Origin of the sequence: Paenibacillus sp. FSL P2-0173 (assembly GCF_038008045.1) — a bacterium.
Taxonomy (GTDB): Bacteria; Bacillota; Bacilli; order Paenibacillales; family Paenibacillaceae; genus Paenibacillus; species Paenibacillus polymyxa_B.
The window spans coordinates 115,344-346,029 of sequence record NZ_JBBOYK010000001.1 but is presented as its reverse complement, the minus strand read 5'-3'; the positions used below and the strand labels follow the sequence as shown (position 1 = coordinate 346,029).

At 42.3% G+C, this 230,686-nt stretch carries 183 protein-coding genes, 13 pseudogenes, 1 riboswitch and 1 other annotated feature (2 of these 198 only partly in view); of the genes and pseudogenes, 109 read left to right on the top strand and 87 right to left on the bottom strand.

Annotated features, from left to right (window positions below; genetic code table 11):
* A protein-coding gene (locus MKX30_RS01290; protein ID WP_053325519.1) for a mannitol dehydrogenase family protein crosses the window boundary here: on the bottom strand, window positions 1–1,282 show its 5' portion. The gene continues 326 nt to the left of window position 1, outside the view; only the first 1,282 of its 1,608 coding nucleotides appear in the window; the start codon lies at window positions 1,280–1,282; its stop codon lies beyond the left edge, outside the window.
* Window positions 1,283–2,359, bottom strand: a complete 1,077-nt coding sequence (gene uxuA / locus MKX30_RS01285; protein ID WP_076295109.1) for a mannonate dehydratase — start codon at window positions 2,357–2,359, stop codon at window positions 1,283–1,285. It abuts the gene before it with no gap.
* A gap of 160 nt (window positions 2,360–2,519) precedes the next feature.
* Between uxuA and MKX30_RS01280 the strand changes: the two genes are divergently transcribed.
* From MKX30_RS01280 to ppsA, 3 genes are all read left to right on the top strand, one after another.
* Window positions 2,520–3,173 carry a GntR family transcriptional regulator gene (locus MKX30_RS01280; RefSeq protein ID WP_028541608.1) on the top strand — a complete coding sequence of 218 codons (654 nt, stop codon included), beginning with the start codon at window positions 2,520–2,522 and terminating at the stop codon, window positions 3,171–3,173.
* Window positions 3,174–3,294: 121 nt separating this feature from the next.
* Window positions 3,295–3,621 (top strand): hypothetical protein, encoded by a 327-nt coding sequence (locus MKX30_RS27370; protein ID WP_179086196.1) that lies wholly within the window; start codon window positions 3,295–3,297, stop codon window positions 3,619–3,621.
* Window positions 3,622–4,225: 604 nt separating this feature from the next.
* Window positions 4,226–6,838, top strand: a complete 2,613-nt coding sequence (ppsA, locus tag MKX30_RS01270; RefSeq protein ID WP_076295110.1) for a phosphoenolpyruvate synthase — start codon at window positions 4,226–4,228, stop codon at window positions 6,836–6,838.
* A gap of 269 nt (window positions 6,839–7,107) precedes the next feature.
* On the opposite strand, the pseudogene MKX30_RS01265 reads toward ppsA, so the two are convergent.
* From MKX30_RS01265 to MKX30_RS01250, 4 genes and pseudogenes are all read right to left on the bottom strand, one after another.
* Window positions 7,108–8,411, bottom strand: a pseudogene (locus MKX30_RS01265) (NtaA/DmoA family FMN-dependent monooxygenase).
* A 684-nt stretch (window positions 8,412–9,095) separates the two neighbouring features.
* Complete coding sequence (locus MKX30_RS01260) at window positions 9,096–11,261, bottom strand: amidase (protein WP_341062348.1); 2,166 nt, start codon at window positions 11,259–11,261, stop codon at window positions 9,096–9,098.
* Window positions 11,262–11,557: 296 nt separating this feature from the next.
* A complete protein-coding gene (locus MKX30_RS01255) occupies window positions 11,558–13,465 on the bottom strand; it encodes a carbohydrate-binding protein (protein WP_341062346.1) in 1,908 nt (635 codons plus the stop codon).
* Window positions 13,466–14,663: 1,198 nt separating this feature from the next.
* A complete protein-coding gene (locus MKX30_RS01250; RefSeq protein WP_341062345.1) occupies window positions 14,664–15,569 on the bottom strand; it encodes a LysR family transcriptional regulator in 906 nt (301 codons plus the stop codon).
* Window positions 15,570–15,678: 109 nt separating this feature from the next.
* Between MKX30_RS01250 and MKX30_RS01245 the strand changes: the two genes are divergently transcribed.
* Window positions 15,679–16,827 carry an epoxide hydrolase family protein gene (locus MKX30_RS01245; protein WP_028541598.1) on the top strand — a complete coding sequence of 383 codons (1,149 nt, stop codon included), beginning with the start codon at window positions 15,679–15,681 and terminating at the stop codon, window positions 16,825–16,827.
* A gap of 663 nt (window positions 16,828–17,490) precedes the next feature.
* On the opposite strand, the gene MKX30_RS27365 is transcribed toward MKX30_RS01245, so the two are convergent.
* On the bottom strand, window positions 17,491–17,769 hold the full coding sequence (locus tag MKX30_RS27365) for a helix-turn-helix domain-containing protein (protein WP_076159626.1): 279 nt from the start codon (window positions 17,767–17,769) through the stop codon (window positions 17,491–17,493).
* Window positions 17,770–18,564: 795 nt separating this feature from the next.
* Between MKX30_RS27365 and MKX30_RS01240 the strand changes: the two genes are divergently transcribed.
* The 11 genes and pseudogenes from MKX30_RS01240 to MKX30_RS01190 all read left to right on the top strand — a co-directional run.
* Window positions 18,565–21,261, top strand: coding sequence for a sensor histidine kinase (locus MKX30_RS01240; RefSeq protein WP_068939612.1), 2,697 nt, complete (start codon window positions 18,565–18,567; stop codon window positions 21,259–21,261).
* On the top strand, window positions 21,254–21,961 hold the full coding sequence (locus MKX30_RS01235) for a response regulator (RefSeq protein WP_023988805.1): 708 nt from the start codon (window positions 21,254–21,256) through the stop codon (window positions 21,959–21,961). The genes MKX30_RS01240 and MKX30_RS01235 overlap by 8 nt, the downstream gene beginning before the upstream one ends.
* 254 nt (window positions 21,962–22,215) lie before the next feature.
* Window positions 22,216–22,548 carry a hypothetical protein gene (locus MKX30_RS01230; protein ID WP_068939613.1) on the top strand — a complete coding sequence of 111 codons (333 nt, stop codon included), beginning with the start codon at window positions 22,216–22,218 and terminating at the stop codon, window positions 22,546–22,548.
* Between the two features lie 547 nt (window positions 22,549–23,095).
* Window positions 23,096–24,802: a sensor histidine kinase gene (locus MKX30_RS01225; protein WP_053325510.1), complete on the top strand. Its 1,707-nt coding sequence runs from the start codon at window positions 23,096–23,098 to the stop codon at window positions 24,800–24,802.
* A gap of 2 nt (window positions 24,803–24,804) precedes the next feature.
* On the top strand, window positions 24,805–26,211 hold the full coding sequence (locus MKX30_RS01220; protein WP_028541594.1) for a response regulator transcription factor: 1,407 nt from the start codon (window positions 24,805–24,807) through the stop codon (window positions 26,209–26,211).
* A 47-nt stretch (window positions 26,212–26,258) separates the two neighbouring features.
* Entirely contained in the window at window positions 26,259–27,917 is a 1,659-nt protein-coding gene (locus tag MKX30_RS01215) for an extracellular solute-binding protein (RefSeq protein WP_028541593.1), read from the top strand.
* Between the two features lie 323 nt (window positions 27,918–28,240).
* On the top strand, window positions 28,241–29,977 hold the full coding sequence (locus tag MKX30_RS01210; protein WP_028541592.1) for a sugar ABC transporter substrate-binding protein: 1,737 nt from the start codon (window positions 28,241–28,243) through the stop codon (window positions 29,975–29,977).
* 62 nt (window positions 29,978–30,039) lie between these two features.
* Complete coding sequence (locus tag MKX30_RS01205) at window positions 30,040–30,954, top strand: ABC transporter permease (protein ID WP_023988799.1); 915 nt, start codon at window positions 30,040–30,042, stop codon at window positions 30,952–30,954.
* Window positions 30,955–30,967: 13 nt separating this feature from the next.
* On the top strand, window positions 30,968–31,861 hold the full coding sequence (locus MKX30_RS01200; protein WP_023988798.1) for a carbohydrate ABC transporter permease: 894 nt from the start codon (window positions 30,968–30,970) through the stop codon (window positions 31,859–31,861).
* Window positions 31,862–31,925: 64 nt separating this feature from the next.
* Window positions 31,926–33,563 carry a glycoside hydrolase family 13 protein gene (locus tag MKX30_RS01195; protein WP_341062343.1) on the top strand — a complete coding sequence of 546 codons (1,638 nt, stop codon included), beginning with the start codon at window positions 31,926–31,928 and terminating at the stop codon, window positions 33,561–33,563.
* Between the two features lie 105 nt (window positions 33,564–33,668).
* Window positions 33,669–33,845: pseudogene (locus MKX30_RS01190) on the top strand (alpha-amylase family glycosyl hydrolase); the annotation flags it as partial.
* Window positions 33,846–33,903: 58 nt separating this feature from the next.
* Here the strand turns inward: MKX30_RS01190 and MKX30_RS01185 are convergent.
* Genes MKX30_RS01185 through MKX30_RS01175 form a run of 3 tightly spaced genes read right to left on the bottom strand, consistent with a single transcriptional unit; the run spans window position 33,904 to window position 36,295 of the window.
* Window positions 33,904–35,358, bottom strand: a complete 1,455-nt coding sequence (locus MKX30_RS01185) for a hypothetical protein (protein ID WP_341062341.1) — start codon at window positions 35,356–35,358, stop codon at window positions 33,904–33,906.
* A gap of 5 nt (window positions 35,359–35,363) precedes the next feature.
* Window positions 35,364–35,819: a hypothetical protein gene (locus MKX30_RS01180; protein WP_341062340.1), complete on the bottom strand. Its 456-nt coding sequence runs from the start codon at window positions 35,817–35,819 to the stop codon at window positions 35,364–35,366.
* Window positions 35,819–36,295, bottom strand: coding sequence for a hypothetical protein (locus tag MKX30_RS01175; RefSeq protein ID WP_341062339.1), 477 nt, complete (start codon window positions 36,293–36,295; stop codon window positions 35,819–35,821). The genes MKX30_RS01180 and MKX30_RS01175 overlap by 1 nt, the downstream gene beginning before the upstream one ends.
* Window positions 36,296–36,449: 154 nt before the next feature.
* Here MKX30_RS01175 and MKX30_RS01170 point away from each other — a divergent pair, with 154 nt between their 5' ends.
* Complete coding sequence (locus MKX30_RS01170; protein WP_341062338.1) at window positions 36,450–38,303, top strand: hypothetical protein; 1,854 nt, start codon at window positions 36,450–36,452, stop codon at window positions 38,301–38,303.
* 531 nt (window positions 38,304–38,834) lie between these two features.
* On the opposite strand, the gene MKX30_RS01165 is transcribed toward MKX30_RS01170, so the two are convergent.
* Complete coding sequence (locus MKX30_RS01165; RefSeq protein WP_279833802.1) at window positions 38,835–39,443, bottom strand: TetR/AcrR family transcriptional regulator; 609 nt, start codon at window positions 39,441–39,443, stop codon at window positions 38,835–38,837.
* Window positions 39,444–39,633: 190 nt separating this feature from the next.
* Between MKX30_RS01165 and MKX30_RS01160 the strand changes: the two genes are divergently transcribed.
* Window positions 39,634–40,296, top strand: coding sequence for a nitroreductase family protein (locus tag MKX30_RS01160; RefSeq protein WP_023988794.1), 663 nt, complete (start codon window positions 39,634–39,636; stop codon window positions 40,294–40,296).
* A gap of 801 nt (window positions 40,297–41,097) precedes the next feature.
* On the opposite strand, the pseudogene MKX30_RS01155 reads toward MKX30_RS01160, so the two are convergent.
* Window positions 41,098–41,510: pseudogene (locus tag MKX30_RS01155) on the bottom strand (Lrp/AsnC family transcriptional regulator).
* Between the two features lie 259 nt (window positions 41,511–41,769).
* Between MKX30_RS01155 and MKX30_RS01150 the strand changes: the two are divergent.
* Window positions 41,770–42,270, top strand: a pseudogene (locus MKX30_RS01150) (MFS transporter); the annotation flags it as partial.
* Between the two features lie 174 nt (window positions 42,271–42,444).
* Here MKX30_RS01150 and MKX30_RS01145 read toward each other — a convergent pair.
* Entirely contained in the window at window positions 42,445–43,329 is an 885-nt protein-coding gene (locus MKX30_RS01145) for an SDR family oxidoreductase (RefSeq protein ID WP_340959919.1), read from the bottom strand.
* Between the two features lie 144 nt (window positions 43,330–43,473).
* Here MKX30_RS01145 and MKX30_RS01140 point away from each other — a divergent pair, with 144 nt between their 5' ends.
* The 4 genes and pseudogenes from MKX30_RS01140 (at window position 43,474) to MKX30_RS01130 (ending at window position 45,374) form a co-directional block, all read left to right on the top strand.
* Window positions 43,474–43,797 carry a winged helix-turn-helix transcriptional regulator gene (locus MKX30_RS01140; RefSeq protein WP_340959920.1) on the top strand — a complete coding sequence of 108 codons (324 nt, stop codon included), beginning with the start codon at window positions 43,474–43,476 and terminating at the stop codon, window positions 43,795–43,797.
* 474 nt (window positions 43,798–44,271) lie between these two features.
* Window positions 44,272–44,562: pseudogene (locus MKX30_RS27360) on the top strand (hypothetical protein); the annotation flags it as partial.
* A complete protein-coding gene (locus MKX30_RS01135; RefSeq protein ID WP_340959922.1) occupies window positions 44,471–44,821 on the top strand; it encodes a DUF3658 domain-containing protein in 351 nt (116 codons plus the stop codon). The pseudogene MKX30_RS27360 and the gene MKX30_RS01135, both read left to right, overlap by 92 nt.
* A 121-nt stretch (window positions 44,822–44,942) precedes the next feature.
* A complete protein-coding gene (locus MKX30_RS01130; RefSeq protein WP_340959924.1) occupies window positions 44,943–45,374 on the top strand; it encodes a DUF3888 domain-containing protein in 432 nt (143 codons plus the stop codon).
* A gap of 184 nt (window positions 45,375–45,558) precedes the next feature.
* On the opposite strand, the gene MKX30_RS01125 is transcribed toward MKX30_RS01130, so the two are convergent.
* Window positions 45,559–46,134 carry a TetR/AcrR family transcriptional regulator gene (locus MKX30_RS01125; RefSeq protein WP_068939620.1) on the bottom strand — a complete coding sequence of 192 codons (576 nt, stop codon included), beginning with the start codon at window positions 46,132–46,134 and terminating at the stop codon, window positions 45,559–45,561.
* A gap of 177 nt (window positions 46,135–46,311) precedes the next feature.
* Here MKX30_RS01125 and MKX30_RS01120 point away from each other — a divergent pair, with 177 nt between their 5' ends.
* From MKX30_RS01120 to MKX30_RS01045, 16 genes are all read left to right on the top strand, one after another.
* On the top strand, window positions 46,312–47,052 hold the full coding sequence (locus tag MKX30_RS01120; RefSeq protein ID WP_028541588.1) for an SDR family oxidoreductase: 741 nt from the start codon (window positions 46,312–46,314) through the stop codon (window positions 47,050–47,052).
* 1,482 nt (window positions 47,053–48,534) lie between these two features.
* Window positions 48,535–48,837: a PTS sugar transporter subunit IIB gene (locus MKX30_RS01115; protein ID WP_049828419.1), complete on the top strand. Its 303-nt coding sequence runs from the start codon at window positions 48,535–48,537 to the stop codon at window positions 48,835–48,837.
* A gap of 14 nt (window positions 48,838–48,851) precedes the next feature.
* Window positions 48,852–50,105 (top strand): PTS transporter subunit IIC, encoded by a 1,254-nt coding sequence (locus MKX30_RS01110; protein WP_023988790.1) that lies wholly within the window; start codon window positions 48,852–48,854, stop codon window positions 50,103–50,105.
* Window positions 50,106–50,127: 22 nt separating this feature from the next.
* Window positions 50,128–50,793 carry a ribulose-phosphate 3-epimerase gene (rpe, locus tag MKX30_RS01105; RefSeq protein WP_053325504.1) on the top strand — a complete coding sequence of 222 codons (666 nt, stop codon included), beginning with the start codon at window positions 50,128–50,130 and terminating at the stop codon, window positions 50,791–50,793.
* A complete protein-coding gene (locus MKX30_RS01100) occupies window positions 50,790–51,842 on the top strand; it encodes a galactitol-1-phosphate 5-dehydrogenase (RefSeq protein ID WP_023988788.1) in 1,053 nt (350 codons plus the stop codon). Before rpe ends, MKX30_RS01100 begins: the two co-directional genes overlap by 4 nt.
* Window positions 51,843–51,852: 10 nt before the next feature.
* A complete protein-coding gene (gene hxlB / locus MKX30_RS01095) occupies window positions 51,853–52,416 on the top strand; it encodes a 6-phospho-3-hexuloisomerase (RefSeq protein WP_025722481.1) in 564 nt (187 codons plus the stop codon).
* 161 nt (window positions 52,417–52,577) lie between these two features.
* Window positions 52,578–54,638, top strand: a complete 2,061-nt coding sequence (locus tag MKX30_RS01090; protein WP_053325503.1) for a BglG family transcription antiterminator — start codon at window positions 52,578–52,580, stop codon at window positions 54,636–54,638.
* 45 nt (window positions 54,639–54,683) lie between these two features.
* On the top strand, window positions 54,684–55,157 hold the full coding sequence (locus MKX30_RS01085) for a PTS sugar transporter subunit IIA (RefSeq protein WP_023988785.1): 474 nt from the start codon (window positions 54,684–54,686) through the stop codon (window positions 55,155–55,157).
* Window positions 55,158–55,194: 37 nt separating this feature from the next.
* The gene (locus tag MKX30_RS01080) at window positions 55,195–55,443 is read left to right on the top strand and encodes a DUF6250 domain-containing protein (RefSeq protein ID WP_028541584.1); all 249 of its coding nucleotides are present in this window, start codon (window positions 55,195–55,197) and stop codon (window positions 55,441–55,443) included.
* A gap of 359 nt (window positions 55,444–55,802) precedes the next feature.
* The gene (locus tag MKX30_RS01075; protein WP_226887820.1) at window positions 55,803–56,030 is read left to right on the top strand and encodes a hypothetical protein; all 228 of its coding nucleotides are present in this window, start codon (window positions 55,803–55,805) and stop codon (window positions 56,028–56,030) included.
* Window positions 55,937–56,398, top strand: a complete 462-nt coding sequence (locus MKX30_RS01070; protein WP_231118765.1) for a class I SAM-dependent methyltransferase — start codon at window positions 55,937–55,939, stop codon at window positions 56,396–56,398. Before MKX30_RS01075 ends, MKX30_RS01070 begins: the two co-directional genes overlap by 94 nt.
* Before the next feature lie 517 nt (window positions 56,399–56,915).
* The gene (locus MKX30_RS01065) at window positions 56,916–57,899 is read left to right on the top strand and encodes a cation diffusion facilitator family transporter (RefSeq protein ID WP_341062336.1); all 984 of its coding nucleotides are present in this window, start codon (window positions 56,916–56,918) and stop codon (window positions 57,897–57,899) included.
* A 2,201-nt stretch (window positions 57,900–60,100) separates the two neighbouring features.
* On the top strand, window positions 60,101–60,418 hold the full coding sequence (gene trxA, locus MKX30_RS01060) for a thioredoxin (RefSeq protein WP_023988721.1): 318 nt from the start codon (window positions 60,101–60,103) through the stop codon (window positions 60,416–60,418).
* A gap of 245 nt (window positions 60,419–60,663) precedes the next feature.
* A complete protein-coding gene (locus tag MKX30_RS01055; RefSeq protein ID WP_023988722.1) occupies window positions 60,664–61,329 on the top strand; it encodes an ArsR/SmtB family transcription factor in 666 nt (221 codons plus the stop codon).
* Between the two features lie 587 nt (window positions 61,330–61,916).
* Entirely contained in the window at window positions 61,917–62,246 is a 330-nt protein-coding gene (locus MKX30_RS01050) for a thioredoxin family protein (RefSeq protein WP_044647494.1), read from the top strand.
* Window positions 62,247–62,687: 441 nt separating this feature from the next.
* Window positions 62,688–63,650, top strand: coding sequence for a zinc-binding dehydrogenase (locus tag MKX30_RS01045; RefSeq protein WP_023988724.1), 963 nt, complete (start codon window positions 62,688–62,690; stop codon window positions 63,648–63,650).
* A 128-nt stretch (window positions 63,651–63,778) separates the two neighbouring features.
* Here MKX30_RS01045 and MKX30_RS01040 read toward each other — a convergent pair whose 3' ends face one another.
* Together MKX30_RS01040 and MKX30_RS01035 are read right to left on the bottom strand one after the other, a co-directional pair.
* Complete coding sequence (locus MKX30_RS01040; RefSeq protein ID WP_023988725.1) at window positions 63,779–64,747, bottom strand: LacI family DNA-binding transcriptional regulator; 969 nt, start codon at window positions 64,745–64,747, stop codon at window positions 63,779–63,781.
* Between the two features lie 149 nt (window positions 64,748–64,896).
* Window positions 64,897–65,565: an ArsR/SmtB family transcription factor gene (locus MKX30_RS01035; protein ID WP_023988726.1), complete on the bottom strand. Its 669-nt coding sequence runs from the start codon at window positions 65,563–65,565 to the stop codon at window positions 64,897–64,899.
* Between the two features lie 564 nt (window positions 65,566–66,129).
* Here MKX30_RS01035 and trxB point away from each other — a divergent pair.
* The 7 genes from trxB (at window position 66,130) to MKX30_RS01000 (ending at window position 72,050) form a co-directional block, all read left to right on the top strand.
* Window positions 66,130–67,059 (top strand): thioredoxin-disulfide reductase, encoded by a 930-nt coding sequence (gene trxB, locus MKX30_RS01030; protein WP_023988727.1) that lies wholly within the window; start codon window positions 66,130–66,132, stop codon window positions 67,057–67,059.
* Between the two features lie 98 nt (window positions 67,060–67,157).
* A complete protein-coding gene (locus MKX30_RS01025; protein ID WP_076265023.1) occupies window positions 67,158–67,646 on the top strand; it encodes an OsmC family protein in 489 nt (162 codons plus the stop codon).
* A gap of 28 nt (window positions 67,647–67,674) precedes the next feature.
* Window positions 67,675–68,016 (top strand): thioredoxin family protein, encoded by a 342-nt coding sequence (locus tag MKX30_RS01020; protein WP_023988729.1) that lies wholly within the window; start codon window positions 67,675–67,677, stop codon window positions 68,014–68,016.
* Between the two features lie 562 nt (window positions 68,017–68,578).
* Window positions 68,579–69,640 (top strand): NADH:flavin oxidoreductase, encoded by a 1,062-nt coding sequence (locus MKX30_RS01015; RefSeq protein ID WP_023988730.1) that lies wholly within the window; start codon window positions 68,579–68,581, stop codon window positions 69,638–69,640.
* 421 nt (window positions 69,641–70,061) lie between these two features.
* Window positions 70,062–70,718: a carboxymuconolactone decarboxylase family protein gene (locus tag MKX30_RS01010; RefSeq protein WP_023988731.1), complete on the top strand. Its 657-nt coding sequence runs from the start codon at window positions 70,062–70,064 to the stop codon at window positions 70,716–70,718.
* Between the two features lie 24 nt (window positions 70,719–70,742).
* On the top strand, window positions 70,743–71,471 hold the full coding sequence (locus MKX30_RS01005; RefSeq protein ID WP_341062334.1) for a DsbA family oxidoreductase: 729 nt from the start codon (window positions 70,743–70,745) through the stop codon (window positions 71,469–71,471).
* Between the two features lie 63 nt (window positions 71,472–71,534).
* A complete protein-coding gene (locus MKX30_RS01000; protein ID WP_023988733.1) occupies window positions 71,535–72,050 on the top strand; it encodes an OsmC family protein in 516 nt (171 codons plus the stop codon).
* A gap of 302 nt (window positions 72,051–72,352) precedes the next feature.
* Here the strand turns inward: MKX30_RS01000 and MKX30_RS00995 are convergent, their stop codons facing one another.
* On the bottom strand, window positions 72,353–73,459 hold the full coding sequence (locus MKX30_RS00995; protein WP_023988734.1) for a GerAB/ArcD/ProY family transporter: 1,107 nt from the start codon (window positions 73,457–73,459) through the stop codon (window positions 72,353–72,355).
* A 143-nt stretch (window positions 73,460–73,602) separates the two neighbouring features.
* Window positions 73,603–73,939, bottom strand: a pseudogene (locus MKX30_RS00990) (spore germination protein); the annotation flags it as partial.
* A gap of 588 nt (window positions 73,940–74,527) precedes the next feature.
* On the opposite strand from MKX30_RS00990, the gene MKX30_RS00985 reads away from it, so the two are divergent.
* The 14 genes from MKX30_RS00985 (at window position 74,528) to MKX30_RS00920 (ending at window position 94,160) form a co-directional block, all read left to right on the top strand.
* Window positions 74,528–74,968 (top strand): OsmC family protein, encoded by a 441-nt coding sequence (locus tag MKX30_RS00985; RefSeq protein WP_023988737.1) that lies wholly within the window; start codon window positions 74,528–74,530, stop codon window positions 74,966–74,968.
* 58 nt (window positions 74,969–75,026) lie between these two features.
* On the top strand, window positions 75,027–76,712 hold the full coding sequence (gene lpdA / locus MKX30_RS00980) for a dihydrolipoyl dehydrogenase (RefSeq protein WP_341062331.1): 1,686 nt from the start codon (window positions 75,027–75,029) through the stop codon (window positions 76,710–76,712).
* Between the two features lie 110 nt (window positions 76,713–76,822).
* Entirely contained in the window at window positions 76,823–77,248 is a 426-nt protein-coding gene (locus MKX30_RS00975) for a MarR family winged helix-turn-helix transcriptional regulator (protein WP_023988738.1), read from the top strand.
* A gap of 253 nt (window positions 77,249–77,501) precedes the next feature.
* Entirely contained in the window at window positions 77,502–77,882 is a 381-nt protein-coding gene (locus tag MKX30_RS00970; RefSeq protein WP_103744552.1) for a hypothetical protein, read from the top strand.
* Window positions 77,883–77,954: 72 nt separating this feature from the next.
* Window positions 77,955–78,353, top strand: a sequence feature (23S ribosomal RNA rRNA prediction is too short).
* Between the two features lie 623 nt (window positions 78,354–78,976).
* Window positions 78,977–80,698, top strand: coding sequence for a sensor histidine kinase (locus MKX30_RS00965; RefSeq protein WP_023988739.1), 1,722 nt, complete (start codon window positions 78,977–78,979; stop codon window positions 80,696–80,698).
* A gap of 86 nt (window positions 80,699–80,784) precedes the next feature.
* Complete coding sequence (locus MKX30_RS00960; RefSeq protein WP_341062329.1) at window positions 80,785–82,383, top strand: response regulator; 1,599 nt, start codon at window positions 80,785–80,787, stop codon at window positions 82,381–82,383.
* 304 nt (window positions 82,384–82,687) lie between these two features.
* Window positions 82,688–83,608, top strand: a complete 921-nt coding sequence (locus MKX30_RS00955) for an ABC transporter permease (protein ID WP_023988741.1) — start codon at window positions 82,688–82,690, stop codon at window positions 83,606–83,608.
* 18 nt (window positions 83,609–83,626) lie between these two features.
* On the top strand, window positions 83,627–84,556 hold the full coding sequence (locus MKX30_RS00950; RefSeq protein ID WP_341062327.1) for a carbohydrate ABC transporter permease: 930 nt from the start codon (window positions 83,627–83,629) through the stop codon (window positions 84,554–84,556).
* Window positions 84,557–84,632: 76 nt separating this feature from the next.
* Window positions 84,633–86,162: an ABC transporter substrate-binding protein gene (locus tag MKX30_RS00945; RefSeq protein WP_341062325.1), complete on the top strand. Its 1,530-nt coding sequence runs from the start codon at window positions 84,633–84,635 to the stop codon at window positions 86,160–86,162.
* A gap of 54 nt (window positions 86,163–86,216) precedes the next feature.
* Entirely contained in the window at window positions 86,217–86,342 is a 126-nt protein-coding gene (locus MKX30_RS00940; protein WP_341062324.1) for a hypothetical protein, read from the top strand.
* A gap of 156 nt (window positions 86,343–86,498) precedes the next feature.
* Window positions 86,499–88,229 carry a glycosyl hydrolase 53 family protein gene (locus tag MKX30_RS00935; RefSeq protein WP_341062323.1) on the top strand — a complete coding sequence of 577 codons (1,731 nt, stop codon included), beginning with the start codon at window positions 86,499–86,501 and terminating at the stop codon, window positions 88,227–88,229.
* A gap of 519 nt (window positions 88,230–88,748) precedes the next feature.
* The gene (locus MKX30_RS00930; protein WP_158451767.1) at window positions 88,749–88,916 is read left to right on the top strand and encodes a hypothetical protein; all 168 of its coding nucleotides are present in this window, start codon (window positions 88,749–88,751) and stop codon (window positions 88,914–88,916) included.
* Window positions 88,909–91,923: a glycoside hydrolase family 2 TIM barrel-domain containing protein gene (locus MKX30_RS00925; RefSeq protein ID WP_341062321.1), complete on the top strand. Its 3,015-nt coding sequence runs from the start codon at window positions 88,909–88,911 to the stop codon at window positions 91,921–91,923. The genes MKX30_RS00930 and MKX30_RS00925 overlap by 8 nt, the downstream gene beginning before the upstream one ends.
* Before the next feature lie 131 nt (window positions 91,924–92,054).
* Window positions 92,055–94,160 (top strand): beta-galactosidase, encoded by a 2,106-nt coding sequence (locus MKX30_RS00920; RefSeq protein ID WP_341062320.1) that lies wholly within the window; start codon window positions 92,055–92,057, stop codon window positions 94,158–94,160.
* A gap of 358 nt (window positions 94,161–94,518) precedes the next feature.
* Here the strand turns inward: MKX30_RS00920 and MKX30_RS00915 are convergent, their stop codons facing one another.
* Window positions 94,519–94,926, bottom strand: coding sequence for a MerR family transcriptional regulator (locus MKX30_RS00915; RefSeq protein WP_023987566.1), 408 nt, complete (start codon window positions 94,924–94,926; stop codon window positions 94,519–94,521).
* Window positions 94,927–95,156: 230 nt separating this feature from the next.
* On the opposite strand from MKX30_RS00915, the gene MKX30_RS00910 reads away from it, so the two are divergent.
* Window positions 95,157–96,101, top strand: coding sequence for an MBL fold metallo-hydrolase (locus MKX30_RS00910; protein WP_272640797.1), 945 nt, complete (start codon window positions 95,157–95,159; stop codon window positions 96,099–96,101).
* Between the two features lie 2,005 nt (window positions 96,102–98,106).
* On the opposite strand, the gene MKX30_RS00905 is transcribed toward MKX30_RS00910, so the two are convergent.
* The gene (locus tag MKX30_RS00905) at window positions 98,107–98,271 is read right to left on the bottom strand and encodes a hypothetical protein (protein WP_341062318.1); all 165 of its coding nucleotides are present in this window, start codon (window positions 98,269–98,271) and stop codon (window positions 98,107–98,109) included.
* Window positions 98,272–98,415: 144 nt separating this feature from the next.
* Window positions 98,416–98,577 (bottom strand): TetR/AcrR family transcriptional regulator, encoded by a 162-nt coding sequence (locus tag MKX30_RS00900; protein WP_272640896.1) that lies wholly within the window; start codon window positions 98,575–98,577, stop codon window positions 98,416–98,418.
* Between the two features lie 294 nt (window positions 98,578–98,871).
* On the opposite strand from MKX30_RS00900, the gene MKX30_RS00895 reads away from it, so the two are divergent.
* The 10 genes and pseudogenes from MKX30_RS00895 (at window position 98,872) to MKX30_RS00850 (ending at window position 110,285) form a co-directional block, all read left to right on the top strand.
* A complete protein-coding gene (locus MKX30_RS00895; protein WP_272640801.1) occupies window positions 98,872–99,243 on the top strand; it encodes a hypothetical protein in 372 nt (123 codons plus the stop codon).
* 49 nt (window positions 99,244–99,292) lie between these two features.
* Window positions 99,293–99,727 (top strand): annotated as a pseudogene (locus MKX30_RS00890) (alpha/beta hydrolase); the annotation flags it as partial.
* A 366-nt stretch (window positions 99,728–100,093) separates the two neighbouring features.
* The gene (locus MKX30_RS00885; RefSeq protein ID WP_341062316.1) at window positions 100,094–101,185 is read left to right on the top strand and encodes an AI-2E family transporter; all 1,092 of its coding nucleotides are present in this window, start codon (window positions 100,094–100,096) and stop codon (window positions 101,183–101,185) included.
* A 191-nt stretch (window positions 101,186–101,376) separates the two neighbouring features.
* Window positions 101,377–102,606: a sensor histidine kinase gene (locus MKX30_RS00880; RefSeq protein ID WP_341062315.1), complete on the top strand. Its 1,230-nt coding sequence runs from the start codon at window positions 101,377–101,379 to the stop codon at window positions 102,604–102,606.
* Window positions 102,603–103,253 carry a response regulator transcription factor gene (locus MKX30_RS00875; protein WP_341062314.1) on the top strand — a complete coding sequence of 217 codons (651 nt, stop codon included), beginning with the start codon at window positions 102,603–102,605 and terminating at the stop codon, window positions 103,251–103,253. Before MKX30_RS00880 ends, MKX30_RS00875 begins: the two co-directional genes overlap by 4 nt.
* A 167-nt stretch (window positions 103,254–103,420) precedes the next feature.
* On the top strand, window positions 103,421–104,830 hold the full coding sequence (locus MKX30_RS00870) for an efflux RND transporter periplasmic adaptor subunit (RefSeq protein WP_341062313.1): 1,410 nt from the start codon (window positions 103,421–103,423) through the stop codon (window positions 104,828–104,830).
* Entirely contained in the window at window positions 104,827–107,937 is a 3,111-nt protein-coding gene (locus MKX30_RS00865; RefSeq protein WP_341062312.1) for an efflux RND transporter permease subunit, read from the top strand. The genes MKX30_RS00870 and MKX30_RS00865 overlap by 4 nt, the downstream gene beginning before the upstream one ends.
* Before the next feature lie 174 nt (window positions 107,938–108,111).
* Entirely contained in the window at window positions 108,112–108,462 is a 351-nt protein-coding gene (locus tag MKX30_RS00860; protein ID WP_341062311.1) for an Asp23/Gls24 family envelope stress response protein, read from the top strand.
* Window positions 108,463–109,091: 629 nt separating this feature from the next.
* Entirely contained in the window at window positions 109,092–109,364 is a 273-nt protein-coding gene (locus MKX30_RS00855) for an IclR family transcriptional regulator domain-containing protein (protein ID WP_341062310.1), read from the top strand.
* Between the two features lie 777 nt (window positions 109,365–110,141).
* Window positions 110,142–110,285, top strand: a complete 144-nt coding sequence (locus MKX30_RS00850; RefSeq protein ID WP_023988748.1) for a hypothetical protein — start codon at window positions 110,142–110,144, stop codon at window positions 110,283–110,285.
* Window positions 110,286–110,649: 364 nt separating this feature from the next.
* Here MKX30_RS00850 and MKX30_RS00845 read toward each other — a convergent pair whose 3' ends face one another.
* Window positions 110,650–111,954, bottom strand: coding sequence for a pectate lyase family protein (locus tag MKX30_RS00845; RefSeq protein ID WP_341062309.1), 1,305 nt, complete (start codon window positions 111,952–111,954; stop codon window positions 110,650–110,652).
* A 99-nt stretch (window positions 111,955–112,053) separates the two neighbouring features.
* Here MKX30_RS00845 and MKX30_RS00840 point away from each other — a divergent pair, with 99 nt between their 5' ends.
* The gene (locus MKX30_RS00840; protein ID WP_167348630.1) at window positions 112,054–112,506 is read left to right on the top strand and encodes a hypothetical protein; all 453 of its coding nucleotides are present in this window, start codon (window positions 112,054–112,056) and stop codon (window positions 112,504–112,506) included.
* 279 nt (window positions 112,507–112,785) lie between these two features.
* On the opposite strand, the pseudogene MKX30_RS00835 reads toward MKX30_RS00840, so the two are convergent.
* A pseudogene (locus tag MKX30_RS00835) lies at window positions 112,786–112,958 on the bottom strand (TetR-like C-terminal domain-containing protein); the annotation flags it as partial.
* A gap of 918 nt (window positions 112,959–113,876) precedes the next feature.
* Here MKX30_RS00835 and MKX30_RS00830 point away from each other — a divergent pair.
* The 20 genes and pseudogenes from MKX30_RS00830 to MKX30_RS00735 all read left to right on the top strand — a co-directional run bounded on the left by MKX30_RS00830 (window position 113,877) and on the right by MKX30_RS00735 (window position 138,692).
* Complete coding sequence (locus MKX30_RS00830) at window positions 113,877–114,218, top strand: DMT family transporter (RefSeq protein WP_264453744.1); 342 nt, start codon at window positions 113,877–113,879, stop codon at window positions 114,216–114,218.
* A 3-nt stretch (window positions 114,219–114,221) separates the two neighbouring features.
* Window positions 114,222–114,536, top strand: coding sequence for a DMT family transporter (locus MKX30_RS00825; RefSeq protein WP_053325498.1), 315 nt, complete (start codon window positions 114,222–114,224; stop codon window positions 114,534–114,536).
* Between the two features lie 99 nt (window positions 114,537–114,635).
* Complete coding sequence (locus MKX30_RS00820) at window positions 114,636–115,211, top strand: TetR/AcrR family transcriptional regulator (RefSeq protein ID WP_053325497.1); 576 nt, start codon at window positions 114,636–114,638, stop codon at window positions 115,209–115,211.
* A 106-nt stretch (window positions 115,212–115,317) separates the two neighbouring features.
* Entirely contained in the window at window positions 115,318–115,662 is a 345-nt protein-coding gene (locus MKX30_RS00815; protein ID WP_053325496.1) for an Asp23/Gls24 family envelope stress response protein, read from the top strand.
* A 140-nt stretch (window positions 115,663–115,802) separates the two neighbouring features.
* Window positions 115,803–116,060 (top strand): annotated as a pseudogene (locus MKX30_RS00810) (acetyltransferase); the annotation flags it as partial.
* Window positions 116,061–116,158: 98 nt separating this feature from the next.
* Window positions 116,159–116,782: a hypothetical protein gene (locus MKX30_RS00805; RefSeq protein WP_341062308.1), complete on the top strand. Its 624-nt coding sequence runs from the start codon at window positions 116,159–116,161 to the stop codon at window positions 116,780–116,782.
* A gap of 59 nt (window positions 116,783–116,841) precedes the next feature.
* Window positions 116,842–118,050: a hypothetical protein gene (locus MKX30_RS00800; RefSeq protein WP_341062307.1), complete on the top strand. Its 1,209-nt coding sequence runs from the start codon at window positions 116,842–116,844 to the stop codon at window positions 118,048–118,050.
* Window positions 118,051–118,509: 459 nt separating this feature from the next.
* Window positions 118,510–119,475, top strand: a complete 966-nt coding sequence (locus tag MKX30_RS00795; RefSeq protein ID WP_339200167.1) for an ABC transporter permease — start codon at window positions 118,510–118,512, stop codon at window positions 119,473–119,475.
* A gap of 27 nt (window positions 119,476–119,502) precedes the next feature.
* A complete protein-coding gene (locus MKX30_RS00790) occupies window positions 119,503–120,387 on the top strand; it encodes a carbohydrate ABC transporter permease (RefSeq protein ID WP_328799919.1) in 885 nt (294 codons plus the stop codon).
* Between the two features lie 92 nt (window positions 120,388–120,479).
* Window positions 120,480–122,039 (top strand): ABC transporter substrate-binding protein, encoded by a 1,560-nt coding sequence (locus MKX30_RS00785; protein WP_341062306.1) that lies wholly within the window; start codon window positions 120,480–120,482, stop codon window positions 122,037–122,039.
* 153 nt (window positions 122,040–122,192) lie between these two features.
* A complete protein-coding gene (locus tag MKX30_RS00780) occupies window positions 122,193–123,746 on the top strand; it encodes a DUF5597 domain-containing protein (RefSeq protein WP_279833772.1) in 1,554 nt (517 codons plus the stop codon).
* Window positions 123,747–123,911: 165 nt separating this feature from the next.
* Window positions 123,912–125,507 carry a response regulator gene (locus tag MKX30_RS00775; RefSeq protein ID WP_279833771.1) on the top strand — a complete coding sequence of 532 codons (1,596 nt, stop codon included), beginning with the start codon at window positions 123,912–123,914 and terminating at the stop codon, window positions 125,505–125,507.
* Entirely contained in the window at window positions 125,504–127,279 is a 1,776-nt protein-coding gene (locus MKX30_RS00770) for a sensor histidine kinase (protein ID WP_341062305.1), read from the top strand. The genes MKX30_RS00775 and MKX30_RS00770 overlap by 4 nt, the downstream gene beginning before the upstream one ends.
* 258 nt (window positions 127,280–127,537) lie before the next feature.
* The gene (locus MKX30_RS00765) at window positions 127,538–130,015 is read left to right on the top strand and encodes a glycoside hydrolase family 3 N-terminal domain-containing protein (protein ID WP_339200164.1); all 2,478 of its coding nucleotides are present in this window, start codon (window positions 127,538–127,540) and stop codon (window positions 130,013–130,015) included.
* Between the two features lie 53 nt (window positions 130,016–130,068).
* Window positions 130,069–132,408 carry a GH36-type glycosyl hydrolase domain-containing protein gene (locus tag MKX30_RS00760; protein WP_339200163.1) on the top strand — a complete coding sequence of 780 codons (2,340 nt, stop codon included), beginning with the start codon at window positions 130,069–130,071 and terminating at the stop codon, window positions 132,406–132,408.
* 93 nt (window positions 132,409–132,501) lie between these two features.
* Window positions 132,502–135,021, top strand: a complete 2,520-nt coding sequence (locus tag MKX30_RS00755; protein ID WP_279833765.1) for a glycoside hydrolase family 3 N-terminal domain-containing protein — start codon at window positions 132,502–132,504, stop codon at window positions 135,019–135,021.
* A 376-nt stretch (window positions 135,022–135,397) separates the two neighbouring features.
* Window positions 135,398–136,297 (top strand): nucleoside hydrolase, encoded by a 900-nt coding sequence (locus MKX30_RS00750; RefSeq protein ID WP_341062304.1) that lies wholly within the window; start codon window positions 135,398–135,400, stop codon window positions 136,295–136,297.
* 688 nt (window positions 136,298–136,985) lie between these two features.
* A pseudogene (locus MKX30_RS00745) lies at window positions 136,986–137,221 on the top strand (fibronectin type III domain-containing protein); the annotation flags it as partial.
* A 303-nt stretch (window positions 137,222–137,524) separates the two neighbouring features.
* Window positions 137,525–137,683, top strand: coding sequence for a hypothetical protein (locus MKX30_RS00740; protein ID WP_341062303.1), 159 nt, complete (start codon window positions 137,525–137,527; stop codon window positions 137,681–137,683).
* Window positions 137,684–138,248: 565 nt separating this feature from the next.
* Window positions 138,249–138,692 carry an ATP-dependent nuclease gene (locus MKX30_RS00735; protein WP_341062301.1) on the top strand — a complete coding sequence of 148 codons (444 nt, stop codon included), beginning with the start codon at window positions 138,249–138,251 and terminating at the stop codon, window positions 138,690–138,692.
* A 346-nt stretch (window positions 138,693–139,038) separates the two neighbouring features.
* Here the strand turns inward: MKX30_RS00735 and MKX30_RS00730 are convergent, their stop codons facing one another.
* Both MKX30_RS00730 and MKX30_RS00725 read right to left on the bottom strand, forming a co-directional pair.
* On the bottom strand, window positions 139,039–139,347 hold the full coding sequence (locus tag MKX30_RS00730; protein ID WP_341062300.1) for a hypothetical protein: 309 nt from the start codon (window positions 139,345–139,347) through the stop codon (window positions 139,039–139,041).
* A gap of 332 nt (window positions 139,348–139,679) precedes the next feature.
* The gene (locus MKX30_RS00725) at window positions 139,680–140,594 is read right to left on the bottom strand and encodes a helix-turn-helix domain-containing protein (RefSeq protein ID WP_069079925.1); all 915 of its coding nucleotides are present in this window, start codon (window positions 140,592–140,594) and stop codon (window positions 139,680–139,682) included.
* Window positions 140,595–141,092: 498 nt separating this feature from the next.
* Here MKX30_RS00725 and MKX30_RS00720 point away from each other — a divergent pair.
* Window positions 141,093–141,299 (top strand): annotated as a pseudogene (locus tag MKX30_RS00720) (MFS transporter); the annotation flags it as partial.
* A 293-nt stretch (window positions 141,300–141,592) separates the two neighbouring features.
* Here MKX30_RS00720 and MKX30_RS00715 read toward each other — a convergent pair.
* The 8 genes from MKX30_RS00715 to MKX30_RS00680 all read right to left on the bottom strand — a co-directional run bounded on the left by MKX30_RS00715 (window position 141,593) and on the right by MKX30_RS00680 (window position 151,613).
* On the bottom strand, window positions 141,593–142,855 hold the full coding sequence (locus MKX30_RS00715) for an acyl-CoA dehydrogenase family protein (protein ID WP_023988695.1): 1,263 nt from the start codon (window positions 142,853–142,855) through the stop codon (window positions 141,593–141,595).
* A 280-nt stretch (window positions 142,856–143,135) separates the two neighbouring features.
* Complete coding sequence (locus MKX30_RS00710) at window positions 143,136–143,396, bottom strand: hypothetical protein (RefSeq protein ID WP_023988693.1); 261 nt, start codon at window positions 143,394–143,396, stop codon at window positions 143,136–143,138.
* Between the two features lie 140 nt (window positions 143,397–143,536).
* Window positions 143,537–144,946 carry a DHA2 family efflux MFS transporter permease subunit gene (locus MKX30_RS00705; RefSeq protein WP_081365991.1) on the bottom strand — a complete coding sequence of 470 codons (1,410 nt, stop codon included), beginning with the start codon at window positions 144,944–144,946 and terminating at the stop codon, window positions 143,537–143,539.
* Between the two features lie 471 nt (window positions 144,947–145,417).
* Window positions 145,418–145,645 carry an FtsX-like permease family protein gene (locus MKX30_RS00700; protein ID WP_226887817.1) on the bottom strand — a complete coding sequence of 76 codons (228 nt, stop codon included), beginning with the start codon at window positions 145,643–145,645 and terminating at the stop codon, window positions 145,418–145,420.
* 581 nt (window positions 145,646–146,226) lie between these two features.
* Window positions 146,227–148,884 (bottom strand): ABC transporter permease, encoded by a 2,658-nt coding sequence (locus tag MKX30_RS00695; RefSeq protein ID WP_341062298.1) that lies wholly within the window; start codon window positions 148,882–148,884, stop codon window positions 146,227–146,229.
* Complete coding sequence (locus MKX30_RS00690) at window positions 148,881–149,567, bottom strand: ABC transporter ATP-binding protein (protein ID WP_028541247.1); 687 nt, start codon at window positions 149,565–149,567, stop codon at window positions 148,881–148,883. The genes MKX30_RS00695 and MKX30_RS00690 overlap by 4 nt, the downstream gene beginning before the upstream one ends.
* Before the next feature lie 87 nt (window positions 149,568–149,654).
* A complete protein-coding gene (locus tag MKX30_RS00685) occupies window positions 149,655–150,914 on the bottom strand; it encodes a HAMP domain-containing sensor histidine kinase (RefSeq protein ID WP_023988688.1) in 1,260 nt (419 codons plus the stop codon).
* 3 nt (window positions 150,915–150,917) lie between these two features.
* The gene (locus tag MKX30_RS00680; protein ID WP_023988687.1) at window positions 150,918–151,613 is read right to left on the bottom strand and encodes a response regulator transcription factor; all 696 of its coding nucleotides are present in this window, start codon (window positions 151,611–151,613) and stop codon (window positions 150,918–150,920) included.
* 463 nt (window positions 151,614–152,076) lie between these two features.
* Between MKX30_RS00680 and MKX30_RS00675 the strand changes: the two genes are divergently transcribed.
* Together MKX30_RS00675 and MKX30_RS00670 are read left to right on the top strand one after the other, a co-directional pair.
* Window positions 152,077–152,985: an arginase family protein gene (locus MKX30_RS00675; protein WP_075154216.1), complete on the top strand. Its 909-nt coding sequence runs from the start codon at window positions 152,077–152,079 to the stop codon at window positions 152,983–152,985.
* Between the two features lie 113 nt (window positions 152,986–153,098).
* Window positions 153,099–153,722 (top strand): TetR/AcrR family transcriptional regulator, encoded by a 624-nt coding sequence (locus MKX30_RS00670; protein WP_341062297.1) that lies wholly within the window; start codon window positions 153,099–153,101, stop codon window positions 153,720–153,722.
* A 79-nt stretch (window positions 153,723–153,801) separates the two neighbouring features.
* On the opposite strand, the gene MKX30_RS00665 is transcribed toward MKX30_RS00670, so the two are convergent.
* Both MKX30_RS00665 and MKX30_RS00660 read right to left on the bottom strand, forming a co-directional pair.
* A complete protein-coding gene (locus MKX30_RS00665; RefSeq protein ID WP_341062296.1) occupies window positions 153,802–154,521 on the bottom strand; it encodes a DsbA family oxidoreductase in 720 nt (239 codons plus the stop codon).
* Between the two features lie 43 nt (window positions 154,522–154,564).
* Window positions 154,565–155,212, bottom strand: coding sequence for an NAD(P)-dependent oxidoreductase (locus tag MKX30_RS00660; protein WP_023988683.1), 648 nt, complete (start codon window positions 155,210–155,212; stop codon window positions 154,565–154,567).
* A gap of 219 nt (window positions 155,213–155,431) precedes the next feature.
* On the opposite strand from MKX30_RS00660, the gene MKX30_RS00655 reads away from it, so the two are divergent.
* Window positions 155,432–156,001, top strand: a complete 570-nt coding sequence (locus MKX30_RS00655) for a TetR/AcrR family transcriptional regulator (protein WP_316243714.1) — start codon at window positions 155,432–155,434, stop codon at window positions 155,999–156,001.
* Window positions 156,002–156,254: 253 nt separating this feature from the next.
* On the opposite strand, the gene MKX30_RS00650 is transcribed toward MKX30_RS00655, so the two are convergent.
* Window positions 156,255–156,773, bottom strand: coding sequence for a helix-turn-helix transcriptional regulator (locus MKX30_RS00650; RefSeq protein ID WP_023988681.1), 519 nt, complete (start codon window positions 156,771–156,773; stop codon window positions 156,255–156,257).
* A 194-nt stretch (window positions 156,774–156,967) separates the two neighbouring features.
* On the opposite strand from MKX30_RS00650, the gene MKX30_RS00645 reads away from it, so the two are divergent.
* Window positions 156,968–157,345, top strand: a complete 378-nt coding sequence (locus MKX30_RS00645; RefSeq protein ID WP_341062295.1) for an EthD domain-containing protein — start codon at window positions 156,968–156,970, stop codon at window positions 157,343–157,345.
* A gap of 78 nt (window positions 157,346–157,423) precedes the next feature.
* On the opposite strand, the gene MKX30_RS00640 is transcribed toward MKX30_RS00645, so the two are convergent.
* The 7 genes from MKX30_RS00640 to MKX30_RS00610 form a co-directional block, all read right to left on the bottom strand.
* Window positions 157,424–158,860 carry a glycoside hydrolase family 1 protein gene (locus MKX30_RS00640; RefSeq protein WP_048481502.1) on the bottom strand — a complete coding sequence of 479 codons (1,437 nt, stop codon included), beginning with the start codon at window positions 158,858–158,860 and terminating at the stop codon, window positions 157,424–157,426.
* Between the two features lie 24 nt (window positions 158,861–158,884).
* Complete coding sequence (locus MKX30_RS00635; protein WP_053325476.1) at window positions 158,885–160,792, bottom strand: beta-glucoside-specific PTS transporter subunit IIABC; 1,908 nt, start codon at window positions 160,790–160,792, stop codon at window positions 158,885–158,887.
* Between the two features lie 221 nt (window positions 160,793–161,013).
* A complete protein-coding gene (gene licT / locus MKX30_RS00630) occupies window positions 161,014–161,847 on the bottom strand; it encodes a BglG family transcription antiterminator LicT (RefSeq protein ID WP_023988677.1) in 834 nt (277 codons plus the stop codon).
* A gap of 1,756 nt (window positions 161,848–163,603) precedes the next feature.
* Window positions 163,604–165,172: a glycoside hydrolase family 32 protein gene (locus tag MKX30_RS00625; RefSeq protein WP_341062787.1), complete on the bottom strand. Its 1,569-nt coding sequence runs from the start codon at window positions 165,170–165,172 to the stop codon at window positions 163,604–163,606.
* A gap of 72 nt (window positions 165,173–165,244) precedes the next feature.
* Window positions 165,245–166,864, bottom strand: coding sequence for an ABC transporter substrate-binding protein (locus MKX30_RS00620; RefSeq protein ID WP_341062294.1), 1,620 nt, complete (start codon window positions 166,862–166,864; stop codon window positions 165,245–165,247).
* Window positions 166,865–166,882: 18 nt separating this feature from the next.
* Complete coding sequence (locus MKX30_RS00615; protein WP_013309484.1) at window positions 166,883–167,764, bottom strand: carbohydrate ABC transporter permease; 882 nt, start codon at window positions 167,762–167,764, stop codon at window positions 166,883–166,885.
* A gap of 14 nt (window positions 167,765–167,778) precedes the next feature.
* Window positions 167,779–168,663 carry an ABC transporter permease gene (locus MKX30_RS00610; RefSeq protein ID WP_279833738.1) on the bottom strand — a complete coding sequence of 295 codons (885 nt, stop codon included), beginning with the start codon at window positions 168,661–168,663 and terminating at the stop codon, window positions 167,779–167,781.
* A gap of 506 nt (window positions 168,664–169,169) precedes the next feature.
* On the opposite strand from MKX30_RS00610, the gene MKX30_RS00605 reads away from it, so the two are divergent.
* Window positions 169,170–170,204 carry a LacI family DNA-binding transcriptional regulator gene (locus MKX30_RS00605; protein WP_254349223.1) on the top strand — a complete coding sequence of 345 codons (1,035 nt, stop codon included), beginning with the start codon at window positions 169,170–169,172 and terminating at the stop codon, window positions 170,202–170,204.
* 22 nt (window positions 170,205–170,226) lie between these two features.
* On the top strand, window positions 170,227–171,201 hold the full coding sequence (locus tag MKX30_RS00600; protein ID WP_341062293.1) for a carbohydrate kinase family protein: 975 nt from the start codon (window positions 170,227–170,229) through the stop codon (window positions 171,199–171,201).
* 578 nt (window positions 171,202–171,779) lie between these two features.
* Here MKX30_RS00600 and MKX30_RS00595 read toward each other — a convergent pair.
* The 7 genes from MKX30_RS00595 to MKX30_RS00565 form a co-directional block, all read right to left on the bottom strand.
* Window positions 171,780–175,394 carry a GH32 C-terminal domain-containing protein gene (locus tag MKX30_RS00595; protein ID WP_110455563.1) on the bottom strand — a complete coding sequence of 1,205 codons (3,615 nt, stop codon included), beginning with the start codon at window positions 175,392–175,394 and terminating at the stop codon, window positions 171,780–171,782.
* 163 nt (window positions 175,395–175,557) lie between these two features.
* Window positions 175,558–176,382, bottom strand: a complete 825-nt coding sequence (gene manZ, locus MKX30_RS00590; protein WP_013309479.1) for a PTS mannose transporter subunit IID — start codon at window positions 176,380–176,382, stop codon at window positions 175,558–175,560.
* 28 nt (window positions 176,383–176,410) lie between these two features.
* Complete coding sequence (locus MKX30_RS00585) at window positions 176,411–177,181, bottom strand: PTS mannose/fructose/sorbose transporter subunit IIC (protein ID WP_023988666.1); 771 nt, start codon at window positions 177,179–177,181, stop codon at window positions 176,411–176,413.
* Between the two features lie 39 nt (window positions 177,182–177,220).
* A complete protein-coding gene (locus MKX30_RS00580; protein WP_341062292.1) occupies window positions 177,221–177,703 on the bottom strand; it encodes a mannose/fructose/sorbose PTS transporter subunit IIB in 483 nt (160 codons plus the stop codon).
* A gap of 1 nt (window position 177,704) precedes the next feature.
* Window positions 177,705–178,124: a PTS sugar transporter subunit IIA gene (locus MKX30_RS00575; protein ID WP_013309476.1), complete on the bottom strand. Its 420-nt coding sequence runs from the start codon at window positions 178,122–178,124 to the stop codon at window positions 177,705–177,707.
* A gap of 201 nt (window positions 178,125–178,325) precedes the next feature.
* The gene (locus MKX30_RS00570; protein ID WP_071558717.1) at window positions 178,326–181,106 is read right to left on the bottom strand and encodes a sigma-54-dependent transcriptional regulator; all 2,781 of its coding nucleotides are present in this window, start codon (window positions 181,104–181,106) and stop codon (window positions 178,326–178,328) included.
* A gap of 49 nt (window positions 181,107–181,155) precedes the next feature.
* Window positions 181,156–181,977: a Cof-type HAD-IIB family hydrolase gene (locus tag MKX30_RS00565; RefSeq protein WP_341062291.1), complete on the bottom strand. Its 822-nt coding sequence runs from the start codon at window positions 181,975–181,977 to the stop codon at window positions 181,156–181,158.
* A gap of 273 nt (window positions 181,978–182,250) precedes the next feature.
* Between MKX30_RS00565 and rpoN the strand changes: the two genes are divergently transcribed.
* Window positions 182,251–183,633 (top strand): RNA polymerase factor sigma-54, encoded by a 1,383-nt coding sequence (gene rpoN, locus MKX30_RS00560; RefSeq protein ID WP_341062290.1) that lies wholly within the window; start codon window positions 182,251–182,253, stop codon window positions 183,631–183,633.
* A gap of 210 nt (window positions 183,634–183,843) precedes the next feature.
* Here rpoN and MKX30_RS00555 read toward each other — a convergent pair whose 3' ends face one another.
* The 5 genes and pseudogenes from MKX30_RS00555 to MKX30_RS00535 all read right to left on the bottom strand — a co-directional run bounded on the left by MKX30_RS00555 (window position 183,844) and on the right by MKX30_RS00535 (window position 188,419).
* Entirely contained in the window at window positions 183,844–184,812 is a 969-nt protein-coding gene (locus MKX30_RS00555) for a LacI family DNA-binding transcriptional regulator (protein WP_341062289.1), read from the bottom strand.
* A 749-nt stretch (window positions 184,813–185,561) separates the two neighbouring features.
* Window positions 185,562–186,212, bottom strand: coding sequence for an FMN-dependent NADH-azoreductase (locus MKX30_RS00550; protein WP_308457638.1), 651 nt, complete (start codon window positions 186,210–186,212; stop codon window positions 185,562–185,564).
* A 671-nt stretch (window positions 186,213–186,883) separates the two neighbouring features.
* Window positions 186,884–187,315 (bottom strand): RrF2 family transcriptional regulator, encoded by a 432-nt coding sequence (locus MKX30_RS00545; RefSeq protein ID WP_023988659.1) that lies wholly within the window; start codon window positions 187,313–187,315, stop codon window positions 186,884–186,886.
* Between the two features lie 91 nt (window positions 187,316–187,406).
* Window positions 187,407–187,675 (bottom strand): annotated as a pseudogene (locus MKX30_RS00540) (manganese catalase family protein); the annotation flags it as partial.
* Between the two features lie 159 nt (window positions 187,676–187,834).
* Window positions 187,835–188,419: a TetR/AcrR family transcriptional regulator gene (locus MKX30_RS00535; protein WP_028541261.1), complete on the bottom strand. Its 585-nt coding sequence runs from the start codon at window positions 188,417–188,419 to the stop codon at window positions 187,835–187,837.
* Window positions 188,420–188,571: 152 nt separating this feature from the next.
* Here MKX30_RS00535 and MKX30_RS00530 point away from each other — a divergent pair, with 152 nt between their 5' ends.
* Both MKX30_RS00530 and MKX30_RS00525 read left to right on the top strand, forming a co-directional pair.
* Entirely contained in the window at window positions 188,572–188,871 is a 300-nt protein-coding gene (locus tag MKX30_RS00530; RefSeq protein WP_341062287.1) for an NAD(P)-dependent oxidoreductase, read from the top strand.
* Between the two features lie 523 nt (window positions 188,872–189,394).
* The gene (locus MKX30_RS00525) at window positions 189,395–189,610 is read left to right on the top strand and encodes a hypothetical protein (protein WP_209943731.1); all 216 of its coding nucleotides are present in this window, start codon (window positions 189,395–189,397) and stop codon (window positions 189,608–189,610) included.
* Here the strand turns inward: MKX30_RS00525 and MKX30_RS00520 are convergent.
* The 8 genes and pseudogenes from MKX30_RS00520 to nikA all read right to left on the bottom strand — a co-directional run bounded on the left by MKX30_RS00520 (window position 189,524) and on the right by nikA (window position 197,417).
* On the bottom strand, window positions 189,524–189,736 hold the full coding sequence (locus tag MKX30_RS00520; protein ID WP_341062785.1) for a zinc-binding dehydrogenase: 213 nt from the start codon (window positions 189,734–189,736) through the stop codon (window positions 189,524–189,526). The two genes, MKX30_RS00525 and MKX30_RS00520, sit on opposite strands and share 87 nt — an antisense overlap.
* Window positions 189,737–189,887: 151 nt before the next feature.
* A pseudogene (gene xerS, locus MKX30_RS00515) lies at window positions 189,888–190,752 on the bottom strand (tyrosine recombinase XerS); the annotation flags it as partial.
* 309 nt (window positions 190,753–191,061) lie between these two features.
* Window positions 191,062–192,291 carry a staphylopine family metallophore export MFS transporter CntE gene (gene cntE, locus MKX30_RS00510; protein ID WP_023988654.1) on the bottom strand — a complete coding sequence of 410 codons (1,230 nt, stop codon included), beginning with the start codon at window positions 192,289–192,291 and terminating at the stop codon, window positions 191,062–191,064.
* Window positions 192,288–193,151, bottom strand: coding sequence for an ATP-binding cassette domain-containing protein (locus MKX30_RS00505; RefSeq protein ID WP_023988653.1), 864 nt, complete (start codon window positions 193,149–193,151; stop codon window positions 192,288–192,290). The genes cntE and MKX30_RS00505 overlap by 4 nt, the downstream gene beginning before the upstream one ends.
* Before the next feature lie 15 nt (window positions 193,152–193,166).
* On the bottom strand, window positions 193,167–193,982 hold the full coding sequence (locus MKX30_RS00500) for an ABC transporter ATP-binding protein (protein WP_339202207.1): 816 nt from the start codon (window positions 193,980–193,982) through the stop codon (window positions 193,167–193,169).
* The gene (gene nikC, locus MKX30_RS00495; protein WP_339202205.1) at window positions 193,945–194,826 is read right to left on the bottom strand and encodes a nickel transporter permease; all 882 of its coding nucleotides are present in this window, start codon (window positions 194,824–194,826) and stop codon (window positions 193,945–193,947) included. The genes MKX30_RS00500 and nikC overlap by 38 nt, the downstream gene beginning before the upstream one ends.
* A 4-nt stretch (window positions 194,827–194,830) precedes the next feature.
* A complete protein-coding gene (locus tag MKX30_RS00490; RefSeq protein WP_023988650.1) occupies window positions 194,831–195,772 on the bottom strand; it encodes an ABC transporter permease subunit in 942 nt (313 codons plus the stop codon).
* A gap of 19 nt (window positions 195,773–195,791) precedes the next feature.
* Window positions 195,792–197,417, bottom strand: coding sequence for a nickel ABC transporter substrate-binding protein (nikA, locus tag MKX30_RS00485; RefSeq protein WP_341062284.1), 1,626 nt, complete (start codon window positions 197,415–197,417; stop codon window positions 195,792–195,794).
* 197 nt (window positions 197,418–197,614) lie between these two features.
* Between nikA and MKX30_RS00480 the strand changes: the two genes are divergently transcribed.
* A complete protein-coding gene (locus MKX30_RS00480; RefSeq protein WP_068938413.1) occupies window positions 197,615–199,318 on the top strand; it encodes a helix-turn-helix domain-containing protein in 1,704 nt (567 codons plus the stop codon).
* Here MKX30_RS00480 and MKX30_RS00475 read toward each other — a convergent pair.
* The 3 genes from MKX30_RS00475 to MKX30_RS00465 form a co-directional block, all read right to left on the bottom strand.
* Window positions 199,315–199,485, bottom strand: coding sequence for a hypothetical protein (locus tag MKX30_RS00475; RefSeq protein WP_155613676.1), 171 nt, complete (start codon window positions 199,483–199,485; stop codon window positions 199,315–199,317). The genes MKX30_RS00480 and MKX30_RS00475 overlap by 4 nt on opposite strands.
* Window positions 199,486–199,916: 431 nt before the next feature.
* Window positions 199,917–200,678 (bottom strand): SDR family oxidoreductase, encoded by a 762-nt coding sequence (locus MKX30_RS00470; RefSeq protein ID WP_028541265.1) that lies wholly within the window; start codon window positions 200,676–200,678, stop codon window positions 199,917–199,919.
* A 536-nt stretch (window positions 200,679–201,214) separates the two neighbouring features.
* Window positions 201,215–202,180 carry a flavodoxin family protein gene (locus MKX30_RS00465; RefSeq protein ID WP_068938415.1) on the bottom strand — a complete coding sequence of 322 codons (966 nt, stop codon included), beginning with the start codon at window positions 202,178–202,180 and terminating at the stop codon, window positions 201,215–201,217.
* Window positions 202,181–202,491: 311 nt separating this feature from the next.
* On the opposite strand from MKX30_RS00465, the gene MKX30_RS00460 reads away from it, so the two are divergent.
* On the top strand, window positions 202,492–204,045 hold the full coding sequence (locus MKX30_RS00460) for a PucR family transcriptional regulator (protein WP_341062282.1): 1,554 nt from the start codon (window positions 202,492–202,494) through the stop codon (window positions 204,043–204,045).
* A gap of 155 nt (window positions 204,046–204,200) precedes the next feature.
* Here MKX30_RS00460 and MKX30_RS00455 read toward each other — a convergent pair whose 3' ends face one another.
* The 4 genes from MKX30_RS00455 to MKX30_RS00440 form a co-directional block, all read right to left on the bottom strand.
* Window positions 204,201–204,515: a DMT family transporter gene (locus tag MKX30_RS00455; protein WP_023988641.1), complete on the bottom strand. Its 315-nt coding sequence runs from the start codon at window positions 204,513–204,515 to the stop codon at window positions 204,201–204,203.
* Window positions 204,516–204,518: 3 nt separating this feature from the next.
* Window positions 204,519–204,860: a DMT family transporter gene (locus tag MKX30_RS00450; RefSeq protein ID WP_023988640.1), complete on the bottom strand. Its 342-nt coding sequence runs from the start codon at window positions 204,858–204,860 to the stop codon at window positions 204,519–204,521.
* A 94-nt stretch (window positions 204,861–204,954) separates the two neighbouring features.
* A riboswitch (guanidine-I (ykkC/yxkD leader) is annotated at window positions 204,955–205,053 on the bottom strand.
* A gap of 83 nt (window positions 205,054–205,136) precedes the next feature.
* The gene (locus tag MKX30_RS00445) at window positions 205,137–205,655 is read right to left on the bottom strand and encodes a GNAT family N-acetyltransferase (RefSeq protein ID WP_023988639.1); all 519 of its coding nucleotides are present in this window, start codon (window positions 205,653–205,655) and stop codon (window positions 205,137–205,139) included.
* A 25-nt stretch (window positions 205,656–205,680) separates the two neighbouring features.
* Window positions 205,681–206,133, bottom strand: coding sequence for a MarR family winged helix-turn-helix transcriptional regulator (locus MKX30_RS00440; protein WP_023988638.1), 453 nt, complete (start codon window positions 206,131–206,133; stop codon window positions 205,681–205,683).
* A 114-nt stretch (window positions 206,134–206,247) separates the two neighbouring features.
* On the opposite strand from MKX30_RS00440, the gene MKX30_RS00435 reads away from it, so the two are divergent.
* Both MKX30_RS00435 and MKX30_RS00430 read left to right on the top strand, forming a co-directional pair.
* On the top strand, window positions 206,248–206,892 hold the full coding sequence (locus tag MKX30_RS00435; RefSeq protein ID WP_023988637.1) for a YczE/YyaS/YitT family protein: 645 nt from the start codon (window positions 206,248–206,250) through the stop codon (window positions 206,890–206,892).
* 218 nt (window positions 206,893–207,110) lie between these two features.
* Complete coding sequence (locus MKX30_RS00430) at window positions 207,111–208,025, top strand: dihydrodipicolinate synthase family protein (RefSeq protein WP_023988636.1); 915 nt, start codon at window positions 207,111–207,113, stop codon at window positions 208,023–208,025.
* A gap of 350 nt (window positions 208,026–208,375) precedes the next feature.
* On the opposite strand, the gene MKX30_RS00425 is transcribed toward MKX30_RS00430, so the two are convergent.
* The 3 genes from MKX30_RS00425 to MKX30_RS00415 form a co-directional block, all read right to left on the bottom strand.
* Window positions 208,376–210,238, bottom strand: a complete 1,863-nt coding sequence (locus MKX30_RS00425) for a beta-glucoside-specific PTS transporter subunit IIABC (RefSeq protein WP_341062280.1) — start codon at window positions 210,236–210,238, stop codon at window positions 208,376–208,378.
* 105 nt (window positions 210,239–210,343) lie between these two features.
* A complete protein-coding gene (locus MKX30_RS00420; protein ID WP_028541273.1) occupies window positions 210,344–211,789 on the bottom strand; it encodes a glycoside hydrolase family 1 protein in 1,446 nt (481 codons plus the stop codon).
* Window positions 211,790–211,810: 21 nt separating this feature from the next.
* A complete protein-coding gene (locus MKX30_RS00415; protein ID WP_023988632.1) occupies window positions 211,811–212,251 on the bottom strand; it encodes a DMT family transporter in 441 nt (146 codons plus the stop codon).
* Between the two features lie 346 nt (window positions 212,252–212,597).
* On the opposite strand from MKX30_RS00415, the gene MKX30_RS00410 reads away from it, so the two are divergent.
* Window positions 212,598–213,491: a LysR family transcriptional regulator gene (locus MKX30_RS00410; RefSeq protein WP_023988631.1), complete on the top strand. Its 894-nt coding sequence runs from the start codon at window positions 212,598–212,600 to the stop codon at window positions 213,489–213,491.
* 980 nt (window positions 213,492–214,471) lie between these two features.
* Here MKX30_RS00410 and MKX30_RS00405 read toward each other — a convergent pair.
* Window positions 214,472–215,227, bottom strand: coding sequence for a helix-turn-helix transcriptional regulator (locus tag MKX30_RS00405; protein ID WP_264453767.1), 756 nt, complete (start codon window positions 215,225–215,227; stop codon window positions 214,472–214,474).
* A gap of 118 nt (window positions 215,228–215,345) precedes the next feature.
* Here MKX30_RS00405 and MKX30_RS00400 point away from each other — a divergent pair, with 118 nt between their 5' ends.
* Window positions 215,346–217,262 carry a right-handed parallel beta-helix repeat-containing protein gene (locus tag MKX30_RS00400; protein WP_341062278.1) on the top strand — a complete coding sequence of 639 codons (1,917 nt, stop codon included), beginning with the start codon at window positions 215,346–215,348 and terminating at the stop codon, window positions 217,260–217,262.
* A 195-nt stretch (window positions 217,263–217,457) separates the two neighbouring features.
* On the opposite strand, the gene MKX30_RS00395 is transcribed toward MKX30_RS00400, so the two are convergent.
* From MKX30_RS00395 to MKX30_RS00375, 5 genes are read right to left on the bottom strand one after another with little or no spacing between them, the layout of a single operon-like run.
* Window positions 217,458–218,423 carry a zinc-binding alcohol dehydrogenase family protein gene (locus MKX30_RS00395; RefSeq protein ID WP_023988628.1) on the bottom strand — a complete coding sequence of 322 codons (966 nt, stop codon included), beginning with the start codon at window positions 218,421–218,423 and terminating at the stop codon, window positions 217,458–217,460.
* Window positions 218,420–219,055 carry an ABC transporter permease gene (locus MKX30_RS00390; RefSeq protein ID WP_023988627.1) on the bottom strand — a complete coding sequence of 212 codons (636 nt, stop codon included), beginning with the start codon at window positions 219,053–219,055 and terminating at the stop codon, window positions 218,420–218,422. Before MKX30_RS00390 ends, MKX30_RS00395 begins: the two co-directional genes overlap by 4 nt.
* On the bottom strand, window positions 219,052–219,822 hold the full coding sequence (locus MKX30_RS00385; protein ID WP_025723011.1) for an ABC transporter ATP-binding protein: 771 nt from the start codon (window positions 219,820–219,822) through the stop codon (window positions 219,052–219,054). The genes MKX30_RS00390 and MKX30_RS00385 overlap by 4 nt, the downstream gene beginning before the upstream one ends.
* Window positions 219,823–219,836: 14 nt before the next feature.
* Entirely contained in the window at window positions 219,837–220,748 is a 912-nt protein-coding gene (locus MKX30_RS00380) for a glycine betaine ABC transporter substrate-binding protein (RefSeq protein WP_028541278.1), read from the bottom strand.
* A gap of 9 nt (window positions 220,749–220,757) precedes the next feature.
* On the bottom strand, window positions 220,758–221,414 hold the full coding sequence (locus MKX30_RS00375) for an ABC transporter permease (protein ID WP_279833684.1): 657 nt from the start codon (window positions 221,412–221,414) through the stop codon (window positions 220,758–220,760).
* 131 nt (window positions 221,415–221,545) lie between these two features.
* Between MKX30_RS00375 and MKX30_RS00370 the strand changes: the two genes are divergently transcribed.
* Window positions 221,546–221,899 carry a winged helix-turn-helix transcriptional regulator gene (locus MKX30_RS00370; RefSeq protein WP_023988623.1) on the top strand — a complete coding sequence of 118 codons (354 nt, stop codon included), beginning with the start codon at window positions 221,546–221,548 and terminating at the stop codon, window positions 221,897–221,899.
* A 182-nt stretch (window positions 221,900–222,081) separates the two neighbouring features.
* On the opposite strand, the gene MKX30_RS00365 is transcribed toward MKX30_RS00370, so the two are convergent.
* Together MKX30_RS00365 and azlC are read right to left on the bottom strand one after the other, a co-directional pair.
* A complete protein-coding gene (locus MKX30_RS00365) occupies window positions 222,082–222,414 on the bottom strand; it encodes a branched-chain amino acid transporter permease (RefSeq protein ID WP_071558736.1) in 333 nt (110 codons plus the stop codon).
* Window positions 222,395–223,126: an azaleucine resistance protein AzlC gene (gene azlC / locus MKX30_RS00360; RefSeq protein WP_341062275.1), complete on the bottom strand. Its 732-nt coding sequence runs from the start codon at window positions 223,124–223,126 to the stop codon at window positions 222,395–222,397. The genes MKX30_RS00365 and azlC overlap by 20 nt, the downstream gene beginning before the upstream one ends.
* Window positions 223,127–223,233: 107 nt before the next feature.
* Between azlC and MKX30_RS00355 the strand changes: the two genes are divergently transcribed.
* The gene (locus MKX30_RS00355) at window positions 223,234–224,625 is read left to right on the top strand and encodes an aminotransferase-like domain-containing protein (protein ID WP_071558738.1); all 1,392 of its coding nucleotides are present in this window, start codon (window positions 223,234–223,236) and stop codon (window positions 224,623–224,625) included.
* 224 nt (window positions 224,626–224,849) lie between these two features.
* Here the strand turns inward: MKX30_RS00355 and MKX30_RS00350 are convergent, their stop codons facing one another.
* The 6 genes from MKX30_RS00350 to MKX30_RS00325 form a co-directional block, all read right to left on the bottom strand.
* The gene (locus MKX30_RS00350; protein WP_028541280.1) at window positions 224,850–225,269 is read right to left on the bottom strand and encodes an ester cyclase; all 420 of its coding nucleotides are present in this window, start codon (window positions 225,267–225,269) and stop codon (window positions 224,850–224,852) included.
* Window positions 225,270–225,514: 245 nt separating this feature from the next.
* Entirely contained in the window at window positions 225,515–225,868 is a 354-nt protein-coding gene (locus MKX30_RS00345; RefSeq protein WP_053325447.1) for a beta-xylosidase family glycoside hydrolase, read from the bottom strand.
* Window positions 225,869–226,212: 344 nt separating this feature from the next.
* Window positions 226,213–226,521 carry a hypothetical protein gene (locus tag MKX30_RS00340; RefSeq protein WP_023988616.1) on the bottom strand — a complete coding sequence of 103 codons (309 nt, stop codon included), beginning with the start codon at window positions 226,519–226,521 and terminating at the stop codon, window positions 226,213–226,215.
* Window positions 226,522–226,640: 119 nt separating this feature from the next.
* Entirely contained in the window at window positions 226,641–228,491 is a 1,851-nt protein-coding gene (locus MKX30_RS00335) for an ABC transporter ATP-binding protein (RefSeq protein WP_341062273.1), read from the bottom strand.
* Window positions 228,484–230,247: an ABC transporter ATP-binding protein gene (locus MKX30_RS00330; RefSeq protein ID WP_340959660.1), complete on the bottom strand. Its 1,764-nt coding sequence runs from the start codon at window positions 230,245–230,247 to the stop codon at window positions 228,484–228,486. The genes MKX30_RS00335 and MKX30_RS00330 overlap by 8 nt, the downstream gene beginning before the upstream one ends.
* Before the next feature lie 73 nt (window positions 230,248–230,320).
* On the bottom strand, window positions 230,321–230,686 hold the 3' portion of the coding sequence (locus MKX30_RS00325; protein ID WP_160790024.1) for a MarR family winged helix-turn-helix transcriptional regulator. The gene runs 45 nt beyond the window's last position; only the last 366 of its 411 coding nucleotides appear in the window; its start codon lies beyond the right edge, outside the window; it ends in the stop codon at window positions 230,321–230,323.

Sequence of the window (230,686 nt, the reverse complement as noted above, 5' to 3'; positions counted from 1 at the left end):
CATAAGACTTTATGGTTTCACCAAAACGGATGCTCATCTTTTGAGAGGTATCTGTGGCAATCCGCTGAGGCGTATCCGGAATATAGGGATTGGCGAAGCGTTCCTGCAATACCTCGTCAATAAATGGTTGCGGTTGGATAATACCGGGATCAACTACAACAGGCAAACCTTCCTTGTAGCCAATGGTTTCCACCAGACGACGCAATGTGTGATCCCTCATTTCATCTGCAATAAGCTCATACCCAAGCAGACACCCAGCTAGGGCCAGCGCTGTATGCAGCGGATTGAGACAGGTAGTGACTTTCATCTTTTCCACTTTGTCCACCGTATCCCGATTCGTGAAGATGATGCCAGCTTCCTCCAGTGCGGGTCTCCCGTTCGTAAACTTGTCTTCAATGACCAAATACTCGCTAATCTCAGCATTGACAAAGGGAGCCGTATACGTATGCCTTGAGGTAACGATCATCTCCATGTCGGCTAACCCCAGCTCCCGAAGAGCAGACTGTACTTGCAAGGAAGGGCGGGGGGTGATTTTGTCAATCATGGTCAGGGGGAAGGTTATTTTCTCCTCATTCTGCAGATAGTCTGCAAATCCTTCCTCTACCAGGCCTCTGCGAGTCCACTCCTTGGCGATAGCAATCATACTATCCTTTAACAGATCGCCGTTATGGGAGCAATTATCCATGCTTACAAAGGTCATTGGATGCCGCCCCTTCAGGTAACGCCGATAGGCAAGCGAAGTAGCTATGCTCATCACATGCACTGGCTGTTCAGGACCATTCGTCAAATCCCTCTCCACAACAGCCAGATACTTGCCGTCGGGCCCGGTCAGGGCGTATCCTTTTTCCGTGACAGTAAAGCTGGCCATCTGCAGGGACGGATTCTCAAATATTTCAATCAGACGGAGGTAATCGTCTGGACGATTTTGCTCTGCTGCGAGTCCCTCAACGATGCTTGCGACCACGCTCTTGTGAAATCTTCCGTCTGCACTCATCAACACCAGTAAGGTTAGATTGTCGTAAGGCTTATAGACTTTGTCGATCATTTCAAAATCAAAGGCTTCGGTTGCAACAATACCTGTATCCGCTTTCAATTTATTCAGCAGTTGTTGCTGCGCGTTGGCTATCAACCCTCGAAAAATATTGCCTGCGCCGAAATGCACCCATTGTGGTCTAACTCGGGTGTTATTGGCTACAAGCTCCAGATCATATTTTGGCAGCTCGATGTCTGCTTCTTTCCAGGCCGCCTTGTCTGAAAGGCCTTTCCGGTCAAGTTGGAGCATTTATTTCACTCCTTTGCCTTGAGCGAGACTATCCCAGACACCCAGCAAGTACATAACTCCCAGTGCACGGTCATACAAACCGTAGCCTGGACGACAATTCTTTTCTTCCCCCCATAGATGTCTGCCGTGATCCGGGCGTACATATCCCTGATAGCCGTTCTCGTGATAAGCTCTAACTACTTCCGGAACATCGACGCTTCCGTCCTTGCCGCGGTGTGACACTTCAATAAAGTCACCATTCTCAAACACCTTGACATTACGAATATGAGCAAAATGAATACGATCATGAAACTCCCGAATCATGGCTGGCAAATCATTCTCAGGATTGCTCCCCAGTGAGCCTGTGCAGAAGGTTAGACCATTATATGGGCTGTTCACTGCATCTAGGATGCGCTGGATGGTCTCACGACTACGGACAATTCTCGGCAATCCGAAGATGGGCCATGCCGGATCATCAGGATGAATGGCCATCTTGATGTCAACCTCCTCGCAGACCGGGATGATGCGCTCAAGAAAATACTTCAGGTTGTCAAACAACTTGTCTTCTGTGACATCCGCGTAAGCAGCAAAAAGTTCATCCAGTCTCGACAACCGCTCCGGTTCCCAGCCAGGCATGGTGAACTTTCCGGCTCCCTCGAGAATCCGATCCACCATTTGGCGTGGATCATCGGTAATGGCAGCCTTTTCATAAAAGAGGGCGTTGGACCCGTCAGGCAGTTCCTTATACAGTTCCGTTCTTGTCCAGTCAAAGACAGGCATAAAGTTATAGCAAATCACCTTGACTCCCACTTTGGCTAATTTTCGAATGGTGTCGATATAAATGTCAATATATTGATCGCGGGATGGCAGGCCGATTTTGATATCATCGTGGACATTTACACTTTCTACGACCGCCGTACTAAAGCCCTTGCTCGTAATCTGATCAGCTACCTCCTGAATTCGCTCCATTTCCCATACTTCACCGGCTACCTTATCATGTAAAGACCAGACAATGCCCATAACTCCCGGAATTTGCCGGATATGATCCAGTGTAATATTGTCGTTGTTTTCACCATACCATCTCCAGGTCATATTCATAACGATACCCTCCCTGATTGTATTTCGTTTGTCTTGTATACAAGATTGAGTTGATCATAAATTATAGGGTTTGTTCTTGTCAATGATAATTTCAGAGGGGTTCGTCAGCTCAAAATGCTTTATAATATAACTAGATTTATAAAGTAAAGGTAGGAATGATATGTTTACAAAAGAAGAAATCATGCAACTGTTGAAAAAAGATATTTTGTCACTGACCTTAAAGCCGGGTACTCTTCTCAGTGAGACGACCTTGTCAGAACGCTTCCAGCTGTCCAGAACTCCGCTACGCGATGTATTGAAGTGGCTTGCGCTTGAGTCCTACATTGATATTTATCCCAAGAAGGGGAACATTGTGTCCTATATTGATCTAGAGTCCGTTGAACAAATTATTTACTTAAGAAGCGCATTGGAAAAGGAAATTATGAAGGAGCTTTCTTCGCAAATTACATTAAGCGATGTACAGAAGTTGAGTGATATTCTAGACAGACAGAGAGCTGTGATTGAAGAAGATCATGCTACGGATCAATTTCTCAGTCTGGATGATCAGTTTCACCAAACCATGTTCCAATTGGTGGGACGGGGGTTTCTTTGGCAGCTCATTCAGCAGTCGAATGTTCACTATATCAGATATCGCAAGCTGCATATGCTGGAAACAGGGAAGCTGATGGGCATATGGCATGAGCACCAAGCTATGCTTGAATACATGCTGAATAAGGAAACAACCAAAATGGATGATCTGGTTCATCATCATCTCAGAGAGGATATCCATTCGCTCGATTTTCTCCGGAAGTTCGCTGATTATATCAAGAAATAAGGCAGCTAGCTCAAATTAACATGTATGAATTTTAAAGTAGTGGGTAATTCATGGAGGCTGTTCTACAAGTTGAATATGTCGGTGATAGAGCGAGTAATAAACGCGAGACTGCAGCAAATTTATGGGCGGAAACGTGCCGGCCTGTGTCATTCCATTTTTGCTCGTGAGCATTGTTATTTACCGTCAGGCGGTGATCAAACTGGAGGAATCCTCACAGGAGTTTGCAGCCTTGTATACATGTTTCAGGCACCGAAGCAAACGGATATTAAGCAGTGGAAAAAGGTGGAGCTACTATATCAACAAGGATACGCTTACCACTTCTGCGGCTGCGGCGGCCCCGGGTACAGACCCTCCCGGCTGTCGGAGGTACCTGAATTTCTGGAGATACAACGAACGTTTGAGAATAAGAGAGAGGCGCTTCTATACTGGCTTTTGCAGAGCTAGTTGACGCGGGCTTATAACAAACGTAAGTGAAAGTAAATTTGGCAATTGGAACAAACATATCCTGAATATATTACATTGTTTCACAGTAAGTGTAAGCCAGGAATAGAAAATGAAATAAATTATCTTCTTTTTAGTTATCATAGAGAAGAGCCTATAGAATCACATGTGAGATGAAGTGAATTATAGAAACTTTCATGTTTTCCCATTTTCCCAAGTGCAAAGATGAACATGCCCGGAAAAAATATAAGAGGTTCACTATACGCGCTTCGTTCGCTGAACTAACGGGCAGGTTAGCTCAATAAGAACCCGACGCAACTTCAGGGTTTCCTTAGGCTACATAGGAGCGATAGGGAACTATGCAGTAACTGAGTTCGGCTAGAGCCATGGTTTTTGATGTGACTAATGATAGCGGAAAATCAAAAAAGAACCTGGATAGTTTTATCAGGTTCTTTTATATTGCATATAAAACAGACACGATGATATAATCAGATTGTGACTTCGTAAATTTAAATTGACATAAAAATCAAATTTTATACTTTAACTTTACCATGCCGCTAAACTCTTGTCAAATGTTTTTTTCTCAATTTAATAGTTAGGAGAGATATTGAATGAGTTCTTTGGTTCTCGGTTTTCAGGAAATGGAAAAAACGCAGTTTTTGCTGGTTGGCGGAAAAGGGTTAAATTTAGGGGAATTATCAAAAATTGAAGGAATACCTGTACCAGAAGGTTTTTGTGTTACAACAGTGGGGTATCAAAAAGCCATCGAACAAAAAGAAACGTATTATGCATTGTTGGATCGACTAACAAGGCTAAAAGCAGAAGATCGTGCTCAAATTGGTGAAATCAGCAGGCAGATTCGACAAATCATTATGGAAGTAGAAGTTCCTGCCGATGTTGTGGAAGCAGTTACTCACTATCTCTCCCGGTTTGGAGAAGAACATGCTTACGCAGTGCGTTCCAGTGCGACTGCTGAAGATTTGCCACATGCCTCTTTTGCTGGTCAACAAGACACCTATTTAAATATCATCGGCAAAGAAGCAATCTTGCAGCATATCAGCAAATGTTGGGCTTCCCTATTTACGGATCGCGCGGTTATCTATCGTATGCAAAATGGATTTGACCACAGTCAAGTTTATTTATCCGTTATCGTTCAAAGGATGGTTTTCCCGCAGGCTTCAGGAATTTTATTTACCGCTGATCCGATTACATCCAACCGGAAGCTGCTATCGATCGAAGCTAGTTTTGGACTTGGAGAAGCACTGGTCTCTGGCTTGGTCTCTGCCGATTGTTATAAAGTACAGGAAGGGGAAATCGTCGATAAGAGGATAGCAACCAAAGAATTGGCTGTCTATAGACGAAGAGAAGGCGGAACAGAGACCCGGCAGATCGACCCCGATCAGCAAAAGACTCAAACCCTTACTGAACAACAAATTTTACAACTGGCACGCATGGGAAGACAGATCGAAGCTTATTTTGGCTATCCACAAGATATCGAATGGTGTTTGGCCCATGATACTTTTTATATTGTCCAGAGTCGTCCAATCACGACTTTATACCCGATCCCTGAAGCAAATGATCAGGAAAATCACGTTTATGTATCTGTCGGTCATCAACAAATGATGACTGACCCGATAAAACCATTGGGATTGTCTTTTTACCTGTTAATAACTCCTGCACCCATGCGTATAGCCGGTGGAAGGTTGTTTGTTGATGTTACACATATGCTGGCTTCACCTGTCAGCAGAGAAACTTTCTTAAATACCCTGGGACAATCTGATCCGCTCATAAAAGACGCATTTATGACCCTAATAGAGCGAGATTTTATAAAATCGTTACCAGATGATAGAACAGAACGGAGTCCCGGTAATATCAGTAAAGGTAGGTCGTCTGCAGGTTTTCAAGCACAAATCGAAAACGATCCGGCAATCGTTTCTGATTTGATTAAGAACAGTCAAACATCGATAGAAGAATTAAAACAAAACATCCAAACGAAATCAGGAGCAGATTTATTTGATTTTATTCTGGAAGATCTCCAAGAATTAAAGAAGATCTTATTTGACCCACAAAGTTCAAAGGTTTTTATGACTGCTATGAATGCTTCGTCATGGATCAATGAGAAAATGTACGAGTGGTTAGGTGAAAAAAACGCAGCAGATACGCTTTCTCAATCTGTACCAAACAACATTACTTCGGAAATGGGTCTGGCGCTATTGGATGTCGCAGATGCGATTCGTCCTTATCCGGAGGTAATTGATTATTTACAACATGTAAAAGATGATAATTTTTTGGATGAAATGGTTAAGTTGGATGGTGGACAGGAAACTCAAGACGCTATCTATGCTTATCTCAACAAATACGGAATGCGATGTGCCGGTGAAATCGATATTTCGAGAACTCGTTGGAGTGAAAAACCAATTATACTTGTCCCCATGATTCTCAGTAATATCAAAAACTTTGAGCCTAATGCTGGCAATTGGAAATTTGAGCAGGGGCGACAGGAGGCTTTGAAAAAAGAACAAGAGTTATTAGATCGATTGAAGCAATTACCGGATGGTGAACAAAAAGCCAAAGAAACAAAACGGATGATCGATCTGATCAGGAATTTTATCGGTTATCGTGAATATCCTAAATACGGCATGGTTAATCGCTACTTCGTTTATAAGCAGGCTTTACTAAAAGAAGCCGAACAACTCGTACAAGCTGGCATTATTCACGAAAAAGAAGATATATACGATCTCACTTTTGAAGAACTTCACGAAGTCGTACGCACAAATAAACTGGATTATCAGATCATCAGTAAACGAAAAGACGATTACAAATTATATGAAAAACTAACCCCCCCGCGTGTAATCACGTCTGATGGTGAAATCATTGCGGGTGAGTACAAACGAGAAAATCTCCCAGCTGAAGCGATTGTAGGTCTGCCTGTTTCTACCGGAGTTATAGAGGGACGAGCACGTGTCATCTTAAACATGGAAGATGCTGATCTGGAAGATGGAGATATATTAGTCACCGCCTTTACTGACCCCAGCTGGACACCATTGTTTGTATCCATAAAAGGCCTAGTCACCGAAGTTGGTGGACTGATGACTCATGGAGCCGTTATCGCACGTGAATATGGCTTACCCGCTATTGTCGGAGTGGAAAATGCTACCAAGCTGATAAAAGATGGGCAACGAATTCGTGTGCATGGAACAGAAGGGTATATCGAAATATTGTAATGGCTGAATACGCTAAGTAATAGCCTCTGTCATAATGGACGGCATTAAATGCAACCTGTCATGGATAAAAGGGCGGTTATCCTGTTCGTCCTTTTATCCATGACACAAAATGATTTATACATAGCTGACCCGATAATCTAAATCTCTTGTCCTTTACGGGAATAGGTACAAGTACTTTTCCTCGACTTGAGACAAGAACTTGTACCGTTAGAACAAAAAATCCGCTAAAATAGCGGCTTTTAATGTCTTGTTCTCGACAGTATCGGGTGTTAAATACCCAAATGTGCCCTCAGAGTCGAACCTGCATATTCGCTTCTGAACAAGCCTCTTTCAACCAACTGCGGCATCAGTTTTTCAAAAAATATTTTCATAGATTCTTCTGAACCGCCTGGAAGAGCTATAAATCCGTCAATAGCCCCAGCCTCAAACCGCTCAATAATATCGTTCAATACGTCCTCAACTGTTCCAACGGAAACCCAATGAGCAGATCCGACGACCTCGGGTCTTGCCAACACATCTTCCACTGTAGGCTGATGATTTATAATATACCGGCGCAAAAGCTCAGCATGTGTCCGGCTACGGACTGGGTGATTCGGATCGGGAAGCATATCGGCAGTTACGCGATGTTCCAAAGCAAAGCTGCTTAAATCAAGGCCAAGCACTGACTTGAGCAGTGCATGTCTGCGCTCCATACTTAGATGCGCATGTGCTGACTTATGTAATTCATGCGCTTCCTCGCGAGTTTCAGCCAAGAAAAAATATAATCCAGGCAAAACTTTGATGGCGTTCGGATGGCGTCCATGTTCTTTGGCTCTTTTTCTCAGATCATTTCGCAACTCCACTCCGGATTCAAGGTCTGGCATGGCCGCAAAAATAGCATCCGCTATTGAAGAGGCAAAATTTCGTCCTGTATCTGACGTGCCTGCTTGAAATAAAGGAATAGATCCCGATGTATGGGCAGGTAAAGTAAGCGGTCCCTGGACACTGAAAAAATCGCCTGAATGATTAATTGAAGAAACCTTATTCTTATCAGAAAAATGCCTGACTCGCGGTCAATTACAATCGCTTCATCAGGAAAACTTTCCCATAGTTTGCGTACGACATCAGTAAATTCCATTGCTTTCGCATATCTTTCTTGCGGTGAAGGCATAGGCGAATCACCGAAATTTTCTGCGCCTTCAATCGAAGTTACGATATTCCAGCCTGCGCGCCCGTTACTGAGCCAGTGCAACGACTGAAGCTGCCTTGCGACAACATACGGTGGATTGAAAGTGGTGGAAACCGTTGTCACTAATCCACTCCGCTTGGTTTCACGAGCAATCGCCGCAAAAATCATTGTAGGATCGGGACTGCCAAAGTTAGCGGAATCGCCCAGCATCTGCGGACTAACATAAAGATAATCCGCCTTGAAAATAAAATCGAGCTTTGCCTTCTCCGCCATTTTTGCCAAATCAATGTAATAGTCAATTGACCCCATCTTTTCCACACCGCTGTCCTGGTGCCGCCAACCGTCTCCTTTCATCCAAGTCGCAGATAAGGATAATCCAATGCATAATTGTCGATTTGTAGTCAACTCTATCAACCTTTCTCTATAGAAAAATAATGTTGCGCCTAGGAAATATTCCGATCAGTGCATGCTTAAGTAGGCGAAGCCAACCGAGTTAACATCCAACACCGACGTCTCTCCATGGCAACAAGCGCTCGGTGATCATAATCAGACCTCCGAATTAGTTAATAATGATTCTCATTATCAATATAGATTGTAGCAAGTACTACACAAAATGCAAATATACAAATCGCGAACGCTATATGTAGCATTATCTAATCCAGCCTTGCTGTGTGATTATTTATGATGATCTAATCTTAATCTATGCGTGATGCAGAGGGAGACACACCGAAATTATTTAAATACTTTTGATCTTGAACTTAAATTCTATTTCTTTTAGATGATAGTAAAGTCTATGAATTAATCCGTTTCCTTGGTTAGATAGGATTAAGCAATTGTTTCTATTCAACAAATATCCAAATAGTGATTGAGCTATCGAGAAACGATAGTTCAATGAACAAGACAGCAAGGCTATAACATGTCAAGTTGCATTAGAATTTAAAGAGCTGGAAGTTGCAGTTTCATCTGACCAACCTCCAGCCCGCAAGCTTAAATATCCCGTCGCTCAGGCCAGCTGCAGCGATGGCTTCCCTAATGAGAACCTTACGGTCATGGAACCCACAATTATAGTGAGTTCTATGATGTCCTTCGTCATTGGGGTAAAGTGACTGACTTGACTTGAGCAGAGGTATTTCCGTAAATATCCTTGGCCAGTACGAGAATATGCAGCGTATCGGCTTGGGAGGAACCACCCTGTTTGTATTTAGTAGTTGGAAGCGTTGCTGACCAATTGGCTTTATCTTCTGTAATATCGACACGAATGCCATTGACATAAACTTTAAGCTGTGCAATATCGCTTTGATCTGTGACTGAACCTTCCAAAGCGAGAACATCATCCGTGATTGAAGCATTCAATTTAAGTTCAGGGGTTCCTGTTTCCTTGCGTTTAGAGGGTGGGAGAGCAGTTTGCGGGTTATAGGAAAAGGTTTCATCCTCAAGCGCTGGCGTGCGTGCTGCAATAGGACGGTTTTTGGTAGCCTGCTCATAGGAATAAGCGTAACGAAGCAGGTCATTATCGCTGTATGCGGCACCTGCCATCGTCAGATTAACGGGCATTCCGGTATCCTTCATAGCGCCCATACTCACAGACACACTTGGGATACCGTACTCGCGTAGAATGAAATTCGTATTGGAGAAATAGTTGCCATTCTCCCAAGCCTCCTCATAGGACGTTTCATTCACATCGGAGTCAGCTTTGCCGATATTCGAATTTGCCGGGAATGCAATAAAATCAAGGTTGTTTTGCTTCATCCAATCTTCAAAATCAATCTTTCGTACATTTTCAAGCCCCCTCAGACCTTCCTGAAACTGAGGAATTTGTTCGTAAGGAGTGACGCCTTTCTTTATGGTTTCAATGAATACGTCATAGTGGCCAAGGTCTCTACCACGTTTGGCATCTACCGAACCGGGCGGATTCGGGAAGACGGTTGCAGGGTCGATATTAGCCCATGACGGGAAATTCGGATCGCCCACACTTTTAAGGAATTCCTCAGCAGCATAAGGATTAAGCAATCCGAATTCCTTTTCAACCCACTTTGCCGGCATCAAACCACGTTCCTCAGGTGTTTTTGCTGTTGCCCGGTCTTTCTCGCTGTTCGCCTGCAAGGGGAAGTCAACTTCCACAACCTCAGCTCCAAGAGCAGTTAAATCCTTTACAGCTTTTTCCCATAATGCCTGTATCGAAGGTCTGAATTTGATCGGAGTTGTGGTTTCATGGTCCTTACCAATATAGATTTTCGGAACGCCAATGCGCTTGCCTTTTAAAGCTTGAATGTCTCGCAGCTCTAAATAGGATTTGGGACGGACACTGTTGACAGAAGGGAGTCGAACGGCTTTCTGTTCTCGCCAGAAATCCCCCTTGGTGATCTTATCTTCTACAACGATCACGTCAAGCAAGCGGAGCATGTCCTCGACAGTCCTCGTATGTGGGACAACGACATCCCGTATAGGGAAGAGCGGCCAATTCCCCCGAATGGAGATTAGGCCCCGCGATGGCGTGTAGGCAATTAAACCATTGTTAGATGCTGGTGATCTTCCAGAGGATACCGTTTCTTCCCCCATACCGAAGGCAGCAAGGTTGGCGGCTGTTGATACGCCAGATCCGTTAGAGGAGCCAGAGTACCAAGCTGCAGCCAAATAATTTGGATTGTACGGACTTTCAGCACGGCCATAAACGCCTCTTTGCATTCCCCCTGCTGCCATTGGTGGCATGTTGGTTTTACCAATGAGCACCCCACCGGATTTGCGTATCTTCTCTACTGTAAAGGCATCGTCTTTTGCCATCAGATTTTTGAAAGCCGGAGATCCAGAAGCAACAGTGAGTCCCTTAACCTTGTAGCTGTCTTTAACCGTGTAGGGGATGCCTTGCAGAGGACCGGTCTTAATACCCTGTGCCCTTAGTTGATCAGCCTGAGCGGCTTCTTTTAGTACGTCGGGGTTCAGAACAGGGATGGAATTCAGCCGAATGCCACTAGCATCATAGGCATATACGCGGTTAAGGTACAGGGCGGTGAGTTCGACACTCGACAGTGCTCCTGACTTCATCGCGTCCTGCATCTGAGCAATCGTAGCCTCTTGCAATTGAAATGTAACTAGGGAGGAGACGGGTTCACTACTGGTTTTACTTGAGGAAGAGGGCGAAGGGGTGGCGGATGCAAGGGAGCATCCCGTGAGAGTTAAAATCATACCAGTCGCGATCCATTTGCAATAATTACCGATTACATTCCTTGCATTCGCTTTTAGCATTCGTGCGCACATAGCATTTTCACTCCTTAAATTAGATAGGATCAGGAATTTGAATAGAGAGGAACGAGAAATTAATAAATGTTTCTAATTATACTACTTATTTTCATACGAAATGTCAATTTTTGTAATACGGATATAAAGGGAGCCATTTAAGGTAAAATGGTGCCCGAGATTACACTAGGGAGCTTCCCTAGCAAATCCCGAGCACCAGAGGGCGTTTTCCATGGGTTACACTTGTAAGTCACTGAGGATGAAACACCCAGACATTCTCAATATAGTAAATATTTGACTAATATAAATACGAGCGATCATAATGAAAATTCAATGAAATCCACGTAGGCATCCCAGGTTCCGTCATCGCTCGTCAAGGTGAGTTTGACGTCCTGATCTCCGGTAGCGTGAGTAATGTTGGATAAAGTTTGGACAGTCGGCGTTTTGCCCGTGAAATAAAAGGAACCCACAGTTACTCCTCCAATAACCAAGTCCACTTTGGCCGTACTAGCATTGCTTGAAGCCCCCCGTACTGAGATATTATGCGTAGGGTTGGCAAAATACTGTGAGTATGATGCATAGTCAGCAGTGGAATACAGAGCAGCCCCGTCAAAAGGTGTACTGATCTTGCCCGCATAAGTGCCGCCAATGTTCATGTTCTCAGCTTCAACCTTTGTCCCCGTATTGTTCCCCGTGTTGGGGGTAAACTGCCAGGCATCCAAATTAAATAGATTGCCGTTTCCTGTCCCAGTAAACACCAGATAAATGTTGCGAACCCCAGTTGCATTATTGATCGTGGTCTCTACTTCTCTCCAGGTCTGCATACCTCCAGTTGAAGGTACTTTTAAGGTGCCGACTAAAGGGCCTGTCTCACTGTCAAGACGTACTTCAATACTACCACCGACATTTGTGGCAACATTGGCTTTGAACGTCTTTGCTCCGGTAGAGCCAAAATCAGCCTTCCCGACAGCGACCCAGTCCCCATTGTGAATATTGGTCACATTCAGATTACTGACCGGACCGCCAGTGGCTTGAGTGGGCTCGGACGTAATACCCGCCTGCCACGCCATGGTTTCCGCTTCAACTCTGGTATATGGATTTAGATTGGATAGCTGAGCTATTCCAGTCATATTCCCTTGTACCTCCTGGATGCTTCCATCGGTATTGTACACCAGCTTATTAATGTGAGGAGAGCGATAGCCTTTTCCATTTCCAATTTGTGCCTTGCTGACCGTTTGGGCATGATACACGACGTACCACTCATTTTTAAAGTTAAATACAGCATGGTGGTTGTTGCCGCCAACGCCGAAGAATGTATAGGGGTTTTTCAGGAAATGGCCTTTATAAGTGAAGGGGCCCATCGGGTTATCGCCGACCATATAGCCGATTTCACCTGCAGGGTACTGTGGCGGGTGTGTCCCGGCAAAGTTAATGCAGTAGGAATAATAGTATTTGCCATTGTACTTATGAATACCGGAATCTTCAAATAAGTAAGGTGCATCAATGGTGGTTGTGCTTCCAACAACACTTATCATATCGGCCCCCAACTTGATCACTCTAGCTGTTTTAGGATTAGCAATGGAAGCGGGATCGGATTCGTTAGGAATTCCCCCACCGCTATACAGGTATCCTGTGCCATCATCATCCACCAACACAGCCGGATCAAAAAGCCATGTCACGCCAGCCATTCCAGGCGTACTATGTGTCACAAGCGCTTTACCGAGGGGGTCTGTCCAAGGTCCGATCGGCGTGTCTGCTGTCAGGACTCCAATTCCTGCCCCACCATTGGCAAAATAAAGAAAGAATTTATCTTTGCCATTCAATTTTTTATGCGCAATTGCTGGAGCCCAGGAGTTAGAGGCCCATTTGGCAATGCCTCTACCGTTGTTCTTGTTGTTGGCACCTGCGACCGGTATCGTTCCGTGATCCGTCCAATTCACCATGTCCGCGGAGGAAATGACCTGGATGCGATCCAGTGCACTGAAGTCATTGTCTTTAATCGATCCATCATTGTTATAAACATACGTATCACTTGACATGTAGACATACACCCTTCCACCATATACCAATGAATAGGGATCAGCTCCCAATTTATGATCCACTAGAGGGTTGGAATTTCCAGGGAGTTTAGCCAGTGGTCGATTGGCAGCATCTACACTTAGCACGAGAGAGACACCAAGCAATAAAGTGAAGGAGAGAAATAAAGCTAGACATTTTCTAATCATAACAATAACCTCCGTTTTTTTATATGGTCCAAAGCCGAGCTATTCGTAAATTTATCAAACTCAAGAATATACTCAGACCTCTACCCGTAAGGAGAACTGCTGTGAAGAGGGCACGAGAAATAGACATGAAATCGCTTACATTTATTGAATTTAAAAGTGAACTACGAGAGGAGAGTCACCATATACTGGTCTCTGTTCATTTATTGACAACTCCAGTTATGTGTTGGAGAAAGTATAGTAATCATAAACATTGGGTTATTAAATATTAATATGTAAATTGATTGCAAATAATGGTTTTATTTGGCGCAATCATAGCATGTTCTATCAAAAATAACAATATCATTCTATTTTCTAAAAAAAGCGAATCGAAAGGAACGTAAATTACGATACCAATGGCATGCTGGACCTTTTGCAAAATCGAGATATCCGACCTGTTATTCCAAGCAAGCGCAATCGACGGGTGAAACTTTAAGTTGGCATTAGTTAAACACACTATGTCCATACGTTGTATGCTGAACATGACTGGATAAATTAGTATGAATGATTGCAGCAGAAGAGGCAGCCCTGCAGGGATGCTTTTGCCTGTCCAGGGGAGATTGCATTAATGCAACACTGATATCCAATTTCCAGTATCCTAAATTAGTGCAATAAATGTTGTAAAGTTAGTATGGGCAGTTACCTGATTCATTCATTATTATAAATGCTGTAATCTACATTACCTAGAGTGGGGTGACAAAGTTGAACGAAAGTAAAAAGAAGACGGATCGGCAGTCTGCTGATGGTAGGTGTGTTGACATGTCGGCCGTGTTGAACGGGTGTAGCAGCAATAGCGAGCGGTCACAAGCCGGGTGACACAAAAACTACATGTGCCAGGCTGGAGATAAGAACGGTAAATACGATCAACCGGTAACAATTACGTATTTGTGACCATGGGGTCCAGATGTTAAGTTCAAACCAGGAGAAATCATACCAAATGGACAAAAGAAAAGCTGGGAATCGAGTTGAAAAATCAGTAGGTTTCTCCATCCACAAACAATGCATTTAAGACAAAACTGCGTTTGTCTCTTGTATCAAGCGCTGACTTGCTGATATTATCTCATATCGCGGCGAATTGTTTGATCAATATGCTGACGAGACATGGAAGGAATGTCGAGGGACAAGAACATGGCCCGATTACCAATTATCCAACAAATGGTAGTCATCTTGAACTTTCGAGTTCGTTATCCGTTTCACGGATCGACTTTATCACAAATTCAGAGAAAGCTTTTACTGTTGGAGATAACCACTTTTTCTTTTTAATCAGCATATGGGAGTATATCGGATCGAACTTTTCGGAATGACTTACGATTTTAAGTTTTCCTCTATTCACGTCTTCTTTAACTGTAATATAAGGCAAAAAAGAAAATCCAAGCCCACTCATAACGGTTTGTTTAATCGCCTCAATACTCCATAACTCCATGGTTTGAAATGGGTGAATATCATGCTTTACAAGATATCTTTCAAACATGGTCCGATAACTACAGCTTTCTTCATTCGTAATAAAAAAATGGTTGGTGTTCTCTCGCTTATATTCATCGAAATGGTCTGGACCGTCATTGCTGCACACCAGGACAATGTTCTCCTGGGCCAAAGAATAATGAATGCATTTTTCCGGATGTATTTCCGGGTAGACCATGAAAGCCACATCTACACGTCCACTGATTAAGCCAACCTGGTTTTGTTCACATATACCGTTGATAAGGATGAATTTGACATGAGGATATTTCAAAGAGAATTCCCTTATAATCGGGCTTAATCTAGAAATTGTTAAAGACTCTGGTGCAGCCACCTTTATAGCACCTTTAACCTCCTGGTTGCTTCGTATATTTCTAATCTGGTCATGAGTAGCCAGTAGATCTTCTGCCAGAGGTATTAATTCTCTCCCTAATTGAGTAAGTTTCAAGTGCCTTCTTTCGTAAGTGAAAAGCTCCCCGCCAATCTCTTCTTCAAGCGACTGTATATGGGCAGTGATCGTGGACTGAGTGTATCCCAATTGCAATGCAGCCCCTGTATAACTTCCGATTTCGATAATCGTCTGAAATGTAATAAGGTGTCTAATTTCCATCGATAAAAATGATAATGATTTTGAATATTTCAATTTTATTAATGAACAGATCCATCATACAATGGAATCCTTCTGATCGTAAATTAATCTACAAGGGAGGAAACAATGAATGGAACCGTTCAAAATTTCAATTCCAGAGCAACAACTGCATGATCTGTCTATCAGACTAAAACAGGTTCGATGGCCTTCGAGTTTCTCTGTAGAACCATGGGCTCTGGGGACAGACCGTTCCTTTTTAAAGAGATTAGTTGATTATTGGAGCACGGAATACAACTGGCGTGAACAGGAAGCATGGTTAAACCGTTTCCCGCAGTTTATGGAACATGTGGATGGCTTCGATATACACTTTGTACACGTTCGGGGTGAAGGCACATCCGCACGACCACTGTTGTTGACTCATGGATGGCCAGGATCATTTGTAGAGATGTTAGAACTAATCCCTTATCTAACAACTCCATCACTATATGGTGGACATGCTGAAGAGGCTTTTGACGTGATTATTCCCTCATTGCCAGGCTTTGCATTTTCGAGTAAACCCACACGACCGGGAGTGGGGTCCAAATACGTAGCTACGCTTTGGGCAAAACTTATGGATCGTTTGGATTATGAAAGGTATTTGGTTCAGGGAGGGGATATTGGAGCAGGGGTCTCAACATGGTTAGCATTCATGTACCCTGAACGGGTGATGGGACTTCATCTCAATTATATTCCAGGAAGCTACAAGCCACCCCTCACTCCGAATACACCATCTGTTAGCGAAGAAGAGCAAGCTTACTTAGACATCGTAGCTGAGTGGTTGGACCGAGAAGGTGCTTATAGCGCCCTTCATAGAACGAAGCCGGAAACACTGGCTTTTGCACTAAGTGATTCCCCAACCGGTCTTGCCAGCTGGATGGTAGAAAAATTTCAAGGTTGGAGTGACTGTGACGGGGATATCGAAAGGTCTTTCTCACTTGATCATATCCTCACTAACATATCGATTTACTGGTTTACCAATTCGATTGCTTCTTCCATGCGAATATATACTGAAGGTACCAAAATGCCACTGCATTTCACCGAAGATCAGCGTGTTACTGTTCCAACAGGGGTTTCCTTATTTCCCAAGGAGCTGCCCACGCCTCCCCGAAGCTGGGTAGAACGCGCCTATAATATTACGTACTGGGAGAAAGCGAATAAAGGCGGTCATTTTGCCGCTATGGAAAATCCTAAATTGTTTGCCGAACATCTAAATCATTTTTTTCATTCCATAAGCATCTGATAGTCTCTATCCTTGAGAGGGTTATGAACAACCAGTACATTTTTTACCAGACATACATTTACCCCTTAAAGGGGAATGGACACAAAGTTGGCCCTCAAACTTTGTCTTAGAGATTACCACAGTGAAACTGGAGTTGACCTGACTACTAAGATCATGTGAAAAGGGGCAAATTTTAATTTTGTGTTACTGTAAAATATGTAAATGCAAAGCGGTAACACAACTCAATATTCTTCTACAAAATCACATATGAGATTCATTCCGCTACGGTAGGTTCACATATTAGTCCATATAAAATGAGAAAAATATCGGGGTGTATACACTTAAATAGATACATTTATCCATACTTCTCTTAATTATAATTCAGCCAAGTATATTCACAACCTCAACCATACTACACAGCTTCGATATTGTTATATGAATAAAACTGATCGAAACCGTCAGTATCACTCACTAATCTCAAGGCAAAGGAGCATAGATGATCCAACAAAATAACCAGTACTCTTGAATGAACTTACAGGGCAAAGAGAGCTTGGAATAATTCAATGCGCAATAAAAAGCTCATGTCGTTGGCTTTGCGTCTAGTTATCGAAGAAAAAAAGGACATTGACCATTTAATTAGTCGCTTATTTAGCAGCTTTTTATATTTTGGAACGACTGCCCGAACTAAAGATGAGAGATTTTATTATATTTCCGGAAAGTGTACAGTTCATACTTTGGAAAACCTGACAAGGCCTTGATCGATATGTGGGTGAAAAGGAAAACTGAAGAGGGGGTTATTCGAAAAAATAAATGCGGTGAAACTTGGGGGCACAGTCTAATAAAGCAATTTAATCGCTCTGTAAGCTTGCTAATGATCTCAAAAGAGGGCATCGCATTTCCTTTCTCAATTTGACTAATGTAACCTCTGGTTCCAACATCTCTAGCTAGATCCTTCTGACACATTTATAAACCTTTTTGTAAGTTCTTTTTCTTCTTCCTAGTAAATAAGAATCTGTGTAGCCACGGTATTGGAAGAGGGAGAGGGCTTGGTAATTACAATCGAGCCCTTTTTATTTACAGGTGCAGGGTATGTCGTTGAGCAAACGGATGGATGGCCTTTATGTGTACCCGACAATAGCTTTGTGGCACAACATGAGCATACCATAATAAGGTGTATCAGCCGAAAAATATAAGAATAATCAAAATCTATAAAGAATGAACTGTACCCTGTCAGTCAGACATGAAGAAGAAACTATGTCTACTTGGCAGGGTACTTTCATTGGTTTCTCTGACTTAAGGAGGAAGAATTGATGTGGAAGAAATGTAGTTTGTTTTTATTAGTTCTAGCATTTGTGTCGATTTGCATTTCTGAAATGCCTGCGTCTGCTGCCAGCTCTACAATTACCAAGCATATAGGAAATTCTAACAATGAAATTTGAAATGGAAGGAGAAGATGTCAAAACGTGCTATGAGAGATGAAGCCAAAGCATTGAATCCTTGTTTTTCAATCTTCTATGCCGTGAATATGAGAAAAGGCTGAACCAGCTTGTGAAAGCTTTTTATATTATTTTGTGCTGCTATCCTTCCACTGAGAAAGCTAGGACAGAATCAGGATTTTGAGGCTTCTTTAAGGATGTTATTACATAAGAGCGGATCTTAATACAATCTTAATGCTGTAGGCAAATTCGTAATACGGTACTGATTTTGCTCATGATATACTATGGATTGAGAGAGAATATAGTAGAGGGTGGGCACAGGATGGCAGCAAAACAGAACGATGCCGGGTCCATACTTGATCGAATTACTGACTTGCCGGTAAGAAAAAGTAGAGGAAGACTGAAAATTTTTGTTGGATATGCACCAGGTGTTGGGAAGACCTGTGCAATGCTTAGCGACGCTCACGAAGAGCAAAAAGAGGGTATAGATATCGTAGTTGGATATATTAAACATTATGCCCGGCCATACACTGCGGCGTTGTTGGAAGGACTTGAACTTCTTCCTTACATCAAAATTTCAAATAAAGAATCCTCAACTAAGGAATTTGATCTGGACCAAGCGCTCCAGAGAAGTCCTGACCTTATTTTATTGGACGATTTGGCCCATACCAACGCGGCAGGATGCCGACATAAAAAAAGATATCAGGATGTGGAGGAACTTCTTCGCGCAGGAATTCATGTATATACGACGATGAATGTTCAACAGATTGAAAGTCTAACGGATATTGTCTACTCCATTACTGGCATTTCCGTTGACGAACGCATACCGGACAGTGTATTTGACAGTGCTGATCAGGTGGAATTAGTCGATATTGAACCGGATGATTTAATAGGACGTTTGAATAGGGGAAAGATTTACCCTGAGGAGGAGAATACACAGGCTCATTTATTTACCAAAGAGAAGCTGACGACTCTACGTGAAATTGCTTTGCGTAATACAGCAAGTCAGTTAAACCGAATCGCGGAGCAAATCAGTGAGCAGGCGAAAAGAAATGAATTTGATACGAAAGAACATATTCTGGTCTGTCTGTCTTCGGCTGCTTCCAATAAGAAAGTGATCCGAACAGCAGCAAGAATGGCGGCAGCTTTTCATGGTCATTTCACCGCGTTGTTTGTGGAAACACCAGAAGCGAGAGAATTGACATCAAAAAATAAAGCGGAGTTAAGGGAGAACCTTAGGCTGGCTGAGCAAATGGGTGCACAAATCGCAACGATGTATGGAGACGATATTCCAGGACAGATTGCCGAATATGTCAAAACAAGCTGTGTATCGAAAATTGTCCTAGGACGCTCCCCTTACAAGAGGAGAGGGCTTGCAAAATCCAATGTAAGTGATAAACTAACGGCCTTACTTCCTAATATTGAAATCTATATTATCCCCTATACTCAGTCTTCCTTCTATAAAAGATTGCCTTTTTACGAAAAATACCCATTGCTGTCGTTGGCAGATACTATCAAGACCATTGCTATCTTGGCTGTGTGCACAATTATTGGCTTGTGGTTTAAGTATTTGGAATTCCGAGAAGCTAACATTATCACCGTGTACATTCTGGGAGTTTTGTTAAATGCAATTGTGACCAAGGGCAGAATGTATAGCGCCATTTATTCGGTTATGAGTGTACTTGTGTTTAATTATTTTTTTACCGAGCCTTATTATTCTTTACAGGCTTATGATTCAGGCTATCCGGTCACCTTTCTGGTCATGCTGGCTGCTTCTTTCATGACGAGTACACTAACTATGCGAGTAAGAGAGCAGGCTCGGCAATCCGCGCAAAAAGCTTACCGTACCGAGGTGCTTCTGGAAACAAGCCGGAAATTGCAACAGGCCAAAGACTCTCCGGCTATTATTAATGAAATGGCACATCAAATGGTAAAGTTGTTGGACAGAATGGTCATTTTCTATTCAGTTGACCAAGGGGTACTGTTGGCGCCGCAGTTTTTTCCAAAGAAAGAATCTGCAGTTGATCCAGGGGTCTACACAGGAGGCAACGAACGTGCAGTTGCAGAGTGGGTATATAAAAACAACAAGCGTGCAGGAGCAACGACGGATACTTTTTTTGGCGCTAAGTGTCTATATCATGCGGTGCGTGGAGGAGAACAGGTTCTTGCGGTGGCAGCTATTGTAATGGATGAGGAAGAACCTTTAGAAGTTTTTGAAAATAGCCTAATGCTTGCCATGCTGGGAGAATGCGCGCTGGCGCTAGAGAAAGAAAAACTGAACGAAAGACAACAAGAGATTTCCATGCAAATCCAGCAGGAGCAACTCCGTGCCAGTCTGCTTCGGTCCATTTCTCATGATTTACGCACTCCACTTACCAGCATCTCAGGCAATGCGGGGATTCTTCTTGGAAACCCAGAGGTACTAAACGAGGAACAGAAAAAAGGTCTATATACGGATATATATGACGATTCCATGTGGTTAATCAATTTGGTAGAAAATTTGCTGTCTATTAGTCGAATCGAAGGTGGTACTCTAAATCTGAATTTTCAGGCAGAATTAATGGAGGAAGTCATTTCGGAGGCTCTGCTTCATGTGAATCGCAACAGTGTGAAGCATGTCATTCAGACGGAACTGGATGATGAATTGATGATGGCTCGAATGGACTCCCGACTTATTGTTCAGGTATTGATCAATATGATTGATAATGCAATCAAGTATACCCAAGATGGCTCTCACATCACAATTTCAGCAAGACGCGAGAGACATATAGTCATTGTAGAAATCTCAGATGATGGCCCCGGTATTTCTTCAGAAGAAGTCAAGGTTAGACTGTTTGAGATGTTTTATACGGCAGACAACATTCATGGGGACGGACGTCGTGGATTAGGATTGGGGCTTTCTCTGTGCAAATCAATTGTGAATGCTCATGGAGGTACTATTGGTGTTAAGGACAATATCCCTAAAGGGACGGTTTTTTATTTTACCCTGCAAGCTGAGGAAGTGAATGTTCATGAATAAACCTTTTATTCTTGTTGTGGAGGACGATAAACCCATCCGCAAGCTGATTACGACAACGCTGGAGACACAGGGGTATAAATATCATACGGCTGAAACAGGGGAAGCATCGATTTTAGAAGCAGTATCCAAGCAGCCGGATCTAATGATTCTGGATTTGGGGTTGCCGGATATGGATGGTGTAGATATCATAAAAAAGTTTCGTGCATGGTCGAATATGCCTATTATTGTGGTCAGCGCACGCAGCGAAGATCGGGATAAAATAGATGCGCTGGATGCCGGAGCGGACGATTATCTAACAAAGCCCTTCAGTGTAGAAGAACTGCTGGCCAGACTTCGAGTCAGTTTACGAAGAATTCGAAATGACAGTGATAAGCTCCTGAAGGATGCTTCCAGCTTTATTAATGGAAATTTGAAAATTGATTATGCAGCAGGATGCGTATGGATTGGTGAAGAAGAAATTCACCTGACCCCAAGCGAATATAAACTGCTTTGCCTGCTGGCAAAACATGTAGGCAAAGTACTGACCCATAATTTTATCCTGCATGAAATCTGGGGCAACCACAGCTATGACATTCCTGCCCTGCGTGTGTTTATGGCAACGCTGAGAAAAAAAATAGAAAAAACATCATCACAAACTAAGTTTATTCAAACACATATCGGAGTTGGTTACCGTATGCTTCAGGTTGGAGATGATGGCTAGGTAACAATACCATTATGTAATTAGAGATCATGCTCTTATGGAGCATGGTCTCTTTATTTTTCATCTGCCACTAAATCTTAAGATGATCTTTATACCTATATGAAAACCCTAATCCTAAACTAATGGTGAAAATGTTACGCTGAACTCTGAAGTAAAGAGGATAAGGAGGTTCGGCATGTGAGATGTGCACTACCTTGTTCGTCTGTTTCATCGGCTAAGCTGTCAACTGAGTGAAAGGGAAAGAGGTATGGGGAATGAATGAAATTTTAACAAGTGCGGGTCTGATCTCAATTGTGCTGGCGGTGCTGTATTCCGTTAAAAAAATATATGATTTTATCGATTTGCAGAAGGTGACACGGAAGGATATCTATGAGAACTATGATATCTATAAAGCAGCTCAGAAGTTTGCTCTCGGTACACCCGTCGATGAGATCAGAGAAATCCTGACAAACAGCTATGAGTTAGACGATAACCAGGTTGAAGAGACAATGTTTTTGGCTCTTCCTCATCGGAACGATACCGATGGTGGTTATCTTGCCTTTATCAAGGCTGTAAATCGGGTGCTGGAACAAGAGGTTTATAGCTAAACTCCGAAAGAAGGAAAAATATGAATCGTCAGGCCGCGTTACCTGGTGTTTGCTCCCAATCTGGCCGGAGAACAATTTCTACAAGCGCTGAGTGAAGAAGAAAAATTATTTGTTGCTTTGGCATCCAATCCTGATCAACAACACCATTTGTAAGAATTAGGAGTAGAAAATGTTATTGAAAGCTTAGAAGGCTTATTCCACTTGTTGAAGACGGAGTGAGCCTTTTTTACATGCAGAAAATTCAACTACAATAAGCAATTAAAAACGGCAAGTCATATATGCAAAGAGGAAGGGAGAATAAGTTCTATAAATTCCATGAAAGCGTTTGACATATTTGAATATCAATCTATAATTATGAACAGAATTGGACCTCACTGAGATGCAAGTATCCTGATTTTTTCAATCTGAATCGGATTAAGATGTCGCCAATTTTCAAATAGGTCGCTGCCTATGAGGAATACGATAATTGATAGAGCTGTTGTTCATAAACAGCAAGCTTCATAACCAGGGGCTTGCTCTTTCATTTACCTAAGGAGAATGGGTCGGAATGACACTTAAAAAAAGAATCTTTTTATTGTTTTTTCTCAGCGCGTTTATTCCCTTTATCAGTATATTTGCAATTTCTTACTATACCATTGATTCCATTTTTGCGAATAAAATCAATGATGGAATTCGGAGCAATCTACAGCAGGTAACTTCATCACTGGAAAATTCAATTACCAACCTGAATCATGTTACTCAGCAATTATCATATAGTGGTACATTAGGAAAAAAACTGGATGAAGTCTTGAAGCCTTCCTCCAATATATTTGAATTGATTGAGGCTAGAGATGAATTAAAGAATGAGTTAAATGTCGTAACGTTTACTAATCCGAATATAGGTCTGACCTTATACTATTTCCAGAAAGAAGGCACTACACAGTTCGCTAACTTTCCCATCAAAGATCGTTTTTCTCCCGAGTCTTTGCCTGTGCTTTCCAAATCATATGGCATTGCGTACTATGGTCCCCATATGAGTATGAACCGATTTGATGATCAGCTTGTTTTATCTGCTATGCGAAAGGTACAGCTGCCTCAAAGGGACGATGTATATATTTACGTCGAATCCGGCTTTCGTCTTACACAGGATATACTGGGTTACAATCAATACAAAGGAGCTTTATCGCATTTAATCCTGAATGGTGAGGGCAACATTGTTTACAGTGAAATTCCAGAAGCGATGAAGGTCGGAGAGAATTTCTCCAGCATATCGAAAGGTACTGCAAAAGATGGAATATCCCGTGATTACCATTGGTTTAAGGAGGACTCCAGTCAGAATTGGAGCGTCATATCGGTAATTTCGCAGGCTAAGTATCAACAGGAGAAAAACCAATGGTTGCTTCAAATATTACTGGTCGCTTTATTTTTTCTCGGCTTTACCGTATTTCTGGCTTGGCTTCTGTGGAAGATGGTTTACAAACCACTAGGTCTGTTCCATTCGGAAATTAACGGAATGTCTCAGAATCCACAAAAGGCAGGCAGCCAGACCCGCACTCAAATTCCCGAGTTTGATTTTCTGTTGGGAGAATTCTCAAATATGCAGCATCAAATCGGCGACCTGTTCAAGGAAGTGCAGCAGAAAGAGAAGATTCGTGCAGATTTGGAAGTGGAAAAATTGTTATATCAGATCAATCCTCACTTTCTAATGAATACGCTGGATACTGTGCACTGGCTGGCCGTCATGAACGGACAAGGAGAGATTGACAAGTTGGTGCAATCCTTAAACAAGCTGTTGTATTACAATTTGGGTAAATTAGGGCAAGTATCCACGATGGAAGAGGAAATTGATGCGCTAAGACAGTACCTAATCCTGCAGCAAATTCGATATGACTTTGAATTTGACGTGCGTATTTCAGCGGATGATCAAGTTCTTCAAATACCTGTGCCTCGTTTTATTCTGCAACCGTTGGTTGAAAATTCACTTTATCATGGACTGAGTGACGAAGGTTTTATTCAAATTGAAGTTACACTTGCCAAAACGCTGAATATTTTAATACAGGATAATGGAGCAGGCATGACCGAGGAAGCGATTCAAAGACTTCTGAATAATCGTATAGCTGAACATAAAAAAGTAGGGATGGGCATCGGACTCAATTATGTCCACCGCATGTTGAGGGCACAGTATGGAGATCAAGCACAACTGGTGATCGAAAGTGAATTGGGTACAGGGACAAGTATACTGCTCATACTTCCTATCAAAGGAGAAGATGTCTGAGGATGATTAAGGTATTGATAGTGGATGACGATAAATTAGTACGAAAAGGAATAAGCTCCGCGATGCCGTGGAACGAGTTCAATATGGAGGTTATAGGAGAAGCAAGTAACGGGTTGAAAGCACTGGATTTTCTGAAAGCCCAACCGGTCGATCTGATGCTGACAGATCTCGCGATGCCGGTGATGTCAGGTATTGAACTGATGCGAGCTGCAAGGCAGCTCTATCCAGAACTACATATTGTTGTATTAACACTGCATCAAGATTTCGATTATATCCAGGAAGCGCTCAGACTTGGAGCCATCGACTATATAGCCAAAGTTCAGCTCGAGAAGGAGCAATTCGAACACGTGCTGCATCGAATACATACCCGGATTGACGAGCTGGCGAATACAAGACGAAAGCTGCCTCTGCTAAGTGAGACCAATGTCCATTATCGCCATGTGTATGCACTTGTTTCACTGGATCGCAAGTCAGGACAGAGCTGGCCGATTGAACTGACATCCAATGTAGACGAGATCCGATGGGAGGTTGAACGGAACAGCTGGATGTGGACGGCACCCATGGACGTAGAGGATCAGCTGTTCCATAAACTGAAGGAATCCCTGGATCAAGTTCCCCAAGTCGCCTTGCTGGTTATGTCCGATGTACAAGAGCGAACATGGTCGCAAATCCAAAACTGGATTATGAATTATACAGAAACGTCCTTATTCTATGCATACAATCCTTATGATCCTGTCATTTCCGTTTCGATGAATGTGGAGGACTCATTTCCAATAGAACCGCAGGATGAAGACATGGATCGTATTAGGCAAAGTTGGTTCCTATCACCATGGACCCACAACGACAGTTATTACAACCAACTGATTGAACAGTTCAAATCACTAAGACTGCATAAAGGCCAGCTGATGGGATTGCTATACTCTATAGTTATGGAATGGAATCACCTTTTTGCTCAGACTACGTTGGGTAGAATCTCAATGATCCATTCTTTTCAATCCTGGTACGAGGTAGAAGATTGGATCAAGCAGACCTCTGTGGGCATTCGTAAGGCAGATGAACAGACTTCGTATTCACAAGAAATTGTAGACGCCGTAAAAAAAGCGATTATGATCATGCAAAATAATTTGGACCAAGCTTTTACAGCTTCAGGTCTGTCCCAACAACTGAACATCAGCCGAAGCTATTTCAGTCAATGCTTCAAGGATTTGATGGGGAAAACCTTTAATGAGTACTCCCGATTTATACGAATAGAGAAGTCTAAAGAGTATTTATTGAATACAACCAACACGATTTTCTGGATTGCGGAGCGAGTGGGTTATACGGATGAAAAATATTTCAGCCGAATTTTTCGCGAATTGACAGGTCTGCTGCCAAGCGAATATCGACAGCTCGGCAGAGGGGATAAATAGCGTACTCTCCCAGATGACCAATAATCCGGGCGAAAGAAGGGAAAACGATGATTAAGAAGATGGCTGCATGTGTTCTTGTCGTCAGCTTAATTACAGTGACAGTATATTTCAGCAACCCATACTTCCGGGAATCGCCAATGGGACCAACGAAAACAATCTCGGACACTGCCGCTGCCGATCCATTGGGGAAATATGAATATCCCGTTTCCATCCGACTGGGATATGTGGTAGATCCAACAGGCGCGGATCTCTCAGGAGGAGAAACACTTGAGAAGAATATATGGAAAACGATGATTAAACAAAACCTTAACATTGATGTCCAGGTATTATGGCAGGTGTCGAAGGAAAATCTGAGTCAGAAAATCGATCTGGCTATCGCCAGCAATGATCTGCCGGATGCCATGATTGTAAATCAGCTGCAGCTGAACGAGATGATCAAGGCTGGAGAAATTGAAGACCTAACCGAGGCATACAATAGTAGCGCATCACCGGAAATAAAAAAAATTATTGATAGCACAAACGGATTGGCTATGGAACAAGTGACCTTCGATGGCAAGATGATGGCTGTTCCTTCTGTGACAGCGGAAGACTTCAGCATGCTCTGGATTCGACAGGATTGGCTGGACCGTCTTGGACTGAAGCCGCCGAAAACGGTAGATGATCTGGAAGCTATCGCCAAGGCCTTTGTAGAGAATGACCCAGATGGAAACAGTAAGCGGGATACGATTGGCCTTGCTTCAAGCACTGGACTGTATAACGATTTCAACAACAGTGCTTTTTCTTTTGATCTAACCCCAATCTTCGCAGCATTTGGATCTTTCCCGGGATATTGGCTGAGCAAAGATGGAAAACCTGTATACGGTTCGGTTCTACCGGAAACGAAGGAGGCCTTGGTCAAACTGCGTGAAATGTACGCCAAAGGCCTTCTCGATCCAGAACTGGGTATCCGCAAAGAAGCGGAAGAAACAGTTATTAACGGTCAGGCGGGGATGTTCTTTCAAGGTTTTTATGCTGGGTACTGGCCCCTTCCGAGCGCTTGGCAGAACGAGCCGGAGGCGAACTGGCAAGCATACGCACTCCCGCTGGATGCAAACGGAGCATACCATGTGAAGGTGGATAATCCGTCAAGTTCATTCTTGGTGGTACGAAAAGGATATGCTCATCCCGAAGCGATCATTAAAATTAACAATCTGTACCTTCGTGATGAGTTCAAGTACGGTACGCGTTTTATGCTGGGCCGCAATTTCTTTGCTCCGGCAGATGAAGCACGATATGAATCGAAGGCAGCGCAGGATATTCTGATGGGAACCAAAACACCCGCCGATTTCAAGGACAAGTCTGAATACAAATTGCTGGAAAACTTAGTTTCGACAATAAAACAAACCAAATTGAAGCCTTATGATCAATATGGTATTTCCTATTGGAATGAACACAGCGACAGCTTTATGCGGGGTTATTCGCTTCTTGTAGGCGGAAGAAATTTTTTCGATCCAAACATCCATAAAGTTCGAAGCCTTACCTATATACGAACTCCAACGATGGAGAAGGCTTGGGGTGAACTATCAAAACTGGAACATGATACATTTTTAAAAATTATTTTAGGCGCTGAACCGATCGATTCATTTGATCAATTTGTCGAGGAATGGAAGGAACAAGGGGGCGATCAAGTGACTGTGGAGGTGACCGCAGCCCATAATCATCGCTGAAGACCATCATGAATGTGATACGATAAATTCTACAAGACACTTTTATAATTCCATTAATCAAGCCGACAGATTCTGTTTCAGGAGCTGCCGGTTTTTTTGTTCTTCACTTTGATTAGTAAGTAAGGATAGACAAATGTATGTCGGTAAGTAGGATAAATGCTTACAAGCCAACTATGGCTTCATGATCCCGAATGAAACCGTATACATTTCTCTATCCAAACAGACGTTCAATCCCTATCTCGATTTGTCTTCTCCGAGTCTTATAATGAAAGCGCAAACAACAATGATAGAGAAATATTCAAAACGAAGGGGAATCGAATGTGATGAGAACTAAATGGTTCATAAAAAGAAACATGTTGACGAGACGTCTGGCCGTGTTGTCGATGTCTGCCCTGATGATTTCAACCCTTGCAGCCTGTGGGGGTTCCTCCAACCCTCCCACTGCGGAGGAAGCGGGCAAGTATGAGGTAACACCGGGAGACCCATTCAGTGCCTATAAAGACGAAATAACCGTAACGATGGGTCGTGTGACTACAGCCAACCCGAAACTGCCGGCTGGAGATACGTATGAGAACAACGCGTATACTCGGCTGGTCAAAGAAACATTTAACGCTCAGATTAAAGACCAATTTGAAGCAAACGGAGAAGATTACAGCCGTCAGGTTTCTCTCGCCATCGCCTCTGGGGAACTGCCTGACATGATGCGTGTCGATTCCAAGGATGAACTCAAAGAACTGGTTGATAATGATCTGATTGAAGATATGACGGAAATTTACAAGCAGTATGCCACAGATAACATCAAGAACATTTACGAATCTTATGAGGGCCGTGCATTAGATAATGCGACGATAGATGGACGTTTAATGGGACTTCCGGCTACTTCCCTAGATTCCGCGCCAACCATGGTCTGGGTTCGTCAGGATTGGCTGGATTTACTGGGTATCCAACTTGACGCAGACGGAGACGGGGCCATCAAGCTGGATGATGTGGAGAAAACGGCCAAGGAATTCCTGAAAAGAGATCCTGGCCAATCCGGGAAACCGGTAGGTATTCCCTTTGTGAACACCCTTAATACAAGTGACTATAATGGTTCCGCCTATACCATGCTGGGAGTTGCCTCCACCAAGGGTGCATTCCCTCAATACTGGTTGAAGGGAAAGGATGGCAGCATTGTTTATGGCTCGACAACAAAGGAAACCAAGCAGATGTTAGGCGTCATGGCAGATTGGTTCAAGAGAGGCATCATCGACCCGCAATTTGGAACACGCACATTTGATGATATTACGGCACTGTACACCAACGGCCAAAGCGGTATTGCTTTTGGACCATGGCATATTCCCGACTGGGGTCTGAGCAGCGTGAAGCAGATGGATAAGAATGCGAAATTCACGGCTTACACTTTGGAGGATGCAGACGGAAAGGTAAACGTGGCACACGCCAATCCAGCCAATCAGTTTATCGTTGTGAGAAAAGGATATGAACACCCGGAACTCGCCGTTAAAATAGTAAACCTTTTCTACGATAAACTGGCAAATGATAAAAATGTGGAAACATCTATGCCAGAAGCCGCCAAGTATCAAGAGAACGGCGTAGACGGTTCTACCAGACCTTTTAATATTGAAGTCAACTCGGCTACCTCGCTGCTGGATGATTACTCTGACGTTGTTCGCGGGATTAAAGGGGAGATTAGTCTGGATCAGGTCCGGACAACCGAATCAAAGAACAATATTGAAAGTATCCAAACCTACTTGAGCGATATGGATACGGATAACGTAACAGCCTGGGCGAAATATCACTCGCGTATCAACGGAGTGGGACTCATCGACAAACTGACACGGGAAAACAAATTCGTCTGGATGACACCCGCTTTCTCTGGCACTACACCAAGCATGAAACAGACATGGGCTAATCTGACCAAGATGGAGCAGGAATCTTTCATCAAAATCGTGACTGGTGCAGAATCTCTGGATTACTTCGATACTTTCGTTAGCAATTGGAAGAAACAAGGTGGTGACCAGGTAATTCAGGAAATTGAAGACGAGGCTGCATCCGAAAAATAAACAATCATGAACTGCTAGAAGGGCCGCGATAAGCAGCCTTTCTTCAGGAAAGGGGTCCATCCATGAAACAGGGAAATGATAGAGCAAAAGTTCGGTTGGGCACGGGTGCCATGTATCATATGATGATGCTTCCGGGAATTTTATTTTTACTGGTATTCAGCTATGTTCCGATGGTCGGTGTCATTACGGCGTTTCAGGATTATATACCAGCCAAGGGGATGTTTGGCTCCAAATTTGTAGGGCTGAAGCATTTTATTTATATGTTTAAGCTGCCGGACATCGCACAGGTTTTTAGTAATACGTTGGTGATTGCCATTGCCAAGATTCTATTGGGAACAATGATGGCTATCATTTTTTCCATTTTGTTAAATGAGATCCGCATCAAATTCGTTAAAAAATCCGTACAGACAATTGTTTATCTGCCACACTTTCTATCCTGGGTAGTTCTAGCATCCGTGGTTGTTAACATGTTCAGTTTGGATGGAATTGTGAATCAAATTTTGGCTTTTTTCGGTCTGGAGAATATTAATTTTCTCGGCAGCAACACCTGGTTCCAGCCGCTGATTATTGGGACAGACGTGTGGAAGGAGTTCGGTTACAGTTCCATCGTCTATTTGGCTGCAATTACTTCGATTGATCCGGGTCTGTATGAAGCGGCAGGAATGGATGGAGCCAGCTGGTGGAGAAAAGTATGGCATATTACATTGCCAGGTATGCTGCCTATTATCCTGCTCATGGGAGTGATGAGTCTGACCAATATTTTGAGTGCCGGCTTCGATCAAATTTATAATCTGTATAATCCGGTTGTCTATGAGTCGGGAGATATTCTGGATACTTATGTATATCGGATTGGACTCGTTGGGCGACAGTATAGCTTCGGTACGGCTGTTGGCCTGTTCAAGTCAGTGATCGGTATTGTTTTGCTATTGTCCGCCAACCATTTGGCCAAGAAATACACCGACCGAAAAATATTCTAAGGAGGCAAAGCCTATGTCATATTCTGTAAGCCTAAAAGATCGAATTGGCCGGTTTGTCATCAATGCCATCGTCATATTGCTGGCATTGATCTGCCTTCTTCCGTTATGGAATATCGTTGCGATTTCATTCAGCAGCAGCGAGGCCGTGTCAGCTAATGCTGTAGGTCTCGTACCGGTCAATTTTACAACAGCAGCGTATACGAAAATTATCGATGATGCTCAGTTCTGGCGTTCCTTTGGCATATCTGTTCTACGTGTTGTGCTCACACTTATTCTCAACATGATTCTTATTATTTTAATGGCATACCCGCTCTCCAAGTCGAAAAGGGAATTTAGGGGCAGAAACATTTATATGAATGTTATGATTTTTGCCATGTTGTTCAGCGGCGGGATGATCCCGAGTTATCTACTGATCAAAAACCTCGATATGCTTAATACAATTTGGTCGCTTGTTCTACCGGGAGCTGTCCCTATATTCAGTGTCATCCTTGTCATGAACTTCTTCTCTGCTGTACCTAAGGCGCTAGAAGAAGCAGCATTCATCGATGGGGCGAATCCGCTCCAGGTTCTGTTCAAAGTATATGTTCCCGTGTCCATCCCTGCGCTGGCGACGGTAGCACTATTCAGTATCGTGGGAACGTGGAATGATTTCTTTAGCGGTTTGATCTATATGACCCAAGTCAGCAATTATCCGCTAATGACTTATATTCAGTCCCTTAACGTGAATATTGCCGAACTTCTTCAATCCGGCACCAACTCAGCACAACTCAGCAACCTGACTGAAATTTCAAACAAAAATCTAAATGCGGCCAAAATCGTAGTCGCTGTCATCCCGCTACTGCTGATTTATCCGCTGCTTCAAAAATATTTTGTGACTGGAATTGTTGTAGGATCGGTAAAAGAGTAATTGTATGATGTGACTTGATTAAGATAAAAACACTATGCGTCTATTGGAAAGGTTGTAATGAACAATGGAAAATAAAAATTGGTGGAAAGAAATCGTTGTATACCAGATATATCCACGGAGCTTTCAAGATAGTAATGGTGATGGAATCGGCGATTTGAAAGGAATTGTTTCCCGTCTGGACTATTTGCAGCAACTCGGTGTCGGTGCGATTTGGCTATCACCAGTTTGTAAATCCCCTCAGGATGATTTCGGTTATGATATTTCGGACTATCGGGATATTGATCCGATGTTCGGGTCTTTGGATGATATGGGGATGTTAATTCATGAAGCTGGGAAACGTGACATTCGAATCATAATGGATTTGGTGTTGAACCACACTTCCGATGAGCATCCATGGTTTCAAGAAGCAAAAAAAAGCAAAGAAAATCCGTACCATGACTATTATGTCTGGAGAGATGGCGTTGAAGGAATGCCACCAAACGACTTGGGTTCCATATTTGGTGGTTCAGCTTGGGAATGGGTACCCGAGATAGGACAATATTATTTACATCTTTTTTCTGTAAAACAGCCGGATCTCAACTGGGAAAACCCAAAAGTCCGACAAGAGATTTACGAAATGATCAATTGGTGGATAGGCAAGGGTATAGGCGGTTTTCGGCTTGACGTAATTGACTTAATCGGAAAAGAACCAGATTTGAAAATTACCAGCAACGGGCCGAATCTGCATAAGTATATCAGGGAACTCAGCAAGGAGACGTTTCAAAAAGCTGGAGACCTGCTGACGGTTGGAGAAACATGGGGCGCTACGCCAGAGATCGCCAAATTGTATAGCAACCCGGACGGCAGTGAGTTTTCAATGGTATTTCAATTTGAACATATTAGTTTGGACGAACAAGAGGGGAAAGGGAAGTGGGATCTTAAGCCTCTAGATTTTCAAGAATTAAAAAAAGTGTTATCTAAATGGCAGACAGAGCTGAAGGGGGATGCCTGGAACAGTTTGTTTTGGAATAATCACGACTTACCCCGAATCGTTTCTCGTTGGGGAAATGACGGAGAATACAGGATAGAATCGGCTAAAATGTTGGCAACCCTTCTTCATGGCATGCGAGGCACACCATACATTTATCAGGGGGAAGAATTAGGAATGACGAATGTTCAATATCCAATTGAAGACTATCGGGATATTGAGTTACTAAATTTCTACAAAGATAGAATTGAGAAAGGATACCCTGAAGATAAAGTTATGGAGTCAGTCTTTGCAAAGGGGCGTGATAACGCTCGAACACCAATGCAGTGGGACGCTTCCGACAACGCTGGTTTTACATTAGGGAACCCTTGGATTAAAGTAAACCCGAATTATAAGGATATCCATGCACAAGAAAGTTTAAATAACCCTGAATCCATATTCCATTATTATCGGAAACTAATCCGATTAAGGAAAGATCATGAAGTGATCATATATGGGGATTATGAGCTGATGTATCCCGAGAATAAAGATTTGTTCGCATACACTCGAACGCTGAAAGGAACCAAACTACTTGTAGTATGTAATTTTCAAAAATACACAACCCATCTCCCACTTCAGAAAGAGCTGGCAGAGACTAAACAGCTGCTAATATCCAATTATCCAAATAACATGTCTGATATAGAAATGCGTCCTTATGAAGCGAGGATGTACCTTATCGATACACTCAATAAATGAAAATGAATATCGTACAAAAGTGTATGATCAATAAATTTCTAATCTTAACTGGTTGAAAAATATTTATGAATTGAATTTAGAATAAGGGAAAAAGGATCAAGCAATATGAAAAGGGCATGGTGGAAAGAAGCTGTGGCTTATCAAATTTTTTATGGACTCCAATGGGGATGGCATTGGTGATATAAAGAGGATGATTCCTTTCATAGTCGAGGTATGAAAGGAATCATGGATTTGTTGATCAATCACACAAGCGACGAACACCCGTGGTTTATCGAATCAAGATATCTTCGCTGGATAGAGAAGAAACCAATTGATGAATTTGAACATCCCTTGTCATCATTTATGGAACAGGTGTTGGCAGCGGAGCCACGTGTTGCTGGAACAGTTCCCAAGTCAAGCTGACTACCGTTCCTTTCTCCGGAAGACTCCACGTAATCCACTGTGTGGACTGTAGTTGCGAGTTCGCTAGCGTGATGCTGATTTTGATTTCCACTGTGGGATTTTGAAAAAATCCGGAAAAAGGAAACCCTAGCGTATATGTCCCCGCAAGTGGGTTTCCGTTCAGTGGAACTTGAAAAACCGCTTCGTTTCCTTGGATGCGCAAGCTGATGTCGATTTGCTCGACTTGATGCGTTGGATGGTCGATTAAATCAAGAAATTCGATTTTGGTCGATAGCTCCGGTAAATAATAATTGGAGACAATCAGCGGGTCGTTGTCGCTGACGTCCTTAAGGGTATAAACCGGATAAGCCGCTATAACCGTGGCAGGCATCGGAATCGTTTGCGACGGGGTATGCTCCGGATCTAGAAGGAACTCGGCCGGAACCTCGCTTACTCCGGATTGACTGTACTTGCACCAGATCGATTTCACCTGAATCGGCTGTTTGATTTTATTTATCAACGTGATTTCTTCTGTGGCCATCGTCACTTCAAACGGCCCGGTTGACCACGGTCCAGTCATATTGCTTAGTTCTAGCACAACCGCCGATTCAAAAAACATACCATCTGCGAATTCAAATCGTATTGAACCGTGAGCTCCGGTCCTGGACACCGAATCTCGCAACAGAATCGCCCGTTCCATCGTCACCGGAATAGTTAAATAGAAGGCGACCCCTTGTTTGGAGATGGATATATCTTTAAATTCCTGAATCGTTACAGCATAATTCATATCCTGTTGACCCGGATATTCAACGATTGGCTCTTCCGTGAAAGACCGTAGTTTTTCCTCTAGTTCCTGTCTGATGTAGAGTGGAAGATCGGGAAGAAGCATCACCTGAAAGAGAACAGAGGAGCGAAGAACCGTGGATGGGTCGATTATCGCCTGTGCTGAAATACCTGGTAAAAAAGTGCGCCGCCCGTTTTCCTCCCGTTCTTTGGCGTGAAAACCGATTCGATAGACTGCGGGTAAAACAAAATATTTTTTCATGTTATCACGATCCCGATATAATCGGTAATAATCTGGCACACTCAATTCCGACATTTCAACATATCTTCCTTTGGAAAGAAATTTGAGTCGATCTGGCTTGCGACAGCCTATTGCTATCGAAGAGCCTGAAGACTGGAAACGATACAATCTCCCCATGGAAGCACACGGGAGCACAACAGAAAATGTTGTCGCAGCAAAACCAGAAATAGAACTCAGTTGGTACTGGGAAAAATCCGGCGAAGGTCCCAAAGGCAATTCCATGCGAAATGTGGGCGTGTCCATCTGTTGGAGCGTTACCGACTTCGGCACGTAAGCTAAAATGCCAAAGGGACCGACGGAAAGCATAGGAGGGGGCAGCCGCTCGTTCATTCCGGTCATCGCTTATAACTGAGTGCCACCCATTGACCGGAAAGAAATACGCTTATGAACACGGAATCGGCGTGCTCTTCTATTTGAGGTTGGACAAAATGACTTAGAACAGTACCATCTGTGTCCAAATAAGGAATGTGAAACCCTATGCTTAGTTTCATCGGAACCGGACTCATACCCGGGCCAGCATGAGAAGGACTGCCGATTTTGACCTTGAGGTTGATGCGAGCGCTGAGCTTGGACTCGTCACCTGCAGGCCCTGGATCGCCAAAGATGCGAAACGTAATAGGGCTTGTGTTTTCGTTATCATTTGACTGAGGAAGCAGCAATTCATAGGTTGGCATATAAAACGACTGATTTCCATAGGCATTCGTCCATGAAGTATCATGTACGTTGAAGATGACCGGAATCGTTTCTGGGCTTTGTTCCGTGCTGTCCAGGGGGCGTAAGGCTACCGTCATTAGTTGTATGCTCCTTCTGCGTCCAATTCAGGCAAGGTGCGAATCAAACGCTCATAATTTTTCTGTTCCATATGCAGTATGAACTCCAGAGGAACTACAGTATGCTCGGCTTCATTCTGAAGTGTTATCGTATGCATATCTAGATGCAGATTCGTTGCTTCTCCTTGTAGAGCCAGCATTACTTGTTGCGCCTCGGATTCGTTTAGATTTGCGCTTAAAGAAGTTTTGGTAATACCGTTCATTTTGACAACCGCAAGAGTTCGGCTATTTAAGTTTTCGTGCAATCGCAGTTCCAAGGTGGCTTCCTTCAAATCATTTCTTCTCAATGACTCAATCTCCAACGACAGCATACCTCCGTTGATGAACGGGATGTAGGATTCGCCTGCGGCAGGCTTTTTCCTCAGTGTAAACAGTATGGAAATCTTCGGCACTCCATTGGCGTCACAAATAAGTTTGAGCTGCCTTTCGTCCCGCATATTCATCCTCCTTAGAAACGGCATAAAACACACAAACTACATTATGAGCAAGTACATTATGAGCAAGCGCTTCTTTTATTATGTGGAGAATACGATGTCATGATAAAGGTTATAAATAAATCGCTTTCCACCATACCGAAAGGGATGAAATGTCATGACAGATGCGATCGGCCCAATTTTTTCTGGAGGCGGCTTTGAAACGATTGAGCTGACGGAAAACGGTGAAGGATACACTATTTTGTACCTGCCTGATAAGAACAATCAGAAGCTGCAGCAGGAAGGAAAACCCCCTGTATATTATTGGGTGTCGAGCCAAGTACGACTAGCGCGGCATGCGGAGAACGGAGACTTCAAATTCAGCTTAACTCATTACTCAGGAGATCCGAATCCTACAGACAATGAGGGGATCGGCGTCGGGGGAATGATCTCCTTCACAACAACCATAGCCTACCCGCCTTCAGTGTTGAAGGGTTCGCAAGAGAAACTGCTGGAACGATTCAAAGGGAGCGACAAGCAATATTGGGGCTGGACCACATCGGCAACACCGGAATTTCGCATCGTTCCTATTACCAGCAACGCAACCTCGATTCTCGGCAATGAAAATGGTTGGAGACTAGATGGGGAAGGCCCGGGAAACGTCACAGGGGGCGAAAATGCCTTCTTCGGCATGCTCGATGCTCTCCATAGCGAACTTCTCTGGTCAGGCTTTCACGGCGGGACGAGTCCGATCGCAATACAGCAGATTTTACAAATTCCCGTCTGGACAGAGAAACTAAACCTAAAGATAACTGGGAAATGGTCAAGAATTTATAACCACTTTTCCACGCACTTGTCTGCGGGCGGGTGGTACTGGTCCGTAGACATCCAGCGTGTATTTAATGACTTGCGAGTTAGTGGAGGCATCAAAGTGGAGTTGCAAGTGGACGGCACGATGCCAGGTGCAGACGAAATGCAGAAATTGATGGAGCAGCATCAGGAATTGATCTTGAAGCAGTTTATGGATCAAGCGTCCAAAATCATCTTCGAACCTGCACCACCAAAAGCAGAATCGGCCAAAGCGACGCGAGGTAGAAATTTTTGGGGATTCGGTGGCGGTTTTGCATTAAAACAGGTTTGGGACCAGACTCAAGTAGACTTGGACTACGAGGAAACGATTGAATTTCGGTATAACAAGGAATTTCCAATCAGCAGCAGTCTAGAAGGATTACGCACGATTATTCAAACCAACCCTGATGAAGAAAAAAAATATTTCATCCGCAACTATTTGGACCTTGTCAAGCTAGTTCCGATTATTGTAAAGCCGGTGATCAATTGGCCGCAGCCAGAGAATCACTTTGCAGGAGAACCGGTAGCGTTTGCTTCGGTCCAAATCGGTTATCCGATGGAGGAAGGATCAATCCATTGGGAGCCACAAGTATTCGAAAAAGGTGGGTCTACTTCCTGGGAGCCGCAAATTGTTCGCAAACGCAAAACCGATGTACTAAATCCGCCTCAAAATTGGGAGCCTGACAAAATCTTTATTAAGCGAAAGCTTCATTTAGTAGAGTCGCCCTCAGCGGACGAATTCCAAATGATATTTGTTGAAAAAAATGATGTGGATCTTGACCCCGGGGATCAAGGAACCCTCACCAACGAGCAAACCTTTGATGTCAGAGCAGACCATGTTGGTATGCTTGAGGTAGGACCGATAGTGCTAGGTGTCGAAATTCCCGGGCCCACCTGGATGATTGAGGTGGAATTCCAAGCCTTAGGTAATACGCATGACGGAAATGAACGTCCTGTAACAAAAATGATGTGGAAGTACGAATCTAAAGATCAGACAGGGTATTGGAAGATATACACAGGACAACTAGACTACAAGCCTGAATTCAAATACAGAGTAAGGGTAATAGAAAAAGGCGTACTGGGCGAAGCTTCAGGTTCAGAATGGCAAGGGGAATGGGAGCGATGTGTTGGCAATGGTCCGCTTGTCATTAAAGTTCCTAACCGATTACCAATACCGGTCTAATATAGCGTGTCAGACTTTTTTTTGTTAGTGGGCCCTCAAATTAAGATTGAAAGCTCTCGGAGGAAAAAACATAGGACGTAGAAAGTCGCCATTAATGGCGACTTTTTTTAGTAGTGGATTCAGAATGTTTGTGCCAATGTACATCGGGATAGGGTGTCGAGAGACAAGAACATATTCCCATTGGAGTCGCTATTTTAGCGGCTTTTTTATGTTATCGGTACAAGTTCTTGTCCCGAGCCAAGGACAAGAACATGTTCCGATTGCCGATTTGATGATGATCTAAACAGATAACTTACAGTCCACTATTCACCACAACACACAAACTGATGTTCATTCGAAGGTCATGTTTGATTTTCGTGTGTAAAACTGGGTGGAGAGTTGGCTATTTCTGATGAGACGAGCGAATACAGGTGGGTTCCAAAGGAAAATGTTCAATTCAGTAAGCCCATTAATATACGGGTGAAACCTTCTTCCAAGATGAGCCACTATACAATCCAACGTTTGCTTTCTTCAGGCACAACAGGCTTGGTTTCATCTGAACGGGCAGGATAGAGCAATAGCGTCTTTGGCTCCGTTCATCATTAAGGGCATAGCCTGTTTAACAAATGATTCCGCACTTATTGGGCACCCCTCATTGTTCCAAACGTAAGCAGCCCCATACATCCCCCAACTTAACATGATAGAAGCTGTATTTATTAAGAAGTGCGCGTTTGGACTCGATGGCATCTTATCTTTGTCTATAAAGGAAAGAAGTATCGTTTGAATTTTTTCCTTTATTTGAATTTCGAATACAAGTCCAAGCGATGTATACCTTCTTTTGCACATCGTGCTTAGACCCTTGTGAAAATCGCACACACCCAGAAAAATACTCTGAATTGTTTCTTCATTTAGAACTTCGTGCCCGTTTATTCTACGATTTATGATTGTCATAAATGATTCCATTAGTTTGGCCTCAAGAATTTCGAATTTATCTACAAAGTGCGCATAAAAAGTCGCTCTGTTAACAGTAGCCCGCTCTGCAATATCCCTAACGGTTATCGATTCAAAGTCTTTTTCTTGAATTAATGAAGCAAAAGCGTCTTGAAGGAGTCGCCGTGTACGTATCACACGAGGATCAGCTTCATTCTTTTTAATGGTCATCGTTAAGATCTCCCCTAATAAAACGACATTATAGAAATGGTGTTGTCTATACAACGGTTTATGGTTATTGATGATTGCGTACCATTCGGTTGGTATTATAACATATAAATACAACAAGTGTTGTTCAAACTACTAATGTTGTATTGAAACAAAATGCAGAATGCTGCTTTTCCAAAAGGAGGAGAGAACCATGTCGGTTTCACAACCGTCACTAACGATGGAGCACCAACTTTTTTTTGATGTTATTGGAGAACGCCGGTCAGTTCGTAGCTATGATCCCGAGATCAAGATTTCGCGGGAGGAATTGACCGAAATATTGCGGCAAGCCACGCTCGCTCCTTCAGCCGCTAACCTGCAGCCGTGGCGTTTTCTAGTTATCGACTCGCCGGAGCTGAAGCAGAAGCTGCTTCCGATCGCATTCACTCAACAGCAAGTGGTCGAGGCTTCGGCTGTCATTGCGCTACTCGGAGATTTGGAGTGTTATAAATCGGCCGAGAAAATCTACGGAATGGCGGTCGATGCGGGTTACATGCCTGCAGAGACGGCTAAATCGTTCGTGGAACGCTATACCGGGATGTATTCGAGCATGCCGCCCGAGGCCATCCGCGAAAAAGTTTATACCGACGGCGGGCTAGTATCGATGCAACTCATGCTTGTCGCCCGCGCTAAAGGCTACGACACGGTATCGATGGGCGGCTACAACAAACAAAAGTTCATGGAAGCGTTCCGGATATCAGAACGCTACGTTCCGATTATGCTGATCGCCATCGGCAAGGCGGCGAAGCCCGGTCATCCGACGGTGAGGCTGGCAGTTGATGATGTAGCTTTCTTTAACGAAATGCCTAGAGAATAACAAAATGAAAAAGACTTGGCGCCCGCATAATCAACGGCCAGCAGAGACTTGAGGGATACCATCGTTAATTTCAATTCTTGTTTTGCTCGATTGCTCGGGACGGTAGTACAAAAAGATACCAGCTTGAAGCGCTCGCAAAGATTGAACAGCAGATGCTAATGTTGTAATCGTTCCTTTCGAATAACAACGAAGTTATTGGTGGTATTCAGCTTACAATTAATTATTCCGAGGTTTTCGAGATTAGGTACAACATGAGGTTAAATTGAGGGTGTTCGTGTAGACAGGATTATTATGGCAAAGGAATTGGAGAGTCCCCATTTTGTTATACTATTAATGAGGCTAAAACAATGGGTTACGAAATAATCTAACTGACAACCATACACACCGTAAAGATGCTACAGATTCAATAAACGACTTGGATTTGTTGCTAGTCAAGATAGTATGAAATTCACTCAGTAATTAGTCCATACAACTAACGCGAAACGTTAGTTGTACAACAGTATGGAGCAGTTTTGCCAGTTGGCAGCTGCTCCATTTTTATTAAGCTAACCAGGTTAGCGCAGCCAAAATATTCAAAATAAGATGCAGTTCACTGGCTAGTTATTAACTGCAAGTTTTCATTCACGTTTAGCAATTTAAACAATAAATGAACACTTCTTCTACGACGCAACGAGCTAGGAATTGTCGCGAGTATCAAATAGATTATGTAAGAAACTCCGAAAATCCTAGATATTCAAGGGTTTTCGGCACTGGATAAAACATGTTTCGTTATTCCTTCGAATAGGTATTTCTAATATTTTTTTAAAGTTTATTAATTACAATCGATATCTTATAATTAACATGTTTGTTTAAATTTTCAAAAACTGGTCTAACACCTTATTAGACTGAAATCTACATTCCAAAAGGTAACAACCATCACCACTTATTTTGTAGTTATTCAACACAAAATTTTCTTGTTCTTTTATAAGCGCAAGATAAGGCTGATGGGATGTGCTTTTTGTATAAATAGTAATCCAGGCATGTACCCAACAACCGAGTTCATTCTGATTCACTTGGATTGTATATCTTTCAATAACTCCTCTATCCTCTAGTTTTGCCACTCTAGCTGCTGCTGCTGGACCAGTCAAGTGAACCTTTCTGCCTAATTCCTTCATGGTAATTCGACTGTTTATTGAAAGTTCATCTATGATAAGTTTATCAGTGGAATCTAACATCTATCTGTATCCTTTCCAATATGAAGTTCATTGTTTGGAAGACTTAGGTGTCTCTGCTTTTAATGATTATACACAATATAAACTAACTTTAAATGAAAGAAAAGAGTTCGAAACGTAACGATACACGAATAATTATTGTGGAACGAGTAATGAAGTTTGATAATAACGAGATCATGTCCTTAAATTTAGTTTGCCCACATCAATTGAAATTATCATTAATGTGATTGTAGCCTTTACCACTTAATGAATGTATAAACCACATAAAACGGTATTCAGCTTGTTTTCTGATGAGAAGTTTGGTTTTACTCCCAAGGATATTGCAAGCATCATCACAATAAGTTCAATTGTAGCTGTAATTATTCAAATTTTATTGTTTGGTAAATTAGTAAACAAATTAGGCGAAAAAATGGTGATTCAGCTTTGCCTAATCATGGGTTCGGTTTTAGCTTTCATATCTACTATTGTCACTAGCTACACATCAGTCTTAATTGTAACTTATTTTATTTTTTTAGCGTTTGATTTGTTACGACCTGCCTTAACTACCTTTTTATCTAAAACTGCTGGTAAACAGCAAGGTTTTGTGGCAGGTATGAACTCCACTTACACTGGCTTGGGGAATTTTTTTGGCCCAGCATTGGGTGGTATTCTATTTGATATTAATATTCACTACCCTTACCTTTTTGCAGGAATAGTTCTGATCATTGGTTTAGGACTTACAGTATTATGGAAAGGAAAATCTAATCAAGCCTCACTCCGATAAGAAGTGTTTTTAAGGGTGGAACCGCCAAGTGGAAGGTCGTGGAGTATAGTCCTGAGACAACATAAAGTAGGGTGACTGACAAAATAATCTCTCAGGGAATGTACTATAGCACATTCCCTGAGAGATTAAAGTATTATTGAAACGAATTCTAAAGCGATGTTACTGGATCTACTCTTAAGAACCAAAAATTGTTTTTACATGCGGTTGTTGCAACCAATCCTTCAGCGAGGTCAGTGGGAGATCAGGGACAACCACACGATCTTTCACGTCATAATAGTTCAGGGAATCGATATTAGCTCCGATCCAACGATAGAAGCCTCCAATACCATCTGCTTGGTCTGCCCCCATTACTGGAGAGAGAGCTGTTTCAAAATCATCATAGTTCAAGAAATTGAAGGTTATATCTTGTCCCAACCCTTGTGTAAAACGCTCGCCCAGTTCTGCACCAGTAAGTGCTTCCGGACCTGGAGCTAACAGCACTTGTCCTGCCAGCTCAGGATGGGTTAACGCATAATAATGATATTGCGCTGCGTCTTCAGAGCTGATCCATGGGATCGGTTTATCTGCTGGTACAGGGTAAAAAAGCATCCCATTATTGATCAGTCCTGGAATCAAGAAGTTCTCCATATAGAGTGTGGGTTTTACCAAAATAGTTGGAATACCGCTTTGTTGTACGTACTCAATCAATTCTCGTTTAACATCCAACGTTTTGGTATCGGTTGGCTGTTCAGGTAAAAAGCCATTCGAATTCACAACGATCAATTTAACGTGCGCTTGTCGAGCAGCTTCAACGGCATTCGTAATTTGTTTCTTCATTAATGCTGTGTCATACTCGATTGGCATATTCAAGAAGACTTTATCAACACCGTTGTTAACTTCATTCAGCGTTTCTGGTACAGACAGATCACCAACAAATGCCTCTATACCTTGCTCTTTTAAAGCCGCTACGTTTTTCTCATGACGTGTAATGGTGCGAACAGCTACCCCTTTGGAAGTTAACAATCTTGCTACGGCCCCACCTTGTACCCCTGACGCTCCATAGACTAATATCGTTTCCATATATACAACAGCTCCTTATAGTTACATTCATTTGTTCGTTATCGAACTAAATGTTATATTTATAATAACTAACTCACAAACTTTATGTAAGTACGCACATTCGGGATATCAGGTATCTCCCGTGATACTTTTGGAGGTAAACTTATGGAGATCGAACCACTAGAAAATTGCAGTCCTTGTCCGGTCGAATATGCAGTCAATGCAATCGGCGGCAAGTGGAAAATTCTGATTTTATACCATTTATTGAATAAAGATATTATACGGTTTAACGAACTACAAAAATCGCTCTCCACGGTGACGCATCGTACACTTACGCGTCAATTGCGTGAGCTTGAAGAAGGTGGGCTAGTGAACCGCGTTGCTTATGCTGAAATGCCTCCTCGTGTCGAATACTCACTAACAGATAAAGGACATAGTCTCACCCCGATTTTATTGCAATTGCAAAACTGGGGTCTACAACATATGTAAGCAACTTGAATACAAGCAAAGGTGAGTCGGTATTATTCATACTCATATCAGAATTAAACTGATATTTAAAAAATGCCCCCACAATGATCGAATACATCATTGTGGGGGCATTTTTTATTCAAATCATGTATGAACAAAGCTTTTTACTGGAATAAAAAAACAGGTTCACGAATTGTCTACAATTAAGCCATATTGTCTCCCTCGAATAGCTCAGCAGAGCCATTCAGCTATTATAAATCTGAGGTTATGCTTTATTTAAATGTAGAATCTTGTTCTGTAGTTCATTTGATACAGAGGGGTGACGTGTGAATAAAATAGATGAAGCGGCTAGTGGCGGACAAGCCATTCATATTTGGTTGACGGAAAACGATGGGGGATTTCAGCTATGACCCAGAGCATCTGCTTGTTAAAATGGTAGAGGCAGTAAAGAATATTCCAGAAAATAAAACCATTGTCATTTAGTGCGCGGATAACGCACATGATCAAACAGGCTTACGTTTCGTATTGCATTTGTTGAGAGATCGAAAACAGCCAGTTAATGTTGTCAATGTGACAGAGCTCTTTAATACTACTGGGCTTCGTAACAAAGAAGGATTTAATCCCTATTTTAGTGGTTTAATCGATCGAGAGCATTTTCAGGTAATCGTAAAAAAGTATTATGAAGGTGTTCCTCTTGATCCTAACCAAAGAAGAAGGTATGAATCAGAATGGTATGCTCTCGGATGTAAATCATGTGCTCCGTTTGTGGAAAGAAGATTCTGTTAAAGGTACTGATGAATCTGCTCTGGACGAAGTGATAATAAGGTCAGTCATTGAACTAGAGCAAGAACAAGATGAGAATGGGTTTATCAAGGCGGTGAGTGTTGTCGCGAGAGTATTTGATACGTCGCACCAACTCGTAGGGTATTCATTTATTACCAATAGAATATGGATCTTAGTTAACCAAGGAGTTTTAAAGTTTAGTGGACTGCCAAGGGCCTTGTATCAGTTCTCTGTTAAACTTGGCACCCATAGGTTGAGCTAACGGAAAACGATAGCACTATGACAATAGGCAGCCGAAATCATTGGCTGCCTATTTAGCTAACGGGCAGGTTAGTTTAGAAGTCGTATGGGAAGATTATTAAAAAAACTAAGGGGCGATCTCCATGCGACGCGGTGTAATGACATGTGCTCTGATCATAATTTGTTTTTTGGCATCAATTCAAACAGCTTACGCTAAAACGAATCCAGACCCATATAGGGTCATACTTACCTTGTTAACGCCCGAGATACAAGAACAATTAGATATTTATTACAAGGATAAACTGAATGAAAAACCTACGTTTGCTCCATTTCTTGATCCATTGAACGTATTGGTTGGATATCAAGATTCCCATATCATCGTTAATGTAACAGTATCACCTTATATCGGTCCACATCTTGATGTTGGAACTGACTTTATTTCCTTCATGATTGACAATATGGGAACGGTAGAAGTAATCGGGTTTGAGCATCTTAAGGATTTTGAGCTGCCCCCCAATTGGAACCACATTATTAAGAATGAGAAAGGTGTAGGCAAAACTAACGAGGAACGATAGCTCAATTCAGACATGACTGCAGCCGGCCAAACGATCGGCTGATCTTTTCATTACGCTTATGGGCAGGTTAGTGGAATTAATGTAAAGAAGGGAACACTTCATAACCGTGGCCTAGAATTGCCGAACCCCATTAGGTAGCGTTTGCGTAAAAGCGAAAGGATATAGTTCTGAGATACATTCAATGCTACTTCGGATAAACTTGATTCTTTTCAAATAAATTCCTAACCTGATCGGCCATAAATTGTGTGGAATGCGGCATTTGATGACGTACCCACCACTCCACAATGCCAATAAAAGCAGAGGCCATGAATTGGGCTTTTAACTCATTGTCGATAACGGGCTTATTGTCAGTACTTTCCATTTTATTCATAAGATTGACTGAGATGAAATTCAGCAATCGGTCCCGGAATAGAAAGGCTCTTTGATTGGAAAACATAGCAGAGAAAAACTGGAAATTGTCACGCAAATAATCAAAAACCGGTTTGGGCTCTTGTACCATTCCTTGGCTAAGCGGATTGGCCTCCCGTTTCTTGCACAACGAAATCAATTCGTTGATGTGATCTTCAATGCATTTATCCAAAAGGTCGTATTTGTCACTGTAATGCAGATAAACGGTGCCGCGGTTAACATTGGCACGCTCCGCTATCTCGTTAATAGTGATTTGTTCAAAATCTTTTTCCGAAAAAAGCTCCAGAAACGACTTCGTTATGGACTGCTTGGTTCGGAGAATGCGTCGGTCGGTTTTAACAGCGTTTTCCATTCCTTTCGTTACCTCCTTCAGTTAATCAACAATTCTTAGGGTGTTGTTGTATATAAAACAAATACGCATCCATTAACCATTGAGTAATCGGGGCTTCTGTCTATAATATTAATCAACGACCGTTAAATATTCAACACACGTCACCAAGAAAAATTTTGGGTAAAGGAGCATTTAACAATGGAAAATATACGAGATAAAGTGGTGATTATAACTGGAGCCTCCAGCGGAATAGGGGAAGCTACAGCGAAGTTGTTGGCACAAAATGGCGCAAAGGTGGTATTGGCAGCCAGAAGAGAGGAACGTCTGCATGCGATTGCTAATGAAATTAAACAGGGTGGCGGCGAGGCCGTTTCTGTAAAAGCAGACGTCGTTTCTGCCGAAGATATGCAGAATTTGGCCAAGTTTACCTTAAGTGTGTATGGCCGAATTGATGTATTGGTGAACAATGCAGGGGTCATGCCGAGTTCCAGGCTGAATGAATTAAGAGTAGAAGAGTGGGATCAAATGATCGATGTGAACATCAAAGGCGTTTTATACGGTATCGCAGCGGTATTGCCTACCATGCGGGAGCAGCAGTCCGGTCATATCATTAACCTATCCTCTACAGCCGGTTATCATGTGTCCCCTACAAATGCCGTATACGCGGCCACCAAGTTCGCAGTTAGAGCCATCTCGGAAGGGCTGCGCTTGGAAGAGTCTTCGACTTCGCGTATTAGATCTACCTTGATTGCTCCTGGTCTGACGAAGACCGAACTTTTTGACAGCATTACCAGCCCGGAAGTGCAGACGATCGCCAATCAAATAAGCGGCATAGGGATTTCTCCTTACAGTATTGCTAGAGCCATCGCGTTTGCCATTAATGAACCTGATGACACCCTAATCAGTGAAATTATGGTTAGGCCGACCGCGTTGCCTTGAACATTTCCAAACAAGATGATAGGGAATTTTCCTTATGGCTGAAAATCAAAATACTGGTCATCCAACATCTAAGGCTATTATCCAACTGTAAGCTGATAACGGAAAGATGAATTTACTTTATATATAACAAGAGCTATCATGTTAAATTGTTTTTTGAACTAACTGGGAACGTTAGTTCAATGAAACAGCGACAGTCTAGGACTTTATTTTCTGTCGCTGTTTCAATTTCTAGGGTAAGTCTAAAACTTATTTTATGGAGTCTGACGGTATGACAATTCAAAAAGCCGCGCGGAATAAGAACATCCAGTCTAATCGGGAGACAAGAACATGGTCCCATTGAAAGTCACTATTATAGCGGCTTTTTTGTTTTATCGGTACAGGTTCTTGTCCCGATTGCCGTAATGAACACAAACATGATCCAATTAACAATTAGACATTTATCTATACATTTGTAAAATAGCAAATGTCGTTATGCTTACCTCAGAAATTTCAGAGTAAGACTTTAAATTTCATCAGTGGGGAGACGATTGCCCCTGATCCGCCCCAAATGCTCTTCTACTGCCATCTGCAGGAGCGCTAGAAGCTTTACTACAAAACCGCAGTGAAAGAAACAGACCACTTCAGATTGAAGTAAAAGTAATTTAAGTAATTTAGTTTAAGAAAAAGGAATGCTTAAAGTCGATCTGAAAAATGCCTGTTAGTGGTCGTGGAGCACTTAGTGATCTTAATGCACCTTCATATCTATTCTCTATATTAACTGACCCTCGCATCAAAAACATCGAATAAGATTGATCAAGGAGTGGATTTTGAATAATGATGTCTTTAACCCACAGTAACAACCATCATCAGATTCCAAGTGGTTTTTCGAGCACATTTTAACAACCTGCGAAAATGATCGTCAATCGAATTGATGTAATTTGACATAGGCTTAACAATTAATAAAATTCTTGGTTTCGAGGGGGGATTGGAGAAATGTAGCTGTAGTTCAGCAAACCTGGAGCTGTCATATATACGAGTGAGACAAAATGGAATCAACCCGGGCAATACCAAATCTGCACTGCTAAGTGTCATTTCCTCCGTTGTGGCAGATGTGGGTTCCTCTCCATAGGACGTCATGTACCAGAATTCATCACCTCTCACGTCTACATGTTGCAGCTCAGCCTCGTCTACCGTTGTACCCAACCCGGAACTCGTTGATACGATTGAATTCATTGGAATAGATGGATTTTAACCTGAAAAATATCGAGGGAAAATCATTTTTTTCATCACTATATTGTACAACCTGTTGTCTATAAAGTGGGATGTAAACGAATACAACAATTGAATTCATCATGTTATTATGAATCCACAGCAAGAAAGAAGTTAATCCTGCTGAGTAAAAGGAAATATAAAACAATTTGCAAGGAGGATTTTTTCAACCCTTTGGGATTGGAAATGGATTTAAAACTAGCTTCGAAAACTAACATACCAGGAGGAATTAACATGTCAAATTCAAAAATTAAAATCGCCGTAGCTTGTGGAAGCGGAGTAGCAACTTCTACTATCGCAGCAGATGGAGTGAAAGAGGTATTAAAAGAAGCAGGAATTGAACATTACGATATCATTAAAACGAGTATGGCGGAATTACCGAATATTATTGACAACGTCGATATTGTTCTGACAACTAATAATTTTAAAACCGATGAAAAGCCATATATGAACATCATGGGATTTGTAACAGGGCTTAATGAAGAAAAATTGAAAAATCAATTGGCTGAAAAACTGCTGGATTTAAAAAATAGTTAAGGTGGTAGATCATAATGGATACTGTGCATAATATTATTAAATCTATTACTGATATGGGAGCAACAGCTATTTTACCAATAATAATCACCGTATTAGGTCTAGTTTTTCGAATGAAAATTGGAAACGCTATCAAATCAGGCCTTTTAGTTGGGGTAGGCTTCTTAGGTTTAACATTAGTTGTTGGCTTGCTCAATTCCTCCCTAAAACCGGCAGTTGATTATTATGCAAAAATCGGTTCTGGATTTACAATTGCAGATATTGGATGGCCAGCTGTAGGGGCGGCATCTTGGGTGCCTCCTTTTGCAGCATTAGCAATTCCTCTTGGTTTAATTATTAATCTAGTATTAGTTCGACTTAGATGGACAAAAACGTTAAATGTGGATATATGGAATTACATGCATTTTCTAATTCCAGGAGCTTTGGCTTACTTTCTTTTTGACAGTTTCTGGTTAGGGTTGGTAGTAACATTGGTGATGTCTGTTATTGCTCTATTCGTTGGTGATTTAATTGCTTCAAAATGGCAAGAATACTTTGGTTTAGAAGGTACAACCTGCACAACTATTATTTATTCAGCTTGGGGTTATCCGATTGCCTGGCTGGTAAATAGAATCATTGATTTCATTCCTGGTTTAAATAAATTGGAGTTTTCTCTGAGTAAAATTAATAAAAAAATAGGCGTTCTCGGGGACCCAGTTATTATTGGATTTATTGTTGGATTAGTTTTAGGGGCAATTACTAAAAGACCTGTTACAGAGATAGTGACTATGGCCACAGGGATAGCTGGAGTTATGGTATTAATGCCTAAAGTTGTTGGAGTGATGATGGACGGGCTATCTCCAATTGGGAAATCGGCAAAAGACTTTATGATTAAACGCATGGGGAATAACTCCAATCTAAATGTGGGGATGGATATTGCGCTAGGCTTAGGCGATCCGACTACTATTACAACTACAGTCGTTTCTATTCCAATTGTTATGTTATTGGCACTCATTTTACCTGGAGTTCAGTTCTTTCCAATAGGACTGTTAATGTCTGTTACCTATATTTCTGTAATGTGTACGTTAACAAGTAAAGGAAATCTATTCCGTTCTATTGTGTCGACAGTAGTATTTTGTATTATCACATTTTATTTGGCAGGATTTGTTGCACCAGGTGCAACACAGATGCTTAACAGCGCAGGTGTCGAGTTAAAAGGTTTAGGGACAGATGTTACTTTTTCTGAGATATGGAACTTATTAATTTATTGGGTAAGCACTTTAGTTAAATAAAGACTAGAGAAGAGGAAAAATAATGAATCTGATTTTACCTTCAATATTTGCTGCAGATTTAATGAACTTAAAAAGTGAATGCGATGTTTTATATGAAGAAGGATTTCAAGTACTTCATGTAGATATGATGGACGGAAATTTCGTCCCTCATATCGCATTTGGTCCAGAACAAATTAAAAATATAAAAAAACAAGTGAATATGAAATTAGATGTTCACATGATGGTATCAGCCCCAGAGCAGCATATAGCGAGTGTGTTGGACACTGGAGCAGAAATGATATCAGTTCACTATGAATCAACTCCTCATATTCGTTTTGTCATTGATCAGATTAAGCAACATGGAAGGAAAGCAGGGATCGTCATTAATCCTGGGACGGACACCTTTTTATTGAAACCTTTTCTAAACATCATTGACTATGTTCTAGTTATGTCGATCAATCCAGGAAGACCTAATCAAGTTTTTATGGAAGAAACGATTGATAGAATAAGAGAACTGAAAGTAATGATAGGTCAACGAGATATTCAGATCGAAGTTGATGGTGGAGTCGATGAGAGTATAGCTAGTCAATGTATCGAAGCTGGAGCATCTTTGGTTGTCATCGGATCATATTTATTTTCGAATAACAAAGCACATGTGAAGAATTTGAAAAGTCTAGAACATGGAGAGAGAAAGGATGAGAGAAAATGAAATCATTAAAACTGTATGGTGCCAGAGACATACGTTTTGGAGGAGCGGAAAAACCTCAAATACTGGATGGAAAAGATGTCATTGTAAAAATAAAAGCATGTGGCATTTGTGGATCTGATATCTCTCGATATAAAAAATTGGGTGCAGTCACACCTGGTCAGGTATGGGGACATGAATTTGCAGGTGTTGTAGAACAAGTTGGCGATCAAGTAACAGATCTAAAAGTTGGAGACCATGTTGCTGGATGTCCAGCACTAATTGAAGAAGATGATTATTATTATCGAGCAGGTCAACCAGCTAGAGCGAATTCATTGCATGCAATAGGTGCTAAGGAACCTGGTGGATTCGCCGAATACATTAAACTCCCAGAGAAGAATTTAGTTAAAGTACCTGATGATTTGGATTTCGAATCAGCTTCTATGGTAGAACCTTCTACTGTAGTTTTACATGGGTATTATCGAACCAATCTATCGGTGGGCGACGATGTGGTCATTGTTGGAGCAGGGGGAACCATTGGGTTGTTTGCTGTTCAATGGGCAAAAATATTTGGCGCGAAAAAAGTAATTGCGGTTGATATTGATGATGAAAAACTTCAAATTGCGAAGGAATTAGGCGCCGATTATACGATAAATTCTCTGAATGAAGATGTTCTGACAAAGGTCGCTGAATATACGGATGGCATGAATGCAGATATTGTAGTTGAAGCAGCTGGAACGCCCCATACAGCAGCAACTGTGTTTGGTTACGCCAAAAAAGGCGGCGGAGTTGTGTTCCTAGGTATCCCTTATGCAGACGTTGCGATGGAAAGATTTTATTTTGAAAAAATCCTAAGAAGTGAGTTAACCGTGTGGGGATCATGGAGTTGTGTATCCGCACCATTCCCAGGTAAGGAATGGGCAACGACTGTTCACTTTATGCACAATAACAGATTAAATACTAAAAAAATGATTACACATCGTATACCGCTTGAAGAAGGTTCAGAAATGTTTGAACGATTAATGGAAAGAAAAGAACTTATCGGCAAGGTAATCATGTATCCAGAAAGCTGAAGGTGAACTTATGGACAAATTAATTAAACAAATGGAAGTCATTATGAAAGAATTAGAAAGAAGTATTTCCTTAATGAATGTTGGTGAAAGTGAACAAATTCTACAAGTCTTGTATAATACAAAGCGGATTTTCCTTGCTGGTTCAGGGAGATCAGGTTTAGCGATCCGTGCTTTCGCTAATCGACTGTTGCACTTAGGTAAAACGGTTTATATTGTTGGTGATATTACTACTCCAAGCATTCAAGCAGAGGATATTTTATTTATTGGTTCTGGTTCAGGAGAAACCGCTGGTCTAATAGTAAATGCAAAAAAAGCAAAGCAATCAGGAGCAAAGGTAATTCTTAATACAACGAATTCGCAGTCGACTTTGGGGAAACTAGCTGATTACATGCTTTTAATTAATGTTGACAATAAAGAAACGGATACTGATTTAATGGAATCTTCTATTCAACCCATGGGATCGGCATTTGAGCAATTAAGTCTTCTCTTGTATGATGCGATTGTTTTGGAATGGGTAGCTAATTTTAATGAAACCTATGATGACATGAAATTAAGACATGCTAATTTGGAATAAACGTTTGATTTGAGGCAGAACAAAATTTCGATTCTTCACAGAGCGCCTCCAAGACCAAAGATTAAATTAAGTAATTTGAATACGACCTAAACTTGAAGCCTCTTATATAATCCTCTGGAGCTGTCAATATTATTATTAACAAGGAAGGAGGAGAGAGAGCCATGCAGCTTGATGATAGAAGCAGCAGCTTGCTGCAAGAATTGTTATCAAATCCAAGTGTGAAGAGTAAGAACTTGGAACATAAGTATGGTTTAAGCCGCAGGCAAATCAGTTACAGCCTTGAAAAAATCAATGACTGGTTAGAGGGCCAACGCCTACCAAAAATTGAACGGAATAAACAGGGTGTTTTTATTGTTGATGCTACTCTCTTCTCTGCTGTGCCTAATGAAGTAAACAAGCCTTCGACAAAAAAATATATTTTTTCTGAAGCAGAGCGAGTAGAACTTATTATTCTGATCCTACTGAGTCGTAGTGAAGAATTATCTTTATTTCATTTTACCAGTTCCATTTACGTAAGCAAGAATACCATACTAAATGATCTAAAAGCAGCACAAGAATTAGTCGAACCTTATGATCTTAGTATCCGTTATTCCCGGTTATCTGGTTACTCAATTGAGGGTGTTGAATTTCAAAAAAGAAAGTTATTGATTGATGTCGTTAACAAAATTCATCACATGTACAATGGGGAAAAATGGGTTCAACAGTTAGCAGAGATCACTGAAAAAGAAGTGCAACAGATTCATGAACGTCTTGAAAAGATTGAAAGCCATCTGAGCTTGAAATTTACAGATGATAAGATGAAAACTTTGCCGCATATCCTACTGATCTTGCTGCGAAGAATCAAACTTGGGAAAACAATAAATTCCTCTCATATTAGCTATGAAGAATTATCGGATACCAAGGAGTACCAAGCGGTTCAAGAACTACTATCGGATTTGGTGCATATCCCGACCGAGGAAAGATTATTCATCACACTGCAAATTCTTACGACGAATGTTTCCTCATCTGAGCTCCTTGGGGAAGACATTGTATCAGATTTAAATCAGGCATTGAAAAAGATGCTGGAGCGATTCGAGAAAATGTCCTGCATCCTCTTACAAGACAAAAAGCAGTTGTTGCATATGATCATGCTGCATATAAAACCTGCATATTATCGCATTAAATACAAACTTACTATTACTAATCCACTACAAGAAACAATTAATAGTGAATTCATAGAACTGCACCACCTTGTAAAAAAGTCAGCAAAACCTTTAGCTGATTACATTGGCTGTGATATTCCAGATAGTGAATGCACTTATTTAACGATGCTGATAGGCGGTTGGTTAACAAAGCAAGGAGACAGCATTCTGAGTAAAACAAAAGCAGTAGTGGTCTGCGCTAACGGAGTATCCGTTTCTAAGCTTTTACTAATTACTTTGAATGATTTATTTCCTGAATTCATTTTTTTGGATTCCTTATCTGTGAGAGAATTCAAGATGTATGATTTGGAATATGACATTGTTTTTTCTTCCGTATATCTGCAAACGAACAAACGACTATTTATAGTCAAGCCAATATTACAAAAGGAAGAAAAGATCTCTCTACGAAAACAAGTGATGGAATTATTGCATGGATTCACTCCATCTGAATTAAGTTTGAAAAATATTCTGGAGATCGTTGAGAAATATGCAACCGTTCAGAACAGGCAACTTCTTGCAAAGGAATTACAACACTACTTTACAAGCCATCACTCGTTGTCTTTCAAATCACAACCCGAATTACAAAAGACAAATTTGCATGACCTGATAACGCCGGAGAATATTACATTGCTTCCTTCAGTATCATCTTGGGAAGAGGCTATACGATTAGGGGCGCTACCGCTGCTGCTTCAAGGGAGTATCCAACCTTCTTATGTAGAAGCTATGATCCAACATTACGATGTGGAAGATCCGTATATCATTATTAGCCCAAATGTGGCAATTCCTCATGATAGTCCCGAAAGTGGGGTAAACGAAGTAGCTATGAGCTTGCTCCGTTTAGAGCAAGGCGTTGAATTTGCAAGAAATAGGCCGATAAACATCGTTATTATCATAGCCGCTGTCGATAAACAACAGCACTTAAGGGCATTGGTTCAGTTAATGAAACTTGTTGAAAGTAAAGATGATTGTGAAGCTATCATTCAAGCCCAAAGTGCAATGGATATCCATAGTATCATCAAAAAATATGGTACGGATTATTAAAAAGATATCTATGTTTTCCGATTTTTATAAAAGGGAGTAATTATTATGAGCGCAAAAACGATAAATGGACTCGTGTTTGATCAGGATTTAATTCAACTGCACGCACGTTACGATTCGAGGGAAGAGCTTATCAAAAGCTTTGGAAAAAAGATAGAAGAGAAAAATTATGCCAAAAAAGGATATACAGAATCTTTGCTTCAACGTGAAATCGAATATCCGACCGGAATCAACATGGGGACAATTGGAATAGCAATTCCACATACAAATAAAGAATTCGTTAACGAAACTGCTATTGCCGTTGCAGTTTTAGATAATAGCATAGAGTTCGAGGATATGGGGGGATCTGATGTAACTGTCAACGCAGAAATTGTAATGGTACTTGTAGTAAAAAATCCTAAGATGCACATCTCATTTTTAAAGAACTTAACAAGTTTGTTTCAAGAAGAAAAATTCGTTAAACGTTTTCAAAATGCAACTAATCCTGCCGAGATCGAGGAAATACTCTTGAAGTTGCTTTAATAGAGACACATAAAATAATGTTGTAAAATTAATTAAATTGGTTGATGGGACCGGATATGAAATTGCGACATATAACAATGATGGAAAACTGGATTTACAGCCAAATACAGATTATCATCTCAAAGTAGAAGCGCAAGGCAATATCACTAAGGTTTATTTGAACAATAAATTAGTTATCGACACAAAAGATCAAACTTATAAAGAAGGATACTTTGGTCTCAATGTATGGAATACAACGGCTTTTTTTAATGATGTTAAAGTGAAACTAAAACATAAAGATGAATGATTAAGAAAAGTTAAATAATGATATTTGTATCTCTATGGATTTAGTTTGTGTCGCCGCACAGCGACACAAACTTTTTTTAATTATTTGATCCATTTTCAGAGACAGAATACTTAATCCTGTTTGGTTCAATGTACATCGACACAAAGTTTCCAATCAAAACTACCTTATAAAATCCAAGCTTAAGCAGGAAATTTGCAGAAACGGTTATGATTGAAGACGATACCTTCTATATATGGGGTGAAGAATGCATTGTAAGCAAAATATCAAGTGAGAAAGGCATAAAGTTGGAAGAGCAATTTTTGTTTGTATTTAATCGAATTGAACAAACCAAACATAACTTAATGATGGGGGCATTATCAATGAATAAGGAAGATGAGAAATTACTGCAATATTATCTGGAACTCAAAGGTCCGAATGCGGGGGAATGGAACTCTTCTCCACAGTGCCTTCACACACAGTTGGTGACAAGAGATTACGTAAGAAGACATTCGATATTTTTGATGAAATCCAAGTATGTAATGTTGGTATCGGAACTGGAGATTGGGACGATTACCTTGGATATTGGCTTAAGGGAAGAGGTGGTTTAACCAGCATTGATATTGACGAAAGTATTTGCGAGATATTTGAGTATAGACAACAGAGGGAGCAGCATCCGAATCCATCAAAAGTTTTATGCAGGAGCATATTCGATTCCGATTTGCCTCAAGAAGCCTTTGATATTGTAACCCTAATTGGGTCCGCTATTAATGAAACAGGGGACTTCAAAAAATGCTTAGATTCGTGTTTTAGTTTAATCAAGCATGGGGGATATTTGATGTTTATGGCAAGTTTAAAATATACACCCGTTGAAATGTTAGAGGAATACATAAGTAATACTAAGTATCATATTGTGCAAAAAACTGTATACGAAGTGTTCCTTGAATATCCGTTTTTCATCAGCAAAATCAGAAAATAATCAGGCTAAGTGTAAATTGACTTACTGTAACCACTCTATTTGTATAGGCTTGGTTGCACAATCTTTGGTACTTCGCGAATAATTTTTTCTTTTATTTGCGATATAAAAGTTTTCATTTGTAAAGTGATTATTTATATTCTTACCTTCAGTCAGTCATTTTCGTTGAAAGTTCTTTACCTCGGTTGGTGACGGTAAAGAACTTGCCAACGAGATCTGAAGGGGTTACCTATGAGAGCGATACCTTGCCCCGCTCCGATGCAGTTCGGCATATTTCTGCGTGTTTGTCCCATATAATTTCCACCTTAGGCTTAGATTTTGTTCAATCAAGAATGAGGGTTGACACCTATATCGGGAACAAATATAATAAGGCTAATCAAAACACATGAACAGTTGATCATATGTTTATATAAATTCAATTCGTTTCTTTCAAACTGTATAGAGAGGGAATGAAAAGTCGATCGAAACAGTGGAAAGGTATTATGACAAACCATTCAATTAGTTTAAGGAGAGGATAACGGTGTCCGTAAACAATCATGGTCATGACCATGGACATAACCATAAGCATGTACATACCAACAATAAAAAAGTACTCCTGATTTCATTCATCATTATTACGGTGTATATGATTATCGAAGCGGTTGGAGGTGTGATTACCAACAGTTTGGCTCTGCTTTCCGATGCGGGTCATATGTTGTCCGATTCCATCGCTTTAGGGGTGGCTTTGCTTGCATTCACATTTGGCTCCAAAGCTGTAAACACAGGGAAAACATACGGCTACAGGAGATTTGAAATTTTAGCTGCAGCCCTTAACGGTGTTACGTTGATCGGCATTTCACTTTACATTTTTTACGAGGCGATTGAGCGGTTTATGAATCCTCCGGAAGTAGCCACATTTGGCATGTTGATTATCAGTACCATCGGATTGCTTATAAATCTGTTGGTTGCGTGGATTATGATGCGTGGAAGTGACACCAAGGAAAACCTGAATATGCGCAGTGCCTATTTGCACGTACTCAGTGATATGCTGGGGTCAGTTGGCGCCATTGCCGCAGCTCTTATGATGATGTTTTTTGGCTTGGGCTGGGCAGATCCGCTTGCTAGTGTCGTTGTCGCGGGACTTGTTTTACGTAGCGGTTACTTTGTCACAAAATCGTCCTTGCATGTTTTGATGGAAGGGACGCCCGAAAATGTTGATATGAACGAAATTGTCAATTCGATCCGAAGGATAGATGGTGTTAAGGGAGTCCATGATGTACACATTTGGTCCATTACAAGCAGCATGAACGCTCTTACTGCTCATGTTGTCGTTAACGGAGAAAAATCGATCTATGAAACCGAAGTGATTCTAAAAAAAATCAAACACATGCTGGAACACAAAGAAATCTGGCACGTGACCTTACAAGTTATGTCGTCCGAACGGCATGCTCACGATAGCTCGATTTTATGTACCGTCAAAGCCGATGTGACGGATGCGCATGCTCATCATCACCATCACCATTGATGGACACGGAATCGTCAACATCAACCGCTGTAGACGAAATGAATTTATTCCCCCACAAGCGGCCTCTCCACTCCATAGTGTGATGAGGCTGTTCTGCTACTTATGGAAACAAAGTCAATCAAATTAAGATGACTTGTATAATGAGTTTTTAATAAAAGGTGTCTGGCCTACATTCAAGTTCGGAACTAATTCTTACTAAAATAGTATCTCAGTGTAATAGAAAAAGTACTTTTATCTAACTGGAATGTTATAAAAACTCAGTCTCAAAGGATGTTATAACCCATACTACTGCGAGTATTACGGCAGGCCAGTAAACAAGCTGGAGCTGCTGTTTCGCTTGCTGTTTTTGCAGATCCTATACAATCTCTTGGATAACCGAATGATTTAGGAAGCCAAAGTGAATCTGGCTTACAAGTGGTTCATCGGATTAATCCGGAGGATCCGCTGACAGATCGAGTTTGACCTTAGAGATACGTTCAAGAAATGGATCAAGCGCAGGCCGATCATTCAACACAAAAACGTGGAGGTGAAGAGATTCGGTATGGATACAGCCCCAGGTACTAGGGTCTCTTTCGTATGTGATTACAATCCTACCTCACCAAGTTCGTTGTAAACGCGAAACGGAGGTGAAGCTAATAGAGTAAAAGCAGTCCATCTTCGGGTAGAGGATGGGCTACTTTTTTCGTCTCATCGTATCCATTTTTCCTGTCTGAGCTTTCATAACTATATAAGCGAGGGTTTGCAGGAATCTCCTAATTCGGGGCTGTTTTTACGTTATTGATGGTAGGTGAAATGGTGAACCGTTTTTGGGGGAGTGTTGCCCTCATTCAAATCTCTTTCTGCTATTTGGAAGCTACATCCATCGATACTCAGGAAAAGTTTGTCTTTAGCTTTCAGGGATATTTAGATAATTAACAAGCCTGTTTTTTATTGTATTTGTTAAGCTGGGATGAAAAAGTGTCCATCAGTTTTTTCATATACGGGTATAATGATGACGAAAATGAAAAGGGAGGAGATTAAGATTAATTATAAAGATATATATAATTTACATATTCAGCTTCTTGATATATATGAGAGGAACTAACAGGATCGCCATCCTTATCAAAAGGATATTAATTTTTATAAACGACAGCTCAACTTTTTTTGTGAAAATATTGTACAAAAGATTTTTGTTTTAAACCAACTAATAAAAATTTATGAGAAGAATAGAGAGCCTAAAATTAAGTGGTGCTCAGAGACTTATTATTCAAAACAACATGAGGATATTGAAAAAGTAACAGATTGAAAGATGTTAAGACCAGTGGGTGGTTTCATTTCAGCGTAATTGAAATATCGTTCTACATGAATAAATAGACATGCCAAAGCGAAATATTCAAGAAAAGCAAAATCACAGATGAGTTCCCAGTTTGGGATTTGATTCTGTGATTTATCTTATTTCACGAGCGGAAAAATGTTTAAATTGGAGGCTATTACAAAGAAAATATAACGAAAATTACCGCTAGAAGCAGGCTAAATTGCTGCTCAAGAGCCTGTTTCTACAAGTAGTCACCATAGTTTAGACCTGCAGGAGAAGTTAACCTCGTATGCAAAAGATTAAATCAGATCTACAACAATACAGAAACAACCTCTCGCCAGTATTGCTAAGTAAAAAGGGACGAAGCGGGCTATCGTAAAGCTTAGCAATAAATCCAATTACTAACTCGGGTATCGTTTCTTTGTCCTCTGAGAAATGAATACGAACCCATTTCTCAGAATCCAGGCGAAGATTAGGGAGTTTGATCACTTCATCTGGATCCTAAAAGTCTGGGTATACCAGATAAACCAAAGCCAGTAGCTCCGTTTTCCTTGGCTGTGGAATAGGGCGGTTATTATCTTTTTTTCCATATGGGCTTTATTTAATCTTGGCAGCAATATGGTGTGGATTACTTGAGTTTGAAGACACGCCCTAGTTAATTAAAATCTTAAATAAGTTGAATCTTTAGCCGTTGATATAAATCAAAAGGTCTTCGGATTTTTGGTTTAAGAACAAAATAGACTTAGTAGTTTAAACGGGAAAGTAATACAGGTGCTGTAAATTGAACTTAAGTTCTATTCTGAGATATAAAGATTAGATATAAAAACGTTGACTAAATTCAATTTCAAAAGTATAATTCAATTAATCTATTGAATAATTGATAAATTAATTGAGGAGGATTTTATTTATGGGAGCAGTATCTTTAACAAAACAGAATTTTGAATCGAACATTAAAACCGGAGTGACACTAGTCGATTTTTGGGCACCGTGGTGTCCACCTTGTCAAGTGCAACTTCCAATCGTGAACGAGCTAGCTGATGATTTAGCCGGACAAGCAACAATAGCCAAAGTCAACGTTGATGAGGAAATCGAATTGGCTTCACAATTTGGAGTTAGAAGTATTCCAACGCTACTCTTATTTAAAGATGGTAAACTGGCTGAAACAATGGTGGGGATCGAGCAAAAGCAAGCTCTTAGAGAAAAAATTCTAGGATTGCTTAATTAACAGAGTATTCAACAAATCCATTTTTGTAATAATCATTGAAATACATGTGAAGAGAGCGACGGATTTGGATTTTTCTGAACCGTCGTTTTTTTCAATTTATTAAGTGAATTTTTGAGTTAGAATCAAAATGAACTAAAAGTAAATGTTGGATTGCTATTTTATACTTGGACATACTAGTGAGTAATTCGAATGCAGGAAGGCATAACCCGAAAATCCAAGGTATTGCAACAAAGAGGAGGTTCCAAATGGAAAGTAGATGTCCTGAATCGGATATTAAAGAACGTTTATATCAGCAATTTGCTCGAATTGGGAAATGTTTATCCAGTGACAAAAGACTTGAGATTATGGATCTCTTATCAAACGGACCAAAATCTGTTGAAAGTTTGGCTACACAAACTGGTATGAGTGTTGCGAATGTATCCCGTCACTTACAAATTTTGCTGGAAGCAAAATTGGTTAGATTTCAAAAAAAAGGTACTTTCGTTATATATAATATTAGTGATTTATCTGTAACTCATTTTTTGTCCTCTTTATGGAATTTGTGTGAGGACAGACTCTCTGACATAAAACAGATTAAAGATGAGTTGAAAAGGCAATATGTAGGTGTTCAAAGTATCACAAAAAAAGAACTATTGGCAAAAATGAAGCAGGATAACATGGTTCTCATAGATCTCCGACCAGTTGAGGAGTATAACACATCTCATATCCCAGGTGCTATATCTGTACCTTTAGAGCAGTTGGAAGAATACCTAAAAACATTAAATAAAGCTGATGTAGAACTTGCTGCATACTGTCGGGGCCCTTATTGTTCTCTTGCATCTCAAGCTGTTGATTTTATTCAAAAACAGGGCTTCACAGCGTATCGAATAGAAGAAGGAGCCCGAGAGTGGAATGCTTACGATGGAGAATGAGGAATGAAATTTAAATAAAAGATGCAAGTGAAAAATATAGTGCTTTTAACATTTAAAGTTGGATTTAGAGAGTTGATAAAACTGAAATTTAATCATTAAATTCAACTGTTCTATTGATTTTAATGATTCGACTTAATATGACAGAACAGAATAGATACAGGATAATTTACTGGCTAACTCAACATTTTCGCTTCCTTGCGGTGTAAGATGTTATCTTTATAATCAAACAAAATCAGGTGCCTGTTTATATTAAATGGATTGACATTAAGAGATAGTTCCGATTTTGAAAAATAGCATTTCAGGAATCCACAATGTCTTCCTAGGGCGATTGCCGTTTGTTTGGGGAAAAGATTTGTCTCCAAAAGATAGCGTAATTATATTGACCGATTAATATTTTAAAGGAAAAAAAGCGGCACGTATTTTACCAAAACAGGGATTTCATGATTTGTATTTATTAGTTATTAGTAGATCCAGTTTCTCAATTAATTGAATGGAGTCAGAAAAGTAAATTAGAACAAAACTGCATTGAATAATATTGGATCTGGAGCCATTCAGTTCCGAATAACATACAGTAAGGCGGGAGATTAATGATAAATGTCCAAGAAATAACTTCAGTGAATGAAATAGATACGTTTATCCAAAATAACCGATTAAGTATGCTATATGTATCTCAAGAGGATTGTAATGTATGTCATGCAATTTATCCCAAACTAAAAGAATTACTCAACAACTATCCAGAAATAAAACTTGCGCATATAGATGCTAGTCAGGTAGAGGCGGTTGCAGGCAAATTATTGATTTTTACAGTTCCCACGATCATCTTATTTTTTGATCAAAAGGAATATCTTCGTGAAGGACGGTTTGTTCAGTTTGAACAATTAGAAGCACGATTAGAACAGTTGTACAATGCGGTATAAATTCTAAGGTAATATCAACATGAAAATAAAACTATTTAATACGATGGAGAAAAGAATGAAGAACCCCGTGATTATTATTGGTGCTGGCTTAAGTGACCTGCGAGCACTGCTATATCCGAAGATCGTATTCCACTTCAAAATTTTCCGCATTACGGACCTATACCTGCATCTGGGGAATGGAAAAATAAATTGCCTTTGCTGGAACAGAAGCAAGTGCAGAATTTGGTGACATCTTGAAGGTGCACTTCAGTCAGCTGAACTAGTAGTCTCAAAAATCATCAATCAGATAACAAAAATACAAAACTTACAAGAAGTTGCAACGAATCTATTCATCCGTAATGAAAATAATCAATTCAAATATACAATTAATTAATTGAATATTTGACCTGTTTAAACTATACTAATGGAGTACCACTATTTTAAAACTAAGGAGGTTTATTCATGAAGAAAATGAAAGCCATGCAAATTCCAGCTGCAGGAGAAAAAATGCAGTTAGTTGAGGTACCGGTTCCGCAGCCGGCAGAAGGGCAAGTATTGCTCCGCGTTGAAGCTTGCGGCGTATGTAATGGAGATTCAATGGCCATGGGCGGTGCGGCGTCAGCATATCCCCGCATTCCTGGACATGAAGTGATAGGAATCGTTGATGAGCTTGGATCAGGCTCGTCAAAATGGAAAATTGGAGAACGTGTCGGCATTGGATGGCATGGGGGACATAGCCATGTGACCGGATTAACAATGGACGGTGGATATGCTGAATACATGGTTGCTTATGAGGATAGTTTGTCCAGTATTCCAAATGAAATTTCGGCAATGGAAGCTGCTCCACTAATGTGTGCTGGAGAAACGACCTTTAGTGCCATCAAAAATAGTAAAGCTCGCCCTGGTGATCTTGTAGCGATTCAGGGGATTGGTGGACTGGGACATCTTGCCGTGCAGTTTGCAAGCAAAGCCGGATATCGCACCGTGGCTATTTCACGAGGAAATGATAAAGAAGCTCTCGTACGTGAACTTGGAGCCCATCACTACATTGATTCGGCCAAAGAAGATCCGGCTGAGGCATTACAAACATTAGGCGGTGCTAAAGTCATCCTGGCAACTGCACCTAACGCGAAGGCCGTTTCCTCTCTGATCAACGGGTTGGGTCAAGACAGCGAGCTCATCATTGTGGCAACTTCCACTGATCCACTAGAATTGTCAGCGATGGACTTTTTGAAAGGATCTAACACGGTCAAAGGTACGTTAACAGGCGGAGCGGAAGAAATCCAAGCGACGATTAATTTCAGTGTGCTGACGGATATTCGCCCCATGATTGAGTCATATCCATTAGATCGTGCTAGCGAAGCATACGATAAAATGATGTCAGCATCGACTCGATTCCGTGCTGTCCTGAATATTTCTGAGTGATGATATAATTACATGGGTGGGTAGCCTACGACTCACGGGTTAATAGAACCACTTGTTCAATTTGGACAAGTGGTTTTTTTAATGTACTGTAGGATTTACCATATGCCAGTAATACTAAAGATACTGCGTTATGTCGAACTTCGCTCAACTAACTTGTATGTTAAAGTGTTTAGCCTGGTTTTGGTGTTATTCAACTTATTTTGCAAAATAAGAAATGCATTCTCAGCTTGCTGGTCGATAGGATAGTCAATCGTTGTCAAATCGAGCAAGTGAGCCATCTCTGTATTATCGAAGCCCATAATCCCCAAATCTCCCGGAATGGAAAATCCCAATCGACGCAGGGCTGTCATAAGACCAGCTGCCACTTCATCATTGGCACAAAAAATAGCATCAGGTCGGTCTTCCTGCGATACCCACCATTTAGCAAGCTCCTCCCCATCACGAACTAAAGTTTTATCTTCGAAATGAGGAAATGGATACGCCATGAGATTGTGTTTCTTAACGAATTCTGTATGGGCACGAATGCGTTCCTTTGTATTCAGTCCTTTGGACATCGGATATATGCTAAGTATTTTTCGGTAACCTTTGGAATGAAGATATTCAAGACCTGTCGAATAGGCATGAAATTGATCCATAAAGACAGAAGGAAGATTCTCGTTTTGAAGACGTTGCCATATAACAATGGGGCCATACCGGGCATAGGATTCAATGACATCCCATTCATTGGACCGTATCAAACACACGATAGCATCTAATTGCTTCCGTTTTAGCATTTCCAGGGCAATAAGCTCCTTTTCAGGTTCTCCATTCGTGATAAAAAGAGTGACGATAAATCCGTTTTTCTCAGCAAAAAGAGTGAATGCACGAACAAAATTAATAATAATGGGACTAAAGGAGACCGTCATTATTCCAATCTGACGAGTTTTACCTTTTTTTAGAGAGATCGCATTAGCATTGGGGACATAATCAAGCTCCTCGATAATTTCTAAAACTTTTTGTCTGGTTAAATCACTTACGTAGCCGTGTTTATTAATTACTCGTGATACAGTTGCTGTGGATACTCCCGCTAAGCGAGCAATTTCTTGAATATTCGCCACTTCTAACCACCTCTTAAGAGAAATCATATCATGTTTCCTAAGTTTGTCTTAACTAAAAAGGACTTCAGAGCCTAATAATATTGGCCTTGAAGTCTTTTAGTTAAGAATTGGAGAAATTAATTGTTATTCGTCTGTTCTTAGAAGTCAGCTTAATGTAACTGAAAATGTTCTTGCCACTCATTCAAGCCCTCTTCCATGCGAAAAGCCGTAAAGCCTTCAGATTGTAATTTCTGCGTCGCCAGAGCTGAGTAGACACACAGTGGACCTCTACAATATGCGATGATTTCTGTGTTTTTCGGTATCTCTCTTATTAGTGCATCTAATTCTTCCATCGGCACTGAAATTGCTCCCGCAATATGATCCATGTCATACTCTTCTTTAGGACGTAAATCCACCAAAATTATTGAATCATTATTAATCTTCTCCCTAACCTCATCCATCGTAAGCGTTTGAACGTCATCAAGATTGTTTAGGAAATCGTCTTTCATTCTACTAATGTCAGGAAGTTGTTTTTCACTGATTCGCCATAAAGAGGAAAGAAATTCGATGATTTCTGGATCAGCCAAAGAATAGATCACATATACTCCTTTTTTTGTGAATTTAACCAGTTTTGCATCGAGCAGAACTTGAAGGTGGCGAGATACATTCGCAATATTCATGTCTGTGCAGGTGGCTATTTTTTCTACGGTTCTAGAACCATTGGATAGCACATTTAAGATCTCAAGACGCTTATCACTGGATAAACATTTTCCGATTCTAGCCAATTGTTTATAGAGATCTTCCTTAAAGATTTTCGCAGAGTTCAGCATATCTTCCATTATTCTCAACCTCTATTCTTGTCGTATTATAAAACGGGAATCCCCAATTCCAATCATGCATAGGAGAAGCCTTAGAATACACCTTAAACTATAATCCATAACTGAAGAATCATAATGAGGAAATTATATACTCAAAAATTGACTTTACTCATGAAATCGGCTCTTGTTCATTCAATTGAATATTAAAATTTTAACATGAACAACCCGAGTGGAGTCAAGTCAAAAGGATATAACTTGATAAAATTTATAAGAATACCCTATTTAGAAAGTTAAAAAGAAAGCCTTAAATTCTGGTTTACTCCAACATACAACGCATATGAAACATAAACTCTCACAAAAAAAGTTGACACTGCCATTGCGCTCTGTCAGCTTTTTTCATTATGCAAAGATTAGTCAAACATCCGCCCCTAAATATATTTCTACAATGTGTGTCTCATTCGTAGTCATTTTCCATCCTTGTATTGACGAGCAGATTCCCTAATGCTATAATTCAATTAATCAATTGAATATTAAAAAATATGGTTATAAACAACTGTAAAAAATATCGAATTTGGAGGGATGAATATGTATAAATCTGTAATTGTCGGAACTGGTCCAGCAGGACTGACCGCAGCGATCTACCTGGCTCGTGCTAATATGAATCCGCTCGTCATTGAAGGACTTGAACCAGGAGGACAGCTTACAACAACAACTGAAATTGAGAATTATCCTGGATTTCCAGAAGGCATCATGGGCCCCGAATTAATGGATAATATGCGTAAACAAGCGGAACGCTTCGGGGCTACATTTCTTAATGGTTGGGTAAAGACGGTAGATTTGGAAAAACGGCCGTTTAAACTGGAAGTGGAGGGCAAAGGTGAAATCATTACTGAGACTCTGATCATTTCAACCGGTGCCAGTGCGAAATATTTAGGAATACCAGGCGAAACAGAAAATGTAGGCCGGGGAGTTAGTACTTGTGCCACTTGTGATGGTTTTTTCTTTCGAAATAAGGAACTCATTGTAGTGGGTGGAGGCGATACTGCATTGGAAGAAGCAAACTTTCTAACACGATTCGCTTCCAAAGTTACTGTGGTGCATCGTCGAGAAGAACTGAGAGCCTCAAAAATTATGCAAGATCGCGCTCGTTCAAACCCAAAAATTGAGTGGGCTTTAAGCAGGACCCCACTTGAAGTTGTTGCGGAAGAGCGTGGAGTGACAGGATTGAAAGTCCGGAACCATATCTCAGGCGAAGAGGAAATCCTACATGCACATGGTGTATTTGTAGCCATCGGCCATCATCCGAATACGGACTTTTTAAATGGTCAAATTGAAACGGATAAGAACGGCTACATCGTTACAGTACCCGGCACATCGATGACAAATATTTCAGGTGTGTTTGCTTGTGGAGATGTACAGGATACTCGCTATCGTCAAGCTATTACTGCAGCAGGGACTGGAGCCATGGCGGCCATGGACAGTGAAAAGTTTATCGATTCTTTGGAAAATAATTAAAACGTCGTTAACCGAATAGAACGTTTTGAAGTTTCTCGGAGTCTAAGGATTTTAGTGACAAGTACAAGTAATGAAAATATGGAAAGGAGCATATTAAAATGCCGGATCAAAAAGTGAATATGAATACGGTTTGGTTCAAAGACGCGAAAGGTTTTGGTCGCATGAAAGGCGACAATTTACAAACACAAATTGCTATCCCTGTTCTTAAAGGGGGAAGTGGGGAAGGTGCTAATCCACAACAACTCCTGATGTCCTCTGCTATTGCTTGTTATTCTCTGACACTAGCGTACATGCTCGATCACAAGAAAGTACCCGTTGCCGGGTTCTTTATGGACACAGAAGGGAACATAGCTAGAGGGAACCAACTGAGCATTACACATCGTCCGCATGTTGTTTTATCCTCGGGTGCATCAAAAGAAGATATCACTGTGGTCGAAGCATTATTCCTACAAGCAGAAGAAAAATGCCACATTGGTCAGCTGCTTGTCAAAGCAGGTGTGCCGGTAGGTACCGAAGGTAAGGTATCGATTGATGCTGGAGATGATCTGACAAGTAACTATATTGAACAACATCAATTGGAATGGTAAACCATCCATTAAAAAAGGAGAAATTAAAATGAAAAAAGTTACCTCTAAATCAGAATTTGATACAGCTATTCGTTCCCCCAAAATTACAGTTGCTGTTTTTAAAGCAGACTGGTGCCCAGACTGCAAATTTATTGATCCATTCATGCCTGAAGTTGAAGAAAAATTTGCGAATGATCTGGATCTCATTGAGGTGGATGTAGATCATGTAGGCACTGTGAGTGAAGAACAAAATATTATGGGTATTCCAAGCTTTGTAGCCTATGTCGAAGGTAAAGAGCTTACTCGTTATGTCAACAAGCTTCGTAAATCACGCGAAGAGATTGAACATTTTCTGCAAAGTGCTGTTGAGGTATATAACAAACGTTCATAAGGGATTTTTCGCTATTTCGTATCAATATAGAAACTACTCGAAGAAGCCACGTTTACCTCAAAAAGCAATTTGGCATAAAGAACGGTACGACACCAACTTAGAAAGCCTCATTAAAAAATATGAACAAACGATCTCTAACTACATGGATAAACGTACAAATGGAAAAGAAACAAGAGGTTGGAGTCAATAAGTATCCTTCTTCTATAACCACATTTATTTTATTATCCTGAAGTGAGAAGAATGTTGCAGCAGCAAGGATTTAATTTCAAGTAATTTCATTGATGGAAGCCCAAATTACATGAAAATCAATCGCTTAAGTTAAACAAGCCCTAAGCTGAAGATGGAGCCGATTTTGGATATCTGCTCTAATGGAGGAGAGCTGTCCTATTTAACAGGCTTCTGTGGTGGTGTAGCCATAACTTGGTTCTCAGTTCATTTTATAAACGTTAGAACGAGAGTCTTTTTATATGCACTGTTAGGGATTAGATAAGTTGATTTAATTGTTGCTAATATACGAAGTCTACGTTATAGAATGACAATAATAAAACTTGGAGGTTTTTTTGTGACTAATTCTCAATCTGTTGAAGCTCTTTTTAAACCATTCGAAATGGGAAATCTCAAACTATCTAATCGTATTATATTGGCACCTATGACTCGAAATTTTTCTCCAAATGGAGTGCCAGGGGAGGATGTCGCTGCGTATTATCGTCGTAGAGCTGAAAATGGTGTTGGACTTATTTTGACAGAGGGTACGTTTATCAACCATCCTGATGTTGCATCCGAGGTGCCAGCATGGCAGGAGGACGTACCACACTTATACGGAGAAGAGGCGCTAAACGGTTGGTCAAAAGTAGTTGATGGAGTACACGAGGCCGGTGGGAAAATTTTCTCTCAAATGTGGCATATGGGTGCACGAGGCAACGTTAATGATTACTCAAAACAAGAAATTTCGGAATTGGTTGAAGCTTTCGTACAGGCAGCAGTCAATGCTAAAAAAGTTGGTTTTGATGGCATCGAGATTATGGCAGCCCATGGATTTTTAATCGATCAGTTCTTCTGGGAAAAAACAAATTCGCGTAACGATGAATACGGTGGCGACATTGTCAAACGTGCACGCTTTGCTAGTGAGGTTATCGCAGCTTGCCGACGTGCTGTTGGACCAGAATTTCCAATCGTGTTGCGAATCTCACAATGGAAATATGATGCCTATACAGCAAAATTAGTTGAAACTCCAGAACAACTAAAACGTTTCTTAACGCCATTAGTTGATGCAGGCGTTGACATCTTTCATGCCTCTCTTCGTCGCTTTTGGGAACCAGCTTTTGAAGGATCTGACTTGAATCTTTCAGGATGGATAAAAAAACTGACAGGGAAACCAACAATTACAGTTGGATCTGTCGGTCTTGACGCTGATTTTTTGGATTTCTTTGCTACCGGGGAAGAGGCTAATGGCAAAGCCAACAAGATGGGCGATTTAATCGAGAGATTGGAACGTGAAGAATTCGATTTGGTCGCAGTCGGGCGCGCATTATTGGCTGACCCTGACTGGGTAAACAAAATCCGCGATGGACGAACAGAAGAATTACTTCCGTTTACGCGTGAGGCAATCGAAACATTGTATTAAACGGGAGTATGAAAAATAACGAAGAACCTATATCGATTTGAAATGCACCCCCTAGAATATATTAGATAAACCCTGGGTTTAACCAATGTATTCTAAGGGTTCATTTTTTTATGGCTATTCGCATGCATATTTTGGAAGGTTGGATATAAAAGATTCATTAAATATCTGGATATTCATGGCTTCCAAGGTGTCCCCCTCTTCTCATAAAAAGAACTTGACTTAAATGCCTATGCATTCTATAATTCAATTAATCAATTGAATAATGTCTTCTTGTTTTCGTTTAAAAGGAGGCATTTAATGAGAGAAACTTGTTGATTCAATCGTAGGATCTATGAAAAAGCGTAAGCAAGGAAAAAATTCTGAGCGTGATGAATAAAAGCTCAGCGTACACTAAAATTTCTAATGAATAGAGGGGTTTTTTATGAGTCATCAAGACAGTTTGTTTAAAAAATCGAATTTTAAACGTATTGGAGAATTTAACTCGGTTTCTCCAGAGATATTCAAGGCGTTTGTAGCCTTTGAAAAGTTAGCATTGGCTGAAGGTAAACTTACAGCAAAATACAAGGAACTAATTGCAATTGCTATAGCCCACACCACGGGATGCCCTTATTGCATTGAGGTTCATGTAAAACAAGCTAAGAAACATGGTGTTTCAAAAGAGGAAATGGCAGAAGCTATAATGGTTGCCACCGCGCTCAAGGCAGGTTCGGCGATGGCTCATGGCGTTAATGCTTTAAATGCGTATGATGGTACCGATGACGACGAGTTATACCGTGCATCTTATATTAATAGACTACGGGAGTTTACCCAATTAAGTGATTCGTTCAAATCCTTTGCTTCTTTTGATCAGCAAGCGTTGAAAGCCAGCATACTCAGTACCAAGGAAAAAGAATTGATTGCGGTTGCGGTTGCCCATACCACTGGGTGTCCATATTGCATTGATATTCATACGAAAGCAGCCAAAAAAGCCGGAGCAAACAAAGAAGAACTGGCTGAGTCGATTATGGTAGCTACTGCTTTAAAAGCTGGTTCCGCTCTTGCTCATGGAGTAAATGCACTGGTTGCATTTGACGAATAACTAAAACTGAGAAGGGGTAGAAACATGAAAATTGAAATCTGGTCTGACATTGCATGTCCATTCTGCTATATTGGTAAACAAAATCTGGAGCGAGCCTTAGATGGATTACCGTATAAAGATGAAATAAGTATTGAATACAAAAGCTTTGAACTTGATCCGGGAGCTTCTTCGTATGATGGAACAAGTTTTGTAGAAAAATTAACCCCTAAATTTGGCGGAAGAGAACAAGCAAAAGAATTTCTTAGCCACTTAACTCAACAAGCCAAGAACGTGGGATTATCTTTTCAATTAGATAGTCTTAAACCCACCAATACACTGGATGCTCATCGTTTATTAAAATGGGCAAAAACGAATGGCAAAGAAACAACGTTGAATGAAAAATTACTTATTGCACATTTCACTGAATCAAGGGATGTAGGAGATTATGATACACTGGCCGATATTGCAGAAGCGGTTGGATTAAACAGAAAAGAAGCCCTCGGAGTATTGAAAAATAAGGATCTCTATAAAGATCAAGTACGAAAAGATCAAGATGAAGCTAGTCGAGTTGGGATTAGCGGGGTACCGTTCTTTATATTCAACCAAAAATATGCAGTCTCAGGGGCACAGCCGACAGAATCTTTTTCTCAAGTGTTGGAGAAAGTTTGGGAAGAAGAGCATCCGGCAGCTAAGTTTGAAATTCTTTCTGATGAAACCTCCAGTGAAGGACTATGTACTGATGAAGGATGTGCGATCCCGCCTAAAAAGTCATAAAGGACCAGCGAGGATTCAATTAAGATTGGTCTATGAAAAATATAAAATAGAGGAGTCCTAAATATGAGTAAAATGAACGGTGTAGATGTGAATATGCTCGGAAGCTTGGCAGAAAAATATAAGGAAAATCCCGAGGATGCGATTACAAGTTTTGCTTCTACAGTAAAATGGAAAGATGGGTTTTACTCGGAGGCCGAGGTTGGGGACTATAAGCCGGTACCCATTGATGAACCAGAGTGGCTATCCGGAACTGGAAAAGGGCCTAATCCCGTTGAGCTTTTGTTAAGTGCACTTGGCGCTTGTGTAGGTGTTGGATTCATTGCAACAGCTAGTGGTATGGGGATTAAAGTAAATTCGTTGGACGTTGATGTTACTGGCGAAATAGATCTGAACGTTTTCTTTGGCTTAAAAGAGGGGAATTCTGGCTTTGATGAAATAAACGTTCGTTTCAATGTGGACAGTGACGCAGATGAAGCGCAGGTTGAAAAGTTGATTGCAAAAGCCATAGAAATATCACCTGTGAGAAACACCATTGAAAGAAACGTTAAAGTGACTTCGATGTATACACTTCACAGTTAATACCATGTATACTTGATTGTTTTGCTAGAAAAGTAGACATTATGCGAGGAACACATAGCATAATGTCTACTTTTTTATAATTTTAGGATCAGGGTGCTTTCGTTTTCCCTTGTGGCTAAGGACATGTGTGCTCCCTTTTTTGCCAAACGCCCTACATACGTCAGTAGTTAGTATTTTAAAACAGCCGACAGGCCGATGTACGAACTATTCTACAGTGGGAGTGAAGAAAATAGATTTGCTGCTCCAGCAGCCGACTTGATCTAAGTAGAATGAAGGCAAGCAGTAAAGATGGGATAGGTCGTCTACACATTTTGCTTCATTCCCTTCTTTCTGATCACGAACACGATGGAGAGAAGTACCGGAACCAGAAAAAACAAAATGATTCCCATGTATTCGACCGCACCGCTAAGGCTAAACAAGTCCATCATACTAAGAGGAGTCATTGTGGAGATAAAGATAATCGGAATTAAGCCAAAAATCGCATAACGATATTTAAGACCGAATACCTGTGAGATTCCTAAGGATGCATTGAAGAAAAAACTGCAAAAATTACAAAACATTTGCATCATCCAGATCACCAGCAGCGGAAACTCCAGACGTTCAAAAAGAAATCCGGGGATTTCAAAACTGCGTATTAAATTAATGGTGGGCCAAGTACTTGTCACAGTGGAGTCCATCGATAACCCGCCGATCACCATAACTACGGTCAGAAAGTACAAAACCCAAGGGATACTGATCCCCACTACCATGGCCTTAAATGCTTTTTCAGGGTGCTGCAGAAAAGCGACTAGTGTCATGACGACTTCGCATCCAGCATAAACAAGAATAGTCGATTTTAGTCCCTTGATGATAGGTAAAATCCCGTCACTCAATACGGGACGAAGATGATCAATTTCAAATATCCTTAAACTAAAGACAAAACAGAAAAGCAGAAAAAAGAGACTAATCGGAAGTACAATCTGGTATAGCCGAGCGATGGAGTTAATACCTCCAAAAACCAAATAACTTCCTACCCAAATAAATGGAATCACAATCGCCCAGATGGGTGTGCCTTCAAGCAGATAAAACATCGTCACTTCAGCAAAAACCCGAATCTCGAGGCCAGCGATGATTAAAAAATATATAATCAATAATACACTTAAAAATCCTCCCGGGATGATGCCCACGATTTTTCTGGAGTATTGATACACGGTGTTTCCAGGAAACTGTTGACTTAATTTCACCATCAGCCAAACGACTAATATGACAATACATCCACCGATGAGGACAGAAAGCCATCCATCAGGAGTCTGTACCTTTTCAGTTACATTTCTCGGCAGTGTCAAAATCCCTGCCCCCAATACGGTATTGGTCAGGAATACAGCGGCCTGCTTCGTTGTGATCTTATCATCAGAGCGTGTAAATACCATAGCTCCTCCTTCGTCTTAGCATCATGGCTTACGTTTGCTTTGCTGCGTTTTCATCATAATAGGTCTTCTTTTCATCAGAGATATAGGAGCTTAGGAATACAAAAATTCCAGTTACTTATACTTTCCTGTTGTTCCTGTTAGGGTTGCTGATCTTTAAACATCAAAAATCTGCAATACCTGCTTGTTCATAATCTCTTTATCCTGCATACCTTCTATGAAGACAAACACGGACCGTGCATGAAATTTCTTCACCACAAACTCACGAAAATGCGCATCACTATTTTCACCTATAACCTCACGAATTGTCTTAAAGTCGGAATCATAATTCCCTGTAATTTTAGAGCTTGGCTCATGCTGTTGATTCGCGTGGCCTTCGTTATGTTCATCAGAGAACGAACGATGGTTAGGAATAATCAACGCGAGAGCGGCCTGAAATAATGTAACCCAGCTCGGAATATAAGAAATTATTTTAGACCACATGATAATCACCTCTAAACGATTCAATTCATTTCCCCATAAGATACAAGTTGTTCATAAAGTATTCCTTATAAAGGTTGTATTAACACATGAGTCGGAAAGATTCGCTCAATAAATAGAGCGTGTGATCATGAAATACATTGTTTCCAAATCAAATTATTGTAGCAGATAAGCAAAAGAGGTTACGAAGCGCTTTTCTGGTTGTGGAAGTGAGTCGGGTAGACGAAGTAGTGACCAGCTTCTAGATTGCCTGGATCATTGTCTAGAATGGAAATGATTAGGAATGTCACTTTGTTCGTTGAAAGAGCAGATTACTTACATAGGGCTTGTAATTAAACGTGAACGATTCTTAGCGAATGAAAGTGCTGATCCCTATGTCATTTTCCAAGATGATCAGGGCTTGCGTTTTATTGAAATTACCATCCTTTGGTGGAAACGATCGAAAATCGATTGAAGTGTATATCCTGCTTTCCTCAAGCTATGTTTATTCCAACAAATTACTTAGCTAACTATTGACTTTGAGTAAAAAGGTTGTTATTCTTTTCACAAGGTTGAGTTATTTTTTTCACAAAGAAAAGGGAGGCCATATCTATGTTAACTACGTTCAAAGCTACTGCCACAAAATTGCCAGAAGGCTTGCAGGTTGAGGCTCAATCCAGAGGCTTTAAAATCTTGATGGATGAACCCCAAGATTTAGGTGGAACAGATAAAGGGATGAATCCGGTCGAAGCGCTTCTGTGTGCGCTAGGAGCATGTCAGTCCATCGTTGCTGCTGCTTTTGCGGATGCGTATAACTTTTCGTATGAAGAGTTGTATGTTGAGCTTGAAGGGGATTTGGACCCGGATGGGTTCATGGGGCTGGCAGATGTAAGAAGCGGTTTTCAGGAAATTCGTTTTGTAATGCACTTCAAAACGACCGAAAGTCAAGAAAAAGCAGAAGCTTTTGCGGCATTCATTGAGAAGACCTGCCCGGTTGGAGACTGCTTAGCGAACGGGGTTAAACTGGTGCAATCCGGCGTAGTCAGACACTAAACTATTCGCTAAAAGCGGCGCGGCTAGCCTTTTTTAGTAGTGAAGGAGCTTGAACATCATGGAAATTAAAATGTCAATGATTGCTGGGGGAAAAAAGGGGAAAGCAGGAACAATCAATGTGCAGCTAGGGGAGAAGGTTTCTTTTGGAGACTTACTCGTCGAGGTTGAAACGGGAAAAGGCAATCGAGAAATTACAGCGACCGCAGAGGGGACCATCAGCCACATTTTCTTTGAAGAAGGTGGAGAAATTTCTTCTAACCAAGTTTTGTTCAGGTTGGAAACTGCTGTAGAAGACACGGTTGTATTATCTGAGCCGCAGGCTGCTGCAATGGAACAGCCAGTCATGGCTAAGAAAGTTGAACTATTGATTATTGGGGCAGGACCAGGTGGGTATGTATCCGCGATTTATGCAGCCAAAAAGGGGATTAAGGTTACATTAGTTGAAAAGGAAGAATTAGGCGGTACCTGTTTAAATGTAGGTTGTATTCCAACCAAATCACTGGTTAAATCTGCTGAAGTTTGTCACCATGTCAAACAATCGTCTTTGTTTGGCATTCACACGGGAACGGACCTTCAAGTCGATATGAAGCAGATTATTCGTCGTAAAGATGAAATCAAGGGAAAATTAATTTCCGGGATTGACTACTTGATGGAAAAGAATGATATTGAAGTTATCAGCGGGCAAGCTTCTTTCTTATCCGCACATGAAGTGAGTGTAAAAGGGCAGAACCACTACCATATTTCAGCGAACGACATCATAGTAGCGACAGGCTCCAAAATTGCCAAGGTGAATATCCCTGGCATCGATCTTCCTTTTGTGATGAACAGCACTGATGCGCTTGCATGCACCGAACTGCCGAAGAGCATCACGATCATCGGCGGGGGTGTCATTGGCATGGAGTTTGCTTTCATCTATCGTTATTTGGGCGCTGAAGTGCATGTAGTTGAATTTATGAGCCGACTGTTGACGATGATCGACAGCGATATCTCCGAAGAAATCAAACATTCGGCGGAGCAAGCAGGGATTCATATCCATACGAACTCGAAGGTAGCCAAAATCCAGCGTGCTGACGATGGACAAGCCATCGTAACCTATGAGGATTCCCAAGGTGAGCATCTCCTTGTTAGTGAAAAAGTGTTGGTGGCTGTTGGACGTGAGCCTAACTTGGAGGGTTTGGAGGTTGAACGAGCCGGAATTCAGCTTAATGAACGTGGGCGAGGCATTGCCGTGAACGAACACATGCGTACAAACGTCGAACATATCTATGCGATAGGCGATGTTACGAATATTATGCAGCTTGCCCATGTCGCCTCGCATCAAGGCATTACAGCCATTGATGAGATAGTAGGCGAATCGGGAGGCATGCACTATACGGCAATCCCGAACGTGATTTTCACTTCACCAGAAATAGCCAGTGTAGGTCTATTAGAGGATGAATGTAAACAGCAGGGGATGGATTACAGCGTGAGCAAGGTTTCCTTTGCCAGCAATGGTAAGGCGTTAACAATGAATGAACCGGAAGGTTTTATTAAATTGATAAAGGATAATCGCTCACAAAGAATAGTTGGAGGGTCGATTATTGGTCCCGATGCGTCTTCCCTGATCAGTAGCTTAACGCTTGCAATTGCCAATGAGCTGACGGAGCAACAAATCACGCACACGGTGTTTGCTCACCCGACTACGGGAGAAGTGATTCATGAAGCTGCATTCGGCTTTAGCATTGGGGCGCTCCATCAAGCGTGAAACATGCTGATGTAGCCATACCATTTCACAAAAAGTGAAATGTTTGTTATCATAACTACGAATAGAGAAATACACGGAGATAAAACTGTTGGGATTGGTTGGTGTGTCTATTGTTTAATATAGAGGATTGCCTTGCTTTTGTTACAAACCGTAGTGGGAAAGTCTTTGCGGAAGCATTGGAGAAAGAGTTTCGACCCTACCACATCACCAGGAGTCAATGGATCGCTATGTATTATATCTATATTCATGAATCCATTACCCAGCGAGAACTAGCAGAAAAAATGTCGATTAAAGAACCGAGCGTAGTCCGTTTGCTTCAAAAACTGGAATTCGATGGGCTTTTATATCGCTCCGCTACTAATATTGATAAACGAGTCAAGCAGCTAGAATTGTCCGATAAGGGCGTAAAGGTATGTCTCGATTTAATGCCAATTGCCGAAAAGTTCAAAAATGATACAATTGCAGGTATCTCCAAGGACGATCTTGAGACATTCAAACATGTGTTGAGTATTATGGTTGAAAATACAATAAAATAGCGAAAATGTTCTGACTTCGTTTTTGTGAAAATAAAGTTAAAACAATCCTCACATGTCGGAGGAAAAGAAAATGATCGCTTAAAAAGTCGCTATATTGGTATTATTCTTTCAAGGTAGAGAACGTAAAAAAGACATCTGTTAAGATGATCTAAAACGTGGAACTGATCCTATAGCATGAGACAAATTAAAACACCTTCAAGAAAATGCTCCCATGTCGTAAGATGTGGAGAACAACTTTGGAGGTGTTTTTGCGTTGGCAACAAGAGTGAGTTATCCTTTGGAAGTAGAGATGAAAGCAATCGAAATGAGACTGGCAGGTACTCCGGTACGAGAGGTCATGGAGAAGCTCTGCATCCGAAATAAAACGCAATTAAAAACTTGGATGTGTTGGCATCGAAGTGTTGAAATGCATCGGCAGGAGCAACCTGCGGGCAAGGAATATAGCTACGGCAAAGGACTGAAATACGGATCAGAGCTTGAGAAGCTACAGGGCGGAAAACCGCTTCCTCAAGCAGTAGATCGAATAGCTAAAAAAGTACAAGGAGATGGAAAGGAGGTGTCATCAGCATCGTCAACACATGGATGGAGTCGATCCGAGTCTTGCTACTTACTATCGCTGAAAAGCAGCGTATAGATCCCCACAACAAGATCACACGGTGGAGAGCATTTGTTAACTTTGTATGCAGCATCAATTTCGTTATGGATACCGAAAGATCACTGCGAGCGTAAGCCAATCGGTCAGCCTGTGCATATCGCGGAACATCAGTTACCCACGTACTCAAGCACAGTCAAACTCCGAATGCCATGGACTTCGTTCCGGGAGTCAGACAGTGAGTGCTAAGATCCATTGTTGAAAGGGAAACAGCCCAGACCATCAGCTAAGGTCCCCAAGTGTGTGTTAAGTGGGAAAGGATGTGGAGTTGCGCAGACAACCAGGATGTGGCTTAGAAGCAGCCACCATTGAAAGAGTGCGTAATAGCTCACTGGTCGAGTGACTCTGCGGCGAAAATGTAACGGGCTAAAAGGTGCTGAAAGCAAAATTAAGCCTGCACGACCTTCGCAAGTGATCGACGAGATAGAAGCCCGAATTATCGCGCTGGGACGGGAAACAATTCGGACGACGTTAAAAAACAAAACTTAAGCCTCACTTGAAAAAAAAGTGGTGCATTCCTGCCAAATCCAGTAGCGAGTTGTAGCTCGGATGGAGGACATTTTGGAGACCTACGCCCTTTATGTTAGTAGTAGAAAACCTATAAAATACATTATCGCAGTAAGAATGTATAGATGTGGCCTTCAGGGATATAACGCTTACCGAGAAGCACGTGGGAAGAAGAGTAAGATACGAACCGAACGCAAGAAGCAGCCCAGTGTAGCTATGGGCTTGGCCGTATTCAAACACACATTCGAAAGACCAGAAAGACCAACATTGGCCTGTAACTGCTGGGGAGGAAACTCGAAAAGAGACTTCGGGTTCTCTTTTTGCCGCTTTATATAATGGCTTTGGTCGACCTTCACAAATCGCTTGCCGGTAACGTTGTAATATGGGATCCGTTCAGCAAGCCCTAAAGATCTTTACAAGAATATCTCTATAGTTTTAAAGACCGTTCTTCATTTAAGAGGAGAGGTCTGGATTATCTGGCGAAACCAGTGATCACGGAATTGAAATGCTTGTGGTTAGAACATGGTGGTATTTATTATTAGAACGAGGAATGGGAAAGGAACTTACCGGTGAAATCATATGTGCCTTTTACCTATAAAATGATGGTCCCCTACTTGCTGCTAGTGTTGCTTACGGACGTGTTGATCGGCTATATTTCGTATTCGATGCTTGTTCAATCACGGACAGAGATGGCTGAGACGAATATTCGGACCGGCATGGAGCAGACAAGGAACAATATTCTTTACCAGATGGACGGAATTCAGCGCATATCCGATACGCTATTTGGCAGCTTGGCTTTCCAGCAAGCCATTCAGAAGAAGGGAGACCCGCTGGACATTTACTGGACGATGCTGGATGAGATCATCCCGCAAATGACAGCGCCGCTGCAGCTATCTGGGAACGATATTCGCCTTATGCTTTACACACTGAATAGCGATTTGAGCATTGTGAGAGGCGATAACCTCGCGGAGCCGATCGCGCAAAACGATTATTATATCCTGCCGTTCGGTGAGATTTCCCATTCCGAGTGGTTTCGTTCGCTTCAAGCCACGGAACGGGACAACATCTGGCTGCAAATCGATACCGACAGTAAACTTGGTAATATATCACATTTTCGCCGTTTGGTATCGTATGCCGATTATAAGACCGAAATCGGCTATGTGCGTATCACTGTGTCACTCGAAGACCTGTTGGGCGATTTCGTGGCCTTTCCGCTCGAAGAAGGGATTACGCTACGTCTGGTCGACCGTTCCACTGGCATATCGCTTTACCATCGAGGAATGGCCGAACAGAACGCCTCGCGCGAAGCGTATCTAAGCCTCCTGGAAGAGATCCCGGGTACTGATTTCGTAATCGAGACGCTGGTGCCCAATTCGTACTTGTCAAAGGATGCGGGTAGATTACAGCGAATCATCATCACCGTATGTGCCATTAGCTTTGTTGTCATGGCCTTCATTGGCTATATCGTCGCCCGCCTTTCCGGGCGTAGGATGTCGAGGATCGTCAGCCTTGTTCGTTCGTTCCAGGAAGGGAATTTTCTAAAGCGGATACAATTCTCCGGCAATGACGAGTTTGTACAAATCGCCGATGCGTTCAACGTGATGGCCAGTAGTATCCAAAAATTGATCGATAGCGTCTATATCGAAGGCATCCAAAAGAAACAAGCTGAGCTGGAGGCCTTGCAAGCACAGATCAATCCTCATTTCCTCTATAACACGCTGTCGACGATCGGAAGCTTGGCGAATCTCGGAGAGACGGACAAGGTGACGGAGATGGTGCAAGGGCTCTCCCGTTTTTACCGTCTCACCCTCAACCAAGGCCGTGTCTGCATTGAGCTGGAGAAAGAGCTGGAACAAGTGACGACCTATCTTGCGATCCAAAGGGTAAAATATGCGGACACGTTTACGGTGCATGTCGATGTCGAGCCCGATATTCTGCAGGTGCCGGTCATCAAGCTGATCCTGCAACCCTTCGTGGAGAACGTCTTTAAGCACGCTTGGTTCGGAGATTCTATCGCGATCCTGATTAAGGCGTGTCGTATTGGCGATCTTATCGAGCTGAAGGTCATCGACAACGGCATTGGCATGAACCCCCATACGGTGGAGCGATTGTTAAACAACTCGAGGCAAGAGGGCGGTTACGGTGTCAAAAACGTCGACGAGCGCATCAAACTGTTATATGGAGATCCTTACGGCATCCAGATCGCAAGTATTTATGGAGGAGGAACGACGGTTCGGATTCTGCTCCCGGCTGGGCATCAGGATGGGCAGGGCGGCGAACCACGGCAGTAACCGTGAATTTGTATCCGTTTTCATTGAAGGCCGCAATGTTGTCCTTCGGGGGGAAAAGGTATGATACATTCAGGCATAGTGCGTAAATGAGTGAAACGATCGGAGGCATGTACATGAGTGTTAATCTGTTGCTAGTTGATGATGAAGTGGTCGACCTCGAATGGCTACGCCGACGTGTCCTCGAGAGTGGGCTGAATGTCCGCGTGGCGGGCACGGCCCATAGCGGTTTTCAGGCATTGAAGCTCATGGAATACGAACCGATCGACTTGATCTTATCGGACATTCGAATGCCGATCATGACGGGAACCGAATTCGCCCGGAAGGCGAAGACGATCCATCCGAAGGTTAAGATCGTATTTATTAGCGGCCACGAGGATTTCGGCTACGCCAAGGAAGCGATCGAGATCAATGCTTCAGGGTATTTGCTGAAGCCGGTCGAAGACCAAGAATTATTTCGCATACTGACGGAGCAGGTCGCGAAAATTGAGCAAGAACTGGAGCAGGATCGTTCCTTTACGGAAACCCTTTCGCTCGTGAACGAAGAGCTACTCCTACGGTGGTTTGAGGAACGAACGTCCGCGCCGGCCACATCGCACGTTAGCAGCGTGCTTGCGCATTATTTGGAGAAGGGGACGTCCGTGGCGCTCGTGGAAATTGACGACTTAGAATGGAAGATGCGCAACCTTCCGCCGGAAGAGCAACGCGCAGAGACTCGAAAGATCACCCGGACAATCAAGACATTTGCATCGGACATCAGGCTCGGTACCGTCATCGAGGGGCAGGGAAACCGATTTGCGATTCTTGCAGCCGTGCCGGAGTCTAGGTTCAATAGCTTGCTTAAGGAGCTTGTCGAACATGTGAATCGAAGCACTTCTCGCACGGTCACGATCGGCGTCGGTCGTTACGCATCCAACGAGACGGAGCTCCACGAGTCTTTTCGACAGGCGCTGGCGGCGCTTGGCGCCAAATGGCTGCTCGGCAAAAATCGAATCATTCAAGGAGTGATCGATGCGCATCCTCAAAATACGCCGGGCAAGTGCATGGAAGAGAAGGTCAATCGAATGCTCGAAGCGATCTTGGACTACGACCTGGTCACAATTGACGACTGTTTGATGGAGTTGCTTCAACAGGATGTGACACTGACTGGCAAGGAAGGCGTGTACGCGCTTATCATACGCATGACGTCCAAGCTGCATGCCGATCTTCAGCAGCGAAAAGAAAATTTATACGAGCTGCTGGAATGGGAATCGCGCCAACCAGACGTACTGTTTCAATTCGAGACGGTGCATGACATTCTGTCTTGGCTTCGTAGGGGATTCTTCGAGCTGTCTGAGATGCTGTACATCAAGGGACAAAGGCAGATGCGCAAACTAATTGAAGAAATCATGCGATACGTGGAGAATAACCTGGAGAAGAAAATTACGCTTAAGGAAGTCGCGGCTCATTTAGATTTTACTGCGAACTATTTGGGCCAGTTATTCAAAGAGGAGACGGGCACACATTTCAGCGATTACTTGATCGGCCTAAAGACGGATCGTGTGTGCGAGCTGCTCAAAGACCCGACGAAGAAAATTTATGAAATCGCTGATCAGATGGGCTATAAGAATATAATTTATTTCAACCGGAAGTTCAAGCAAGCAATGGGCATGACGCCGGGCGAATACCGCAAGAAGCACAAAATTTGATAGCTAAATGTGTGATAGAGGTCCCGGTCGAATCATGACCGAGGGTCTTTTTTTCTACGCCTGACCAATGAACTCACTGACCTTATTTTGAATGTTTATTAGATAATCTTGCTTCTTATAAAATCTCTGTCGTTTGGTTCCATCCGCCTTGTTAATCAATGTGGCAGTGTAGTTTTTTATGGAGGTAAACGGCACGGTTCGACAGATCGGTGAAAAAGTATAGTTTTTTGTTGCTTGGCTAAATTTTCAAGGCCTATAACGCTCGCCTATAATGGGGACAAAGAGGAGAGAGGAGAGGGAGCATATGAACCTGCATGGATTTTGGAGCGATGTCAGGAAGTATAAAACCCTGCTACTGATGCTCACGCCAGGCGTACTTTTTATTTTCCTGTTCGCCTACGTGCCTATGGCGGGAATCGTATTGGCGTTCAAGCAATTCAACTTCGACGGCGGTGTATTCGGGAGCCCCTGGAATGGTCTCGATAATTTCCGGTTTCTTTTCGAGTCAGGTGACGCCTGGCGCGTAACACGCAACACCGCGCTTTACAATATCGCGTTCATTGTCGTGAACAACGTAGTGCAAATCTTTGCCGCGATCCTGCTGTTCGAGGTGGGGGGGAAGTGGTTTCGAAAGTTGACTCAAACGGTGTTTTTCCTGCCTTACTTCATCTCGTGGGTTGTCGTCGGCGCCATTGCATTCAACTTATTTAGCTACGACTTCGGGTTTATTAACGCGATGTTGACGAAGCTGGGCATGGAGCCGATCGACATTTACAATACCCCCGCGTATTGGCCTTTCATTCTGGTCATCGTATCCACATGGAAGGCGTTCGGTTATGGGACGATCATGTATCTGGCTACCATCACGAGCATCGATACCGAGATGTACGAGGCGGCGGAAATCGATGGAGCCAACGTCTTCCAGCGAATCCTGAAAATTACTGTGCCAAACCTGTATCCAACAATGATTATCCTGGTGTTGCTGGCGATCGGCAATATTTTTCGTGGGGATTTCGGGATGTTCTACAACATGATCGGCAACAACGGTCTCTTATTCTCAAATACGGATGTCATCGATACGTTTGTCTTCCGACTGCTGATGAGCTCAAATGAGATCGGCATGTCGGCCGCAGCGGGCTTCTACCAATCGTTGCTTGGCTTCGTGACCATCATGATTGCCAACTACGCGGTTCGCAAATACGATAAAGACCGTGCATTATTCTAAGAGAAGGAGGGAATGCCCATGTCTACGATAGATACGAGCCCAGTCGCACAAGCGGTAGGCAGAAGACGCGTGTCTGCCGATCGTGTATTGCTCAATATTATCGGTTACGTCTCGCTTACTATTCTGGCTTTGTTCTGCATCTTGCCTTTTATTTTGATCGTGTCCTCCTCGTTGACAGAGGAGAAGAGCATTATTGAGAATGGCTTTCAGTTGTTCCCGACGGTCTTCTCGATCGAAGCGTATAGTATTCTGTTCAAATATCCCTCACAGATGATCCAGGCTTACGCCGTCACGATCGGGGTGACCGCCATCGGGACGCTGGTCGGGCTGTTTTTGACCGCAATGACGGCCTATGTTCTGGCTAGGAAGGATTTCAAATGGAGAGGAACCTTCTCGTTCTACTTCTTCTTTACGACACTGTTCAACGGTGGGCTTGTCCCCTGGTATTTGCTCGTCGTTGAATACTTGCACCTAAAGGATACTTTTCTGGTATTGATTCTTCCCTTATTGATGAATGTGTTCTACATCATTGTCATGAAGACGTTCATGGGCAATATCCCGGAAGCGATTACAGAATCCGCTAAAATCGACGGAGCGGGCGATTTCAGGATCTTTATCGAGCTGATCATCCCTTTGTCGAAGCCGGCACTGGCGACCATAGGATTGTTCATCGCGCTTGGTTACTGGAACGATTGGTATAACCCGCTGCTCTTTATCTCGCAAGAGAATTTGATGCCGCTGCAGTACTATCTTTATCGCATGCTTGGGAATATGGACGGCATGCGCAAGGCGATGATGGAATCGGGGGCGGTTGTCAATTTAAGTATCCCGACCGAAAGCTTGAAGATGGCGATGACCATTGTAGCGACAGGACCCCTCCTAATCGCGTATCCGTTCATTCAGCGCTTTTTCGTCAAAGGCTTGACTGTCGGTTCAGTGAAAGGATGATCTCAGGGCAACTTGGTTATCGATAGCATGTCCGTTCACATCAATGCCATTATCTGAATTAGGGGGAGTATGGATCATGAAACATAAGAAGAGGAATGCCATGTTGCTTCTTGTCATCGTGTTGTTGCTTAGTACGCTAATTAGCGCATGCGGTGGAAAAAATGGAAATTCAGGGGAGGGGAACGGTACAGACGGCGCGAACGACGGCACGGTTAAACTGAAAATGCTGCTGCTGGGCGCCAAGCCGGCGGATTACGACGAAGTGTTCGGTGAGGTGAACAAACTGCTGAAGAAGAAGATCAACACGACAGTCGATGTCGAATTCCTCGACTGGTCCGATTGGTCGCAGAAATATCCACTCAGGTTCGCAGCGAAAGATGATTTCGACTTGGTGTACACGGCGAACTGGGCATTCTATTCCAATCAGGCGCTAAATGGTGGCTTCTACGAACTGACCGACGAACTGCTGAAGTCCTATGCACCTATGACATGGAAAGCAATGCCGAAGCTATCTTGGGACCAGGCGAAGATTAAGGGCAAGCTGTACATGGTGCCGAACAACAACCAAGAAATTATGGACAAAGTTCTGCTGATTCGTGAGGACTTACGTAAGAAGTACAATCTTGAGCCAGTCACCAGTCCCGAGACGTTTGCCGCCTACGCGAAGACGATTTCGAAGAACGAAAAAGGGATGAGCGGCTTCGCCGCAGCGGCGGGCGGCGGGTATAAATGGAACGAGCTGGATAATGTACTACTCGAGCAGTATAACGAGTGGAAACTCGTAGATCCGAACATCCCGTTCGCTTATAAGCTCGACGATGCAACAGGCAAAGTTTTTAACGTTTATGATACGCCGGAATTCAAAAAGTTGCTCATTTATTATAAAGACTTGGCCGATAACGGTGGTTGGTCCAAGAACGTTGTCAACAGCAAGAATGACGTTTGGCAGGAAATGAAGGCTGGCAAGGCCGCATCGTACAAACGCAATCTCGGATCTGTGGGCTTCGATTTGGCCGAGGCTCGTCGTACGCTTCCTGATGCCGACATGGCTATCGCCGACCTCACCCCGAATCAGAAGAAGACGGCTTCCATCTCGACGCAGAATGGGATGGCGGTTCATGCGACGACCAAGCATGTAGAGCGTTCCCTAATGGTGATCGACCTATTGCAGAACGACAAGCAAATTCATGATTTAACGATGTACGGCATCGCAGGCAAGCACTACGAGCCGGTCGGCGACGACAAGTTTAAACCAGGCGCGAGCCAAGCGAATTTCACCGGTTTCTCCTACTGGGGGTGGAATTCGGCACTTAATCGGACGGATGCTTCCTACCCTCAGGAAGCGACGAATATGGAAGCTGACTGGAAGAAGAAAGTTTATCACTATCCGCTTGAGACGTTCGTGTTCGACGACCAGAAGGTAAAGAATGAAATGGCTAGCATCGGCAACGTGATGTTACGATACGGCGTTCCGTTAGAGTACGGCCTGGTTCCGGATTTGGAGAAGGGTCAAGCCGAGTTGATCAAACAACTTAAAGTTGCAGGCATCGACAAAGTGCAGGCGGAACTGCAAAGCCAGATCAACGCCTTCTTAGCAGGGAAATAATATAAAGGGGGAGTCATTCCCTCTTTCTTTTTTCAACGAAAGGCGGGTACAGCATTGGCAACTTTCGAATTTTTAAAAGGGATAGATATCTCGTTTGTGGACGAAATCGAAGCGGCAGGAGGTACGTTTTGCGAAGACTGGGTGCAGGACGACATGCTGCGATTAAAGCGGAGCGTGTGAGTTGCTCAGGTTGCGAATTTGGAACTACCCGAATCGGCGGATTCCGAAATCCAAGTGGACGATCCAGTTGGCGTGGAACGGGATGTGATCCATAGAGGTTTGCGAAAGCGCTTCAATCCAGATGTATTGATGCAAATAAAACAAGGGGGTAGTACAATGATAAATAGAATAATTGCTATGATTCTTACATTTGCAATGATTATATCCATGACAGCCTTTATCTTACCGATAAAAGTAAGCGCTTCATCTATCCCTGACTCGTTCGCCAAAGGCGCAGATATCAGCTGGCTGCCACAATTAGAGGCCCTGGGTTATAAATTCTATAATGATAATGGGGAAGAGCAAGATCTTCTTCAGATTTTAAAGGATCACGGAATTGATTCCATAAGAATACGGGCTTTTGTTGATCCGTCTGATGATCCTTCCAATGGTCATTGCAGTACAGAAGAAGTAGTTGCATTAGCATCTCGTGTAAGCGCCTTCGGATTTAGGGTTATGATTGATTTACACTACAGTGATACTTGGGCTGACCCGGGAAAACAGATAACACCTAAAGCATGGGCCAACGATAATTTAGATCAATTAAAAGTACATGTATCGGAATACACTTCTGAGGTGATGAATGCTCTAAAAGTAGCAGGCGTAACACCAGAGTGGGTACAAATCGGGAATGAAATTAATAATGGAATGATGCATCCCTTGGGGGAGTATAGCAATACGTCCAACCTCGTTCAACTGATCCAAGCCGGATCGAGCGCAGCCAAAGCGGTTTTTCCTGGGATTAAGGTTATCATCCATAGAGCAAGCGGAGCAGAAAATGGCGTTGAACCGTTTTATGCCGGTCTGGTTGCAGCCGGTCTTAAAGATAGCGATTATGATATCATTGGCTTATCTTATTATCCGGATTCGGTTTTTACTTCCTCAATTAATGAATTAACTGAAAACATGAATAAACTCGCAGAAAAATATAGGAAGGAAGTCATGATTGTTGAAGTCGGGGGGGAAGTTGCCAAAGATGCTGATAGTGTTTATAACATGCTTGTAAATGTTCAAAATAAATTACATGCAGCTCCGAACGATTTGGGAACGGGTGTATTTTATTGGGCACCTGAGGGGAATTATTTTGGGTATCCTAAATCTGCATGGGACCCGGACGGTACGTCCTCATTGGCATTAGATGCATTTATTGACGGTGCTGTTGAAAATAATCGGTATCCTGTGCAATCTTTAGCTCTGGATAAGCACACCGAAACGATTGAAGTAGGTGCTACTAGTAAGCTAAATGCTATCATCAATCCTGCTAATGCAACCTATAAAGGAATTACTTTTACGAGCTCAAATCCTGATATCGTAAAGGTACATCCTTATAATGGGACTATTTCCGGACTTTCTGTTGGGACAGCAACCATATCGGTGGTTTCATATGATGGGGGTTTTACTGACTCTTCCAAAGTTACTGTGGTGCCAAGCACAAGTATGATTCAAAATCCTGGCTTTGAGATGGGATTAAAACCGTGGAAGGTTACTGGGGATACAGACGCGGTTAGTACAGATAGTGACGTACACTCCGGCACATTAGCATTACACTATTGGAGACCAACATCCACAGAATTCAAAGTTTCCCAAACTATCACAGGGATTAAAAATGGCACCTATCAATTATCTGCTTGGGTCTACGGCGGAGGAGAAGAAGAGATATCTGAGATTTTTGCTGGATGTAAAAGGAAGAGTTTTACAAATACCGGAAAATGGTCTAATCCAACAATAGATAATGTTGTAGTTACAGATGGAACTCTGACTATTGGCGCCCATCTAAAATTCCCCGGCGGGCAATGGGGAAACATTGACGACTTCAAACTTATTAAGAAAGCCGATGCTGTAAAGTAACAAGATCTTTGGATCTAAGCTAAAGACATCGAAATTAAGTTATTGGAAAAACGGGTCCCCATTCCTTGGAATGGAGACCCGTTTCTTTCGTTTTGACTCATACTATTCGAAAGGGACTTTTTACGAGCAAGAGGCACAAGATTTGAATAGCTGCATGTGTGAGCGAGACCCCGGTTGAATCATGAACGGGGTTCTCTGTTTTTTGCTATGAGGGAAAACACATGGTTCGACAGATCGGTGAAAAAGTATGGGTTATTGTTGCTAGGCTAAATTCTCGAGACCCATTACGCTATCCTATAATGGATATATAGCGGAGAGAGGAGAGGGAGAGCATGAACCTGCACAGATTTGGAGTGAGGAAGAATGAAACCCTGCTTCTAATGCTCACGCTGAGCCTATCGTGATCGGGTATCAGATGTTTCTGCTGGGTTTTCCGTCGATATCATCCTGCCGCATTTCAATCATGCTGGATGAGTTACCGAATACAATAAAATCGTATCGACGGCAGAGGCTTACGACATGACGCTAGCTCACCGCAGTCACTCCGTACCGATCGCTTTGACTGCTTGCCTGCAAGTAAGTAGATCAATAGGCATTCATTATAACAAAGCAAGTATCGATTACAAGGACGAAGCGTGGACGAGTGGTGAGCGTAAAGGACGAAAGGGCGTGGATGATTATGGTTAAGATCGAGACGTATTGGGAGGACTTGGGTATAAGGCAAATCAATCGCGAGGAATCCAGGGCATATTTTATTCCATATGGGGATACGCTGCGGGCGATGGAGGGGAAGCGAGGGCGATCTCCCTTTTACCAAACGTTGAATGGCAGCTGGAAATTCCGCTATCATGCCAGTGTACAGGGGGTTGAAAACGGGTTTTATGAGGAAAGGGCGGATGTCGGTGGATGGGACGATCTTCTTGTACCTTCCTGCTGGCAAGTGAACGGATACGACCAGCTGCATTATACGAACATCCACTATCCTTTTCCGTATAATCCGCCGTATGTGCCGGACGACAATCCGGCGGGGGTCTATGTCAGGGACTTCAATGTGCCGGTTAGCTGGGAGAAGAAGAAGCCGTTCATCGTGTTCGAGGGCGTGAACTCATGTTTTTACCTATGGGTCAACGGCCGGTTTGTCGGCTACAGTCAAGGAAGCCGGATGCCGGCGGAGTTCGATCTGACGGGCGTCTTGCGAACGGGATCGAACCGGGTTACTGTCATGGTCTTAAAATGGTGTGATGGTTCGTATATAGAGGATCAGGACGTTTGGCGATTTTCGGGTATTTTCCGGGACGTCTATTTGCTCGCACGCGATTCACATTACATTCGGGATGTCTACAACAAGCAAGAGTTGGCGAGTGATTTCAGCTGGGCCGTGCTGCGCTGCGAAATCGAGGCGATTGGCCCTGTAGGCGTAAAAGCGGAACTACTTGACACGGCCGGTAAGCAGGTCGGCTTCCAATCGGCGGCAATCGACGGGAAGGGTATGCTAGCGTTCCATGTCGAAGCCCCGGTGCTGTGGAACGCGGAGTGTCCTTATTTGTACCAGTTACTCGTATACTCCGGACAAGAAGTCCTCCGATTCCAGGTAGGCTTCCGCAAAATCGAAATCAAGGACGGTGTCTTTCGGATTAATGGACAGGCCGTTAAGCTAAAAGGGGTCAATCGGCATGACTCTCATCCCGAGCTGGGACAGACCATTCCCGTTCCCCACATGGTTCAAGACCTTGTCTTAATGAAGCGGTATAACATCAACACGATTCGGTCTTCACATTATCCCAACGACTCAAAATTTTTGGAGATTTGCGACGAATACGGATTTTACGTCATCGACGAGGCGGACTTGGAATGCCATGGGGTGCTGCCCGCGACGGGAACCTACCATGCCTTGACGAAGAATCCAGCCTGGCGGGAAAGCTTTGTCGAACGCGCGGAACGGATGATCGAACGGGATAAAAATCACCCGTCCGTCATCATTTGGTCGATGGGGAATGAATCTGGTTTCGACGCCAATCATATCGCGATGGCGGAGTGGGCGAAAGTGCGCGATCCATCCCGTCCGATTCACTACGAAGGCGCCGCACCACGCCATCAAGGCAGCACCGAAACGGGTTGTTTGGACATGGATAGCCATATGTACGAATCGATCGAGTATATTGAGAATTATGCGAAGGACGAAACGGCTACGATGCCGCTCTTCTTATGCGAGTACAGCCATGCGATGGGTAATGGCCCCGGGGATTTGAAGGATTACTGGGACGTCATATATAAATATCCGAAGCTGATGGGCGGCTGCGTCTGGGAATGGTGCGATCACGGGATTTTGACGCGGACGGAGGACGGCACACCTTTCTTCGGCTACGGAGGCGACTTCGGGGATCGGCCAAATGACGGAAATTTCTGCATTGACGGACTCGTGTCGCCGGACCGCGTTCCGCATACCGGTCTGCTCGAGCTAAAGCAAGTCATCGCTCCAATTCGCGTGGAAGCAAAGGCGCTTGCGGCAGGAAAGCTCGATGTCACGAATCTATACGACTTCATCGACTTGTCCCACGTCATCTTCCATTGGAAGGTCGAGAAGAACGGACAACTCGCGGGACAAGGCCTGCTCGAAGGACTGTCGACGCCGCCACACGCAACGGAAACGATATCGATCCCGGTTTGCTGGCCTAAGGAGTCGGAGAGCCGTTATTTCCTGACGATCTCATACCGATTGAACCGCGAGACGTCATGGGGCGACTTGGGGCACGAAATTGCGTTTGAGCAATTCGAGCTACCCGTCATCCGAAAGAAAGTAGACGTCGTTGCCGTTGACCGGCCCGGCATCTTGGCGCGGGAAGAGGATGGGATGCTGACGATCCAAGGCTTTGATTTCGTCCATCACTTCGATTTATGCAAGGGAGCATTCACGGCGATTTCCCGGCACGGCGTGCCGCTTATCCAAGAACCGGTTGCCTTCTCCGTATGGCGTGCGCCAACCGATAACGACCGCTTTGTGAAAGAAAAGTGGCTTGAGGCCGGATTTGATCGGGCGGTCACGAAGGTGTATTGCGTGGATTGGAAGCAGAAGGAAGTCGGTTCGGTCACCATTCAAGTCTCCTTCTCATTGGGCGGCTATAGCGTACCGACCATTCTCTCAGGAAACGCCGAATGGACAGTGTTGGCGACGGGGGAAATCGCGCTATGCGTAAAAGCGAACGTGAAGGAGGACCTGTTGTATTTGCCTCGCTTCGGGCTTCAGCTCACGATGCCTGCTGGCATGGAGGAAGTAGAATACTTCGGACTTGGCCCGCACGAGAGTTATATGGACAAACGTCGAAGCGTAAAGAAAGGGCATTACCTGACGACAGTCGATGAGATGTTCGTTCCTTACATTAAACCGCAAGAAAACGGCTCACGGTTCGGAACGGAGTGGGTCACGGTATCCAATTCACTAGGCATGGGCCTTCGTTTCGAAGGGGATGAGACCTTCTCGTTCAATGCGGGACATTATGGCATAGACGATCTTGCGGCTGCGGGGCACCTCCATGAGCTTACTAAGCGCAAGGAAACGTTTATCCATCTCGATTACAGGATGAGTGGAATTGGATCGAACTCTTGCGGTCCGGAGCTGCTCCAGCCATATCGTCTGGATGAAAAGGAAATTGAATTCGCTTTGCGCATCATTCCGGTGTTTAAAGCAGATGAGTAGCTATGCCTGCCAGCAGCACAAATACGATAAGTTCAAACGGATTCGTTCGATTCCAAGATTTAGCTGCATTTTTGCAGGTAAATGCTAGATTTTGTCCATAATACACCATTACACGAGGAGAGATAGACGCTATGAAGAACACGCAAGTATTCCCACCCGTCAGCGACAAGTTTCCCGTCATGATGCACGGTGCCGATTACAATCCAGATCAATGGCTTCGTTATCCGGAGGTGCTCGAGGAAGATATCCGTCTGATGAAACTTTCCGGCTGCAACGTCATGTCGATCGGCATATTCGCATGGGCCGCGCTCGAACCGACGGAAGGTACGTTTACCTTCGATTGGTTGGACCAACTGCTCGAGCGCTTCGAAGCGAACGGTATTTATGCTTGGCTGGCGACGCCTAGCGGCGCACGTCCGGCTTGGATGTCAGAAAAGTATCCGGAGGTTCGGCGGGTCGAAGCGAATCGCGTCCGCAACCTGCACGGCATGCGTCACAATCACTGCTATACATCACCGGTTTACCGCGAAAAGACTTCCATCATCAACCGGAAGCTGGCGGAGCGTTACGGCGACCATCCGGCGGTCGTAGGCTGGCATATTTCCAACGAATTCGGCGGCGATTGTCATTGCGACTATTGCCAAGACGCCTTCCGGGCGTGGTTGAAAAATAAATACGGCACGCTTGAGGCGTTAAACCATGCGTGGTGGTCGACGTTCTGGGCGCATACGTACATCGATTGGGGGCAGATCGAATCACCTGCTCCGCACGGCGAATACGTAGTACATGGCCAGAATCTCGACTGGCGCCGCTTTGTGACGGACCAAACGATCGATTTCTGCCGTTACGAGATCGAAGCGATACGGAAAGCAGGGTCAGCGTTGCCGGTCACGACCAACATGCATATGTTCGAGGGTTTGGACTACCGTAAATTCGGAGATTTGCTCGACATCATTTCCTGGGACGCTTACCCGACGTGGCATGAGCATCAAGACGACGCCGAACTGGGAGCATTCGTGGCGTTCTATCACGACCTGTTTCGTTCTATCAAGGGGCGGCCGTTCCTGCTGATGGAAAGCACGCCGAGCCTGACCAACTGGCAGCCAGTCAGCAAGCTAAAGCAGCCGGGCATGCACAAACTGTCCTCGTTGCAAGCCGTGGCGCACGGCTCGGATTCCGTCCAATACTTCCAATGGCGCAAAAGCCGCGGCTCCAGCGAGAAATTCCACGGCGCGGTCGTGGACCATGTCGGTCACGAGCATACGCGAGTCTTCCGCGATGTCACGGAGCTTAGCCAGACGCTAGCGGGATTGGTTGAGGTCGTTGGGACTTCGACGCCCGCGCAAGCGGCAATCCTGTTCGATTGGGATAACCGTTGGGCAATCAAGGATGCACAAGGGCCGCGCAACACGGGTCTCCATTACGAAGAGACTGTGTATGCTCAGCACCGCGCGTTATGGTCTCACGGCGTGCCAACCGACGTCATCGGCTCCGAGGACGACTTCGCGCCGTACAAGCTGATTGTCGCGCCTATGCTATATTTGTGCCGGGAGGAAACCGGGAAGAAGCTAGAACTTTTCGTCGAGAATGGGGGAACGCTGGTCGCAACGTACTGGTCTGGGATCGTCGACGAGCATGATCTTTGCCACCTCGGGGGTTTCCCGGGACCGCTACGCAACACGCTTGGTATTTGGGCGGAGGAGATCGAGGGTTTGTACGACGATGATCGCAACGGCGTCGTATTGGCGACAGATAATCCGCTCGGCCTGGCTGGAACATTTGAATCGCATGAACTTTGCGAGCTGATCCATCCGGAGGGTGCGGAAGTGCTTGGCGTCTACACGGACAGTTTCTATGCAGGCCGTCCCGCGCTGACGGTGAATCGACTGGGCAAAGGGCGCGCCTATTACATGGCGACCCGGCTCAAGGACGATTTTCTGGACGCATTCTATGGCCGATTGGCTGAAGAGGCTGGCCTGGAGCGGGTAATCGATACAAAGCTTCCTCATGGCGTTACGGCGCAGGCGCGGACGAACGGAACGGCCGACTTCGTGTTTATCCAGAATTTCGGAGGCACGCCGCAGCGCGTCAAATTGGACGGCCAGTCCTACACGGATATGGAAACAGGCGATGCCGCGGGCGATGCCGTCGAGCTCGGTGTAAACGGCATTCGCTTGTTGAAACGACAAGCGAAATCCTGGTACAACAAGTATGGAGCAAATAAACAAAATGGATGACAAATGTGCCTTGTCAGTAAAGATGATGCCTGCATAGGGTAAAAGAATACAGTAAGAAGCCCCGTACTCTATTAAGGTACAGGGCTTCTTGCATTTAAAATAGTCAATTACTGAGAATAAACGTGCCATAATCCCCCCCCGTTTTTCAAATGCGATCCAGGTAGATCACCATCTCTTTCATGTTCTGGGCGGCTGCTGTTGTCTTTTAGACTGAAAAATAAAGTGTTAGACTAGGTAAATAGAGTTGTAGACTGAGAAAATAAAGTCTTAGACTGCCGCTGTTGTCGTTCAACTAACGTATTTCGTTAGTTCAATCAATTCTGTTGCCATCGTATATGCTGGTGGTGAACCAGGTCTTCTACATTACTATATCGTCTTTCGTAAGTTTTTGGTACAGGGCTATCTTCTCGTTGGCAAGGGAAATCATGCACTCAAGTTCCTGCCGCTTGGATTCCAGTTCCACCAGATGCTTTTCAAGAATTTCTATCCGTATGTGTAAGGCAGGAGTAAAATTAGCAACTTCTTCCCCTTTTTGAATTTTATCCAGTACACATCCGTCACGAGTAAATTCCGTAATCTCCTCAAGCGACAATCCCAATTTTTTTAATCTAATTAAACATTGTATATATGAAACCTCACTTTCGGTATAAATGCGTGTCCTTCCATTTCTTCGATTTGGTTCCTGTAGCACTCCAATTTTTTCATAATAGCGAATCGTATAAGGAGTTAACCCCGTTCTTTCTGATACTTGACTTATAGTAAGCATTGCTTTTTTATGTCACTCCTTTTTTCTAAACCAAAATTTAAAACTATTATACATCTTTAAGTCAACTCGAAGTCGATATTTGCACCTCAAACTTCATTTCAAAAATTTGTGCTTGATTTCTAGTTGACTCTAACTTGTAAGCTAAAGTTGCTAATTGATATACATGAAACATAAAAAAACTAAAGATAAAAGGAAATGGTGTCAAACTTATTTTGATGGAGGCATAAACAATGAACAACAAATATTTCACGATTCAACAAGCAGCGGAAGGTATCTGGGGTGCTATTTCGGTACCTGGTAGTGGTTCGCTGGGGAATGCGGCAATTATTGACATTGGGGATTTGACCGTTGTTGTGGACACAACTAACCTACCGCATTCTGGTGCTTTGTTACGTCAAACCGCAGAACAATTAACGAATAAACCAATTAAATATGTGATCAATACTCATTTCCATGGAGATCATGTCAACGGCAATCAGGAATTCATGGAAAGTGATTTTATATCTACCGTTTGGACAAGAGATTTGCTATCTGAAATGGGTAAAGTGAATATTGATCTTATGCAACAAAACATTCAGAAGTTAATAAATAGCCTACATCAAGTACGTTCACAAGAAAAAAATCCGCACATCTTAACCGAAATCGGCTATGATCTTTCCGTGCAGAGAGCCCTGTATGATGCTATCCCTTCCCTTCGTAGGGTGATACCTACGATAACTTTTGACGATAAACTAGTTATAAAAGGAGCAAAACGCACTGTCGAAGTTTTATCCTACGGAGGCGGCCATTCTTTAAGCGATGCCGTTATTTACGTGCCTGAAGAACGAACCTTGATTGCTGGTGATTTAATAACCAACAAGACGATTCCGGTCATGCCATACGGTAATCCCTACGCTTGGATACGCATCCTTAGACGCATTCAAAGAGATCTGAAGGTAGATACTGTCATTCCCGGGCATGGAGATGTGTCCACTCCAGATAAAATCCTAGATGTCATTCGCTTTTTAGAAAAAACGATCGCTTATGTGTCTGAAGCTGCGACGAGCGGAAAACCAGAGTCTTACTGGTTAAATGAAGGTGTATTAAATGGCTATGAAGATTGGCATCTAGCTCAGTATTTCAGATGGAATTTTCGCTGGCTCTTCAATACAATGCTTGTTCAAAATAATAGATGAGACACAACTAGCACTCCCTTTAACTCCACCAGATTCACAAGGCCAGTTCTGAATGTCAACCCGGCAGCACGTTTGGGTATTTTCAAACGTAATTGGCAGTCTGCTTGTTAGGTTAACCTGCCCGTTAGCTTAATGAAGCATCGTCAGTCTAATACTTTATTTTCACCGAACAGCTGTCATCAGGACTTGTTCTCTTAAGTTTTGCAGACGGTGTAAACGGTAATAGCGAAACCCGTTAAGCACTTTAGCTTCAGCTAAGTTTCACTCAATCGTTTCTTTTCGTTATCGGTATAGATATTTTTCGGATCTTCTCTACCGGTTTATTCGAACTTCCTCTCAGATATGTCATGTTTCCAGTTTGCGGCGATTCCTGAAACGTCTACACTTCTCCAATTGCCTGTAACCGTGGCAATCCATTGTCCGGTAGGGAAGTGTTGGTTTGAGGTTTTTGCCGGAGCCGATTATCTTAGCATGGAGATTGATATCAGCAAGGCGGCCAATGAGCTCAGCAGAAAATGATCATGAATCTGGGTATGTATCAGGACGGTACTACCTTGAAGGAACATGTATCTAAAGAAATGTATGTGAAGATCAAAGAGATTCTGAAGAAAAACGGGAATGGAAGCGAACATGCTTGATGATTCAAGCCCTAGATAGCCGAGACTACAAACAGCAGCCTGAAATCGGCGAAGGCTGGTTACGGACCGGCTGCAGGGGAGTGATCTGTATTTCATCCAATGGACATTTGAAGGTTCGAACGACAATAAAAATTGGACAGTTTTGGATGAAGAAGTAGACATTAAATGGCTCCCGGTAAACTAGAATTTTCAATCGACTACCTTCAACTATACTGCATCTAAAATTTTTTCTGCCCAATGTCATAGAAGCATTTAGCTGCATGTTGTAGATGTTTCTGAAGTTACTAAAAAAAACGCTCATTTCATTGATCATTCATAGGAAGTTCTTTCTCTTTTTTGGTGGTGAAGTTTTTTTAAAATGGTCTGCTTAATTTTAGTGGCATTTCTCCTTGTGCGAAGGTTGCGTTAGCTGGTTATTGCGGCTGATGTTGCAACGGAAGTACCATTTATAACTTGCTTGAGAAATCCAGCACTAGGCAGAGAAGCCGAATACAAGCTAACGACTACCGAGTACCCCAAAAAAGCTTTGGTTGCAGGGGCGGGATAGCAGGTCTTGAGGCAACTGCTTTGGCTATGGGGAAGCAGGCCATCAAAGAAGGTGTAGAGGTGAAACTCGGAACGCCTGTTACCGCATCCCTTAATATGCGTCATGGAAAATCTTTATGCTTCTGGGGTGAAAACTTTAACGGATGCCAAATGTGTGGAAATTAAGGACAACGCAGTTGTAATTGAAAACAAGAGGCAACTTCAAGACTACCCTTGTAATTCGGTTGTCGTTGCTATCGGTGCCAAATCACGAAGTTTTGAGAATATAAATGCGTTTTGCAGAGAGCATTACATTCCATGTCATGTTATCGGAGATGCGGTCCAAGCTCGCAGAGCGCTGAATGCCGTGGCCGAGGCAAACGAAATTGCACGGGCGATTTAGGCGAAAAAAGGAGGAATGGAAAATGGAGTGAAAGCACGGGTAGCATAAAGCAAAGATGCTACTGCAAGGTCATGCTGGAGAGATTTGTCTGCTCCCAGCATGACCAAACGAACACGTGGAAGATTTGAAGTAAACACCGAATGAAGAAAGTGCCTTGCCAGCCTTTACTGGCGTTAGGTACTTTCTTCTGTACAAAATACGTGGTCCAGTACATAAACAACAAAAATAGTGTAGGATGTCCTGTTCAATATGTGCTTCACATCGGTCTCATAGTTTGGGAATCCGCGATAACCTAAAGCCAATCTAAAGCCCAAAGGCGATGTTTAAGCTCTTAATTGGTCCACAATAATTTCTTCAGGATATTGAACTGTTCTGCCTCTTCTACCTGTGTATGAAATGCCGCAATGGCATTCAGCATAGCCATTTTATTGGATAAGATTTACAAAAAAACGTTCATCATGGTAATGATGGTATCGGCAGTCATATGGTTCGTCCTTACAGAGCCGTCTTGCTCTCCAAGTAAGGCAAGCTCGCTGAAAAGCGCGATCAGTTTGTTGTATTGTGCCTGATAGATGTCTATATCTTCCAGAGGTTGTTTTGACATCGCAACGTAGCATTCAAATGCTTCAATAAGTTTAGAGTTTCGTTGATGCTCTGTGTTCTGAAAAAAGATGAGCGCACCAAAGATTCTGTCCAGCTTGTCGTAACAGTTGCCTTTACCACTTATAATTTCTGACAACACCTCAAACTAGGATTGGACAATCTTGGAAGCAACGGACACGATCAATTGCTCCTTTTTAGGGAAATAGCGGAAGATGGTAGCTACACCCAAACCCGCTTCCTTGGCGATCTCCTGCATCGTGGCTTGTTCAAACCCTTTATTGGTAAAAACGATCTGGGCTGCTTCAATAATATTTATGCGCCGCTTTATTCACAGATTGCTACGCTCATGTTCAAGTCTTTGACTAGGTTGAATGAGGAAGACCTCCTTACAGGATTCAGCTTCAATTATGCTAGCAAAGTTACTTCTTGCTTGTCAATGAACAGGTCCGTATTAAACATAGCGAAGCATATGGATTAACTTTTGCTTGGTTCACGAAGTAAAGTTGCATTCTCACTTTCGAAAATGATAGTAGTACTATCATAATGATATATATAATATCATTTTTTTAAAGTATATTAACTTTACTGGAGGATGAGCCCAATGGCCTACAATGAAAATATTAAAATTGGTGATCTATTAAACCATGAAGAAGCGTTCGTTGTACTGCAAAAACATTTACCTGAATTTGTAAGTGAACCAACATTTAAGATGGCCTCCAATTTCACTTTGGGTCAGCTGGTTGACCTTCCTCAAGTGAACATTCCCCTTTCTACACTAGAAGCAATTAAGAATGATTTGGCTTCAATTGTGTTTGTAGCAGAAAAGACTCCACAAACCTACGCTGCTCCTTCCTCCAGAAAAAACGATGCTTCGCTTGAGGGTAAAGTCATCATCGTCATAGGTGCAGGAAGCGGAATCGGGCGGGCGAGCGCAGTGCTGATGTCAGTAAGAAGAGCCAAGTCACGGCGGTAGTTTTTTAGAAGGATCGTTCGAGGGATTTGCTTCTGACGATCATTACTTTGCCCAGCAAGGTTACCTGGTATTTGACGTTGAGTATCCTCTATCGACACCAAGTGAACCGACTTGGGAGACAACTCCCGCTGCTGTGTCCAGCGCCCTTGCATGGGTCGGTGACAACGCCAGCCGATGGAACGGTGATACGACCAAGATCATATTAACGGGCGAGTCTGCGGGCGGGAATCTTGCTTCTCTCATCGGTTACACCGTTGCGGCAGGGGAAACCCAGAGTGCAGGAAATGTCCCTATTCCCGCAGCGGTTGCCATCGAATATCCGGTCGTAGATCCGATTAAACTGGTGACTACTTTGAACGAAGCGCTAGAGCAGTTCATCGGAGGTCCACTTGCTGATCATCCCGACCGCGTCGCTGCTATCTCGCTTTATTCGGCATCAGCTTGTTTAGTTTCGATTGAATCTGTTCTTAGTTGTATCTCTTGAACGGTTAGAGGTGCCTAACCAACAGTATATTGGAATCCTTAACCATTGAAATTATTAGGAATCATGTATATTCGGGAGTGTTAGCTGAGAGAAGATTTGCGAAAATACTTAAGCATCCATCTAAAGATAGAGACCTTTCAAGAACTTTGCAAAAATTTAAAATAATTTGCCCAATCGTACATGAGGTTTATGCCCTTATGTACGATTTTTTATTTTAGTTTTCGATTTAAAATGAATAGAAGAAATCGAGTAAATTAGCAGAGTGCTAATAATGCAAATTTCCTTTTATTATGTTTAAAGGGTGTGGTCAGTTGAAGAAGTTAAAATTGTTCATTAAAAATGCAAAGGTAGGAGGGAATACTTTTAATGCTTAATCACTCTCCACAAATAAATAAGTTTTTTAAATGGTGTATGGGTATCATTTTTGTGCTCATCATTATATATTTGTGTACACTAGTCGATTTTTTATTTGTACCGATAACTTCGTTAATCAGCGTTGTCTTATTGCCATTAATGATGTCTGTTTTTTTCTATTATCTTCTGCGTCCATTGGTAGATTTACTGGAAAGACATAAGTTAAACCGTTCTCTTGCAATCATACTGATTTATATCGCCATTGCAGTCATCTTAGCTCTCTTTGTGGTAGGTATTTGGCCTTCCATACGTAATCAAATGATCAACCTCGTGGATAATGCACCCAGTTTATTTAGTGCATTAGGTAAAAAGGTTCATGAATTAGAACAGGATGGGGCACTTTCTGCCATTTTTCCGGGCGACGTTAATCCGCTAACACACCTCACTGAATACTTGAATAAAGGTTTCTTATTAGTTACGGATTATGTAACCGGTTTGTTTGGTCTTGTTTCCAATGTTACAATCGCATTGTTTATGTTCCCATTAATCCTTTTTTATATGTTAAAGGAAGGTGGGAAATTCGGCCGTAAATTAGTTAGTTTTGTTCCTAAGCGTTTTCTAATCGCTGCAAACGAGGTCTTGGATGATATTGATAGCGCACTCAGCAGCTTTATCGTAGGAAGAGTAATTATTAACTTGGCACTTGGTGTGTTAATGTACTTAGGATTTCTTTTGATTGGACTGCCATATGCATTATTATTAACCGTCGTTGCGGTAATCATGAATTTCATTCCTTTTGTAGGTGCTATTCTATCATCAATCCCTATTGTTATTATTGGGTTCATTCAGTCAGCCTCGGTCGCGATATGGTCACTTGTCGTTATTTTATTGGCCCAGCAAATACAAGATAATATCATTTCTCCCTATGTATTCGGTAAGCAGCTTGATGTTCACCCTTTGACAGTGATTATTCTTGTACTGATTGGTGGGGATTTAGCAGGAATTACAGGAATATTGCTAGCTATCCCTTATTATATGATTATTAAAGTAATAGTTAGTAAGGTGTACTTGCTTTTTTACAGAGAAAAATGGGAACATTTATAACTGATATTGAATTTTAGTATACAAAAATTTATTCTTTTGCCCAAACGTACACACGTCCTTGCACATGTGTACGTTTATTAAACTTCATCATTTTGTAAAATGACTTTTTACTTATTTTTTTTAAAAGGTACAAAATGATAAAATATAAATATAATGTTTTTTTCTAAGTATATAAATTTTAGAGGTGGACTATGGGCAAACAATCCAATGAACAAGACCAAGATGTCGACTTAAAGATCTACGATGGAGAAGGTGATCGCCTTACTATATCCAGAGTTCCAATTATATTATGGATCATTTTCATCTATATCGAGGGAATCGTTATTCAAAATATAACTACACCATTACCAATTCGAAGTCTATTGTTCTCTCTGGCAATAGCCCTGCATGTACTTTTGTACTGGCATGTTCGAAAAATTTTACATTATGGTTCATGGATTTTTTTTATTATTCAAGCAGGAATTATCTTTTTAAGCGCTTTCCTTCTTCCTTTCAGTTTCCCAATTATGCTGATTGGATTAATCCCAATTTTAATCGGTCAAAGCATAGGTATATATTATCAAACAAAAAAAGTTGTGTTGGTGTTTGTTGGCTTCTATCTTCTTTTTTGTCTAGCTATGATATGGTATCGCGATGGTGAGCACTCTGTGCTGTTTATTGGGTTGCTCATTCTTATCGTTATAATCGTAGCTGCATATTCTATTCTTTTCTACAAACAAGTTAATGCGCGGATTCGTATCCAAAACTTTCTTACTGAGCTGGAGCTTGCACATCAGAAAGTAGAAGAACTTACGTTAGCCAATGAGCGGCAACGCATGGCCCGGGATCTGCATGATACACTGGCTCAAGGTCTTGCTGGCCTGATTATGCAGTTGGAAGCCATAGATGCCCATATGATAAAAGGCAGCTCGCAGAGAGCCCATGAAATCGTTCAACAGTCCATGTCACAGGCACGAAAGGCGCTGGCTGACTCGCGAAGGGCTATAGATAACCTGCGTTCAAAATCGGCCTCCGAAGTCGACTTTTCCGATGCAGTCCGGGAAGAAGCGCAGCGTTTTACGATGGCTACCGGCATTCGTACAGCACTGAACATCAAAATGAAATCCTCGGTATCCAGGCTGTTGATTGAGCATGGGCTACAAATCATAAGTGAATGTCTAACGAACGTAGGCAAGCATTCTTATGCCAAGAACGTATGGATTAATATTCTGGATCAACAAGATAAAATTACTATAGTGGTCCGTGATGATGGAAAAGGATTTAATCCAGATATTATTGCCAGACGATCAGGACATTACGGACTAATAGGCATTCATGAGCGTGCGCGTCTGCTGGGCGGAACAATACAGATCAACAGCACAGTTCAAGAAGGGACATCTATTAAAATAGAGGTACCTCTTACCAAAGGAGATGTATCATGAAATTCAAAATATTAATCGTAGATGATCATTGGGTGGTTAGAGAAGGGCTAAAGCTTGTTCTAGAGACAAATGACAGCTACGAAGTAGTGGGTGAAGCTGGAGAAGGGGAAACTGCTATCACTCTGATTGAGGAACTTCAGCCGGATGTCATCCTAATGGATCTATATATGCCCCAAATGAGCGGATTGGAAACAATGAAAGCTTTAAAAGAGATGCAAAATGAAACGCCAGTTATTATCCTGACTACCTATAACGAAGATGATTTAATGATTCAGGGGCTCTCCTTGGGGGCCAAAGGCTATTTATTAAAAGATACCAGCCGTGAAAATTTGTTTCGGACTATTGAATCCGCTTTAAGAGGAGAGACACTTCTTCAGCCGGAAATTACAGCAAGAGTTTTTGCTAAAACAAGTGAGAAAGAGGTCAAGAGTGAGCAGTATGCAGATACTCCAATCCTGACCGAGAAAGAAAGGAACATATTACAATCTGTTACACAGGGGCTTAGGAGCAAAGAGATTGCGTTAGACATGGGGATTTCGGAGCGGACGGTGAAATCACATTTAACGAACATTTACAACAAGCTCGGTGTCGATTCTCGATCCGAAGCAGTGGTCGTGTCTTTGGAACGAGGCATTCTGCATCTTTAAAATTGGTTTATAAAAATAAATATTGTTTGTAAATTTGCCCAAACGTACATGAGGTGCTTGCCCTTATGTACGATTTTTTTTTTGTTTAACTGTTGTACCATGAAAAGAGAAAGAGTCCAGTTAATCTCGTAATTTGCTGGTAACTGCTTAGAAGTTAGTCAAGGAGGATGAAAGGGTTGAATAGAACACGAATTAAAATGCTAGTCACGGGGATAACCTTCGCTATGGTGGTTTCCGGTTGCTCAAGCGCTACGGAGGATACCACTGCAAAATCTGGCCAGCCGGTACAAATTCAAAAAGTAAAGATGCAGCCTTTGGCTAATGAATTTAATTTGGCGGGAACATTGCAGGCAAGCAATCAAACCGCGGTTTCCTTTGAAGCCAATGGGCGTATTTTAAATACGACGGTTGAAGTGGGGGATCAGGTACAGAAAGGGGTAGTTCTCGCACAGTTGGATACATCCACTTATCAGCTGGAACTTGAACGGGCCGAGACAACTATGGAGAAGGCCAAAGCGGGTATCAGCCAAGCAGACGCCTCTGTTCAATCAGCACAGGCAAGCATTAGTACGGCACAATCCCAAATTAATTCAGCCCAATCCAAATTACAGGAATTGAACGATGGGGCCAAAAAGCAGGAAATTGTACAGGCGCAAAATGCAGTTACGGCGGCAACCAATGCTTATAACAAGAAAAAGGCAGATGCCGCTAGGAGCCAAAGTCTATTTCAGGCAGGAGCTGTATCATTAACAGAAAATGAGAATGCGCAGTTGGAATTAACGAACGCACAAAAAAGTTTAAGTGACTCACAAGAGCAATTGTCCCTTTTACTTGCAGGGGCTTCTCAGGAACAGCGTTCGCAAGCTTCGGCTGGCGTAGATCAGGCCAGGGCAGGGCTGGAATCGGCCGTGGCTACTAGACAACAAGGGTTAGCCAGTAAGGCACAGGCACAGGCTACCTATAAGGATGCAATGGCCGCTTATGAGCAATCGGCTTTGGCGCTCAAGAAAACCACATTAACATCTCCTATAGCTGGTGTTGTGATCGAGAAAAAGGTATCTGATGGGCAGTTAGGCTCCAGCGGGAGTGAGGCTTTTACTGTCGGTAATATTAGTGCTTTAAAAGTGCTCTTGCCTGTACCGGATAGTGAAATTTTATCGTGGAAGAAGGATCAAAAAGTAAATATATCCCTCTATAATGAAATTAGAACAGGGGCCGTTACTCAGATCTATCCAACGACTAACTCCAAAACAGGAAGCATCAATGTGGAAGTTAGCATTCCCAACCCCGAACTCAATTGGAAACCGGGTCAAGTCATTAGTGCAGCTAAAAGCATAAATCAAAACGAAGCGCTTTTAGTGCCCGTAGAGGCCGTAATTAGTACGGGAAATGATCCTTATGTCTTTAAAGCTGTAAATGGAAAGGCCGTTAAAACTCCGATTAAACTGGGGAAAGTGACTAATAATCAGTTCGAAGTTCTCTCTGGACTACAGGCAGGCGACCAAATCGTTACGCAAGGAGCAGGAACCTTATTTAATGGTGATGTACTTGGGAAATCGAAGGAGTCGTCCAAATGATTAAATACATCGTTAAAAAACAAAAAATCACACTTATTTTCTTTGGCATGTGCATTTTGCTAGGGATTTACAACTTTATATCGTTACCTAAACAGGAGATGCCTGACGTTATTCCTATGTCAGCCAGTGTTACAACTGTGTATCCGGGGGCCTCACCTGAAAGAATCGAACAAACCATTACGAAGATATTGGAACAGAAAATCAAAGAAGTGGAGGGTGTCAAAACCATTTCTTCCACTTCTTCTAAAGGCCAATCCAGTATAAGTATAGAAGCATTGGATGAGGCAGATCCGACGAAAGTGTGGGCTGATCTTCGTACAAAAGTACAGGATGCACAGTCCGATCTTCCGGACGATGCGATGCAGCCCATTATCAATGATAGTATGGCAGGCTCCTTCATCGGGTCATACGCAATCACTTCTGATAAAGTTGAAAATTTGTATGCGTTAAATGAGTTGATGAACACCTGGAAAGATAAATTAAAAACCGTTTCGGGTGTTTCGAAAGTTAATATTCAAGGAATTCCCGAACAAGAAGTACGAATAAGCCTGAACACTCAAAAAATGCAGCAATATGGAATCTCCTGGGAACAGGTCGTTCAAGCCATTAAAAATGAAAACGATCGAGTGCCTACAGGAAGTCTGGATTTCAATCAGCGTGCGTATCAGTTGACGGTAAATGCCTCAACTGATACGAATGTTTTAAATAACGTTCAGATTACAAGCAACGAAGATGGGTTCCCGATATCCTTGAAGGATATCGGGACAGCCTCACTTGTTTTTAAAAAAACGGAGAGTTATACGTATGTAAATACCAAGCCTGCTATTTCAATCAGTTTGAGTGGAGATAAAGGCACAGACGTACCCACAGTATCCAAAGCGGCGACAGCCAAAATCAACGAACTTGCGAGTACCTTACCAAAGGATGTACATTTTGAACTACTCTTCGCTCAAAATGATCGTGTAAGTGAAATCTTTGGTAATCTATCCAAAGAGATGATGATTGCTATTGCATCGGTTATTGTGATTTGTACATTAGGTTTAAATTTGCTGACTTCTGCATTCGTGGCCTTGGCTATCCCTGTTTCTATTGCCATCGGTTTTATTGTCTTGCCGATGACAGGTACCACGCTGAACCAAATTTCAGTTATCGGATTAATCATCGTGCTAGGGATACTGGTTGATGATGCCGTCGTGGTCAATGACAATATTGAACGCCGACGCTCTGAATTTGGGGAAGATGCTACGGAGGCGGCAATCAAAGGAACGAAAGAAGTATCCTTATCGATCATTACGGCCACGCTGGCTACGGTTGCAGCATTTGCCCCGCTTTTATTTCTGCCGGGTAATATGGGGGACTTTATTCAACCGATCCCTACCGTAATTTCATTAACGATGCTGGCCTCCATGATTATGTCGCTTACGATCATTCCTATTTTCCGTCAATGGTACGATAACCGTCATAAGGGTAAAGAACGTAGCAAAACAACCAAGCCTCCAGGGCTCCTCGGCAATCAAATTCAGTCTCTCTCTAATGTATACGCTAAAAACTGGATGCCGAGAATACTTCGTCGACCACTTTTCACTGCGCTTATTGGTCTTATGATTGGTACGGCAGCTTATGGACTGCTTGCTATTGTTCCCATTCAATTGTTTCCTGAATCGGATCAACCGGATGCTACAATCAACGTAACGATGCCAGAAGGAACGTCGTTGCAGGCAACCAATCAGGTTATAACCGAAATTGAGAACTGGGTTAAAAAGCAGCCAGAAACAGAACATCTGGCTGCTACGGCAGGTGGAGGAGCACCTCAAATGTACAGCGATATAGTAGCTGGTAGTGGCTCTGTGGGAGCGGTACACGGACAACTTACTGTTGTTGGTAAAGAGGGCGTCTTTGATATCAAAAAAACAGTGGACAGCTGGACAAGTACGCTGAAAGCTAAATATCCAGCAGCATCAATAAGTATTCGCGTTCCTCAATTAGGTATCCCAGTGGGCAGTGCAGTATCTGTCCGTATCAAAGGAGAAGACCTTGGAAAGCTGCAAAACATGACATCAACAGTAAAAGAAATTGTAGCGGGGACTCCTGGAGCTGTAGATGTGACCGATAATATGGGGATGCAAAGCTATAATTTAAATTTTCAAGTCAACCAGCAGGCCCTGGATAAATATCAGGTCAACTATTCCAACTTAACCCGCACTTTGTTGCTAATGGGTGACGGTGTGAAGGTCACGGATTTTGATACAGGTAAGGAACTGCTGGATATCAATATGTACATGGATAAGCCTAACCAAGATCCTGAGGTGTTATTCCAACAGCTAAGTGTCACTAATGCGGGAGGAGAACAGATTCCGTTATCCCAGCTAGCCACGATGAAACCGGACTTTTCTATTCAGCAAATCCACCGCTATAATTTGGAACGGACGGTAACGATTACAGCCAATGCAAATGGACGTACGGCCACAGAGCTCACCCAGGACATCCGCAGCAAGCTTACAAGTACACATTTTGATTCAGGGTATACTTGGGAAATGGATGGAGAAACATCTACACAGTCCGATTTATTTAAGGATTTGGGCAAATTAGCTGTTATTGTTGTCTTTCTCATTCTGCTCTTGATCACCATGCAGTTTTACTCGGTTTCCACACCGCTCATTATTATGACGACTGTTTACCTGGCAGCAGCGGGAGGAGTGCTTGGAAGCTTTATTACTGGTATGCCAATCGGTTTTATGAGTATCATGGGTATCATTTCCCTTGCCGGTATCGTGGTGCGTAATGGTATCGTATTGATAGAGTTTATTGAAGACGCGCGGCGTGAAGGTGCCGAATTAACAGAAGCCATTTTAATGGCATGCTCTGCCCGCTTCCGTCCGATCCTGCTTACTTCGCTAACTGCGATCGTCGGGATGATACCGATTGCTACGATGGGAGAAATTCTATTCAAGCCATTGGCAGCGACTATTATATTCGGACTGATTTTTTCAACCATTTTAACATTGTTTGTAGTTCCGACTCTTTATATGGTCGTAGCTCAACTGAAGCTAAAACGGAAGCAAAAGAAGGAAATGCATACAAATAACGATAGCTCATTGTCTTTGTAATTGATACAAAAGAGAGATCGGCCATAGCTTTGCTTGAGCACTACCCGATCGTACATTAGCCTGTTGCCCTAATGTACGATTTTTTCCTTTTATGAGCGTACTACAATGAACAGTAAGGAAGAAAAGTATTAAAAATCAAAAGCGATTTTATACGATGCCAAAGGAGAGAGTCGTATGGCTGAAAACGAGCAGCACGGTCGCATTCTAATATCAGATGATGTTGTATCCCAAATTACTGGTGTAGCCGCATTGAAGACTCCAGGAATTTCAGCAATTTACGGAGGGTTTTCGAAAGAAGCAAACAAACGTATGAATGAAAAAAATATTAAAAAAGGGATCTCAGTAAAAATTAGTTCGGATGAAACAACTATTGATCTAAAAGTTGTCGTTGATTACGGATGTCCTATCCATACAGTGGCCAGAGAGTTACAACAAAATGTAATGAAGGATGTGATTAATATGACAGGGTTATCCATTGTTGTGGTGAACGTCAAGGTGACGGGAATTGCTATTCAAGATAGTTAACTTTGCGAGGGATCCAGACCTAAATTCCCGTTCTAGTCTGTTGTTTATCCAAACGTGCATGAATGACCTAACCTCATGCACGTTTTTTTTATATAAAATTGACTTAGCGTATGTACTGTATACCTGTCGTGTTAATATCGGATATATGGTTATTGAGTCTAAGATCCTTAATTACCTAAAATCATAAAAAACTGCACAATGAATAGCCATCAAGGGAAGTATGTTTCCTACACATGATGAACCTGTACGTCATATAATTCTGTTTAAAAAAGAAGAAGGTAAGACAAGAGACCTGACTTACCTTCTTCTTTCGATAATTAGGTCTGAGACTCGCGCAGCTTTTTCTCCTTTTCAAGAAAAAAGTTATAGAGCGCGCCATAGAGGTTTGCGTCGCTTCGATAAGTACATTGAGTAATCTTCGGATTCGCCATGTGCAGTGGATTTACTCTCTTGATCTCTCCAAGAGCCCAATCCAGACGCTCAATCAATATGGTTTGGGCGCTAATCCCCCACCGATGGCAAATAATTCTGGGTCGAGAATATACTGAAGGTTCATAACGTGTACAGCTACCTCTAGGCAGTATTCATCAGGCTTTCTTCCTATCAGCGCGAACTTTGGATTAAAATCAGTGGCTGAGCCTTATTTGAAGCGACTGGCTCAGGAAGTTGAACAGTTGGTATTTTTGGCACAATACCAGGAGCAATATTTGAAGCTCTCATTTATTTTTGGCATTCACAGTTCGAACATACTTCAGTATCGTCTAGAATGGGGAGTTCTCCAACCGATTCATATAGGTGCTAGCGGAAAGACCATTTTAGCCTTTTTATCTGATGACAAGATAAGCGAAGTCCTTGAGCAAGAAGGAGTATCAACCAATGACATTCAACAAATGTGGACGTAAATCGAGAAAATAGGAAATATTGGATATTCATATACCTATACCTATAGCGAACGTAAGAATGAGTCCATCGGCATTGGGGCACCTATATTTGATGAACGAACCACGTAGTGGGGAGTATCATCTGCGCAATTCCTCTTAGTCTTTATAAAGAGGAATTGCGCAGATTACTATAAACAAAATTTTAGAGGCAGCAAGAGAAATTTCCTATCATCTTGGACTAAATGAAACAGTTGAAACAAAGAATGGCGGAACCCGTTGATCTGATACATATGTATACGATAAGAATTTGGGACGCAGATTTGCGTAAGCAAATCGAAGCTTAGATTTCAGTACTTAAAATCATGTAGGGAAACATAAATCTAACACCTTTAGAAGTCATTAAATAGCAGCTTTTTGTGTATAAAGTATCGACAAAACGAGTAGTTTTCTAATAAATCGGTTGATATTCGTCTTTTTCCGTTCCTATGCCTATCACAAAAAGTTATCCGGCGCAGTTATTTACGTACTGCGCCTATTGGTTTTAAAGAAGTTTGGAAAAAATGAACAAGTGGAACAGAATGATGGTAACGCTGGAGGTTACCGTCTAAGAAGCTCCTCCAACCAGAGTTCCAACCGAAATACTTGTCAGGTGTCTGCTGCTGACTGAGGAACTTCATCAACGGTTACAATGCCCATTACTGTTAAAAGTCTGTCATCTCAGCCTAAACTATGATAATTCTTCAGGTGATGTAACTCCTGTTGACGATATCAGTTTTGCAGTGCCCAAGGGGGAGATACTTGATAATATCGGCAAGTCTGGAAGTGGTAAAAGTGTTACTTCATTGGCTTGCTAAACTTGCTGGGCGCAGCCGGAAAATTCAGCGCGGACAATTGGATTTCAAAGGCAGGGAGATTCTCGACTGGGTGATGCAACAGTCATAAAGGAAAGAAATTTCTTTTATATTCCAAAAACCAATGACTTCACTTAATCCTTTGTTCACCATACGAAACCAGTTAGTCGAAATGATTATGCTCCATTTGCAATTGAAGAAGAAAGCTGCAACTCATATTGCCATTCAGATGCTGGACAAGGTGGGAATTAGAGAGTGTCTATTATAGAAATCAAGGAGTGATTAGCCGTATGAACTGGATCGAATCATTACAGATGGCTATTCATTATATGGAGACCATTTACTCGAAAAACGTTTGAGCAGATCTTTTCATTGGACATCAGATCCTATAATCTTGGGAGGTACCCAAGTCAGAATGCTGGACTGTACTAGATCTTGTTGAAGAGCATTAAAGACTACTCCAACTCAATTGAAAATTGATATAACCATTCGTCAATGCTGTGGTCAGGTACATTTAAAGCACGGTAGGTCGCTGGAACATCCGGGTATCCCCCTACATCTTCCTGACTATCAATTATCTTTCCTCGACCAGTCAGAAAATCGGAGATAATTCGTTGATCTGTTGCATCCCGGTCCTCCGGTCTTGCTCCTGCATGCTCAGTGACCTCCTTTACTACTTCGGAGGCAGCTAGTGCTTCAAGTCCTTCAACCCAAACAGGTGGATTGTCAAGTTCCTTGATTCCGCCAAAAGTCAGCGGGACTGACTTGCCATTACGGTCATAAGCAAGATTATCTTTGAGATAAGCCCAGCCGCTTTTACTGTTCGTTCCGACAATTCCTAACCCTTTAATCGTATCTACTCCATGCCGCATGTAATTCCCGACGATACTGACTCTAGGGCCTTCCGGTTCGATCCCCGTGTCCGTCCATTCATTCTCCACGAATCCGAGTCGAATTGCCCATTTTCCTGGATTATAAATAACATTGTTAACAATTACGCCCGTCGTGAATGCTTTGAACCATGGATTACGTTCCATGTTATGAGCATAAAGATTTCCGATGACCGCTACATCCTGGACGTAATCATGAACGAGCGTGCCCATGGAATGAGGGCCCTTCTCATGAACGGAATTATACAGGCCCTCGGCGATAATACTATTGCTGAGAGTTACACGGCGGCTAGTCGCTTGAGTTCCGCTGGTACGTGGACCTGAAAAGGACATGTTCTCATCCACTCCCCAAGAAAAGGAGCAGTGGTCAATGACAATGTTATAAGCAGAGGCTCCATAAGTGGATACATCTGGCTCAAAGCCTACGCCTTGGGCGCTGTTACCGTTGCCCATTCGAAACCGGACATGCTGCATTAACACATCATGCGTTTTGATTTGCATACCTCCCTGAATGAATGTAATGCCAGGGGAGGGGGCCGTCTGACCTGCGATGGTCACGTAGGGTTCTCTCAGCTCGAGACGCTTCTTTTCTAGATTTATGACACCGCCGACTTCAAATACAATAATCCGCGGTCCCTTGGCTTCTAATGCCGCTCGAAATGAGCCTGGGCCGTCATTGTTCAGATTGGTCACCTTGATTACCTTTCCGCCTCGGCCTGCTGGAGTGTCAGTCCCGTATCCCACGGCTCCCGGGAACACGGGTTGGGCTCCAGCTTGGCTAGCTGCTACAGCCCCCATCATCCATACGCACAACAACAACATACATAAGCCCACCTTACATCCTTGTTGCAAACAGCTTCGTACATTCATTTAGAAAATTCCTCCTTTTTTTCTCATGCTAAGGATAATATATATATCCTAATATAGCTTTTTTTGAAAGTGGTTCCAACTATTTCAGCATAAAAAGATTTGAATCAGCCGTTTTTGTCGAATCTATCGCTGGCTGTATCAGGCCGCCTTGCCCAAGCGAATATGGAGGTGCTACGGAACAAAGTTAAGCGGAGGATGTCTGTTAATAATTACTCTAAAAAAGAAAGGGATTTAGTAGGCTTGAGAAAAAATCTTTTTAAAGTTACTTTAATAATTTTAAGTATAATCATATCTATTATTTTGTTATTTATTGTTTATGTGACACAAGTTGAAAAACGCAGTATTCAAAGCAAGGTAATAGAAATATCTATGTCTTTAAGCGGATTAAAGAATGAGCCTACACAATTCAAGGAAGCTGCAATTAATAATAATGAAAAGCCATATATTATTCCGAAGGACGTAAAATTTACAGCTAATGTTGAGTTGCAAACAATTGATAATATGGAAGTATTCTCTCTAAGTAATAAAGATCAGAAAAGTGAAAAGCGGTAAGAAATGGGCTGGGCACACCAATACAAGTAATCAAATGAATTGATAAAGAAAAGGATTGAGATATTACGAATGCTTGGGTAGTTCAGCAAAGTATTGGACAAACAGACTGGTTAGAGCCCGTAACCGAGGAAGTGTATATAATAAACTCTAATAAAAAATGAAAAAAACACTAAAACAACGGCAGCCGATCGTCTGCTGTTGTTTTAGTGTTTCGTTGTATACTGTAACCTTTATGGAAAAGGGAAACTGCCTCTTTCTTGACAGAACAGCTATTCGCGCTCAAAAGGCTGCAGATATAAGGATGACGAGAACTACCCTTTCTAACAAGGACCCAACTTGCGTAGCCATGACTTGCGGTGATAGGGCATTCCATTTCGAATCCACCATTCAATGACCCCTACATAAGCAATCCCAGCATATTGCAATATCACATCTTCGAATAAATCCGTGTCTGAGATCATCAAAAATTCTTTTAATATTATCTCTAAGTAAATATACTGTGTTGACCCTATTCCGAGTTGGTCGAAAGGAAGGGTTGTTGTCATAGGAGATGCGCACACACAATAAACCCGAATACTGGATATGGAAGCTCAGTGGCCTTGGAAGACGCGCTATACTTAGCGAAGATGTTACAGAAACATCATTATACCGACGTATTTCGAAACGAATCGTAAAGATCGTATAAAGGCTATTCAGGATACCGTAAAAACCTTTGATGTAAATAAAGGGTTTGATTTTAGTAATGGTTTTGATATTGGTATGTTTAGTGGAACCGGCATTGATCCAGAATACAAGGTTTATTGGAATAATTAATCCCCGAGTTTTCATAATTGGCCAATACCTCCATAGCTGTGGAGGTTATTTGGTTTGATCGGAAAAAGGATAGCATGAACAAAACGTTTGTCAATTTGTCTACTCTCAATAATTTTTACAATGTACTCTTCATGAATAACACGGAGATCCACGTGCAATCCTCAAGAATTTCTTCATAAAGAGTTCATTTCTTAATGATATGGGTGACATGAGGCACTTTAGCGATGCAGGCTGGATAAGAACATAGTCCCAAAATAATAAAAGTTGCAATTGAATTTTTTTTGGTTTACAATACACACAAATGATACAATATTCTATCAATAAATAAAGTTTTATTTCATTTTTAGCTTTGAGAGGAATGATGAAGGTGTAAAAAAGAAAGGTAATCCCCTAATCCCCGAGCTTATGAACCACATTAGTTGACGAAATCAAGCGGTCTACGTTTTTCGGGATGAACTAGGCCGTTTAAAGATAAATACTTTATTATAAGTTATTTATGTATGATGTGACAGCAGGATTGGGATGATTCTAATAATGACAGTTAAGGAGAGATTTTCATGGCATGGTTGTTTCTTATTGTTGGAGGAATTTTAGAGATAGGTTGGGCCTTAGGTTTGGCATTTTCAGATGGGTTTACAAAAATAGAAATTGTAATCCCTACTGTCATTCTAATGGTTGGAAGCTTCTATTTTTTTGCGAAATCCATAAAAATCCTACCTGTATCTACAGCCTATGCAGTTTTTACGGGACTTGGTTCTTTTGGTACCGCTCTTGTTGGAATGATTTTTTTAGGAGATAAAGTAAGTGCACTTAAAATAATGTTAGTGTGTACGCTGATTTTTTGTATTATAGGTCTAAAGTTAGTATCTAATCAACCAAAAGAAGAAGCAGGTGTATAGAATATGAGTTGGTTCTTTTTAGTTCTAGCAGGTTTATTTGAAGTTGGTGGGGTCATATTTTTGAAATTTTCAGAAGGTTTCACTAAACTGAAGCATACATTAACTTTCGCTTTGTTTCTCGGGTTAAGTTTTATTTTTCTTTCTTTGTCTTTAAGAGAAATTCCAATCAGTATTGGCTACGGGATCTGGACAGGTATTGGTGCCTCAGGAAGTGTACTGTTAGGTATGTATGTTTTCAAAGAGCCTAAGAATGTTAAAAAATTAGCATTCGTTGGCGGAATTATCTTTAGTATAGTTGGATTAAAGTTAGTATCCTAGCAATTAAAAAAACCAATAAATTTGAGGTGTGATTCCTGTTATACTTTCAAGTGAACCACTATTGAATGCAAAAAACATTTGCTCACCAAGAGGTGCGATATGAAGAAGCAAGAACTTACGTCAATTAAGCAAATACGATTGAATACTATTTTAGATGAAGCGACTAAGTGCTTGATTGAGAAGCCGAGTGCTTCCATGCATGAGATTGCCGAATCTGCAGGAATCGGCATTGCAACCTTGCATCGTTATGTTGAGAGCCGGGAACAATTGATGATTTATTTAGGGTTTCGTGCTATAGAAGTTGTTGCAGAGACTACGAAAGATATCAGGTTGGATGAAGAGAATTACGAAACCTATATTCCTGAGCTCATTGAGGCCTTGATTCCACTCGGTGATAAAATTTATTTTCTGAACCATGATGCTAGCGTCAATGCTAACAAAGAAATCGAGGAAGAAGATGAGAAGTTAAGAGAACCTATACTGCATGCAATTGGGTTTCTGCAACAGAAAGGGTATTTTCGTGAAAATATTGACAAGAACTGGATTGTCAATGTACTGTACTCACTTCTATTTCTTACTTGGCAGCAAGTAGTCGAAGGGAATATTGCCAGAAATTCCGCAGCTGAGTTGGTTGTGAATACTTTTTATCATGGTTTTAAAGAGCATAAATTGTAAGTGCACAGTGCTTAACAATGATACAATTTAGTTTCAAAAGATACATTATATATCATTCACAGGGAAGTAAACTTCTCTAATCAAGTATTGAAGGCGGGGATGATGTATGTTCATTGAAAATGCGATGGGGAAAATCAATATATCCAAACAAATTATTTCTAAAATTACTCTCAAATCAGCAAATGCTATTACCGGGATCACGTGTACATCAAATGGAATTATTGAAAATATTACTAGTCGCTTCGGCGGAAACAGTAGTCAAAATGGCATTGAGTTAAAGGAAACCGCTACGGGACTCGATATTCACTTATGCATAACCATTCAACACCGATTAAAAGTGCCAGAAGTCTGTAAGGTACTTCAATCGAATGTTAAGGAAGCTGTTGAAAATTTCACTGGAGTAAGCATTGACCGCGTTAATGTAACTATTGTGGGGGTATCCATTGATTGATCTCATACGGGAAACGTTAACCATTCATCAAACGAGAAGGTAGCCGATCAACTTGATCGACTACCTTTATCCGTTTTTTCTTGTATAAGAATCATTAGTAGGGGCGAACGGTTGTGGACAAGAGCATACATCTTGAAGTTATCCTAGATGTATGCGAGGTGCGGATAAGGGATAACTGTTTGTTGGGTCCTGGCGTTCATGTCTATACGGCACCACACCCCATAGATCCATATGAACGAATTAAAGACCCTGAAAATGGAGCACCTGTTTCTATTGGCAACAATGTTTGGGTATGCGGAAGAGCTGTGTCGATTGGTCATAAAGTAATCGTCGCATCAGGAGGGGGGAATCCTGCCAAAGAGATCCGCTCGATAAATCTGAGTGAGGATCTTAACTAAGAAGAAATATATTTAGTCTCATATAGATGTAAGATTTAAATTGAAGAGCTATATCCAAGACAGGATTGAACCATGAGGTTTGAGAATCTTTCATGTGAGTGATTGATTCAACTTCAGAAGGAATATGCAACGAAGCTCCTCTGCCACGGACTGGCTTAGCCCTAATCGACGATCCGGCGGTTATAACCATTCAGATCAATAATGAGGATTCGGTCTTTAAGGGCACGGAAGATATAAAGGATACGAAGGGCATCGTACCGTACCGACAGGAGTTGCAACGCCGCTTTAACCGGTACCTGCTTGCCAAATATGATACAAGGAAGAATCTGTCCGATGCCTGGACATTTAATGGCGTCTGTGCTCTAGGCACAGAGGAAGATCCGGAGGAGGGCACCGTGCTTTTCCCGGAGGGAGATTTCTATCAGGTTCAGAATAACCCTATGGGTGAATGGACAGGTATAGAGAGCCCCGCACGCTATGCCGATTTCACAGAATTCGGCATTTATATTAACCGTCGGTATTATGGCACAATGATTGACCATGTTCGCTCTCTGGGGGCGAAAGTACCCATTGTGACTAGCAACCTATTAAACGGCGCTGCGGATGTTTATTCCCATGCTGACGACGACTTGATGGAGAACAATACCTACTTCAACCATCCGATACCTCCCTTCGACGAGGCTAAGCCGAAAGTGGCAGATATGCGGGAATATGTAATGTAACTTCCAATCCATTGACCGTTCATAAGGACAGCTTGTTTCTTCGCACTAACATGCTTCCGATGGCCAGCACGGCAGTGGTGGCGGGCAACCCCTTTATCTTGAGCGAGTGGAACGAGTATGGTGTTAACCCGTTCCACTCCACGGCGTTCATTTCGATGGCAGCCTATGCCTGTCTGAACGACTGGGATGGTCTCATCGTTTATTGCTATCATACGTCTGAAAGCTGGAACGACCAGCCTGCCGATGAGATTACCAACATATTTGATGCTTACAACGATCCATCCCTGATCTGTCAGTTCGGTTTTATGGCCGCATTGTTTCTCGGGGACCTCGTGCGTCCGGCGGAGCACCGGGTGGATCTGGTCTTCACGCAGAACGATCTGAAGACCCTGCCGCCAGCTTTCAGTATGCCGAACGCCTATCTCCCTTACATTACAAGCCTGCGCAACGTATTCTTGGATCAAGGGGATGCCTATACCGGTGACGCAGACGTTGCTGTTACCGCCGGATTTGTAAAAAATGGCGATCTTTCTCAGGCTAAACGCGCCGTATATTACGCCTGGTCTCCATATCGGGACGCCCTGCGGCACGCGAACGGCGAAGGGCGGCTGGAGCGTCTTGCCGCGAAGGCAGATGAAGAACTGCCCGGAGCGAAGCTGGGCGACAGGATCCTGGTCTTCAATGAGATTGCTCCCTTGGCTGGCGAAGGCGATTACACTACGTTTGCCGCAAACCTGGATGTCGCGCTCAAGCGTTGGGGCCTTCTGCCCGACGACCGAGGACTCGTGGGCAGTGCCCTCGTCTCCGATACCGGTGAATTGGCCTTTGATCCGAAGGCAGGCACCTTCCGCATCCGCACCGAAGGCTGTCCTTACTTCAGCGGCGATCCTTCGAACGGCATCGCGTTGACAAAGGATATTTCCCTTTCTCTTATCAACCATCGCATCTCAGCGGCATTGCTGCCTGTAAAAGGCACTTCCGTAGAATGCTCAGAAACCTACCTTTTGATGGTCCTCGGCCACACCGGCATGGACGAAACCATCTTTACCACGGAAGGCTTATTTACGACTGTCGATTTTCAGGGGAAGCTGTACGCGGACACCCCGGAAGGAACCTTGTTCGTGCGCTGCAAGTCCGCAACGCTTACTGCTCTGGACACGGTGGGCACGCCAATCGCCAGCATCGAATGCGCTCCTGCTCATGACGGCGTGACCTTCGTTCTGGACGGAACAATCCCTGCTGTCCATTTCCTGCTGGAAAGGAAATAAGGCTAGAGGTAAAAAGTTCAATGCAGCAAAAGGCAATTTTACCGATTATTTCGTGAGCGTTGCGAGATGTAGTAGGCCGTTATAGTGCACGGATTTAAAATAGGAGGAATCGAAGCCGGTGGTGAACCATCGGCTTTCTTATTATTAGCGTGGCCAGTCAAGCTAGACACAACCAGCTTATTAGTGTCCAACCGGGGCAAGAGCCGAGTCGCCTAGAAGCTTCGGCATCTGGAACATTCAAGAGCTGATTCAGCTGAACTTTGGGCCGCTGTATGGATTATCTTTTACCGGCCTTCCTGGTAAGGGAACCACTGTGTGAGTACATATTCCAAAGTTAAGGGGAAAGTAAGCGCTAACATAAGATCTCAAAGGAAATCGAAACTTTTCCCCGTAGGTGCTGGCTTTGAAGCCTACTACAATAAAGGAGGACACAGAGAAACATACTGAAGGAGGCTGCTTATGAGTTCGAAAATAGAGGAGGTTGCGGTGCGGACCCCCAAAAAGGTTAAATGGTTGTCCCCACTACAGGAGCTAAGGAAAAACTGGGTGCTATATGCGATGTTCATCCCGATTGCTGTTTTTTTTATCATCTTTGCCTATATACCGATGACAGGCATCATTATGGCTTTTAAGGAATTCAACTATAGGGATGGCATCTTCATGAGTCCATGGAACGGACTGGAGAATTTCGAATATTTTTTTCAATCCGGCAAGGCATGGCTTGTGACCAAGAATACCATCATGTACAATCTGATGTTTCTGGGATTTTATACGTTCTTCTCAATTTTAGCCGCGGTGCTGATCTCGGAGACATACAACAAATTTTTCAAAAAGGCTACCCAAACTTTTATGTTTCTGCCTTATTTTATTTCCTGGGTTACAGTGTCCGCATTTGTGTATAATTTTCTGAATTATGAATTCGGAATTGTAAACGTTTTCCTGAGGAATATCGGGTTTGAAGCTATAGACATCTATTCGTCTGGCGGCTATTGGTATCTTCTGCTCCCGCTGCTATACGTGTGGAAGTGGGTTGGCTTTGGCAGTGTCCTATATCTAGCGGCAATTGTAGGGATTGATCAGGAGATTTATGAAGCAGCAACAATTGACGGCGCTAGCCGTTTTCAAAAAATCATGAAAATCACGCTTCCTTTGCTCAAGCCTACAGTGGTAGTGCTGATTCTGTTGGGGCTAGGAAGGATTATGCGCGGCGAGTTCGATATGTTCTACCAACTGATCGGCAACAACGGCGCGCTGATGAATTCCACAGATATTGTTGATACATTGGTGTTCCGCTCGCTGATGGGCACGCAGGATTTTGGCATGGCTTCTTCGGTGGGGCTCTATCAATCGGTACTCACACTGATTATTATCCTGTTCGCTAACTACCTTGTCCGCCGCTATGACAAGGATAACGCACTGTTCTAACTTGACCATAAGAAAGGAGGAATCTTTATGACAAAAAACAAATTGAATTCGGCGCCCGTCTTTAAGGCCTTCTCATACATTGTTGTCTCGCTTATCGCAGTTCTATGTTTGATGCCTTTTATCGTTCTAATCTCCGGCTCTATTTCGGAAGAAGGGCAGGTTTTAGCCAAGGGTTATTCCTTTCTGCCACGCGGCTTTTCGTTGGATGCCTATGCCTACATCTTCCGCAATCCCGGTGAGATTCTTTCTGCTTACCGCGTCTCGCTGATCGTGGCGGTGGTTGGAACGGTGCTTTCGCTGCTGTTCTCCACGATGGCGGCCTATGTAATGTACCGTAAGGAAGTAAAGTACCGGAATAAACTAGCGTTTTTTCTGTTCTTCACCACATTGTTTAACGGTGGATTGGCCCCTTATTTCATCTGGATCACCAGTTATTTGCATCTGAAGAACACTCTTGCAGTACTAATTTTGCTCCCCATGTTCAATGTTATGTATGTGCTGATTCTGCGCAGCTTCATACAGGGCTCTGTGCCAGAGCCGCTAGTGGAATCGGCCAAAATTGACGGGGCGGGAGACTTTCGGATTTTTTGGCAGATGGTGTTGCCGCTCTGCAAGCCCGCACTCGCTTCTATTGGTTTGTTCACCATTCTGGCCTACTGGAATGACTGGTGGACCCCGATGATGTTCACTGACAAGGAGCAATACGTGCCATTGCAATATTTACTCTATAAAATGTTGTCTTCAATGAACATGTCTGCGGCTATGGCCCAACATATGTCGGCTCTTGACACGCCTAAAGAAACGTTCAAGCTTGCTATGACAGTGATTGCTACAGGACCAATTGTGATTCTGTTTCCGTTCCTTCAGCAGTATTTCGTAAAAGGTATTACAATTGGCGCCGTAAAAGGGTAAACCCTACTGTGCGGATGCAGAGGCAATACGTTTGTGAATCCTGCATAAATGGGGATTTATATATAATTGCGATTTTCAGAGGGGGAATAAGAGTGAGAAAAGTAAAGAAAAAAGTTATGTTGATCCTGACAACGTTGCTGTCACTGACGATGCTGCTGTCTGCCTGCTCGAGTAGCAACGATGCCGCCACAAGGCCAGAACCGAATCAGAAAGAGGAGGTTGTGCTGAAGGGTTACCTGCTCGGTGAAGCACCGAAGGGTATGCCGGCTGTGCTCGCGAAGCTCAATGAAAAGCTGAAAAAAGACATCAATGCCACCATTGATCTGAATTACATCGGCTGGGGGGATGTGCAGTCGAAGTATCCATTGTTGTTGGCCTCAGGCGAAGATGTGGATTTTATCTTTTCGGCAGATTGGAATTATTATGTCGAACAAGCGAATAAAGGAGCCTTTTATGAACTTAAGCCTGAGGATATAGCCAAATATATGCCGAAGAAATCGGCTGCTATTGATCCTACAGCTTGGGAAGAGGCCAAGATTAACGGTAAAATCTTTATGATTCCAAAAACCACTCCGGACAGCAATGTCTTTGTGGCTGTACTACGCAAGGATATTATGGCGGAAGCAGGCCTTACCGAGGTGAAGAGCCTCTCTGAAATTGGTCCTTATCTGGAAGCTGTTAAGAAAAACCATCCGAATATGATCGGCCTAAACCTGGACTCTCAGGTTGATCTTCCGACACCGTATCAACAGCTGATGCGTGATAAAATTGGCTATACAGGCGGTCCTTTCGGAGGCGGTCCTTTGGCTCAAGGAGTAGCTTACGATTTTACAGATCCGACTGGGAAAATCTACAGCATGGTAGAGGAGCCTTACCTAAGCGCACAAAGATATGCTGCCGGCATCATGAAGGACTGGTATGACAAAGGTTATGTTAACAAAAATCCATATTCAAATAAGATCCGCTCCAAGGATAATTTTGTGGAAGGCAAATCTGCGGTAGCGTTTGGCAACAGCATAGATATTGCATCCACCCTAGAAGCTGCTCAAGCGAAAGGAATTGAAACCTATATCATTCCGTCCTTGATGCCAAATGGTAAGGTCCCAATTGGAAATTATATAGGAGCTGGAATTTCCATTGCGGCCAATTCCAAAAATCCGGAACGTGTGATGCAGGCGTTCGACCTTATTATGGAAGATCCTTCTTATGTGTATTTGACTTATTTCGGGATCGAAGGCAAGAACTACGTCATCACACCAGACGATAAAATCGGGCTGCCGGAAGGGATAACAGCCGATACAAATACCTATCCTCCGGATGCTGCGGGCTTCTGGTTCGTAAATAAGGCTTTGTTTAAGCCGATGAGTACTTGGCCACAGACTTATATTGACTTTTGGAAGAAACAGGACGAATATAATACCTCAGACTTCGCATTAAAAGGCTTTTCCTTCAACTCGGAGAATGTCAAGACGCAGATTGCAAACTTGGCCAATGCTTCGACACAATATGCCAATCCAATCTATATCGGCGCAGTCAAGGATGTAGACAAAGCATTTGACGAACTGGCCAAAAATCTGAACAGTGCTGGTCTGGATAAGGTCAAAGCAGAGGTGCAGACCCAGGCTGAAGAATTTCTGGCAAAGAAGAAATAACATTTGATCACCGTCGAATAGGGAAATGAATGAGTTACCGGTCATGGTACTTTTTGAAGAGCGCAGCAGGCAAGCTGCGCTTCTTTTGGCAGATGTTAGTATACGACGAACTGAGAGAATCGCTTGTAATAAATATCAAATGGAGAGTGAGAGATGATGAGTAATATTAGCTTAATGCCTCAGTTAAAGAAGGAAAATGGGATATTCAATTTGTATGTCGATGGAAATCCATTTATTGCACTGGCAGGGGAGATCCATAACTCCAGTGCCTCTGACTTGAACTATATGAAGCATAAGGTTTGGCCTCAACTTAGAGAATTACACTTAAATACAGTAATCGTACCGGTCTATTGGGAACTGATCGAACCGATGCAGGGGGAGTTTGACTTTCATCTTGTTGATGGAATTATTGAACAAGCCCAGGAAGAAAACCTGCGACTGGTATTCTTATGGTTCGGGTTATGGAAGAACGGAAAATCCTCATATGTTCCAAGCTGGGTTAAAAGGGACTACGAGACCTACTTTCGGGCGGTATATCAGAATAAAGAATCTTCCGATACGATATCGCCATTATGTGAGAAAGCCGTTGAAGCTGATGCGGCTGCGTTCAGATATTTCATGGCTCATCTGAAGAAAGTGGATGGAGATCGCCATACCGTTATCATGGTGCAAGTTGAGAATGAAATCGGATTCTTGGGCAGCGACCGTGATTACTCCGATCATGCGAACGAGCAATTCAACGACTCGATACCCGATGAATTGGCTGCGATTTTTGGCAAGGTAGGTTCATGGAAGGAGGCGTTTGCGGATGATGCGGAAGAATACTTTATGGCTTTTCATTACGCTCGGGCCATCGAACGAATCGCTAGCAGTGGTTCTGATGAGTACGCTCTTCCTATGTTCGTGAATGCATGGCTTGAGCAATTCCCATGGAAGCCCGGATCTTTTCCTAGCGGGGGGCCGATAGCAAAGGTCATGCAGATTTGGAAAGTGACGGCTCCGACCATCTGTCTTTATGCGCCGGATATTTATGTTCCCAATTTTGCCGAGGTTTGTGAGGAGTATACGGCCGGGAACGACAACCCCTTGTTTATTCCCGAAACTAGAAGAGACGTCGCTTCAGTGACAAACGTATTTTATGCGATTGGAAAACATAATGCCTTGTGTTTTTCTCCTTTTGGCATTGAAAGCATCTTTGCCCCTCCTTCAAAAGACAACGCAAATATCGAATTGGGTTTAGCTCTGAATATCGACTTTTCTGCCTTTGTTTCAAATGGAACCGGCCCCTACCTCGCACGCAGCTACGAGCTTCTCGGCAATATGCAGGCGATCATTCAGAAGTACCGCGGTACAGGAAAAATGACGGGATTTATTCAAAATCATGAGCCCGGCTGTATATTGTCTTTCACCAAATATGATTTGAAAGTAAACTATCAGCGCAGACAGGAAGGGAAACCGGTGTCAGGCGGCCTCGTAATCGAAGCGTCGGATAACGAATTTATTTTAGTCGGCATTGGATGTTCATTTGAATTTCTGCCTAAGCGCGGCGACACTTCCAAAGTGGACTACATTAGCATCGAGGAAGGAACGTTCGTTAAAGACAAATGGATCCGGGGGCGTGTTCTGAATGGGGACGAAGCCTCTTATAGATTAGCAGTCGGCAGCAATCCATCCGCCTTTTGTGTGGAAATGTATCAATACCGTTGAACAATTTGAATCTCTGCTAAGCTATTGATAACGATGTCGGAGTCATAATGAGAACCTAGGCAATGATGAATCCATAGAAGAAGACGGAGTGAAGGAATGAAGGGGATGGGAGCAGCGTTGTTGATATATAATGAATGAAAACGTCGTAGGGGAAGTGAGCACATCATGAGGCTGCTGATCGTAGAGGATGAAGAGAGAACCAGGGAAATGCTGTGCAAGCATATTGCCTGGGGGGAGTTGGGTATTAATGAGTTGGAAACGGCCCGCAATGGCATGATTGCTCTGGAGAGGTTCCAGAGCTTTCGTCCCGACATCGTGCTCTGTGATATCCGGATGCCGAAGATGGATGGTATAGAATTCGCGCAACAGCTTCGTAAGATTGATGTTTCATGCAAGCTATTGTTCCTGAGCGGATTCTCGGACAAGGAATATCTAATGTCAGCGATCCGGCTGAATGCTCTCGACTTTATTGAAAAGCCGATCAATCTAGATAAGGTGAGGGAGGCAGTTCGAGAGGCAGTGGAGTCCAGAAAAAAGGATAAGCAAAAACGAATGGAGGAGTGCCAACTGCAGGAGGCCTATGATGAAGGTCTGCCTTATCTGAGACAGGAGATGGTCCGCAAACTTATTTCAGTTCCTGATTCGCTCCATGTGTCGAAGGCTTTGGAGAGTAGAGAAACCTTTCTTTTGCCTCTGGAAGGACCGTATACTGTGCTTGCATCGTGCATGTACTGGCAGCCACCGCAATATCCCAAAGATCCGAGGCTAGTCCAAGAGGCAGTGTTGCGGGAGCTGAATATGAATAACAAGCTGGCTTCGCTGCAAGGCATCTGCGGTTTCGATTCACGGAATTTTTTAATCTTTATTCTGCCGGGGGTTTTCGGCTGCAGCTACCGGGAACAACGTAAGGTATTGGAGGATCTCTACGCCGAAGCGGCCGGGATCATAGGCAGCAATATCCGTTTCTGTATGGGGGTCGGAGAGTCGGTAAAAGAACAGTTGCAAATTCCGAATGCATACAGAACTGCTCTCGATGTGTGCAGTCTGCATTATTACAGCGAGGGTGATCGGCTAATCTTTGCCAATGCACTTGGTGGCAACCGATCACTTGCTACCGACTGGAACATGGTACGCAGTCTGCGCGGACTTCTGAAGCAGGGGGAACTGGAAGCTGCCCGCAGTCTTATTGTGAATTGGACCAAGCAGGCCAGGGCAGCACGTGATCTGAATATTGTCCGGCTCAAGGATTCCTATTTCCAACTCTTGCTGGTCATTCTCGATACAGCTGTGCAAATGGGGTTTACGGATACGGATGAGGACATGGAGCGGCGGTATATCTGGAAGGAGATTGACCGTGTTCCCGACCTGGCAAGCATGGAAAAATACATCCTCTCCTTCCTGGACTTGTTCCTGGTACCGCCGGAAGGGGAAGGTAGCTCGGCTAAAATGAGAGAGATTCTGCATTATATTCACAAGTACTTTCATGAAAGGGGTTTCACAATTCGAGATATTGCTGATCATGTGGACTTGAGCGAAACTTATCTCTGCTCCCTGTTCAAGAAGCAGAGAGGGGGCACCGTCAAGGAATATATCTCCTCGCTGCGAGTGGAAAAGGCCAAGGAACTACTTCTGGACAAGGAATTGAAGTTGTATGAGGTTGCAGAACGGACCGGCTTCACCGATGCCAATTACTTTACCACCTTTTTCAAAAAATGCGCAGGCTGCACGCCTTCGGAGTACCGGGAGAGGATGGCCAAATGAAACTGAAGTCCAGGAGAGCGTTCGCTGATTTTAGCATCCGGCATAAGCTGTTCGCTTCCTATATGCTGGTGATCATTATCCCGTTGGCCCTGCTGCTCTTCCTGCATCTGTTGTTAACCGCGAATGAAATGGAGAAGCAAGCGTTGACTTCGGCCCACAAAATGTTGGAGGAAACTAAATCCTACCTGCATTACCGTGCAGAGACAGTTAATGAAGTGTTGAACTTCATTGCCTTCAATGATACCGTTCAGACTCTGGTAGCCGAAGATCCGAGACGGTATGAGGATATCAATCTCTGGGGAACGGATGCCAGAAGGCTCGACCGGATACTGGCGAAATCCCGCTACAATTCGGATATTGAAACTGTCCAGCTCTATATGAAGCAGGGGCTTGCTTCAGCCACAGAAAGTCCCGACTATTTGAACATGGACAAATTGGAGAACAGCCTCTGGTTCAAGAACTTTATCGCTTCCCATTCCGTCTTCACCTGGCTGCCTTCCTCCTCTATTGAACAGGAAGAGGGCAGCGATGAAGTATCCGTCCTGCGAGTCATTCCAAATGCGCACAATATACAGGTGAGTGATGGCCTTGTGCGTGCCCGGATCTCGCAAAGCACAGTTCGTTCCGTGTTGGAACATGCTGTTGCCACTCCGTCTACCTCCGTAGTCTTATTCAATAACCGCGGTGATGTTCTAAGCACCTCTGGTGAATTTCTGTATACCTCCAAGGAATTTAAGGATATGCTGTCTCTGGTTCCGGCCGATGGGGAAATCGACACTATAGAGTTCAATGGGCAGCAAATCCTGCTTGGACTGGAGGCAATCCCTGAGACGGATATGAGTATAGCGATGATTGTGCCCTACTCGGACATACTGGAATCCAGCAACCGGATGCGCAATCGGCTGATCTTAATTTTTTTATTCATTATTCCCCTTACCTTTATTCTGTCCTTCGTTATTGCTGGTTCGGCAACCAAACGTCTCCGGCAGCTCATTCGGCATGTGCGCAAGGTCAAGGACGGCAATTTACGCATGTCACCGCTTCCAGCCAACCAAGATGAGATCGGAGAGCTAACAACTAATTTTAATATGATGGTGGAGAATGTATCGCGGTTGATGGAGGAGACCTACACGCTCGGGCGCGAAGTGAAGAACAAGGAGTTGAAGGCACTGCAGGCACAGATTAACCCGCATTTTCTTTACAATACCCTGGATCTAATCAATGTTATGGCTATTGAATCCGGTAATGAGGAGATATCCAAAGTAGTAGACCGGCTGGCTTTGTTCTATCGTTTGAGCCTGTCGAACGGCAGTGAGACCGTCACTTTGGAGAGTGAACTGCGGCATATTGAATCCTATGTGTCGATCCAAAACATGCGATTTAATAGTGCGATTACACTGAGCTTGAAGGTTTCACCGCTGCTGCTGGGCTGTGAGGTGCCCAAAATCATGCTGCAGCCCTTAATCGAGAATGCGATTCTGCACGGCATTTTAGAGAAAGATTCGGAGACGGGCATAATCCAGGTATCCGCTATGGAGGAGAAGGGCGATCTGGTCGTGGAGATCAGCGATGACGGCATCGGCATGGTGGAAGCAGTAGTGGAGGCTTTGTTAATCAGGCCTGTTAGCAAAACCACGGGCGGGTTTGGCATCAAGAACATTCAAGAGCGGATTCAACTGAACTATGGGTCGTTGTACGGATTGTCCTTTACCAGCCTACCTGGTGAAGGAACCACTGTATGGATCCGCCTTCCCAAGTCAATCAAAAAGTAAGCGCTTAAAAAAACGAAGAAAATCAAAACTTTCCCCCGTAGAGTGCTGGTCCTGCAAAGTTTTACAATAAGTAGAAAGAAGTATGTACATGGTTATTTCTTAAGGCTCCCTAACCCTGCGAGGCTGTCAGTACACATAAAGTCGTGGAATGAATAACGAAACGTCGTTCAAGGAGTAGAGCTGGCTTTCAGGCTCAGAGTAAACTTGAGTTAAAACATCTTCACAGTTGATGGAAACTTTAATTTTTTGGGGGGAAGAATGATGATTTACAAAGATGCCAGTAAATTTATTCATGAGAGAGTCGAAGATTTAATTGGAAGAATGACACTGCAGGAGAAAGTGGCCCAGTTAACTTGTGCAAATTCATATGGTGGAGAAACCGTGTATGATACTAGACACGGTAAATTAAAAGATGGCATTGGTACCATCAGTTATTTAAACGACTCCCTAACGGGTGACAATAAGAAGGATAAGGAGACAATAAAGGGCATACAAAAGTTTCTTGTTGAAGAAACCAGATTAGGTATCCCTGCGCTGTTTCATAGTGAAGGGATAGCAGGGGCGCAGATCCCAGGCGCAACTACTTTTCCGCAGTCTCTTAATCTTGCTTCTGCCTGGGAGCCGGCGTTAGCACAAAAAATGGGTGAGGTCGTCAAAAAACAACTAAGGGCATATGGATTCAAGGCTGTGCATTCCCCCCTGTTCGACTTGGGACGGGATCCGAGATTCGGAAGAATCGGCGAAACCTATGGAGAAGACCCCTATTTAGTTGCGCAAATGGGCGTGGCGTTCGTCAAAGGCGTCCAAGGTGATCATGAGATCATGGCTGCCGCTAAGCACTTTGTCGGTTATGGTAATGCTGAAGGGGGAAGAGGCGGCGGAGAACAGCAAGTCGACGAGCGAAGATTGTTGGATAGTTATTGCTTCCCCTTTGAAGCGGCTATTCATGAGGCGGACGTGAAAGCGATCATGAATAGTTATGGGATTTTAAATGACCAGGCTGTGTCTACGTCAAAGTGGCTGCTTACCGATATTCTGAGAGACAAGTTGGGATTTAATGGCTTGGTTGTGGCTGATTATGGCAGTATCACGCATGCAACATTACGGTATAGAGTGGCAGAAGATCATAAAGAGGCAGGCATTCTGGCACTTAAAGCCGGACTAGATGTGGAACAACCCGGCAATCAATGTTACCAGCATTTAATAAAAGCGGTTGAATCAGGCGAACTGGAAGAGGCCTATATAGACAATTCCGTAAGACGAGTTCTTGAGACCAAATTCAGGTTAGGGCTATTTGAGAATCCTTATGATGATGGCGATTTTTTTTATGAAATTAAAAAAGCGGAGAATGTGGAGTTATCACGGGAGATTGCGGAGAAATCGATGGTATTGGTAAAAAATGAGGACAATATTCTGCCGCTCAAAAAGAGCCTGAAAGTAGCACTGATCGGCCCCGCCTCAGACACCAAAACCAACTTCTTTGGCGGTTATTCATCGGTAGGATCGGCCAGCACAAGAAGTAGCGATTTCGACAAATCCGAAGAAGACAGCTTCCTGAGAATGCTTTATACAGGGGCAATAACCGACGATAAAGAGTCATTAAAGTCGATGGGAATTGAATTTGATGACCAGCCCACCCCAGAACAAAGAGAAATCATTATGAATATGATCAGACAGAATTTAGCTTCTGAAGATTCCTCGAAAAGAGTCTATAAAACGAATGAAGAATTTGTTCAAATGTTCTACCCGGATTGTAAATCGGTAAAAGATGTGTTGGAGAAAGAGCTTGGGAAAGAACATGTGCTGCACGCCAAAGGCTGCAATATCTCCAAACCTATCGACAGAGGGATTGAAGCGGTAAAAGCTGTGGTGCAACAGGCGGATATCGTCATTGCCGTATTAGGTGGTAAAGAAAGCATGATTGATCCTGAAGCGACTTGCGGTGAAAACAAAGATAATCACAACATTGGTCTTGAAAATTCTCAACTGGAAATGATGGCAGAAGTATTTAAGTTGAATAAACCGGTGATTTCAATTATTGTTGATGGCCGTCCATTACCTACTCCATTGGTAAGCGAATACAGTAAAGCAGTCCTTTATTCGTGGCTGCCTGCACAGTCTGGAGCCGAAGCCATTATGAATATCCTTACCGGACAGAAGAACCCTAGTGGAAAGCTGCCGGTGACTATTGTCAAAGAAGCAGGTCAGATTCCCATGTATAACAGCAGACTACCGCTCTATGTTGAAATGAATGAATGGGCTGAATATATCGACCCCACCCAAAATAAACCGTTATATCCATTTGGTCATGGATTAAGTTATACGCAATTTGAATACGGTGACCTGGAACACGACCGCTCGGTTCAAGTTGACGGAGAATTGAATATCTTATTTAAGCTGAGCAATGTGGGACAGATTGCCGGGGATGAAGTTGTACAGGTTTATATCCGGGATCGGGTGAGCAGTGTTGCAAGACCTGTGAAGCAACTGGTTGGATTTGCACGGATTAGCTTGGACATTAACGAAACAAAGAAGGTTTCTTTCAAGGTAAACATGAAGCAACTGGCATTTCATGACTTGAATATGAATCAAGTTGTGGAGCCAGGTAACATGGAAGTGTTTATAGGTGCCTCATCCCAAGATATTCGATTAAAAGGTACCTTTGAGATTATAGGTGAAAAAACTATTGTTGAACGAAAGGCATTTTCATCAAATGTAACGATTACAGAACTGTGAAAACTGAATTAGCAATTCCTCTATTTCCATAACCGTTTACTAGGAGTGAGAAAATGAAAGTAGATAAAATTCATCATTTTTCTGATAAAGGTAACTCTTGTATTATTAATACGCCACGGCCCCCGAGGCATTGGTACAATTATTTGTGGAGCGAGCAAGGATATTGCACACAAGTTTCCCAAATTGGGCATGGCCGAAGCTATTATATCAATTCAAAAGCAGACATGTGTATGATCAATAATCAGGATGCCAAATACCTGTACTTGCGCGATGATGACGCCAATGTGTACTGGAATATAGGGGAAGGCCCATTAAATGAAGAAGTCGAGGATTTCTCATGTGATCACAATATTGGATATTCCATTCTCCAATCACGAAAGAACGGCGTCCATGCTTCCTGGAAGCTTTTGGTCCCGCATGAAGGCTATAACGAGGTATGGGTAGTCAAGGTCAGGAATAATACGGATAAAGTTAAGAATATCAGCGTATTCTCTACCGTGAGCTTTGAGCTTGAAGGCTTTAATTACCCGCGGTATTACGAAATGTACAGGAGCTGTGAAACCTTCTTTGATGAGAGGCTGAACGGTATTTACTGCCAGTCCAAACATCCCTTCGCGCCCCATAACAGATACAACAGTTATATCGCCTGCTCGGAAACCGTCCACGCCTTTGATGGCAATCTGGGAGAGTTTTTGGGAGATCTGGGGTCATACACTAGGTTGGATGCCATGCCAGCACCGTTGTTCCAGCGGCCGGACGTTGTAGTGAAAGGGAGAGATTGTACGAATTCTTTAACTACGCTTGTCAACCTCGGTGGGGTCTTGCAGAACAAGCTGGTACTGGCAGCTGGTGAAGAGAAGGAGCTGTATTATGTGCTGGGCGTCAGTGAATCGTTGGAAGAAGCGGTTCAAACGATGGAGCAATACAGCAACAGGGACCGTATCGAACAAGCACTACTGGAAACAAAGGAGCACCAGAAGTGCAAATACGCTGGCCTCCATATTGTTACGCCTCATGAGAAGCTGAACGTGCTTATGAACGAATGGGTGAAAAAACAGATTGACTTCTGCATAGTCGGCAAGAAGGGGGTTCGGGATAATCTTCAGATTGCCGTAGCCCTTCTAAATTACAGACAGGAAAGGGCCAAGGAGGAAATTATAGAATGCTTGCGGCATCAGTTTAAGGCAGGACATGCTGTGCTGACTTGGTATCCATATGATGCTACCCGTTACTCAGACCAGCCGTTCTGGATTATCTGGGCGGTGTGTGAGTTGATTAAAGAAACCGGAGATTATTCTCTTCTGGATATGGAGATCGAATATCAGGATGAAGGCTCGGCAACGATGCTGGAGCATGTAAAGGCTGCAGTCGACCGGTTGATTGAAGATAAAGGGAAACATGGCCTGGTGCGGATTTTCTTCGCGGATTGGAACGATGCCTTGAATATTACAACGGACCCGGATGCGGAATCTGTCATGCTATCCCAGCAGTTTTGTTATGCCCTGAAAGAGTTGTCAGCGTTGATCCGGCGATTGGGCGACACAGGTTATGCTGGGTACTTGGATGAACAGTACCATATCCTCCGCAATGCGATTAACGAAATGGCTTGGGACGGAAGCTGGTATATGCGCGCTCTTAGCAAAGAAGAGAATATCGGCTCCAAAGACAGCAAGGGGAGCACAATCTATATTAACGCACAATCGTGGGCCGTACTAGCTGATATTCCGGATGAAGAGAAGCTGCCCAAGGTGCTGGATTCCATGGACAGCATGGAGCATGATTTTGGTTTCCCGATCAATATGCCTCCCTATACGGAATATTCTCCCCATGTAGGCAGAATGGCCGGCATGCTTCCCGGGCTATTCGAGAACGGCGGAGTTTACTGCCACGCAACCGGTTTCAAAATTATGGCGGATTGCAAGGCAGGCAGGGGAGTAGAAGCCCTACGTACATTGCTGAAGATCATTCCAGACAGCGAAGCGAATCCATCCACACAATCTGGAGCGGAGCCGTATGTCTTCACTAATTGTTATTCAATTCACCCCAAATATTATGGGAAGTCCTACCAATCATGGACAACCGGAACCTCGGCATGGGGACTCATGTCCCTCTTGGAGGGAATTATGGGGATCAAGCGGGATTATGATGGTCTCCGGATTGACCCTTGCTTCCCGGCAGATTGGGAGGAAGCCCAGGTATTTAGGGAGTTCCGTGGCACACGTTATGATATTACCATCCGGAACCCATCACGGTTGTCTGAAGGACAACCCGAGATACAGGTGGATGGAAGCCTTATCAATGGAAATCTGCTGCCTCTCTTTCAGGATGATCGGACCCATTCTGTAGAAGTTGTTCTTAAGCCCAAACCTTCGAACACAAAAGTCGTCATATGAATAACGGAAAGTCGTTGTGGGATCTGCGGCCTAAAGGTTTGGTTATCGGTGTGGTGAAAGGTAGATTTGAAAATTTGTAGAGGAGTTGACAGCATGATTGGTACTTGGAGTTTTCTGCACCAAACGCCTCAATCCACGATTAAAATGCAATTTATCATTGAAAAGAAAGAAACTTATGTATTATCAGTTGTTCTGGAACCGTTTCCGTTTCCAATCGAAATCACTGCGTTGACTGTAGAAGGCAACATGCTTCAGGCCAAGGGAGTATCATCATTTGTACCAAATGAAACGCTTGAATTTGAACTGACATTTAATGATGAAGAGTTTCAGGGCAGGATCAAGATTCCCTTCCAGGAAGCATTCTTCGTAAAAGGTGTGAAAGGGCCTGGCCCATCGCTCGCGGATACGCTCATTTCCGAAATCGCTCCTTATCGGAAGCATGATGTAAAGCAACGCGACGATACAGAGATTTACCTATCCGTTGAAGCTCTTCTCAGCAAGATGTCCATTACTGATAAGATTGGTCAAATGAGTCAGTGTATGTCTACAAACCTCTCGCTTGGATCAGAGCTTGCGTCTGACACACCGGAAAAACTGGTTGCAGAAGGCCGGGCTGGTTCAGTTCTGTCGGCCGTAACGGGTCGCAGAGTGTTCGAACTCCAAAAAATAGCGGTGGAGCAATCCCCGCATAGTATTCCGTTGCTATTTAATTTTGACGTTATACATGGGTTTCAGACGGTATTTCCCGTGCCGCTTGCTTGGTCCTGCAGTTGGGACTTGGAATCTATCAGGGAAGCTTGTGCGATTGCCGCAAAAGAGGCTACCGCCAGCGGTATCACATATAACCATGGCCCGATGGTCGATGTTACGAGAGACCCGCGTTGGGGTCGCGTCGTAGAGGGCGCAGGCGAAGATCCTTATCTGGGAAGTCTAATCGCCAAAGCTCAAGTAGAAGGCTATCAAGGTAACAGTTTACACGATCCTGATACACTCATTGCTTGTTTAAAGCATTTTATTGCATACGGAGCTGCCGAGGCAGGAAGAGATTACAATACGGTAGATATTTCGGAAGGTACCTTGCGGAATGTTTACTTACCGCCCTTCAAGGCGGGGATTGAATCGGGCGCCGGGTCGGTGATGAATGCCTTTAATACGTACCAGGGGGTTCCTGTGGCAGGAAACCGCTACCTCCTTAACGATGTACTGAGAGGAGAGCTGGGCTTTGACGGTATATTGATTTCCGACTACGGCTCCATTGACGAAATCGTCGCTCATGGGTACGCAAGGGATAGCAAAGAAGCAGCAAAAAAGGCTCTTGATGCAACGTTGGATATTGAGATGGTGACTCGTTCTTATGATCATTTACATGAATTGATCGAACAGGGACTCGTTACGGAAGAACAATTGGACCAAGCGGTACGTCGGATTTTGACTTTTAAGTATAAGATCGGCATTATGGATGACCCGTTCCGTTATGTACGCCCGGAAATAGAAAAGGAATCTCACTTCCATCCGAGTCATCTGACAGCGAGTCGGAGTCTGGCGCAGAAATCCATCGTTTTGTTGAAAAATAACGGCTTGCTCCCGATTACAAGCAAGGAACGAAAGATAGCTGTAATTGGTCCATTCGGTGATAGCAAGGATCTGCTGGGACCGTGGCAGTGGTCCCGATATGCGAATGAAACCATTACGCTCTGGCAAGGGATTGAAGAACAGGGAGTACCGGCGGTAGATCTTTTGCTCGAAGAAGGATGCAAGGTTGAGGAAGCGATTGTAGGAGGACTGGAGCGGGCAGCTTCTGCGGCGGAACAAGCCGACATCGTTATTCTTGCCCTTGGTGAGAACAGTGAAATGTCTGGCGAGGCTGCATCCCGCATGGATATTACGCTGCCGAAGGCTCAACAAGAACTAGCGGAGGCAGTTGTTAAGGCAGGCAAACCGACCGTATTGGTTCTAACAAATGGACGTCCTCTTGTGCTGGATTGGTTTGAGCATCATATGGACGCCATCGTGGAGACATGGTTCCTTGGATCTCAAGCCGGGCATGCCATAGCAGATGTGCTCTTTGGCAATTATAATCCGTCTGGCAAACTAACGATGAGTTTCCCCGCTCATGCCGGACAAGTACCAGTATACTACAATCACTTTAGCACTGGGAGGCCTGTAACGGAAAGCAATAAGCATTTAAAGTTCTTTTCCAAGTATATAGATGGTTCTAATGATCCCCTGTATCCTTTTGGTTACGGGCTAAGCTATACGACGTTCGAGTATTCGGCAATTTGGTTATCCCAATCGCAGATGAATGCTTCAGAGACAATTACTGCCAACGTGACGATTACCAATACAGGTATGATACAGGGAGAGGAGACCGTCCAGTTGTACATTCAGGATCTTCATGGCAGTGTGGTCCGTCCAGTGAAGGAGCTTAAGGGGTTCCAAAAGGTGACATTAGCCGCAGGCGAAGCACAAGAAATCCGCTTCACCATCGCCGAAGCGGATTTGGCTTTTTGGAATTCGGATCGAAAATATGAGGCCGAACCGGGGGAGTTCAAGGTTTATATCGGATCGAGTTCTCGCGATGTGAAAGAAGCGTCATTCGAACTTCTGCCTTAAACGAGTTCTGGTACTGGAAAGGTCCTTCTCTACGATGCTGCTGGGTCCGATCCTGTGGAAGGATTAGCGAAGTAGAGAGGGAGTTCTGATTGTTTCAGCTGGTCCATTTTTACATTGGGGAAAGGTAGCGACTTCCTTGTTAACATTCATATACCGCTGTTTATAAATTTGTTCAAAGATAGCGAAGCAGGAAATGTGCCGATAGAAGCCTATAACACTTAATTATTTTATAAAGCGCTCGCTATGAGTCTTATGTAACACAGTTGCAATATTTCCAGTTAATTCAGTCCTCGATTTTGTATTTGACTATTGAGTGGAGTACATTTATCGGCCAAGATCAAAATATATTCTGTTTAAGATGAGGAAGAGAAGTGAATTGTTAACGCATCCATTTGAAGTGCCAGAGTCAAAAAAAATACGTCTTATTATTAACACTGATGCTAAGAATGAGGCAGACGATCAGTATGCGATCGTTCATGCTTTGTTGACGCCTCGATTTAATCTGAAAGGGATCATTGCTGCACATTTTGGTGAAAGACGGACAACGGCTTCAATGCAGGAGAGCTATGACGAAATCATTAACTTGCTTGACTTGATGAATATGAATGATGAGGTGCCGGTGTTCAAAGGGACAGAAAGATCGATACCCAATGAGAACACTCCTACGATGTCTGAGGGAGCTGAACTCATTATTCGTGAGGCCATGTTGGACGATCGACAGCCCCTCTATGTTATTTTTCTTGGAGCAATCACAGATTTGGCTTCAGCGTACCTGGCTTGTCCGGAGATTGCAGGCAGGTTTACTGCCGTTTGGATTGGAGGCGGACCTTGGCCTAACGGTGATTTTGAGTTTAACTTAAGTAATGACATTGCTGCAGCGAATGTGGTTTTTCGTTCCAATATCCCACTTTGGGTAATTCCATGCAATGTTTATTCGACCATTCGAGTAAGTATTGCAGAACTTGCTGTCAAAGTTAAGCCTTATGGTAAGATCGGAGCGTATTTATTCGAGCAGTTGGTAGAATTCAATCATCGCATTTGCTTGACAGAGGACTGGCCGAAAGGAGAAAGATGGTGTCTTGGCGATTCCCCAGCTGTCAGTGTATTACTTGACGATCATGAGTTCTTTTACGAAATGAAGCCTGCACCACGAATCACCAGTGATATGCGGTACGTTCATGACCAGTCAGAGCGTCTGGTTCGTTGGTACAATCATATCGATTCAAGGTTTACCTTAGAGGATATGTATGCAAAATTGCAGCTCCATTACGGGTGAAATGATACCCACTACAGCCACTATCCAGAAGGAGATCAACATCAAATCAAATATAATGTGGGTGATTTTCATTACGAGTACTATGATGATATATGGGACCATCTGGTAAAGTGGTTACTGCTTTTGAGGTCTATCTCCTTGTGTTTTATTATTTGTTAGAAAATTTATAAGTAATTTTTAATTCAAAATTACTCTGAAAAAGCAATCTTTTCAGAAGGTCACTACATTCTTCCTTTAAACGCCGTAAAGAGGTTAATGGCAGAAATTGATTCGCTACTTTAGATCGAACAGTTGATTTTATTAGCTTTGGTGATACTAACTACAGGCAGGACTAGGATAAGACTGCTACGTTTTGCCTTATTCAAAATCTTCAATTACTAGCTTGGGAACAATCTTTATCGGTAAATGCGATGTATCCCGAGTGGAGGTATGATCGCAACATAAGCAAGAACTGAACGTAACGGACAAGCAACATATCGTTGCAGTACTGAAACTAAGAAAAAAGAAGTAACAAAGCTTCTTAAGGATCAACAACAATTGGAGCGAGACTTAAACTAGAGTTTCCTTCAATGAAAAACTGGGATCTCTCACTCGATCTAACGTGGCTTCAGCAACTCCAGAGCAGTCAGAAACAGAGGAACCACCAACACCTAGCGAGCCTGGAACTGAGCAATCAATTGAACCAGAGCAACCTTCCGGCAACCGTGCAATCATGGTAGTCACAATGAAAACAGTCCTAGAGGTAGAGTTTGACCTGAGCATGAAGGAGGTCAATGCCTTCATTTCCTGGTACGAAGCTAAGCAGGCTGAGGCAAAGCTTCGTATGCCATCGATAAGCATGAGAATAACAAAGGTCCGTTCAGCAGCCGTAAGGATTACATTCTATATGATCGTGTGCTGACATTTGAGGTAAGTGAGTATTGATATAAATCATTCTAGGGCTTCATCGGCTAATGAGGATGGAGTTTTTTATTCTTAAAAGAACGTTTGTTCGCATACAACAGGGACATATGTTCCTTTTTGGGGATTATGAAATAAGAATCTATGCTGGCCAGTTTGTAGAAATCATCTATGAGGATAGATCAGGTAGCATCACGCAGCGCAAAATTGCTGTTCGTGAAGTTCGTGATGGGATGATCACCTTAACAGTAATCAGCCTCGGACATTTAGGGCAGATAACGTACTTGCGTGGTCACCGATCAGTCAATCAGCTTAGGAGATGACATCATGGGGAAGAAGCTTAAGGGGCATGGACTATTTGAATGCCCGCGATTTATGTTGCCAGAGCACGCTACTTGTATCAGGGAACAATATAGAAGAAGCTCGGAGATCCAAGCCAGTGCTATGCTCGATGAGCTGGATGTGAAATTAAAGGCACTGCGCTAAGGTAACTTCTCATTCCATTTGCGGTTTGCAGCAATGATTCTAAGCGTTTTGCGGGATGTTTCCTCTGTGGAAACATCCTTTTTCTTTCCAATGATTTGCTACACTTTGAAAATAGGACTGACTGGAAAAACAGAAAGTCGTCATATGAATAACTGAAAGTCAAAATCTATTGAAGATTTATCAAAAAGCACTTCAACTATATTTGAAATGACGGCGCTTGCATAGAACAACCGCATTTTAAGGTCCTTAATGAAGGGGCTTACAGATGAAAAACATGAATTGAAAGGGGACTATCTATGATTAAACACATTTTTCCAGATGATTTTCTATAGGGAGGGGCAAAATGTTGAGGGGACCTGGAATCAGGACTGTAAAGGCTTGAATTTTGCCGACGTTATGACTGCCGGGCGCATAGCACTCCAAAGGAAATTTCAAATAATACCAAGCTTATTTTGTTGATACGACATAAAACGACAAACTATTTCGTTCATATTAGGTATAATTTACTGCATTCATAGTTAAAATGATCTACTTTTTTAACCATATTAATGTTAGGAGAATATTTATGTATATATCAAGTATTTCCATAGAAAACTTTCGAAACTTTAAAATTAATACTACTATAAACTTTAATGAGGGTATGAATGTAATTATAGGTCATAATAATTCTGGAAAATCTAACTTGCTTAAAGCTCTTGAATTAGTTCTCAGTGTAGGATCATCCAAAAAGCTGAGTGTGGATGATTTTAACAAGGAAGTTACAATCAATGATCTCAAAAAAAATTCTCCTAAGGTAACCATTTCATTAATTTTTACTGAATCCAAAAATGAGGAGGAATTTTCAGAGGATTTAGTAACAGTATCGAACTGGCTTATCCAGCTTAAAAAACCATACCAAGCAAAATTGACTTACTTATTCTATTTACCAGAAAAAGAGGAAGAAGATTATATCAATGCAATGAAAAATGTAAGTTCTAAAAACATAGAAGACTATTGGCTCACAAGATGAATTCTTTTAAGCCATTAAGTGTAGCCATGAGAATTTACGAGAATCCAAGTGATGAAAATAAACGAATTGAATCTTACGTTAAGCAATATGTAATGAAGTTAAGAATATAAAAAAACAAACAGATTTAATTCGCCTTTATTAGGCGATTTTTTATTTTTGCTGTAATAATAATCATGAGATATAATTAAAATTATATGGGAAATGAGATAAGATTCTTGTCATTTATGAGATAAAGTTCTTGTCATCCGACAAGAGGAAAATCGTACTGTTATGCGTTTCTCTATATACATATTCACAAAACTCGTATTTTGTACATATGTATATAAATCGGTTTTACCCCTTGTTTTTAAGGTTTTTGCCGTTCTTGTTGATTGACACAAATCTCCCCTCGTTTTTGACACCAAAGCAAGGCAATCTTTGTAGATAGAATACTGAATAAAGTTACCTTTCCTGTACCAAATCTATGCAATAATCTACTTGCAAATAAACTGGATACAACAGTACAAAACGAGACCGTTAACGATATATAACCTGCCATTTCTGTTGCGGCGCCGATATCAAATTTCATAATGGACCATGCACTGCCAAGTAAGGCATCTGGCAGTCCGAGACCTATAAATACGAGGTAAATAACTATAAGTAGTACCGTAACCATCTTCGTTCTCTCCTTAATTTGTGTGGAATCTTTAATTGTGCGTTTTCTGTGTCTTGCCGGAACAATATGTCCGGACCAGTTCGTATTCCTCTGTTAAGCCTCTATTTTATTCTTTCAAGAAAACTACAATATATTTGTTTGAACATTTCTTCCTCTTCATACTCAATTAATTTCAAAAGTCTGATAATTAGTAAATCCCTAAACCAACGATTCAAGATACGATCTTCTCCTTTTTAAACTTCTTATTTTATATTATCGCTACACTTAAATCGAAAAAGAATGAGTTGCCAAGAAAACAGGCTAATCACATATTTTTAGCAGAAAATTACATGCTATTCCTTCAACCCCTCCTCTCTTCGCTTAAACTGTTGTCTAAACTCCGACGGTGGGAGTCCAAACCGAAGTTTGAACACTTTGGAAAAGTGAGCAACGCTTTCGAACCCAGTAGTGAAACAGACATCGGTAGCAGACAGTGACGTCTCTAACAGTAACTTCTTAGCTTTATCCAACCTCCTATTGCGAATCCATTTCAACGGTGAGGTATGATATATTGCCTGAAACTCCCGTTTGAACGTTGACAGGCTTCTACCAGACAAATAAGCCAGATCATTGAGGGATACGGGATTTGTGAAATTTTCTTCCATAATCTTATCGATACTACTGTTCCTATCATGGTTAGATAGTTGCAACAGTTGATATTGAAAATGATCATTTGAGTCTACCAGGTGAAATAGAAGTTCCATTAACTTGATCCGAACGAGTGCATCTCTAACATCGTCTGGGTTGTCGAAATAGGGTTTTAAAGACTCAATGTAAGATAGAGTGAGGTCATTAACCTTAATAATGGATACAGGAACTTCACCGTTCACTGGATAAATCGGTTTTAAACCAGCGAATTGGACAAATTCCTCAACCAATTTCTCATTCAGGAAAAACATCATATAATTAAGCATGTATTCAGAACCGGGTTCCCCTGATTTCTCGTATTCAACCAGCATAGACTTGTTAATAAACACCATTTCATTGCTCCGGACGATATACTCTTGATCTCTAAAACGTACCGTGTAAATGCCCGATTTAACAAACAACAAAAGATGTTCCTTCAGGAAGCATGTTCCTATATCACCTTGTGTATGCAAATAAAATTTAATGACGGATAACCCGTTCTGCTTTAGACTTCCTTTTTTATCTGGTGCACTTTCCAGCTCTTGCGGAGCTTTGATCAACTTGCTAGTTCTCATGGACATTAGGAATCCCCCTTTTTCTCCTACATCACCTTAAGGATAATTTCGTAATTAGTTAATAGAACTGGAATTGACTTCCCTGAGATTTAGTTGGATTTCCATCCGTAAGGTCTTGCGTTCTAACTTTACCTATAAGATAACAGGAAACAGTAATAGATACTTTACTCCTAGGCTCAGATCATTTGTTCATTTAGCTCAAAATTTAATAAGAGCGCAATACCTCATGTCGTAATCCTAACTCTCTAAATATGTTAGCTGAGCTATAAATGCATTCAAATCAAGTTCTGTTCTTCTCGGATGTCATATCATAATCCTCCTTGGTATGTATTAAAAAGCTATTAATTTCATCGGAACCCTGCTGTTCATTTTGTATTGTGAGATCAATATTTCATCTTTTAAGAATTTCAGTATAATGATTATTTTTTTCGAAAACTTGCATGATTATCCTCAAATGTATATCTAGTCTACATTTGTAGACGATGTGAAAAGGGAGAATACTTAATGAGTACCGCCGGTGTCGTTATTTCAAGCAGCAAGATCGATTTATACAAAATCAAAAGAACTCCGATATTGGTAGCATTAGTTATAGGTGCTTTTATAGCAATTCTTAGTGAAACTTTGTTAAGCAATGCATTGCCTGAACTGATGCAGGAATTTGGAGTGACAGCTTCAACCATTCAATGGCTTACTACCGCTTATAACTTAGTATCATAACCAATTTCACAATTTTGAGTTTAACTTAGTATTTTTTAAGCGCTTCAGAATTAATCTCGAAATTCATTTATTATTTTTGTGGTATATGTTTTAGGAACAGCAACGTCTTTCATTTTCTTTACCGTGTTGTGAAGTAAAGAATAATGGATTTAACTTTACCTTTATTCTAGGAACAATGTGACAATATTTTACCAGACAATATACAAATAAGAAGCTACTGATCTGGGAAATCAGTGGCTTCTTATTCATGTAATAGACTTATTCTGACTTAGCTTGTCGTTAGTTCCTTATACTAGCTCCTTTTTATGAGTATCTCTTATTACATGTGTACTGCTTAGCGTTACAATATGCTGTGGTTCCAGCCCTAGAAGCACTCTTCCGTACAGTTCCATGCAAGTAGAAGCTGTGGTAAACGCATGATTAGCCCCACCACGAATATCGCGGAATATTTGGGATAGTCGGTTCGAATCCAGTATTACACTTCCGCCGCTTTCGACCACTAACATTTCAACGGCTTCCCAACATAACATTGCCGCATATCCAATATCCGTTTGAACCCGCGCGAAGTTTTGTTGATCTAGGAGCTCACAGTTCTTTTCATAAGTCTCTAGAATTTCAACGGATCGATGGATATGAAGATGAGCAGATTCGATCTTCATGGCTGCCAGTCCTACCTTGTACTGGATATGTCCAATTTCTGCCTGGGATTTGTGGATTGTCATGGCTATTCCCTTATGGGGTGCCTTTTCAACAAAGTGTTCCAACGCTCCTCTTGCAAGTCCCAGAATTGTGCTAATTCCTGTTGTGAGACTGGTTATCAAAAATAAATAAGGTTTGAATCTGTCTTCGCCTTTTAGATGCTGCAGCATGCTTTCATCAACTTGCTCTGCATCCTCATAAGCGACAAACTCATCAGAAATAAAAACATCATTCATTTCCAAACTGTTACTTGCCGATCCTTTTAGGCTCATCGTGTGCCAATCATCAATAATTTTAATTTCATCCATGGGAACAACAGCAAGCTGCATTTTGGGATCTTGCTGCATTCCACTCGCATCCTTTAAATTTAACAATGCATGTGTTGCATGCTTAGACCCGGAACCAAAGGCCCAACGACCATACTCAACCAGATAACCTCCCTCAACTTTCCTCACCACTGTTTTGATGGCTTGAAGTACCGAGCAGAATCTCACTTCGTTGACTTGATTGAAGATTTTACTCACCACATTTGAGGGTAGTAGCTGGGATGCACTATAGTTATTTCCATTTAAATTTTGAATCACCCATCCAACAGAACCATTGCCTTTCGCAACTTCAGAGACAATTTCAATCATTGCCCTTATGCTAACTTCAAATCCACCATATTTCTTCGGTGTTCTGAGCTTAAAAAGTCCTGCACTTGAAAGCTTTTCGATAACTTCTTCCGGTATGTGCATGTTTTTATCAATTTCCGTACCATATTCCTTTAAGAATGGAACTAATTCCGTAGCATTCTGAAGAAGTTTTTGCTCTTCATTGGTAAGTGAAATTACTTTACTTAGGTTTGACATTCCAAACACTCTCCTCTTTACACGTATTAGATTTTAATATGGATCATGATATAAAAGACTCTTAAACTATTCTTATATCGATACAATTCAATTTCGGGTTATTCATCCTCGCGCTATATCTCATCATCATGTACCTCAATAAACTTCTAGTTATTTGGAAGACAGTACTTTAAAATAAAAAATATGACGACGAAGAGGATAATCTCGTTGCATTATTTTGATCATCCGTCCTTTAACCTCAACGATTTCAACAGAACCATCTTTGTGTTCCATGTAGAAATCAGGTGTATACACACGTTTTTTTATACTTCTTGCCACAGTGTTCCACAGCCTGCATGATCTCAAAGGTTTTATGAAGCTCTAGCTTATGAAGGTAACCTGCAATAATTAAAGGAACAACCCGCTTATTATAGAAGCGCTCCTCCGCTTGGCTATCAAATGTAAGACGTTGAGTAGGTAAAGGCTCCCGAGGCGGTTCTCGAATTTTCACATGAGGGTTCGATGTAAGGAATTCTATGAGATCGGCTTCAGACATATGCATAGACTCACCTCTTCTTCATTTGCGATGTTCACCCTCCAACAAATGAAATAGAAGAGCGAATAGATAATCGTAAATAATCTATTCGCTCTTACACCTTTTAATAAATCTGTGGTTGAATCAACAATGCTTCTTGAGAAGCATTATGACCAATCGGAGTCTCCTGACCACTTTTGGACTTTCACTCGTCTAACAAATACGCCAAGAACAAGGCCGGCAAGGGCAACAAACATCACGAAGAATAATGCGTTCTGCATACCAGCCGTCAAAGCCAATGTTGCATTAGCCGGGTTTGAAGGATCAGCAACATTGTTCATAAAGTCTCCTACTCCGCTTGTCATGACACTAACCGCCATAGCAATCCCGATCGCTCCTGCAATTTGCTGCAGCGTGTTCATAATAGCCGTACCATCCGGGTACATCTCAGCAGGTAGCTGATTCAGACCATTCGTCTGAGCAGGCATCCACACCATAATAATTCCAACCATCAGACAGGTATGCAAGACGACAATCAAAGCGATTGACGATGCAACCGTAATATCAGAATAGAACCATAGGGTGGCCGCAGTTAGAATTAGACCAGGAACTACCAAAAACTTAGGTCCGAATTTGTCAAAGAGCGACCCAACAACAGGAGAAAGCACAGCTGAAATGATGCTGCCTGGAAGAAGAGTCAATCCAGCTGTCAAAGCACTTAATTCAAGAACACGAATCAAAAACATAGGAAGAACAAACATCGCTGCAAGATCAACACTCATACAAATGAATACTAGCGCCGTACCGATGGAAAACATCGGGTTTTTAAGTGTTCTTACGTTCATAAGAGGTTCTTTCATGTTCAGTTGTCGAATGACAAATAGTATCAATGCAACAACACCGGCGATCAGAGATACAATGACTACAGGGTTACCCCAGCCATGATCTCCTTCTCCAGCAGTACTAATACCGTAAACCAATCCGCCAAAACCAATTGTCGACAAAACCAGAGAGTAAATATCAATACGTGGTTTAGTTATTGGTGCTACATTTTTTATAAATGTAACGCCTATCACCAAAGCAACCACCAGAGTCATTAACGATACCCAGAATATCCAGTGCCAGCTCAGATTATCAATCAATAGACCTGAGGTGGTTGGACCTAAAGCAGGTCCCGCTGTGAACACAAGAGTGACCAGCCCCATCGCTTTTCCGCGTTTCTCGGCTGGGAATATAATGAGAGCAGTATTAAACATCAAAGGAAAGAGCAGGGCTGCTCCAGCAGCTTGAAGTATCCTTCCTAATAGCAATATATCGAAACTTCCCGCCATAGCACCTATTGCTGACCCTACGATTGAAATAATGACTGATGTCAGGAAAAGTTGCCTCGTTGTAAACCACTGTATCAATAATCCTGAAAGGGGAACTAAAATTCCCAGTGTGAGTAAATAACCACTTGATAACCACTGGACCGTGGACTCCGTAATTGCAAACTGATTAATTAAATCGCTGATAGCGATATTAATTGCTGTTTCATTAAACGTACCTATGATACCTGCAAGCATTAATGCGAACATTATGGGTAAAACTTTAACATTTGGGACCTTTTGCTCTTCTGAAATAGTTCCTGATTGCAAAACCTTCACTCCTCTGTGTCTTTCTAATTTTCACTGCATAGCATAAACAAAGCATTACAGAATACCTTTACTTAGAAATAATGTTTACCAGAACCGCCATGACAGGTAGCGCATTGTGTTATGTGTATATGTAAACCTCCTCTTGCATACTTATCTCATTCTCTCTCCAAATCTGTAGAGGAGAACTTTCAACTTTTTGATAATAACACACGCATGTCAAGTCCCCCCTAAACCAAAGGAAAAGTCAACCCCCTTTTTTTTGAATCTCTAAAACAAAAAAAGCCGCGACCTATGCGACTTTCTAAGTGATAATCTATTTTATAGTTATCTACGTTTCCTTTCTCAAAGCCTCAACGTTACTCGTTTGATTTAATCGATACATCGGCCAAACTGTAGCAACGAGCGTTGTTGCTATGGCACCTGCACAAGCAAGAACAATGCTGCCCCTAGAATCGTCCAACCTACATCGACAGCACCTTTGAAGAGACGATGTATACCATAGCTCAATACTGTTCCGAGTATACTACCGTATACCGCAGCGTATAGGCCGTAAAATACGCCTTCCAACAGAATCATTTTCTTTACATTACGTTGTGTCATGCCGAGGGCTTTAAGAACTGCAAATTCTTTGGTACGCAGAATGACATTGTGCTGACGGTGTTCAGTATATTCAGGAATGCAATCAGGACAATGACACCAATAAATCCATATAAAAAGATCCTGGCGGTTGTCGCGTCGTTCTTGGCTTGAGCAAGTTGCTCCACTTTATCTGTTTAACTGTACCCCTTCTATAATTTTATTCTAATACACGTTATTAATGGGGAAACGTTCCTACAATTGATTTTCTTTGTCACCTCTCCGTTTACCCGTGTTTCCAAAGTATAAGCTACAAGATAGAAACTTTGCTTAGATAATTATCTAATCCGCAATGACAAAATGTTCTTGTCCCGCGACAAATGTCTACATCACTTTGGGCACACTATTTTACGTAATTACATATGAGAATATAGTTACATTATTTTTGGATCAATCTACTAGTAAGGATTTTATATCATTAGTTATATCAGATGTTAGCAGCTCATAGCCGTACCGTCCCCCGCTGAATCACTACTGAAATATTTAAAGAACGATTTAACAGGCACCCCATATGATTAAAGGGTGCCTGTTTTAAATTCATTATTTTTAGCTGGCTTTGTGTTACACTTTTTAACCAACCGATCCTAGTTCTCACTCCGGAGAGCATCTACGATACTAACTTTATTCAACCTGTACATCGGCCCAATCGTTGCGACGATCGTCGTAATCATCGAACCTGCGAAAGCGATGCCGATACTGTACCACGGGAACACCCAATCTGCATCCAAAGCACTCGCAAAGAGAACTTGTATTCCATAATTCAGCGTCGTCCCTAGGATAATTCCGATCACGGCGGCAAATAGTCCATAAAATACGCCTTCTAAAATAATCATTTTTCTCACTTCCTTCTGGGTCATGCCGATGGCCTTGAGGGTTGCAAATTCTTTCGTACGAAGAATTAGATTCGTACTTACTGTATTTACAATGTTCAAGAAAGCAATTAGAACAATGACACCGATAAAACCGTAAAGCAAGATACTAAAAGTCTTTGCATCGTTTTTAGCTTGAGCGACCTCTGCCACTCGATCATGGTAGTTAAAACCAGCGTTTTTATCAGTTAATGATTTAAGATAGTCCGTTATAGGATGATTTGATATATCGGGATTAGCGAGGATAAATATTCTGGAATAAGTGTCGCTACCCATAATCTTGGAGTATACTTTCGGCGTCGTAATAAATGAAAGATCTTGACCTGTACTATATTTCTTCGATAACAAATCTTGATCGACAATTCCGACCACAGTCACGGTTTGATATTCATTATGATTTCCGTCAATTGTTCGGATTTTGATGTGATCTCCAACCTTAAATTGGGTTTGATCGAGAATTAGTCGTTTGCCTTCTTCTGTCATCATCATTATTTTTTGTAGGACGATAACGCCATTCTCTTGGTTCATTTTCTCTTTGTCAATCTTCCCGGCCGTGAGTTTGGATTGCAGAGCATCCAAGCCATTGTCTCCGTAGGACACAAGGAAATTATTATCTGTTCGATACCCTTCCCCTTCGGAAACGATGTATCGATCCTTATGAAATCCATAATATTTGGGATTGATTTTATCCTTAGGGATGATTGCATCTACTTGATTCCTGTAAAATTTGTAGGCTTGTTGAACAGCATCAAGCTTAGAAACATTCCGATACACAGTATCGTCTATTCGACTTGAAGGACCATCATAGGAAAGCGAATAAGAATACTGCGCACCCGAGAGCTGTGTTATTTGCTGCATGAAATCAACCAAACCACTAAAGACAATAAATAAAATAATACTAATAATCATGGAAAAGGCTGTAATCCGGAAACGTTTCTTGTTCCGTTGCAAGTTTCTGCTTGCAAATTGCCCTACGACGCCAAACAGCTTTTTAACAAACAGAGACTTTTTGACCTTTGTGATATTTTCAACCTTCGAGCTTCCCGCATTTTTCAGCGCTTCAAGAGGATATACGCGAGCTGCTTGTTTTGCTGGTCCAATAGCGGAAAGGTATACGCTCAGCAAGCCCAATAAACCGGCAGAGATTAGAATCGGTAGGGAAATGACCATTCTCATATCATTTAAGAAACCTAACGTTAACAAGCTGATATTGTAAAACAATACCTTCATAAAAAGGGTTCCTGTGAGAATCCCGATGGGTATGCCGATCAAGCTTATCAGGGTTGCTTCTTGCATCACAATTTTGCGAATTTGGGCTGGTGTAGCTCCAATGCATCTTAACATACCGAATTGTGAGATCCGCTCCAGTACAGAAATATGAAAAATATTATAAATCATTGCAATCGTACAAATCATTATAATCGCAATGACAGCAGCGAAAGTTAGGATTAAGCTGTTATTCACACCTTCATAAATGCTTTTTCCATACAATTTAAGCAGTTCATTATTGTACTCAATTCTTACATTTTCAATAAAGTTATCCCTATCCAGTTGCATAGCGGAACCTTGTTCGACATTACTCAGCTGTAAAGAGGACCTCAAGGCTTCCGTCTTTTCTTTGATGTTCTTCAAAGATTTCATTTTGACGTAAATAAAGTAATTTTTGTAGTTATCGATACTCTTGTTATCATTGAAAGTAATTGCAGGAAAGATGTATCCGGAAGACCAATTCTCTTTGCTTGACGGCTTCATAAAGCCTACAACAGTATATTCTCTTTGGGATTGAGCTTGGAAGGCTTCGTCAAGATCCCAACCATAATCGCCAAGTCCGTTAATCTTTTTGTCTTCACCAGTTGACGCCACCTTCCGGATTCCAAGGTTTAGCGTAATTGTTTCGCCAAGCTTTGGTTTTTTTAAAAAATAACTCAGACTCGAAGATGAAAGGATAATTTCATTCGAATTTTCCGGGTACCTGCCCGAGTCTAGCTGTGACTGAAGCATGTTCATTGCATTCGCATTATATCCCTTGACATTCAAGTACCGGTAGGGTGCGGCAAACGGATCTTCCTTCTTTTCCTTCTCTTTTGTTTCCCTAAGGACAGCATATCCTTCTCTACTGATGACGCCGGCACTTTTTACGGCTGCATTGTTTTTGACTTTCGGGATTGCTTCTCCTGAAATACCATTGAAAGAGACGTGGTAATCTCCGAAGTCCTGCATGGTTTGTCTGACTGACTTATCCCAATAGCTCATCCCGATTGTTCCAATGGAAGTAAACAGTGTAACCGACAAGATTATACCTAAGATTGTAAGCATCGATCTTTTTTTCTGTCCCTTTAAATATTTTCCAGTAAGATCTGTGTAGCTTTTCAACTTTCACTCACCTCATTTGCCTGTAGAAGGACTCCGTCTTCGATTCTTACGACTCGATCTGCGATTTTAGCAATATTCAAATCGTGCGTGATCATGATTAACGTCTGATTATATTTTTTAACTGAAAACATAAGTAAGTCCATAATATCCCTGCTGTTTTTACTATCCAGATTTCCGGTAGGTTCATCCGCCAAGATAATTGACGGTTTATTAATTAACGCACGGCCAATCGCCGTTCTTTGCTGTTGTCCGCCTGACAATTCGGATGGAAGATGATGTCTCCGCTCGGTCAGACCTAATATACCCATTAATTCCTGAACATAATTTTCATCTACCCTTTTGTTCTCTAATAGCATCGGTAACTTGATATTTTCCTCTGTAGATAGGACCGGGATCAGATTGTATGATTGAAAAATAAATCCAATTTTCCGTCTTCGGAATACAGCGAGCTCCTCTTCACTTCTGGAGTAAAGATCCGTACCATCGATGATGACCTGTCCACTAGCCGGGCGGTCCACTCCACCTAGAAGATGCATTAAGGTACTTTTTCCTGATCCACTGGCTCCTACGATGGCAACAAATTCTCCATGTTGAACAGAGAAATTGACATTTTTTAAAGCTTCAACCTTTGCCTCTGCACTTCCATAGGTTTTACACAAATTAATAGTTTTTAGTATTTCCACCTGTTTACCTCCTGAGCTAATGTTTCACTTTGTATGTTTGTTATTATAAAGATCGAAGCTTACAATAAAGTGAAGAGGAAGCTTACGTTATTGTAAGCTTCCTCCACTATCCCATTTATTAAACGAAACTCTAAATTCTGTTCCTAGCCCTAACTGACTTACAACGGTGATCATACCGCCTTGCTCTTCAATAATGGACTTGGATAAAGACAAGCCAATGCCAAGACTTTGCGGCTTTGTCGTTCTTCTCCCTCTATAGAATCGTTCAAAAATGTGAGGCAAATCTTCTGGGGAAATGCCCTCTCCTTGATCTCGAATGATTACTGTCTGGAATAATGAATTTTTTTCTAAAATAACATCAATTCCTCCCTCTAGTGGCGTATGTTCCAGTGCATTTTTAATCAAGTTAATCAAGGCTTCTGTTAGCCATTCTTCATCCGCCCAAACATACATATCTTCTCCACCATGAATGTGAATCTTCTGCTTCCTTTGCTCGGATAACATTCGCAACGAATGTACAGCATGATCGATCATTTCTCTTACTCGAACGCGTTCTATCAGGAACGTTATTGCTCCGGCTTCGACCCGTGCCAGCTTCAGCAAACTGATAATCAGCCATTCCATTCGCTCTAGTTGTTGACGGCCTCGATCCAGAAATTTCGTTCTCATTTCTTCTTTCATATGAGGATCATTTAGCAAATTTTCATTAAAAACGATGAGGATTGCTAGTGGCGTTTTGAGCTGATGCGAAATATCGGAAAGCAAGTTGCGTAGAAACATTTTCTCTTGTTGGAGTTGCCGAAGACTGTTGTGTAACCTTTCGGCCATCGCGTTAAAGTTTCGTCCTAATGCGCCAAAGTCCCCTTCATCATTCTCCGGAAGCGGTTGATCAAACTGATGTTCAACAACTTGCTCCGCTGCAAAGGTTATGGTTCGAATCTTGTTAAATATTTTGCGGTATTCCCATCCCAATAACAGCAGTAATGGAATACTATAAAGCAAAACCTGAGCCGCCGTTTTCATGGGTAAGGCGTTATCCGAGAGTACAGGTTGATCGTTTACGGGCATATCTTCCTTATATGCATATTGAGCCAGGCTGCGTTTTCCCTCTACGATTTCATTTTCTTGTGCACCCTGAGTGATAAAGTGGATAATTTCATTTTCTAGTTGAGGAGCTTGCTTCAAAACATAACCAATCAATGCAGCATTTTGATTAACCACGGCCTTATTGATCTGACTGACTTGATAACTCATATAAAAGAATATGATTACCGCTAACATAACTTGTAATACGATCGCTTTAACAGTAATAGACTTCCACTCTGGATTACGGACGAATTCATTCATGGTTTATCTCCCTACAATATCTGCATTCCATTTATATCCGACTCCTCGAACGGTAATGATGTATCTCGGTACTGCAGGAACATCCTCGATCTTCTCTCTTAACCTTCTGATATGAACTGAAAGGGTGTTGTTATCAATGAATTCTCCTGACATATCCCACAGACTGTTAAGGATGATACTTCTGCTGCAAATTTGCTTGGGGTGAGTCATTAACATCAATAGCAATCGATATTCCAGCCCCGTCAATAAAAGTTCCTGATTGTTTTTAAGAACAATTCCTTCTAGAACTCGAACTTCAATATCGTCGGATATCCATCTATTCGGTTCATCCTTGGGCTTATGATTGCGCCTTAATACGGCTTTCATTCTAGAGAGAAGTTCTTTGGTACGGAGCGGTTTGGTCATATAATCATCTGCTCCCAAATCAAGACCAGCAACAACATTTGTCTCCTCATCCAAAGCTGTCAAAAAAATGATGGGAACCTGGGATAATGCACGGATTTCCCTACACAGGTCATACCCTGAACCATCAGGTAAATTTATATCCAACAAAATTAAATCGACGTCGTCTGTCTTTAATGCCTTTCTGGCTTCTTCCAAGCTACCCGCAAGAACAACGCCATATCCTTCACTTGTTAAAGTATATTCAATACCGAACACCAAATTATCATCATCTTCAACCAGTAAAATTCGATTCATTGAGCACCTCAGTTTAATTCAAGAAAGTTTTTAAAATGCTTACTTATTATAGTACATAATTCCACTTTCAAATAAATGGCGGCGGTAAAACTACACCGTTTTTCCACTGTATCATGAAAGATATCTTTCACAAAGCTGTTTAGTGGAAAATTTATTAAAGATAACTCTGGTTCACCCATTAAACGTCACAAAAAATCATCAACCAATGTGGAATAATTTTTAAGTTGAGAAAGCCTATTTCTAAGCCACAAAAGACATGTAGGTGTCGGGCCATTTTCTTCACATTCTGTGCAATGGCCGTCATCAACGCCTGCCTTTTATAAGCTCAATGATTGTCATTGTATAATCAGCATAATTTCAAATAGGCATTCCCTGTTATTTAGGGTTTGCAATATAAAAAGTAATCTTGTATCATTTTCAGTGAATGAACGATCACTAACTTAAATAAAAGGAGAAATATCTTATGAATGAAATGGATACAAGCCGTACACTGCGTTTGTTATTCCCTCAATGGCAAGGAGGGAACAACCCTCCTTACGTTCTGGGAGCTCACTTGTTAAACTGGCTTGCTCCCAAGTCTAATGGTCCTTTTGAAGAAGTACCCGTCGATCTGAACCCTAATGTAGAAAAAGAACAAGGTATAATTTCCAAAAGTACCGTATTGCAACAAGCTAGATCAGCCAAAAGTCTAATTCATAAACATAACCCTGAACGTATCGTTGTCCTTGGAGGGGATTGCAGTGTAGAACTTGCTCCTTTTTCTTATTTGAATGAGAAATATGATGGAGATGTTGCTCTGTTATGGGTAGATGCTCACCCTGATGTCTCGATCCCTGAAGACTTTGAAAATCATCATGCTCATGTTCTTGCCAATTTGCTTGGGGTAGGTGATCAGGAATTTGTTGCAGAGGTGCCCCATCTTTTTAAACCTGAACAAATCCTATATGTAGGATTGAACGACATGATCGATGCTCTTCACTCAGAGCCCATGAAAAACATGAAATTAGATATTGTAGGTCCCGATGAAATTAAGCAGGATAGTTCTAAAGTGCTCCAATGGCTAGCTGAGAAAAAACCGTCCAAGATTATTATTCATTTTGATCTGGATGTACTGGATATGAAAGAATTCCGTTCTCTTCTGGTTGCTTATCCGGGAACATACGAAGAATACACCAAGAGCTTCCCACAAGGATCAAGTATGGAAACCATTATCCGAGTTTTGCAAGATGTAGCCAAATCCTATGATGTAGTCGGTCTAGGGATCACTGAACATTTCCCTTGGGACTCTTATTTCTTGGCGAACATGCTGTCTCGTTTACCTCTGCTTGGAGATATTGATAATAAAGAGCGTCCAGTCTTTAATACACTTTAATCCAAATGCAGACTATGGTAATGTACATGGTATGATGGATGTACATTATTTCGCGAAACAAGGAGGTTGCAGGGATAAGAGCCAAGAAGGTATCCCTGTACATTTGAAGTACAATGAATAACTCTGAACCGCCTAAATCGAAACGAATGAAACAAAAAGACGATAGCAGACGCTTGCTCATCGAGGCTGCTGTTCGATGTTTTTCACGCAATGGATTTCACAAAACAGGCATTGTCGAAATTGCAAAAGAAGCAGGAATGAGTGCAGGGAATCTGTACCGCCACTTTCCAAGTAAAGATGCATTTATTATTGCACTGGTGGAAGAAGAACAGCGCCATGCCTTGGCCAAAATGGAATTTAAAGAAACCGAAAAAGATCCTCTCGGACAGATTCTGACGATTATAACTAGTTGTGTCAGTAATCCCGTATATCCTATGGACCAGAGATTTTGGATCGAAATTTTGGCTGAAGCTTCACGCAATAAGGGCGTGCGACATGTCTTCAATCAAAGTGATATCATCATGCGTGAATCATTCAAAAATCTGCTTACAAGTGCTATTCATGAAAAACAAGTAGATCCAGAATATGATGTGGAGACCCTTTCTCTCTGGTTGTATGCGCTGATTGACGGCCTTATTGCACGTACAGCCACTGACGAACATTTCAGTTTTGATCACCATATGAGTCAATTCAATCAACTGATTCGCCAAGCATTAAAACCCAAAGAGCTCCAATAAAAGAAACAGCGGTAGCTATGGACGAGAAAATAAAGTCCTAGACTGCCGCTGTTTTACGATTACTTTAATGGCGCCTCCGTCAGCTGTTTTTTGGCGTACAATAACCATCCTCGCAAATATTGCCTGATTCTTGGTTTAGAGTCGTATCTAACGTCATCAGCGGATGTTCCTCGTCCCATACTTTTTGCAGCGCCTCCAGAAACACTTCACTTGATTGTGCGCCTGAAATCGCATATTTGCGGTTGATGACAAAGAAAGGTACACCTGTAGCTCCAAGGCTGCTTGCTTCACGCCCATCTGCACGAACTTCATCCACATATTGCGTGCTTTCCAGCACGTTGAGCGTTTTCTCGCGATCCATACCGGCTTCCGCCGCTATGTCAGCCAGTGTGTCCGCGTCGCCGATATGCTTGGAATCTGTGAAATATGCTTTATACAGAAGCTCCAACACTTCCGCACTCTTGCCATAGGTACCCGCAAACTTGATCAATCGATGCGCATCGAGCGAATGAGTAGGGATTATTCGGTCAAATTGAAAATCCACTCCATCACCCTTCGCTTGTTGGGCAAATTGTTTATGCATGGCCTTGGCTTCTTCTCTGCTGCCACCATGCTTTGAAACATACAAGTCGTGTACATCGTAAGCTGGGTATTTCTCGGCATAAGGATCTAGCTGGAAGCTCCGGTACTCCACATTCACTTTATCTTTGGATGCAAACAGCCCCAGCCCGTCCTCGAAACGCTGTTTTCCGATATAACAAAATGGGCAGCCAATATCCGACCAAATCTCTACTTTCATTTCGTTCCTCTCCCTTCACTTGATAAACAGATCGAATCCTTTCTCAACTGTTGTATACAATCGGCATTTGATGAATTAAGGATGGCTCGGAAGCTGCATGATACATAAATTTAGCGATATTTTCTCGGGATACCCCCATTTTGGCTGGCTGATCGCCTAGCGAGTAAGCATAATGAACGTTTTCCTTATGCCTTACATTTGGATTAATAATCCGAACTACTGTCCAGTCTAAAGAAGATCGCTTGATGATTTCCTCAAGCTTTTTCATTTCGTAATAACCATTCGGAAACATCACCTTGGCCATAATTCCCGGTACAATTGTGGCAATCGAATTCCGATCCTTATCAGATTTCAAGGTTGGAGTAGCAAGTGTAATGAGTCGTTTCTTATTTAACTTTCTCATCGCATTTACAATAACCTCATGACCATCCGCAACAGGGGTACCTTTTAATTTTCTGGACGTATCAAGTGCGGGTCCCAATGTGCTAATGATGACATCGGCATTCGACAGTGCTTGTTCCACCAAGTCTTGATTAGATAATTGACCCTCGACAACATTTAGCTTCTCATGTTTCTGTCCAATTTTCCCCGCATTTCTAGCATAAAGGGTAACGTTATCCCCGTTTTGAATTGCTACCTCAGTCAAAATTTTCCCAATTGCACCACTACCACCAAAAAGCGTTATGTTCATTAGTCGATCACCTCGATATTTTATTGTTAGATTGCTCTTTTGACCCAATGAACATTTAGGTTACAGCAAAACTTTATCGAACTTTTGTTGAATATATAACGTCCGTTGGTTATTATTATATGGATTATGTTGATTTCTTCAATCGCTAAAAAAGTGATTTTTGTTTTATATTCAACGGATTCGAATAATTTGTTAAATATCTTCTGGAGGCTATACATTATGGGAGTTAAAATCGATCGTAGAATCCTAAAAACAAAGGCAGCCATATTTAATGCATTTATAGGTTTGATCTCGGAGAAGGATTTTGAAGAAATAACTATTAATGAGATTGCGGATCGAGCGAATGTTAACAGGGGAACCATTTATTTTCACTACACCGATAAATACGATCTTCTTAACCAATGCATCGATGAGCATTTGAGCAGAATGATCTCCGTTTGCATCTCAACCGATCCAAATCAGGAAAAGGTTGATTTTATTCATTCTTTGTTACCTGTTTTTCAATACTTTGAGCAGAACCATACGTTTTTCGCTTCCATGCTTTCGAATAAAGGAATCCCTGCATTTCGGGAGCATATGTTAGAGATCGTGACGGGGAACATAAAAGACCAAGTCAATATGGAGGACCTTAATAAGGGGTATGACAAGCTATTGATAACGCAATTTATGGCCTTTGCATTCATTGGGGTAATCGAATGGTGGATTATAAATAACATGCCACATTCACCGAAATACATGGCCGAACAGGTATGGGGATTGTTTAAAAGGAATCAGGTGTACCCTTCATAAGCGAGATAACCCGTTCTTTAACTTAAAGATTAGCGAAAACAAGTTATTTGAGAACATCATGTATTACACGATGTTCTCAACGAGTATGAAAAATGAGGTATCACAATTCTGCATAGTTACTAATCGTCCTTCTTCTCCCAAAGAATACTTTATTTTCCTTGAACACCTATATGCTTAATGAAATATGTTAGAGGACCCATGCCGAATCCTGAGCTTGGTGACCCTTTTCCTCAAATACTTTTTTGAAAATGGACTATCTTGATGCTTGGCGTTCATTTCTTATCTTTTGTCTATACATCCCTGGAGCCAAACCAAAATGTTTTCGGAATAGTTTAGATAGATGTGCTGTATCCTGATACCCCACATACTCAGCGATCCAGTTGATGGTGTGATCGCTATTTAGCAGCCAGTGTCGTACCTCCTGAAGTCTAATATGTGTAATGTATTCTTTAAACCCACAATCGGTCTTCTGCTTAAACCACTGACTGAAATAGACTGGATTCAAATGGACTTCAGAAGATACCTCCTCCAACGTTAATGATCTTCTAAAGTGACAGTTTATATAATGTAAAACGCGTTGCACCGCAGGTTCCCCAGCTGTATTGATAAGTCTATCCAAAAGATCAGGTATTTCTGTCATACTTAGAAGCCAATCCGTATCCCCGGGCAACTGATTCACAGTAATGACTTTAGCTCCTGCATAATTCCTTGTGATCAGCTCCTTCACTTCCATGAAATCATTCTCGTCTATTTGTATAAGAAGAACACCCATGAGTTCCTTCCCCCTTTTATGCTCGAAGTATACGAATAGTTTTATGGAATAAAACATAACGTGAAACAGTACACATTCCAAACAAAACTTGATTTGCACCATAAAACTCTAGATTAAGACACTATTATGATGTTCATTTCCATTGCTATAATAACCATATGTTAAATAAACTAACTCGAGGAGGCTAAACCATAATGGAAAGTATAAAAGAGTTAAATGTATATCCTGAAAAAGGACATAGCATCATGTTTGTGTTCCGAAGAAAACCAGGGATATCACTTGAAGAGTTTCGCTATCATTATGAATTCACTCATGGAGCTCTTGCTACCAAGCTTCCGGGGCTTATTTCTTATCGGCAGCATCCTACTCGAAAACCGGGGAAGGGAGATGGAGCCTACGTCCCCGACGAAGCACCCTATGATGCTGTTTCGTTATACATCTTCGAAAATGCAGCCGTAGCAGAGGCAGCTTGGGTTTCGCCGCAAGGTTTGTTAGTGGATGAAGATACACTAAAATTTATAGATACTGAGACCATGATTAGTTTGCCTGTTATCCCTCGGCAAGTCCTCTAAATTCATGTTCATAACATTAAATTTGAAACAGCCGAAACACCTCCATTCGTTATGGAACATGTTTCGGCTGTTTTACCTCTACTCTGTAATGATTTTTCCATTGGTAGCGATGACTTCTTTGTACCAATTGAAACTCTTCTTTCGTGTTCTCTCAAAAGTTCCCGATAAATCATCGTGACGATCGACATAAATGAAGCCATAACGTTTACGCATCTCTCCGGTGGAGTTGCTTACGATGTCTATGCATCCCCAACTAGTGTATCCCATGACCTCGACTCCATCTTGAATCGCTTCTGCGACTTGCACAAGATGCTCACGGATATAATCAATCCGATAGGAATCCTCAACAATCCCCTTCTCATTCGGGACATCTATTGCGCCTAGGCCATTCTCGACAATAAACAAAGGTTTTTCATATCTGTCATAGAACTGATTTAACGTGTAGCGCAATCCCTTTGGATCGATTGACCAACCCCACTCGGAAGCTGAAAGGTACGGATTTTTAACCGCGCTCATAATATTGCCTCTGGATTGCTCATTAAGTTCAGGATCTGTCGTTGCACAGTAACTCATGTAATAGCTAAAAGAAATGAAATCGACCGTGTGTTTAAGTGTCTTCAGATCCTCTTCTGTGATATCGAGATCAATATTGGATTCTCTGAAATAACGCAGTATATACCCAGGATATTTACCTTTGACTTGCACATCTGCAAAGAAGAAATTCTCCCTGTCTTTACGCATGGCTTCCAACACATCCTCTGGTTTAGGTGTAAGAGGATACATTGGGCCACCCGCTATCATGCACCCGATCTGAGCATCGGGAATAATTTCATGACAAGCCTTCACTGCTAAAGCACTTGCAACGAATTGGTGATGGATAGCCTGATAAGTTACTTGCTCAGTTGCCTGATCAGGATAAATTCCTCCTGCAATAAAAGGACCATGAAGCATCATATTAATTTCGTTGAATGTCAGCCAATACTTTACTTTGTCCCCATACCGATCGAAAACAACTCTCGAAAAACGTTCAAAAAGAGTAATCACTTCTCGATTAGACCAGCCACCGTACTTATGGACGAGTCCAAGAGGCATTTCATAATGAGAAAGTGTAACTAATGGTTGAATTCCGTATTTGAGCAGTTCATCAAATAACCGATCATAAAATTCCAGACCTGCTTCGTTAGGAATGGCTTCATCTCCATTCGGAAAAATCCGGGTCCACGCTATAGAAGTTCTTAGTGTTCGGAACCCCATTTCTGCGAACAATGCGATATCCTCGGGGTAACGATGGTAAAAATCAATGGCCTGGTGTTTGAGATATTCACCATCAGGCTTATCCAGGATCTGACCGAATATTCCGTCCGACAACACATCTGAGACAGATAATCCCTTACCATCCTCCAGATATGCACCTTCGATCTGATTCGCAGCCACGGCTCCGCCCCAGAGAAAGTCAGGGGGGAATAAATCCCCCGACGTTTTAATTTCATTCACCGATTTTTTTGTAAAATCCATTGTTTTTCACCCTCCAAATTTTCTTTATCCGATTACCTTCATTAAAGGATCTTTTTCATCAATACTTCCGATTGATTCTGCATTAACATCGACATAGTCATTATAATTAGCTACAATAATAGGAGTTACCGTGTCATAGCCAGCTTTTTTAATCTGTTCTATGTCGAACTCAACCAACAGATCGCCAGCCTCAACATGTTGACCTACTTCAACGTGAGTCTCAAAATGTTGACCATTCAGTTTAACGGTATCTATGCCAATATGAATCAATATTTCTGCTCCACTGTCAGCCACAACAACAATGGCGTGTTTCTTCTTGAAAACAGTCGCGACCGTACCTTTCACAGGTGACACCGCTCTTCCTGTAGTGGGTCTAATTGCAATTCCTTTGCCCATCATACCAGCTGCAAAGGCAGGATCACTGACTTGCGAGAGTTCTACCACTTCTCCATGAATAGGACTAAGAATAGGTTGAACACGATCTGGATTATTAAATTGTACCGTTACGGGTGCTCTAGGATCACTCTCTATCGTCCCTGTAATTGTATTATTCGAAGAGACGGCTACAGCTTCTTTTCTCTCTGGAATATCTTCGAATCCAATAATGAGTGTCAGAACAAAACCAACAACAAAACTAACTGCACAGCCGATCAAGAAATACAGGAATGTGGAACCGAAGAAAAATGGTAACCCTGCAATCGGCCCGGTACCAATTCCCGTGGCACCAACTTTAAACCATCCCATTACTGCACTGCCCAGGCCTCCAGCAATGGCAGCTGCGATCAACGGTTTTTTTAACTTAACGGTTACACCGTAAAGAGCAGGTTCGGTAATCCCGATAATGGCATTCAGTGCTGCTGTTCCAGCTACAGCCTTGAATTCTTTGTTTTTGGTTTTCAAATATACCGCAAGAGTCGCCCCTGCCTGACCCGAATTGGCTGCAACTGCAATCCCCATTATATAGTCAACACCATACTTAGAAAGGGATTGGAACATGACTGGCAAGAACCCGTAATGCATACCTGTGATGACAATCAGCGGATAAAATCCTCCGAGAAGAAGCCCCGCTAGCCATCCATAGTTCATGTATAGTGAAATAAATCCGACGGCGATTCCATTTCCTATGAGTGTACCAGCAGGTCCAAGCGCAATAAGAATGATAGAAGAAACAATCAACAATGTAAGCAGTGGCAAAAAGATAGACTGAAGAACCTTAGGAATGATACGTTTTAAAACCTTTTCCACATAAGACATAAACCACACGCCCAGAATAATGGGTAATACAGACGATGCGTATATGACTGAAGTAATCGGGATGCCAACTAGGGTGACAGGTGATTCACCGTTCAAAAGAGCACCTAAGTTAGGATGAATCAAAACACCCGCAATCGCCCCAGCGACATATTGGTTAGCATTAAACTTTTTCGCCGTACTAAAAGCAAGAAGGATAGGCAAGAAATAAAAAGCCGCATCAGCGAATACAGATAGCAACTTATATGTGCTACTTTCCAAAGATACGAGTTCAAAAGATGAGAGTAATGTGATAATCCCTTTAAGTAATCCCGCCCCGATGATTGCTGGAATGATTGGAGCAAAAATACTTGAGATGACATTAAAGAAGGAATTGAGAATCCCTTTGAAGCCTTTCGAACCTGATGCAGAACTACTATCATCCGCAACTTGACGGTTACCCAGTAATTTTATAAATTCGCTGTGAACATCGGATACCTTATCCCCAACAATAATTTGAAATTGCCCCCCATTGACTGTCGCTCCCATAACACCCTGTATAGCCTGAATACCAGCTTTGTCTGCTTTCTCATTGTCTTTAAGGGTAAGACGCAATCGAGTTACACAGTGAGTTACATCTTTTACGTTTTCTTCTCCACCTAATAAAGGCAGTATTTCTCGTGCAATTTTCTGATTGCTCATGCTGATCCCCCCGGGATTTTAATGAAAAACGGAAACAAAAAAAGACCCAAATTCAACCAACTTACGCCCCGCGGTAGTCGTAAGTTCGTTAGAATTTAGGTCTTGCCTGCTCGAAGCAGTTACAATCCTACTTATCCTAAAGAATTATTCGGTTTGTGAATATGAACATAATTTAGCACGTACTTTGGAATCTGTCAACGCTTACATCAGGTGTAAAGATCTCAACTCCTGTTGACCACTCTTTCAATATGGATCGTCAAATAGAGTAATTCGTCCTTGTTTAAGAGATAATCATAGCTTAGCTTGATGTATTCTTTGATTTTCCAGGCACATTCATAAGATGGCTTATACTTTTCTTTCACAATATTTAGCAATTCCTCATCTTTACTTTCCGTCATAATTTTATTAAACATCCGCTGGGAAAAAAATTTGAGATGAGTTACGAATCTGAAATAGTTAAGCGATTCTTCATCCAAATCAATTCTGAATGTATATTGAACAATGTTTAGGATTTCCTTAATTAATCTTGTGATATTTGCCGCTTCAGGTACATTTTCGTTCATTTGAGCATTAACGATATGGAGGGCAATAAAGCCAGCCTCATCTTCAGGGAGTTCCACACCAAGACGCTCTTTAATTATGGACAGAGCTTCCATGCCGATTCCAAATTCCAATCTATAGAATCGTTTTATTTCCCAAAGGAGTGCATTATGAATATCTATCCCTTGTTGATGACGTTCGATTGTAAAATTAATATGATCGGGAAGCGAAATATATATGCTTTCATTCAGTTTTCGATTCGTTTTCTGCATAGCATAGTTAATAATATCTTCTGTAAGCGACATAACCTCCAACGATATTTTGTTTAATAACGTCTTTAGTCTATCGGTAAGTTCCTTATTCTCAAGGCTAAATACTTTTTCAATTTTGGACTTATCAACGGTGTCGCCTTTTTTCTTTTGAAAAGCAATCCCTAAACCCATAATCACCAATTCCTTGTTGTCTTCATTCATCGCCGTGATCACATTATTGTTGATCACTCTTGAAATCAACATGAATATCCCCCCAATGTTCAAAAAGCATCAAAAAAAGACAAGTCTCCATTGATCACTACGCTTGTCTGAATTGTATGTGATTCTAACATTTTGCTCAAATGAACGTCAATTATCAAATTCAATGTAAGGCTGTGTAGCCATCAACATTTTTGTTGTGCTGCACTTACTACGGACATGATTTTTTTAGCTAAAATAAGACTTCTCAGACAAGTAAGAGACAATTAATAGGCGTCCTACAAACCATATGAACCATATGAACCATATGAACCATATGTTGCAACTTTCCATGCCACCTGGCGAGGATTACGCCAACGCCAGATTTTTCTACTAACCTTTACCACTCTTAATATCATCCTCTGAAAGTCATAGTTAGTTCGAGCGAGGCATCACGAGTATGGCCAGGGATGCTTTCCCACAGCCCTTACTTGGCGGTACTTCCACTCAGAGAAATTTTATATATAGCGAATCAGTGTGATTAATCTACAACACCTCCAAGATTATTCCCGATCTCTCTCATAAATAGGGTATTATCTTGAAGGTGTTTAAATTTTTCCAACACTATGCAATTGTCTGTTACTTTCTGTTAGTTTCCCCAAGTTTAACTCTTCTTTATAGATAGACTATAAAAAACATAGCTATAAGCCCTTTTTTATTTCAAGCTTAGTCCGATTTATAGTAAAAGCCAATTGCAAAATAAAAAATACGTTCCTGAATACCCTATATAATGTGTTTATATATATTTTGTATACTGTATATAGTATACAAATTTAAAATAAGTCTAATTCTGTCTGGATGATTCTTGACCATTATTTAATTGCGTACAGCATCTCTTCCCAAGCTGTTATCCCCCTTGAAAAGTCACTTTTAAATTAGAAAACCTATTAATTTATCTCCTTCAAATCACCAATACTGCTCTTAGAAAATCTAAACATAAAAACATGCCCCTGCTAACACTACTTAGAAATTAATCTCTCTTATTTAGGTGATACTACCTAATAGAGGTAATAGATATGGAATAACACATATTGGAGCACAATTTGCCTGAACTAGGTCATACGGAAGGGTTAATTATCTGTATTAACTGCTAAGCCATTTCCTAAGCAGCCCTATGGATGAGATGCATTTTCAACTTGCAGTAATGGGGATTTTAAACGTGGCGAATTATTCTAACTTGGGAGACTGTATTGCCACCCCATATTTTATAAACATATAACCTTATAAAATCATGTTTTATTAATTTCCATGTTTGATCTTCATTTGATACACGAAATCACTTCTAAATATCGTTCTTTTTCTTTCCCGTTCCATCAGCTAGAGTATATTCAAGAAATGAAAACTTGATTTCTAACATATCGTATCTCTTATTAAGTTCAAAGAACTCAAGACCATCAATTATAATCTTCTCTCTCTTATGGAAATTATAATTGAGGATAATTGACCAGGGCATGCACGGACAGATTCTTACGCCTTTCACCACTGCAGAGCAATAGCCCTTATTCACTTTTAATGAGATTGCTCCGTGGTCGTCTTTCGAGTTCTGCTAACTTTCCAAGGATATGAAAACACCCGATACGGTTGTGAGCCGACCGGGTGTTACGTGTCCAGGCAGAAAAATGTTACTTTAATTGGTTTTGAGGACCAAGTTTCAGATACGGATGCACGCAACCGGGCTGTAACCACTTCGTCGAATCAAGCCAATGCTTAACGAGTTCCGTCGTGAGATAATTAAAATTTGAATGATATCAATAGTTAACGTCTAAACATTCTCATTTCCCCAAATGCTTACTAGATCATTGATTTGAAGCGATACGACCCTTAGTTCTCCGCCAATGGCATAGAGTTCCAGCCCCCTGCTCTCCAAGTCCGGGAAAATCATGTCTGAGATGATTGTTTCTCCATGATTTCCGAAGACCTCGACACTTGACCAATCCACGTAAATACTCAGTTGTACCCGTCCATGCTCTGGCTTCATAGGGGCCTTGTGTATTGCTGTGAAATCGGAATGAAAATCAATGGCGCTCGACTTCGTCCGATCGACGAACAACTCCCCATTCGAGCTATTGTATCCGATGATCGTCTCCTGATTAGAAGACTTCCGCACTTTGAACCCGAATTCCACGGCAGTGCTGATTTCAAATTCTGCAATAATTTCTGCCTTTGCAGCAGAGAAATCAGACAACACGTTCATACCTGGCTTAATCGTCAAGTCTTGCAGAGACAAAATCGGTTTTCTTAGCTGACTTAATTCACTTATGGGTGCTTGGATTAAGTGAAGTCCCTCCGGATAAGTCCTAAGCTGTAGCTCACGGGGAATTGACATCTTGCCACGCCATTCCTCTGAAGGTAGCGTGGTACCATAACGCCAATTGTTCATCCAGCCGACCCAAATCTTTCGACCGTCCTCGTTTGGAATCCCATTCCAGGTCACGGCCGCGTAAAAGTCTGATCCGTAGTCTACCCATTTAATAGTATCGAAAGATTCCAACGTTCCATCCAGAGCAAATGCCTTACCATCAAAGTTGCCTATGAAATACATCATGCCAGAACCACCTGCCGGTGGTTCCGGATCATCTGGATTCACACCATTTCTATCCCCGACACTTAGCATCAGAATCCACTTCGTGGTATTAGGATCCTCATCCACTTGGATTTGAAATATATCAGGACATTCAAATATCCCTCGGTGGATATGCGGAATGTCAGAACCGAATTCGCTTGCAAAAGACCATTCTTTCAGGTTTGGAGATGTGTAAAATTCTACACGTTCTCTTACGGCAAGGACCATTATCCACATCGACGATTCATCATGCCAAAACACCTTCGGATCACGAAAGTCTAGCGTTTCCATTGGGAATAAAACTGGGTTACCTTCATATTTTGTCCAGGTTCGACCTTTATCCCTGCTGTAAGCAATGCTTTGCACCTGCGGCTTGCCGGGCTGAGCCCTGTTGCCCTCATTCGTATAAATTGCAACCAATCCTGATCCTTCTTCGTTGAAAAATCCGCTTGTATTGTTCTTATCCACCACCGCACTTCCCGAGAAGATCGCTCCGTCCTCTCCAGGCGGAATTGCCGGTGAGAGTTCGTCCCAATGTATTAGATCCTTGCTTACCGCATGCCCCCAATGCATGCGGCCAAAGTCAGGCTGCGTATCATGGGGCGTATGCTGGTAGAACAGGTGGTACTCTCCTTCATAGTAAACCAAGCCGTTGGGATCGTTCATCCAATTTTTCTCAGGTGAATAGTGGAATTGAGGCCTGTATGTCTCCCTATAATAACTGTTTCGTGATCCTTTTCTGCTGCTACTGTCGCCCGTTAGGAACATGTCTTTAATGGTATCCACTCTCCTATTGATTGTTGATAAGGTGTTTAACAGCCCAACCACCTTTTATATATTTCAGCCTTGATCTTTAAGATATCGGTCGTAGCCTTTCTGCTTGATTTCCAGCCATTTGTCTAGTCCCAGTCTGGACAGCTCGGCCTTATATTCCGCCCATTCTTCTTCCACTTTGCCTGTTTTGATCCATTCTGCCCGTTTGCGGTTAACGTAAGCAAACAAATCGGTTTCCAGTGTGGAGATCTGCTTCTGATCCTCCAGCGAGAAGAAGACTTTCGGGAAATTATGGTCAGCCTTCATATAAGGAACGAGTCTTTTCTTTATGAGCTCGAGCCGCCCCACTGCATCGTCGGGCTTGGTCGTTACTTTTCCGTAATATTCGTCAAGAATTGCCAATGGACCACCGATATTCGTTTTTTGACGCAGCTCGACTGGCGCAGTTCCCTTAAGCGGAAGATGCTTCAGCATATGACTCGCTTCATCGTATTCAAAAATGTTCTGCTGAGTTTTGTCGCCGTAGGTGCCCCAGTTGTCCTGTACGGACTGGATGGGTTCATACAGTTGGTCAATCCATTTTGCTGTAAGCTCAAGATTTTTGTTGTCACTGGTAATCACCATTCTCCCCCGGTCAAAGCCGAGATTGTTCGTGCGGGTCACATTGACTTCACCGCTTGGCCCCGCGAGCGGATTCATCAATTCATATTTATCGTTGTCTCCTGAAATGTTCGCCTTATCCCATTGAAAATAGAGACCATATTTTTCATTCTGTCCTTTGGCCAGATACGTATTGTAATCCTGCTCGAATGACTCTTCGTCAATGAGGTTCAGCTTATAAAGCTCATTAAGGTATTTGATCCCCTCTTTATAACCGTCCTGATCGGCAGTGAAGACCACTTTCCCCTCATTGGTCACTACAGTATGATCGCCGTTTTCCCCAAGACCAAATGATCCAAACAGAAAATTCAGGTCCTCATTGCCGTTATTGAGTATAAAGGACAGCGGGATTTCATCCGCCTGGCCATTTCCGTTAGGGTCGTCATTTTTAAATGCGAGCAGAACTTTTTTTAAATCCTCGGTGGTTTTTGGCATTTTAAGTCCCAGCTTTTTCAGCCACTCCACATTGATCCATGGCATGTCGTTTACAGAATGAATGCTCTCCTTCCCGGCCCCCAGCTCTTCAATCCAAGGAAAAGCATAAATATGCCCGTCCTGTGCAGTTATCATGGATTTGTACTCAGGTGCTTCCTTCAATACCTTCTGTAGATTCGGCATGTATTTATTAATCAAATCCTCCAGAGGGATAATGGTTCCATCCTGTCCGAGGTTCAACAAATCATAGTCGGAATAGCCGGCATCCAGTATGGCATCTGGAAGATCTCCACTGGCAACAGCTAGGTTTCTTTTTTCAATGAAGGAATCGGAGGTGAAGTTGGTAAAATCGATATGCACCCCTGTTTTTTCTTCCAGTCTTTTATAAATCAACTTTTCATTTGGATCGGAAGGTGCCAGCGGCGAGCTTTGAGTCATAAAATGCAAAGTAACTTTCTCTTTAAGCGGCAGAGTAACATTTTCCAGCTTGTAATCTTCGGATGCCGCGGAATTATTGCCTGAACCGCCACATCCGGCAAGCAGTGAAGTAGAAAGTACCAACACAGACAAAGTTAGTAATGTTTTTTTCATCTCTATACCCCCGGTTTTTTATTTGATCGAACCTACCATGACACCCTTTTCGAAATACTTCTGGAAGAATGGATACATGACAATCAAAGGCAAACTTGATATGACAATGGCAGAGTACTTAATCATTTCAGACAATTTCTTAAGCTCCGCTTGTGCCATCGCATCGGCAATCATGCCGGGCTGAACCTGATTCTGTATCAAAATGGAGCGGAGTACCAGTTGAAGCGGAAACAGCTTCGGATCATCCAAATAAATCATGGCGTCGAAATAAGAATTCCACTGTCCGACAAAAGCGTATAAAGCTAGAACAAAAATAATAGGCTTGGAAAGCGGCAGGACGATTTTGAAGAAAATACTGAGCTCGGAAGCTCCGTCTATACTCGCCGCCTGGAACAGCTCTTTCGGAAGTCCCTGGAAATAAGTCTTTGCCAGAATAATATTGAATACGCTGATCGAGCCGGGTAGAATAATGGCCCAGACCGTATTCAACATGCCTAAATCCTTAATCACCAGATAGGTAGGAATCAGACCGCCACCGAAAAACATCGTTATCAGGAAAAAGATCATAATGGACCGTTTCCCTACCAACTCTTCAATCGCAAGCGGATAAGCCGCGAAGACGGAAAATAATACGGTTGCGAATGCAAAGGCTGCTGAATAAAAAATAGCATTAAAAAAACCGCGGATCATGGCACTGTTGCTTAGGATTTTGGCATATCCCGTGAGTGTCCAGTCTGATGATGTAATGGCAAACCCTTTGGTAATCAGGGTATTTGGAGTTAAAAAGGACGAAAGCACCACATAGACCAGCGGTAACAGAATAGCGAGAACAAACAAACCAAGTAGAATATAATTGATGATGAGCAGAATCCGGTCCTTCCCGGTGTAGTGAATATCCATAAATACCTCCTTCTTTAATACAGCCCTTCTCCTTCGTTCAGCTTCTTGACGACGGTATTTACGAAAATCAACAGGAATACATTAATTACGGAATTGAACAACCCGATTGCCGTAGAATAAGCATAATCGCCGGATTGCAACCCCACCTTGTATACGTAAGTCGCGATGATTTCCGAGGTTGGTGTGTTCAGAGCCGTCTGCATCAGGTAAGCCTTTTCATAGCCGATCGACATAATACCTCCTGCAGCGAGAATGAACAGGACGGCCATGACGGGTTTAAGAGCTGGCAGATCAATGTGGAAGATTCTCTTCATCAATGAAGCCCCATCAATTGTTGCAGCGTCATGCAACTGCGGGTCCACATTGGCTAAGGTGGCCACATAAATGATAGAGGACCAGCCCGCTGTTTGCCATATACCGGACAAAATATATACCGTTCGGAAATAGGCGGGATCAGTCATAAAAGAAATCGGCTTGCCGGTGAAGGTTGTTACCAAAGCGTTCACTATTCCAGCTGGCGATAGAAAAACAAACAGCATACCGGCAACAACAACAACCGAGATGAAGTTAGGTGCGTATACAATAAGCTGAATATTCTTCTTGAGCTTCGCTCCTCTGATCAGATTTAGCATTAAGGCCAGAATAATCGGTACTGGGAAACCGAGAATAAGACCGTAAGCGCTTAATTTAAGCGTATTCATTAAAATGTCATAAAAATTTGGTGATGAAAGAAACCGCTGAAAATGTTCAAATCCAACCCATTCGCTGCCCATGATTCCTTTTCTTGGGCTGAAATTTTTAAACGCAATGATCGAGCCGTACATGGGAACATACTTGAAAATGACGGTAAGAATTATGGACGGAAGCAGAAACAAATACAATATATAATTTCGAACCATGTAGCTTAACCAATGGTTTCTTTTTTTTGTTTCTGAAGCCTTTAGTCCCCTTTTTTGAACGATCGAATTCCCCAATGTTTTCCCTCCTACTGTTCACGGCTTGTTATACGACACAAAATATAAGCCATGTTATGTCACCTCTCTGACATAATTCACCAAGATGTTTTCAAATACTTGCTTGTAATATCCACACCTCCAACAGAACTAGAATTTTACACATCCCCAAAATGAATGGGTTTACAATTTACATTTGAACACTTTTTACTCTTACAATTTAGCAGATGTATATTTAATTAGTCAATATATTTCGGGTGAATAAATTCATTCAAAAAGCATATTTCAAGATAATTATAATGTTTTTAGCAAAAATACATCAAAAACACACGATACAAATAAACAAATGTAAATTTTTATTGTTCATTTGAATAAATTCATTGTTAAAAACATGAAAATACTATATATTTAGAAATATGGAGAATCTTAATTCGGAGAATAAGGTGAACAAAATGACGAGAAAGTCAAAGGTTACGATACAAGATATCGCTGATGCCTTGGGGATTTCTAGAAACACTGCATCCAAGGCGCTTAATGGAGTAGAGAATATTCCTGCCGTAACGAGGGACAAGGTGATCAAAAAGGCAGTGGAGCTTAAATACAAACAATTTTCTTATATGGAAACAGCCTCTGAAAAACAGGGCAATATCGCACTTTTGACCTGTAATCTTCCCAATAGTTCACACTTTGGATCGCTACTGATCAGCGGGCTGGAGAAGGAAATCAGCAACCAGGGCTATACATTATCCATTTACTTTGTCCGTGAGAACGATATCAATTCGATGACCCTGCCCGGCAATTTCGAACCTTCGAATGTGGCTGGCATCTTCTGCATCGAAATGTTCAGCAAGGAATACAGCAAGATGATCACAGATCTTTGCATCCCAACCATTTTTATTGATTGCGCTGCGGATATGATGTATCCAGAATTGAAGGCGGATCTGGTATTAATGGAAAATGAACACAGCACATACTGTGTTACCCGGAAATTAATTAATCATGGCTATGAAAGCTTCGGTTTTGTAGGCGATTACAATCACTGCAAAAGCTTCAATGAACGCTGGACCGGATTTAATAAGGCCTTAGCTGAAGCAGGAATCGCCGTAGATCCTGCTCATAGCATTGTAGCGCCTGACCGCAACTTCTTTATAGAGGAGAACTGGATGGAACAGCAGTTGGATGCCCTGAGGGAGTGTCCCTCCGTCTTTATTTGTGCCAATGATTTCATTGCCATCAGCGTGATCAAATCTTTGAAAAACAAAGGGATTAAAGTTCCGGAAGATGTTGCTGTCTGCGGGTTCGATGATGCTTCGGAATCCCGGGTTGTCGAGCCTCATCTTACAACCGTGCATATTTATAGTAGTCAGATGGGTATTATTTCAGCCGAAATGTTATTGTCCAGAATCAAAGACAATACCATGCCATACCGAGTGACTCATGTTGCAACGGATATCGTATACCGGGACTCGACGCCTGTTCTAAACTAAATCTACCTAGAGGTGAATCAAAGTGAAAAATGACAGAACGGTTCTTTGTGTGGGCGAGCTGCTCATTGATTTTTTCTGCACGGATATTGATGTTAATCTTGCCAAGGGTCAGCATTTCTCCAAGCAGGCCGGCGGCGCTCCGGCAAATGTAAGCGCAGCCGTAGCCAAGCTCGGAGGAAAAGCTTCATTCTTGGGGAAAGTCGGGGCTGATCCCTTTGGCATGTACCTGAAGCAAACTCTGGATGAGCAGCATGTGGATACGTCCATGCTCCTTTTTGATCCTGCAACGCCGACTACACTGGCCTTTGTTTCCCTTGCCGCTAACGGCGAACGGGATTTCGTGTTCAACCGCGGAGCTGACCGTCAACTGTCTCTGCAGGACATTAATAGAGAATGGACCCGGCAGGCTGCCATTCTGCATTTTGGCTCGGCAACGGCCTTGCTCGCCGATCCTTTCCGAGAAGCGTATTTGTCTTTATTGGATGGAGCGAAGGCCAATGGGCAATTCACCTCCTTTGATCCCAATTACCGGGGAGACCTCTGGAAAGACAGGCAGGAGGAATTTATCACACTGTCCAGAAGAGGAATACACAATGCGGATTTGGTAAAGGTAAGCGAAGAGGAATTAAACATCATTACAGGGCTGGCTGACCGCGATGCTTCATTGGATCTTTTGCATGGGTTGGGAGCCAAGACGGTGGCAGTTACCTTAGGAAAAGAAGGAACCCTCATCTCAAGTGGTGCCTCCCGTTCGTTAATCGGCAGTATCGCTGTTAAATCGATCGACTCTACTGGTGCCGGAGACGCCTTCGTCGGAGCAATGCTGTATCAAATCAGCCAGTTGAGTCAGCCTAAGGCATTTACCTCTAACGCGAAGCAGCAGCAGGAATTTGTGACACTTGCCAATCAAGTTGGCGCCATCGTGTGCACTAAAGTTGGAGCGATTGCAGCCTTGCCGTCGTTGGAAGAAGTTAATCGTTTCGTAGCGCAAGGTTGAATCAAGGAATGAAGTGTAAGAACTGCAAAAGGTGTCCGACGATCTCTAAGGTTGCTGGACACTTTTTTATGTAGTGATCCGTCGTTCATTGGAAAGATGCTGCTGATCAGGGCACCTTCCAATGAATGACGAAAAGCTTGGTCGATGAAAATGAAAACTTTTATATCGCAAATGAAAGAAAAAATTATTCGCGAAGTACCAAAAATTGTGAAACCAAGCCTATACAAATAGAGTGGTTGCATTAAGTCAATTTACACTTAGCCTGATTATTTTCTGATTTTGCTGATGAAAAACGGATATTCAGGGAACACTTCAATCTCCAGTTCCGATACCAACATTACATACTTGGATTTCATCAAAAATATCGAATGTCTTCTTATGTATTCTTCAACCCATATATAGAAGGTATCGTCTTCAATCATAACCGCTTCTGTAAATTCCCTGCTTAAGCTTGGATTTTATAAGGGTAGTTTTGATTGGAAACTTTGTGTCGATGTAAAAAAAGTTTGTGTCGCTGCTGCGCGGCGACACAAACTAAACTCATAGAGATACAAATGTCATTATTTAACCAACTTTAATCATTCATCTTTATGTTTTAGTTTCACTTTAACTTCATTAAAAAAAGCCGTTGTATCCCATACATTGAGACCAAAGTTTCCTTCTTTATAAGTTTGATCTTTTGTGTCTATAACTAATTTATTGTTCAAATAAACCTTAGTGATGTCGCCTTGCGCTTCTACTTTGAGATGATAATCTGTATTTGGCTGTAAATCCAGTTTTCCATCATTGTTATATGTCGCAATTTCATATCCGGTTCCATCAACAAATTTAATTAATTTTACAATATTATTTTTTATATCAACATTTGCTGCATACGAATTCTTTGCAGTTAAGTCAGAACGAAAAACCAATGAACCTGCTCCAATGGAGTTATCTATCAAATCTTTTTCAGAATTACCGGGGTGGGAATCTGTATCTGGCACGTTTATATTGGCTTCATATACAAAATTCCTGCCGGTCACTTTTGATACTATGAAAGCATCTCCCTTACTCTGTCCCTGTTTTCCATGAATGGTGTCCGCCCAGTTCCCGTTAACGATGGTCCAACCTGATAAGTTTGATTTAAAAGAAGAGTTCTTTTCTTTCCATACACTCTTTAGAGGATATAGGTCCAAAGATTTCAGCTTCACATTTCCGCCCTTACTATAAATTTTTAATCCTTTGCTTGCAGAATCCGCGAATATCTGATCGGTAATCACGGTCGTACCATCATTACCGAACACCTCTACAGCTGATCTATCAACAATTACCTGCAATTTAACCGTGCCGTTTTTTGCCTGTAATGGTCCCTCATGCTTGCCAACTACACTACTTCCGTAATCGAAATCTCCTGAATGAGTCCGGTCTACAAATAATTGTTCGTTGTAGACATCGTAACCGACAGTAGTATATTGCTCACCTCCTTCACGGATCTTGAAGCCAAATTCTGTTGCCTTAGTATCCGATACATCAAACAAAGCGATCAGTTCAAATGTATCTTCTGATAAATTAGAAAGAAGATGGCTGTTACCCGATATCATTTTATTGGTATACGATATACGATCCCCTCTGTCACGAATGCTTTTTAGCGAAATAGGGGTTTGTTTTAAACGTAGACCCTTTGTGGTTTGAGTGAGCTCCATCTTCCGCGGCAGTGTTGTTGAACTTCTCCACGTTGAGGTGGGTGTATCGTTGGCATACTTCCAATTACTCATCCAGCCGAGCCAATATTTCTCACCCTTCTTCCCTTCTACTCCACTCCAATCCACAGCAGCATAAAAATCAGCGCCATAGTCAGTCCATAACACTTTATCGGAAGTATTTTCATTTTTAAACGTTTTACCGTCAAAGCTGCCTACAAAATACTGCATGCCCGATCCGCCTGCCGGAGCACCATCATTTATACTTACCTGTAGGACCCACTTTCTTTTTGAAGGATCGCCATCAACCGGCAATTCGACTAACGTAGGACATTCCCATACTCCTCCGATGCTGCCGTTTGTGGAAGGAATCCACTGTCCAGAAACAGCGGACCAATCTGTGAGGAGACCGCTTTGTTTCATATCTGTTTTCTCCGGCTCTTTTGCAACCTGGTCAACTTTATCCGATATGGTCCCTTCATTATAAACATTAACATCATCAACATTTATATGACCGTAACCATCTTTGGCATGGTCTACTACCTTGATATATAATACTTCACCAATATATTTGGACGCGTCCCATACGTATTTTGAATATTTTTCTTCATTAAATTTTATATTGGCCTGGCGGATCAATTCTTGATCGTCGGCTGCTCTGACCAATGATACATAGGTATTGTCGCCATCATCGCCTGCTCCTAGTAACAGATTGATTTCTCCGGATCCGCTTAATTTAAAATAGGAGGAATGCAGTTCACCCGTTGCTTCATCTCCCTCGTGAAGCTTGGAATATCCCCACAAGTGATAATTCCCCTCATGTCCGAAGGGTCCACCCCAATAAGTCGCTTCACTGGATACATGATCATTCGAAAAAGTATCACCCTGGGTCACCGTCCATCCGGTTAAATCGCCTGTTTCAAAATCATGATTGATGATTTCTTTCTCATCGGTCATGATATTTCTACCCAGTTGAACATCCTGAAATATCGCAGAAGAGTGCAAAAGATGTAATCCAAAATGGCCGGACAGGAAGGTTGCATCATCGATATCATGAATGAGATTTCCGTCCAGATACATCTTTATATTTGTTCCAAATGTGCTCACTTTTAAATCATGGCTTTGATAAGTATCCAGCGTTACTGTGGTTTCAGCCAGAACCGTTTTATTCCCGTCTTCCATTTTCACAATTTTCACTTTATCGTTTAAAGCATCGATACTCGCCATATATCCATTTTTCGCATCAGCATCCGTCCGGAAAACAAGTGATCCTGTTTCATCTCCTCCCTCTGACAAATCTATAATCGCATTATATATAAAGTTGTCCCCAGTCTTACCACTTATGATAAAAGCATCATCTGCAGATGTACCGCTTTTCCCCTCCATGGTATCTTCCCACCGGCCGGTTACAGCTGTCCAATTAGATAGATTGGTTGCAAAGTTAGAGGTGTTCTTGAAATTCACATTTCGGAAGGAAGCTGTTGAATTCCAGGCGGTCAGACCGTAATAACCATAATCAAATTCAGTATCCGTTTCTTTAATTACAGACTGATTATCTATAAACACCTGAATGTCATGACCATATACGTCTACCTGCACGTTGTAAGTTGATGAGGTTCCCAGGGTTAAAGACTTGCTAGCAATTTCTGTATTCGATCCATCGACATTCTTATTTAAAGTAACGACATCATTTTTGGCATCCAGGCTGACGACATAACCGTTTTTCGCATTCTTGTCAGCACGAAAAACCAGACCTCCTGAGCCTTCCCTGCCATTCTTTTTATTAAGGGTAATATCTCCCTCATAGGTGAATGAACCGCCTTCCTGTGAAGACATAGCGTACGAAGTGGTATCCACACTGTTGGCCTGTATTCCGTTATCTTCACCAAATTCGCTTGCATAGGTCCACTGTTTTAAATTGGGGGAAGTATACAACATTACTTTATTCGCTGCGGCCAAAGACATCACCCATTGTCTGGAGTCTTCATGCCAGAATACTTTAGGGTCTCGCCAATCCGATATCGGGGGATCCGGCATTACCGGATTTCCTTCATACTTGGTCCAGGTTCTGCCTCTATCTAAGCTGTACGCAATACTTTGAACCTGGCCGTTATCCCCGGAATGAGTGAAGATCGCAACCATCGCTTCTTTTCCGAACCCTGCTGTATTGTTCCAATCGATCACAGCACTTCCCGAGAAAATCTGACCGTTTTCATCTGGATACAACGCAATCGGTAAATGTTTCCAATGAATAAGGTCTTTGCTCACCGCATGCCCCCAATGCATCGGTCCCCATTTCGTCCCATAAGGATGATACTGGTAAAAAAGATGATATTCACCCTTATAATAAACCATTCCATTCGGGTCGTTCATCCAGTTAGCCTCAGGCGAAAAATGAATCTGATTACGGTAAGGTTCATCGTAATAACCAAGATCCGCTGCAAAGGCGGGAGTTAATGGTAAACTAAATACCATAAAGCAAATAAGCAACATACTTAACTTCCTCTTCACCATCTTTCACATCCTCTTTTAATATTTTGAACACCTAGTGTTATTCTTAACATCACAAATAAAGCGTTTACATTTATCTCTATAACTCAATTTCTTATGTTTACGCTGTTTTGGTCACAAAAATCCGACAAAGTCCGGCCAAGGATGACTCCCTGACCGGCACGTTTTAAGCCAAAACCCCAAATGCGTACCCAATAATGCCTACTGCGAATAAAGCAAAAATCAGAGCGATTGCGTTCACTTTCTTTTTCAGTAGCCTCATACATAAAAAGGTCAATAATAGTGGTAAAAGTCCGGGCATCAATTGATCCAAAATCATCTGAACGGTCGTAATAACCTCTTTTCCATCCGTTCCCACATATCTTGATACCACCAGCGGTACATTCAGGGTGGTCCATTTGGAAACAAGTGCGCCCATAACGAAAAGCCCCAGTATGGAGGCTGACTCCGTGAGTTTTTGCAACCGGTTTCCAGACATATCGGAGACAATCTCCGTACCTTTGTGATAACCGTATTTCAGACCGTACCATTTCGTTGCCAAGCGTGCGGTGTTAAAGAGAAGGAAGAAAAGAACCGGTCCGACAAGGCTACCGGATAAGGCGATTGAGGCTCCGAGTGCAGCCAGAACCGGGCGTAAAGTCCCCCAGTAAATGGGGTCACCCACTCCCGCAAGGGGTCCCATTAAACCGACTTTGACTCCACTTATGGTGGCATTGTCAATCGGCTGGCCGCTTGCTTTCTGCTCTTCCATCGCAGCCGTTACACCCATAATAGGCGCTGAGATAAACGGTTGAGTGTTGAAAAATTCCAGATGTCTTTTCAATGCCTCTTTTTGATCTTCTTTCTTGCTGTACAGCCGCTTAATCGCAGGGATCAAGGTGACACAGAAACCGATCGACTGCATTCGCTCAAAATTGAACGAGCCTAACAGGAAGCATGAACGGACAAACATCTTATTTAAATCACTTTTAGTCAGCTTCTTTTCTTTCATAGTGCTCTCCTCTCCCTTCAGGTAGTTACTATAACTCTTCAATTTCTTCCATCTTCTCATTACGCTGGTTGTATTTTGGGCTCAGCTGGATGTAAAGCAGAGCCAGAACCGCGCCAATGACCCCAAAACCAACCAGATTAATGCTGGTAAAAGCTGCAATGACAAAGCCCAGAAAGAAGAATGGCATCAGGTATTTGGCTGCCATCATATTAATGACCATCGCATACCCTACGACTACGATAAAGCCGCCCGCAATTTGTAGTCCTCTTGTGATAACCTCCGGAATTGCGTTAAGCATAGCAGTCACCAGGCCCGTTTCTGCGGCAACTGCCACCAAAACAGCGGGCAAAGCAACGCGCAGACCTTGCAAAAGTAAGGCAATAAAGTGACATAGCTCAATTCCTTTGAAATTTGCAGATTCCGCATACTTATCAGCTAAATGCTGGAAGAAGACAGTAATCGTCCTGACAAAAATGGTAAGCACTTGTCCGGCGGCTGCAATTGGAATCGCAACGGCAATTCCGGCGCCGATCGATTGATGGCCGACGATGACCAAAATGGTTGAAACCACACTGGCTAGAGCAGCGTCTGGTGCCATGGATGCTCCTACATTCATCCATCCCAAAGCCATTAATTCCAGAGTACCGCCAAGTATAATGCCAGTTTTGAGATCGCCAAGGACAAGGCCAATCAACGTACACGCAATCAGAGGACGATGGGTTTGCCCTTCATCTAGAACGCTACCCATGCCACATATGGCCGCTACCAGTGTTACCATCACAATTTGAAAAACAGTCATTTCTATAACTCCTCTCTAGTTGCCGCCTGGTATTTACGATCACAAATCCTGCAGTTTGGTAATCAAGTTGATTTTCGGATCACTGGCTACTTTTCTGATTTCCAGCTCAATGCCTCTTTCATGCAGCTTACGAAATGCATCTACATCCTGTTGGTTTACGGATACCGCCCCGGTAATCTGTGTCTTTCCTTCCTTAAAACACATTCCTCCAACATTCACCGAGCGGATGGGTACTCCCCCTTCTACAACCCGCAGTACATCCGTAGGGTTGGTAAAGAGGAACAATGTTTTAAAATCACTGTATTTGGGGTTATTATAAGCCTCTATCGCTTTGTTAATCGTTACGACATACGCCTTAATTCCAGGCGGCGACACCTGAAGCAATAAGGTTTTGCGTAATGTATCCGCTGCGACTTCATCGCTAACCGCGATGATCTTGTTGCACTTCGCTTCTTTCACCCAAATGGTCGCCACCTGACCGTGAATCAGACGGTCATCAATACGAACTAATGCAATTTCCATTCTATAATTCCTCCTCTAATTGACTGTTTCGAATGGCACGAAAAGACATCATGGAATCGTGCCCCGCATGTATCGCTAGATTTACCAAATTCTCTACTTGTTCAATCCCTCTGTTTGCAAGAAGGTCAACGATCATTGGCAGGTTTACTCCTGTCACAATATCCATTTTTTCATGGTTAACTGCAATTCGGCTGGCAGCATTATAAGGACTGCCGCCGAATAGATCAACAAGGAAGATAACACCGTCCGTCCAATCCAGCGATGCCAACGCAGCCTTATATTTCTCTACAAGTCCGCTGACACTTTCACCTGGTTCAAACGTAACACCTGCCACATTATCCAATTGGCCGAAAACCATTTCTGTTGACCTCAGTATTTCTTCAGAAAATTTCCCGTGTGTCCCAACAATTACACCGATCATCTGTCTCACCCCCTTTGTTTCTCTCCACATATATCTATGATGCAAGTTCTGTGCCAAACTTCTGTATAGATCAGAGGGAATTTTGTAAACAACAAAAAAACCCCCGTTGCGTCGGAGGTTTTTTCCAGTCTGAACAGATCATTATTTATCAATCTCCACTGCTTTCATACACATATGAAAGCGTTTTATACTCTTTGGCCATTACTGTGGAATAAAGTTATATACTTCGCTCAACATTTCGCAAATATAATATTTTTCGTCATCAGAAAGAGTAAGATTCATACCAGAAACAAATATGCTGCATGAACGGTTTACCACCTCGAATATGTGCTGGTCGAGCTGTTTCACTTCCCCCTGATAAACAAGTCCATCGCGAATAACCATACGTTCCAGCGCATAAGCTGTGTGAGTAGAAATTTGGACTTTTGTTGCATAATCAAATTTGACTTCTAATCCAAGTTCCAGCTCTTGCACAAATCTCATCACCATTCCCAGAATTTTGTGGGGATTCAAATAAGTCATAAATTCTTTCAGGCTTTCCTCGCATAACTCCCTGACGACTACACTTTGATCCACAGCAGGGATCTGTTTGTTATTCAGCAGTAGCTCTCTCAATGTCTGCTCACCGCTTGCTTCAATCAGCTTTTCCAAAGGAATAAACGGGATTTCCGGCTCGCTTGGCCGTTTTACTCCAATCACGGCAAGAATTGTTCGCTTAGACCGCATATCCTGGACCACTTTATCCAACTCCCTTACGTTTGCCGGGACAACAAGTATTTCCTCATCCGTCAAATCGCAGACAATTTTCTCTACAAACTCTTTCAATTTGACCGCTGCACCTTTGCCGGAGGAGCAAACCGTCACAATTGCCTTATGAACTACTTTCACTGCGGCGCTGCTATTGTTATATCCCCTGAAATCCTTTAGCGATTGGTATATTTCCTCTATCCCCATGTCAAAAACACTGGCCTTTCGGACTGCCTCCAGCGTGAGCGGAGTTGAAACCATATCAATAGTCTTTACATTGATTCCAACACGTTCCATAATAGTTTCTTCAAGATTGAGCAAAGAGCCCATATCAACCAGCAGCAACACGCCTCTACCACGGTCAATGCTCTTTACTTTATCGATAATAAGCTCCAAAATTTCCCTAGGACTGACATCGAGAGGCATATCAACAGCACAAAGATTAGAACTGCCCAGCAAGCTGTCTACGACGCCGACGATGCTGCTCGCTGTACTGGTACCGTGTGCTGCCACAATAATTCCCACACTACCCTGTCGTTCTTCCTCAACAGATTTCAGAAGAATCGCCATATAAGTTATTTCGGCCTCCGGTACATGTACACCAAACTTAGACTCGATCAAACTTTTGATAGTCTGGGCCAGTCTGTACTCTTCATCATGTTCATTCATCGGTTCATAGATTCGTGCATCACCGTATTTTTTCTCTCTGGTGCGCTTGAAAAAGGCGCTTAAATGAAGACTGAAAGCATACACGAATCTCTCGCTGTAAATTCGGTTTAGCTCCTTTTTGGCCATTTCCTTAATCTGCTCTGAGAATTCAAGGATGTCTTTGTCCACAATTTTCAGAATTCGTTCCCTGCTCCCCTTGGTGTTATAAAAACGGTTATAAAAGCTTTTAATATGGATATTGACATCCGTAGCAATAAATCTGTGGATGTAGGCGTCGTCTAGCCCTTCTTCCTTCAGCATACCAATCTTGTCTTCAATTAATTTGTAAAGGTTAAACGGCAGCTCGGAAACAACCTCTTCATCCAAAGCTTTTCTTCCTTCAGGAGTAATGTATAGGCACGAGGAAATACATCCGATTTCCTTCATCTTATATTGCGTTTTATCAATATTAAACAAACCATCTCGGATATTTCCCGGCAGGTTTTTAAAATCAAGTCCTATTTCTTCTTTGTTTTCATGTATGCTGTTTAAAAAACCTTTAGCGCATACCAGCTGGATGTTCGACTTTAACTGGCCGATATTGCCGTAGGTGACGCTGCCGATCAGTGCTCTTACTACCTCTGGTTCAATCCTAATCGGCTTGTTTACCCTATTGGCCTCGTTAGCAAACAAATGCTTCAAAATCAGCATTTGCTCCTCAATTGCACGTTCCTGAAGGGAAGGGATATTGATTGTGATGGGTATGCGCCTAATGAAGGTTTTCAGCATGGATGATCCGGGATCCTCCGTCGTAGCTCCAATCAATAACACACTCGCATCTCTTTTTCGATCCGTTTCGCCCAATTTGTTATAGGTGTGAGTATCCATGAAATAGAAAATCATTTCCTGGCCTTCCGGGGGTAAACGGTGAATCTCATCCAAAAACAGGATGCCTCCGTCAGCTTTCTCCACCAGCCCTGCTTTTTCATGATCAGCGCCTGTAAACGCCCCTTTAACGTGACCAAAGATGTGGGAAAGTAGCAAGTGGGGGTTATTGAAATAATCAGCGCAGTTAAAAACGATAAATGGCGCATGCTCTGAAAACCGCTTCATATACTTGCCATAATGGTACATCAACCTGGCAAACATAGTTTTTCCAACACCCGTCTGCCCGACTATCAGGGTATGCAGACCTCTAGGAGGATACAGAATCGCTGCCTTCCCCTGCTCAACCTGGTTACGCATACTGCCCCTGAAACCGATCAAGGCATGGAACGGATCGACCTGTTCGTCAGGCAGCAATACCTCTTTGATGCTTTTGACCTCAATTTGTTTCTCTTTCAGCCGAACCCGAAAGGTGTCCTCGATAATTTGCTTGTGCAGAAATCTGACCGGTCTTCCTTTGATTTTAAGGATTAGATCGTCACGCAGCAGATTATTCAACTCTTTGCTCACATTGTTTCTCAACATCTTTTGATCATCAGCAATTTCCGCAGCCGTAATCCCTTCCCCCGCAAATAAAGCCTCTTTGGAAATTTTCTTGGTGCTTTCGGCAATATACTCTAAAATCTTATCTATTCTTTTCACCTGTATTCCTCCAGCCTGAATCAGTCATTGGAAATTGATTTCAACCTGCTTATTTAGGGAACAGAATATGGTTTTTCAGCGCATGAGCTACTCCATCCTCGTCATTCGAGAGAGTAACGGTGTTGGCAACAGCTTTGACCTCAAGGGGAGCATTTTCCATGGCAATGCCAAGTCCCGCAAAGGCCAGCATGTCGATATCATTGTAGTTGTCACCAATAGCCAGACAATCGCTTTGTTTCAGTTGGTACTCTTTTAGCAGAATTTGAATGGCTGCGGTTTTGGAAGCCTTTTTTGACATGATTTCCAGATAAGTAGGCTTGGATAAGTAGAGATTTACTTCTTCGCCGTATACGGGTCGCAATACTTGAAGGACGCGTCTGATCTCTTCGGGATCACCCATGCACAAAATTTTACTGGTTCCATCAGTCTCTTCCCTCCAACCATTGGTAAGCTTAGAAAAACTATAAATGCGAGGCTCGATATTGGTGATGTCACGTTCTTGAAGCGCCCATGCATCCAATTGCTCAATATACCACTCATCATCCTTATACAGGCTTACGTGAAGATCATAGGCAGCCAGGCTGTCAAGCAAACGCTGTGTCATTTTCTTATCTATATAACGGGTGTTCAGCTTGTTCCCGTGTTTATCTATAACAAGTGCCCCACTGTAGCATATGAGAGGCTCCGAAATACCAAGATGCTTCTGCAATGGAATAATTGCTTTTGGCATTCGCGCAGAGACAAGAACCACTGGAATCTGCTTATCATTTATAACCTGGAGAATGGTTTCTTTGGTTGCTTCCGTGATTTGATGCGCCGAGTTAAGCAGCGTCCCGTCAATATCAATGCAGACAATTTTATAAGTTTCCATAAATGATTCCTCCAGCTCCAGTGTATTTTGTTATTCAATGAATGAGTATACAAGAAAGATAGTGTATATAACCAAAAATACAACACACATAATAACTGTTACTTATTACGACAAGCTTTGGCTTGTTTTGAATCGTTTCTATCAGATAAAATTACTCGGTAACGTTAACATCTAGGCAGGAGAATTGCATAGGCATAGAGAAGTAGATCTTTCATAAATGACTGACTGTGAATTTGTGCCGGAAATGTATGGAAAAGGAGTTTGAATAAGTCAATGATACGATATGGATTACAACAGGAACAAGGATTCAAGCTGGTTATGACGCCCGAATTGCGACAAGCAATCACGATTTTGCAATATTCTTCGGCTGATTTAATATCCTTTCTGCATGAACAGGCGAACAATAATCCAGTCATTGATTTGCCGGAGTTTAATATGTCCATAGGCAGTACTAAAGAAGAAGCAGAGCGGTTTTCACAGAAAGATCAAGGAGATCTGCTTGAACATTATCGTGGCGGAGAAAAATATCCATCGGTCCAGCAAGCAAACCTCGTTACATTTCTGGATTTTGTTCCCAATCCGAATGATACCCTGTTTGAACACCTGAACAGGCAGCTTGGACTGGTATGTGGGCTTACAAATTCACAGCGTATGGTGGCACGGTACCTCATTGGCAATTTGAACGAAATGGGATATTTAGAACTTGATGTTCCAACAGTCGCCTCACTAGTGGACGTTCCCATAGCCGAAATTGAGGATATGCTCTTGGTGATACAGAGTTTTGATCCACCGGGGATCGCCTCTTACAGCTTGGAAGAGTGTCTTCTTCTCCAGCTCCAGCTTGCTGGCATGGATGATGAATGCATAGTCAGAATGGTAAGCAACCATCTGGCTGATCTGGCAAACAATCGGATACAAAAAATTGCGGATGCTCTTGAAATCGGTAGGCGAGAGGTTATACAGATGGCCGATCGAATTCGCAAGCTAAATCCATGCCCGGGCGCAGCATTTGCTCATAAAGAGCAGCAATACATCATAGCAGATATCACGGTCGAAAAAGCCAACGGCGAATATCTTGTCCTGATTAATGACATTAGTGCGCCGCGGGTTGAGATCAACCCTTTTTACCAGCAAATGATGCGGGATCTACCGAATAGTGAAACCAAACTTTTTATCCATGAGAAGATGAATACGGCAAAATGGCTGATCAATAGCCTGAAGCAACGTCGGCTGACCCTTCTACGGGTTGCCAAGGCCATTGTGGAAAAGCAACAGGATTTTTTTGAGCATGGCGTGTATTTCCTCAAACCAATCACCCAAAAGGAGATTGCCGAAAAGACGGGCTTACACGAATCCACGGTCAGCAGGGCGGTCAGTAATAAATTTATACAGACGCCTCGCGGATTGTTCGAACTCAAATTCTTCTTTACTTCCTCCTTGACGTCAGCGGACGGAGATGCTGCTTCATCGGAGAGTGCAAAAAAGCGTATCAAAAATTTGATAGATGATGAGGACAAGCAAAAACCGTTATCGGATCAGGCTATTACTACCCTGCTGGGAAAGGAAGGTTTGTATTTATCACGCAGAACCGTGGCGAAATATCGAGAAGAACTAAGATATCTTTCTTCTGCCAAAAGAAAAAAGTTTGAAGTTTGAATGGTTAAAGATAGTGGCGATGCAGCAAGACAGGCAACGTCTCAGGAAAGCTTGATCCGACTCGCTAGTTCTTGAATTCACCATTACACCCCCTTTCTTGAACTAGGATGTTTTCACTTTTGAAACGTTTCCAATTTGCTGTAAGAAAAACGTCAGTTAGTAGATCCACACTATGAATCGAAAGAATGAGGCTAATATTTTTCAATAAAATCATGTAGTTTCGCCTTGCTTGAAGACAACGGGGAGACGATACACTTGCTGATCTAAAGTTTCACCTTCGATTTTCTTATAAAGCAATCTGATTGTCATACGTGCCATCTCCTCCACTGGCTGCCTGATTGTAGACAATATCGGATGAAAATAAGGATGATCCTGAATCCCGTCGTAGCCGATAACCTTTACATCCTCTGGAACGCGAATGCCCTCCCTGCGTGCTCTTTCTATATAGCTGGCGGCTAACATATCGGTAATAGCAAAAATGCCGTCCATATCGCGGTGCTCATTTAGGAACTCGTTAAAATAGGCATCGTCGTCCACTATAGGGTCGGGCTTCTCGTAGATTACATAATCGACTCCCAATGTTTGCGCTTCATGAATGAAACCTTTTCTCCGATTCATGGTTTCACTGAAAACGGAAGTGACGCTTCCCATAAAAGCCGGTTTCTGGGCTCCCGCTTTAACAAGCTCTCTCAAAGCCAGACGCCCTCCCTCATAATTATCGGAGGTCACACAGGTAATTTTTTTGTTGAAGTGCCTATCAATACTTACAATCGGAATGTCATTGCTTACGCTATTCTCTATATCATTGTAAGTAATGCCGACAATACCAGCCACTTTGTTTTGCCGTAGCATATCCAGATAATATAGTTCCTTTTCGGGCTTGCCGCCGCTATTACATAACATGAGCTTAAAGCCTTCCCTATCCAACTCATCCTCAATGTAATAAGCCAGTTCAGAAAAAAAAGGATGCCAGATACTTGGAAGCAGCAAGGCTACCATCTTGGATTTCCTCATCTTGAAATTTCGAGCGACTTCATTAGGAAAATAATTCAGTTCTTGTATAGCTTTCTCCACTTTCCTGCGTGTTTCTGGTTTTACAGAGCCCGAGTTGTTAATAACGCGGGACACCGTTCCCACAGCTACGCCAGCTATGTTAGCTACATCTTTAATACTTGGCATCTCCCTCCCCCTATCTCTCTTTATGAAAATTATAATAACACTAAGATGGAAACGTTTCAATTATGTTTGAAACGCTTTTTTTGCTGACTGTTTTCATGCTTCCTAAAGAATGTCGTCGCTTTAATGAAGCTCTATTGTCAGTTGTATGCGGATCTAAAAAACAAGGCTTGTGATGAAAATTATCATTAGAGAGAACGGTTAAAATCTGTATCAATTTTTGTTCCGGAAATATGCCTATGCTTGCTCAAGCGTTCTCTCCAGTACATCCGTCAGAAAAATGATTTGCTCCTCGAGCTTGCCCTTTTCATGACTACAAATGCCCACGGCCTTTATAAAAGCTTTTTATCTTCCCTGCCGGGCTGAAGCGCCAGTGTGGATTCCATTAGATATACGTCCTTGTCCTCTACATCTGTTCATATTCATCTCTATCCTTCTTGTTTTAGTGGTTAATCCTAAATTTCCCCCGAAAGACACGAATAGCGTTATTAAAAGTTACGTGCCCACCGTTTCTTTAGTCCCATTTGCCAATTTATCGAAGAGATCACGTTAAATTTGTAAAGGCAGCCGATTATCGGCTGCCTTTACGTTTAAATAGTGTTTGCAAAATTATATTTCTTATCTTCTAGAATAGGCTTGCAGATTTGCGTATATAGGCCTTACAAGAGCACATTTCTCAAGTGCTTGCCGTATCAACATTTGCCCAATAGAGCCGCTGGTGCCAAACAGGTAAAGCCCTTCTGGAAAGTGTCTTAGAACGTTGATGCTACTTTGGCCACTTCTTGAAGTCCTTCTTTTACAATCACTTCTGCACGATCCTTGTACTGATTATGTCCTTCAATAATAACATCGGTAGTTTGAATTCCGAAAAGGCCAAGATTCATCTTCACTGGCTTAACCGCTGATTCGAAGGATGCCATCGGCTCTATCGAGTACATTCCTCCACGTGCGCTTAGCAATGCGATTTTTTTATCACCGGCAAGACCAACAGGACCTTCAGCAGTAAATTTAAATGTTTTGCCAACCTGGGAGATATGAGCGATGTAGTTGACCAACGGTGCAGGTGCCATGGTGTTCCAGAGTGGAAAGGCAATGACTACTTTATCTGCGGCAAGGAATTGATCCAGATAACGATTGGACGTTGTTGTGACTTCCAACTCTTCTGCCGTAAGTTCATAACCTTGACTTAATTTATAGATGCCTGTGATCACAGTATTCCCATAAGTAGGAAGGTTCTCTACGAACAAATCAAGTTCAGTAATTACATCAGACGAATGGGTATCTTTATAAGTCTTGAGAAAAGTCTCATACATCTGAACACTTACTGCTTGATCTGCTGGACGATCATTCGCTTTAATAAAAAGTACATTGGACATAGTAATTTCTCCCTTATAGTAAGATATTTATCTCAGTTCATTTCATATTGTGCCTTTTTTAAGCACATTTAAAACTTTTAAATGCAACTGCGATGAGCACATTATAATTCATTTATTCCTTAATCTCAAGTTCTATTTCTGTACGAATGTTAGGTTACATAATATGCTTTATAACGTTGTAGTACAGGAGTGACACCTGATTGTTTGGTCAGTAGGAGCAATGGCGTTTTGAGGGGGAGCCCTTTCACAGTATTCGTAACCATATATATCTATCATCTGAATACATCTATAGATGACTAACCGTGATCGATGAGAAGGTATACTTTTAAACATTTTTCTTACAACTAGGGTTTTAAATAACTTACTTTCGTCTATTGATTGAACTTACCATCAAAATTTATATGACTATCTAAAAGATATTGGGAACGGGTCTATTCTGGTAGTATCCTTTAATACTTTAACCGGTATTACCATACCAGTGCTGTTCTCTATATACAATAGTTGCAAGTATGCGCAATTGTGGGGATGAGCGATCAGTGTACTGTTATAACAAAATCCAGCAAGAAAATAAAAAGTCGCCAATATGGCGACATCTTTAACTCTTAACCACTAAGGCAGCATCATTGGTTAAAGCTTTTGAGATGCATCTTTGAAACAGCACATTACAAATTTATGCCTGTTTTTTATTTTTTTACTAATTAAAGTAAATCTATACGGTTAGCGACATCATCGATTGTAAACTGACTCAAATATTTTATAGTGTGCTGTTCAGTTTCATACAGAATTTTTTCCAATTCAAGATCAAGCTGTTTAGCGGCATCTCCACAATCGATATCAAAATCAGATTCTGATATATCCGTATTTACTGCATAATAAATATCACCTAAAGTAATTAGACTGGGAGCTTTTCGTAAAATGTAGCCCCCCTCACGTCCACCTTTTGACTCCACGATACCTGCAATGGTTAAAGACTGCATGACTCTTCTCATGAATGTAGCATGCGATTTAACTTGACTCGCAATCATTGCACTAGATAAAACGCTGTTACTTTTTGCTAGCCATACGACAGAATGAACGGCTATTTTAAAACGGGGAGGACCAATGTGGATTCCGCGATTTGCTGTACTCATATGAACACACCTTTTCTCTGTTTAGTTATTATTGGTTATTTAAACTGAATTGGAACTGATAATAAGCTTTAAATATTCTCAATTCGTTCTGCTAAAGAATATATACCTTTTTCTTTCCCGTATATTCAATAATAATCTGCACCGACTCCTTAAACCGCAGCGCATGCACAATCTCCCGCTCCCGCAGAAACTTGAGGCTGTCTTACAGATCCACATCATCCGTCTTGTCAATCAGCCACTGGTATGTAGCTTGGGCCTTTTCTTCGGCGGCTATTTACTCATACAAATCTGCCAGTGGATCACCTCTAGCCGCGTGTAGGTCGTGATGAACGGAACCCCTGTTGCACTGTTGTAGAACAAGACTACTAGACTGCCGCTGCTTTATTAACTAACGTACCCAGTTAGCATAATGACCTGTTTGTTGACTATATGTCCCTAGATTAAGTTCCCCTTTAATAAAGACTGTTCGGCATAAGAAGATCTCTCTTAGAGAGAGCGTTACTTTGTCTGATTGAACAACTAACGTACACCTTCCTCAATAAAAAATTTCAGCCCTTGAGAAAGATAAGGTATCACCAATTGGATATATTCTTCAGCTGGCCTTGTATCGTTATATTGCCAGTTAACGGCCGCCCCGTAAATGCTCCAGCTTAACATTACAGATGCAATTCGAACGGATTCCTCACGGACTCCTGCATTCTGATTCATCATCATCTCGAAAAATACTTGCTCAAGTTCTTTCTTAATTATCGCTTCTATTACAGAAGTAAATGATTCGAAGCTTTTTCGACATTGGGAAGCCAGCGAAGATTGAAATTGAGTAACCGACATAAATACACTGGCAAGCGTCGTTTCATTGAGCTGGTCATGTATTGAAATTTCTCTCATTACGTTCGTCATTAGATGTTCTTCCAGTGTTTTTTCGAGCAGATCGTATTTATCCATAAAATGATAGTAAAAGGTGGCACGGTTGATCGTTGCTTCTGATGTAATGTCTTTAATACTGATATTCTTAAAATCCTTTTTCGTTGAGAGGAGAAGAAATGCATCCATAATTAATCTGCGTGTACGTACAAAACGTGGATCGAGCCTGTTTTCCGTCATCTCACCTCCACTTTTTAGACATTTCACTGCATATGTCGTATATCCGATAAAAACGTAATTTTATCGGTTGAACAGTAGCTACCAGTACTTACAATATAACTATACAACAAGTGTTGTAGAAATAATAGATGTATGAAAGACGAGGCTACGTTATGATAATTACAATTTTTGGCGCCAGCGGCGCTATAGGAAAGTTGGTCGTAAAAGAAGCTTTAACACACGGCGACCAGGTAGTGGCTTATGTAAGAAGAGCGGATGCTCTGCCTGAAAATCACCCGAATTTACAAGTGGTTGTCGGTAGCCTGGATGACCACCGCAAAATGGAAGATGCGTTTACAAATTCAGACGCCGTGATCAGCGCGCTTGGACCGGCGCAGGATAAATCCAGAAAAGTAAAGGATTTGTCGATCCCCGGGCTCATGAAACCATCATTCAAACCATGCAGGCTTTAAATAAAAAACGTTTTGTCACACTGGGGACGCCTACTGTGAAAGCAAAAGAAGGCCGTTCACAAATCAAACCTAGAATGGACTGTCGTACGCATTATCAATCCGAATATCAAACAAGACGGCAAGAGCTATGGAATTTCGTTCGGTGATACGAAGTCAGGCATGAATGTATCTCGGGAAAACGTTGCGAAATGCTTGTACGATTCTGTTTTTAAATCTGCCTATATACAAAAAATTCCGATTGTTTTTAATAAATAAGGAGAAAAAATGACAATTACAATATGGATTATACAAGGATTATTGGCAGCCATGTTTCTGTAGAGTTAACAGACGCGGGATTCTGGAAAAGCGGCTTTGCCGCAGCCGGCGCACTCCTTTTGGGTATTACAGTATCATGACTCATATTCGGGTAAAAGACGGCCTTAGAAACGACGACGATTATTATTCTCGGTATCCTGCCTTTCGTACCGCTGTTCCTGCTCTATTAATTAACTAAAAGAAAGGCTGCCCAAAATGTCAAATATGGATGGAAAACATTTATTCGCTGGGCGAATTGATTGCGGAACAGCACAAGCGAAGGATCGAAGCGGCTGAGCGGGTTACAGCTATTTTGCAAATGGCCAAAATGCCGGATGAAGCGGGACTCGATTATTATTTAGAAGGTCACAACAACTTTGCCTTGGGAGTGACCCGTCGACACTTTAATCAACGCTTTGTTAATGTCCCCAAACGTATAAGTTGAATCTAAAGAGGGCTTGATATTTTCTTTTTCAACAAGTTTAGTGATATCTTGTAATTGACTTCCATTGGATTGCACAAATAAAAAGCGATATTCATTTTGATTCTTACGTGCTAAAGAATTGTACATTGACAACAAGTTTATCCCCTATTTCACTCAATGACAGCTGGTACTAAGTCGCTATAGAGAAGCTTTGTGTCATTCCCCCTTGAACAGGGTAAACTTTGTGTCATTCTCCTCGAAAGGGACAAAGTTTGTGTGATTACATGACGAAGCTTTATTACTTATCCATATTATTAACTGCTTTCCTCATTTCTTCATCAGTTAAATGAGTATAAATCATAGTCGTTTGTATTGAGGAATGTCCTAATTGGTTTTTCAATCTAGGCACATCATTGTTCTCCAAGTGATAACGGGTTGCAAATGAATGTCTCAGAGAATGCACGGTTAAAGCCAGCTTTCCAAAAGCTATAGCGTATTTTCAATCAGTTTTTCAATTGACCTTTGTGTTAGCCGACGGCTTTTTCCTTTACGACCTATAGAGCAGCAATAAACAAAAAGCTTTCAGTTTTCTCTGGTTTATATTTTGATTCTCTGATCTGCAGATAATTTTCTAAATCCAGTAAAGCTTGCTTGCTGAAATACACATATTGTTCTTTATTACCTTTACGGATAACACTTACTAAAGCTTTATTCATATCCAGATCTTCAAGGTTAATGCCTGCAATCTCAGAGAGCCTAAGACCTGATCCTAAAATGAGGGAAACAATGGCTGTATCTCGTTCACGATTAAATTGATGGAAATTGAAAATATGTTTATTCTCTTTATTAATCTTTCCGTAATCATGGGCTACAAATAACCTAAACGACTCAAAATCGTCTTCTCTGAGAATTTTCCCATCAATACGATTGGCAATCGTCTCTTGGCTTTCTTTAACTACATTTAAATCCATTTTGGCCATAACATTGCGCTGGATATATGGCTCTAGGTCACTTATTTCAGCTTTATTCTGTAAGTAATCAAATAAGGATTTTAGTGAGGACAATTTACGGTTAATGGTTAGCTTAGTATTGTCGAGTTGATACTCCAAAAAAGATAAAAAATTCTCCACTTCACGAATGGTTAGTTTCTCTAAAGTAGCTAAATTCTACCCTGGAACGATTCGAGATTTCGCTTGAATATTTGCTCTCTGGTATAACAGGCATTATTCATTACTGGGTTCAAAAACAGGACCGTTTATCCATAGAAAAAATATCGAGCGTTCTTAGCGATATTCACTTCAAGAACGTTCAAGACTTATTTGCCGACGAACAAAACAGGGCTTAAATCGTCCAAGAACGATTTAAGCCCTACCCCATATCTAATTTACACCGATGACTGGCAGCTTGCCATCTCTCAACGATGCCAATGCTAAACTCGATTCTTGATCAGGTAAGTGTATGTTCTCTTAATCTTACGGCTGGGCCTTCATCCAGCGGCTACTCAAGGCAACAAACAAGGCAACGCAGAGAGAAACGCTGGCAGAAATCCAGAAGATGGCTCTGTAACCGGCGGAGTCTGCCACCAGGCCTAGAACGAGACTACCAATCACGGTTCCAAAATCGGACATGGAGATAAATAACCCCATCCATACTTTTCGACGTTCTTTTCCGAGTGTGATGCTCAGGTAAGCGGCAAGCACAGGATACACATTAGCTATGCCATAGCCGATCATCGCACCGCCCCCGTACAGCATCCATGCATTACCTGTTACTGGGGCAAAAGCTACAAGTGCCAGACCTATCGTGAGCGAAACCAACAGCATGCCGACATATACGGAATGCCAGTTCCCGTCCGAAGGCAGATTCTTACGGAAAGCAAATCTTGCTGTCACGATCACGCCCGATTGAATAGCAAAAAACACCCCCGCATTGCCGATTCCGGTCTGTATCACATACAAGGCAAGAAACGCCGTTACCGCGCCAAACCCAATCGTTGCGCTCATCATCACGAGGCTGCTTAGCATGAAGTGACGGTTCCAGAGCGTGGATCGTGCGCTTCTATCTATTTCATGCTTGGTTGTCGTTTGCTCCGCGGGACGCTTTGCCGCTTTGATGTGCTGCGTGGCTCTTCCTGTTCCATAGCCCGAGATGAGCGTCAATGCGCCCAAAACCAAAAGGCCTGCATAAAATCCGTTCAGTCCAGCTTTTTCCCAGGCGATCCATCCCAGTGCAGGCATCATAACCGAGGGTAGCAAACCAAACAACAAGTATAGAGATAATCCCTGAGCACGGTCACGCTCGGGCAACAGGTCCATAACAGCCATCTGCACGGTCAACGAAAAGAATGCGGCGACAGCGCCTTGCAAACCCCTGACAATAATGTAAGAAACGTTGCCTTGCCATACAAACAATAGCAAAACTAACAGATGCCCCGCCAGAATAAAACGTAGAATGCGGGCAATCCCGAATCGTTCAACGACGATTCCCGCCCATGGTCGCAGCAGCATGCTAACTAGCAAATACATCCCCACGATCATACCGATCTTGTCGTTTCCATAGCCAATGCTTTGCGTATAGAGAGGCAATATCATCTGAACGAAGGCGTTAGCACTATAAAACAAAAAAGTGAGGGTATATAGGCGTAGCAACACGGGGGAAAATGCACCGTTGCGAGCGTATGGCAAATCTTTGCTTCGATTCATGCCCAGGCGCCTTTACGCTGCCCTGCGTCAACATAGAAAGGCCTATCCTTCCGAATTGTACCCAACTCCGGATGTCCGGATAATGAGGCGTCTAACAACAGCTTAACTGCTGGTTCCCTGGATACCTTCATCTCGGCTATCGTCGAGAAGCTACCGCATAAGCTACCCTGATCTAATACAGTCCATCGGTCACATAGTGCAAAAGCAGCCTTCAGGTTGTGCGTGATGAATACGTAGGACATATCCCGTTGTTTCTTTAAATCGCGTAAAACATCGATAATATGTACCTGGTTGGCAATATCCAAGCTGCTGACAGCTTCATCGAGCACGATAAAGCTGGGTCTGGAGATCATGGCGCGTGCAATGTTAATGCGCTGTAGTTGTCCACCGCTGAATTGTCTTGGCAGCTTGTTCATGGCACTTGCAGGTAGTCCGACGATGTCCAAAGCTTCGCCGATGCGGTAATCCTTTTCCCCATTCGTTAGTCGCTCGAAATTGTCCAGGGGCTCCCCGATGATTTGTGCTGCCGTCATCTTGGGATTTACCGAAGAATAACAATCCTGAAATACGGCCTGTACATGCTTCCGTAACTGTTTCTTCGTTCGATTGTCACAAGCATACATATCCTTACCATCAATAAGTACTGAGCCCCGTTGAGGGCGCTGCAAGCCAAGCATGATTTTGCCGAGTGTACTCTTGCCTGCACCGCTCCCCCCCAACAAACCGATGCATTGTCCTGCCTCCAGCGTCATGGAGATATCCTTCACGACAGCTCCCTGCAACTTCTGTTTCGATTTCCACCAAGAGTTGTTCGCAGAATCATACGTGTGAGTGACGCCAGAAAGTTCTAGCAGTGCCATTATTCTTCCCTCCGTTCATTCATTCAACCGACTGCGTAGCAATTCTTGTGTATAGGAATGTTGTGGTCGATTGAATATGGATAATACGTCGTTATGTTCCACGATCCGTCCTTCATGCATCACGATGACCTCGTCTGCCATCTCTGCGATGACGTCAAGATCATGCGTAATAAGCAGGATGGCAACGTCCTGGTTCATCCGCAGTCTCTCTAGTTCCTCCAATACATGGTATTGATTAATGGTATCGAGGGCTGTGGTGGGCTCGTCCGCAATGACGATGGAGGGTGACAGACACATCGTTAGCGCAATCAACACGCGTTGCAGCATGCCTCCGCTAAGCTCGAACGGATATCGTTTGAGAAGTTCCAGCGGATCAGGCAGCCTTACACTTTCAAGTGCCTGCACAGCCAGTGTCAACGCATCCGTTTTACTACACCGGGCATGTGTGCGGATCGTTTCGACAAACTGGCTTCCGATGGTATGAACAGAAACCAGTGCATTCATTGGATCTTGAACAATATATCCAATATCATTTCCGCGAATGGTGCGTAACTGCTCTTCAGTCATGCCGTTCAGTTCATCACCTCTCAGTCTGATGCTGCCGTTTATGCGGATGGCAGGATCGAGTAGCTGAAGAATCGATCGGCAGGTTAGCGTTTTGCCGCTGCCACTCTGTCCTGCAAGACCTACGACGCGTCCAGGCTGCAACGAAAACGAAACATCATGCAGCAATCGTTGAGAAGCGCCGTCTTCGATCACATCGGCACAGACATTATGAAGTGCAAGCAATGGTTCAGGGGTTGCCGATCTGACGTGATGTTCTTCGAACATTGCGGGTGCTCCTCTCCTTCACTTTCTTTACGCCGAGCAGTTGGGAGAGCGACTCCCCCAGTACATTGAACGCGGTGACTACAAGTAAAATACACAATCCCGGATATAGCATTAGGGAAGGGTGTTCGCGCAAATAGCCGCGTCCTTCATTAATCATCGCTCCCCATTCCGCGGTAGGCGGCTGAATGCCGAGTCCCAGGAAGGAAAGAGCTGAAATATCCATGATGGCCCACCCCATCTCTAGCGTACCGATCACCACAATTTGCGGGAAAATATGCGGGAAAACGTGTCTTCTCAGGATCGCTAATCGGCTGGAACCGCAAATGAGGGCAGCCAGTAAATACGGCTCGGAACGCAGATGCAACACCAGACCCCGGGTCATACGTGCATAGTACACCCACTGTACCAGCAGCAGTGCAATAATGACCTGATATATCCCTGGTCCAAGCATACCAACGATGCCAAGCACAAGGACGAGGTTCGGAAATGCAAGCATGCCGTCACAAATCCGCATTAATAGCTGATCCAGCCAACCGCCTACGTAACCGGATAACATGCCAATCGATACACCAACCAGCACAGATATGGAAAAGACACCCAACACCAGTCCAAACGTACTCCGGACACCATAGATGAGTCTGGACAACACATCCCTGCCCAAATGGTCGGTACCCAGTAAATGCTCAGCCGAGGATGGAACGAGCTTGTCAGCCATTCGTATCTGATTCGGATCATGGGGAGCTATCCATGGAGCAAAGATAGCTGTTACTGCGCAAACACACAAAAAGAACAGGCACAAGCCTACGACCAGCCGCTTGCCAAAAAACAAACTTTTCAATTTCATATTCCTACCTGCTCCTTTCTTGCAAGGAAAGCCTCGGATCAGCAGCCATGTGCAGAAGATCGGTTAGGAGACTTGTACATAAGTAAAGACATGCAGCAAAAAAAACATAGCCCTGAATGACTGGTAAATCGCGGTTGAAAATGGATTCCACGAAAAACCGCCCCAAACCGGGCCAGGAGAATACTCGTTCTACCACAATCGTTCCCGTGATAAGCCTACCCAGATTCATACCGAATCCGGTAATGATGGGGAGGATGGCCAGTCGAACCACATGTCTGAGCATGATGCTGCGCGGCTTTAGTCCTCGTGTATGCGCATAGTCCACGTAAGCCTGCTTCATCTGCTCCAGAATACTCTCGCGAAACAGTCGGGCATAGGTTGCCACAAGTGCCAAAGAGAGAGTCAATGATGGTAAAATCAAATGCTGCCATGTGCCCTTTCCTTCCACGGGAAGCAAGTCCCCGTGGAGGGCAAACAGATAGATCAGTAAGTAACCCAGCATGAATTGCGGTAAGGATGCGCCGATGTAGGAAAGAATGCGCACCGCATAATCTACCCACCGCCCGGCGTGTACGGCCGAGAGATACCCTAGTGTGACAACAGCTACGAAAGCGATCAACATACTGCTCCCCGTCAACTGCAACGTTGCGGGCAACCGTTGCCAAATCTCTCCCCAGACAGACTTGGAGGACAGGTACGACGTCCCGAGGTCTAGCTGTAGCATGCGAACAGCAGATTGAACGTACTGAGACATAAAGGGATCGTCCAGCCCCAGTTCTCCCCTCTTCTCCTGTAGCATTTGCTCGTTAGGCTTGATATGAGCTGCCGAGAAGTACGCCTCGGCCGGATCAACCGGAGAGAGCCTCATTAGCACAAAAGCTACGAAGGTGGCGAACAGCACGAGTGGAACCAGCGTCAGTGCTCTTCTAAAAATATAACCTGCCATGAGTGGCCCTTCCTTTTCTTTATTTTAGGTGAATGCTATTAAATGGATGATCCCATCTGCTCTCCGGAAATGAAACGTTATCCAGTGTTTTCTGGTATACGTTATATTGACGAATATAGGACAGGGGTATAATAACCGATTCTTCCTGAACTTTTCGTAAAATCTGATCATAAAGCTCTTGTCTCTGTTTCTCGTCAACGGAAGCCAGTACTTGCCTGATCTGTTCGTCAAGCTCTGCCTTGCCTTCAATATTGAGATGTGCCTCTGCAACGCCAAAGGTAGGCTCCGCTACCGCATTGACCAATGTATGTGGATCGTAAGGCACTCCGGAGTTGAACCAAAAGTTCATGTCATAGTCTCCCTCACGGAAACGTTTGGTCTGTTCGGTCAGCTCAAGTCCCGTCAACTGAAGTTCAACGCCAAGTCCAGCCCATTCGGCCTGAAGTGTCTCGCCCATCGCTTTCTGGATGCGGTCAGTTGTATCGTACATCAGCTCAAACGACAGCTTCTCGCCATCCTTTTCCCTGGTACCGCCCGATGCCGGAACCTTCCATCCTGCCTCGTCCAGATAAGCTGCTGCTTTGGAGGCATCGTATGCAAATCCAGGGAACGTCTGGCTAACGTAAGGATAATCGGTCGTTAGCACCTGCGTCGCAGGCTGTTCCACGTCAGACGTGATGCCTTTGACCATCGCAGCCTTGTCAAATCCGTGATGCAATGCAAGCCTTACTCGCATATCCGTCAGCTTTTCATTCTGCGTATTCAGGATTAAGTTTCGCGTGCCCAACGGGCCCGATACTTCCGTTTCGAATGCATCGTTCTTTTGCAGGCGCGTGAATTCGTCAAGGCTAATGGAACCCTCTCCGAAAATGAGATCAAGATCGCCTTTCTCGAAGGCTAGTACCCGAGTTTCGGCATCCGGTATGATGCGGACCGTGATCTTGTCCAGTTCAGGCTGTTCGCCCCAATAGTTCGGGTTTTTCACGAATACGCTGTATTCATCCTGCTTGTATTCTTCAAGCATCCATGGCCCCGTGCCGATGGGAGACTGAATGCTTTCCAGCGTATTGTCCCCTTCCGGGAAGCCTGCATCGGCCAAGAAGCGGAATGGACGCACGGTCGTTAAGTCCTGCAAAACCGGATAGTACGGCTCTGACATGACAAGCTTGACGGTGTACTCGTCAACAAGCTCGAGGTGATCCAGCAATTTGGCCGTTCCCAGCCAGCTATGCGTCGTCTTGTTTTGCAGGATCGCGTCTATGTTACGCTTGACGCTAGCGGCGTTGAACGGTGTTCCGTCCGAGTATTGGACGTCCTCCCGAAGATGGAAAGTATATTCTTTGCCGTCCTCGCTAATCTCCCAACTGGTGGCCAAATGAGGCTTGATTTTTCCCCCTTCGCCGTACTCAACCAGCGGTTCGTAAATCATGGATTGTGAGAACAGCTGTGATGGATAGTACGCGTGCGGATTAGATGGACCCAAATCCCTCATCCATGAAACCGTTATTTCTTTAGCTCTTTCCTGTTCCCCGTTAGCTGACGCAGATGGTGCTGCCTCCTCTATTTTGGAACATGCCGCTGTCACAGCAAGCAGAAGCATAAATAGCATGACAAGTATGCCTTGGAACATTTTTCTCTTTCGCATGGTAAAGCCCCCTAAAACATTAATGAGAATGAAAATCATCTTCAATTTATGTTAAGGAGTTTGGTATGATTGAACAATGGATATATTTCTGATTTTTTATAGCACAAAAAACAGAACCGGGCTTGCGACAATTGACTTGTCTATGCATGTCTTGCTTGGAACCGCGGTTCAAAATACATTTGGTTAAGGAGCACAACATGGAACGTTCAACAATTGACGGAAAAGAAATTTCCTTTTTGCCGAATGAAGGATACGACATATACATCCCTCAAAGCGTGAGCCTTTTCCGCAGGCTGTCCTGCAAACAGCTTATCCCGAGCTCGCCTGGGGCGCATCGCCTCGTCGTGTTTAAGTCGACATCCGGTGTGTTGCACTTGAGGAAGCATTTCGTGCAGACCGAAAAAAACGATGTCTTACTGCTTGCACCTGATGCGCAGGCCAGCATTCAATTCGTCGATCCGCACGAAGAAACATTGGGGGCTTCATCGTCCGCCACGCAGCTGAATACCGCGGCGGCCATCGTCATCGTGTTCAGTGTATACCGGCTTGGAGAGTCGAAACCAGCCAATGAATTACTGTCCATGATTCCGTACGAGACGCGCATGAACATTACTGACGAATCAAGGTTACTTGATTTGGCAGGAACGCTCGACCTCTCATTGAAGCGCCCCACTCCCGTCCCCGAAGAGTCGAGATTGAAACAGCAGATTGCGTTGCAGGAACTACTCCTGTTCCTGATGGAAAACATTCGACGGAATACGGAAATATCCGATAACATTCAAGCGGTGAAGCATACAGTCACTTATATCGAATCTCACTATCAGCAAAACATTACGGCCCGCCAGTTGTACAGCATCGCAGGTGTGGCTAAATGGCAATACAGTACCTTATTCAAGTCCATTACAGGAAAAAAACCGTTGGACTACGTGTTGGATATTCGTATGAAACACGCCAAGCGGCTGTTGTTACAGACCGAGGACACGATTGCACAGATTGCCCAAGCCGTGGGATTCAAGGATGAGAGTTACTTTGCGCGCAAGTTTAGACAAACGGAAGGGATCACTCCCCGCCAGTACGAGGAGGCTGCTTCAGTCAGCTCATCTCCCGTGCTCATGCCCGAGGTTCCTTACAAACGGATCGTTGCCGTTGGTTATTCGCTGGGCGATCTATTGTCCTTGGGTATCACGCCGATAGGCGCAGATGTGGAGATCATAGGTAAAAGAGGTCTGTACTGGGATTCCATCAATGGTATTGAGGATATTGGATTACTGGGTGAACCGGGCAAAATACGTAAGCTTCTTCCTGACCTGATCATTCATTCTGGTTTCCGTCAAGATTGGATCGAAGAATTGGCATCCATTGCCCCAACCGTGCTCATCGATCGCTATGAACACGTCTATTCAAGAATCATGCAAACAGCAGAGCTAATGAACCGGCAGAAGCTTGCACAACAATGGATTTATCGGCATCGCGCTGCAAGTAAACAAATGTGGATAGGCCTGGCGAAGCATATGGATGTTAAGCAAACAGCAGCTGTGTTTTCCATCGTTGAGGGCAATCTCTACATCATGAGCATGAAAGGCTTTGCAGTTACTGTATACCACCCTGACGGCATGCAGCCTCCTCCGAAGGTGAAGGAACTAATCCGGGCAGGCATTCCTTTTCAACTGACGCGACCGGAACATGCCTGTAGCTATGAAGCCGATACCCATTTTATTCTCATGGATAACGATCCCCGTACGATCCGGTTATACAGAAGACTGATGCAGTTACCATACTGGAACTCGAAAAGCATCGACCGTATTATTCTTACCGAGAACAAGTACAATTTCGATGATCCGCTCACGATGGACAGATTGTTGCTAGAGCTTCCTCAGATGATTCTGAAGAAAAGTCACTAATGACCACATTGATTTCTCCACGCCAAAAATAGGGATGTAATCAATCGCCTCTTACTACGATTGGTTACATCCCTATCCCCTACAGCGTCATATCCTGCAGCCACTGCAAAACAAGCAATCATACTTCCAATATTACCGACTCCAATAAATCCAATGGTTTTTTTCATATGTCAATGTTCCTCGTCTGATGTTTGTTCACTGTAAGTTTTTTATTGATTATCTTGGCTTGGGACAAGAACTGTACCGATAAAATAAAAAAGCCGATAAAATAGCGACTTTCAATGGGACCTTGTTCTTGTCCCTCGACATCCTTGTAGTATGTATTCAGATAATATTCGCGCAAATCTCGGGGATCTGCGGTGACTAGTGTTTCCTTATTCGATCGCAAAAAACGAGAAAAACGATATGCAGCTCACATTCATGATAATGATATCTAAATATAACTAAAAAATGACGGGATCGTGTGTCAACGCTCCTGTCATTTTATAACATTATTTTTGACATTACATCTCTTTCAATTGAATATTACTTTAACCTTGCAAGGATCTTACTTCGATGATTATATATTTTGAAGCATGTGTGCTCGTTAAACAGTGGATTAGAAGCCTGCCGTCCAACCCGCGTCTGCAGCTATAACAGCCCCGTTCACAAAGCTCGATTCGTCTGATGCCAGGAAAAGGGCTACTTTTGCGATTTCTTCCGCCTGCCCTACGCGAGGAATTACGCCTTGTGTAACCTTCGTTCGGGACGCGCCAAACTCATTTAAGTTATGAATCGTTGAAGTAATGTTTGTGGCTGTCGCTCCTGGCGCAATGGCATTGCATCGGATACCTTTTTGAGCATACATGAACCCCGTGTTTTTCGTAATACCGATTACCGCATGCTTTGAGGCAGTGTAAGCAGCGCCCGCATGCGCGCCGCTGAAGCCGCCCGTAGATGCCGTATTTATAATCACTCCATTCCCTTTATCCAGGAAGATCGGGATAACTTTTCGAATCGAACGCATAACGCTTTTTGTGTTAACATCGAATATAAAATCCCATGTCTCGTCGTCCACATCTCCTACAGGCGCCATGTTATCCATAACGCCCGCATTGTTAACTAAAATATCGAGAGTTCCGAATTCATTAACAGCAGTATCGATCATAGCATGAATATCATTTAAATCAGCAACATTGGTTTTTACTGCGACGGCGGTTCCGCCAGCTGATTTAATTCCTGCTGCAACCGATTCAGCTCCTTCAATGTTCAGGTCTGAAACAATAACACTTGCGCCTTCTTTTGCAAATAATTCTGCAATTGCTTTCCCCATTCCTGATGCTGAGCCTGTAATGACCGCAACTTTTCCTCCCAAACGCATGAAAAATCCCTCCAATGTTTTTTTGAACAACCGTTCATCTGAAGTATGGATCAAATTCTAAATCAAAGTCAATTGTACGAAAGTACACGCCCGAACGGGGGATTCTCAAGAACGAGCACCTCAAAAGGCTGCCTCATGAAAGTCCCTGAAGAACTGTGTAGGTGATTAGTTCACGTATTGGAGCTAGTCTGATGAATCTTTTCGAAGGAGTTTAACGATTAGTGTCAGGTCAATTTTTAGGGATTGATCCAGGTGATGCGGTTAGTTACAGCAACAAAGGATTTATGTTCAGAAACTTATTGCATCTGACTGGTCTTTACATAACTAAGTGATATTCCAGAGTGATACTTTTTGAAGTTTTCCCAACAACTAAATTAATCATTAATGATCTTAGGTCCTATAAACCAAAAGAGTGTATAAGATGAAAAACTGACGCCGTTTAGACCAGCTCCAACCATGCCTACTTCAGCAAGCATCTTACCAGCCAAATTCGCTCTCAGCCTTTCAAAAAAAGAATAAGCACTTTATCCGGAATATCAATTACGAGCAGGTCTGGAATAAGATAAATAGTTTTTGTATTTTTTTAATCTTTCAGGCAACTCGCCAGCCTTGGAATTAGGTTTTAATGAAACTTTATATAATTCATCCGCATGCTCGAATTTCCCGGAGATTAGAACATGAGAATGCGCTCTATCTTCTTCCGCGACATTGAATTTAACTTTGCCCTGTTCAACCTCCAAAGTGCCCTTTACACCGCAAATTCCGCATATTGCAGGATAATTATCATCATGATTCCTGATTTCAACGAGTTTGGAATGACAGATTGGACATAAACCAGATTCGCCAATATATTTCGCTTCCGTATTCGGGTTCATTAGTGTTTCAGCCACATGACGACCAGATTGCCTAGCTCTGTTCAATTCATTTTCCTTGAAGACTACTGATCCAGGCAAGCCAACCCAATTGACCAGCATTTTGTCTACAACATTGATTTGCATCGGCAGCGTGAAAAGATGGAGCATTGGCAGTGCAAGTGTGTCCCACTCACTCCCTCCTACAGCTATAAGAGAAGCCACTCTTTGCTTAAAGCTTCTTTCATCTGGGCCTTTACCAGTAGTTATTCCTCTTTCTTCGCGTTGCTTCTTGGCAATCATTCGGAAGGCAATGTCATGGGAAGGGCCCATCCGGTCATTCAGAGTCTTCAACAGTCCACTCGGACTCTTCTCATAAATGGCTGAGCTCACAATTAACCCGTCGCATTCCATTATTTTTTCTTCAATAAATCCATAATCATCGTTCTTTATCACACAATCTCCTGAGCCACACTTTTCAAGCAGGCTGACTACACAAGCATTACAACCGGTGCAAGGTTTAATTTGCAGGTCATTAAGACGTATAAGCTCTACCTCGGCACCCAGTTCTTCAGCACCCATCAGAGCTTCCTTGACAAGGATTTCTGAATTACTCATCCTTCTACCGCAACTGATCCCTAAAATTTTCATTAATATCCTCCTGCAATTTGTATTTGTTAGGCATAGATCCTGAAGCAAATCCATGCGAGAGTTTCAGCTTTCTCCACTAATTTCGCATAAATTTGCTCACATAATTCCGAAACTATTCCCTCACAGAGTTTTGATTTTAAACAATATTACTCATTTTTTGATTAAAGTGTTATTTATTGCAGCGCGTAATAATTTCAGTATATATAATGAAAGCGTTATATCCTATGTGCTGGAATTTAAACCAGGGCCGATATAGTGACGATATTTTGTAATATTGCACAAGGATTAAAAAGCTTTTGGAGGCTGCTCTCGTGAAAATTCAAAAAATAATCAGAAAACTTAGCGACTGTTATCTTTCCTTGCCCGAAGAGGCCATGCAAACAAAAGAAATCAGTGAATTTACTATCCTGCGGTTGAGTTCCGTTTTCCAGGCTGACACCGCTTATATAGGCAATCTTTCGGATTTGCCAAAGGACTTTCCTACAGACACTCCTCTTTTCTGCATTCAGGATTGTGATGCACTTGTAGACTCTTATACTTGCCTTACCCTTCTGCCAAATGGACTGGACCTGCTGGATCTTTCGGGAAAGATTTCATCTATACTTGCTCATGAGAATCGGCTCATTGAGCATATGCACACTCTGATATCCGCACTTTACTCAAACAAAGGTTTGCAATACTTGACAAACGAGGCCTCACGCATCTTTGGTAATCCGGTAATCATTGTCGACGCAGGCTATAAGTTACTCGCTATGTGTCAGGCCCCCATCCCCAGCCGACCTGATATCGAACAGCAGCGAAATTTGGGTTATATTCTTGACAATAATATTGAGAGCATGAAGAAATCCAATCTGTACGAATTAACCCGTATGGCTCTTACTCCTTATTATTCACGCGATCCCGAGACCAACGACTGTTGGATAACAGCTTTTGTGTACGTACATGGTATAGAATTCGCGCAGGTCAGTGTTATGGAACTGGATCGTAAATTTACAGATATTGATTTTGAACTCGTACAATTTCTTTGTGAGTTGGTTTCGGTAGAATTGCAAAAGAACGACTTTTATAATTGCAATCAAGGAATGATGCATAGTTTTTTGCTTTCCGAACTGCTTACAGGCGAGCTCAATGATGCTAATGTCATCGCAATGCGACTGGCTCATCTGGAATGGACGCTTACACCTTACCTGAGAGTGATGACCTTGACAGACCTGAAGAACGGCTTTTTTGACGGGAAAGTTCAGTTGGTTGCACAGCATATGATCCAATTACTTCCGGATAGCCGTTGGATCGTATATCAGGGACGTATTGTATTTCTCATTTCCCTCGTTGATTCATCCTGTAAAATCATTGCTGAAGACAAACGAATTCTGGAATTTCTCCAAGTAAACGGCCTAACTACTTCGCTGAGTGACTGCTTTAGTCATTTAACCTTTTTGCGAAAATATTATAAGCAATGCCTAACCGCCATCGAGATTGGTTTCCAACTTAATTCTAACAAGCCAGTATATATGTATGAGGACTATCTCTGCGAGCATATTGGAAAGATCATATCGGAACAGAACGATCTCGCTGACTTCTGCCATCCAGTTATCCAAAAGTTAATTGCTTATGACAATGCCCACAAAACAAGTTTGCTACCTACCCTTGAAGCCTATCTTCAATATGTGGACACTCCAAATATTGCTGCTAAAACACTTTTTATTCATAGAAATACTTTGTTCTATCGAATCAACAGGATGCGTGAGCTTTTCGAGATTGATCTAAGCGATGGTGATATTCGTCTGAAACTTCAAATGACTCTTCATTTTCTAAAACTGAAAACACAACGCGGCGATCCTAAAGATCAGAGTATAGAAGGGTAAGCAAATGCAAAAAAACATGCAGACAAAATTTCTTATCGATACTTTGTCTGCACGCTGGTCTTTTCTTTCTATTTTTAAATTTAATGATAGCCCATAAGCATTCAGATAGTTCGCTGCTGTTCTAAGATGACCAGTATGTCTAATTCCATCATTAATCAGCTTACCAGCTTTAGGCCAACTGCTGAACCGAGTACCATCGCAATGAACAGAATTCTCGCGGTATTACGCGGTTCACTGTAAAAGATCATGCCCAATATGGCCCCGCCAGAAGCCCCAATACCGGTCCAGACAGCGTAGGCCGTTCCCATGGGTAGTGTTTCCATGGCCAGGGATAGAAACAAGAAGCTCAATCCAAAGCCTGCAAGCAAGTAAAAAGCAGACAGGAAATTCCGATCTTTATGGAGCTTATTAATCATAAGAACTCCCATCATCTCAAATACGCCTGCCAAAATTAGAAATACCCAGTTCATACGTCAGTGCACCTCTTTTCCTTGTTTCTTCTCTTTGCTCTGTATTTTGAGCCCTACAACTCCGAGCAGAAGCACCCCGATTAGCAACAATTTAGATCCCTGTACCTCAGCATCAAACAACAAAATTTCTGCCAATACAGTGCCGGCCGTTCCCAACCCGACAAACACTGCATACACCGTACCTACCGGAAGCGTACGGGAAGCCATAATCATGAGTATGAAACTTACTAAAATTCCAACTAAAGTGCCCCCCCACTCTAACCATCCGCTGGCATGTTTCAGGCCGATGACCCATCCAACTTCAAATAATGCCGCAATTACAACAGATAACCATGTCTTGTTCATTCTGTGCTTCCTCCTTTTTGATAATGCTGCAAATGTAGTATGGATTTATAGCAGCAATAAAAAAAGCCTGAGAGAATACTGCATACAGCAGTTTTTCTCCCAGGCTTTTATCCCTCCGTGGCACAGTACGACGACTGTGAGTTTTCTCTCGGACCAGCCGATATTACATCGCGGAACCCTAGAAAACATTTTTGAATTCAATTATAGTTAACATTATACACATTAGTTAATAAATCACAATATAAAATTAATAAGAATTCGTATATCATCCTAAACTTATATTATTGTTTTGGTCATTATGAAATCAATTTGTTCTTCATCACCCATATAAAAAGAGTGTGCGCCAGTTTGAACAAACCCCATTTTCTTATAAAAAGCAATGGCGTTTTCATTTTTTTCCCATACACCGAGCCAGATCTTCTTTTTATTATGTTCAATCGCAATTTCCATAGCTTTATTTAGCAGATATTTGCCAAGCCCATGTTTTTGAGATTTGTTTTTTATATAAATCCTCTCAATTTCGAGCGACTCATCACCCATTTTTTCGGATTGGGCATCATTCATATTTACCTTTAAGTATCCAGCAAGTTCTTCATTAAAATAGATGAAAAAGATTTCTGAAGAGTCGTTGGACAATTCCTCCTCCAACTGCTTATAGTTAAATGCTCTTTCTAGATAAGCTTTCATATTTTCAGGTGAATTCTGATCTTTAAAAGTATCATTAAATGTTTCAATACTTATTTCTTGGAGTATTTGTAAATCTTCACGGTTGCACTTTATTATTTTTACAGTCACTTAATGTATCGCTCCTTCATGTAAATCAATAATTTCTCTTGTTCCCCTTTTTTACAAATTCCCAGTCTTCCCCTATATTTTCTCTCACTCTTTGAAGAAGATTGAAAATGGTTTCTACTTCTCTTTCCGAAAATCCCTCTAATGCAACGTTATTGGAATAATCATTTTCTCTTTTTATAAAAGGATAAACATTGTTCCCTTTATCTGTTGGATAGAGTTTTTTAATTTTTTGGTTATGGTTATCTTCTTTCTTTTCAATAAATCCATTAATTACAAGTTTTTTTATAGCACGAGATGCAGTTGTTCGATCTACTTTTATCATCTCAGCTAACTTTTCTTGAATGATTCCTGGGTTTTCACATATTCTCACAAGGTACAAATACTGCCCTTTTGTAAGGTCATATTCTTTAAATTCGATATTACTTATAGAATCTAATGCCCTTGCGATCATTCCAATTTCACGAAGTACTTCCTTCATAGTTAACTCCTTCGCACCTATTTTATTGCAAATGCAATAAAAATGATATATATTGAATTTACCTTATTTTTATTGCATTTGCAACAAAAAAATATATTAAAGAGGTCGAGTAAAGTGAAATATATTTTTTTTGTATTAGGAATTTTTATATTATCCCTTGGAATTTCGTTCACTATACAATCAGACCTTGGGACTTCGCCTTTTGATGCACTTTTAGTAGGACTGTCCATAAATGTGGGGCTTACTGTGGGAAGTTGGGAAATCATAATAGCTATAATATTGATATGTTGTAATTCGCTTTTGAAAAGACAAAGACCAGAAGTTTTGGGGTTGTTAACAGCATTTATAACGGGTATTGGTATTGATATGTGGCTTTTTTTATTACACAATTTGATAGCACCTGAACTATGGTACAGCAAAGTTGTTTGTTTTGGAATTGGTTTAGTTGTTGTAGGATTAGGAACTGCAACATATTTACAGACAAATTTTGCACCAATTCCAGTTGACCGATTAACATTAATCATACAAGAATTAACTAGAACAAATCTATTTTTTTCGAGAACACTCATCTATCTTATATTCTTGATCATAGCAGTCATTTTAAATGGACCCATTGGCATTGGAACTTTGTTAACCGTTTGTTTAGGGGGGCTAATACTCAATTACTTTATGCCACTTACTGAAAAAGTACTTGACCGCATATTAACACACTCTGATACATCACTAAATCATGAGAAACATAAAAAGCATTCTATATAGAATGCTTTTTATGTTTCTCAATTAACCTGATCTGTTAAAAGATGTAATATCCAAGTTGACACTGAAGCTTGATGCTCATATCTCTTTGTTTCGATCTTAAGTTTGTCTAGAAGAATTGGTACTGTTATTTGTCTCTCAATTGGTACTTTAATTGTGTCTAATTCATTTTTATAATGTGTTTGTATTTTGAAGGTCAATTAATAAAGGAGTGTAGCTTTATGTTCTGTGGATTATCTGCTTTTCCACTCACCCCAGTTAACGAGGCAGGTATTAACGAAAAAGCATTTGTGACACTAATTCAACGATTAGTTGCAGCTGGTGTAGACTCAATTGGTGCATTGGGTTCAACTGGAAATTATGCATATCTTAATCGAGAAGAACGTTTACGTGTGCTTCGACTTGCTGTCCATTCATCTGAGGGGATTCCCGTGATGACAAGTATAAGTGCGATTCGTACTTCTGAAGTACTTCGATTAGCGGAAGATGCACAAAGAGCAGGAGCAAGCGCAGTGCTGTTAGCTCCTGTTTCTTACCAGGCATTAACAAATGAAGAGGTATATTCGTTGTATGAACAGGTGACAAGCTCGCTCTCTATTCCGCTCTGCGTATATGATAATCCGGGGACTACACATTTTCATTTCAGTGATGAGTTGCACGGTCGGATTGCTGAGCTGCCTAACGTTCGTTCTATCAAGATTCCTGGAGTGCCTTCTGATCCTGAAGCAGCCAAGGCACGCATTAGAAAACTGCGAACGGCCATTCCTCCCCATGTAACTATAGGAGTAAGTGGAGACTCATCCGCAGTCACTGGCTTGGATGCAGGCTGTGAAGTATGGTACTCAGTTCTTGGTGGTTTGTTTCCAAGGGCGTGCCAAAAAATGACCCGTTTGGCCCAGTCCGGTTTTGCTGAAGAAGCGAAACAACTCTCGGCGCTACTTGAACCGCTTTGGTCGTTATTTCGTCAATATGGCAGCCTTCGCGTTATTTCAGCAGCAGCAGAAATAAGTGGCTTGATCTCAAGTCCCAGTCTTCCTTTGCCCTTACAACCATTGAATCAATCAGCTAGAGAACACTTGAAATTCATACTAAAGGATCTTCAGTCTACAGAAACATTCTGTTCACCATTCGGCTAATACCTTTTCGAAGGGGAGACTACTAAGCACGTTTGCATTAAAATTTTTCGTTATGAGTGTTGGAGGAACAACAGATGTGGTTCACATTTGCAATTGGTGCTGAACGTGTTCTAGAGGCTTTGAATTACATTGTCCTAGAAGCAAACTCATTACCTCTCGAAGTCGATAAGGCTATTTCGAGACCTTATTGTCCAATACTTTGCTGAACTACCCAAGCATTCGTAATTTCTTAATCCTTTTCTTCGTTAGCAACAGAACTATCTACTAAAAAAAGCCAGCTATAATAGCTATAGCTGGCTGTTATACGTTTTTTCAATTTACTTCCAAGATCAAATCCATGCTGTCCTGTGTTAAACCAAATTTGAAGATGAAACGCTAGGTTTTGCAGGAATCACATGTAATAACTGTTTTGAATTTGGATCCTCCAGATTCACATGCACTTGATCATAATTAAATGAATTCGTAACAATAACCATTACCGTAGGATCATAACCCGCAGCCTTAATTTGCTCCAAGTTAAACTCAACTAATTTGTCATCAATGCCAATTCTATCATTTTCCTTAACCAATGGTTTAAAGTGTTGTCCCTTTAATTTCACAGTATTAATACCGATATGAATCAAAAGTTCTATACCGGAATCAGATACAATGCCAATCGCATGCCCGGTTTTGTACACGCTGCTTACCGTTCCGTTTACCGGAGCTGTAACAATTCCGCTAATTGGAACAATCCCTGCTCCTTTACCCATCGCTTCAGAAGCAAACACCTCATCGCTTACACTGCTTAAAGGAACAATTTGGCCATTCACAGGTACCACAACCTCGTTTGGATTTGCTTGATCACTCAAATTCGTCACACTCTTATTCGAAACACCGAAGAAATAAGTTAAAATGACGGCTCCAAAGAATGCAACAATCAATCCGATGACTTCTCCAATGAAACCTTGGCCTAAATAAGTTGGAATAGCCAACAAGCTAGGAAATGTAAATGTGGATGCATGTACTTCAAACGATCCAATGACAGCACCTCCAATACCAGCAGCGATCATTGCACAGTAGAATGGACGCTTTAATTTAAGGGTTACGCCGTAAATTGCCGGTTCAGTGATACCAAAAATGGCTGTGATTGCTGCAGAACCCGATAGGCCTTTGATTCTGGCATCCTTGGTTTTCAAAAATACGCCTAGAGCAGCACCTGCTTGAGAAAGTACGGCTGCACATACAATCGGCAACCATTGGTCGTATCCTTGATTAGCGACATTGTTTATCATCAGCGTAATCAGCGCCCAATGGACTCCGAAAATGACAATCGACTGATGGAACGCTCCTAAAACCAACCCAGCAAGTAATGGGGAGAAACCAAAGATTGCTAACAATACCATGGCGAACAGGTCACTGATCTTTGTGCCTAGAGGGCCGATAACACCCAAAGTTAAAGGCAACATAATCACTAGAGAAACCAGAGGGGTTAGCATATTACGAATTGATTCCGGAAAGAATTTGTTCAACAAAGGTTCCAAGTAAGAGAGGCCCCAAATCGACAACAGAATGGGAAACACAGACGCCGTATACGTAATTGGTATGATCGGTATGCCAAAGAAATCAATCGTTTGTGAATTGGATACGATCTCTACTAAAGACGGATGAATGAGTGCACCAGCTAACGAAACGGCTACGAATGGGTTGACTTTAAGCTTCTTGGCCGCAGTAAATGCCAAGAAAATCGGCAAAAAATAGAAAATGGCATCACTTGCTGCATTCCATATTTTATACGCACCACTGTCAGTCGATATCCAGTTCATTGTTGTAAATAAAGCTAGAATGCCTTTCAAAATTCCGGATCCAGCCAAGGCTCCCAGAAATGGCGTAAATACGGCCGAAACAAAATCCATCAACTGACTGACAGGATTAAATTTCCCAGTTCTTTTTTCTGAAGCGCTTTCATTGTTGCTAGAAGCATGTAATGCCATTCCAGGTAATGATGTTAGTGCATCATAGACTTGAGCAACGGAATTACCAACAACCACCTGATACTGTCCGGCACTATTGACGACGGTAATGACCCCATCTGTGTTTTCAATCTTTTTGGTATCTGCAGTACTCACATCATTTAATTTAAATCTCAATCTAGTGGCACAATGCCACACCGCATTTACATTCTCTTTTCCTCCTACGCCATCCAGAATATCCTTTGCCAATTTTTGATAACTCATAGTTGTCCCCCCTATTATAAATGCCCGGACCATTTTCCACATACCGTACTACTGAAACGATACAAAATGATCCGGGGGTGCCTTCATCATTTAGTGATTCTCATCCTAATCGTTGGTGGTTCTATGAAGATCCTCGCCGTTTGTATCAATAACTTGCTTATACCAGTAAAAACTATCTTTATAATGGAATTGCCCATTTCCATTACCTTCATCATCATAGTCCACATAAATAAAGCCATATCTTTTGCTCATTTCAGCAGTACCTGCACTGATGATGTCGAAAGGGGCCCAGGTACAATAGGCAAAAACATCTGCCCCTTCATGTATTGCCTCTTTCAGTGCTGCAATATGCTCCTGGTGGTATTCGATGCGATAATCGTCATGAACTTTATTGTCCGCTGTTAAAACATCTTTAAATCCAAGACCATTTTCAGCCACCATCATGGGAACATGATACCTGTCCCAATACTTAGACATGCAGAGATATAATCCTGAAGCATTTATAGACCAGCCCCAGCGATTCGCTTTCAAATGGGGATTTTTGACGGTAGAATTAGGGTCCATCGTATTCTCACTAGCTTTAACAGTATTTGACCAGTAATAAGAGACTGCAAGGAAATCGGCTGTATTGTTCCAAAGCAACTCTTTCTCCGATTCCGTAATTTCCAGCTGGATGTCATGGTCTTCGAAATACGTCAATGCATATTCTGGATACTCTCCTCGAATCAGAACATCGCTGTAGAAATATTGCATTCGATTCCGTCTGAAATTCAGTTCGACATCTGCAGGTTCACATGAATAAGGGGCGGTTAACGTATCGGCCAACATCATTCCCATTTGAAGGGATGGATTTAGCTTGTGGCCAAACTCAGTAATCTTTGCAGAAGCTACGAATTGGTGATGAACCGCTTGAAACTGAGACTGCTCGTAATGATCAACTTTATCTTTCAGTATGCCAAGGGAGGCAAATGCCTCTTTGTGGACAAGGTTAATTTGATTGATAATGATCCAATATTTAACGGTTTGATGATATCTTTGCAGGACGGTTTCCCCATACTTCACGAAGAAATCAATCAGTTTCGGGTTTGTCCAACCGCCATATTGCTCAACCAAATTTAAAGGCATTTCATAATGGAAAATCGTGACGATTGGCTCAATATTTTTTTCTTTCATGTACTCAAATAATCGATCATAGAAGGCCAAACCCTGCTCGTTTGGAGCGGTATCATCTCCATTCGGAAAAATCCTGCTCCAAGAAATAGACAACCGCAACGTTTTTACATGCATGTCTGCTAACGCATCGATATACTCACGGTATCGTTCGTAGAAATGTACTCCTTGGCGCTTAGGGAAATAGTATGTCCCATGTTTGTATTTTTCGTATGTTTCTGAATCCATGTTATTAAAATGTAGATCAATAGGATCAGCTCCTGGAATAAACGGCTGAATATCAGCGGTACTTAACCCTCTTCCATCCCTGCGATGTGCACCTTCTACTTGATTAGCAGCAATAGCCCCTCCCCACAGAAAGTCTTTTCTTATTTTGCTCATGTACGTTTCCCCCAAATGTATTTAAAATTTTTGTACGATAAAGACTCCTGCAATAACCAAAAGAGCTCCCAATAATCGAGGAATATTCAAAGTGTGCATACTAGCACCAATTAATCCAAAATGATCAATGATCACCGACACGATTATTTGTCCAGCTAAAACGTATCCAACCGTAGCTGCTACTCCTATTCTGGGCATGAGAATGGTTGTCGCCAATACATAGAAAGCACCCAGTAGTCCTCCTGTCCACATCCACCAGGGAGCTTCAAACCATTCTTTTTTGAACAACGATCCTTTTACAAAAAAAGATATGATTATTAATGAGATGGCACCTACTGTAAAAGAAATGGCCGAAGCAACAATAGGTGATCCCACCACTGTCCTTAGCTGCGCATTAACACTAAATTGTGTAGGCAAGGCCATTCCTGCCAATAATGCGAAAATTATGAATATGATAGCCATGTATTTTCCCCTTTCTCTTACTTTGATCAATTAGCCAATCTGAAATTGAACGAAGTGCTTCAATAAATCGTTTATCCGATTTTAGAACCACGAGAAAAGAAAATACCAAAAGAACGGTTTCAAGTGTGTCCATTGCAAAAGTAATCCCGCCTCACAGTATTATCCCCTCTCAAATTCTGAAGATTGAATATCTCCTACAGATGAGTCAATAATATATCTTAAATATGGGAATACTAGATTGATCACCTTCTCAATTTATCGATTAATCATTGACAACCCGAGTATAATTCACGCAGTATAATAAGTAAAATTAATAATAAGTATAGGAGGTATACTAAATACTTATATGGATATTAATTATGAACTCTATAAGATCTTCTATATCACAGTAAAAGCTGGAAGTATGTCTAATGCGGCAAAGGAACTATTTACATCACAATCGGCAGTTAGTCAGTCCATAAAACTGCTTGAAAATAAGCTAGGTGGACAGTTGTTCCATAGAAGGGCACAAGGAGTGTCCCTTACTGCGGAAGGAGAGATATTATATCAATATGTAGAACAAAGCTATGAGTTATTACAGGCGGCTGAAAGAAAATTTTTGGAATTAAGGAATTTAGATGCTGGCCAACTAAGAATAGCCGTAAGCACAACAGCTTGTAGTAACTTCTTGATGCAATACCTAGAGACATTCTCCTTGGCTTACCCTAATATCGAGATTTATATCAAAGATCAATCTACTCATTCTACAATTAAGCAGCTAGAGTCAGGCGAAGTTGACATAGGAATCATCAATCTGAACGGAAGCAGAGATTCTCTGACGGTGATTGGAAAAATAGAAATACAAGATTGTTTTGTAGTAGGTGAGAGATTTAAAGAAATATGTGATAAACCAATATTCTTAAAAGAACTAGTAGTAAATTACCCGATCATTCTCATGCAGAAAGGACTTAATACAAGAAAATATATTGACAACTTTTTCACTTCATATGGCTTAAAAGTAATACCTAAAATAGAACTGAGTACCATGGAACTGTTAATTGAGTTTGCTAAAAAAGGTTTGGGCATATCGTGTGTAATCGAGGATTTTGTTCGCAGCGATTTGGATCAACAACAGCTATTCATAGTGCCCATCCAAGAAATCATACCTAAAAGGTTTTTAAGTATTGCTATCAAAAAAGACTTGCCCCTTTCTTCAGCAGCTCAGAAGTTTATTGAGCTTTTTCAAAGCTGCACAGTATAAATTTATAAATTGGGTTATCTATTAAAGAATTGTCTAAAAAAAGCTCACTAAGGGCTTCTTATTTGACAGTCAACGAACCTCGCTTCAACCGCTCCAGAATGAGGTCGTCTGCTCCTGCGACAACTGGATGGTCGGTATAGTGAGCATTAAATAGGTAGATATCTAATCGGCAATGGAATAATCAAGTTCTTGTCCTTGGCTCGGAGCATGAACTTGATTTCTTAAAACAAAAAAGCCGTCATTTAGGCGGCTCCTAATGCAACATGGCTTTTGGCATCCGACATTTTTTTATTAACTCAAAGCTCAAGTTTACCAACCAATTTTTTTGAATCAATCTCCGCGTTCCGACATGACGTACCAACCGCAGTGCCCTTCGGCTGTTTAAAGTATAAATTTTTAGAAAATTCATAACTTTGGAACTATTTTTTTTCACAAAATTTAATGAACCGAAAACACAAAATAGCAAGTCTCTAAGTTGCAAGAGACTTGCTATTTTTAAGTTTTGGCGACTTGACCCTTAAGAATGAAGTGAATACTGCCACAGCGAACGTACCGAAAACATTTGTTGTGTGATGTATACTGTGTACGAATCGAATCGTTTTTGTTGCCGAGCGCATCACAACCGAGTGAGCTTCTACCCTGTGACCAGACAGGAAACGAACCCTTTGAAACCACTCACCAGATATCCTGATAAGCCCTCGTAAATCACGGCTTTTAGATGACAAGGGATTGCCGCACCTGTTCACATAACCGATTTAAAATGGTGTGCGTCATGTAGAAAAATTCTTGGTAATTGGATGGCTGCGTTTATGGATTTTCTAATTTATTGCTAGCAAAACTTTGGATTAGAAGGATCGTAAATTATGATCTGAAGATTGTTGAGAATTAATGATTATATTTTCAACATAATCACCAGCTAGTTTAAGCTGAAGGTCAACAAAGTGCTCAACGCATTTACATTATGCTTATGCCGTTCTTCTTTAGTCCATTGCTCGATATTCTCTAGGCGCTCTCCTGGTTATTTCCTTGAAGTTACGATGAAAGGTTCTTAAATTGTTATAACCACACTTGATTGCAACTTCACCAATCGCCTGCTGGGAATTTTTCAGCAAATAGCATGCCTGTGAAATCCGAAAATGATTTAAGTAGTCTGTGAAGGTGATGTTCATTTGTTGGACAAACAACTTTGATAGATAAGGATAGTCATACTGCAGATATTTTGCAATGTCTTTTAATGTGCAATCAGTAGAATAATTTTCCTCTACATAAAGCAGCATCTTATAGAGCACCTTTGTCTGAGGTGATTGCTTAACTAGGGTAAACGATTTCTGATTTATCAGATCAGCACAAACAGCATATAAAAAACTTTTCTGGCTATAGATTGAATTCAGCTTACTAAAATCAATAGCTCTCTCCAAATGCAGTGCACTGTCATTTGGAATTAAGCCTTTTAAATTCATAAAAAAGTCGCCGATCAATTCTGGCGAAAAAAGGATGATTGTAATATCAGAGTAATCGATGGTCTTAAATTCATGCATTTGATTTGTAAAGATAAAGACCAGATCATTTTCCTTCAAAAGATACTCTTTTTGATCAATGGATACATATAGCTGTCCATCATTAACATAGATCATTTCATATGCGCGGTGAAAATGAAGGGGAAAGCTATAATTCTTCAATGGAAAAAAATGAAAGAATTCTTCCCCCTCCATTCCATGTTTTTCAAATAAGACCATACAACTCTCCTTTGCCAGAACACTAATATTGTCTTAAAGTGTACTATATTTTGGATAGAATTAACAAATATCATTTCCTATAATAAAATAAATTGAATTTAAAGGAGGATATAAGACTATGGAGTATCACGTAGCAAAAACTGGTTCAGATCACGGCCAGGGGAGTCAAGAAGATCCATTTCTGACAATCAATAAAGCAGCTTCTGCTGCTGTGGCAGGAGACACGGTTATTGTCCATGGAGGGGTATATCGTGAATGGGTAAAACCAAAATTTAAAGGATTAAGCACCAAGAGAAGAATTACTTATCAAGCTGCAAAAGGTGAAAAAGTAATCATTAAAGGCTCTGAGCATATTCAAAGTTGGCAGCATGCAGAAGGGAATGTTTGGAAGGTTGTATTGCCGAATGAGTTTTTTGGTAACTATAACCCATATGCTCTTAAAGTGTCCGGAGATTGGCTCGTAACAATTGAGGAAACCAAGCATTTAGGAGACGTTTATTTAAACGGTATGTCTTTTTATGAAGTTAGCCGCTTTGAACAACTGATCGATCCGAAGGTTACAACAGAAGTATTGGACCACTGGACAAGAAAAATGGTTCCTGTTCATAATCAGGAACAGACAAAATATGTCTGGTTTGCAGAAGTGAATGCTGATAATACAACCATATATGCGAATTTCCAAGGCGCTGATCCGAACAAAGAATTTGTTGAGGTTAACGTTCGCAGATCTTGTTTCTATCCCCAAGATACAGGGATTGATTATATTACAGTAAGAGGCTTTGAAATGGCGCAGGCCGCAACACCATGGGCACCTCCGACAGCGGATCAGCCTGGACTGCTTGGTGCCAATTGGAGCAAGGGTTGGATTATTGAAAACAATATCCTTCACGATGCAAAATGCAGCGCCATCAGTATTGGTAAAGAAGCCTCCACCGGGCATAATTATCGCTCCGTCCGGAAAGACAAACCCGGATACCAGTACCAGCTTGAATCTGTCTTTTCTGCTGAACGTAATGGCTGGTGCAAGGAAAAAATCGGCTCCCATATTATCCGTAATAATACGATTTATGATTGCGGTCAAAATGGAATTGTGGGTCACTTAGGCGGTGTATTTAGTGAAATTCATCACAACCATATATATAATATTGCTCTGAAACGTGAATTCTACGGTCACGAAATTGCAGGAATCAAGCTCCATGCAGCCATAGATGTCCAGATTTATCATAACCGTATCCATGACTGCTCTTTAGGATTATGGTCAGATTGGCAGACACAGGGAACAAGGATTAGTAAGAATTTATTTTATAGCAATAATCGCGATTTGTTTGTTGAAGTAAGCCATGGGCCATATATCGTTGATCACAATATAATGGCTTCTGAATATTCTCTGGACAATGTGTCACAGGGTGGAGCTTACATAAACAACCTAATCTGCGGTAAGATGAATCATTGGAAAGAAATGACACGTTCTACACAGTATCACCTCCCCCACAGCACCAAAATCGCAGGTTTTTCTTTTATTTACGGCGGTGATGACCGTTTTTATAATAATATTTTCATTGGAGCTGATGGATTAGAAGGTGTCGGAACGTCCCATTATAAAAACCACACGGCTTCTTTAGAAGAGTATATTGAAAACGTGCACAAAAATCCCGGAGACGCTGAAATATTTAACTTGGTGGAACAACCTGTTTATATTAATAACAATGCGTATTTGGCCGGAGCAGAACCGTTTGAAAGAGAAAAAGATAAGATAGTTGACAAAAGCTTTCATCCAAACTTCAGAATAGTTGATAAGGGAGAAGAAGTTTATCTTTCCTGTGAATTACCGGAAAATTTCGATGTTTTTCTAGGTGAAGTACATTCAACAGCAACATTAGCACGGGTACGTATCGTTGACGCTGAATTTGAGCGCCCCGATGGTAGTGAAGTGATCCTGAATACTGATTTGTTGGATATGCAGAGAGTAGAAAAGTCTCCAATAGGGCCGATTACACTTTTGAAAAAAGGTAAAAATTATATTAAAGTTTGGTAATCCCTTATAGAAAAAGCCTTACACCTCTATAAATTATGGTGTAAGGCCTCTTTCACTGATATCGCTTGAATATTTTTTCAAATATAAGATTTTTGAATTTAATTTTATTAATGATCTGGCACATTTAGGCTTGCATCACGTTCTAGAGAACATCAACAACGATGTGTCCTACCCTTGAAATCTTAATCTTCTGAACTAATCGTTCAAAATTACGATCTTACCATTCGCATCATTACTCTCCATTAAAAGATGAGCTTCTCGGATTTCTTCTAGCTTGAAAACTTTAGCAATCGGCGGAACAATTCCATGTTCTTTAATATGATTGAACAGGTCGATTAGTACGTTTTCTTTGATAACTTCACTTGTAAATGCCGTAAAATAAACACCTGTCGGTATATCAATTAACGGTTCAAAGGAATCAAGTGTCCATTCATTTCCCAGTATCCCTGACATGCATAAGGTCCCTTGCTCTGAAACCAGTTGCAATGATTCCTTTATTGTGACGGTGCCGACCAACTCCAGGACCTTGTCTACGCCATTTGGAGCGATTTTATAAACTTCTTTTGTAAAATACTCATCATCGAGTAAAGCAAAGTCTGCTCCAGCCTGCTGAAGATATGCTAGCTTTCCGTTGTTCCGAGTGGTTGATATGACTGTGGCGCCTGTACTTTTTGCTAGCTGAAGGGCAGCCAGACCAACAGAACTCGTCCCACCGCGAATGAGAAGCACTTCGTCAGCAGTTAATTGGAGACATTCGAATAAGGACGCATACGCCGTATAATACATTTCTGGAATTGCAGCGAGCTCAGTCCATTTCATTTCAATTGGAATGGAATAAACCTGTTTTGAAGGAATCAAAACATATTCAGCATAACTTCCATCAAATTCTCGGCCTAATCCCCCCATTAATGAAGCAACACGCTCCCCTTTTTGAAATGTGCTGTCAGATGGATCTTCGATCTGCCCTATGCATTCAATACCAATAATCCGTGGGAATTTGACGGATAGGGAATGTCCCTGTCTTGTAAACATTTCAGAGCGGTTTATTCCAAAAGCTTTGATCTTAACAAGTACCCAACCTGGTTTAACTTTGGGGATTGGAACTTCTTTTATCTTTAGTTCTTCAGGTTTACAGGCCCTTTCCAGTACAACAGCCTTCATAAAAGTGATCTCCCCGATCCAATGTAGATTCGTTTTTCAAACTGAATGAATACTGCATTCGTTCCAATAGCGAGACACGCTGACAATACACTTCCCCACAGAATCTTATCTATATTCATGGTTCGTAAGCCATCATTTAATATCGAGCCTAATCCGCCTGCATTTATAAATGCTGCTATAGTCGCCATTCCAACCGTAGATACGGATGCTAGCCTTAATCCTGTAAAAAGAGCTTTGATGGCCAAAGGCACACGAACATGAAGCAATACCTGAATACGGCTCATACCAAGCCCAGTGGCTGCCTCAATAATAGACTGTTCAACATGATTCAAACCTGCAATAAACTGACGTAGTAGGATATATTGGTTATATGCTATGAGCACGGTAATCGCTGTCGTTTTACCCAAACCTGTCACGGGGATCATGATTGCGAACAGGGCCAAGCTGGGAATTGAATAAAGAATCGAAAAGATATAAATGAGTAACCTGGATATCGTTTCTGAAGTCAGGGCTAAAATTGTTAAGAGTACTGTGACGACAATGGAGATCAGCATGATCACAATTAGCATCTCCACATGCTCCAGTAATGCAATTCCTAACTTATCCGGATGCTTAATGGCATATTCGATCACTTTAACCCCTCCCAGAAACGTTCTTGCTCTCTTGAAGATTGAATAAGCGATGCGACAAATTCATCTGCGGGATGAGCAACAATTTCTCTTGGCGTATCAAACTGACAGGCTTTACCTTGATTCATGATTATTACCCTGGTTCCCAGCTTAAATGCTTCATTGATATCATGCGTTACGAATAGGAAGGTTTTCTTAACTCCCCCATGAATCCGCAGAAGTTCATCCTGCAAATTTAGACGAGTCATGGCGTCTATGGCTCCAAAAGGTTCATCCAATAACATTGTATTAGGATTTGTTGCTAAGGCCCTAGCTAGTCCAATTCTCTGTTGCTGACCTCCCGATAGTTGAGAAGGGTAACGATTTAGGTAGTTTACTGGATCTAACCCAACCAAAAGTAACAATTTGTGCACCATTTCATCCACCTTCGTTTTTTCCCATTTCAAAAGCCGGGGCACAGTAGCAATATTTTGTCCAATGGTCATATGAGGAAACAAACCCACTTGCTGAATAACATAGCCAATCCTTCTCCGTAGCGCTACAGGATCAATTTCAGCAATGTCATCACCAAATAGTTTTATCTTCCCTTGGGTAGGTTCAATTAAACGATTTACCATTTTCAATAGTGTGGTTTTTCCTGATCCGGACGAACCCAGTATGGTTATAAATTCGCCTTCCCTAATAGACAGATTGACATGATCAACAGCTAAGTCATTGGAGTTTGCGTATGTTTTGCACACATTTTGGAATTCAATTGCTATAAGACTCATGTTATCCCCCACACTCATTTAATTGAGTCATAAAATTCTTTTGCCACATCTTCATATTCTTTTTTATCCACGTCCACTTTTGCATTCAAGGCGGTTACCGTTTCCGTATCCAGCGCCGCACTCACCTTATTAATAACCTCAGCTATCTCTGGATTTGTATCCAGCACATTATCACGAACAACAGGAGCCAAGTTATACGGAGGCCATACTTGTTTGTCATCTTTCAACAGTGTGAACTGATCTTTATTAACTAGTTGCCCTTCTGTTGTGTAAGCTGGGGCAACATCCGCTTCATTGTTTTTAAGCACTTCATATTTCAAGCTGTTATCATATACTTTAGATGACTTCCAATTGAACTTACCATACACTTTCTCTAGGGCTGGAATTCCGTCTGCACGTTGGTCAACTTCTCCTTGTGAGGCGAATCGAAGCTTACTTACATGTTTTTGTAGATCAGTAATTGTAGTAATTCCTAGATTTTTAGAAACTTCCGAACGAATAACAAGTCCTGCTCCATCATTTGCTTTAGAGTAATCTAGCCAAGTAATTTTAAATTGCTTTTTATATTCTTCCTTAACTTTCTTATAAACCGCGTCAGGATCAGTGAGCATATCTACTTTCAATATGGATAATAAACCGGTACCTGTATATTCTGGATACATATCGATATCGTTGTTAACAATAGATGAATGGATAACGGAGCCCGCAATATTGGGTACTCGCTCTACCTTATATCCCGCACCCTCTAAAGCCAAAGCGTAAAGTTCACCCACAATCAAATTCTCAGTAAAATCTTTCGTACCGATCCGTATCGTTGCTGCTTTATCTTCAGCATTTTCTGTTTTATCACCACATGCACTTAAAATGAGCGACAATACAAGAAAAATTGAAATTGAAAAATACAGTTTTCTCTTGTTTCTAGACATATCTTTTACCTACCTTTTCAAAAATCTATATTTAAACAAAATACGCTCGGACATATCAAGCATTACCCCGACTGTAATTGCTAAAATTCCCACCGAAAACCCACCAATCAAAAGTAAATCCACTCGATTAAGTCCTAAACCAGTAAAGATGATTTCCCCTAATCCACCCGCTCCTATTTTGGCAGCCAGGGTAGCACTCGCAATGACCTCAATGGTAGCTATTTTAATCCCTGTCAGAATCATTGGCGCAGCTAATGGGAATTTGACTCGCCACATTACCTGTTGTTCTGACATACCCACTCCATGAGCAGCTTCAAGTAAAAAAGAGGGAACAGACTCTAAACCGGCTATCATATTCATTAATATAGGAGGAATTCCCAACAGTACCAGGGCAATTAAAGCTGGTTTTGTTCCCGTCCCCATAATAGGGATTAAAAGGAGTAGAACAGCTAAACTAGGCATAATTCTTAGAACTTGGAACAAGGATACGATCCATTTCTCTGTTCGTTTGTACTTACAGGTTACGTAACCCAACACAATTCCAATGGAGGCAGAGCAGAGTAAAGCTAGTAAACTTATTATTATATGCTCTTTCCCAGTAGCTAAAAAAACATGCATGTTATTTGAAAAGTAGGCTGTTAATTGCATCCATAAGCTGTCATTCAAGGTTTCTCCACCTTTCGTTTAATTTGCTTTTTCCTCGACCGCTTTATAATATAAGCAATATAATCGTTTTGAAAGTAGGCACCTTTTTATTAGATAGGAACCAAAAAGTAACTATTGGAGGATTAGACCGAATGATTACAAAAAAAGAATTGCCTCTTTGTCCGGTGGCGACAACGGTTGGACTTATAGGAAACAAATGGAAGTTGCTAATAATGAGAGACCTTTTGAAAGGAACCAAACGTTTTGGTGAACTTCGTAAAAGTATTCCAGAAATCAGTCAAAAAGTTCTAACAGAAAATTTGCGGTCTATGGAAGAGGATGGTATCGTCATTCGAACCGTGTATGCCGAAGTACCACCTAGAGTCGAATACAGCTTGAGTGATTTAGGGAATACTTTAAGACCCATCATTAATGTTATGGAAACGTGGGGTTTGGAATATCATAAGCTCAATGAGGAAATTCCTCGTAACATGAAGGATTCTTAAAAAACTGAGCCCGATTAAGTGTTTTGAGGACGAGAATGACAAGCCTTTGAATATTTTAAAAACAACGGAGGACTAAGGTTAACATTAGTCCTCTTGGGTATTGTTCGTGCAACTGATAGTCACTCCAACTATTTTGTGTAAAGTTTCAATAGCTAACCTGCAACAACGGAGATGATCAACTTTTAGAATATAAATTGGACCAGGAGCATATAGAGCAGTGTACCGCCAGCGATGGATATCAGCATGTTTCTTCTCCAGAGATGCAGCATAATAATGAAGACAATGGAAATCAATTCGGCCACACCATGAGACCCAGAGAAAAAAGTGACATCCTTAACACTGTAAATGACCAGCAGTCCTAAAGCTGCCGAGGGAAGTACTTTGCCGAGATACTGTACATATTTAGGTGTGGGACGTCCCGAAGGGAACAAAATAAATGGAATAAATCGGGTCATTATCGTTCCCAAGACGACCATTCCTATCGTTGTGATGTTTTCAAACAAAGTCATGGACATCGTGTCTCTCACCTGTCATTCTATCTAGTGATTTTCTCATGAAGGAGAGCACGATAAGAAGACCTATCATAGATGGAACGATGAAATTTTCGCTATTAAAAATAAGCAGACAAAGGATCGAAATTCCCAAACCCAACACTGCACTATGATGTGTGCTCTCTTTCATCCATTGTTCAACAAAGATCACAACAAAGAGCGCTGTCATCACAAACTCAAGCCCCTCCATATTAATGCGCACCAGAGATCCGAAAAATCCACCAATGGCAGCGCCAAATACCCAGTAGCTATGATTAAGCAGAGTTACGAAAAACATATACCATCCCTTGTCCACTTCTTTGGGAATGTTTGCAGTGTAATTAATTGAAAACGATTCATCACATAGTCCAAAAATTAGATAGAACTTTTTGAATCCGGTGCCTCTGTATTTTTCAAGCATGGATATGCCATAAAATAAATGCCGGGCGTTCACCATTAAGGCCATTAGCAAGGCACCTAGTGGATTGAACGGACCGAGCAGTAAATGCACTGCAACAAATTCCATGGATCCGGCAAAAATAAATAGGGCCATAAGGATCGCATACCCCGCACCAAAGCCAGATATATTCATAAGAATGCCGTAGGCAATCCCTAGAAACAAGAATCCAGCCAGTATGGGAAGTGTGGAAGGGAAAGCTGATTTAAAGGCCAATTGAAGCTTACTTCTGTGTATCATCGTTGCTACATCTCCTTGACAAGATTACATTTCTTCGTTAGTTTAGCAATGTAAATCCATACAATCAATGATACAATTGTATGCATTACAATATTGTGAGGTGTGCTATGCCATTTAATTCGTTTGAACATTATCCGATGTCGTGGAAACCTGACAGGGATAGATTGCAACGACCGCTTTATCGCTCTCTCGCCCTATTGCTGGAACATGACATCAGACATGGCTTTTTGGCTCCGGGTACAAAACTTCCCCCTCAGCGAGAGCTGGCCGATTTTTTGGATGTGAACTTCACAACGATTACACGCGCATACAAGCTTTGCGAGCTTAAAGGATTAATTCATGGTGTGACCGGAAACGGCACCTTTGTTTCAGCCAACGCGGCTCGGTCGGTCACCATTTCAAAAGATCCATCCTCAAACGTACATATTGACCTTGGTTTTGTTGCCTCATTTGAGCAAACCAATGATCTGGTTACTGAGGCCTTAAAGCACGTGGTAGAGAAAAGTTATCTGGAACAGCTATTGAATTACAATGATCCTGCAGGTGTCCCGCATCATAAACTGGCTGCTCTCAATTGGATGAAGGCTTTTGGCATCCAGGCCGATACTGAACATATGGCGATCGTTTCAGGAGCCCAAAATGCATTAGCTATTACACTCTTAGCACTGTTTGAACCCGGGGACCGAATTGCGGTTGACCAGTATACGTATGCCAATTTTATTGAAGTCTCCAAAATGTTTCGTATCAAACTAGTTCCCATTTCAGGGGATGAGTATGGTATGTTACCTGAAGCTCTGGAAGACCAATGTTCTCAATCGAATTTACATGGTGTGTTTTTAATGCCTTCCTGCGCTAATCCCACGACCATTGTAATTCCGGAAAAGCGAAAAAAAGAATTAGCTCAGATCATTCAAAAACATCATTTGATCCTGATTGAGGACGACATTCATGCCTTTTTGTCAGCGGACATTATAGATCATTATGGTCAGCCGATGTATCAGCTGCTCCCTGAACAAACGGTTTATATTTGTAGCACCGCCAAATCCATCTGCTCAGGTCTTCGAGTGGCCTATATCGTGTTTAACGAAGCATTCAAAGACACAATGATGAAGGCCATATACAACGTCAACGTCAAAACATCCTCTTTGGACGCAGAGATCGTAACTGAGCTGATTCTGTCAGGAAAAGCAAATATGATTGTTACGAAGAAAAAACAATTGGCCGAGACAGCCAACCAGTTATTTGCTGAATTCTTCCCAAATACTCTCCACGGGGGACATCCACTGAGTTTTTATCGATGGCTACGTTTACCAAAAGTTATGCACGAAGCTTATTCTGAAGGTTTTTTTCTGGAAAAAGGGGTTCGTGTATTTCATTCCAATCGATTTCTGAGCGGTGGGAATGCAGAAGAAAATTATCTAAGAGTAGCGCTTTCATCCACTAGTTCTTTAGAGGAATTAAGAAGAGGATTAGAGATTTTAAGAGAGAGCCTCGAATGAATTGATGTCTTGATGCGTATAGCTACATTCAAAGGCTCAGGCATTATTTTATTTATATTTCATAACAAAGTACGAATGTTCACAGCACAAACAGTGTATGTCTTTTATTCGTCTAAAATGGAAAGCTTCCCTATGTAGCTTCCATTTTAGACGAACATTTGTCCTACTTAGCTACATATCCATCGAACAAAGAACACCATCAGATGTCGTATTGAAATGAACCTCTACGAACTTGGAACAGCGCCAATTTGTTGAAGTAATCCAAGCATATCGGGTTGACCATATTCTTCTACAATTTGCCCATCAGAGAATCGATAAAAATTCATCGCTTGAACCTCGATGGTTTTCCCTGTTGGAGGAAAACCGAAGAAACTGCCTTGGTGCGTACCTCGCATAATGAATCGCGCAGCCACCTTATCGCCTTCAGCAACCATCTCCTTCAGTGTCCATTGGATATCAGGGAAGCCAGTTCGCATCATTTGGATAATTGCAAGATATCCATCCGGTCCCTTCATCGCATCTTCCCGTGCTGGGACATAGAAAATCGCATCTGGGGCAATAAGTTCTTCTGCTAGCTTTACGCTAGCCGTATTTATGAACTCTGTAAACCGGTGCATCTGTTGTTTATTCGCTTCAATTGTCATTCTCAAATTCCTTTCAAAATTTTTTATCCTTTTCGTTTCGTGCCCATCACCATTGAAGTAAAAGGTTCCTGCTTGATCAGTAAATCTCCCTCACACATCAATATCATAATTGATAACTAAAGACTTCAAAGTTACAATATTAATTTAACCTAGGTTTTCAAATTCATAATAAGTTCGCTCGTGTTTTTTGTGAAGTAGGCACCTTAATGTTCTATAGTAACCATTTGGTAACTAATAATACTTATTTATTCATTCATTTCATCAACATTATATTCGAAAAAATCAAAATCAGCATATTGTTGATGTTTAACACGATCGGCACAGGTCAAGCCAACAAAACTACCTGTAAACTCACCATACTTGCTATATTCATCAGAGAATATCGTGGTATCTAAGCCAATTCCAATAGCTTCATATTCTTTACCGTCATAACTCCTGAGCGACTGAAAATGTGTTCCTGCATAAAAGCGAAGCGTATACGCAATATTGCTGTAGGACGTAATCGGATTGTTCGCTGCCTGGTCCACATCCTGGGAGTTTACCGTCAACGGTTGTTCGCTAATTTTCCAGCTTGAACTGCCTCCCGTAATGAGAAACAACGAAATATCTCTAACATAGCATACGTCCCCCCTTTCGTTGATCCAGCTGTTAAGTCTCTTAGCATCCAGCCAATGAATATGTATTTTGTGGTTATGGATTGTTCTTACCAGTATATTGACATATCAGGTCTTCCGTCTTCTTCACATCTGCCAATAAGAGGCGATCAGCGGATGAAGTCTACCATTTTGTAGCTTTACTATGTCCACTGCAGTTACGTGGTTAACAAAAATGCTGACATCTATGTAACTCGATGTCAGCAGTCAGAAATCAGCACTGTCCATTGCTGTAAAGATACACTACGAAGTCAATAACCTTCAGCAGAATAAAAATAGTGAATAGTTCTTCACCCATCCACCACATCTGCTTGCAAATCTGTTGCAATTTCAATCATCTTAGGCACGACAGCCTCATCGGAAATAGCCACATACACATCCCCCATGTAATGGCGAAAAGGTATTTCTACGTCAGCATACTTCCACATGAAAAAATCTCCCTCGATCGACATGGTGCTCTCAGCACCTTGTATGATTAGCATTCGTGAATACGAAAAGTCTGGCTGGGATGCAAAGTAATCTTTGCATTCCTCCAGGGAAATGGATTGCTCCACCGGACTTTCCTGCATGGAACGGGTGATTCGAAAACGCTGGTTCATTGATCTGCCTCCACATTATGATTAAGAAATTCTGGCTTTCATACCTTATAATGTCCACATGCTGATGTCAATGCTGATGGAACTATATGGATATTTATTATGCTTTCAAGCAGTTACTTTTAGGATGCATGTTCAAACTGACTGTTGTATAGATCAGCATAGAAGCCGCCTTTAGCCAGCAATTCCTCATGGTTACCCATTTCGATAATGTCACCATCCTTCATGACCAGAATCAGATCCGCATTCTTGATCGTCGAAAGTCGGTGAGCAATCACAAAGGAGGTTTTCCCCACAGTCAGCTGGTCCATCGCTTGTTGAATCAGCAATTCCGTACGCGTATCAACCGAGCTTGTGGCCTCATCCAGAATGAGCATGGGTGAATCTTCAATCATCGCTCTTGCAATGGTAATCAATTGCTTTTGACCGGCGGAGAGATTGGCTTTGTCGTCCAGCACTGTATCATAGCCCTGCGGCAGTGTTTTAATGAAGCTGTGCAGCCCCACCGCTCTACTAGCAGCTTCCACCTGCTCATCGGTAACATGATCTTTGGAAAAGACGATATTTTCACGAATCGTTCCTTCGAACAGCCAGGTATCCTGAAGCACCATACAGAATAATTCATGAATATTCTCACGCGTTAATTGGCTAATCGGGGTTCCGTCAATGTAGATTTCTCCATCGTTCAGCTCATAAAACCGCATGAGCAAATTCACGAGCGTGGTCTTACCGGCGCCTGTCGGACCGACAATGGCAATTTTCTGACCAGCTTCAGCTTTCATGGAGAAGTCCTTGATAATCATACGATCTGTATTATAGCCGAAACGGACATGTTTGAATTCGACATCCCCTTTGGCGGTGTCCATCTTTATGGTCTTGTGACGCTCATCTGCCAATTCTTCTTCACCCAGAAATTCGAATACACGTTCACTGGCGGCAGCCGCCGACTGCAGATTGGTTGCGGCCTGTGCCAGCTGCGACAAGGGCTGTGTAAACAGACGAATATACACCATGAAGGCGACAATAGTTCCGATAGTTATAGTCTGTTGGTTGACCAGCAAAGCTCCCACGACACAAACCGCGACATAACCAAAATTTCCAATGAACATCATGACTGGCATCATCAGACCAGACATGAACTGGGACTTCCATGCATTTGTATATAGGCGGCTGTTAATGCCATGAAACACTTCCTTGGCTGCTTGTTCCCCGTTATATACCTTGACTACGTTATGACCAGCATAGGTTTCTTCGATATGACCGTTGATCTGGCCAAGCTCCGCTTGCTGTGCTACAAAGTATTTCTGTGAATGCTTCATAATCACGCTCATCAGGCAAAAGCCGATCAGCGTAGCTACAATTCCGGTAATGGTCATGATCCAGTTTGTATAAAGCATCATAATCAAGGCGCCCACGAAGGTAGCCAGTGCACTGACAAGCGTGCCGAGACTGTTGTTTAACGTTTGTCCGATGGTATCGACATCGTTGGTTACGCGGCTAAGCACATTACCGTAACTCGTAGAGTCAAAATACTTCAAAGGCATATGATCGATTTTTTGAGACAGCTCTGTCCGCATCTTCTTTGTAAGACGCTGTGAGACGGTTGCCGTAATGAAGCCCTGGAAATAGTTAAAGATAAGACCAAATCCATATAAAAGCGCCAATACAAGAACAATCTTCTGAACAGCACTTACATCAATCCCGGTAACGATTCCTTCCTGAATCAGGTTGGCAATATCACTGAGCTTATCCGGCCCAATCACGTTGAGGGTGGAGCCGACCAGGGCCAGTACCATAGCTAGTATAATCATAGGCACATAGGCTTTGCTGTAGGATATAAGCTGTCTGATGGTCTTTTTAAAATTATTCGCTTTTTCACCAGTACCCTTGCCTCCCGCAGGGCCTTTACCCATGGGACCTCCCTGATTCATTTTCATTTGCTGGCTGTCGACGGTGTGTTCATTCTTATCCATGTATGAGTTCCTCCTTCGAAAGCTGCGAATATGCGATCTCCTGATAGGTGCTGCAGTTCGTCATCAGCTCTTCATGCGTGCCGCTCCCTACAATCTCTCCCTGGTCCAGCACGATAATCCGATCAGCGTCTTTGATCGTACCTATGCGCTGACCAACGATAAGTGTCGTAGCGTGGCCGGTTTCTTTTTTGAGAGCGGAGCGCAGAATCCGGTCTGTTCTGTAGTCTAGTGCCGAGAAGGAATCATCGAAAATATAAATTTCCGGCTGACGGTAGATGGCACGCGCAATGGACAGCCGCTGCTTTTGACCACCGGACACATTCGCTCCACCTTGCGAAATTCTACCCTGATATTGACCATCCATTTTTTCGACAAACTCCGTTCCTTGAGCAATACCAACGGCTTCTTTGACAAGTATCTCCGAAGCTCCTGCTCTTCCGTTATCACCGTACGAAACGTTGGATACGACCGTACCGTTGAACAGTACAGCTCTCTGAGGAACATACCCGATTTTGTTATGGAGTGCCTGCTGATTATAGTTCCTGACATTCACACCGTCCACGAGTACCTCTCCCTCGGTCACATCATAGAAACGGGGAATCAGATTGATCACGCTGGTTTTGCCGCTGCCTGTAGCACCAATAAAGGCAACCGTCTCGCCTCGTTTCGCCGTGAAGCTGATGTTGCGAAGCACGGCCTCCTCCGCGTCCGGATATTTGAAGCTGACATTACGGAATTCCACTTGCCCCATAACGCTCTCTTCTCCAGTCGTCTCATGCCCATTAACGATGCTGGATTCGGTATTCAAAACCTCCATGATCCGTTTGGCAGAGATTGAGGCGCGAGGCATCAGGATGAATATCATACTTACCATCATAAAGGCCATAACCACCTGCATTGCATAAGAGGAGAATACGACCATATTGGAGAACAACGTGATGCGGTCTGGTACGGCCGCCCCGTTAATCAGGTAAGCGCCGATCCAATAGATAGAGACACTCAGACCTGACATAATAAAGGTCATACCTGGGCCAATCATCGTCATTAAACGGTTCGCAAACAGGTTTGTATTCGTCAACTCGACGTTAGCCTGCTCGAACTTCTCCTGCTGATACTGATCTGCATTATAAGCGCGTACTACCCGAAGTCCGATCAGATGCTCACGTGTTACCCTGTTCAGATTATCGGTGAGACGCTGGATTCTCTGGAAACTTGGAAGAGCGAAAACAACAATGACACTTAGCATCAGGATCAGAGCAGCCACGGCCGCTCCTGTGGAGGCGGTCCACTGCCAGTTTTTATCCGCAATCTTCACAATGGCCCACACGGCCAGAATCGGTGCCTTGATGATCACCTGCAGCCCCAGCGCAACCACCGTTTGAATCTGCGTAACATCGTTCGTGGAGCGGGTAATGAGGCTTGCCGTCGAAAAGTTATTCATCTCTTCCATTGAAAAGGATAAGGTCTTGTCAAAGACCATCGCACGCAGACGCATAGCCAGCCCTGCAGCCACCTTTGCCGCGAAATATCCCACAATAATAGATGCAATCATACTGCCGACGGCACAAAACAACATGTAACTGCCGGGAATCAGCAGTTCTGACACAGGCGTTCCTTCCGTTTGCAGCTTGGTCGTGATTTCCGCCATATAATCAGGTAGCTTCAGATCAAGCCACACCTGCACAACGATGAAGGCTAGGCTGCAAACCACAAGCATCCATTCATTTTTCTTGAGATATTTGAATATCTTTAGCATTCTGTTGCTCTCCTTTTATCTGATAGTCTTTGATGTTTGGTGAAGTATAGTGCATCCTGCTCTGCATAGAAATTCAGCTTCTAGAGACAATAAGCTTAATGAGTCGGATCAGTTCTTTGGCATCTTCTTCGTCTAACTTTCGAAGAACATTCTCGGTCCATGCGATTCCTTCATTATACCTATCAATCATAAATTGCTTACCTGAATCCGTAATGAATACAATCACTTTACGTTTGTCGTTGACATCAGTACGCCGTACAACTAGTCCTTTCTTCTCCAGGCTCTTCAGTGCCGTTGCCACCCGTCCCGTACTAACGGACAAGTATTCGCTCAAGTGGCCAGAGGTAACCCCGTCCTTATTGAAATTCAGACAAATGAGAATCCCCATTTCGCCACGTGAAAAGTGCCCTCGTTCCTCTAATGCTGGTTTCCGCGATTT

Coding starts and splice junctions, on each gene's coding strand:
- MKX30_RS01260 (WP_341062348.1), bottom strand. CDS start 11,261: ATGTGCGCACGAATGCTAAAAGCGAATGCAAGGAATGTAATCGGTAAT.
- MKX30_RS00400 (WP_341062278.1), top strand. CDS start 215,346: ATGGAGTATCACGTAGCAAAAACTGGTTCAGATCACGGCCAGGGGAGT.
- MKX30_RS00945 (WP_341062325.1), top strand. CDS start 84,633: ATGAAACATAAGAAGAGGAATGCCATGTTGCTTCTTGTCATCGTGTTG.
- MKX30_RS00875 (WP_341062314.1), top strand. CDS start 102,603: ATGAAATTCAAAATATTAATCGTAGATGATCATTGGGTGGTTAGAGAA.
- MKX30_RS00370 (WP_023988623.1), top strand. CDS start 221,546: ATGATTACAAAAAAAGAATTGCCTCTTTGTCCGGTGGCGACAACGGTT.
- MKX30_RS01055 (WP_023988722.1), top strand. CDS start 60,664: ATGGAAAGTAGATGTCCTGAATCGGATATTAAAGAACGTTTATATCAG.
- ppsA (WP_076295110.1), top strand. CDS start 4,226: ATGAGTTCTTTGGTTCTCGGTTTTCAGGAAATGGAAAAAACGCAGTTT.
- MKX30_RS00440 (WP_023988638.1), bottom strand. CDS start 206,133: ATGAAGGAAGTACTTCGTGAAATTGGAATGATCGCAAGGGCATTAGAT.
- MKX30_RS00665 (WP_341062296.1), bottom strand. CDS start 154,521: ATGAAAGTAGAGATTTGGTCGGATATTGGCTGCCCATTTTGTTATATC.
- MKX30_RS00635 (WP_053325476.1), bottom strand. CDS start 160,792: ATGAGCAATCAGAAAATTGCACGAGAAATACTGCCTTTATTAGGTGGA.
- MKX30_RS00465 (WP_068938415.1), bottom strand. CDS start 202,180: ATGAAAATTTTAGGGATCAGTTGCGGTAGAAGGATGAGTAATTCAGAA.
- MKX30_RS01240 (WP_068939612.1), top strand. CDS start 18,565: ATGGCAGCAAAACAGAACGATGCCGGGTCCATACTTGATCGAATTACT.
- MKX30_RS00585 (WP_023988666.1), bottom strand. CDS start 177,181: ATGACTGTTTTTCAAATTGTGATGGTAACACTGGTAGCGGCCATATGT.
- MKX30_RS00480 (WP_068938413.1), top strand. CDS start 197,615: ATGGAACGTTCAACAATTGACGGAAAAGAAATTTCCTTTTTGCCGAAT.
- MKX30_RS00385 (WP_025723011.1), bottom strand. CDS start 219,822: ATGAGTCTTATAGCAATTGAATTCCAAAATGTGTGCAAAACATACGCA.
- MKX30_RS00340 (WP_023988616.1), bottom strand. CDS start 226,521: ATGAACCAGCGTTTTCGAATCACCCGTTCCATGCAGGAAAGTCCGGTG.
- MKX30_RS00355 (WP_071558738.1), top strand. CDS start 223,234: ATGCCATTTAATTCGTTTGAACATTATCCGATGTCGTGGAAACCTGAC.
- MKX30_RS00710 (WP_023988693.1), bottom strand. CDS start 143,396: ATGCATATGTCTGAAGCCGATCTCATAGAATTCCTTACATCGAACCCT.
- MKX30_RS00775 (WP_279833771.1), top strand. CDS start 123,912: ATGAGGCTGCTGATCGTAGAGGATGAAGAGAGAACCAGGGAAATGCTG.
- licT (WP_023988677.1), bottom strand. CDS start 161,847: ATGTTGATTTCAAGAGTGATCAACAATAATGTGATCACGGCGATGAAT.
- MKX30_RS01110 (WP_023988790.1), top strand. CDS start 48,852: ATGGATACTGTGCATAATATTATTAAATCTATTACTGATATGGGAGCA.
- MKX30_RS00555 (WP_341062289.1), bottom strand. CDS start 184,812: ATGCCAAGTATTAAAGATGTAGCTAACATAGCTGGCGTAGCTGTGGGA.
- MKX30_RS00545 (WP_023988659.1), bottom strand. CDS start 187,315: ATGAGTACAGCAAATCGCGGAATCCACATTGGTCCTCCCCGTTTTAAA.
- MKX30_RS01235 (WP_023988805.1), top strand. CDS start 21,254: ATGAATAAACCTTTTATTCTTGTTGTGGAGGACGATAAACCCATCCGC.
- MKX30_RS01245 (WP_028541598.1), top strand. CDS start 15,679: ATGGAACCGTTCAAAATTTCAATTCCAGAGCAACAACTGCATGATCTG.
- MKX30_RS01200 (WP_023988798.1), top strand. CDS start 30,968: ATGTCATATTCTGTAAGCCTAAAAGATCGAATTGGCCGGTTTGTCATC.
- MKX30_RS00675 (WP_075154216.1), top strand. CDS start 152,077: ATGAATGAAATGGATACAAGCCGTACACTGCGTTTGTTATTCCCTCAA.
- MKX30_RS00650 (WP_023988681.1), bottom strand. CDS start 156,773: ATGGGTGTTCTTCTTATACAAATAGACGAGAATGATTTCATGGAAGTG.
- MKX30_RS00885 (WP_341062316.1), top strand. CDS start 100,094: ATGCTTAATCACTCTCCACAAATAAATAAGTTTTTTAAATGGTGTATG.
- nikC (WP_339202205.1), bottom strand. CDS start 194,826: ATGAAATTGAAAAGTTTGTTTTTTGGCAAGCGGCTGGTCGTAGGCTTG.
- MKX30_RS01165 (WP_279833802.1), bottom strand. CDS start 39,443: ATGACCATTAAAAAGAATGAAGCTGATCCTCGTGTGATACGTACACGG.
- MKX30_RS01175 (WP_341062339.1), bottom strand. CDS start 36,295: ATGCGGGACGAAAGGCAGCTCAAACTTATTTGTGACGCCAATGGAGTG.
- MKX30_RS00395 (WP_023988628.1), bottom strand. CDS start 218,423: ATGAAGGCTGTTGTACTGGAAAGGGCCTGTAAACCTGAAGAACTAAAG.
- MKX30_RS01225 (WP_053325510.1), top strand. CDS start 23,096: ATGACACTTAAAAAAAGAATCTTTTTATTGTTTTTTCTCAGCGCGTTT.
- MKX30_RS01075 (WP_226887820.1), top strand. CDS start 55,803: ATGAATAAGGAAGATGAGAAATTACTGCAATATTATCTGGAACTCAAA.
- MKX30_RS01045 (WP_023988724.1), top strand. CDS start 62,688: ATGAAGAAAATGAAAGCCATGCAAATTCCAGCTGCAGGAGAAAAAATG.
- MKX30_RS00505 (WP_023988653.1), bottom strand. CDS start 193,151: ATGGCACTGCTAGAACTTTCTGGCGTCACTCACACGTATGATTCTGCG.
- MKX30_RS01115 (WP_049828419.1), top strand. CDS start 48,535: ATGTCAAATTCAAAAATTAAAATCGCCGTAGCTTGTGGAAGCGGAGTA.
- MKX30_RS00420 (WP_028541273.1), bottom strand. CDS start 211,789: ATGAGCAAAATAAGAAAAGACTTTCTGTGGGGAGGGGCTATTGCTGCT.
- MKX30_RS00845 (WP_341062309.1), bottom strand. CDS start 111,954: ATGAATGTACGAAGCTGTTTGCAACAAGGATGTAAGGTGGGCTTATGT.
- MKX30_RS01205 (WP_023988799.1), top strand. CDS start 30,040: ATGAAACAGGGAAATGATAGAGCAAAAGTTCGGTTGGGCACGGGTGCC.
- MKX30_RS00830 (WP_264453744.1), top strand. CDS start 113,877: ATGGCATGGTTGTTTCTTATTGTTGGAGGAATTTTAGAGATAGGTTGG.
- lpdA (WP_341062331.1), top strand. CDS start 75,027: ATGGAAATTAAAATGTCAATGATTGCTGGGGGAAAAAAGGGGAAAGCA.
- MKX30_RS01025 (WP_076265023.1), top strand. CDS start 67,158: ATGCCGGATCAAAAAGTGAATATGAATACGGTTTGGTTCAAAGACGCG.
- MKX30_RS00735 (WP_341062301.1), top strand. CDS start 138,249: ATGTATATATCAAGTATTTCCATAGAAAACTTTCGAAACTTTAAAATT.
- MKX30_RS01180 (WP_341062340.1), bottom strand. CDS start 35,819: ATGACGGTAGCCTTACGCCCCCTGGACAGCACGGAACAAAGCCCAGAA.
- MKX30_RS00820 (WP_053325497.1), top strand. CDS start 114,636: ATGAAGAAGCAAGAACTTACGTCAATTAAGCAAATACGATTGAATACT.
- MKX30_RS00365 (WP_071558736.1), bottom strand. CDS start 222,414: ATGTCCATGACTTTGTTTGAAAACATCACAACGATAGGAATGGTCGTC.
- MKX30_RS00985 (WP_023988737.1), top strand. CDS start 74,528: ATGTTAACTACGTTCAAAGCTACTGCCACAAAATTGCCAGAAGGCTTG.
- MKX30_RS00645 (WP_341062295.1), top strand. CDS start 156,968: ATGGAAAGTATAAAAGAGTTAAATGTATATCCTGAAAAAGGACATAGC.
- MKX30_RS00450 (WP_023988640.1), bottom strand. CDS start 204,860: ATGAACAAGACATGGTTATCTGTTGTAATTGCGGCATTATTTGAAGTT.
- MKX30_RS00575 (WP_013309476.1), bottom strand. CDS start 178,124: ATGATCGGTGTAATTGTTGGGACACACGGGAAATTTTCTGAAGAAATA.
- MKX30_RS01280 (WP_028541608.1), top strand. CDS start 2,520: ATGTTTACAAAAGAAGAAATCATGCAACTGTTGAAAAAAGATATTTTG.
- MKX30_RS00930 (WP_158451767.1), top strand. CDS start 88,749: ATGACGCTAGCTCACCGCAGTCACTCCGTACCGATCGCTTTGACTGCT.
- MKX30_RS00680 (WP_023988687.1), bottom strand. CDS start 151,613: ATGAATCGAATTTTACTGGTTGAAGATGATGATAATTTGGTGTTCGGT.
- MKX30_RS00960 (WP_341062329.1), top strand. CDS start 80,785: ATGAGTGAAACGATCGGAGGCATGTACATGAGTGTTAATCTGTTGCTA.
- MKX30_RS00455 (WP_023988641.1), bottom strand. CDS start 204,515: ATGAACTGGGTATTTCTAATTTTGGCAGGCGTATTTGAGATGATGGGA.
- MKX30_RS01140 (WP_340959920.1), top strand. CDS start 43,474: ATGGAGATCGAACCACTAGAAAATTGCAGTCCTTGTCCGGTCGAATAT.
- MKX30_RS00915 (WP_023987566.1), bottom strand. CDS start 94,926: ATGCTTACTATAAGTCAAGTATCAGAAAGAACGGGGTTAACTCCTTAT.
- cntE (WP_023988654.1), bottom strand. CDS start 192,291: ATGAATCGAAGCAAAGATTTGCCATACGCTCGCAACGGTGCATTTTCC.
- MKX30_RS00950 (WP_341062327.1), top strand. CDS start 83,627: ATGTCTACGATAGATACGAGCCCAGTCGCACAAGCGGTAGGCAGAAGA.
- MKX30_RS01085 (WP_023988785.1), top strand. CDS start 54,684: ATGAGCGCAAAAACGATAAATGGACTCGTGTTTGATCAGGATTTAATT.
- MKX30_RS00605 (WP_254349223.1), top strand. CDS start 169,170: ATGACGAGAAAGTCAAAGGTTACGATACAAGATATCGCTGATGCCTTG.
- MKX30_RS00860 (WP_341062311.1), top strand. CDS start 108,112: ATGGCTGAAAACGAGCAGCACGGTCGCATTCTAATATCAGATGATGTT.
- azlC (WP_341062275.1), bottom strand. CDS start 223,126: ATGATACACAGAAGTAAGCTTCAATTGGCCTTTAAATCAGCTTTCCCT.
- MKX30_RS00425 (WP_341062280.1), bottom strand. CDS start 210,238: ATGAGTTATCAAAAATTGGCAAAGGATATTCTGGATGGCGTAGGAGGA.
- MKX30_RS00380 (WP_028541278.1), bottom strand. CDS start 220,748: ATGTCTAGAAACAAGAGAAAACTGTATTTTTCAATTTCAATTTTTCTT.
- MKX30_RS00790 (WP_328799919.1), top strand. CDS start 119,503: ATGACAAAAAACAAATTGAATTCGGCGCCCGTCTTTAAGGCCTTCTCA.
- MKX30_RS00335 (WP_341062273.1), bottom strand. CDS start 228,491: ATGGATAAGAATGAACACACCGTCGACAGCCAGCAAATGAAAATGAAT.
- MKX30_RS00470 (WP_028541265.1), bottom strand. CDS start 200,678: ATGCGTTTGGGAGGAAAAGTTGCGGTCATTACAGGCTCAGCATCAGGA.
- MKX30_RS00410 (WP_023988631.1), top strand. CDS start 212,598: ATGGATATTAATTATGAACTCTATAAGATCTTCTATATCACAGTAAAA.
- MKX30_RS00520 (WP_341062785.1), bottom strand. CDS start 189,736: ATGTACAATTCTTTAGCACGTAAGAATCAAAATGAATATCGCTTTTTA.
- MKX30_RS01145 (WP_340959919.1), bottom strand. CDS start 43,329: ATGGAAACGATATTAGTCTATGGAGCGTCAGGGGTACAAGGTGGGGCC.
- MKX30_RS00765 (WP_339200164.1), top strand. CDS start 127,538: ATGATGATTTACAAAGATGCCAGTAAATTTATTCATGAGAGAGTCGAA.
- MKX30_RS00615 (WP_013309484.1), bottom strand. CDS start 167,764: ATGGATATTCACTACACCGGGAAGGACCGGATTCTGCTCATCATCAAT.
- MKX30_RS00525 (WP_209943731.1), top strand. CDS start 189,395: ATGGAAAACATTTATTCGCTGGGCGAATTGATTGCGGAACAGCACAAG.
- MKX30_RS27370 (WP_179086196.1), top strand. CDS start 3,295: ATGGGCGGAAACGTGCCGGCCTGTGTCATTCCATTTTTGCTCGTGAGC.
- MKX30_RS01090 (WP_053325503.1), top strand. CDS start 52,578: ATGCAGCTTGATGATAGAAGCAGCAGCTTGCTGCAAGAATTGTTATCA.
- MKX30_RS00925 (WP_341062321.1), top strand. CDS start 88,909: ATGGTTAAGATCGAGACGTATTGGGAGGACTTGGGTATAAGGCAAATC.
- MKX30_RS00825 (WP_053325498.1), top strand. CDS start 114,222: ATGAGTTGGTTCTTTTTAGTTCTAGCAGGTTTATTTGAAGTTGGTGGG.
- MKX30_RS00640 (WP_048481502.1), bottom strand. CDS start 158,860: ATGGATTTTACAAAAAAATCGGTGAATGAAATTAAAACGTCGGGGGAT.
- rpoN (WP_341062290.1), top strand. CDS start 182,251: ATGATACGATATGGATTACAACAGGAACAAGGATTCAAGCTGGTTATG.
- MKX30_RS01020 (WP_023988729.1), top strand. CDS start 67,675: ATGAAAAAAGTTACCTCTAAATCAGAATTTGATACAGCTATTCGTTCC.
- MKX30_RS00895 (WP_272640801.1), top strand. CDS start 98,872: ATGGCCTACAATGAAAATATTAAAATTGGTGATCTATTAAACCATGAA.
- MKX30_RS01125 (WP_068939620.1), bottom strand. CDS start 46,134: ATGGAAAACGCTGTTAAAACCGACCGACGCATTCTCCGAACCAAGCAG.
- MKX30_RS01215 (WP_028541593.1), top strand. CDS start 26,259: ATGATTAAGAAGATGGCTGCATGTGTTCTTGTCGTCAGCTTAATTACA.
- rpe (WP_053325504.1), top strand. CDS start 50,128: ATGAATCTGATTTTACCTTCAATATTTGCTGCAGATTTAATGAACTTA.
- MKX30_RS01050 (WP_044647494.1), top strand. CDS start 61,917: ATGATAAATGTCCAAGAAATAACTTCAGTGAATGAAATAGATACGTTT.
- MKX30_RS00660 (WP_023988683.1), bottom strand. CDS start 155,212: ATGAACATAACGCTTTTTGGTGGTAGTGGTGCAATTGGGAAAATTTTG.
- MKX30_RS01000 (WP_023988733.1), top strand. CDS start 71,535: ATGAGTAAAATGAACGGTGTAGATGTGAATATGCTCGGAAGCTTGGCA.
- MKX30_RS01035 (WP_023988726.1), bottom strand. CDS start 65,565: ATGGAAGATATGCTGAACTCTGCGAAAATCTTTAAGGAAGATCTCTAT.
- MKX30_RS01120 (WP_028541588.1), top strand. CDS start 46,312: ATGGAAAATATACGAGATAAAGTGGTGATTATAACTGGAGCCTCCAGC.
- MKX30_RS01220 (WP_028541594.1), top strand. CDS start 24,805: ATGATTAAGGTATTGATAGTGGATGACGATAAATTAGTACGAAAAGGA.
- MKX30_RS00910 (WP_272640797.1), top strand. CDS start 95,157: ATGAACAACAAATATTTCACGATTCAACAAGCAGCGGAAGGTATCTGG.
- nikA (WP_341062284.1), bottom strand. CDS start 197,417: ATGCGAAAGAGAAAAATGTTCCAAGGCATACTTGTCATGCTATTTATG.
- manZ (WP_013309479.1), bottom strand. CDS start 176,382: ATGAAAGAAAAGAAGCTGACTAAAAGTGATTTAAATAAGATGTTTGTC.
- MKX30_RS00500 (WP_339202207.1), bottom strand. CDS start 193,982: ATGTTCGAAGAACATCACGTCAGATCGGCAACCCCTGAACCATTGCTT.
- MKX30_RS00705 (WP_081365991.1), bottom strand. CDS start 144,946: ATGTTCGCATTAATGCTTGCAGGTATCATAGGTACGTTTAATGAAACA.
- MKX30_RS00530 (WP_341062287.1), top strand. CDS start 188,572: ATGATAATTACAATTTTTGGCGCCAGCGGCGCTATAGGAAAGTTGGTC.
- MKX30_RS01250 (WP_341062345.1), bottom strand. CDS start 15,569: ATGGAAATTAGACACCTTATTACATTTCAGACGATTATCGAAATCGGA.
- MKX30_RS00770 (WP_341062305.1), top strand. CDS start 125,504: ATGAAACTGAAGTCCAGGAGAGCGTTCGCTGATTTTAGCATCCGGCAT.
- MKX30_RS00730 (WP_341062300.1), bottom strand. CDS start 139,347: ATGGTTACGGTACTACTTATAGTTATTTACCTCGTATTTATAGGTCTC.
- MKX30_RS00920 (WP_341062320.1), top strand. CDS start 92,055: ATGAAGAACACGCAAGTATTCCCACCCGTCAGCGACAAGTTTCCCGTC.
- MKX30_RS01010 (WP_023988731.1), top strand. CDS start 70,062: ATGAGTCATCAAGACAGTTTGTTTAAAAAATCGAATTTTAAACGTATT.
- MKX30_RS00625 (WP_341062787.1), bottom strand. CDS start 165,172: ATGTTCCTAACGGGCGACAGTAGCAGCAGAAAAGGATCACGAAACAGT.
- MKX30_RS00725 (WP_069079925.1), bottom strand. CDS start 140,594: ATGTCCATGAGAACTAGCAAGTTGATCAAAGCTCCGCAAGAGCTGGAA.
- MKX30_RS00670 (WP_341062297.1), top strand. CDS start 153,099: ATGAATAACTCTGAACCGCCTAAATCGAAACGAATGAAACAAAAAGAC.
- MKX30_RS00865 (WP_341062312.1), top strand. CDS start 104,827: ATGATTAAATACATCGTTAAAAAACAAAAAATCACACTTATTTTCTTT.
- MKX30_RS00580 (WP_341062292.1), bottom strand. CDS start 177,703: ATGGAAATTGCATTAGTTCGTATTGATGACCGTCTGATTCACGGTCAG.
- trxB (WP_023988727.1), top strand. CDS start 66,130: ATGTATAAATCTGTAATTGTCGGAACTGGTCCAGCAGGACTGACCGCA.
- MKX30_RS00995 (WP_023988734.1), bottom strand. CDS start 73,459: ATGGTATTTACACGCTCTGATGATAAGATCACAACGAAGCAGGCCGCT.
- MKX30_RS01160 (WP_023988794.1), top strand. CDS start 39,634: ATGTCGGTTTCACAACCGTCACTAACGATGGAGCACCAACTTTTTTTT.
- MKX30_RS00780 (WP_279833772.1), top strand. CDS start 122,193: ATGATGAGTAATATTAGCTTAATGCCTCAGTTAAAGAAGGAAAATGGG.
- trxA (WP_023988721.1), top strand. CDS start 60,101: ATGGGAGCAGTATCTTTAACAAAACAGAATTTTGAATCGAACATTAAA.
- MKX30_RS01100 (WP_023988788.1), top strand. CDS start 50,790: ATGAAATCATTAAAACTGTATGGTGCCAGAGACATACGTTTTGGAGGA.
- uxuA (WP_076295109.1), bottom strand. CDS start 2,359: ATGAATATGACCTGGAGATGGTATGGTGAAAACAACGACAATATTACA.
- MKX30_RS00715 (WP_023988695.1), bottom strand. CDS start 142,855: ATGTCAAACCTAAGTAAAGTAATTTCACTTACCAATGAAGAGCAAAAA.
- MKX30_RS00800 (WP_341062307.1), top strand. CDS start 116,842: ATGGCCAGCACGGCAGTGGTGGCGGGCAACCCCTTTATCTTGAGCGAG.
- MKX30_RS00620 (WP_341062294.1), bottom strand. CDS start 166,864: ATGAAAAAAACATTACTAACTTTGTCTGTGTTGGTACTTTCTACTTCA.
- MKX30_RS01230 (WP_068939613.1), top strand. CDS start 22,216: ATGAATGAAATTTTAACAAGTGCGGGTCTGATCTCAATTGTGCTGGCG.
- MKX30_RS00685 (WP_023988688.1), bottom strand. CDS start 150,914: ATGAATGAATTCGTCCGTAATCCAGAGTGGAAGTCTATTACTGTTAAA.
- MKX30_RS27365 (WP_076159626.1), bottom strand. CDS start 17,769: ATGTGTCAGAAGGATCTAGCTAGAGATGTTGGAACCAGAGGTTACATT.
- MKX30_RS00610 (WP_279833738.1), bottom strand. CDS start 168,663: ATGGTTCGAAATTATATATTGTATTTGTTTCTGCTTCCGTCCATAATT.
- MKX30_RS00795 (WP_339200167.1), top strand. CDS start 118,510: ATGAGTTCGAAAATAGAGGAGGTTGCGGTGCGGACCCCCAAAAAGGTT.
- MKX30_RS00475 (WP_155613676.1), bottom strand. CDS start 199,485: ATGAAAAAAACCATTGGATTTATTGGAGTCGGTAATATTGGAAGTATG.
- MKX30_RS00760 (WP_339200163.1), top strand. CDS start 130,069: ATGAAAGTAGATAAAATTCATCATTTTTCTGATAAAGGTAACTCTTGT.
- MKX30_RS00490 (WP_023988650.1), bottom strand. CDS start 195,772: ATGGCAGGTTATATTTTTAGAAGAGCACTGACGCTGGTTCCACTCGTG.
- MKX30_RS01130 (WP_340959924.1), top strand. CDS start 44,943: ATGCGACGCGGTGTAATGACATGTGCTCTGATCATAATTTGTTTTTTG.
- MKX30_RS00565 (WP_341062291.1), bottom strand. CDS start 181,977: ATGGAAACTTATAAAATTGTCTGCATTGATATTGACGGGACGCTGCTT.
- MKX30_RS00880 (WP_341062315.1), top strand. CDS start 101,377: ATGGGCAAACAATCCAATGAACAAGACCAAGATGTCGACTTAAAGATC.
- MKX30_RS00955 (WP_023988741.1), top strand. CDS start 82,688: ATGAACCTGCATGGATTTTGGAGCGATGTCAGGAAGTATAAAACCCTG.
- MKX30_RS00935 (WP_341062323.1), top strand. CDS start 86,499: ATGATAAATAGAATAATTGCTATGATTCTTACATTTGCAATGATTATA.
- MKX30_RS01195 (WP_341062343.1), top strand. CDS start 31,926: ATGGAAAATAAAAATTGGTGGAAAGAAATCGTTGTATACCAGATATAT.
- MKX30_RS00755 (WP_279833765.1), top strand. CDS start 132,502: ATGATTGGTACTTGGAGTTTTCTGCACCAAACGCCTCAATCCACGATT.
- MKX30_RS00870 (WP_341062313.1), top strand. CDS start 103,421: ATGAAAGGGTTGAATAGAACACGAATTAAAATGCTAGTCACGGGGATA.
- MKX30_RS00405 (WP_264453767.1), bottom strand. CDS start 215,227: ATGGTCTTATTTGAAAAACATGGAATGGAGGGGGAAGAATTCTTTCAT.
- MKX30_RS00415 (WP_023988632.1), bottom strand. CDS start 212,251: ATGGCTATCATATTCATAATTTTCGCATTATTGGCAGGAATGGCCTTG.
- MKX30_RS00655 (WP_316243714.1), top strand. CDS start 155,432: ATGGGAGTTAAAATCGATCGTAGAATCCTAAAAACAAAGGCAGCCATA.
- MKX30_RS01185 (WP_341062341.1), bottom strand. CDS start 35,358: ATGAACGAGCGGCTGCCCCCTCCTATGCTTTCCGTCGGTCCCTTTGGC.
- MKX30_RS01170 (WP_341062338.1), top strand. CDS start 36,450: ATGACAGATGCGATCGGCCCAATTTTTTCTGGAGGCGGCTTTGAAACG.
- MKX30_RS00740 (WP_341062303.1), top strand. CDS start 137,525: ATGGGGAAGAAGCTTAAGGGGCATGGACTATTTGAATGCCCGCGATTT.
- MKX30_RS00905 (WP_341062318.1), bottom strand. CDS start 98,271: ATGTCAAAACAACCTCTGGAAGATATAGACATCTATCAGGCACAATAC.
- MKX30_RS01005 (WP_341062334.1), top strand. CDS start 70,743: ATGAAAATTGAAATCTGGTCTGACATTGCATGTCCATTCTGCTATATT.
- MKX30_RS00430 (WP_023988636.1), top strand. CDS start 207,111: ATGTTCTGTGGATTATCTGCTTTTCCACTCACCCCAGTTAACGAGGCA.
- MKX30_RS00535 (WP_028541261.1), bottom strand. CDS start 188,419: ATGACGGAAAACAGGCTCGATCCACGTTTTGTACGTACACGCAGATTA.
- MKX30_RS00330 (WP_340959660.1), bottom strand. CDS start 230,247: ATGCTAAAGATATTCAAATATCTCAAGAAAAATGAATGGATGCTTGTG.
- MKX30_RS01255 (WP_341062346.1), bottom strand. CDS start 13,465: ATGATTAGAAAATGTCTAGCTTTATTTCTCTCCTTCACTTTATTGCTT.
- hxlB (WP_025722481.1), top strand. CDS start 51,853: ATGGACAAATTAATTAAACAAATGGAAGTCATTATGAAAGAATTAGAA.
- MKX30_RS01210 (WP_028541592.1), top strand. CDS start 28,241: ATGAGAACTAAATGGTTCATAAAAAGAAACATGTTGACGAGACGTCTG.
- MKX30_RS00815 (WP_053325496.1), top strand. CDS start 115,318: ATGTTCATTGAAAATGCGATGGGGAAAATCAATATATCCAAACAAATT.
- MKX30_RS00350 (WP_028541280.1), bottom strand. CDS start 225,269: ATGACAATTGAAGCGAATAAACAACAGATGCACCGGTTTACAGAGTTC.
- MKX30_RS00595 (WP_110455563.1), bottom strand. CDS start 175,394: ATGGTGAAGAGGAAGTTAAGTATGTTGCTTATTTGCTTTATGGTATTT.